We start from the raw sequence: 227,723 nt of genomic DNA, 5'->3' as shown, positions 1-227,723 counted from the left end.
GTCGCGCCCAGCACCTGGGCCAGTGACGGCCCGAACATGCTCACGGCGGAGAGCAGCGGGGAGCCGGTGGCGCGGTAGACGAGGGTGGCGAGGGCGAGCCCGCTCACCGTCGACGCGGCGGTGTGGGCGGCGGAGGAAAGGAACAGAGGGGTGAACTCGGTGGTGCGCAGGAGCTGTCGGTAGCCGGTCATGGCTGGAGTCTCCGGCGGCCCCGCGACGGGTCATCATTGTTTCGCGGACACGCGAAACCTCGTGCGCGCGGGAGGAGTTGTCGTGGGCTGGTGGCAGGTCAACGCGGACACCCTCGCCCGCAGCCGGTTCGTGCTGTCGCCGCTCGCCGAGACCTTCGCGAGCCTGAAGCTGCTGCACGCGGGTGCCGGGGCGCATCCCGGCGAGCACGCCTGGCTGCGGGCCCATCTGCCCGGCTACCGGGCCGGGTTGGCGGCCGATCCGGTGACCGCGCTGCTGGTCCGCGCCGGGCTGGGGCGGAGCTGGATCGCCGACTTCCTCACTCCGACCCCGCACGCCGGGGAGACCTTCGAGCAGGGCGTGGCCCGGGTGCGGGCGGCGGACCCGGCGGACGCCCGCGCGCATCTGCGGATGTCCCTCGCCGGCCCGCTGCCCGCCGCCCTGGACCGCGACGACCTGCCCGAGCGGGCGGCCGCGCTGCTGGAGTACGTGTGGGAGACGGCGGTACGGCCGTCCTGGGAGCGCCGGCGGCATGTGCTGGAGGCCGATGTCGTCGCGCGGACCGCGCAGGTCGGCAGGGGAGGCTGGGCGGCGGTGCTGGACTCTCTCCGGCCGGGGACGCGGTGGCTCGGGGAGAACCGGTTCCAGGTCAACGCGCATGAATACCCGCCCCGCGAGATCTCCGGCGCCGAACTGGTCCTCGTGCCCGTCACCCCGACGGCGGGGTGGGTGTCGTGGGAGGGGCGGGAGCGGTACGCCGTCGTGTACCCGTGCGCGGGGGCGCTGGCCGGGGACGACCGGGAGCGGGCCGCGCCGGCGGCCCTCGGCGCCCTGCTGGGCCCGGCGCGGGCGTCGGTCCTGGTGCTGCTCGGCCAGGGGCCCCTGAGCACGACCCAGCTGGTCGCCCTGACCGGGCAGCGGCTGGGTTCGGTGGGCCGGCATCTGCGGGTGCTGCGGGACGCGGGGCTGGTGGAGCGGCGGCGGGCGGGGCGGTCGGTGCTGTACTCGCGGACGGGCGCGGGGGAGGTGCTGGTGGGCGCTTCCGATCCCGGGACCGGTTCGGTTCAGCCGCCGGGGCCGGGGGTGGTGCGGCCCTTCCCGTCGCCTGCCCCGGGCCGACGGGTGGGGCCGGACAGGGCTTAGCGCCGCGGCAGGCGACGTTCGCCCCGTCGCGACGCCCGGCACGCCCTCTCGCCGCACCGGCCGAAAGCCCGACTACATCCAGTACGAGAGCTTCCGGCCGGTACGCCGGGAGCACGCACCGGACGCCGCTCCTTGACGGGCAAACGTCGCCTGCCCCGGCGCTAGCATCCACGCATGACTACTGATGCCGTGTCCTCCTCCCCCCTCGACGTCGAGATCGCCGCTCTCAAGGGCGGCTCCGCGGAGCTGTCGCAGTACGCGGGCCAGGTGGTGCTGATCGTGAACGTGGCCTCCAAGTGCGGGCTGACCCCGCAGTACACGGGCCTGGAGCGGCTCCAGGAGCGGTATGCCGCCCAGGGCTTCACCGTGCTCGGGGTGCCCTGCAACCAGTTCCTCGGACAGGAGCCCGGTACCGCCGAGGAGATCGCGGAGTTCTGCTCGGCGACGTACGGCGTGACCTTCCCGCTGACCGAGAAGGCCGAGGTGAACGGGGAGGGCCGGCACCCCCTGTACGAGCGCCTCGTCGGCTTCGCGGACGCGGAGGGCCACGCGGGCGACATCCGCTGGAACTTCGAGAAGTTCCTCGTCGGCCGCGACGGGACCGTCGTCGCCCGCTTCTCCCCGCAGACCGAGCCGGAGGCGGCCGAGGTCGTCTCCGCGATCGAGGCGCAGCTCGGCCGGACCGCTTGACCTTGCCCCCGGGGCAAGGCGGAGTCTCCTCGTCGCCGGGCGGAGAAGGCCGCCCGGCGACGGAGGTCGGCCAGGTGAACGTACGCAACGACGACGAGCTGCTCACCATCGGTGTGTTCGCCGCACGGGCCCGTCTGTCGGCCAAGGCGCTGCGGCTCTACGACCGGCTGGGCCTGCTGGCCCCGGCGCACGTCGACGAGGTCAGCGGCTACCGCTACTACCGGGCCGCCCAGGTGGACCGCGCCCGGCTGGTGGCGATGCTGCGGCAGCTCGACATGCCGCTCGCGCGGATCGCCGAGATCGTCGGCATCCCGGTGGGCGCCGAGGCCGGGGACCGGCTCGCCGCCTACTGGGGCGAGGTCGAGGCCCGGTTCGCCGCCCAGCGCACGCTCGCCGCGTACCTCCGTGGACGGCTGTCGGGGAGGAGCTCCGAGATGTACGAGAAGTTCGAGATCGCCATGGCCGAGGTGCCCGCGCGGGTGGTCGTCACCGAGACCCGGCACACCCTCGCGGACGAGCTGCCGGCCTGGATCCCGGCCTCGCTGGGCCGCCTGGAGGCGGCGGCCGGGGAGTGCGGCGGCAGCACCGGCGCGCCGTTCGTGGTGTACCACGCCGAGGTCTCCATGGACAGCGACGGACCGGCCGAGTCGTGCGTGCCCGTCGCCGACGAGGCGGCGGCCCGGGCGTGGGCGGCCGCGCAGGGGCGGGGGCGGCAGGCCGAGGCGCGGGTGGAGCCGGCCCGGAGGCTGGCGTACACCCGGATCACCAAGGCACAGGTCGCCCATCCGCAGATCATCGCCGCGTTCGAGGCGGTGGAGGCATGGATGAAGCGGGAGGGCTGGGAGTACGACGGCCCGTGCCGCGAGATCTACTTCGCCGACTGGGACACGGCGGGCCCGGAGGACCCGGTGTGCGACGTGGCGTTCCCGGTGAAGCGGGCCTGACGGAGGCCCGGCCGCGCCGGGGTACGGGCCGAGCCCCCTCGGCAAGGACGGCGATCTTGTCGAGAGGGCTCTGTCGGTGGCTGTGCGGTTGTCCGCCGGTAACGGGGGCGTGGCTCAGAAGAATCCGTGCCCCTACCCCTTCACCGACGCCACGAAGGCGTTCCACACACCGGCGTCGAAAGCCAGCTTGGGGCCCTCGGGGATCTTGGTGTCCCCGAGCTCCAGCGTCTCTTCGACGGTCGACCTGACCATCACACAGGCGCCGTTGCCGTTGGTGTAGGAGGACGTGGTCCACGTGTCCGTGGCGCCCAGACGAATTGCCATGGTTGCTCCGTTAGCCAGTTGGCGAGTCACGGTTTTGCGCCAACGTCGGTGATCGTTGGCGTGATCGACGCTACTCGCCCACACCGCTGACCGGAGGAGCCATTCACTCGACCGAATGGCATATTCCAGGTGAGTCTTCCAGTCGAGCGTGTCAGCGGTGTACTATGCGCGACCGCGCGCGGGAGGTCATCGCGCGTATTCCTTCGCCAGGTCGTCGATGACCCGCCGCGAGTGCTCCACGTTCAGCGCCTGCGCCCGCAGGTGTTCGTACATCACGGAGTACTGCTGGACGTCGTAGGCCTTCTCCAGATAGAGGTCGCTCGTCACGCCCTCGATGTACACCACGCTCGAGTCGGAGGCGTCCGCGAACTCCAGGATCGTGTACTGGCCGTTGAGACCGGGGTGCGCGCCGACCTCGAACGGCAGCACCTGCACGGTGACATGCGGCAGCCGCGACATCTCGGCGAGATGCTCCAGCTGCTCACGCATCACCAGCCGGCTGCCGACGACCCGGCGCAGGGCGGCCTCGTCCAGCACGACCCACAGGCGCAGCGGACTGTCGCCGGTGGTGATTCGTTCCTGCCGCCGCAGACGCACCTGCACCCGCTTGTCGACCTCGGCCTCCGGCCGCTCGGGCAGCGACCCCCGGATGATGGCCTCGGCGTACGAACGGGTCTGCAACAGGCCGGTGACGGTCTGGGGTTCGTACACCCGCAGCGACTCCGCGTCGGTCTCCAGACCGATGTACACGCTGTAGGGAATGTCCCCGAAGGCATGCCACCAGCCCTGCTGGCGGGAGTCCTTCGCCATCTCCATCAGCGATTCGACCATCCGCTGGTCCTCGACCTCGTAGACTCCGCACAGATCACGCACATCGCGCTGGCTGATGCTGCGCCGGCCGTTCTCCAGACGGCTGATCTTCGACTGGGACACGAGCAGGCGCTCGGCGACCTGTTCGGCCGTCATGCCCTTCTCCTCACGGAGCCGGCGCAGCTCCTGGCCCAACCGGCGTCGCCTGACCGTGGGATTGACATTGGACGTCACGGGACGCGCACCTCCGGCTGCATGCCTGTAGTTGACACTTTGCGTATCTGCTGTTCAGCAGACTGCCACCAAGGTGCTTCGTACCGCTGGAAAACGGTGGATATGCGGCCGGTACACGTCAGTTCGGGTACCGCCCACCGCAGCGCGCGGACCTCGCCGGATCCCGGCGCCCGGCCCGGTGCGCCCCCGGATTGCGCCCCGTACATGCGTCCGCGCGGGGCGGCGGACCGGGTGTCGCGACGGACACACGGCTTCACCACCCCGCGCGGGCCGCGGCGGCTCCCGAACGGGTCTTACGGGCCTTGCGAGTTGCGTGCGGACGGGTCGTGGAACTGCGGCTCAGTGCGCCACGACACGTGCCATGGGGCCGCGGTGCGGCTGTGCCGGAACACCACGGGCCGGTTCCGGTACGGGCCTGCCACCCGGTCCTGCCTGCCGGCCCGCCGGAGTGGCCGGACCGCGGCGCGGCTGGGCCGCCGCGCCGTTCTGGACGTCCATCACGGCGTGCGCGACGAGACCGCCCATGGGGTCGTGCCTGATCAGGTCCCGCAACCGGGAGCGGGACGAGCGTCCCTCGTTCCCCGGGTACAGGTGCTTGCCGAGGCCGACCGCGTGCGCCAGTGCGGCGAGCGCCGCGGTCCGCGGGTCCGGCGGAACGCCGGTGCGGATCGCGGAGTCCAGCCGGGCCCTGATCTCCCGGCTGATCTCGGTGTCCGTCGCCTGGTAGCGAGTCGTCGGCAGCACCCCGCACATCTGACCCGCCACGGCATGCACCATGCCGCACCGCTCCAGATGCGAGAGGTAGGTCTGGCGGAGCCCGAGACGCGGCCCGCCGATCCAGTGGACGGCCCGTACGGGAGCGCCACGCCTTCGCAGCAACTCCAACGCGCAGTCCAAAGTCGGATCTCCTGTCGGCCGTGGGGACACCACGGCGATACGATCCCCGTCAGGGGCTATCCGTCCGGCCAGCGCCAGCTCCACTAGCTGTGCTCCGGCCAGACCAAGGTCGAGCGACTGCGGCTGTGCGGTGGTACCCGTGGTCGGGTCCAACGCCAGCAGAAGAAGCTCTTCCGGAATCGTTCTGCGGCTCCTGCCCATCCATGCCTCCCCGCGTGGATGAATGACAGGGTGACCCCTCTCACATTGGTCTGTCGAGGGTGCGTGACCTGTTTGTAGTGGAACCAGTAGGTATGTCGTTCTCGTCTACCGCAGGAGCCGGGCCCTCTGCACAGGACACTGGTACATGGTTCGGACAACGCTCTGAGGCGGGTCCCGGGCGGGCGTTCACGGTTCGACAGGCACAAGGAGGCATCGGTGGCGGGCGAGTCCCCCGACAGGTCGAAGCAGCGCGAGTCGTCGGCGGAACCGACGTCGGGGAGTGCGGGCACGGTTCCCGAGGCACGCGAGCCCCGTGATCCCCGGGTCGCGGTGGCCCGGGACAGCGGGACCTCGGCTTCGGAATCCGCCCCGCGGGGCGGCGGCGTGGACACCGCGACGCGGGTGTTCTCCGTACGGGAACTGGAGATCGAGGATCCGGAGGACGCGAGCCCGAAGGCCGGCGGGGCCGGGGGCGACGCGGCCGACGGGTCCGACGCAGCCGACGGGCGGGGCGGCTCCGAGGGCGCGAAGGGTGCCGGGGAAGGCGCTGAGAGCCCCTCTGAGGCCTCCGACGCCTCCGGGGACGCCGGGAGCCCCTCCGAGGCCGCAGAGGACGCCGAGCCCGACTCGGACGCCTCCGGGAGCCCCGAGGCTTCCGAGGAGGCCGGTGACGACGCCGGCGACACCGAAGGGGGCGCGGAGGAACGGCTCAAGGACTCCGCCGACGCCGACGCCGACGACGCCCCGGAATCCGAGCAGGCGTCAGATGCCGAGTCCTCCGCCAAGCCCGCCCCCAAGTGGGCCTCCCGGGACGACGTCGACGACGCGGATGCGGACGTCGCGGACGACAAGGGCGCCACGGGCGAGACCGGCGACGAGGACAAGAAGACGGACGGGGAAGGCAAGAAGCGGGATAAGGAGGAGAAGGGGGACGGCCGCGACAAGCGGGACGAGGCCGCCGAGACCGACGACTCCCCCGCGCCCCCCGCGTCCACGGCCTCCCCCGTCGACCAGCCCACCGCCATCTTCAAGGCCCCCCGGCCCAAGCCCACCGTCGACCAGCCGACCACCATGCTGAAGCTGGGCGACGCGGCCAGGCCCAAGCCTGCGCCCGAGGACAAGCCGGCACCCGAGGACAAGCCGGCGGACGAACGGCCGGCCGCGGACAAGCCGGAAGCCGCCAAGGCCGCCCCGGACAAGACCGCCACGGACAAGACGGCCGTGGACAAGACGGCCACGGACAAGGCCGACGCGGGCGGTTCCGCCGCGGACAAGGCGGCCGGGAACCGGACCGGCGCCCAGGCCGACGCGGACGAGGCCGCGGCCGAGGCCGCGCCGCCCGCCGACCGGACCAGCAGGTTCGTCGCGCTCAAGCCGCTCGACGAGCCCCGGCCGCCGAAGGCCGCGGCGGACGTCACCGCACTCGTGCCCCAGGTCGGCCCCGAGCGGACCACGCAGCAGCCGCTGCCGCCGAAGCCCCCGCTGGACCTGCTGGCGGAGCTGACGAACACCCCGCCGCCCCCGCCGACCCCGCTGCGCACCCTCGGCCGGCGGGTCAAGATCTGGACCCCGCTGCTCATCCTGCTGGTGATCGTCTTTGCGGTCGTGCAGGCCGTCCGCCCGCTGCCCGCGACCTCGCTGACGCTCACCGCGAAGGACTCGTACACCTTCGAGGGCGGCAAGGCCTCCCTCCCCTGGCCGAGCGAGGGCCAGGGCGCGATGGACGTCAACGGCATCGGCACCATGGACTCCTTCGGCGAGGAGAAGCCCGTCGCCATCGGGTCCGTCGCCAAGGCGATGACCGCGTACATCGTGCTCAAGGACCACCCGCTGAAGTCCGGCGAGGAGGGCCCGGGCATCACCGTCGACGCCCTCGCCGAGAAGGAGGGCGGCTACTACGAGGACGGCGAGTCGACGCTGGCCACCGTCAAGGAGGGCGACAAGCTCACCGAGAAGCAGGCCCTCTCGGCGATCATGATCCCGTCGGCGAACAACATCGCCCGGCTGCTGGCCCGCTGGGACGCGGGCTCCGAGGCGGCGTTCATCAAGAAGATGAACACGACCGCCAAGGAGCTCGGGATGACGAACACCACGTACACCGACGCCTCCGGCCTGAAGGAGACCACCGTCTCCACCGCCGCCGACCAGGTGAAGCTCGGCAACGAACTGGTGAAGATCCCCGCCCTGGTGGAGATCACCAAGCTGCCCGAGTGGACCGACCCGTCCGGGACGAAGCACCGCAACTACAACACGCTCGTCCCCTACGACAACGCCGTCGGGATCAAGACCGGCTCCACCACCGCGGCCGGCGGCAACCTGCTGTTCGCCGCGACCAAGGAGGCCGGCGGCGAGACCGTCACCGTGGTCGGCGCGATCCTCGGCCAGCACAAGGTTCCGATCATCGACACGGTCAACGCGGTCAGCAAGACCGCGCTGATCGCCGCCCAGGACGCGATCACCTCCGCGAAGATCCTGAAGAAGGGCGACGTCGTCGGATACGTCGACGACCAGCTCGGCGGCCACACCCCGGTCGTCGTCACCAAGGACGTCCCGGCGGTCGGCTGGGCCGGGCTGACGGTGAAGCTGTCGTTCGCCGCGGACGACGTCCCGCACACGGCGAAGGCGGGCACCCGGGTGGGCACGCTCACCGTCGGCGACGCCTCCGGCGGTGCGGTCGAGGTGCCGGTCGCCCTGCAGAGCGACCTGGCCGAGCCGGGCTTCCCGGACAAGCTGACGCGTCTCGGCTGAACCGCCGGACGCGTCCGTACCTCTCACCACCCCGCCGGGCAGCCGCTCGGCGGGGTGCGTGCTAGCGTCGCGAAACGGGACAGGTCGCCGGTCGCGAGGACACTGCCGTGCGGCGGACGCGAACGGGACGCGGCCGAGAACAGAAGACGGGACACGGGGAGTGCCTTCAGGTGGCCACTGCGGAGCCGACACGCGCCGACGACACCGGTCCGGGCCCGGACACCGGCCCGCGCACCAAGGTGCCCGCACCCCAGTCGGGCGAGCACGACCGTGAGCCGCACGAGCGCGAACCGCACGAGCGCGAGCCCGGCGGCCAGGACCGCGTCCCGCCGGCCGGACCCCGCGCCGGCGCGATGACAGCCGCCGTCGGCCGTCTCGAAGGCCTCGCACCCCTGGGCGGCTTCCTCCGCCGGCACCTCGTCCTCTCCGTCACCGCGCTGTCCGGCATCCTCCACCTCATCTGGTTCTTCACGTTCGCGAACAGCGGCGGCGACCTCGCGGCGCAGGACGCCTGGGCCGAGTTCGTCGGCCGTCACCCCGACTCCGCGTACAACCTCGCCTGGTACGGCGGTATGCACCCGGTGTCGTACAGCGTCGTGTCGCCGTATCTGATGTCGGTCCTCGGCGTCCGTACGACGATGATGATCGCCGGGACCCTGTCGGCCGGCCTCCTCACCCTCGTCCTGCTGCGCTGCCGTCCCGTGAAGAACCCGGTGTGGCCGGCGCTCGCGGGTGTCTTCGCGCTCCTGTGCAACGCCGCGTCCGGCCGCGTGACCTTCGGCCTCGGCAACATGTTCGCGCTGGCCGCCGTGGCCGTCGTGTTCTGCTGGCCGTACCGCTGGCGCTACAAACGCTGGGCGAAGGCGCTGTGCGCCGCCCCGCTCGCCGCGCTCGCCACGATGGGCTCGCCGGTGGCGGGCCTGTTCGTGGGCATCGTGGCCGTGGCCCTGTTCCTGCAGAAGCGGCGGCCGGGCGCCTGGGCCCTCGGGCTCGCCCCGACCGCCGTCGTCGCCGTCTCCGCCTGGCTGTTCCCCTTCTCCGGCACCCAGCCGATGTCCTTCGGCTCGGCGTCCCTGCCGCTGCTGTTCTCGGCGGTCGTGTTCGCCGTCGTCCCGCGCGACTGGAAGACCGTACGGATCACGGCCGCGGTGTACGGGCTCGGCGTACTGCTGGTGTGGCTGATCAGCTCCCAGATCGGGTCCAACATCACGCGTCTGGCGATGCTGTTCGCGGGTGTGGTGCTGATGGCCGCGCTGCCGTTCGCGGTGCCGCGCAGCCGCAAGTGGTACGTCATCGTCCTGGCGTCGGTCGGCTTCGCCGGCTGGATCGGCTTCAAGTCGGTCGACGACGTCATCCGGACGACCCCGGCGGCCTCCTGGGCGCGCGAGCTGGCGCCGCTGGTCAACGAACTCCAGGGGGTCGGCGCCGAGAAGGGCCGCGTCGAGGTCGTACCGGCCCGCTCCCACCGTGAGGCCTCCGCGCTCGCGCCGTACGTCAACCTGGCCCGCGGCTGGAACCGCCAGGCCGACATGGAGCGCAACCCCCTCTTCTACGACGACACGCTCAACTCGGCGAACTACCACGAGTGGCTCCAGCGGTGGGCCGTGCACTTCGTCGTCGTCCCCAGGGACGCGCTGGACGGCGACGGCGGTGAACGCGAGCGGGAGCTGGTGCAGCGCGGGCTGCCGTATCTGGAGCAGATCTGGGGCGACGCCAACTGGCAGCTGTTCCGGGTCACCGACCCGGCGCCGCTCGCCGAGCCGCACGCGGTCGTGGAGCGCGCCGAGCAGGGCGAGATGACGATCGACGTGAAGAAGGCGGGCCGGATCACGATCCGCATCCCGTACTCGCCGTGGCTGAGCGTCGTCGACGCGGAGGGCAGGAGCCTGCGGGCCCCCCAGGAGACGGAGGCCTCCAAGGACCGCGCCGAGGGCGAGCCAAAGTCGTACACCAACCCCAACGGCTGCCTCTACGAGACGGAGGAGGACCCGCAGGGCGACAAGTGGACGGTCCTGCTCGCCCCGAAGGCCGGCACCTACCGGCTGGCGGCCCCCTACCAGCTGCCCCGCGGCACCCCGTGCCCGGACGAACTGAAGCAGCCCTGATCAGCGCAGCCGGTCCACGTACCGGTCCGTGCCCGGCACCGTCGGGATGAACGGGGCCACCAGCTCCACCCGGCCCGGGCCCGCTTGCGCGACCGCTTCTCCCAGATCCGCGAAATGGGTCTGCCAGCACTCCCTCGGGTCCGTCTCCAGGAACCACAGCAGGGTCAGCCGGGTGTCGACGCCCTCGACCTGCTTGACGTAGGTCATGCGGTCGCCGGGGAGAGGGGTCGGGCGGAAGACGGTGACCAGGGCGGCCGGGGAGCCGGCGAGGCGACGGGGGAGGTGGCGGGTGCGCAGCCACTCCAGGAGCCGGGTGCGCTGTTCGGGGGTGTCGGTGTCGATGACCTCCAGCACGAGGCCCGCGTAGGGGTGGTCGAGGGCGTGGTGGTCCCTCGGCCCCGCCGCCCCGTCCCGGTAGACCGTCGCCTCGTGGTCCTGGAACGCGGTGAAGACATGGGTGCGGTCCTGGTAGACCCGGGCGTCCCGGTTGAGGCGCTTGTTGATCGCGACCGTCCACCTCATGTGGTCGTCGTAGCGTCCGTCGGTGATCCAGTACGTGGAGAGGTAGCAGCCGGCGGTGACGGGCTGGGCGACCGCCGACTTCTCGGGGTGGCGCAGCAGTTGCAGATCACGGGTGGCGACCCATCTGCGTCCGGCATACATCCAGGGCATGGCCATCGCGCCGGCGTAGTAGTGGTCGTCCTCGTACCAGCGGTTGTAGGCGTACTCGTGGCCCGGATGCGGTTCGACCAGGGTGATCAGGGCGTGGCCGGGGCGGACCCCGTACGGTCCTACGGCGGCCAGTTCGGCGTATGTCTCGCTGCGGGTCTCCTCGCTCACGCGTCTTCCCCTTCCTCGGTGACCGGACCATACTCTGACGCTCCGTCAGATAATGCGCCAGGGTCAGGGAGGTCCCGATGTCACTGCTCGCCGGCAGGACCGTCGTCGTCTCGGGAGTCGGTGCCGGGCTCGGTCACCAGGTCGCCGCGGCGGTCGTCCGGGACGGCGGGAACGCCGTGCTGGGCGCCCGCACCGAGGCGAACCTCGCCAAGAGCGCGGCCGAGATCGACCCCGACGGGTCGCACACCGCCTGGCGGGCGACCGACATCACCGACGAGGAGCAGTGCGCGGCCCTGGCCGGCCTGGCGCTGGAGCGGTTCGGCGGGATCGACGCGATGGTGCAGGTCGCCGCCTGGGACTCCTGTTTCGGCGGGCTCGAGGACGCCGACTTCACGACCTGGCAGTCGGTCATCGACGTGAACCTGCTGGGGACGCTGCGGATGACCCGGGCGTGCCTCGGCGGGCTGAAGGCGCGGGGCGGCTCGGTGGTCTTCATCGGGACGCAGTCGGCGGTGGCGGCCCCGTCCCAGGTGCGCCAGGCGGCGTACGCGGCCTCGAAGGGGGCGCTGACCAGCGCGATGTACTCGCTGGCCCGGGAGCTCGGCCCGCACCGGATCCGGGTCAACACCGTGCTGCCGGGCTGGATGTGGGGGCCGCCAGTGCGGGCGTACGTCCAGTTCACCGCCCAGGCGGAGGGTGTCCCCGAGGAGGAGGTCCTCGGCCGGCTCACCGGCCGGACGGCCCTGCCGGAGCTCGCCACGGACGGGGACGTCGCCGACGCCGCGGTGTTCCTGGCGTCGGACCGGGCGCGGGCCATCACGGGGCAGTCGTTGCTGGTCAACGCCGGGGAACTGATGCGGTGAGACGAGCGGAGTGAGTTCATGTAGGTGAACGCAGGCCACCATACCGAATACTTTTACCTCCCTTTGACCTTACGGTTGCTTGTCGTGTTCACGCGGCAGCGCCCACGATGAGCGCCGGGCTGAACCCTGGGAGGGCGCACATGAACGGTCTCGACTGGGCCGTGCTCATCGGCTATTTCGGCGTGATGGTCGCGATCGGCGTCTGGTCGCACAAGCGGGTGGACGACGTCAGTGACTTCTTCACCGCGGGCGGCAAGATGCCCTGGTGGCTGTCCGGCATCTCGCACCACATGTCGGGCTACAGCGCGGTGATGTTCACCGGGTACGCGGGCATCGCCTACACCTACGGCGTCACCTCCTTCTTCACCTGGTCCTTCCCCATCGCCCTCGGCATCGCGATCGGCTCCAAGCTGTTCGCGCCGCGCATCAACCGGCTGCGGTCGCGGCTCCATGTCGCTTCCCCGCTGGAGTACCTGAAGAACCGCTACGACCTGAAGACCCAGCAGGCGCTCGCCTGGTCCGGGATGCTGCTGAAGATCGTGGACGTGGGCGCCAAGTGGGCCGCCATCGCGACCCTGTTGTCGGTGTTCACGGGTGTGTCGCTGAACCAGGGCATTCTCATCACCGGCGCGATCACCGCCGTCTACTGCACGATCGGCGGCCTGTGGGCGGACGCGCTCACCGAACTCGGCCAGTTCGTCATCCAGTTGCTCGCCGGCATCGCGATGTTCGTCGCGGTGGTCCTGAAACTGGACGACAAGGGCATCGGCTTCTTCGGCGCCTGGGACGAACCCGCGCTCCAGGGCCACGACAAGGCGCTGGTGGGGCCCTACGGCACGGTCTTCCTCCTGGCCTTCCTCTTCATCAAGCTCTTCGAGTACAACGGCGGCATGCTCAACCAGGCCCAGCGCTACATGGCCACGGCGAGCGCGAAGGAGGCCGAGCGGTCGGCGCGGCTGTCGGCGGTGCTGTGGCTGGTGTGGCCGGTCGTCCTGTTCTTCCCCATGTGGATGTCGCCGCTGCTGGTCGAGGCGCAGAAGCCGGACGGCTCCGACTCCTACGGCCTGATGACCGAACAGCTGCTGCCGCACGGCCTGCTGGGCCTGGTCATCGTCGGTTTCTTCTCGCACACCATGGCCATGTGCTCCTCCGACGCCAACGCGATCGCGGCCGTGTTCACCCGGGACTGCGCCCCGGTGGTGTGGCGCCGGGCGCGGAGCTGGAGCCAGGGGCAGGGGCTGCGGGTCGCCCGGATCACGACCGTGGTCTTCCTCGGGCTGTCCATGGCGGCGGCGACGCAGGTCAACTCCCCCACCTTCAAGGACATCATCACGGTCGTCATCAAGTGGGTGGCCGGTCTGATGGGCCCGATGGCGATCCCGATGATGCTGGGCCTGCTCCGCCCGTTCCGCCGCTCCGGCCCGACCGCGGCCCTGGTGAGCTGGTCCATGGGCCTGCTGGCCTTCTGGCTGGTCAACTACCCCGTCAACTGGAACGTCGACGGCGGCGTCCCGCTCCAGTACCAGGTCTCCATCCCGCTCGCCGTGTCCCTGGTCCTCTACATCCTCATCGGCTTCCTCAAGCCGGAGGACACCCCGGAACGGCTCGCCCTCATCGAGAAGATCAACACGGACGACGACTCCTCGGGCGCGGCGGCCGCCGTCCCGGCGCCGCGGGACGCCGTACCCGCTCCCGCGAAGGACTGACCACCGGGCACCGGGGTCGCCCCCGCGGCTCCCGCCGGGGATCAGGCGCCGCGCGGATACCGGGCCAGCCAGCCCGGGGACGCTCCGGACGGGTTGTGGAGGGCCGGGCCCTGGGTCATCTCCATGGCGAAGTCGTCCGCCAGTTCCAGGATCGTGGGACGGCCCTCCAGCTCGGCCAGCCAGGCCGGCGGGAGGGCCGTTTCGCCGTGCAGGGCGCCGAGCAGTCCGCCGGTGAGGGCGCCGGTCGGGGCGGAGGGGCCGCCGTGGTTCACCGCGAGGCGCAGCCCGTGTCTGACGTCCTCCGCGACCAGCGCGCAGTACACGGCGCCGGACAGGACGCCCGGCGCCGCACCCTCCCCCACCAGCTCCTCCACTCTCCCCGGCCCCGGCAGCCCCTGCCGTACGGCGCCCAGGGCGTGCTGCAGGGCGGCCGAGACGGGCTCGTGCCCCGGCCGCGCGGCCAGCAGCGCGAGCGTTCGCTGTACCGCCCCGTCGAGACTCTCGCCCCGGGCCAGCCCGTGCACGGTGATCGCGTACGCGGCCGCCGAGAGGTACGCCGCCGGGTGGCCGTGGGTCTGGGCCGCGCACTCGACGGCGAGCTGGGCGACGAGCTGCGGCTCCCAGCCGACGAGCAGCCCGAAGGGCGCCGAGCGGGCGACGGGCTCGGGGCCGCCGGCCTCCGGGTTCTTGGGCGAGTCCAGCGTCCCCATCCGCTCGTCGCCGAGCCCCATGAGCAGGGCCCGGGTCGGATCCCGGCGGACGTACAGCCACTCCTCCCGGGCCAGCCAGCCGTCGTCCTTGCGGCGCAGGTCGGGGCCCCAGTCGCGCTGGGTGGCGGCCCAGCGCAGATACGCCCGGTGCAGATCGGTCGGCGGATGCCAGGCGCCGGTGTCGCGCCGCACCTGGGCGCGGATGAGCCCGTCCACGGTGAACAGGGTGAGCTGGGTGTGGTGGGTGACGGCACCGCGCCGGCCGTAGGCGGGGGCGAGGTCGGCGACCCCCTCCGGGCCGTGGACCTGCCGGATCTCCTCGATCCCGAGTCCGTCGACGGGCGCCCCGAGCGTGTCGCCGACGGCGGCGCCCAGCAGCGTGCCGCGCACCCGGCTGCGGAAGTCCTGCTGCTCGGCGCGGCCCCAGACGGCGCCTGATGTCGTACTCACCAAGTCCTCCCGGGCACCGTCCGTACGTACGACGTTCGTCACTGTAATCGAACGGGCTCACCGGGCAGAGAGGCGATCGTGGAGGCGCGGTGGAGGTCTCTCACTCCGGTTCGGGCGCGTAGCGGGCCCGGACGGCGTCGCGGGCCGCGGTGACCTCCGCCAGGCGGGGTGCCAGGCGGGCGCGGTCGGCGCCGGGACTGTGCAGCAGCTCGGTGAGGGCGCTGCCGATGTCGGCCAGGTCGTCCCAGTCCTGGTCCGTGGCCAGGACCTCGGCCAGCGCCCGGTCGGCCCCGGCCCAGTCCCCGAGGGCACAGCCGACCACGCATCGCGCCAGGGCCAGTTCCCCGGGCACCAGCCTGCCGTCCTCGGGCATCAGGCGCGCGAACTCCCGCCACAGGGGTTCGGCGGCGCGCAGCCCCTCGGCCCGGCCCGCGGTCAGGGCCAGCAGGTACACGCCGTTGAGGGGGTCCGTCTCCCGGAGCCGTTCGGCGGTGCGCCGGGCCTCGGTCCACCGCCCGGTCCGCCAGTGCAGCTCGGTGCGGGTGAAGTCGAGTTCGCCGTCGGCCGTCCCCGCCCGGTCCGCCTCGGCCAGCCGGGCGGCCGCCTCCTCCCACCGTCCGCACCGCGTCAGCAGCTCCAGGGCCGTACGGCGCGCCCAGTCCGTCTCCTGGCCGAGGGCGACGCAGCGGTCCAGGTCGGCCAGCGCCTGCCCGGCCCGCCCGGTGGCCAGACCGACCTGCGCGCGCCGGGCGAGCGCCCACGGGTAGTCGGGGGTGAGCGACAGGGCGCGGTCCAGACACCGCAGGGCCTGCGCGCGGTCGTTCAGGGCGTGGTGGGCGGCACCCAGGGAGGCCAGCGCGTAGTCGTAGTCGGGGTCCTGCTCCAGCGCGCGCCGCAGGGCGGCGACCGCCTCCTCGTGACGGCCCGCGACCCGGTAGGCCTCCCCCAGTTCGGCGGCGGCCCAGCCGTCCTTCGGGCCCACCGCCTCCGCCCGCCGGAGGTCCTCGAACATGCCCTCCGTGTCGCCCAGCCGGCGGCGCGCCTCGGCCCGCTCGACCAGCGCCCAGGTGTAGTCGGGGGACAGCTCGACGGCGCGGTCCAGATCGGCGGCGGCGGCCTCGGCCCGGTCCAGTCCGAGGTGGCTCGCGCCACGGCTCGCCAGCGCGGAGGCGTACTCCGGATCGAGGGAGAGGGCCCGGCCGAGTTCGGCGACGGCCTCCTCGTACCGGCCCGCCAGCCGGTAGGCGTCACCGCGCTCCGACGCGACCCACGCGGAGTCGGGCGCGAGACCCGCCGCCCGGTCCAGGTCGGCGAACGCCTCGTCCCACTCCTGACGGGCGCGCCGCAGCCGGGCCCGGCGCACGAGCGGCCACAGGCTGTCCCCGTCCAGGCTCACCGCGCGGTCGAAGTCCGCGAGCGCCTCGTCGTACCGCCCCAGGGCGTGCAGGCACACCGCTCTGCCGGCCAGCGCCTCGTCGTGGGCCGGGTCGAGGGCGATCGCCCGGTCGTAGTCGGCGACCGCTTCTTGGAACCGGCCCGCCAGCCGATGGGTCTCGGCACGCCCGGCGACGATCCAGTCGGTGCCGGGGGCCAGTGCGTCGGCCCGGTCGAAGGCCGCCGTCGCGGCGGCGAGGTCCCCCGTCAGCTGAAGGGTGAGGCCCCGGCCGTAGTGGGCCCTGACCAGGCCGGGATCGAGGGTGATCGCCCGGTCGTACTCGGCGAGGGCGGCCTCGTACCGGTGGTCGTTGCGCAGTTCCCGGCCCCGCAGCGCGTGCGCGACCGCCCGGCCGGGACCGTCGAGGCCGGGGCGGGCCAGGAGCCGCTCCGCCGCGCCGAGCACCCCGCCGGAGTCGTCCGCGAGCGCCTCGCGCAGGTCCCGGCCCCAGTCCCGCACCGCCGGCGCGTCCGCCGCGCCGCCCGCCTCCTCCAGCATCCGGGCCCAGCGGCGGCCCGCGGCCGGGCTCTCCCGGCAGGCCGCGACGGCGTCGTGCAGCGCGGCGGGCAGCGCGGCGCGCGGCCGGGCGCACAGCAGGTGGTACGTCTCCTCCAGCCGCAGCTCGCGCCACGGTTCGTGTTCCCACTCGTCGTCGGGGCGCAGCCCGCTCGCCGCCTCCTCGCGCCGGCCCGCGAGCGCCGCCGCCAGCCGTTCGTGACGCTCGGTCCAGGCACGCGGGGAACGGCGCCGCTGCAGCCGGAGCATCGGCTCCCGCACCAGGTCGTGGTAGCGCACATGGGCGCCGCGGTCGTCCACGAAGGGCAGCCCGCGCAGCCAGCCGAAGAGCGCGTCGGCGCCCTCCTCGGGGCAGTCCGAGGCGGTCCGGAACACCTCCGGGTCCAGCCGCCGGGGCAGCGCGCAGGTGAGGGCCGCGGCCCGGCGCACCGGGTCCTGCTCCCACTTCAGGAACCGCTCCACGGCGGTGGCGCTGGGATCGCCGACGTCGTCCGGGTCGGCGGGCCGCTGTTCGGCCAGGGTCGACACCAGCACGGGCAGGCCGCCGGTGAGCCGCAGCACCTCCTCGACCACGGGCTCCGCCACCACGCCCTTGCCGGCGAGCAGTCCGCGCGCCTCGGTCTCGGTGAACGGTCCGAGCGGGACCTCCGTGACGAAGTCCGCGAAGCCGCCCCACCGCGCCGGGGCGAGGGGGAGCTGTCCGGCGGTGACGACGACCGCGTTCGCGGGCAGGGAGCCGCCGTGCCGGTCGGTGGTCATCAGCTCGTGCAGCCAGCCGTCGAGGACGGGACCGGTCCGCTCGTAGGTGTCGAAGACCAGGACCAGCCAGGGGACTTCGGCCGCGGCCTCGGCGAGTTCCCTCAGCAGCACGGGGGTGAGGACGCGCTCGGGGGCCAGGACGAGCTGCAGGTCCTCCTGGCTGCGGAAGCGGGAGCTCAACCCCGCCCGCAACCGGTCGGCGCCCTGCGCGAGCTGGGCCGGGTCGAGGGCTCCCGCGAAGGGGCCCACGCCCGGCGTCATGCCCAGCACCACCAGGGTCGCGCGGGCCGCCGCCATGCTCCCGGCCGACGGCTCACCCGTCTCCGCCCCGGCCTCCACGACCGCCGCGGCCTCGTGCCGCCGCTCCCGGTGGGCGGCCAGCAGCCGCTCCAGTTCCTTGAACCGGTGGCCCTGCCGGGCGAACTGCTCCGCCAGGTCCGCCATCGCCTCCGGGACGCTGCCGACCGATTCGTCGGCATACGCGGTGAGCGCGCCCCGCTCCCGGGCGAGCTGCTCCAACTCCCTTACCAGGAAGGTCTTTCCGACGCCCGCGTTGCCGTGCACATGGAACAGGAAGCGGTGCCGCTCGTCCTCCGGGGGCAGTTCCAGGTTCTCCCGGAAGGCGGCGCGCTCGGCACCCCGGCCGACGAAACCCTGCCGTCTGCGCTGCGCGATCAGCTGCTGCATCGACTGCTGGACCCGCGCCATCCGTCCGCCCCTTCCCCCGGCCGTCCCCCGACGCCGGGCGCCCACCATTGTGACGCAACACGGAGGGGACACAGGGGACTTGGCGGGGTAGGGGAAGCGGCATGACCACCCCCACCTCAAGATTCACACAGACCTCGCGCGTTCTTCCGCTGACCGCCACGCTGCTCACCGGAACGGTCGCGCTCTACATAGCGCTCGTGGCGTTCGGGAACATCACGGACTTCGGGACGAACCAGCAGTTCGTCCGGCATGTGCTCGCGATGGACGACACGTTCAAGGACGACGACCTGATGTGGCGGGCGGTGACCAGCAAGGGGCTGCAGGACGCGGCGTACGTCGCGATCATCGCGTGGGAGACCGTCGCCGCGGTCGTGCTGGCCGCCGGGACGTGGTGGTGGGCGCGCCGGGACTTCGTCCGTGCCCGCGCGTTCTCCACGTACGGCCTGCTGATGCTGATGCTGCTGTTCGGCGCCGGTTTCATCGCGATCGGCGGGGAGTGGTTCTCGATGTGGCAGTCGGACACCTGGAACGGACTGGAGGCGGCGACGCGCGTCTTCCTGTTCAGCGGGGTCGTCCTGCTCGTCAACCACCTCCCGTTCACGGACGGCTCCGCGAAGCCGGCCGCCTGACCGTCCTAGGCGACGACCCGGACCTTCGTCCCCAGGTCGCCGAAGGCCCACAGCGCCGCCCCGTCCGCCTTGGCCATCCGGATGCCACCGGTTCGGGTGCCGGAGGCGGCCGGGGGCGGGGAGGAGCCGTCGACGGCGTTGGAGAAGGCGATGTTCACGCCGGAGACGACGGAGAAGTAGATGATGTGCTCGATGTCGACGCCGTCGGAGCCCGTCGTCGCGTCCTTGCGGACCGAGATCGTGTAGGTGCCGGGGGCCGGGGCGACGGTGCCCGGCCAGACCGTGAAGGTGCGGCGGGCCGTGTCGTCGGCGTCGACCAGCCAGACCCGGTGGTCGGACAGGTCGTAGACGACCCGGCGGCCCGTGCCGGACGCCTTCGGCACGTCCGTCGCCGCCGGTGAGGCCGAGGCCTTCGGCGAGGCGGAGGCCTTCGCGTCGGGCGCGGCCGAGGCGGACGCCGACGCGCTCGCGCGGGCCGCCGACGCCGTCGGATGCGGGCCCTGTTCGGCCCGCACCGTCAGCACGGCGACCGCGGCGATCGCGCCGGTCGTCAGACCGGTGACCCAGACCCACGAGGGAAGCCGTCGGGCAGGCACGGGCACGCATCTCCTCAGCTACGGGACCCCGCCGATGGGGTCTCCCCTCCGAAGGGAGGTCGGATCATCGTACTCACTCCAGGACGGGCAGCAGCTCCGGCAGATGCCCGTCCGAGGCCTGCCCGGCCCGCTGCCGTTCCTCCGGCACCTCCCCGTACAGGGTCGTCCGGGCCCTGGCCGGACGGCCCGCCGCCTCCGCGACCGCGATCAGGTCCTTGATGGACTTGTAGGAGCCGTACGACGAGCCCGCCATACGGGAGATCGTCTCCTCCATCAGCGTCCCGCCGACGTCGTTCGCGCCGGAGCGCAGCATCTCGGCCGCGCCCTCGGTGCCCAGCTTCACCCAGCTGGTCTGGATGTTGGGGATGTGCGGGTGCAGGAGGAGCCGGGCCATCGCCGTGACCGCGCGGTTGTCCCGCAGGGAGGGGCCGGGGCGGGCGATGCCCGCCAGGTACACGGGCGCGTTGGTGTGGATGAAGGGCAGGGTGACGAACTCCGTGAAGCCACCGGTGCGTTCCTGGATGCCGGCGAGGGTGCGCAGATGGCCGAGCCAGTGGCGGGGCTGGTCGACATGGCCGTACATCATCGTCGAGGTCGACGGGATGCCCACCTCGTGCGCCGTCGTGATCACCTCGATCCAGGTCGCCGTGGGCAGCTTGCCCTTGGTCAGGACCCAGCGGACCTCGTCGTCGAGGATCTCGGCGGCGGTGCCGGGGATGGAGTCCAGACCGGCCTCCTTGGCCGCGATCAGCCACTCGCGGACGGACAGCCCGGTGCGGGTGGCGCCGTTGACGACCTCCATCGGGGAGAAGGCGTGCACGTGCATGCCGGGGACCCGGGACTTCACGGCCCGCGCGATGTCGAAGTACGCCGTGCCCGGCAGGTCGGGGTGGATGCCGCCCTGCATGCAGACCTCCACCGCACCCACCTCCCACGCCTGCTGGGCGCGGTCGGCGACCTGGTCCAGGGAGAGGGTGTAGGCGTCGGCGTCCGTGCGCCGCTGCGCGAACGCGCAGAAACGGCAGCCGGTGTAGCAGACGTTGGTGAAGTTGATGTTCCGGGTGACGATGTAGGTGACGTCGTCGCCGACCGCCGACCTGCGGACGTCGTCCGCGATCCGGGTGAGGGCGTCGAGCGCGGGCCCGTCGGCGTGGAAGAGGGCGAGGGCCTCGGCGTCGGTGAGCCTGGTGGGGTCGTCGGCCGCCGTCCGCAGGGCGTCCCGTACGTCCGTGTCGATGCGCTCCGGTGCCATGCCGGGGGCGGCCGCCTCCCGCAGCGCGGACCAGTCGCCGTACACCTCGTCGAAGTCGTCGCGGCGGTCGGAGGTCCGGCCGTCGGTGTCGATGGTGTGGTGCAGGTCCGTACGGCCGGAGGCGACGAACACCTCCTCGGGCTCCTGCCACGGCCGCCCCTCGACGGCGGCGTCCGGCAGGGCCAGCCCCGTCTCCGGGTCGGCGAGCGCGCGGACGTGCGGCAGCAGCCGCGGGTCCAGCCAGGGTTCGCCGCGGGTGACGAACTCGGGGTACACACACAGCCGTTCCCGCAGCTCGAACCCGGCCGCCGCCGACTTCCCGGCCAGCTCCTCGATCTGCGGCCAGGGCCGCTCGGGGTTGACGTGGTCGATCGTGAGCGGGGACACCCCGCCCCAGTCGTCGATGCCGGCCCCGATCAGCCGGCCGTACTCGCTGTCGACGAGATTGGGCGGGGCCTGCAGGCAGGCGCCCGGCCCCATGATGTGCCGGGCGACGGCCACGGTCGCCACCAGCTCGTCGAGCTCCGCGTCCGGCATGCCGCGCATGGCCGTGTCCGGCTTGGCGCGGAAGTTCTGGATGATCAGTTCCTGTATGCCGTGGTAGGCGCGGGAGACCTTCCGCAGGGCGAACAGCGACTCGGCCCGCTCCTCGTACGTCTCTCCGATGCCGATGAGGATCCCTGAGGTGAAGGGGACGGAGGAGCGCCCGGCGTCCTCCAGGACGCGCAGCCGTACGGCCGGTTCCTTGTCCGGGGAGCCGTGGTGGGGCCCGCCGGGCTCGGACCACAGACGGGTGGCGGTGGTCTCCAGCATCATGCCCATGCTGGGCGCGACGGGCTTGAGCCGCTGGAAGTCGGTCCAGGACACGACGCCCGGGTTGAGATGCGGCAGCAGTCCCGTCTCCTCCAGGATGCGGACGGAGATGGCGCGGACGTAGGCGATGGTGTCGTCGTAGCCGTGCGCGTCGAGCCACTCGCGCGCCTCGGGCCAGCGCTCCTCGGGCTTGTCGCCGAGGGTGATGAGGGCTTCCTTGCAGCCGAGGGCGGCGCCCTTGCGGGCGATGTCGAGGACCTCGTCCGGGGACATGAACATCCCGTGCCCGGCGCGGCGCAGCTTGCCGGGAACGGTGACGAAGGTGCAGTAGTGGCACTTGTCCCGGCACAGCCGGGTGAGGGGGATGAAGACGCTCTTCGAGTACGTGATGACACCGGGCCGGCCGGCCGCCTCCAGGCCCGCGTCGCGCACCCGGGCGGCGGACGCGGCGAGGTCGTCGAGGGCCTCACCGCGCGCCTGGAGGAGGACGGCCGCCTCGCTCACGTCGAGGGCGACGCCGTCCCGGGCGCGTTTGAGGGCGCGACGCATGGAGTTCTCGGTGGGGCCGGTGCCGGTTCCGGAGCTCACGGAAGTCGTCATTTCTTGAGCATACGTTCGGGCTGCTCAGGGCCGGTGAGGGAGTCCTGTCCGGCCCTGTGGGAGGTCGTTACACGGTGTCACTGGCGCCGGTCAGGTAGCGGCTGTACTCGTCGAGGACCGCGAGGACGTCCCTCTCCCCGGCCGGCGGCAGCTGCAGCACGACCTCCTCGATGCCGAGGTCGGCGTAGTGGGCGAGCTTGCCCGGGGACGGGTGGACGGCGTACGGCACGATCTGGAGCGCCTCCGGCTCGCGCCCGGCGTCCGCCCACGCGGCGCGCAGGACGGGCAGGGACTCGGACAGCCCGCGCCCGCCGATCGGCAGCCAGCCGTCGGCGTACTCGCAGATGTGGGAGAACAGCTTCGGCCCGGCGGCGCCGCCGACCAGGGTGCGGGGTCCGACGACCGGACCGCGTGGCTTCTGTACCGGCTTGGGGTGGGCGAAGCTGGCGCGGACGGAGTCGTACTCGCCGTCGTACGCGGTGGGTTCCTCGCTCCACAGGGCGCGCATGAGGCCCATCCGGTCCCGGACCAGCTCCCGCCGGGACCGCCATCCGACCCCGTGGTCGGCGGCCTCCTCCACGTTCCACCCGAAGCCGAGGCCGAGGGTGAGGCGGCCGCCGGAGAGGTGGTCGACGGTGGCGACCTGCTTGGCGAGGTCGATCGGGTCGTGCTGGGCGACGAGCGTGATGCCGGTGCCGAGGCCGAGGTTCTCCGTCACGGCGGCGGCCTGGCCGAGGGCGACGAAGGGGTCGAGGGTACGGCCGTACTCGCGGGGCAGTTCGCCGCCCGCGGGGTACGGGGTGGTCCGCTCCACCGGGATGTGCGTGTGCTCGGGCAGGTAGAGCCCGGCGAACCCGCGCTGCTCCAGCTCACGGGCGAGGCGGGTCGGGGTGATCGTCTCGTCGGTGAGGAAGATCGTGACGGCGATGCGCATGGCGGGCCCTTCGATGCGTACGTCTCTTCGTCGCGGGTGATGTGCCCATCTCTACCCGGCCGCGTCACGGATGTCCATACCGACCGGTCGGCATCGCGCGGGCCCACGGCTGTGCGCATCGGTCGGGGGGCGGCGCGGGAGCCGGCGGACCGCCAACGGGGCGCCCGCGCCGAAACGGCACCGTCTCGCGGGAGAACAGACCCGGAACACATGCCGGTCGATGGTACTGAATCCGTCAGGGATCAGTGGATTTCGATGTGGTTGCCGATGTTGCCGACCGAGAAACCGAACAGGCCGCAGACGAGAAAGCAGAACCCGTTCGCGGGAGGCGTGGGGGGCGTGGGCAGTGCGGTGATTTCGACCGTGGTATTGCCGCTGGAGGCGAAACAGTTGTCGTTTCCGTTGTAGGCGGCTGTGACGGTGTGCGAGCCGGGCGTGGTGAACTTCACCGTCTTGACGGCTTTTCCGTCCGGCCCGACGGCCGCGTTCGGCTCCAGCGGCTCGCCTCCGTCGAAGAACGTCACGCCCAGGGGGTTTCCACTCGGGTCCCCGTCGCAGGTCACGGTCACGTTCAGGGTCACGTACGCACCGGCGTACGCCGCGGCGGGTGACGCCGTGACCGACGTCGTCGACGTCGTCGGCGCCGCCACCGCCGGTGAGGCGAGCCCCACGACCGCGGCCAGCGCCACGGCGGTGGCCGTCTTCCACGTTCTTCGGTGATGCGAGCGTTTCACAGTCACTCCTTTGTCGGTCCGGACGGAATTCCGTCATGACGGCTCCGGGAGCGTCACGCTACGCCGCGGTTCCTCGCATTCCGGGGAGGCTTGGACACGGTCAACCCACTTGGGCCACGCATTTCGGCAAGAAGAACGGCGGGCCGCAGCCCTAGATCGCGGGAGAGGCGACCCGGGTGTAGACGAGGGAATTACTGGTGCCGCCGATCGACGTCACGGTGACGGAGACCGGGCCGGGTGACCCCGCCGGGGCGGTCGCGGCGACCTTGGTGTCGGACAGCACGGCGAACGCCGCGGGTACGACGCCGAACCGGACGGCGGTCGTGGTGGTCAGGCCGGTGCCGGTGAGGGTGACAGCGGTTCCGGCACCGGCCGGCCCCTGGTCGGGGACGAGGGAGGCGAGCACCGGTGCGGTCACATAGGTGTAGACGACGGAGTTGCTGATGCCGCCGGGGCCGGTGACGGTCACGGGGACGGAGCCCGCTCCGGGCGGGGCGACGGCGGTGATCTGGGTGGCGGAGTCGACGGTGAAGCCGGTGGCGGCCGTGGTGCCGAAGGTGACCGCCGTGGCGCCGGTCAGATCGGCCCCGGTGAGGACGACGGAGGTCCCGCCCGCGGACGGCCCCTGGACCGGCGACACGGCGGTGACGGTGGGGGCGTTGAGATAGAAGAAGTAGACGGGCCCGGTCGTACCGCCGGGTGTGGTGACGGTGATGGGTACCGCGCCCGTTCCCGCCGGGGCGACGGCGGTGATCTGGGTGGCGGAGTTGACGGTGTAGGCGGTGGCGGCCGTGGTGCCGAAGGTGACCGCCGTGGCGCCGGTCAGGCTGGTCCCGGTGAGGACGACGGCGGTCCCGCCCGCGGACGGCCCCTGGACCGGCGACACGGCGGTCAGCGAGGGGAGTGGCGCATAGGCGTAGGCGACCGAGTTGCTGGTTCCGCCGGGCGTCTTGACGGTCACGGCGACCGTCCCGGTTCCGGACGGGGCCACCGCGGTGATCTTCGTCGAGGAGTCGACCGTGTAGCCGAGGGCCGTCTTGGTGCCGAACATGACGGCCGTGACTCCGGCGAATCCACTGCCGTTCAGGACGACGTTGTTGCCGCCTGCGGCGGGGCCCGTACTGGGCACGACCGAGGTGAGAACGGGAGCGGCGGCGATCACGGCGGTGGGCCGGACCACCGCCTCCGCGGGTGAGCTGTCTTTCACGGTGTCTCCGTTGGGTGTCGGGCGGGCCGGGAAGGCCGAAGAGCGCGCTGATCGGGTGGTCGTCCTCGGCCGCTGCCTGCCGGCCGCGGGCGGAGGGCCCCCGGCCCGGGGGGGCCTGGGCCGGGGGCTGGAGACGGACGGGCCCCGCGAGAGTCACCGCGTCCGCTCCGGACGGGCCGGCCCCTGGGAGAGCCGGCCGCTGAGGGGTGGTCAGACGCCGGGGCCGGCGACGTAGGTGAACGCGTCCGTGAGCGTCGCGCTGCCCGCGTCGTTGGTCAGGACCACGTCGACGGTGCCCGCGGCGCCGGCCGGCGTGGCGGCCGACACCTGGGTGTCGGAGAGCACGGTGAACGGCGCCGGAGCGCCGTCGAAGGTGACCTGATTGGTGCTGGTGAAGCCCGTGCCGGTCACGGTCACCAAGGTGCCTCCGGAGGTCGGCCCCTCGGTCGGGGCGATCGCCGTCAGCGTCGGAGCGGCGACGTAGGTGTACGAGAGCCCGTTGTTGGTACCGCCGGCCGTGGTGACGCTGACGCCGACCGAGCCGGCCGCGCCGGCCGGTGCGACGGCCGTGATCACACTGTCCGACACCACCGTGGGCGTCACGCTGTTGGCGCCGAAGGCGACGCTGGTGGCGGTGGAGAGTCCGGTGCCGGTGAGGGTGATGGTCTCGCCGCCCGCGGTCGACCCGGTGGTCGGGCTGAGGGCCTGCTTGAACGGCGCCCCGACGTAGTAGAACGGGATCGGGTTGCTCGTCCCTCCCGCGGTGGTCACGGTGACCCCGACCGCTCCGGTGCCGGAGGGGGAGACCGCGGTGACCTGGGTGGGCGAGACGTTGACGACGTTGGTCGCGAGCCGCGTGCCGAAGCGCACCGCGGTGGTGCCGGTGAGGTTCGTGCCGGTGATGGTGACGGTCGTGCCGCCGCCGCTCGATCCTTGGTTCGGGCTGATGGGCATGAGGGTTCCTCCTCGCTCGCAATGCAGTACATTGCCGAGCAGTGATGGGGCGTTCGGTCCGCGTACGTCCCCGGTGAGGGCGAGCCTGCTCTCGTGCCACTGGCCAGGTGGTGTCTCGACGGCCCTGCGCCGATGCCCGGCCGACGGTCTGCAGCCGTCGGCCTCGTGCGCGGGGCCTGTCGGGGATCACGATCCGTCAGGCGTCAACTGCCGCCCGACCAGAGGCTTGCCCATGTGTCTGTTTGCGGACTCGAATGCCGCTGATGCGGACACAGAAATGAACCCATCGGAGTGATGGGCCGACAAGGCTCGCCAGCACAGAATCAGCCGTTCAGGTGAGCGCCACGGTGTGAAAAAACGGCACAGTGGCGGCGTACTGATGAAAATCGGTTCGTAGGACAACTCGGTCCGGCTTCGGATGGGTTGCGAAGACGACACCACGGCCCGGCACGGAACGGACTCGGGTCAGCTTGCGCGATCGCTGGATGCGCAGCTGCGAACGCGTCCCTCATTCGGGTGACATATGCTCTCTACCCTTGCCGCTCCCCGTGACGAGTGGGCTACTCCATAAGGAGGGCCGCCACGGCGTGCCACGGAGGCCGGGGAGCCCGCCGCGCCGGGAGGAGTCGTGATGCAGGCAGCCGTGATCACCTTCGACGGGTTCAACGAGCTCGACAGCTTCATCGCGTCCGCGCTGATCAACCGGTGCCGCAAGGACGGCCTGGAAGCCTTCGTCACCACGCCGACGCCGGTGGTCACCTCGATGAACGGCGTCCGGGTGACCGGGCAGCGGCCGTTGGAGTTCGTGACCGAGGCGGACGTCGTGCTGATCGGCAGCGGGGTGAGCACACGGGACGTCGTCGCCGACGACCGGCTGATCTCCAGGCTGACGCTCGACGCCTCGCGCCAGCTGATCGGCGCGCAGTGCTCCGGCGCACTGGTGCTCGCCCGGCTCGGGCTCCTGGACGGCATGCCCGCCTGTACGGACCGCAAGAGCCGTCCCTTCGTCGAAGCCCTCGGCATCCCGGTCCTGGACGCGCCGTTCCACGCCGAGGGGAACATCGCCACGGCCGGCGGCTGTCTGTCGTCCCAGTACCTCGCCACCTGGGTCATCACCCGGACCCTGGGGGAGGACGCCGCCCGCGGCGTCCTCGACTACGTGGCCCCGGTAGGCGAGAACACGCAGACGGTCGACCGCGCCCTGCGCGCCGTCGGCACGGGCGAGGCCGCACTGCGCTGACGGCCGTCCGTCGCGAGCAGCGGTCACGGGTCCGGCTCACCCGGCACCGCGAGGGCCACTCCCACCCGGCCGACCCACCCGGCACCGCGAGGGCCACTCCCCACCCGGCCGACCCACCCGGCACCGCGAGGGCCACTCCCACCCGGCCGACCCACCCGGCACCGCGAGGGCCACTCCCCCTCCGACGAGCCTTCCGCCGCCCCCTCCGCCCCCTCCGCCAGGTCGGCGACGACCGCCGCGTGGTCCGAGGGCCGGACCCCGTCCACCGGGCCGTCCCCCGCTCGCCGTACGTGGTTCCAGGTCACGACTCGCATCCGCAGCACCCGCTCTCCTCCGCGCCGGCCACCATTCAAGCAACAGTCCCGGCCCGCCGTCCGCGGGAGTGGCGCGAGGACTCAGTACCGCTGGGCCTTGGCGATCTCGGCGGTGAGCGGGGGCTCGGGGGGTTTGCGGCTGATGGCGAGGGGGTGGGCCCGGCCGCCCGGCGCGAGGTCCTCGGCGCCGACGAACCGGGTCTCCACGACCGTGCCGTCAGAGTCTCGGAAGTCGACCTGGACCGCGAAGGACGCGGTGCCGTCCGTGCGGTTGGTGATGTTCACGACGACGGCGAGCAGACCGCCCGTCTCGGATCTCGGCTTCCCGGTGAGCGAGACGGCGGAGACCGCGTTGCCCCGGCCGTCGACGTCCTGGAGCTGCTTCTCGGCGGCCGCGTTGGCGCGCGCGACCTCCGCCGACACGGAGGCCTCGAACTCCGAGGCCCGGGCGGAGGCGGAGGAGGCCGCGGCCGAGGCCGAGGCACGGACGGACGCCTCGACGGACTCGGCGAGCGAGGCGAGCGCGGAGGGCGGCGTGCCGGAGAAGGACGCGGTGCCGGCGGCCGTGGGGGTGGGGCTGAACGAGGAGCCTCCGTTGTCGTCGCCGTCCCCGCCGCAGGCGACGAGGGACGCCGTGCCGACAACGGCCAGAGCCAGTCCGGCGAGCGCGCCGACGGCCCGGGGCAGCGTCCCGGGCCGGGTCCGGTCCCGTCGCGGTGGTCTCCCGGTCTCCGACGTCTCGGCGCTCATGAGCGGGGTCCTTTCGGGAGGATTCACACCTTTCAGCCCGGTCCATCCTGCCCGGGGCGGGAGGAAGGGGCCACTGCGGCGATCACCGGCGACTCCACCGGTGGCAAGGTGGGGCAGGTCCCTGGCCGTCTCCCGCCGGAAGGCACAACGGATCATGTCCGACTCCACCGGGCCCCGCCCCGACCTCCGCTTCCGCGCGACCACCGCCTTCCAGCGGTACGTCGCCAACCCGCTCATGCGCCGCCTGCCCTTCCACACTCTCCTGGAGACCACCGGCCGGGTCTCCGGCGAGCCCCGGCGCACCCCGCTGGGCGGCCGCCGGATCGGGGACACGTTCTGGCTGGTCTCGGAGTTCGGGGAGCGGTCCCAGTACGTCCGCAACATCAAGGCCGATCCCCGGGTGCGGGTGCGCATCGGGGGACGGTGGCACCACGGCACCGCCCACCTGCTGCCCGACGACGACCCCGTCGCCCGTCTGCGCAGTCTGCCCCGGGCCAACAGCGCGGCCGTACGGGCCCTGGGGACGGGGCTGCTGACGATACGGGTGGATCTCACGGACTGACGCCGGCGCCGGCGACCGCGTCAGGGAAGCGGTGGACGCCGGACGGCGCACGTGTTCCGGGGCACCTCACCCGGGCCAGACGATCGCCTGCACCTCGCTGTAGGCGTGGAGCGCGTAGGAACCGACGTCCCGCCCCACCCCGCTCTTCTTGAAGCCGCCGAACGGCGCCTCCATGTTGCGGCCGACGGTGTTGATCCCGACGCCGCCGGCCCGCAGCCGCCGCGCCACCCGGAAGGCCCGGGCGACATCGCCCGACCAGACGTAGTCGATCAGTCCGTAGTCGCTGTCGTTGGCGAGGGCCACCCCCTCGTCCTCCTCGTCGAAGGGGATGACGACGACCACCGGTCCGAAGATCTCCTCCCGGGCCACCCGCATGTCGTTCGTACAGTCCGCCAGCACGGTCGGACCGACGTAGAAACCCCGCTCGGGAAGCCGCCGTTCCTCGGGCGCGAGGACCACCGCCCCTTCCTTGCGCCCGAGTTCGATGTACGACTCCACCCGGTCCCGGTGCGCGGCGGAGATCACCGGCCCGACCACCGTGTCCCGTTCCCGCGGGTCGCCCACCTTCAACCGGCCCGCGTAGCCGGCCAGTTCCCCGACCAGCCGGTCGTACACCCGGCGTTGCGCCAGCACCCGCGTCGGGGCCGTGCAGATCTGCCCGCTGTAGAAGGAGAAGGTGGTCCCGATCCCGGCCACCGCCGACGCGAGGTCGGCGTCGTCGAAGACGACCGCCGCGCCCTTGCCGCCCAGCTCCATCAGCTGGCGTTTCATCGCCCGCCCGCACACCTCGGCGATCCGCTGCCCGACCGCCGTGGAGCCGGTGAAGCTCACCATGTCCACGTCCGGCGACCCCACGACGGTCTCGCCGACGGCGACCGCCTGCCCGCAGACGACGTTCACCACCCCGGGCGGCGCCCCCGCCTCCTCCAGCGCCTCCGCCATCCGGTAGACGGACAGGGGATCCTGCGGGGCCGGTTTCACGACCACCGTGTTGCCCATGGCGAGCGCGGGGGCGATCTTGCCCGCCGGATTCGCCCAGGGGTTGTTGTACGAGGTGATGCAGGCGACGACCCCGACCGGCTGCCGGACGGCGAGCGCGCCCATCACGCCGGCCTTCCCCATCGGCCCCGCCTCGTTGATCTGCGGCGGGATCGCCCACTCGGCCGGTTCCACGCGGGCGTAGCGGCGGAAGCGGGCCGCGCCCACCCCGACCTGCATCCCGCGGGCCGTCCCGGTCGTGGCGCCGGTCTCCGCCCGGGCCAGGGAGGCGTACGGCTCCAGACGGCTCCGGATGATGTCGGCGGCCCTGCCCAGAACCGCCGCCCGCTCCTCCGGCGCCGTACGGGACCACGGACCGAAGGCCTCCCGGGCCGCCGCGCAGGCAGCAAGGGCCTGCTCCCGGGAGGCCTCCGGCGCCCGGCCGACGGTCTCCTCGGTCGCCGGGTCGGTCACCTCGTAGTGACCGCCCTCCGGCTCGGTCCACGCCCCGCCGACGAACAGCCGCTGCCCCTCGCCCCCCTGACCGCTCACCGCGTGCCCACCGTCTCGGTGTCCCGCCCCGACCGCAGCACCCGGCCCGGCACGGCACCGGTCACCACGTCGTCCCGGATGGCCGCGACCCCGTTGACCCAGACCGCCCGCACACCCACCGCCCTGGAGTCCAGCCGCGGGCTGTCTCCCGGCAGGTCGTGCACCAGGGTGGCCTTGCCCGCGTCGATGCGCTCCGGGTCGAACAGGACGAGGTCCGCATGCCAGCCCTCCCGGACCCGGCCCCGTTCCCGCAGCCCGAACAGCCGCGCCGGGTCGTCGGTCAGCATCTTCACCGCCTGTTCCAGACCCACCAGCTTCCGCCCGCGCAGACAGTCGCCCAGGAAGCGCGTGGTGTACGGGGCTCCGCACATGCGGTCCAGGTGCGCGCCGGCGTCGGAGCCGCCGAGCAGGACGTCCTCGTGCTGCCAGGTCTCGGCGCGCAGCGCCCAGGAGGCGGGGTCGTTGTCGGTGGGCATGGGCCACAGCACCGTCCGCAGCTCGTCGGCCGCGCAGATCTCCACCAGGGTGGTGAAGGGGTCCTGGCCGCGCTCCCGGGCGATGTCCCGGACGACCCGCCCGGTGAGTCCCTCGTTCGCCGCGCTGTACGTGTCGCCGATGACGTACCGCCCGAAGTTCACGAGCCGCCGGAAGACGCCCGCCTCCTTCGACTCGGCCCGCCGCAGCATCTCGGCCCGGACGGCCGGGTCCCGCAGCCTCGCGATGCGCTCGGGCACGGGCAGACCGAGGACCGGTCCCCAGCCGGGGATCAGGTTGAGGGCGCAGAAGGTCCCCAGTGACATGTTCATCGGCGTGAGGATGGGCATGGTGAGGGCGACCACCCGGCCGCCGGCCTTGCGGGCCCGCTCGCTCGCCACCAGCTGCCGGGGCACCCGCTCGGGCACGGCCGCGTCGATCGTCAGGACGTTCCAGTTCAGGGGCCGTCCCGCGGCCGCGCTCAGCTCCACGAACAGGTCGATCTCGGCGTCGCTGAACTGGTCCAGGCAGCCCGCCACGATCGCCTCGATCTGCGTCCCCTCGTGTTCCCCGACGGCCCGCGCCAGGGCGAGCAGCTCCTCGGGCCCGGCGTGCCGCGAGGCCACCGGCTGTCCGTCCCCGTCGGAGTGCGTGGACGACTGGGTGGTGGAGAAACCCCAGGCACCGGCGTCCATGGCCTCGTGCAGCAGCCGTACGATCGCGTCGAGCTGCTCCCGGCCCGGCTGTCCGCCCACCGCGTCCGGTCCCATCGCGTACCGCCGCAGCGCGCAGTGCCCCACCATGAAGCCCGCGTTGACGGCGATCCGCCCTTCGAGGGCGTCCAGGTACTCGCCGAAGGAACTCCAGTTCCAGGGCGCCCCCTCCTCCAGCGCGACCAGCGACATCCCCTCGACCTTGGACATCATGCGCCGGGTGTAGTCGGCGTCCTCGGGGCGGGCGGGGTGGAGCGGCGCGAGGGTGAACCCGCAGTTCCCGGCCGCGACCGTGGTCACCCCGTGGTTCAGGGACGGGGTGGCGTACGGGTCCCAGAACAGCTGGGCGTCGTAGTGGGTGTGCGGGTCGACGAACCCGGGGGCGAGGACCAGCCCGTGCGCGTCCTCGGAGGTCCGTGCCTCCTCGGTGACCGACCCGATGACGGCGACACGGCCGTCCCGTATGCCGACGTCGGCGGTGAAACCCGGCGCACCGGTCCCGTCGACGACGGTCGCGCCCCTGATGACGTGGTCGAGCATGGGCCTGCCTCCCGGACCTCAGGCCGCCTGCCGGAACCGCGTGGTCCGGTGGACGGGATCCGTGTCGATCTTCGGGATCACGTGCTCCCCGATCAGCCGGATCGTCTGCAGCGTCTCCTCCTTCGGCACCCCCACCGGCAGCCCGAAGGACAGCTGATCCGCACCGGCCTGTTCCCACCGCTTGCACTGCCGCAGCACCTCGTCCGGATCCCCGCAGATCAGCAGTTCCTCCTCCACGAGGAGTTCGACGAACTCGGGCGTGTACTCCGGCAGCGTCTCCGGCCACACCGGGAACCCCTCGGGCCGCGGGAAGGTGTCGTGGTACCGGAACACCAGCGAGGGCAGGTAGTGCAGCCCGCCGTTGACGGCGATGCGGATCGCCTCGTCGTGCGTCGGCGCGCAGATCGCGGTCGTCGTCACCATCACGTTGTCGTTGACGAAGTCCCCGACGGGTTCGGCGTCGACGATCGCCGTCTTGTACTTCTCCAGCACCCACTCCATGTCGGAGACCTTCTGGATGCTGAAGCCCAGCACGCCGAGGCCCTTCCTCGCCGCCATCTCGTACGACGGCGGCGACCCGGCCGCGTACCACATCGCCGGATGCGACTTCCCGTACGGCTTCGGCAGGACCTTGCGCGGCGGGAGCTGCCAGTGCTTGCCCTGGAAGCCGGCGTACTCGTCCTGGAGCCACATCTTGGGGAACTCGGCGATGGTCTCCTCCCAGATCTCCTTCGTGTGGTTCATGTCGGTGATGCCGGGGAGGAAGCCGAGGATCTCGTGCGAGCCGGCGCCGCGCCCGCTGCCGAACTCGAAGCGGTTCTCGCTGAGGTGGTCGAGCATGGCGACCTTCTCGGCGACCTTCACGGGGTGGTTGACCTGGGCGAGCGGGTTGAAGATCCCCGATCCCAGGTGGATCCGCTGCGTCGCGTGGGCGAGATAGGCGAGGAACACCTCGTTGGCGGAGAGGTGGGAGTACTCCTCCAGGAAGTGGTGCTCGGACGCCCAGGCGTACTTGAAGCCGGACCTGTCCGCCTGGATGACGTACTCGGTCTCCTCCATCAGCGCCTTGTGCTCGGCGAGGGGGTCGGTCTCGGCGCGCTTGCCCACGTATCCCTGTACAAAGAGCCCGAATTCCACGGAGGTTCACCGTCCCAGGTCCTGGATTGCGGTCCATTCGTTCACTGACGGTCCGTCAGATTCAGCGGACTGCCGCAGACTGTGGCACCGGCCGCACGGATGGTCAATAGCTGACGGTCCATCAGATGACCGAGACGCCGGCGAGCCACCCTCCGTCGATCACGAAGGGCTGTCCGGTGATGTAGGAGGAGTCCTCCGAGGTGAGGAACAGCGCCAGCCGGGCCACCTCCTCCGGGCGGCCGATCCGGCCCAGCGGCACCAGCTTGCGGTAGAGGGAGTCGAGGGCGCGGGTCGTCTCCTCGGGGTCGGCGTCCGGGTCCAGCCGGGCCGGGTTGGACATCGCGGTGTCGATGGCGCCGGGGCACACCGCGTTCACCCGGATCCGGCGGGGCGCCAGCTCCAGGGCGGCGACGCGGGTGAGGCCGAGTACGGCGTGCTTGGTCGCCGCGTAGGAGCCCACGGCCGCCATGCCGGTGAGCCCGGTGTAGGAGGCGGTGTTGACGATGGTGCCGCCGTCGGACAGCTCGGGCGCGACCGTCCGCACGCCCAGGAAGCAGCCGACCTGGTTGACCTGCACGACCTGCATGAACTCGTCGAGGGGGGTGTCGACGAGGGCGTTGAAGCGCAGGATCCCGGCGTTGTTCACCAGCCCGTCGAGATGGCCGTACGCCTGCTTGGCGGCCCGTACCGCGGCGGCCCACTCCTCCTCGCGGCCGACGTCGAGACGGACGTAGAGCGCGCCGATCTCCTCGGCGAGGGCCCGGCCCTGTTCGTCGAGCACGTCGGCCACGACGACCTCGGCGCCCTCCCGCCTGAACAGCCGCGCCTCCTGCTCTCCCTGCCCGCGCGCGGCACCGGTGACGAGGACGACGCGTCCGTCGAGCTTGCCCATGGGGTCTCCTTACGGGTCTTCTCAGAGGAGGGGGCCTACGTCGGATCCGAACCGCTCGATCTGGTCGACGAGTTCGGTGCGGCTGCGGCAGCGGAACCTGACCTGGATCTGGTGCACGCCCATCGCGCCGTAGGCGCGCAGGGACGCGGCGAGGGCCTCCGGGGGTCCGGTGAGGGTGCGGCGGCCGACGTCCCAGGCGGGCGTGCCGACGTGGAGGGGCTCGGTGATGGCGCCGACCGTGAACGGCGCGCCGTCGCCCCGGAGCCGTGCGATGGTCTCGATCTGCGCGGGCAGCCGGTCCCTCGGATCGCCCTGGGGGAGCCAGCCGTCGCCCTTGAGGGCGGCGCGGCGGACCGCCGCCGGGGAGGAGCCGCCGACCCAGAGGGGCACCCGGGGCTGGGCCGGCCGGGGCCGCTGCCCGAGCCCCTCGAAGTCGAACAGCTTGCCGTGATGCTCCGGGTACTCCTCCTCGCCCAGCGCGGCCCGCAGCGCGTCGATCGTCTCGTCCAGGACGGCGCCCCGCTGCTCGAAGCCGACCCCGAGCGCCTCGAACTCCTCCCGTACGTGCCCGGCGCCGACGCCGAGGACGAGCCGGCCGCCGCTGAGGTGGTCCAGGGTGGCGTACTGCTTGGCGGTGATCAGGGGGTGGCGCAGCCCGACGACGGCGACATGGGCGAGCAGCCGGACGCGTTCGGTCACGGCCGCGAGATGGGCGAGGGTGGCCACCGGGTCGTACCAGACCGTGCTCATGGTCCCGGCGAGCCGGCGCGGGATCGCCACGTGGTCGCAAGCGGCGACGTAGGCGAAGCCGGCCCGGTCGGCGGCGCGGGCGACCTCGACAAGGTCGGCGGGTCCGGCGCCGGCCTCCCAGGGTTCGGCGTAGAGCGCGGACTGGGACTGGACGGGGAGCTGGATGCCGTACGCGAGACTCACCGCGGACTCCACAGGCCGTCCGGTGTCAGCCCCAGCAGGTCGATGGCGTTGCCCCGGACGATCCGCTCGACCACGGCCGGGTCCAGATGACCCATCTGGGCCTCGCCGACCTCGCGGGACTTGGGCCAGGTGGAGTCGGAGTGGGGGTAGTCGGTCTCGTAGAGGACGTTGCCCACGCCGATCGAGTCCAGGCTGCGCAGGCCGAAGGCGTCGTCGAAGAAGCAGCCGTAGACGTGGTCGGCGAAGAGCTCGGACGGCGGCCGGTGGACCTTGTCGGCGACCCCGCCCCACCCCCGGTTCTCCTCCCACACCACGTCGGCGCGCTCCAGGATGTACGGGATCCAGCCGATCTGGCCCTCCGCGTACATCACCTTGAGGTGCGGGAAGCGTTCGAACTTGCCGCTCATCAGCCAGTCGACCATCGAGAAGCAGCAGTTGGCGAAGGTGATCGTCGAGCCGACGGCCGGCGGGGCGTCCGCCGACGTGGACGGCATACGGCTGCTGGAGCCGATGTGCATGGCGACGACGGTGCCGGTCTCGTCGCAGGCGGCGAGGAACGGGTCCCAGTAGTCGGTGTGGACCGAGGGCAGGCCGAGGTGCGGGGGTATCTCGGAGAAGGCGACGGCGCGGACGCCGCGTTCGGCGTTGCGGCGGACCTCGGCGGCGGCCAGGTCGGCGTCCCAGAGGGGGATGAGGGTGAGCGGGATCAGCCGGCCCCGTGCCTGCGGGCCGCACCACTCCTCCACCATCCAGTCGTTGTAGGCGCGCACGCAGAGCAGGCCCAGCTCGTGGTCGGCGGCCTCGGTGAAGGTCTGGCCGCAAAAGCGCGGGAAGGTGGGGAAGCACAGCGCCGACTGGACGTGGTTGACGTCCATGTCGGCGAGGCGGGAGGGGACGTCGTAGGAGCCGGGGCGCATCTGCTCGTAGGTGATGACCTCCAGCCTGATCTCGTCCCGGCTGCAGCCGACGGCGGTGTCGAGGCGGGTGAGGGGGCGCTTGAGGTCCTCGTAGACCCACCAGTCGCCGAGGGGGCCGTCCTCGCCCGGGGCCCCCATGACGGGCTTGAAGTGGCCGCCGAGGAAGGTCATCTCCTTCAGCGGGGCGCGGACGATGCGCGGGCCGGTGTCGAGGTGTTTCTTGGGCAGGCGGTCCTGCCAGACGGTGGGGGGCTCGACGGTGTGGTCGTCGACGGAGATGATCGGCGGAAGCGGTGCCGCGGGCGTCGGTGAGGTCTCCATGGGGGCACGGTAGCGCTGATCTGACGGGTCGTCAGCTAGTGCGCACGGGCCGGACTTGATCGACTCCGCGGGGATGTGTGCATACCGGATGTGAGGGATGTGTGCACTCCCGGGCAGGCTGACGGTCACGGCACGGACAGGGCAGACTGAGCGGGTCATTCGGATGCCTAAGGGGAGCCCTGATGGACGACCGTGGAGAACACGGCGGCCCGCGCGTGCCGGAGCAGAGGCGCCCCGGTTCCTCGGGGGAGCCGGCGGCGCTGCGCTTCGACGTGCTCGGCCCGGTGCGGGCCCGGCGCGGCGAGGAACAGCTGAACACCGGATCCCCCCAGCAACGCGCCCTGCTGGCCGCCCTGCTGCTGCGCGAGGGCCGCACGGCGACGGCCGGTGAGCTGATCGACGCGCTGTGGGGCGAGGAGCCTCCCTCGCAGGCGCTGGCGGCGGTGCGGACCTATGCCTCGCGGCTGCGGAAGGTGCTGGACCCGGGCGTACTGGTCAGCGAGTCCGGCGGGTACGCCGTACGGGGACTGCGCGAGGGCGCCCTGGATCTCACCGTGGCGCAGGAGTGGGCGGCGGAGGCGGAGAAGGCGCGCACCGCCGGGGACCTGACCCGGGCCCGCGAGGTGCTGAACCGCGCGCTGGGTCTGTGGGACGGGGAGGCGCTCGCGGGCGTGCCCGGGCCCTACGCGGAGACGCAGCGCGTCCGCCTGGAGGAGTGGCGGCTCGGACTGCTGGAGTCCCGGCTGGACATGGACCTGGAGCAGGGCTGCCACGCCGAGGCGGTCTCGGAACTGACGGCGCTGACGGCCGCGTACCCGCTGCGGGAGCGGCTGCGTGAACTGCTGATGCTGGCGCTGTACCGCAGCGGGCGGCAGGCCGAGGCGCTGGCCGTCTACGCGGACACGCGGCGGCTGCTGGCGGAGGAGCTGGGGGTGGACCCGCGGCCGGGGCTGCGGGAACTGCAGCGCCGTATCCTCCAGGCCGACCCGGAACTCGCCGAACCCTCCGCGCCGGCCGCGGAACCGGCGGTGGTGCGGGTGCGGCCCGCGCAACTCCCCGCGACGGTGCCGGACTTCACCGGGCGGGCGGCCTTCGTGAAGGAGCTCGGGGAGGTGCTGGCGGAAGCCGGAGGCGGCGGCGCCGGCGGGGTCATGGCGGTGTCGGCGCTCGCCGGGATCGGCGGCGTGGGCAAGACGACCCTCGCCGTGCACGTGGCGCACCAGGCCCGCCCGGCCTTCCCCGACGGGCAGTTGTACGTGGACCTGCAGGGAGCCGGGGCGAGGGCCGCGGAGCCGGAGACCGTCCTGGGCGCCTTCCTGCGCGCCCTCGGCACCGCCGAGTCGGCGATCCCGGACTCCCTGGAGGAACGGGCGGCGCTGTACCGCTCGGTCCTGGACGGACGGCGGGTCCTGGTCCTGCTGGACAACGCGCGGGACGCCGCCCAGGTGCGGCCGCTGCTGCCGGGCGCGGAGGGCTGCGCGGCGCTGGTCACCTCGCGGGTGCGGATGGTGGACCTGGCCGGGGCGCACCTGGTCGACCTGGACGTGATGTCGCCCGACGAGGCGCTCGCCCTGTTCACCCGGATCGTGGGCGAGGAGCGGGTGGCCTCGGAGCGGGAGGCCGCGCTGGACGTGGTGGCGGCGTGCGGCTTCCTGCCGCTGGCGATCCGCATCGCGGCGTCCCGGCTGGCGGCCCGCCGCACCTGGACGGTGTCCGTCCTGGCGGCGAAGCTCGCCGACGAGCGACGCCGGCTGGACGAGCTCCAGGCCGGCGACCTGGCGGTGAAGGCCACCTTCGAGCTGGGGTACGGCGCGCTGGAGCCGGCCCAGGCCCGCGCGTTCCGCCTCCTCGGCCTGGCGGACGGCCCGGACATCTCCCTGGCGGCGGCCGCGGCGGTCCTGGACCTGCCGCCGGAGGACACCGAGGACCTCCTGGAGTCCCTCGTCGACACGTCCCTGCTGGAGTCGGCGGCGCCGGGCCGCTACCGCTTCCACGACCTGGTCCGCCTCTACGCCCGCGCCTGCGCCGAACGCGACGAACAGCCCCCCGGCGAGCGGGAGGCGGCGATGTCCCGCCTGCTGGACTTCTATCTGGCTACGGCGGCGGGGGTGTACGCGCTGGAGCGGCCTGGGGACCGGCTGGTGGAGCACCTGGCGGCCACCGAGTACCCGGGGCTGGTCTTCGAGGACCGGCACCGGGCTCAGGACTGGTTGTACACAGAAGCCAACTGCCTCCTGGCCTGCGTACGTCAGTCCTCCACCGCCACGACGCTGAGGAGAGCGGTGGACCTCCTCTGGGCCAGCAAGGACCTCGCCGAATCCGGTGCCAACGCGCGTGAGTACGAGGTGGCGGCACTGAGCCTGCGGGAGGCGGCTCGAAACGCGGAGGACGTCCGTGCCGAGGGCCGCGCGCGCACCGCTCTGACCAACGCCCATCTCGTCGCGGGCCGTTTCAAGGAGGCGGACGACGAAGCCAGGCAGGCCATGGAACTGGCCGCACAGGCCGGCGATCCGCTGCCCAGTTGCTGGGCCCCGAACGATCGCGGAATCATCGCCCTCTACGAGAACCGGCACGCCGACGGCGAACGCTACCTCCTGCAGGCGATCGACAACTTCCGGTCCGACGGCAATGACGTCGGCGAAGCGAGTGCTCTCTGCAACCTTTCGCGGATCTACCTGGCAACCGGCCGCACGGCCGATGCCATCGATCTCGCCCAGCAGGGCATCGACATCTACGATCGCATGGGCCTGACGCTCCGACTGGCCAACGGCCGCTATGCGCTGGGCATGGCCTTGACGCAGGCCGGCCGTCTGTCCGAGGCTCTGGAGCAACTCAGCCAAGCGCTGGCGCTGTTCCATGACAACCGCCAGCCGCTCTGGGAAGGCGTCACCCACTTCCGTATCGCCGAGGCGCATCTGGCGGCGCGGCGTGCGACGCTCGCCGCGAGTCACGCCGAGCAGGCGATCGCCCTGCGGGGAATCGGCGGGGAGTGGCGTCGCGGAACGGTCCTGACCGTCCTGGGCCGGGCGCTGTCGGCGATGGGCCAGCAGGACAGGGCCAAGGCGTGCTGGCAGGAGGCCCTTTCCATCTACGACCGGCTGGGCTCGGCCGAGGCCGACGAAGTGCGTTCGCTGCTGGTGCCGGCGGCCGCGGTGTAGCGGCCCGTCGGGGCCGTTCATCATTCGTTTATCGCGGCTCGGCAGTCTTGGATCCATCGATCCGCCGCGTCGGGGGGCAGACGGATCGTCAGGGGGCCGCCCGTTAGGGTGAGCGGCCGAACATGGCCCGCCCGGCAGCACTCGGGGGAGTCGCCGGGCGGGCCGCTCCCATCCTTTCGAGCAGAGAAAACCGCCGGAGTTGAGATCATGAGCCAGACCGAGAAGAACGACGACGTCATCAAGCCGTTGGACAACCACGCCTCCGTCGTGGAGGAGGGTGTCCTGGCCACCGCCCTGAAGGACGAGACGGCCGAGGACGAGATAACGACCATGGACAACCACGCGTCGGGCGGCACGGCGAAGCTTCTGGACAACCACGCTTCGGACGAGACGGCCTGACGAGAGCCACCTTCACGGGGATCGGCCGCGGCGGCGCGGAGGGGGAGCCGTCGCGGCCGTGGCGTGTGGGGGGCCGGCCTTCGGGTCAGCCCCTTCCGCGCAGTTCCCCCTTCACCACCTTCCCGCTCGCGTTCCGCGGGAGTTCCGTGACGAAGGCCACCGATCTCGGGACCTTGTAGTTCGCCATCTCGCGTCGTGCCCAGGCGATCAGGTCGTCGCCGGTGAGGACGGCTCCGGGGCGCCGGACCACGTACGCCTTGCCCACCTCTCCCAGCCGCGCGTCCGGGACGCCGATGACGGCCACGTCGGTGACGTCCGGGTGGAGGCCCAGGAGTTGCTCTATCTCCGCCGGGTACGCGTTGAAGCCGCCGACGATGTACATGTCCTTCAGGCGGTCGGTGACGCGCAGGTTCCCCGCCGGGTCCAGGACGCCGATGTCGCCCGTGCGCAGCCAGCCGTCGGGGGTGAGGACCTCCGCCGTCGCCGCCTCGTCCTCGTAGTAGCCGCGCATGACGTTGAAGCCGCGGACCAGGATCTCGCCCGGCTGCCCGGGAGGCGCAGCCACCCGCACCTCGGTGCCGGGGATCGCGCGTCCCGAGGTGGAGGCGATGACCGTGGGGTCGTCGCCCCGGCGGCACATCGTGACGACACCGCTCGCCTCCGAGAGGCCGTACGCCGTCAGGACCGTCTCCACGCCCAGTTCGCCCCGCAGGCGTTCGACGAGCCGCAGCGGCACCACCGCCGCGCCCGTCACCACCAGCCGCAGGGCGGACAGGTCGTAGGCGGCCCGTGAGGCGTGGTCCAGCAGGGACTGGTGCAGCGTGGGCGGGCCCGGGAGCACCGACACCCGTTCCGACGCCACGTTCGCCAGGACCGTGTCCACGTTGAACACCGGCTGGGGGATCATCGTCGCGCCCCGCATCAGACAGGCGATCACGCCCGCCTTGTAGCCGAAGGTGTGGAAGAAGGGGTTGACGATCAGATAGCGGTCGCCCTCCCGCAGACCCGCCAGGTCCGACCACACCTCGTACGCCCGCAGCGTCTGCGCGTGCGTGATGACCGCGCCCTTGGGACGGCCGGTCGTGCCGGAGGTGAAGACGATGTCCGAGGGCCATTCCCCGCGGATCGCCGACGCCCGCTCCCGTACCTCCCGCGCCCCGGTCCCCTCGCCGCTCGCGAGGAAGTCCTTCCAGGTCCGGAAGTCCGCCGGGGCGTCGTCCGACAGGACCACGGCCTGCTCCAGCGCCGGCAGCCCCGGCAGCGGGCCCCGCCCGTGCGCGGGCCCCTCCGCGGCAGCCCGCCGCAGCGACGCCACGTACGACGTGCCCAGGAACGTCCCCGTCACGAACAGCAGCCGCGCCCCGCTGCGGCGCAGCACGTCCGCCGCCTCGGTGCCCTTGAAACGGGTGTTGAGCGGGACCAGGACGGCGCCCGCCGTCACCGCGCCCAGTGCGGCGACCATCCAGTCGAGGGAGTTCGGGGCCCAGACGGCCACCCGGTCGCCCGCCCGCACCCCGTTCGCCAGGCATGCCGCCGCGGCACGCTCCACCCGGGCGCCGAGTTCGCCGTACGAGACGCGCGTACGGCCCTCCACCACCGCCTCGGTGTCGGCGTACCGCTCGGCCGCCCGGCTCACCAGCCGGGGGATCGTCCCCCACTCCACGTCACCGCGCACGCCCGGCCTCCCCACTGGCTGACTACCCGTCAGATTAGCGGTAACCTGACGGCCTGTCAGCCGCGTTGTCCGCCTGTGGAGGTGCGTGCAGCATGCCCGGAGCGACCGGCCTCAAGGACGCCACCGCCGTCGTCGGCATCGGCCAGACCCCGTTCGCCAAGCACCTCCCCGAGGACGAGCGGACCCTCGCCTGCCGGGCCGTCCTCGCCGCGCTCGACGACGCCGGGATCTCCCCCGGCGAGGTCGACGCGCTCGCCTCGTACACCATGGAGGAGACCGACGAGGTCGAGCTCGCGAAGGCCGTCGGCTTCGGGGATCTGACCTTCTTCAGCAAGGTCGGCTTCGGCGGCGGCGGTTCGTGCGCCACGGTCGCGCACCTGGCCGCCGCGATCGCCGCCGGGCAGGCGACCGTGGGGGTCGCCTGGCGGTCGAGGAAGCGGGGCAGCGGCCCCCGGCCCTGGACGAACACCGCCGTCCAGCTGCCCACTCCGGCCCAGTGGACCCGCCCCTTCGGCCTGCTCCGGCCCGTCGACGAGATAGCCATGCTGGCCCGCCGCTACCTGCACGAGTACGGCGCGACCCGCGACCACCTGTTCAACGTGGCCCTCGCCTGCCGCAACCGGGCCAACCAGAACCCGGCGGCGATCATGTACGAGCGCCCCCTCACCCGCGAGATGTACATGACCTCCCGCTGGATCAGCGAACCCCTCTGCCTCTACGACAACTGCCTGGAGACGGACGGCGCGCTGGCCTGCGTGGTGGTGAGCCGGGAGCGGGCGCGAGACTGCCGGCAGCGGCCCGTCTACGTCCACTCCGCCGCCCAGGGACTGCCCGCCCAGCACCACGGCATGGTCAACTACTGGAACGACGACCCCCTCACCGGCCCCGCCTGGTCGGCCGCCCGGCACCTGTGGAAGCACGCCGACTTCACCCCCTCCGACGTCGACGTGGCCCAGATCTACGACGCGTTCACGCCCCTCGTCCCGCTCTCCCTGGAGGGGTACGGGTTCTGCGGGCGGGGTGAGGGGGGCGCCTTCACCGAGGGCGGCGCCCTGGAGATCGGCGGGCGGCTGCCCCTCAACACCGGCGGGGGCGGGCTCAGCGAGGCCTACGTCCATGGATTCAACCTCATCAACGAAGGCGTCAAGCAGCTCCGCGGGACCAGCACCGCCCAGGTCCCGGGCGCCGCCACCTGCCTCGTCACCGCCGGCGAAGGCGTCCCCACCTCCGCCCTGCTGCTGAGGAGCTGACCCGTGCTGAACCCCGTCACCGACCCCGACGGAGCCCCCTTCTGGCAGTACGCCGCCCAGGGCGAGCTGCGCGTCCAGGCCTGCGCCGACTGCGGCGAACCCCGCTTCCCGCCCCGCCCCTGCTGCCCGCACTGCCAGTCCTTCGCGAGCGAGTGGCGGCGGGTCTCCGGACGGGGCCGCATCTGGTCGTACGTCGTCCCGCACCCACCCCTGCTCCCCGACTACGCGGCACAGACCCCGTACAACGTGATCGTCGTCGAACTCGCGGACGCGCCCCGGATCCGGCTCGTCGGGAACCTCGTCAGCCGTCCCGGCGCGCGGCTCGACTCGTTCCCCGCCGACCGGATCCGCATCGGCGCCCGGGTGCAGGCCGTCTTCGACGAACGCGGGCTTCCGCAGTGGGTCCTGGAGCGGCCGTGAGCGTGCGTCTGGACGTCGACCAGGACACCGGCGTCGCCGTCGTCACCCTCGACCGGCCGGAGAAGCTCAACGCCATCGACCTCGACACGGCCCGGCAGCTCACGCAGATCTGGCAGGGGTTGCGGTACGACGACGGCGTACGGGCGGTGGTCCTCACCGGGGCGGGGACGCGGGCGTTCAGCACCGGCATCGACCGGGACGCGGTCGTCCCTCAGCCCGGCTCCCCCTACATGCAGGACGATCCCCTCCTCACCATCGGCCCCAAGGCGAACGACCTGTGGAAGCCGGTGATCGCCGCGGTGGAGGGAATGGCCTGCGGAGGCGCCTTCTACCTCCTCGGCGAATGCGAGTTCATCGTGGCAGGCACCGACGCCGTCTTCTTCGACCCGCACACCACCTACGGCATGGTCAGCGCCTACGAGTCCGTCCTGATGGCGCAGCGGATGCCGTACGGGGAGGCCGCGCGGATGATGCTGACGGGCACCGCCGAACGGATCTCCGCCCGACGGGCCCACGACATCGGCCTGGTCTCCGAACTCACCGACACCGGAGCGGCGTTGGCGGCCGCCGTCGCCTGCGCCGCCGTCGTAGCCGGCTACCCGCCGGCCGGCGTCCAGGGCACCGTACGGGCCCTGTGGTCGGCGACGGAGACGGCACGCACGGCGGGCTTCGCCCAGGCGCCGCACCTCATCGCCCTGGGCAACCTGCCGGGCGAACGGCAGGCGGAGCTGTTCGCGGGACGGTCGACGTCGCGGCCCCGGATTCGCTGAGCGGCTGTACCGAGACCAGCAGGGCGGCGTGATCCATCACCCGGTCGACGCTCCCGCAGCCCGGTCGGCGCAGGAGAGCGGGAGCTCAGCTCCCGTCCGTCCAGTACGTCTGGAGTCTGGCAACCGCCTCGTCCTTGGTCATCCGCGCCACGGTGTCCTCGCCGACGCCCACCCGGTGGATCAGCAGATGCACCAGGTCAGCTGGAAGAGCCTCGCGGGGCGGTTCGGGAGCACCTCGGCCGGGCAGCTCGCCATGCTGTACGCAGGCCCAGAACTCGTCCTCGGTGACGTCCAGTTGATCGCGCAGGATGTGTCCCCACATCGCCGCTCCGTACACGGTGCGGTCCACCGGGTGCGAGACTCTGGTGCGCAGGATCCGGCCGTCGAACAGGGTGAGTTCGTACGTCACGTGATGGGTACCGGTGCGCCCGCGTGCGTCCCGGACGCGTTCCCACTTCTCAGCGCGACAGAAACGGTCATGGTTCTCACGGTTGGGCTGAGGCCAGGTCACCGTGGAGCACCCACCAGCCAGTCGTGCAGCTGCCCGTCATCGCTGAGGGCGATCAGCTGTACCAGGCCCCAGTTGTCCGCGTGGTTGGGAGCGGCCCGCAGCCTGTCCTGCCAGTCCTCGGCATACTCGCGCAGGACCTGGACCATCTCCCCTATGGCTTCGTCGAACGTTGCCCCGTCGGCGGCCAGCGGCAGGCCGGGCAGGAACACGGACCAGCCGTTCGCTTCGGCGACCACCTCCGCCTTCGACGGGCACACCAGCGACAGGTAGCGGCGCAGCCGCTCCACGTCCACGACTGCCGAGCGGCCGGAGTCACGGCGCACAGTCGCCACGCGCCCCTCGTCGGCCGCGTCGAGGAGGTCCTTCAGGTGTGCGCGCGCCTGGGTGTAGCTCTCGTAGTGCACCGCGGTCATGGCGTGCCTCCTCGCTCGGTCCCGACCTCCTCAGAGTGCACCCGGCCGTCAGGTACGTCAAGTACGCCAGGTACTTGACGTACGCCCGGGTCAGTCGACGGCCGGCGCGTACGGGTCGACCCGGCAGTGGTCGAACCGGGAGAACAGCGAGGTGTCGTCCACCTTCACCGGTACGCGCGTCGAGCCGTCCGCCGAGACGTACGCCGTCATGGGCTTGCGGTAGACCACGTCCGCCTGGTCGTTCAGGAACTCGACCTCGAAGGAGAAGGTGGCGTCGACGGCGTTCGGGTTGTCGACCCGGACCGTCGCGTACGGTGTCTTTTTCGTCGCACAGCTCAGCAGGACCGTCGTGGCGTCCTGGACCTCCGCCGGCTGCGTGCTCCCGGAGGAGCCCCCGGAGGAGCCGCCCGAGCCGCTGGTGTCGTCGTCGTAGTCGTCGTCGTAGTCGTGGTACCGCGATCCGCCGGAACCACCGCTCGACGAGGACCCGTCGTGGTCCTGGCCGGAGCTGCTGCACCCGCCGCCGCCCCCGCCGTCGCCGCTGCCGTGCCCGCGGCCCCTCCCCGTGGAGAAACCGGTCAGTGCCAGCACCACCAGGACCGTCACCGCCGCGAACCTGAGCCTTCCGTGCCCCCGTGGATTCATGCCGCCAGCCTAGACAACGGCTGTCACGGCCATGTCACCGCCTGGCGACCGGTCGGCACGGGGCGTAGCGTCTGGCGTGAGAGCGGCGAACGGGCCGCTCCCCGCAGCGACGGCCGCCGTCTGGCCCCTTCCGTGCAGCCCCGTACGACGGCCGTCCCGGACCCGGGCCTCCCGGGCGCCCGGCCGGGGCCGGCTCACGCCGTCCGGGCCGTCCCGGTCCCCTTCTCCGCGTCCAGCGCGTACACACAGCGGTCCTTGCTGCACGCGTACACCACGCCGTCCCGCACCACCGGGGAGCCGGTGATCTCTCCGCCGGTGGCCAGCTTCCAGCGCAGCCGCCCGTCGTCGGCCTTGAGGGTGTAGAGCAGGTGGTCCGTGGAGCCGAAGTGGATACGGCCCTCCGCGACCGCCGGGGCGCCCACGATGTCGCCGCCCGCCTGGAAGCGCCACTTGGGCGTGCCGGTGACCGCGTCCAGCGTGTAGAGGCCCTTGCCGCTGCCCACGTGGACGTGCCCGGCGGCGACCAGCACCGGGTCGACGGACGCCCGGGACTCCGTCGCGATGCGCCAGCGGTCACGGCCGTCGGCGGCGTCGAGGGCGTAGACCGTGCCGAGGTAGTCGGCGAGGTACACGCCGCCGCCGGTGACGGCCGGGCCGGGGACGAAGGCCGGCGGGGAGAGGAACACCGCCGGGGCCTCGAAGTGCCAGCGCACCATGCCGCTCGCCACGTCGACGGCGATGACGCGGGTGCCGGCCGAGAGGTACGCGTAGCCGTCGGGGGCGGGCGTGACCCGGACCGGGACGCCGCCGCAGGAGGCCGCGTCGCCGATGGGGTACGACCAGCGCTCCTCGCCCGTGCGGGCGTCCAGGGCTCTGAGCCGGGCGTCCTGCCAGACGAAGACCGTGCCGTCGTGCAGGGCGGGGCCCGCCTCGGGGGACTCGAAGTCGGTCTGGCAGCCGGTGATCTCCCAGAGCTTGTGCCCGTTGGAGGCCTCCCAGGCCTGGACGCCGCCGCCGCGCGTGGCGGTGACGACGGTGCCCCGGTCGGCCTTGAGGGAGTACACCCAGGCGTCCGTCTGCAGTCGCCACAGGTCCTGGCCCTCACGGGCCTCCAGGGCGAACAGCGTGGGGCCGTCGGAGGCGTGCACGCGGCCGTCCGCGACCGCCATCGACCAGGCCACGTCCCGGGTCTTGAAGCGGCGCCGTCCGGTCGCCACGTCGAGCGCGTGCACCTCGAAGGAGGTGACGTAGACGAGGTCGCCGGAGACGGCCGGGGTGCCCCACACGTCGTTGGACATGCGGAAGCGCCAGGGACGCCAGCCCGCCGGGGTGGTCTCCGGGGGCGCGGGCTGCGTGGCCGCGAGGCCGGTGTCGGCGCCGTTGACGCCGGGGCGCACCCGGGTCCAGTCGGCGACCAGGCCGGGCTCGGGCAACGGTGCCTTCACGGCGGCGGTGGCGCGCACGTCGGCGACGCGCGGGCCGGGCCCGATCGGCACGGCCGCGCCCGGCAGCCGGACCGGGCCGGTGTCGGGGGCGCCGACCACGGCGGGCACCGGCCCCGGGACGACGGGGGCGTGGGACGGCGGGGGCGGCACCGGCACCGGCACCGGCGGGGCCACGACACCCCGCCCGGCGCTGCGCGGGCCCGCCGGGGCCGGCTTGGGTGCCGGACGGCCGCCGCGGCGGGTCTCGATGAGCGTGACCGCCTTCTCGGGCAGCCATGCCGACGCCGTACCGCTGTCGTCGGAGCCGGAGCCGAAGAGGTGGGGGGCGAGCTGGGCCTGGAGGTCGGCCGGGTTGGGGCGGGCCGTGGCCTCCATCTGCATACAGGACTCGATGAGCGGGCGCAGCTCGTCGGGCAGGCCCTCCAGGTCCGGGCCCTCGCGCAGGAGCATGAAGACCGTCTCGACCGGGTTGGCGCCGTGGAAGGGCGGATGGCCGGTGGCGGCGAAGACGAGCATCGAGCCGAGCGAGAAGACGTCGCTGGCGCCGGTGACGCTGCGGGAGTCCTTCGCCTGCTCCGGGGACATGTAGGCGGGGGTGCCGACGGCCACGTTCGTCATCGTCAAACGCGTGTTCGAGACACCGGACGCGATACCGAAGTCGATCACCCGGGGGCCGTCCTCCACGACGAGGACGTTCGACGGCTTGAGGTCACGATGGACGAGCCCGGCGCCGTGGATCGACTGGAGCGCCTCCGCGACGCCCGCCGCCAGCCAGCGCACGGCCTGGGCCGGCAGCGGCCCGCACTCGTTCACTATCTCCTCGAGCGAGGGCGCCGGCACGTACGCGGTGGCCAGCCACGGCACGGCGGCGCGCGGGTCGGCGTCGACGACCGCGGCCGTGTAGAAACCGGACACCGCCCGGGCGGCCTCCACCTCGCGCGTGAACCGCACGCGGAAGAGTTGGTCCTCGGCCAGTTCGGTCCGGACCGTCTTGATCGCCACGCGCCGGCCCGACGCCGAGCGTGCCAGATAGACCAGCCCCATGCCGCCGGCACCCAGCCGTCCCAGCACCTCGAACGGCCCGATCCGCCGCGGATCGTGCTGCGTCAGCTGATCCACCACTTGCCTGCCACCTCCCCGTACGGGCCACGTCTCCCACTATGTGTACGCGACCGAAGTGCAGCGTCTCACCACCGCACCGCCATGGCGGCACGCACCCCAGATTCTTCCTGGCCGAGCGGCCGGTTGCGAACCCGGGGGCAATCGGGGTGTCTCATCTCATATACGGACGAAACTGCACGTCGGACGGTACTTCAGTAGGTACTCAGGTACGTGGTTCAACGCTGGAGCAGCGCGAACGACGCCCCCTGATTGTCCGTGACGACGGCCACCGTGCCGTACGAGGCGGAGAACGGGCCCGCCTGGACCCGGCCGCCGAGCCGGCCCACCGCGCCGAGCGCCGCCTCGCAGTCCTCGACGCCGAAGTGGACCAGGAAGTGCGGCGGCATCACCTCCGGGAAGACGTCGGCGACGGGCGCACGGCCGAAGTCGGGTTCCGCGCCGGGGCCGAAGAGGGCGTCGTGGAAGAGGTGGCCGTAGAAGGTGTTGGCGGCCTCGGTGTCGCGGGCGTACAGCTGCGCCCAGGCGAAGGCGCCGGGGAGGTGCCGGACGCCGAAGCCGGAGTGGCTGCCCGGCTGCCAGAGGCCGAAGACGGCGCCCTCGGTGTCGGCGGCGAGGGCCGCCGTACCCAGGCCGTCGACCGGGAAGGGGGGCATCACCAGCTGCCCGCCGGCCGACAGGATCCGCCGGGCGGTGGCCTCGGCGTCGGGGGTGGAGAAGTAGACCGTCCACACGGTGGGCATCCGGCCGTCCGTCTTGTGGGCGAGCGCGGCGACGGGCGCCCCGCCCAGCCGGGCCCACACGGAGGCGCCGTACGCCTGCTCGAAGGTCCATCCGAAGAGCTCGCCGTAGAACCGCCTGCCCGCGTCCACGTCGGGAAGCTGCGCGTCCACCCAGCACGGGACGCCCTCGGGGACGCCCCGGGCGCCACCCTCCATGTTCACCGATGCCCTGTTTTCGGCCATGCAGCCAAACTAACGGCGGTTCACGCAACGCGCAGACCAGGCACACCCTTCCCCGGACCTCCCCGCACCCCATTTGCAGTCGGCCGAATCGCGCTCCGATCACCCCTCGGTAAGCTGACGACATGACAGGACAAGTGCGTACCGTCGACGGCCGCGTGGCCGGTCGGCGCGGGCAGGCGACGCGGCAGAAGCTGCTGGACTGCCTCAGCGAGATGCTCAGCTCCTCTCCGTACCGGGACGTCAAGGTCATCGACGTGGCCCGGAAGGCGGGCACTTCGCCCGCGACCTTCTACCAGTACTTCCCGGACGTCGAGGGCGCCGTCCTGGAGATCGCCGAGCAAATGGCCGCCGAGGGCGCCGGGTTGACCGAGCTGCTCGAGGGCCGCTCGTGGGTCGGCAAGGCCGGCTGGCAGACGGCGCAGGAACTCGTCGACGGGTTCCTGGATTTCTGGAAGAAGAACGACGCGATCCTCCGCGTCGTCGACCTCGGCGCGGCCGAGGGCGACAAGCGCTTCTACAAACTCCGTATGAAGATCCTCAACTCGGTGAACAACTCCCTGGCGGACGCCGTCGCCGAGTTGCAGGCCAAGGGCAGGGTCGACAAGGACGTGAACCCGGCCGCGGTCGCCGGTTCGCTGGTCGCGATGCTCGCGGCGGTCGCCTCGCACCAGAAGGGCTTCCAGTCGTGGGGCGTCAAGCAGGCTGAACTCAAACCGAACCTGGCACTGTTGGTGCATCTGGGCATCACCGGCAAGAAGCCGACGAAGTAGCCCCCGCGCAGTTAACGCGCACCTTTTCCTCCACGGTCAAGTCCTGTCTGGCAGGCGGTGGTTCACTCATGTGAGCCACCGCCTGCCGTGCTATGCGGGCAGTGGCCGGTCCTTCACCACGTGCTTCATCACCAGCGTCGAGGTCAGCCGCTGCACACCCGGGAGGGTGGCGAGGCGCTCGTCGTACAGCCGCTGGAAGGCGGCGAGGTCGGCGGTGGCCACCCGCAGCAGGTAGTCCGGCTCCCCGAAGAGCCGCTGGGCGTCCAGCACGTGCTCCACCTCGCCCACCGCCCGCTCGAACTCGGCGACCGTGTCCCGGTCCTCCTGCCGCATCGAGACGAAGACCAGCGCCTCGAAGGTCAGCCCGACGGCCGCCGGCTCCACCACGGCCCGGTATCCGCTGATCGCCCCGGACCGCTCCAGCTCCCGCAGCCGCCGGTGGCAGGGCGAGACGCTCAGGCGCACCCGCGCGGCCAGCTCGGTCACGGTCAGCCGCCCGTCCTGCTGCAGTTCGGCAAGGATTTTCCGGTCCACGTCGTCCATGGGGAAAATCTTCCCCCGAACCCCCTCGTTTCAGGAAAAGAACGGTAACACTTTCGCCCACATCGCGCCTAATGTCCCCTTCATGGACTCGGGAACGCTGCTTTCATTCCTCGCCGTGGACCTGCTGCTGGTCTGCGTACCGGGCGCCGACTGGGCGTACGTGATCTCCGCCGGGCTGCGCGGCCGCTCGGTGGGCGCGGCGGTGGGCGGCCTGGTGAGCGGCTACGCCCTGCACACCGCACTGGCGGCGGCGGGCCTGGCGGTCCTGGTCGCGGGCTCGCCCGCCCTGCTCACGGGACTGACGGCGGCCGGGGCGGCGTATCTGGTCCGGCTGGGCTGGGGGGTGCTGCGCCGCCCCGGCGTACCGGTGGCGGGAGAGGCCTCGGCCGACGGCCGGGGCTTCCTGCGCGGCGCCACGATCAGCGGTCTGAACCCCAAGGGGCTGCTGCTGTACCTGTCCGTGCTGCCGCAGTTCCTGGCCGCCGGGGAGGACCGGCTGCCGGTCGCCGCCCAGACGGCCGTCCTCGGTCTGCTGCACATGGCGTGCTGCGCCGCCGTCTACCTGACGGTCGGCGTCCTGGCCCGCAGGCTCCTGGGCGCCCGCCCGGCGGCGGCCCGCGCGGTCACCCGCACCTCCGGCGCCGCGATGCTGGGCATCGGCGCGTTCCTGCTGATCCAGCGGGCGTTCTAAGGCCGGTCCTCACCTTCGCGCCGCCGCCCGAAGGGCGGCCGTGCGGCGGGGCGGGCCTCAGCTCCTCGGGGTGAGCCGGAAGACCCGGATCTCCCGTTCCACCCGCGCCTGGTACGTCGCGTACGGCGGCCAGAACGCCAGCAGTTCCTTCCAGACCGCCGCCCGCTCCTCCCCCTCCAGCAGCCGCGCGGTCACCGGGATGTCGGTGCCCTTCCAGCTGATCCCCGCCTCGGGGTGGGCGAGGAGGTTGGCGGTCCAGGCAGGATGACCCGGGCGGCCGAAGTTGGAGCCGACGAGGATCCAGCCGCGGCCGTCGGATGCGGGCATGCAGGCCAGTGGCGTGCGGCGCGGCCGCCCGCTCCTCGCACCGGTGCAGGTGAGGATCACCCCGGGCAGCATCCGGGCACTGAGCAGCACCTTTCCCCGGGTGAGCCGGTGGACGGCCCGGTCGAGGGCGGGAACGACGTGCGGGGCGACCTTCGCGAAGGTCCGCGTCGAGGACACCTTCTGCACCACCCGGAGACCGATCACACCGTCACCTCCGTACGCTCGAACAGCCCGGCCTCGTCGGCCGCGTGCGCGCGCAGCCGGTGCACGGGCCCGAACAGCAGCTCGTCGCCCGCGGCCCGCTTGAAGTACAGGTGCGCCTCGTGCTCCCAGGTGAAACCGATGCCGCCGTGCAGCTGGACGCCCTCGGCGGCGGCGAGGCGCAGCGCCTCCAGCGCCTGGGCGAGCGCGAGGCCGCCGACACGCTCCCCCCGGCCGGTCGCCCAGGCCGCGTAACAGGCGGCGGACCGTGCGGCCTGGACCCGGACGTACACATCGGCCAGCCGGTGCTGCACCGCCTGGAAGGACCCGATCGGCCGTCCGAACTGCTCCCGCTGCCGGAGGTGTTCGACGGTCCGCTCCAGCGCCCGGCCGGCGGCCCCGACGGCCTCGCAGGCGAGGAAGGCGGCGGCGAAGTCACCGGTGCGGGCCAGCGCCCCGGAGACGTCCGCGTCCTCGTGGCCCAGCAGCTCGGCCCGCACGTCCCGCAGCTGGACCCGGGCCTGCGGCCGGGTGGCGTCCAGCGCGGTCTGCCGCCCGCGCATGACCCCGGCGGCGTCCCCCGCCACCAGGAACAGCAGGGTCCGCGACCGTACGAACCCGCCGGTGTGCGCGGCGACGGCCAGCAGCCCGGCGCTGTGCCCGTCGAGCACCTGCGCGGCCTCCCCGTACAGCCGCCAGCCGCCCTCGGCCCGCCGGGCCTGCACGCCTCCGGCGCGGCCCCCGCCGGACCAGTCGCCGCCGCCCGGCCCGGTCAGGGCGAGGGCGGTGGCGAGGGCGGGTGCGGGGACGGCGAGGGCGGCGGTCAGGGTGCCGTCGGTGATGCGGGGGAGCAGACGGGCCCGCTGGGCGTCGGTGCCGAGGGCGAGGACGAGGGGCGCGGTCAGGACGGAGGTGGCGAGCAGCGGGGTCGGGGCGAGGGCCCGGCCGGTCTCCTCGGCGGCGAGGGCGAGGTCGGTGGGCGGGCAGCCGACACCGCCGTAGGCCTCCGGGAGGGCGAGGCCGGGCAGCCCGAGCTGTTCGGCGAGGGCGGCCCACAGGGCGGGGTCGTGTCCGGTGGGGGCGGCGAGGGCGGCCCTGAGTTCCTCGGGGCCGCAGCGTTTGTGGAGCAGTTCCCGCAGTGTGCGGCGGATCTCGTCCTGTTCGGCGGTGAAGCTGGCGTCCATGGCACTTCCCTCCGGATCTGACGGTCCGTCATATTAGGAGTCCGACAGTGAGATGCCCAGAGGGAGGTGGTCCTTCGTGACTGCGGGGAGCCGGAAGGTGGCGGTGGTGGGTGTCGCGCTCTCCGACTGCGGCCGGGTGGACGACGCGACCCCCTACGCCCTGCACGCCCAGGCGGCCCGCCGGGCGCTCGCGGACGCGGGGCTGGACCGGTCGAGGGTGGACGGTTTCGCGTCCGCCGGGCTCGGCACCCTCGCCCCCGTCGAGGTCGCGGACTATCTGGGCCTGCGCCCCACCTGGGTCGACTCCACCTCCGTCGGCGGCTCGACCTGGGAGGTGATGGCCGCGCACGCGGCCGACGCGATCGCCGCCGGCCGTGCGCACGCCGTGCTGCTGGTCTACGGCTCCACGGCCCGCGCCGACATCCGGGCCGGCCGCCGCACCGGCACCTTCGCCTTCGGCGCGCGCGGCCCGCTCCAGTTCGAGGCGCCCTACGGCCACACCCTGATCGCCAAGTACGCGATGGCCGCCCGCCGCCACATGCTCCAGTACGGCACGACGATCGAGCAGCTGGCGGAGATCGCGGTGCAGGCGAGGGCGAACGCGGCGCTGAACCCGGAGGCGATGTTCCGCGCCCCCATCACCGTCGACGACGTCCTGTCCGGCCCGGTGATCGCCGACCCGTTCACCAAGCTCCACTGCTGCATCCGCTCGGACGGCGGCGCGGCGGTGCTGCTGGCGGCCGAGGAGTACGTACGGGACTGCCGCACCGCCCCGGTGTGGATCCTCGGCACCGGTGAGCACGTCTCGCACGCGAGCCTGTCGGAGTGGGAGGACTTCACCGTGTCCCCGGCGGCGGTCAGCGGGCGGCTGGCGTTCGAGCGGGCGGGGGTGCGGCCGGAGGAGATGGACTTCGCCGAGATCTACGACGCGTTCACCTGCATGACGCTGGTGACCCTGGAGGACCTGGGCTTCTGCGCGAAGGGCGAGGGCGGGGCGTTCGTGGAGAAGGGGCGGCTGCGGATCGGCGGGGAGCTGCCGGTGAACACCGACGGCGGCGGGCTGTCCGCCCAGCACCCCGGAATGCGGGGGCTGTTCCTGCTGGTGGAGGCGGTACGGCAGCTGCGGGGCGAGGCGGGGGCACGGCAGGTGCGCACGGGGGACGGGGAGGTGCCGCGTCTCGGGGTGGCCTCCGGCACGGGCGGGTGGTTCTGCTCCTCGGGGACGGTGGTGCTGGGGCGGTGAGACGGCCGGTGAACCCGGAGGGGCCCGCGGCCGTATGCAGTCACGGCAACCTTCGGGGGCTCGGTGGCGACCGGTGAGGCGGACGCTCCCCGCACCGGAGCCCCGCCCGACCGAAGGACTCAGCTGTGGAACCCCCTTCGCACCGCCGCTCCCGCCCCCGGCGACATCCCGCGCTCGCCCCCGCCGTCGCCGTGGCGGCCGTGGCGCTCGTCGTCTCCCTCGTGATGGCCCTCCGCCCCGACGGCGGATCCCACGACGGGCCGCACGCGGTCACGCCCGTGGCGGGCGCCCGGCCCGGCGGCTCCCCGACGGAGACGGAGCCGGCGCGGTCGCCGACGCCGTCCACGGCGTCCCCGACTCCCCGGGCGAGCGAACCGTCCACCGGCTCGGCAGGCCCGGACGCCTCCGCGTCCAGGCGTCCCCCGGCCACGCCCACCACCTCGACCCGCGCCTCCACCGGCACGTCCCTGGCCGGCCGGATCCGTCCCGGAACCACCTACCAGGGCGTCGCCACCTCCTACGACGTCGGGAACGGCGACGGCGCCTGCTCCTACGGCCCGACCTCCGACGTCATGACCGCGGCGATGAACACCGCCGACTACGAGACGTCGAAGGCGTGCGGCGCGTACGTGGCCGTCCACGCGGGCGGCAAGTCCCTCACGGTCCGCATCACCAACGAGTGCCCGGCACCCTGCCAGGCCGGCCAGCTCGACCTCAGCCAACAGGCCTTCGCCAAGCTCGCCCCCCTCTCGGCCGGCCGCATCGCCATCACCTGGAACCTGCTGAGCCCGGCCACCTCCAACACCCTCTCGATCCGCTACAAGACCGGCTCCAGCCAGTACTGGTGCGGCATCCAGGCCATCGGCCACCGCAATCCGCTGGCCCGTCTGGAGGTCCGTACGAGCGGCGGCTGGGTCCGGCTGGCGCGCACCGAGTACAACTACTTCCTCTCCGAGCAGGGCAGCGGATGCGGGAGCGCGATCAGGCTCACCGACATCCACGGCGAGCAGCTGACCGTCGAGGGCATCGCCGTGCGGCCCGACGCCGTCCAGGCGACCGGGGTCCAGTTCGCCCGGCACTGACCGGATGACCGGATACTCGGGACATGGCTACGGATCTTCATGAGCTGCTGCGGTCACTGCGGGTGTGGGACCCGGAGGTGACCGGACTGCCGCCCTTCGACACCGCGCGGGCGCCGGGCGATCCCGTGGACCTCTTCACGGCCTGGTTCGCCGAGGCGGTGGCGGCGGGCGAGCGTGAGCCGCACACCATGACCCTCGCGACCGCCGGCGAGGACGGCCTCCCGGACGCCCGGATCGTCATCCTGCACGGCGCCGACGCGACCGGCTGGGCCTTCGCCACCCACGCGACCAGCCGCAAGGGCCGCCAGCTCGCCGCCCGCCCGTACGCGGCCCTCACCTTCTACTGGCCCCGGCTCGGCCGCCAGGTCCGCGTCCGCGGCCCCGTCACCTCCGCCCCCTCCGAGGAGTCCCAGGCCGACCTGCACGCCCGCTCGACGGGCGCCCTGGCCGCCGCGCTGACGGGCCGCCAGAGCGAGGCCCTGACCTCGCCGGAGGAACTGGCGCGGGTCTCCCAGGAGGCCTGGGACGAGGCCCGCAGGAACCCGACCGCGCCGTCCCCGACCTGGACCCTGTACCGGCTGCGCCCGGACGAGGTGGAGTTCTTCCAGGGCGACGAGAGGCGCCGCCACGTCCGCCTGCGCTACCGGCGCACGGCGTCCGACTGGGAGCGGGGTCTGCTGTGGCCCTGACGGGCGCCGGACGAGAGTTGTCTCCTCCCCCGGATCACGGCGGCTCACCGCCCTGCCCCGGGAGAGGACAGGGCGGGCCCCGTCCCCCTACGCGAAGCCGTACACCGCGAAGTCGGTCACCGGGCGGTAGCCGATGCGCTGGTAGAGGCCGTTGCTGGTGGGGTTCGCCAGGTCGGTGAAGAGCAGGACCTCGGCTGCTCCCGAGGCGCGGGCGGTGCGGCCGGCCTCGGCGGTCGCCGCGCCCGCGTAGCCCCGGCCGCGCAGGTGGGCCGGGGTGTAGACGGTCGTGACGCGCACCTGGCCGGCCACCTCCGGTGTGACGGCGGCCAGGGAGACGGGGGTGCCGTCGGGTGTCTCCCACAGGATGACCCCGCCCTGGGCGATACGGGAGTCGGCCCAGGCCCCGCTGTCCTGGTGGCCGCGCTCGCCGATGCTCGCGCCGAACTCCTCGAACCAGCGCGCCACCTGGGCGCGGTCGGCGGGCCCGGCAATCCGCGGGGCGCCCTCGGGGGCGGGCTCGGGCCCGGTCGACTCGCCCAGCCGGTAGAGGCGCTGGCGCCACCGGAGCGAGGCCTCCGCGCCGGTGTGCCGCTGCCACGCGTCCACGAAGGCGGCGGCCGTGTCGCGTTCGGCCGAGACGCCGGGCAGGCGGTGTCCGGCGGAGGCCAGCCGGGCGGCGAGGGCGTCGGACTGCTCGCCGGTGAGGGGCGTGAGGTTGATCCAGTACGGCGGGGTGCGCAGGAGCGCCGCGGTGACCTGGCCGTCCGTCTCCAGCACACCGAAGAGGGGGTCCTCCTCGCTGTAGGCGTGCACGCCCCCGCGGCGCAGACCGTCGAGCACGGTCAGCAGCACGGTGTGCGTCGCGGGCCGGGCGGTGAGGAAGTCACCGGCGCGCTGGAGGAAGGCGTCGAGATCGTGGGTCAGGTGCCAGTCGTCCGGTCGCATGCCCGCATGGTCGCGCAGCCGCAGGTCACAGCGCCCCCGATTTACGGTGCCTCGCCCCGGCCCGCGGTGCCCTCCCGGCCGGGTCACAGCGGCCTCTCACCACTCCCGGCCCGCACCCCCACACCACCCCGGCCCACGACACCCCCGGGTCACAGCGGCCTCTCACCACTCCCGGCCCGCACCCCCACACCACCCCGGCCCACGACACCCCCGCACCGGCCCGGCCCCCGGCACCCCCGGGTCACAGCGGCCTCTCACCGTTCCCGGCCCGCGGTGCCCTCCCAGCCCGGTTCACGGCGCCTTCGGCTCCGGGTCCGTCGCGAGGCGGCCGTGGCGGTGGACGTCTCGGAAGGCGTCCCTGCGATCCGCCTCCCACATCGCCCCGCGCAGGGTCCCCTCGTACAGGAATCCGCACCGCTCGGCGACCCGGCAGGAGACCTCGTGGCCGAGGGCGTGGCCGAGTTCCAGCCGGTGCAGTCCGACCTCGTCGAACGCCCAGCGGGCGGCGAGCAGCAGACAGCGGGTGGCCACGTGCCGGCCGCGTGCCTCGGGCAGTACCCAGTAGCCGATGACGCCGTTGCTCAGGATCCGGTCGATCGCGTTGACGGAGACCTGTCCGAGGATCGTCCCGTCGGCGGCGTCGGTGACGCAGAACGTCATGGCGAGCCCGGCGTCCACGTCCGCGGCCTTGGCCTCCAGCGACGCGCGGGCACCGGCGGTGTCGACGATCGTGCGCAGCGGGGTGTTCCAGCGCCGGAATTCGGGGTCGAGGTGCCCGCGCAGCCATGCGTCCGCATCGGTGGCGGACGCCGGGTCCCAGCGCCGCAGGGCGAGGCCGTACCCCTCGAGAACATCGGTCATCCGGCCATTCAACACCTCCGGCCCCGGTCGCGCCCCGCCCCTTCGGAGCACGGCCGGGAGGCAGACTTCCGGCGTCCCGCGAACCGCTCGAGGGCGACGGGCTGGTGCGCACATGGCCGACGCCGATTCCCTGCGCACCACCCGGGAGGCCTACGACGCCATCGCCCCCGTCTACGCGAGATGTTCGGCGACTCGCTGCGCGACAGACCGCTGGAGCGCGGGATCCTGGGCGCGTCCGCCGAGCTCGTACGGGCGGGCGGTGGCGGCCCGGTCGCGGATCCGGGGTGCGGGCCGGCCATGTGACGGCGTATCTCGACGGGTTGGGGCCGAAGGCCTTCGGCGTCGACGCCTCCCCCGCGATGATCGCGCCGGCCCGGGAGGCGTATCCGGGCCTGCGGTTCGAGGGGGGATCGACGGCCGTACCGGACATCGCGGACGGCGAGCCGGGCGGTGTGCTCTCCCGCTTCTCCCTCATCCCCACCCCGCCGCACGGACTCCCCGCCGTGGTGGCGGAGTTCCACCGGGTCCTGGCCCCCGGCGGCCACCTGCTGCTCGGCTTCCCGGCCGCCGACGGTCCTTCCTTCCCCACGCGGGCCTACGACCACAAGGGGGCGACGGCCTGCCGGTGGAAGCCGGACCGCCTCTCCGGGATCCTGCGGGCGTCGGGACTGGCCGAGACGGCCCCGGTGGTCCGCGAGCCCGAGCCGGCCGGCCAGCGGCAGTTCCGCGAGGTGCGGCTGCTCGCCCGCAGGGCCTGAGCCCTTCACGCCCTCCGGAACACCGGCACGCCCTCCCGGAAGTCCACCATCAGCGCCATCCCGGCCGACAGGCCCTCCGGAACCCCCGCCCCCACCAGCTCGGTGGACATCCGGGGGCCCTCCGCCAGTTCGACGACCGCCGCGACGTACGGAGTCCGCTCGCCGAACGGCGGCAGATCGTTGCGGTGGACGACGGACCAGGTGTAGAGGGTCGCCCGGCCGCCGGCGTCCTCCCAGGTCACGTCCTCGCTCCAGCAGTGCGGGCAGAACTCGCGGGGGTAGTGGTGGGCCCGTGCGCAGGCCCGGCAGCGCCGGATGAGCAGCCGGCCCCCGGCGGCGGCGTCCCAGTACACGCGCGTGAAGGCGTCGGCCTCGGGGCGGTCGTACCGGACGGGCTCGGGGAGGTCGTACCGGACGGCCTCGGGGCGGGCGCTCACGGGAAGAGTCCCAGCGCGCTGTCCACCGACCACGTCTGCCAGGCCATGCCGCCCAGCGCCACCACCGAGATCAGCGCCATCATGCCGTTCTGCCCCTGCTCGGCCCAGTCGTGGATCATGAGGACCAGGTAGACCAGGTTGAGCAGCAGCCCGCCGGCCAGCGCGACCGGGGTCAGGAAGCCCGCGATCAGCCCCAGTCCCAGGGCCAGTTCCGCGTACACGACGACGTACGCCATCACGCGCGGGCGCGGCTTCACGACGACCTCGAAGCCGGAACGTACGGCGTTCCAGCGGTGCTTGGCGGCCACGTCCGCCGCCCAGGCGATGCCGGAGCCCTCGAACCAGCTCTTCTTCTCCTTGTGCCGCCAGCTCTCCAGCCACCACAGCCCGAGCCCGACCCGCAGCACCGCCAGCCACTGAGCACCGTCGAGCCAGATCGCATCCATGGATCTGACGGTACGTCAGATCCATGGATCCGGGAACCCCGTGTATTTCCGATGAGAGAACCCTGTGCGCCCGCCATGAAGCTGTGGGTCCTCCATGAATGACCCCGGATTGTTGGCAATTTTGTCCACGAGTTCGTTAGGTTCACAGACGCAACCCGAAGAAGCGAGGGAGTCGAACCGTGAAGCACAGGGCAATCAAGCGCAGGTCGGTCGTCATGGGCATCGGCGCGACCGCCGGCGTGGCGGCGGTGGGCGGCATCGCCCTGAACGCGCGGGCCTCCGAGGGCTCCTCGTCGTCCTCGGCCTCCTCGGACTCGCTGGTCTTCGACCCGGACGCCTACAGCAAGCTGACGACGACCGTCACGGACACCGACGGCGACGAGCACTCGGTGACGTACCACTTCTGGAAGGCGATCACCTACGTCGCCAACCCGGTCGACGAGAAGTACCAGAGCCTGAACGTCAGCGTCCCGGTCGAGATCGACGGCACGGCGGTCGACGCGAGCGACGCACCGATCCTGTTCGCGAACTCCGTCGGCGGTTACATGCCCTCGTCCGTGGCCGACGCCACCGGGATCGGCGCGTCCGGCGGCATCGTCGGCCCCGGCGGCGGCGCACCCGGCGGGACCGCCTCCGCCAGTGCCGCGCCCAGCGCCTCGGCCGACGCCTCCGCGGCCCCCAACGCCAACGGCAACACCAACAACACCGGCGGCGCCCTGAACACCAACCAGCTGCTGGCCCTGGCCGCCGGATACGTCGTCGTCGAGCCGGGCGCCCGCGGCCGTACGCTCAAGAACTCCGACGGCGAGTACTACGGCGTCGCCCCCGCCGCGATCGTCGATCTCAAGGCGGCCGTGCGGTACATCCGGTCCAACAAGGGCCGCATCCCCGGCAACACCGACCGGATCGTCTCCGCGGGCACCAGCGCGGGCGGCGCCCTGTCCTCCCTGCTCGGCGCCTCCGGCGACAGCAAGCTGTACGACACGTACCTGAAGGAACTGGGCGCCGCCGACGCCTCCGACGCGATCTTCGCGACCGGCGCCTGGTGCCCGATCACCGACCTGGAGCACGCCGACGGCGCCTACGAGTGGAACTGGGGCGCCAACCCCCTCAGCTCCGGCTCGAAGGCCGACCAGACGGTGTCCAAGGAGCTGCGGTCGCAGTTCGCCGAGTACCAGGCGGGCCTGCGGCTCAAGGGTCTCGACGGCACCCGGCTGACCGCCCGCAATTACGACGAGTACCTGGTCAGGCAGTACCTGGAGCCGTCCGCCACGACCTACCTCGCGGCCCTGTCGGACTCCGACCGCGCGGCCTATCTCGCCGCCAACACCTTCATCACCTGGAAGAACGGCAAGGCCACCTTCTCCTGGGACGACTTCCTCACCCACGTCGGCGCCCGCAAGAAGAGCGCCCCGTCGTTCGACGCCTTCGACCTGTCGACGGGCGAGAACAACGAGTTCGGCTCGGGCACGACCCAGGCCCGCCACTTCACGGCGTACGGCCAGAAGAACGACACCACCGGGCTCACCGCCAAGCGTCTCGACAGCGACATCCCGGAACTGCTGCGGCTGATGAACCCCATGTACTTCCTCGTCGACAAGCCCAACCAGGCCCGCACCAAGCACTGGTGGATCCGGCTCGGCACCAACGACTCGGACACCTCGCACACGGTCTCCGCCAACCTCGCCGCCGCCGCGCACACCCTCGGCGACGACGTCAACCACCTCTACTACTGGGACGAGGGCCACGGCGCCAACACCGACCCGGGCGACTTCATCACATGGATCGCGAAGGTGACCGGCCACAGGAGCAAGGTCAAGAAGTAGCGGTTCCCCGGTCTCCCGGCGCCCCCCCCCGGGAGGCATCCTGGACGCGGCGGCGTCCGCTTCCCGTCATAGCTGCCGGCGCCGGCCGCCCGCGACGCCTGGCCCAAGCGCACCTGGGCCAGGCGTCGCCCCCTTTCCGGGACCCGGCCCTCCCGTCCCGTCTTCTCCACGACCAGGTGAAGTACGTCACCGGTCCCACCCGTCTCTCCCCCAAGCGTGATCGATCCGCAACCAATTCCGGTCTTGACCGAGACCCATCAATCGCGCGCGTGATTACGCTCGCGCTCATGGAAGACTCCGCACCGCCCGCCCTCACCACCGCGAACCCCGCCGACCGCCCCGTCTACGTCATCGGCGGCGGCCCCGGCGGACTCGCCGCCGCGTACGCCCTGCGCGCCCGGGGGATACGCGCCGTCGTCGTGGAGAAGGCCGACCGGGTCGGTGCGTCCTGGCAGCGCCATTACGACCGGCTGCATCTGCACACCACCCGCCGCCTCTCCGCCCTGCCGGGGCTGAAGATCCCCCGCCGCTTCGGCCGCTGGGTCGGCCGCGACGACGTGGTGCGGTACCTGGAGAAGTACGCCGAGGTCCATGAGCTGGAGATCGTCACCGGAGTCGAGGTCTCCCGGATCGAGCGCACCCCCGACGGCACCGGCTGGCTGCTGCACGCCACCGGCGGCCGCGAACTGACCGGCTCGGCCGTCGTCGTCGCCACCGGCTACAACCACACCCCGTCCCTGCCCGACTGGCCCGGCCGCGACACGTTCACCGGGGAACTCGCGCACGCCTGCGCCTACCGCAACGGCACGCCGTACGCCGGCCGTGACGTCCTCGTCGTCGGCGTCGGCAACACCGGCGCGGAGATCGCCGTCGACCTGGTGGAGAGCGGGGCCGGGCGGGTGCGGCTGTCGGTGCGCACCGTCCCGCACATCGTGCGCCGCTCGACCGCCGGCTGGCCCGCCCAGTACAGCGGCATCCTCGTCCGCCGCCTGCCCGTCCCCCTCGTCGACCGGATCTGCCGGGTGATGGCCCGGGCGAGCATCCCCGACCTGTCCTCGCACGGACTGCCGCGTCCCGACACCGGGCTCTACACCCGGGCCAGACAGGGCGCGATCCCGGTGCAGGACGTCGGTCTGATCGACGCGGTCCGAGGGGGCCGGGTCGAGATCGTGGCCGCCGTCGAGGGCTTCGAGGACGGCGGCAAGGTCGTCCTCGCCGACGGCACCCGGATCTCCCCGGACGCCGTCGTCGCCGCCACCGGCTATGTCCGCGCCCTGGAGGGCCTGGTCGGCCACCTCGACGTCCTCGACGAACGCGGCCACCCCCTCGCCCACGGCCCGCGCACCCCGAAGAACGCGCCCGGCCTGTACTTCACCGGCTTCACCACCCCCATCAGCGGCACCCTGCGCGAACTGTCGATCGACGCGCAGCGCATCGCGAAGGCCGTGGGCCGCCACCTCCGGTAGATCCCCAACTCCTTTCATTTCACTGCCTGTTACACGTGTGCCAGATGTGACGAGGGCGTTGTCGCGCGCCCTCGCGCGGAGCCAGAATGTGAGCCCTGTTCACCTTTCCCGCTCCGCCCCCTCGCTACGGAGGACGCACGTGGCAAGTGAAAGACAACTCCCCCGCCGCTCCGGCGACGGCATCTCCCGCCGCTCCCTGCTCGGCCGCGGCGCCGCGGTGGCCGCCGGCGCGACCGCCCTCACCGCGGCCGCCGCCGGTACGGCGTCCGCGGCGGCCACCCGGGACGTGGACGTCGCGATCGTGGGCGCCGGTCTCGCCGGCCTCACCGCGGCCCGCGACCTGGTGGCGGCCGGCCGGACCGTCGCCGTCCTGGAGGCCCGCGACCGCGTGGGCGGCCGGGTCCTCAACGTGTCCCTGGCGGGCGGCGGGGTCACCGAGGGCGGCGGCGAGTTCATCGGCCCCACCCAGGACCGCATCAAGGCCCTCGCCGACTCGCTCGGCGTGCAGACCTTCGCCACCTACAACACCGGCGACAACCTCCTCTACAAGGACGGCAAGAAGACCCCGTACGCCACCGACGGCATCCTCGGCTCGGTCCCGCCGATCGACGCGGCCGGGCTCGCCAACGCCGCGATCGTGCAGGCCTCGCTGGACGACATGGCCAAGACGATCCCGGTGGACGCCCCCTGGACCGCCGCGAAGGCCCAGGAATGGGACCGGCAGACCTTCGAGACCTGGCTGCGCGCCAACGCCGTCGTCCCGTCGGCCAAGTTCCTCCTGGACGTGGCCTGCACCTCGATCTTCTCGGCCGAACCCCGTGAGCTCTCCCTCCTGTTCGTCCTCTTCTACATCGCCGCCGCCGGCAACGAGTCCACCGTCGGCACCCTGGAGCGCCTCACCGAGACCGCCGGCGGCGCCCAGGAACTGCGCTTCGTCGGCGGCTCCCAGCTGGTACCGATCAAACTCGCGGCCACACTGGGCGACCGGGTGGTGCTGAACGCCCCGGTGCGCACGATCACCCGGTCGGGCGGCACGTACGTCGTGACGGCCGACGGCATCACCGTCACCGCCAGGAAGGTCGTCGTCGCCGTACCCCCGCCGCTCGCCGCCCGCATCACCTACGACCCGCTCCTCCCGGCCGGCCGCGACCAGCTCACCCAGCGCCTGCCGATGGCCTCGGTCGGCAAGGCGATCGCGATCTACGACACCCCCTTCTGGCGCGCCGACGGCCTCAACGGCCAGGTCGTCAGCGACACCGGCGTGGTCAGCTCCACCTTCGACAACTCCCCGCCCGACGCCTCCTACGGCGCGCTGATGGGCTTCATCGAGGCCGACGAGGCCCGGGCGCTGGACGCCGCGAGCGAGGCGGAGGTCAGGGCGGCCGTCCTGAAGGACTACGTGACGTACTTCGGCGAGAAAGCGGCCTCCCCCACCTCCTTCGTCCTGCAACGCTGGAACAACGAGGCCTACACCCGCGGCGGCCCCGTCTCCATCGCCGCGCCCGGCGTCCTGACCCAGTACGGCCCCGCCCTGCGCCGGCCGGTGGGCGGCATCCACTGGGCCGGGACGGAGACCTCCACCCACTGGATGGGCTTCATGGACGGCGCGGTGCGGTCGGGCGAGCGGGTGGCGCGGGAGGTCCTGTCGGTCCTGTAACCGTCCTTTTCCCGCTGCACGCCCATTCCTGACAACCCGTCAGCTATGTAATCTGACAGAGCGTCAGTTACTTGGCAGTCACACAGGAGCGGGCGGACCGATGCTTGGATCAACCCACGGCACCCTCACCACCGACTCCCGCCGGGCCCGGGTCATCGCGTGCGGTGAGCAGCCCGGACCCGTCGTCCACGGCCGGCCGGCCGACGTCGACGACCTCGACGTCAGCGGCCGGCCGTTGTATGCGACCATCCCCGATCTGGACCGGTTCTTCCGGCCCGAGTCGGTGGCGGTCGTCGGCGCCTCGGACGCCGAGGGACGCCCGAACACCGGTGTCACCCGGCAACTGGTGGACTGGGCCGAGCGGGTGGGGGCGCGGCTGCACCCCGTGCACCCCACCCGCGAGTCCGTCTTCGGCATCCCCTGTGCCGCCTCGGTCGCCGAGCTGCCGGACCAGGTCGACCTGGCCGTGCTCCTGGTCGCCGAGCCGCTGCCCGTGATCGAGCAACTGGCCGAGACGAAGGTCAGGTTCGCGGTCGTCTTCGCCTCCGGATTCGCGGAGACCGGCGAGGAGGGCGCCGCCGCGCAGGCCCGCCTCACCGCGGCCGTACAACGCTCGGGCATGCGCCTGCTGGGGCCCAACACCAACCTCAACGCCTTCGAGCGGTTCCGTGACGACCTCACCGGCCCGTCCATCGCGCTGATCACCCAGTCCGGCCATCAGGGCCGCCCGGTCTTCGCCCTCCAGGAACTGGGCATCCGGCTCTCGCACTGGGCGCCGACCGGCAACGAGGCCGACCTGGAGACCGCCGACTTCCTGTCCTACTTCGCCGAGCGCCCCGAGGTCGGCGCCATCGCCTGCTACGTGGAGGGCCTCAAGGACGGCCGCGCCTTCCTTCTCGCCGCCGACCGGGCGGCCCGGCGCGGGGTCCCGGTGGTCGCCGTGAAGGTGGGCCGCACCGAGACCGGCGCCCGCACCGCCGCCTCCCACACCGGCAAGCTGACCGGCGCGGACGAGGTGGTGGACGCGGCGATGCGGCAGTACGGCGTGATCCGCGTCGACGGTCTGGACGAACTGCAGGACACCGCGGCCCTGCTGGCCCGCGCCCGCCCGCCGAGAGCGGACGGTGTCGTCGTCTACTCGATCTCGGGCGGCACCGGCGCCCACGCGGCCGACCTGGCCACGGCGGCGGGCCTGCGCCTGCCCGCCCTCTCGTCCGCCAAGCAGGCCGAGCTGCACCAGTGGATCCCCGAGTACCTGAGCGTCGCCAACCCGGTCGACAGCGGCGGGCACCCGGTGGGCGACCGGCGCGGCCGGAAGATCATCGAAGCGATCCTCGACGACCCCGAGGTGGGGGTGCTGATCTGCCCCGTCACGGGTCCCTTCCCGCCGCTGAGCGATCGTCTGGTGCAGGACCTGGTGGACGCGGCGGAACAGACGGACAAGCTGGTGTGCGTGGTGTGGGGCTCGCCGGTGGGCACCGAGGCGGCCTACCGCGAGGTGCTGCTGGGGTCCTCCCGGGTCGCGACCTTCCGCACCCTCGGCAACTGCGTCACGGCGGTCCGCTCCTTCCTCGACCACCACCGCTTCGTGAGCGACTACCGCTCGCCCTTCGACCAGGCCCCGCGCACCCCGTCCCCGTCCTTCCGCAAGGCGCAGCTGCTGATGCGCCCGGGCTGGCAGCTGAGCGAGCACGCGGCGAAGCAACTGCTGCGGGCGTACGGCATCCGGGTCCCGCGCGAGCAGCTGGTGACCAGTGCGGCGGCGGCGGTACGGGCGGCGGGGCTGGTCGGCTACCCGGTGGTGATGAAGGCGTCCGGCGCGCAGATCGCCCACAAGACCGAACTGGGCCTGGTGAAGATCGGCCTGACCTCGGCGAGCCAGGTCCGCGACGCCTACCGTGAACTGACCGACATCGCCCGCTACGAGGGCGTCGCGCTGGACGGCGTCCTGGTCTGCCAGATGGTCGAGCGGGGAGTGGAGATGGTGGTCGGGATGACCCACGACGACCTCTTCGGCCCGACGGTGACGGTCGGCCTCGGCGGGGTCCTGGTGGAGGTGCTGCGCGACGCCGCCGTGCGCGTGCCCCCCTTCGGGGAGGACCAGGCCCGCGGCATGCTCGCCGAACTGCGCGGGAGGGCCCTGCTGGACGGCGTCCGGGGACGCCCTCCCGCCGATGTGGACGCTCTCGTCGAGGTGGTCCTTCGGGTCCAGCGCATGGCGCTGGAGCTGGGCGGGGACCTGGCCGAGCTCGACATCAACCCGCTGGTGGTGCTGCCCTGGGGGCAGGGAGCGGTGGCGCTGGACGCGTTGGCGGTGTGTCGCTGAGATGCATGAGACGAACATGCCCGATTCCCCCCGTGAGTCGATGACTGCCGGAACGCCCCGAGTGACCGGAACCACCGGTGAGCCGGAAACATCCCCTGAGTCATGGATACGGCACGCCACTGACCATCACGTCTCGACCGTCATCCTCAACCGCCCCGAAACCCTCAACGCCCTCACCCCTGACCAGCGAGAACGCCTGATCCGACTTTTCTCCGAGGCCTCCGCCGACCCCGCCGTCCGGGCCGTCGTCCTCACCGGCACCGGCCGCGGTTTCTGCGCGGGAGCGGATCTGCGGGGCGGGGCGCCGACGGGCGACCGGGTGGCCGGCGACGTGGCCCGCACCCTGCGGGAGGGCGCCCAGCGCCTGATCGCCGCCGTCCTGGACTGCGAGAAGCCGGTGATAGCGGCGGTGAACGGCACGGCGGCGGGTCTCGGCGCGCACCTGGCGTTCGCCTGCGATCTGGTCCTGGCCGCCGAGTCGGCGCGGTTCATCGAGGTGTTCGTCCGCCGCGGCCTGGTCCCCGACGGGGGCGGCGCCTACCTCCTCCCCCGCCTGATCGGTCCCCGGCGCGCCAAGGAGCTGATGTTCCTCGGCGACGCGCTCACCGCGCCGGACGCCGAACGCCTCGGCCTGGTCAACCGGGTGGTCCCGGACGGTGAGCTGGAGAAGACGGCCCGTGCGTGGGCGGACCGCCTGGCCCACGGCCCCACCCGCGCCCTGGCCCTCACCAAACAGCTGGTCAACGCCTCCCTCGACGCCGACCGCAGCACGGCCTTCGCCGCCGAGGCCGCCGCCCAGGAGATCAACATGACGACGGCCGACGCGAAGGAAGGAGTGGCGAGCTTCGTGGAGCGGCGGGCGGCCGAGTTCAGGGGCCGGTGACGGTCAGCCGCCGGCCGGCTCGAGAATCCGCAGATCCTGCGCGTCCGGGTCCCCGAGGAACCTGAACAGTTCGGGCGCGCGGTCGGTCCCGCCCACCGACCAGGTCACCTCGTCCCCGCAGGTACTGCCGGTGCCGCTGCCCGAATCGAGGCGCACGACGACGCCGTCCCACGCCCCCGGCCCCTCCTCGAAGACCCAGGTGCCGGTGCCGTCGCACGTCACGGGCTTCTCCCCGAACCCGGCCTCCGCCGGCATCCGGACCACCTCGGCCCGCCCACCCTGCGCCAGCCTCAGCTCCGATCCGCTCCCGCCGCGCCAGACACCGGCGACCTCGTCGGCCGCCAGCCGGGGAGGCTCGTACTCCTCGATCAGTCCCGCGGCGGTGGCCAGCGTCCCGGCCGTGAAGGCGAGGACGAACAGGGCGGCCGAACCGGCGGCCGCGCGCCACCAGACACTCCAGGCACCCCACGACCGCCGCCGCACGTAGGCCGTCGCGAGGACGGGCAGGACGGCGAGCGCCGCGAGGACGAGGACCGTGGTACCGAACGGCAGGCCCCACAGGACGGCGGCCACCGCGCCCCATCCGGCCCCGACCAGCACCGTGGCGGCCAGATGCCGTACCCAGCGCGGCCACCGGAGCCGGCCGTGCGTGAGCCCGGCGAGGGCGGCACCCGGCAGGGTCTGGGTCCAGGCGTGCAGCAGGCCCAGCACCGGCAGGTACACGGGCGCGAAGAGGAACACGAAGAGCAGCGCGAGGGAACTGGGGGAGCGGCCGTACGGGTCGGTGGCCAGATCGTGTTCCCACCAGAGCGCCCACGCCGCCGGAAGCTGCGCCGCGCCGACCGCGACCGCCGTCGCGACCCTGCCGTCGGCTCGCTTCGGCCCCTTCCCCTGGCCCGTCTCAGGGCCCTTCTCCGGGCGCTTCTCCGGGCCCGTCTCCGGGCCCGTCCCCCGGCCGCTCGCCGGGTCTCTCTTCGTGCGCATGTCACCACCCCCAGGCGGCAGGGTACGCGCGCACGTCACGGGGCCTCACACCGCCGCACCCCTTCCTATCTGACACCCCGTCAGCTTCAATGAGGACATGATGGGACACGCGGGGATGGCGGCCGCCGCCGTCCGTTATCTGCGGGCCGGGCCGGTCGAGCCGCTGCCCCGCCCCGAACTGCGCTGCGTCCGCGAGGACGAACGGGCGCCGGTGGATCCGGGCGAGTTCCGGCGGGTGCTGGGGAACTTCGCGTCCGGCGTGACCGTGATCACGGCACCCGGCGAGGCTCCCGGCGACGCCCCCGCCGGCTTCGCCTGCCAGTCCTTCTCGTCCCTCTCCCTCGACCCGCCCCTGGTCGCCTTCATGGTCGGCCGTACCTCCACGACCTGGCCGCGCATCGCCCGGGCGGGCGTGTTCTGCGTCAACGTGCTGAGCGCGGGCCAGGCCGCCCTGTGCCGTTCCTTCGCGAGGAGCGGCACGGACAAGTTCGCGGGTGTCGACCACGACGAGGCACCGGTCTCCGCCTCTCCCCGTCTCGCCGGCACGCTCGCGTGGATCGACTGCACGATCCACGCGGTGCACACGGGCGGCGACCACCTCATCGTCGTGGGACGGGTGGACGCCCTGGGAACGCCGGCCGGGGACGAGCCGCCCCTGCTGTTCCACCAGGGCCGGTTCCTCTGACCGGTGCCGGCGACGCGTGCGCGCCGGCCGCTCGTTCAGGCCACCGCCGGCATCGGTGCCGGTACCGGCGGCCGGCGCCGGATCACCAGCGCCATCAGGGCCGCCGCCGCGCACAGCGCCCCGGACGCGTACCAGACCACGTCGTAGGAGCCGAAGGTGTCCCGGGCGACGCCGCCGAGGAAGGCGACCAGGGCCGCGCCCACCTGATGGGAGGCCAGCACCCAGCCGAAGACGATGGCGCTGTCGTCGCCGTACTGCTCGCGGCACAGGGCGAGGGTGGGCGGGACGGTGGCCACCCAGTCGAGGCCGTAGAAGACGATGAAGAAGATCATCGGGGGATGGACCGAGGGCGCCAGCAGCATCGGGAGGAACAGGAGCGAGACGCCCCGCAGCGCGTAGTACACCGCCAGCAGCCGGCGCGGTGAGAAGCGGTCCGTGAACCAGCCGGAGGCGACCGTGCCGACCACGTCGAACACCCCGATGACCGCCAGCAGCGAGGCGGCCGCCGTGACCGGCATGCCGTGGTCGTGGGCCGCCGGCACGAAGTGGGTCTGGACCAGTCCGTTCGTGGAGGCGCCGCAGATCGCGAAGGTGCCCGCGAGCAGCCAGAACGGGCCCGTGCGCATCGCCGAGAGCAACACCCGCACCGTCCGGCGCGCGGCTCCCTGCACCGGGGCCGGCTTCGGTACGAACTCCTGGGCACCGTAGGGCTTCTGGCCGACGTCCGCCGGATGGTCGCGCAGCAGGATCCAGACGAACGGGACCACGGCGAGGGCGGCGAGCGCGACCGTCACCGCCGCCGGGCGCCAGTCGTGGCGGGTCACCATCCAGGACAGCACCGGCAGGAAGATCAGCTGGCCGGAGGCGGAGGCCGCGGTGAGGATGCCGCTGACGAAGCCGCGGCGCTCGGTGAACCAGCGGTTGGTGACCGTCGCCGCGAAGGCGAGCGCCATCGAGCCCGAGCCGAGGCCGACCAGGAGGCCCCAGCACAGCAGCAGCTGCCAGGCCGCCGTCATCCACACCGTCAGGCCCGAGCCGAGCGCGATCACCGTCAGGGCGACGGCCACGACCCGGCGGATGCCGAACCGGTCCATGAGGGCGGCGGCGAAGGGCGCGGTGAGCCCGTACAGGGCCAGGTTGATCGAGACCGCCGCGCCGATCGTGGCGCGCGACCAGCCGAACTCCTGGTGCAGCGGGTCGATGAGCAGGCCGGGCAGCGAGCGGAAGGCGGCCGCGCCGATGATCGTGACGAAGGTGACGGCGGCGACGAACCAGGCGCGGTGGACGCGCCGGCGGCGGGTGGGCTTCTTGTCCTCAATGGCTGCGGGAGCCTCGCTTGTCTGGGTCACGCCATAAAGAGTGCGGTGTCGGCGACTCCGCTCACGAGTGGCCCGAGGGACAGCATTCGCTAGGATCGGGCCATGAGCCCCGGCAGTGAGCACCGCCCGCACCGCGTCGTCGTCCTCGCGCTCGACGGCCTGCTCCCCTTCGAGCTCGGCATCCCGCACCGGATCTTCGGCCGCCCCAAGGACGCCCGGGGCCGGCCTCTCTACGAGGTCCTGACCTGCTCGGTGCGGCCGCCGGGACCGGTCGGGACGGACGCCGACTTCGCGATCACGGTCGCGCACGGCCCGGAGATCCTCGCCACCGCCGACACCGTCGTGATCCCCGCGTCCTACGAACTCGGCCCCGTCTTCGAGGAGGGCGTGCTCACCGAGGAGCTCGCCGCCGCGCTCGCGCACATCCGCCCCGGCACCCGCCTCGCCTCCATCTGCACCGGCGTGTACGTCCTCGCCGCCGCCGGCCACCTCGACGGCCGCCCCGCGACCACCCACTGGGCCGAAGCCGAGCACTTCCAGCGGCTCTTCCCGAAGATCGACGTCGACCCGGACGTCCTCTTCATCGACGACGGCGACGTCCTCACCTCCGCCGGCGTCGCCGCCGGCATCGACCTGTGCCTGCACATGGTCCGCCGCGACCACGGCACCGCCGTCGCCAACGAGGTCGCCCGCCGTACGGTGGTCCCCCCGCACCGCGACGGCGGGCAGGCGCAGTACATCGAGCGTCCCGTGCCCGACCCGCAGCAGACCGGCACGACCACCGCGCGGGCGTGGGCGCTCGGCCGCCTGCACGAGCCGATCCAGCTGCGGGACATGGCCGCACAGGAGGCCATGTCCGTACGGACGTTCACCCGCCGCTTCCGCGAGGAGACCGGTGTCAGTCCGGGCCAGTGGCTCACCCAGCAGCGCGTCGAACGGGCCCGGCACCTGCTGGAGTCCACCGGTCTGTCCGTCGACCAGGTCGCCCGGGACGCCGGTTTCGGCACCGCCCAGTCGATGCGGCAGCACCTGCAGGCGGCCCTCGGGGTCACCCCGACGGCGTATCGCCGCACCTTCCGCACCGGAACCGACGTGACGGCCGCCGACAGGACCGAGCACCCCGGCGGAGTCCACACCCTGCCCTGACCACCCGACCCACCGCCCCTCACCCCACCGTCAAGGGCAGGGACCGTCAGAACGTCAGTACGGCGCGGGCCACTCTCCCTGCCTCCGCGTCCGCCGCCGCCTTCTCGAAGTCCTCGACCGGGTAGGTCCGGGTGATGAGTTCGTCGAGGAGCAGGCGGCCCTCGCGGTACAGGCCGGCGTACAGGGCGATGTCCCGCTGGGGGCGGGAGGCGCCGTAGCGGCAGCCCAGGATGGACTTGTCCAGGAAGAGGGAGGAGACGAGGAAGGAGGCCTCCGCCGTCGCCGGCGGCACCCCCAGCAGCACCGCCTGGCCGTGCCGGTCCAGCAGGTCGACGGCCGCGCGGATCAGCTCCACCCTGCCCACGCATTCGAAGACGTGGTCCGCCCCCGTCGGCAGCACGTCCCGGACGCCCTCCGTGGACGTCAGGAAGTCGGTGGCCCCGAACCGCCGCGCCACCGCCTCCTTGGCCGGGTTGGCGTCGACGGCGACGATCCGCAGCGCGCCCGCGATCCGCGCGCCCTGCAGGACGTTGAGCCCGATGCCGCCCGTCCCGATGACGACGACGCTCTCGCCGTACCCCACGCGCGCGCGGTTGAGCACGGCGCCCACGCCGGTCAGCACCCCGCACCCGATCAGCGCGGCGGACGGCAGCGGGACGTCCTCGGGTATCCGCACCGCCTGGACGGCCTTCACGACCGTCCGCTCGGCGAAGGCCGAGTTGGAGGCGAACTGGTACACGGCACGGCCCGCGCGCAGGAAGGGCTTCTGCGGGCGCCCGATCGCCTGCCGGCACATCGTGGGGCGCCCCCGGTCGCACTCGGCGCAGGTGCCGCAGCTGGCGAGCGTGGACAGCGCGACGTGGTCCCCCGGCACGACATGGGTGACCCCGGCCCCGACGGCCTCCACCACCCCCGCCCCCTCGTGCCCCAGCACCACCGGCGCCGGGAAGGGGATCGTCCCGTCGATCACCGACAGGTCGCTGTGGCACAGCCCGGCCGCCGAGATCGCCACGAGCACCTCGCCCGGGCCCGGATCGCGTACGTCGAGATCGTCGACGACCTCCGCCCGCTTCCCGTCGAACAGCACGCCTCGCATCACGCCACCACTCCCCTGTCACCTGGGCTGTCTGGGCAGGCCGAGCACGCGCTCGGCGATGATCGTGCGCTGGATCTGGTCCGAGCCGCCGTAGATGGTGTCGGCCCGGGAGAACAGGAACAGGTGCTGTGCGTCGTCGAGTTCGTACGGCGTCGCGGGCGTCCAGTCCGACGGGCCCGCGCTCGCCGCCGCGCCCCGCACCTGCACCGCGAGCTCCCCGAGCCGCTGATGCCAGCCCGCCCACAGCAGCTTGGCCACACTGGGCGCCCCCGGTCCGCCGGAACCGCCCAGCGTCCGCAGCGCGTTCCACCGCATGGTCCGCAGCTCCGCCCACAGTCCCACCAGCCGGTCGCGCACGACGGGGTCGTCGGCCGCGCCCGTCTCCACGGCGGTGCGGATCACCCGCCCCAACTCCTCGGCGAAGCCGATCTGCTGGGCGAGCGTGGACACCCCGCGCTCGAAGCCGAGGAGGCTCATCGCGACCCGCCAGCCCTCACCCACGGCGCCGACGACATGCTCCACGCGCGCGTGCGCCCCGTCGAAGAAGACCTCGTTGAAGTCGCTGGTGCCGGTCATCTGCCGGATGGGCCGGACCTCGATCCGGCCCGGCTGGTCCATGGGGACGAGGAGGAACGTCAGCCCGTGGTGGCGCGCCGACCGGGGGTCGGTGCGGGCGAGGACGAAGCACCAGTCGGCCTCGTGCGCGAGGGAGGTCCAGATCTTCTGGCCGGTGACACGGTACGTCCGTCCGTCGGGGGCGAGTTCGGCCCGCGTACGGACTCCGGCGAGGTCGGAGCCGGCACCCGGTTCGCTGTAGCCCTGGCACCACAGTTCGGCACCGGCGGCGATCGGGGGCAGGAAGCGGGCCTTCTGCTCGGCCGTGCCGTGCGCCAGCAGGGTGGGCGCGAGGAGGTTCTCCCCGATGTGCCCGGAGCGGGGCGGGGCGGCCGAGCGGGCGTACTCCTCGGCCCAGGCGACCTGCTGGGTGAGGGTGGCGGTGCGGTTGCCGTACCCGCCCTCGGACCAGCCGATCCCGATCCACCCCGCGGCACCCAGGGTGCGCTCCCAGCCGCGCCGGTCCGGTGCCTTTCCGGCGTGCGACGTCAGCCACGCCCGGGCTTCCGCCCGGAACGCCTCGTCCTGTGCAGTGAACCCGAAGTCCACGGTGGTCTCCTCTCCGCCCCGGACGCGTGCGGACCGCGGGGGTGCGGGAACCGCGCGACCAGCCGCGACGAAGCCGCTGCCGCCGCCCGGCCGTCCCCCGGTGGGTCAGGCGTTCGGCCGGCTCCCGTCCGCCGCGGCCCGCCGCATCTCCTCCAACCGCTCGAGCATCGGCATGGGATCCACCCCCACCGTCCCCGGCAGCGCCTCCGCGATGCGCGACGGCGTCCAGGACCCGCCCTCGGCATACGCGGCCCGCAACTCACGGGGCTGCGCCCACACCGCGATCTTCGCACCGGCGACCGTGTAGACCTGCCCGGTTATCCCCAGCTCGGACGCGCGGTCCGACAAAAGGAACATCACCATGGCGGCCACGTCCTCCGGCTCCCCGATCTCCGTCAGCTCCGTCGGCACCCCCGCCGACATCCGGGTACGGGCCACGGGCGCCACCGCGTTCGCGGTCACCCCGTACTTGTGCAGCCCGAGCGCCGCGCTGCGCACGAGCGAGATGATCCCGCCCTTGGCCGCGCTGTAGTTGGCCTGCGACACCGACCCCTGGTGATTGCCGCTGGTGAAGCCGATGAGGGTGCCGGACCGCTGCGCCCGCATCACCGCCGAAGCCGCCCTGAAGACCGTGAAGGTCCCCTTGAGGTGGGTGGCGACGACCGGGTCCCACTCCTCCTCGGACATGTTGAACAGCATCCGCTCGCGCAGGATCCCGGCCACGCAGACGACCCCGTCGAGGCGTCCGTAAGCCTCCAGGGCGGTGTCCACGACCCGCTGCCCGCCCGCCATCGTGGAGATGTCGTCGGCGACCGCCACGGCCTCTCCGCCCGCCGCCCCGATCTCCTTGACGACGGCCTCGGCGACCTCGCTCGTGGGCGCCGCGCCGTCCACGCCCACCCCGTAGTCGTTGACGACGACCCGCGCGCCCTCGGCGGCCGCCGCGAGCGCCACCGCCCGTCCGATGCCTCGTCCCGCCCCCGTGACGGCGACGACCTTGCCGGCCAAGAAGTTCCCCACGCCCAGCCCCTTCCCGCGGTTTCCGACGGACGGTTAGATGCCCTGAAGAACGTATCTGACGGTCCGTTAGATTTTATGTCCCGCCGGACGGGCGAGGACAAGCCCCGGGGAGGCACCGGATGGCACTGCCGGAGGAGTTCCACGACATCGCCAAGCGCGTCAACAACTGGGGGCGCTGGGGCACCGCCGACGAGATCGGCACGCTGAACCTGATCAGCGACGAGGTCGTACGGGCCGCGGCCGCCGAGGTCCGCACGGGCCGCCGGGTCCCGCTGGCCCTCCCGCTGCGCGAGGACGGCGTGCAGAGCGGACTGATCCCGGGGCGGGTCAACCCGCTGCACACCATGGTGCAGATCAACCAGGAGATCTTCGGCCCCGGCACGGTGGCGTGCAGCGACGACGCCGTGACGATGGGCCTGCAGGCGGCCACCCACTGGGACGCGCTGACGCACGTCTCGCACTCGGGAAAGCTCTACAACGGCCGCCCGGCCGCCACCATCACCGCCCACGGCGGCGCGGAGTTCAGCGGGATCGACAAGGCGCGGCACGTCGTCTCGCGGGGCGTGCTCCTGGACGTGGCACGCGCGCGCGGTGTCGACCGGCTGGAGGGCGGCCACGCGGTGACCCCGGAGGACCTGGACGCGGCGGAGGAGCTGGCCGGTACGCGCGTGCGCGCCGGTGACGTCGTGCTGGTGCGGACCGGGCAGATCCAGCTCTACCTGGCGGGCGACAAGCAGGGGTACGGCTTCCCCTCGCCGGGGCTGTCGGTCCGCACCCCGGAGTGGTTCCACGCGCGCGATGTGGCCGCCGTGGCGAACGACACCCTGACCTTCGAGATCTTCCCGCCGGAGATCGAGGGCCTGTGGCTGCCCGTGCATGCCCTCGACCTCGTGGAGATGGGGATGCTGCAGGGCCAGAACTGGAATCTCGAAGAGTTGTCCACAGCCTGTGGACAAGCGGGGCGTTACGCGTTCCTGCTGTCGGCGATGCCCGAGCCGTTCGTCGGGGGCACCGGAACCCCGGTGGCTCCCGTGGCCGTTCTCTGAACCGGCCTCCGAACCCCCCTCCCCGCGACCCCGCGTCCGCGAGACGCCGGATGGCGGCGCGCCGCTGCCCGCCCCGAGCACGGCACCGCACGCCGCCATCCGAATCGGCGCGCTCTCCCCGGCTCCCCTCCGGCCCTGAGGGACCCCGCGCCGCGTCACGACCCACACTCGGCGAGGGCTGTCGTCCCCGAAACCCTCGTCGTCCCCTCACGGCGAATCGCTGACCACAAGCGTGATCAAACGGACACGCCGCGTCAACACCCGAACGGGGATTTATTACTTACGCCCCATTTGCAGCGGGCGCGCACGGAAGCACATCAGGGCGCACCGAGGCCGCTCCAGCCGGGCACGACAGCGCTTTCTGCGCCCGTGCACCGCACCCTGACGCATTTTCACGTCACACGACCTGGAACGCGAACCCCTCATACGCCGGCTCCGGGCGCACCGGAGGCGTCGGGTACACCGGAGGCGTCGGGTACACCGGCCCGGGGAAGACCGTGCCCTCCCGGCCGCCCGCGCTCCCGAGGTCCGCGCCCCTGCCGGCACCACTGCCGTTCCGGTCGCCGTTGCCGCTGCCGCCGCCCAGCGCGCTCGCGCACTCCGCCGCGTCCTCGGCGGGCCGCCCCTCGCAGCGGTCCAGTTCGCACCAGATGCGCTTGCCGCCGCCCTCCACGCTCCAGCCCCAGCGGTCCGCGAGACAGTCGACCAGGGCCAGGCCCCGGCCGCCCGTGGCGTCGTCGCCCACACACCGGGGGACGGGGGCGCGGTCGCTTCCGTCCGCCACCTCCAGACGGACGGTGGCCGCCCCGTCCACCGCGTCCGGCCCGCCGCCCGGCAGGGACAGCCGCACCACGGCCGGACAGCCGGTGTGCACCACGGCGTTGGTCACCAGTTCGGAGACGAGCAGGATCAACGTCTCCGCGAGCGGCTCGTCGTCCCCTATGCCGGACCCGGCGAGGCGCGAACGGGCCCACCTGCGGGCGCGCCCCACCTCTGCGGGGTCGGGCCGGATCTCCAGCTGCACTTGAAGCACCTGCACCGCTCACACCATCCGAACCGGCGGACACATGGCCGTGCGCCACGCGAGCCACGCGAGCCGCGTGTGCACCATGACGACGGGGGCCACGATCGTAGCCATTTTCTGCATGGCCAGAACAACAGCCAGAGGCAGCGTGACGGAACGTGAATCCCTTACGAGACAGCTTGGTTGACGTACAGTCACCTCAACAAGCGCTTCGGGCATATTCCAGCGCGAAGGAGTACTCGTGCGGCATACTGTGCGAGGCCCACGCCGGGGAGTCGAACAGGCGGGGGCCCGAAGCCCGTCCGCCCTGCGAGCAGCGGCACGCACCGCCGGTTCGGGCGCCGCCCCAGGGGCACCACCGGCATGGCTCGTGCTCGGAACCACTCGCATCCCACAGAAGGTACCGGAGCCTCCCGCCGACTCCGGGCCGTGACGGGTCACGCATCGGACACAACCCGATATCAACGCTCCGTGATTCCGGTATGCCACAATCCGCGACATCCGTACGGCAGTCCGGTCCGCGCCGGACCGTCGTCGCAGGCAGTCGCGTCACCGGCCCTCCGCGGCAGGCAGTTCCGCCGCGAGCAGCTCCTCACTCTCCGTGCCGCCCCCCGCACGCCGGGTGCGCACCCAGGCCCGCTTCAGCAGCAGGTGGACGTCCGCCTCCCAGGTGAACCCCATGCCGCCGTGCACCTGGAGACAGTCGCGGGCGCCGCGCACGGCTGCCTCGTCGGCGAGCAGCCGGGCGGCGGCGATGTCGGCCGGATCGGCGGTGACGGCGGCCGCGTAGACCGCGGCACGGGCCACCTCGACCCGCACCAGCAGCTCCGCGCACAGATGCTTGACGGCCTGGAAGGCGCCGATCGGCTGCCCGAACTGCTCCCGCGCCCGCGCGTGTTGCACGGCCAGCTCGCACGCGCGCGTGGCGGTGCCGAGCTGCTCGGCGGCGGTGAGGAGAACCGCCACCGGGTCGGCACCCGGGTCGGCCGCCGGACGGCCCGGCACCCGGTGCAGGGGCGTCAGCGGGTCCACCGACCGCAGCGCCACGGCGTCCGAGGCGTCCCCGTGGATCACGTCCGCCTCCGCCAGCCACTCCACGAGGCCGCCGCCGTCGACGGCCGTGACGACGGTCTCCCCCTCGGCCGCGCCGGGCACGCCGCCCGCCGCGAGATGGGTGGCCACCAGGGGGCCCGGCAGCAGCGCACGGCCCGCCTCCTCGAACACCAACACGGCCTCGGGCAGACCGAGTCCGACCCCGCCGTCCGCCTCCGGCAGCCGGAGCGCGAAGAAGCCCGCCGCGCCCAGCTCCCGCCACAGCGCCCGGTCGAGGCCGGGCCGCTCCACGGCCGCCCGCAGCGCGTCCCGGCCGAAGCGCCGGGCGAGCAGCTCCCGCATCCCCCGCTTCAAGGCCTGCTGGTCGTCGGTCAGTTGGAACCGCACGCAGATCTCACCGCCCCTTCGGCAGCCCCAGGATCCGTTCCGCCACGATGTTCCGCTGGATCTGCGAGGTCCCGGCCGCGATGGTGTACGACAGCGAGGACAGCCGGTCGAGCACCCAGGGCCGGCCGAGATCGAGGGCCGCGTCGCCCAGGACCTCGGCGGCGGTGTCGTACAGCTCCTGGCGGGCGTGCGAGTACCTCAGTTTGAAGACCGAACCCCCGACTCCGGGTGTCCCGCCGCCCGAGGCCCGGCTCACGTTCCACTGCGTCAGCCGCCACAGCGCCCGGAACTCCGCCTCCAGACGGCCGAGCCGACGCCGCAGCGCCGGATCGTCCCAGTGGCCGCCGCGCCGGGCCTCCCGGGCCACTTCGCCGAGCACACGCCGGCAGGCGACGACCTCGCCCGCGAACGCCGTGCCGCGCTCGAAGGAGAGGGTCACCATCGTCACCCGCCAGCCGTCGTTCTCCTCCCCGACCCGGTGGGCGACCGGCACCCTGACCTCGTCCAGGAACACCTCGGCGAACTCGGCGGACCCGGCGAGCGTCCGCAGCGGCCGTACGGTGATCCCCGGGGCGTCCATGGGCATCGCCAGCCAGGTGATGCCCCGGTGTTTCGCGGCCGTCGGATCCGTCCTGACCAACAGCTCGCACCAGTCGGCGACTTCGGCGTGGGAGGTCCAGATCTTGGACCCGCTGACCACGTAGTGGTCCCCGTCGCGCCACGCGCGCGTGCGCAGCGACGCGAGGTCGGAGCCGGCGTCCGGCTCGCTGAAGCCCTGGCACCAGACCTCCTCGCCGCGCAGGATCGGCGGCAGCCAGCGCTCCCGCTGGGCGTCCGTACCCTCGGCGGCGATCGTCGGACCGGCGTGCAGCAGTCCGACGAAGCCGGCCCCCACGTAGGGAGCGCCGGCCCTCTCCGTCTCCTCGAGGAAGATGAGCCGTACGGTCGGCGAGGAGTCCCAGTGCACGTGCGCGTACCCGGCGTCGTACAGCATCCGCTGCCAGCCGAGGTCGAAGGCGCGGCGCCCCGGCCAGTCGTCGGGGGACGGCTTCGGCGGGAGCGCGGGCAGCGTCCTGCGGAGCCAGTCCCGCAGCCGGGCGCGGAACTCGGCGTCCTCGGGGGTGTCCGAGAGGTCCATCAGGCGGCCGGATCCCGGTCGAGGGCCCGGCCGAGACCGCGGTCGAAGTCCAGGTCCAGCATGCGGATCGCGTTGCCCCGCATCAGCTTGTAGACCGTCTCGTCGTCGAGGCCCTTGACGTGGTCGAGGGCCACCTCCTTGGTGTGCGGGAAGGTCGAGTCGACATGCGGGTAGTCGGTCTCGAAGGTGGCGTTGTCGCGGCCGACCACGTCCAGCGACGCCACCCCGTGCTTGTCGCGGAAGAAGCAGCAGTAGATCTGCCGGTAGTAGTAGGTCGACGGCGGCTCGGGGATCAGGTCCCGGACCCCGCCCCAGGCCCGGTGCTCCTCCCAGACGTCGTCGGCGCGCTCCAGGGCGTACGGGATCCAGCCCATCTGGCCTTCCGAGTAGGCCAGTTTCAGCGCCGGGAACTTCACCAGGACCCCGCTGAAGAGGTAGTCCATCATCGACGCCATGGCGTTGTTGAAGGACAGGGACGCCTGGACGGCGGGGGGCGCGTCGGGTGAGGCGGCGGGCATCTGCGAGCTGCTCCCGATGTGCATGTTGACGACCGTCCCGGTCTCCTCGCAGACCGCGAAGAACGGGTCCCAGTAGCCGGAGTGGATGGACGGCAGGCCCAGGTGGGTGGGGATCTCGGAGAAGGTGACCGCGCGCACCCCGCGGGCGGCGTTGCGCCGGATCTCCGCGACCGCAAGGCCGATGTCCCACAGCGGGATCAGGCAGAGCGGGATGAGCCGCCCTCCGCTGTCCCCGCACCACTCCTCGACCATCCAGTCGTTGTAGGCGCGCACACAGGCCAGCGCGACCTCCTTGTCGTGCGCCTCGGCGAAGGTCTGTCCGCAGAAGCGGGGGAAGGAGGGGAAGCACAGGGACGCCTCGACGTGGTTGAGGTCCATGTCCGCGAGCCGCGCCCTGGGGTCCCAGCATCCCCGCCGCATCTCCTCCCGGGTGATCCCCTCCAGGGTCATCTCGTCCCGGTCGAAGCCGACGGCGGCGATGTTGCGTTTGTACGGGAACTTCAGGTCCTCGTAGATCCACCAGTCGGTGGGCGGGCCGGCGGGGTCCATGGTGATCTGGTACTTCCCGCCGACGTAGGCCAGCTCGCCGATCCCGGCGGTGAGCGGCTGCGGCCCGCGGTCGCGGTACTTGCGCGGCAGCCAGGTCGCGAAGAGGTGCGCGGGCTCGATCACGTGGTCGTCGACGCTGATGATGCGGGGCAGTTCCGTCATGGGTCCCCTCCGGCCTGGGGTTCGTGAGCCACCGTTTCTGATGGTCCGTCAGATAACGCTCCCCTGGAAGGCTAGTCCCGCGACTATGGACCGACAAGCCGACCGGCCCTACGCTCTGCCCACGATCTGACTGTCCGTCAGTTGTATGTCCCACATCCGTCAGCCACCGGCAGGGGGCCGCCGTGAACGACATCGCCCATGAGCTGAGCGCGTCCCGCACCCTCTGGGAGCTCCTCGCCCGCCGCGCCGCCCTCACCCCGGACCGCCCGGTCCTGCTCCAGGACGACCGCCGCCTGACCTTCGGCGAGCTGCGCGCGCGTGCCGAACGCGTGGCGGCCGGGCTGTACGACAGGGGGGTGCGCCCCGGCACGGTCGTCGCCTGGCAGCTGCCCACCCGCCTGGAGACGGCCGTGCTGTCCTTCGCGCTGGCCCGCCTGGGCGCGGTGCAGTCGCCGGTCATCCCCTTCTACCGGGACCGCGAGGTCGGCTTCGCGCTGCGCGAGTCCCGGGCGGAGTTCTTCGCGGTGCCGGGCGTGTGGCGGGGCTTCGACTTCGGCGCGATGGCACGGCGGCTGGGCGCCAAGGGCGTCTTCGAGGCGTACGACGGCCTCCCCGAGGGCGACCCGCGCGTACTGCCCCCGCCGCCCGCCGAGGGCACCTCGGTCCGCTGGATCTACTGGACCTCGGGCACGACCTCCGACCCCAAGGGCGTGCTGCACACCGACCGTTCCCTCATCGCGGGCGGCTCCTGCCTCGCCCACGCGCTGTGCCTGACCGCGGACGACGTGGGGTCGATGGCGTTCCCGTACGCCCATATCGCCGGCCCCGACTACACGGTGATGCTGTTGCTGTACGGCTTCCCGGCGGTGATGTTCGAGCAGTTCGCGCTGCCGGACGCGCTGGAGGGGTACCGGCGGCACGGGGTGACGGTGGCGGGCGGGTCGACGGCGTTCTACTCGATGTTCCTCGCGGAGCAGCGCAAGCGGCCGGGGGTGAGGGTGATTCCCTCGCTGCGGCTGCTCGCGGGCGGCGGGGCGCCCAAGCCGCCGGAGGTCTATCACGCCGTGACCCGCGAGATGGGCGTGCAGCTCACCCACGGCTACGGCATGACCGAGGTCCCGATGATCACCATGGGATCGCCGGACGACACCGCCGAGAACCTCGCGACGACGGAGGGGCGGCCACCGCGCGGGATGGAGATACGGATCGCGGAGGGCGGGGAGGTGCGGCTGCGCGGGGAGGCCGTGTGCCAGGGCTACCTGGATCCGGCGCAGACGGCGGAGGCCTTCGACGAGGAGGGCTTTCTGCGCACCGGCGACCTGGGGTACCTGACCGCCTCCGGACACCTGGTCCTCACCGGCCGGCTGAAGGACGTGATCATCCGCAAGGGCGAGAACGTGTCGGCGAAGGAGATCGAGGATCTGCTCGCCGCCCATCCGCAAGTCGGGGACGTGGCGGTGATCGGGCTGCCGGACGCCGAGCGCGGGGAACGGGTGTGCGCGGTGGTGGAACGGGCGCCGGGAGCCGGGGAGCCCACCCTGGAGGCGGTGACGTCGTACCTGCGCGCGGCGGGGCTGTCGGTGCACAAGCTGCCGGAGCAACTGGAGGTGGTGGACGCCCTTCCGCGCAACGAGACGCTGCGGAAGGTGCTGAAGTACAAGCTGCGGGAGCGGTACGCGCGGCCGCCGGCGTGACGGCTACTCGGGCACGGTGAAGTGGCGGGCGAAGGCCGGGACGACGTCCGTCTCGCCGACCCTGCCGTCCCCGTCGGCGTCGAGGGCGGCGGCGATGCTGCGGGCGAGCTCCGTCGGGACGCCCAGGACCCGCAGCACGCGCGCGGTGTCCTCGACCGCGGCCAGGCCGTCCCCGTCGCCGTCCGCGACGGCCAGGGCGGCGTGCAGGAAGGGGCGGGCGATCTCGGCGAAGCGGTCGGGGTTGTCGTGCAGGCGCTTGACCGCGCCGCCGACGAACTCGTCCCGGGTGATGCGCTGGTCGCCGTCCCGGTCCGCGATGCCCGCCATGCCCTGCCAGAAGGCCTCCGCGCCGGCGTACAGCGCCTGTCCCTTGTCGGAGCGGGCCGCCGTGCCGAACTCGGCGAGCAGCGCCTTGGCGGCCGCGCCGAAGTCCGCCCGGTCGATGTAGCCGTTGCCGTCCTGGTCGAAGGCGGCGAACCGGTCGGCGATCCTGCGTTCGTACTCGCTGGTGACCATGTCTCCTCGGGCCGCCTTACGTTCTCTTGTGGGGATGCTCGTGGCAGGGAGCGTACGACGACGGCGGCGTTCCGGCAGCCGAAGGATGTCGTCTGTGCCAAGTCCGGGGGAATTTCGGTACAGCGTTGTGGCACGGCCACGGTGTGATCGACTGTCCGGCGTGGAGGCAGTGGCGGCGAGTGTCATAGCGGTGCTGGGGACCCTGCTGGGTGCGGGCCTGACCCAGCGGTTCCAGTTGCGGACGGTGGAGCGCACCGAGCGGTTCACCCGCGACGAGAAGCTGCGCCAGGAGCGCATGGACGCCTACGGCTCGTACGCCGGGGCACTGGTGAACTACCGGCGCGCTCTGGTGCACCGCTGGTTCCGCGAGCGCGAGGGCGGCTCCCCCGAGGAGGTCACGGAGAACCGGATGGCGGGCTACCAGCTGCGGTCCGTGGCCCAGGAGGCGCTGTTCCGGGTGCAGATGCTGTCGCCGGACGAGGCGCTCGTGCAGCGGGCGTGGCAGGCCCTTCTGGAGATCGACCTGGTGCACAAGGCGGCGGACCGGGAGGCCTTCGACGCGCTCCGGGACGACACCCGGGAGCAGATCAGGGCTTTCGTGTCCGCCGCGAAGGACACACTCGAACTGCCCTGAGTCCGCCCCGTGCCTCACGCCGACAGCGGTTCCGGGCCGTCCTCGGCGACGGCCTCCGCGAGGTCGCCGTACACGTCGAAGAGGCGCCGGACGCCGAGCGCGCCCAGGACGCGGTTGACGTGGGAGTCGTCCGCAGCCCCGCGCGCGGGCAGGATCAGGCGCAGGCGGCCCCGGCAGGACCGGATGAGACGGCGGGCGGCGATGAGCACTCCGACGCCGCTGGAGTCGCAGAAATACACCTCGGAGAGGTCCAGGACGAGACTGTGGCGGCCCTCGGCCACCTCGTCGTGCACCCGCTGACGCAGCACCGGCGACGTCATCAGGTCCAGCTCGCCCGACACATGGAGCACGGCCCAACCGCCCCGCTCGCCGCCGGTCACCTTGAAGGCCACCACCACGCCTTTCGCTCGCCGTAAACGGAAGCCGTCCCTTCGCTTCCTTGCAGCGCGGCTGCCCAGCGGCCGTGCCCCGAAACGCCGACGGAAAAACAGAAAACAAGAGGAAGAGGCTTGTTTTCGTCATATCCGGTCCTGTTCGATCCACATCAGTCAGAGATGTGTCGCACTTGATCCGGCTTGGCCGGGAGGAGCCCGGGTAGGCACGGCCCAATACCACCGCCCGGCCGCTCAGGGGCGCACATTGGAACAAAGGGGCGTGCGTTGTCGTACGTGCCGACTACATTCGAGGTGACGGTGGACACATGCTGGGCAGAGGCACGGGCACGGTGAGGGGGCCGCATGGCGAAGAAGGACGCACCGCCCCGCTGGGACCGCAGGATGCAGCAGCGACTCGCGCGCGGTGAGGCGGCCGCCCTGGGTGAGCTCTACGACCGGTTCGCTTCGCTCGTGCACGGCCTCGCCCACCGCGTGCTCGGAGACGAACACGCGGCCGACCGCGTGACCCGCGAGGTCTTCGCCCACGTCTGGCAGCACCCCGACGCCTACGACCCCCGGCAGAGCCCCCTGCGCACCTGGATCGCCGCACTGACCCACCGCCTCGCCGTGCAGCGGCTGCGCGCCACCGAGACCGCCGCGCTGGCCGAGGGCGGCCCCGGCTCCACCGAGGAACTGGAGCTGAAGGTGCGCCACGCCTCGGTCGCCGCCCGCGCCGACTACATCGTCCAGGCCATGCCCGCCCCGCTGCGCGCCGCCCTGGAGCTGGCCTATTTCCAGCGCCGCGACTACCGCCAGACCGCCGCCGACCTCGGTGTCACCGAGGACGAGGCCCGCCGCCGGCTCCGCCTCGGCCTGCAACTGCTGTCCACGGCCCACGACGCCCCGTCCCCCGGGGCCCCGCCCGAGTACGGGGGTGCGGCGTGAGCGGCACAGGCCGGTCCGAGGCGTTCGACGACGGAGACGAGGAGAACAAGGAAGGCGAAAAACAGCGGAACGGGTCACCGGAGATGGCGCACGAGGAGGACCAGGGCACGGTGGACGGCTCCGGCGGCACCGCCGACCGCGAGGACCACGGCCGGGACGGCGGCGGCGCGGACGGCCCCGGCGTGCCCCCGTCGCCCGCTCCCGACCCCCGGCCCCGCATCCCCTTCCCGCGCGCCTCCGTCGAGGACACCGGGCTGCCGCTGCCCGCGCTGGAGGCGCTCGCCGCGGCGGAACCGCTCCGCCTCGAGCACCCTGTGCTGAAGTCCCTGCTGGGCGCGTGGGCACTGGCCGCCTGCTCGGCCGAGGAGACCGCGGCCGTCGAGGACCACCTCGGCGGCTGCGGCCCCTGCGCGGACGAGGCCCGGCGGCTGCGCGAGGCGGTCGGGCTGCTCCAGCGCCCGGAGAGCCTCGACCTCGACCCCGGTCTGCGCACCCGCGTCCTGGAGGCCTGCCTGGAGCGCCGCCCGCCGCGCATCCCGGTACCGGCGTGGGCGGCCTCGTACGACGCCGAGACCGCGCGACTGGACGCCCTGCTCCAGGACTTCGGGGACGCCGAGTGGCACGCGCCCGTGCGCCTGCGCTGGTTCCGCGGCGAGGGGGCGGCCACCCGCCGGACCACCGTCGCCGGGGTCATCGCCCATCTCCTCGCGGTGGACGGATTGATCGCGGCGGCGCTCGGTCTGGATGACCCGCTGGGCACGGGCGACGACGACAAGGCCGCCGACCGCCTCCGCACCCCCGCCGAGCGCACCGAGGCGTTCTGGGAGGCCTCGCACTTCCCGCCCACCCGCTCGGTGCGCGGCCCCTGGCGCGAACAGACCCACGCGCTCGTGCGCACGGTCTCCTTCACCGGCACCGGCCCCGGCACCCTGCCGATCTCGTACGGCGACTTCGAGCTGCCCCTGCGGGACGCGATGCTGGACCGGGCGTTCGAGTGCTGGGTGCACGCGGAGGACATCGCGGACGCGGTCGACTATCCGTACGCGCCGCCCGCGCCCCGGCATCTGCACGGCATGATCGACCTGGCCGCGCGGATGCTGCCGCAGGTGCTCGCCGCGCGCCGGCGCGCGGGGCTGGCCGCCCCCGCGCCGGGCGCCCGCCGTCTGGTGAGCGCCGGCAGCCCCGGCCGCAGTCTGCGCCTGGAGATCGAGGGGGACGGCGGCGGCCAGTGGCTGATCCCCCTGGACTCCCCCGGAGCGGTGGGCTCCGCCGAGCACGAGGTGGCCCATGTGGCGCTGGACGACGTCGAGTTCTGCCGGCTGGCCGCGGGCCATGTGCCGCCGGAGGAGGCGGCGGCCGGGCAGCTGGGCGACCGGGAGGCGATCAGGGACGTGCTGTTCGCCGCGGCGTCGTTGAGCCGGATGTAGGGGCCGGGTGCGGTGCGTGGGCGGGTGCGAACGGCCACGGACCGCCCGCCCCCGCCCCCGGAACGGAACCCTCCGCCTCGCTAGGCGAACACGACCGTCCGGCGCCCGTTGAGGAGAATGCGCCGCTCCGCGTGCCACTTCACGGCCCGCGCCAGCGCCTGGCACTCCACGTCCCGCCCGACCGCGACCAGCTGGTCCGGGGTGGCGTCGTGCCCCACCCGCTCGACCTCCTGCTCGATGATCGGCCCCTCGTCGAGGTCGGCGGTCACATAGTGCGCCGTCGCGCCGATCAGCTTCACGCCCCGCGCATGCGCCTGGTGGTACGGCTTCGCGCCCTTGAAGCTCGGCAGGAAGGAGTGGTGGATGTTGATGATCCGCCCGCTGAGCTGCTTGCACAGGTCGTCGGAGAGCACCTGCATGTACCGCGCCAGGACGACCAGCTCGACGTCGTTCTCCCGCACGATCTCCAGGAGCTTGCCCTCGGCCTCGGCCTTCGTCTCCTTCGTCACCGGGATGTGGTGGAAGGGAATGTCGTACGAGCCCACCAGCTCGGCGAAGTCGGTGTGGTTGGACACCACCGCCGCGATCTCCACCGGCAGCGCGCCGATGCTGGCGCGGAAGAGCAGGTCGTTCAGGCAGTGCCCGAACTTGCTGACCATGAGGACGATGCGCATCTTCTCGTCGGCCCGGTTGATCTGCCAGTCCATGTGGAAGGAGTCGCCGATCGCCGCGAAGCTCGCGCGCAGCTTGTCCACGGTCTGCGGCGACTCGGCCGAGAAGTGGACGCGCATGAAGAACAGTCCGGTGTCGTGGTCGCCGAACTGCTGGCTGTCCTCGATGTTGCAGCCGGTCATGAACAGGTAGCTCGACACGGCGTGCACGATGCCCTGCTTGTCCGGGCAGGAGAGGGTGAGGACGTACTGGTCGGCGGGGGTCGCCGCGGCTCGGGCGGACTGCTCACTCATGCCCCACAGGGTCTCACGTCCCTGCCGAGCGGGCGGAACTCCGTCCGCAGGGCGGACCCGCGGGGGCATCGGGCCGAGCGCGCCGGACCGTCAGGCCGAGCGCGTCATGATCCGCAGGACTTCCAGCGTGCGCGGCGGCGCGTCCGGGTCCTCGCCGTCGGCCACCGCCATGCGCACATGCGCGTCCCGCGCCGCGTGCACGGCCTCGGGCCAGCCGGCGTGCTCCATGTAGGCGGAGACGGGCGCGTCCGGGCCGACCTGGTGCATGATCCGCAGGACGCGCAGCACGGCGGTGTCGACGAGGGCCGCCTCCTGCGAGTCACGGAAGATCGTGCCGACGTACTTCTCGGCGGACCAGTTGTCCAGCCAGGTGTCCTCGACCAGACGGTAGACGGCGTCGGTGACGTCGCCGTATCCGTCGAGGCCGGCCAGCCAGACGTTCTGCTGGAAGACCGGGTCGGAGAGCATGTGCAGCGCGGAGCGCACATTGCTGCGCCAGCGCCACCACGGCATGTCGTTGAGTGGCATGCCGCCCATGGTGAACGAGCGACGGCCGCGACGGGAAGAGTTCTCCGAACCTTGCACGGTCATCGATCGTACGTTTTCCCGTCACAGGGACCTCACGGACCCCTGTAATTCACCCTCACGTCACCGCCCGTTGACCGAGGGTCACTCCCGGGTTAGGGATGTGACGGAATCGTGCGTGTCCATGAGCGGCAGCCGACGCACCTCCACGCGAAGCACCTTCCTCCCCGGGTTCCTCCGCAAGTCGGGCTCCGTCAGAGCCTCCGCCCTCGCGGCGGGCGCCCTGGCGGCCTGTGCGTCACTGACCGCCGGATGCGGGGTCGTCCCCGGTGTCACGGGGGGCTCCGGGGACGACTCGATCGTCGTGATGACCTGGGCGCCCGCGGGCACCGCCGCGACGAACAAGCCCGGCATGCCCGCCTTCGCCCGTGCCTACGCCCGCTGGATCAACGCCGAGGGCGGTATCAACGGCCGTAAGCTCACCGTCCTGACCTGCAACGACCACAACGACGCGGTGTCCGCGGCGGCCTGCGCCCGGCGCGCGGTCAAGGAGCACGCGGTCGCCGTCGTCGGCTCCTACAGCCAGCACTCCGACGCCTTCTTCCCGCACCTGGAAGGCGCCGGCATCCCCTACGTCGGCGGCTACGGCGTCACCAACGCCGAGTTCACCAGCCCGCTGTCCTACCCCGTCAACGGCGGCCAGCCCGCCCTCCTCGCCGGCCTGGGCAAGGTGCTGGCCGACACCTGCGCCGGGCCCGTCGCGCTGGTCCGCCCCGACACCATCGCGGGCGACGTCCTGCCCCCGATGCTCGACGCGGGCCTGAAGGCGGGCGGCCACGGCAAGTCCGCCGACCAGCGCGCGGCGGAGGACGCGACCGAGTACTCCGGGCAGGCCGAGGACGCGCTGAAGGCGGCCACGAAGGGAACGGCCGGCAACGGGAGGGGCTGCGTGGTGCCCGCGCTGGGCGACCGCAACAGCACCTTCATGGACTCCTTCCGCCGCAGCCGCGCGGACTACCCGGCCGTGCGCACCGGCACCGTGCTGGGCAGCGTCGACCAGACCCTCGTCGACGCCAGCGGCGGCCGGTCCGGGCCGTACGAGGGGGCGTACGTCACCGGCTGGTACCCGGTGGCGGGCGACAAGCGGTGGGACGGCATGAAGAAGGTGATCAGCGAGTCGGCGTTCACCGACACCAGCATCGACCCCGCCGACACCGGCGTGCAGACCACCTGGATCGCCTACGACGTCCTGCGGCAGGCCCTGGAGTCGCTGGGCGACGGCGAGGTGAGCGCCAACACGGTGCGCGAGGCCCTGAGCGGCCGGAAGTTCACCACCGACGGGCTCACCCCCACCCTGCTGTGGAAGTTCACCAACCCGCTCGCCGCCATCGGCCTCCCCCGGCTCGTCAACGCCGACGTGACCGTGCAGCAGGTGCGGCAGGGCCGGCTGGTGGCCGCCCGGAAGGGCTTCGTCGACGTGACGGACACCATGGCGGACGCGGACCTGGACTAGAAGGTCCCGCCGCCCCGGTCACCCCCGGGGCCGCGCGGCTCACAGCTGGGTGGGCTGGCGCTGTGTCAGGCCGTAGGTTTTGGCGATCGCGTTCCACAGCTGGGCCGCCTGCGTCTTCTGGGCGCTGGCGGTGCCGCTCTCGCGGTTGCCCTGCTGCGTGGAGGCGGTGGTGCGGGCCGTGCCCTTCCTGCAGGCCTTCTTCTTGTTGCCGGCGACCTCGTCGGCCCAGGCCGCGTAGTGGTTGTCGGCGGCCGCGGAGGCCTGCCACGCCTTGGTGAGGGCGCTGGTGAGCGCGGCGTGGTCCGGCAGCTTGTCGACGGCGAGCCCGGACAGCTTCGTCACCAGCTCGGTGCGCTGCCCGGCCGCCGCCCGCAGGTCCGAGGCGGCCTGGGCGAGGTTGTCGCAGGCCTTCACGTTCGCCACCGCGGCGATCACGCTGGCCCGGCTGCTGCCGCTGTCCGCGAGCAGCTTGTCCAGGGCGACCGCCTGCTGCTCGGCCGCGTCGGCGGAGGCCGAGCCCTCCGTCGCGGGCGCGGACGCGGCGACGGTCGTGTTGCCGTCGCCCTGGTCGTCGTCCTCGCCTCCGCCGGCGAGCAGCGCTCCCGCGCCGATGCCGACGACGGCGAGCGCGACACCGATCGCCGCGAACAGCGGGATCCGTGAGCCGGTACGGCCGCCGCGGCCCCCGTGGTCGTCGTCACGCGCCGGGGGCGCGTAGGACGGCTGCTGGGCGCGCGCGGCGGGTCCCGCGCCGTAACCCTGCGGGGCACCTGTGTAGCCCGGGGGCTCCGGCTCGGAGAAGCGCGGCAGCTGCTGCGTGGCGCCGGCCGGGCCGTCACCGGCCGGGCCGCCGCGGAAGAGGTTCTCGAACCCCGACGGCGGCTGTCTGTCCCCGGACTCCGGGTAGCCCTGCGCGGGCACGGGCGGGATGTACTGGGTGGCCTCGGCGTCGGCGTGCGAGGCGCCCGGGCCCGGGTGGTGGTGTCCGCCGGTGCCCAGGAAGTGCGTCGACTCGGCCGGCGACTCGGGCGGCAGCGCGCCCGGCCCGACCGGCGGGATGTACTGCGTGGCCCCCTCGTCGACACCGCCCGGCGCGGGGCCGGAGGCGGCGACCGGCGGCAGGTACTGGGTGCGGCCGTCGTCGACCGGCGCGGCCTGGACCGGCGGTATGTACTGGGTGGCCCCCTCGTCGACGGCCGGCGGCAGCGGCACACCGGGCGCGCCCTGGCCGTACGACGGCTGCGGCGCGTGGGCCTGCCCGTCCTGCCCGTACGACGGCTGCGGCGCGTGGGCCTGCCCGTCCTGCCCGTACGACGGCTGCGGCGCGTGGGCCTGCCCGTCCTGGCCGTACGACGGCTGCGGGGGCGCCGCCGACGGGGCGCCCTCGGGCGGGAGCGGGCCCGCCCCCCACGCGTCCGGCTGCGAGGTGCTCCACTGCTGCTGCCGCTGGTCGGGCGGCAGCGGCCAGCCGCCCTGGTCCGGCTGCTGGGACCGCGGCTGCTGGCCGGGGCCCCACGGCCCTCCCCAGGTCTGCCCGCCGGCCGGTGCCTGCTGCCCGTACGTCTGAGCCCCGTACGGACCGGACTGGGGGTTCGGCTGCTGCGGGTCCGGCCGGGAGCCGCTCGTCGTCATGCCCGGGAGCAGCGGCTCGCCACCGTCCGAGGGCAGCACGATGCCTTCGCGCGCGGGCCGCGCCGAGGGCTCCTCGCCCTGTCCACTCTGCGTCACCGGGACTCCTACGAATGGGGGACTTGCGGAATCGTCGGCTCACGCTACCGGGTCCCCGGAACCCCGTGCCACGCAGCTCAGGACGTGACCTCCCTCCCAGTGACGTCCGCAACACCTCCGGAGCGCCGTGCGCGGTGGCGTGGCGCGCGTACGGGATCCGTCCCGTTCCCCGTGCGTTCACGCAGCGGCGCCCCGTCCGTTCACGCGGCGGCCTGCAGCTCCAGCCGCGCCCCGAACTCCCTTACCACCGGCTCCTCCTGGTACGGCTCCAGCCGCTGCTGGAGATCGTCCAGGTACTCCGCGCCCCGGTTGGAGCGCAGTGTCTCCAGGAGTTCGACCGCCTTGAGCCCCGTGTGACAGGCCTGTTCGATCTCGCGCTGCTGCACCTGTGCGGTGGCGAGCAGGACGTACCCGATGGCCCTGCGCCGCGCCCGGCTCTCCGGATGCCCGGCCAGGGACTGCTCGGCGCACCGCGCCGCCGCCTCGGCGTGGCCCAGGTCGCGGTGGCAGTGCGCCAACTCGTCGGCCAGATAGGCCTCGTCGAAGTGCGCGATCCACGCCGGATCGTCACCCGAGGACGGATCGGCGGTCTCCAGCGCGGACACGGCCCGCCCGGACGCCAGTTGCGCCGCCCGCACGTCGCCCATCAGGGCGTGGCCGCGCGCCTCCGCCGCGAGGAACATCGCCTCCGCGCGCGGGGTCACACGCCCCCGTGCGCCCTCCTGCGCCGCCCGCGCCAACTGGGCGATCTCGCGCGGGTTTCCGAGCTGGGCGGCGAGATGGCTCATGGACGCGGCGAGGACGTACCCGCCGTAGCCGCGGTCGCCCGCCGCCTGCGCGAGACGCAGCGCCTGGATGTAGTAGCGCTGGGCCAGGCCCGGTTGGCCGGTGTCGACGGCCATGTACCCGGCGAGCTCCGTCAACCGGGCGACGGCGGCGAAGAGTTCACGGCCCACCGCCTCCCGGTAGGAGCCGGCCAGCAGCCCCGAGACGACGCTGTTGAGGTAGTGCACGACGACCGGGCGGACGTGCCCGCTGCCGTACTGGTGGTCCAGGTCGACCAGCGCCTGGGTCATCGCCTTCACCGCCGCCACGTCGGACGGGCCCACCCGCGGCCCCGCCGAACGCGCCACCTGGGCGTCGGGCGAGGAGATCAGCCAGTCCCGGCTGGGCTCGACCAGCGCCGATGCGGCGACGGACGAACCGGAGAGGAAGTCGCGCCGGCCCACGTCGCTGCGCCACAGCTCGCAGACCTGCTCGATGGCCCCCAGCACCGTCGGCGAGAACTGGAGACCCACACCCGAGGCGAGGTTCTTGCCGTTGGCCATGCCGATCTCGTCGATCGTGACCGTGCGGCCGAGCTTGCGGCCCAGTGCCTCGGCGATGATCGCCGGGGCGCGTCCGCGCGGCTGCTGCCCGCGCAGCCAGCGGGCCACCGACGTCTTGTCGTAGCGCAGGTCGAGACCGTGCTCGGCACCGCACATGTTGACGCGGCGGGCGAGCCCGGCGTTCGAGCACCCCGCCTCCTGGATGAGCGCCTGCAGCCGTTCGTTCGGCTGCCGCGCGACTAGCGGCCTTGCGGCCATGGGCACTACCCCCTGTGGAGTTCCGCACCGAAGAGTTCCGGCCGAGAAGATCGATGCCCCGGGAACAGAGCGAAAATGCGAGGCATGTGCGGATTGCCGAGTATTGCCGGGTTACCGGCGGAAGCCCGCCCCCTCCCTGGCTACCCGCTCCCGCGCCCGTTCCAGCCGCGCGCCCCCGTCCGTGCACCCGTGCGCCCCGAACGCCGAATCGATGCTCCTCCCCCGCGCACAGGGGCGGGCGTAACCCCCGGTGACGGCTAGAGTTGTGCTCATCGTGGAAGAGACCATCGCGGGCGCCGAAGCCACTCACATCCCGAAGCAGCGCGGGGAATCGCTGCTCGAGACCGCTGTTCGCTACGCCGAGGAACGTCACTGGGACGTCGTCCCCGGCACCTGGCTCGAAGCCGTCGGCGGGGTGCAGCACTGCTCCTGCGGCGACGCGGTGTGCACGGCGCCCGGGGCGCATCCCGCGCGGCCGGACTGGGCGGCACAGGCGACGGGCAGTGCGACCGTCGCGCGTCGGATGTGGCAGAAGCAGCCGGCCGCGTCGATCCTGCTGCCCACCGGGCGCTCGTTCGACGCGATCTCCGTCCCGGAGACGGCCGGGTTCCTCGCGCTGGCGCGGATGGAACGGATGGAACTGACGCTCGGGCCGGTGACCTTGACGCCGGACCGGCGGATGCGGTTCTTCGTGCTGCCGGGCGCGTCGGCGAAGGTGCCCGAACTGGTGCGCAAGCTGGGCTGGTCGCCGGCCGCTCTCGATCTCGTGACGCTGGGCGAGGGGGCGTATGTCGCCGCGCCGCCCACGCGGTTCGGCTCCCGGGGTGCCGTGCAGTGGGCCTGCCGGCCCACCGCCGCGAACCGGTGGCTGCCGGACGCGGAGGAGTTGATCTCACCGCTCGCCTATGCGTGCGGGCGGGACCGGTAGCCCCGCGGGGGCCCCTTCCCCGCCGTAGGGTTCGGTCATGACGTCCGTGCGCGTACGCGATCTCTGGAAGCGGTTCGGGCAGCAGGTGGCCGTTGCCGGGATCGATCTCGATCTGCCCGCCGGGAAGTTCATCGGGCTCGTGGGGCCCAACGGAGCCGGGAAGACCACGACCCTCTCCATGGTGACGGGGCTGCTGCGGCCCGATCAGGGGTCCGTCGAGGTGGTGGGGCATGACGTGTGGCGCGACCCCGTCGAGGTGAAGGCGCGGATCGGGGTGCTGCCGGAGGGGCTGCGGCTGTTCGAGCGCCTCTCCGGGCGGGAACTGCTCGGGTACAGCGGGCGGTTGCGCGGACTGCCCGGTGCCGAGGTCGACCGGCGGGCCACGCAGTTGCTCGACGTCCTCGATCTCGCCGGGGCCCAGCACAAGCTCGTCGTCGACTACTCGACCGGTATGCGGAAGAAGATCGGGCTCGCCTCCGCGCTCCTCCACAATCCCGAGATCCTCTTCCTCGACGAGCCGTTCGAAGGCGTCGATCCCGTCTCCGCGCAGACCATCCGCGAGGTGCTGGAGCGGTACACCGCCTCCGGCGCCACCGTCGTCTTCTCCTCCCATGTGATGGAACTCGTCGAGTCGCTGTGCGACTGGGTGGCCGTGATGGCGGCGGGGCGCATCCGGGCCCACGGGCCGCTGGAGGAGGTGCGCGGGCCGGCTCCCTCGCTGCAGCGGGCGTTCCTGGAACTCGTCGGCGCGCAGGGGCGGGACGCGGGGTCGGATCTCGACTGGCTGGGCGGCGGGACGGCCCGGTGAGCGGGGTGACCTCGGCGCCGGGGCTCGTCTCCGTCGTCGTACGGCTGAAGCTCTCGCTGCTGCGGAACGGGCTCCGGCAGTCCGGCGGGCGGCGGGCCGCGTACGCCGCCTCGGCGGGGTTCACGCTGCTGTTCGCGGCGCTGCAGCTGACCGGGCTGATCGCGCTGCGGGGGCACGCGCACGCCGAGTCGGTCGTGGTGCCGCTGGTGGCCGTGCTGGGGCTGGGGTGGGCGGTGATGCCGCTGTTCTTCCCCGGCGGGGACGAGACGCTTGATCCGACCCGGCTGGTGATGCTGCCGCTGCGGCCCCGGCCGCTGGTGAGGGCGCTGCTGGCGGCCTCGCTGGTGGGGATCGGGCCGCTGTTCACCGTGCTGATGCTGGTGGGGTCGGTGGTCGCGGTGGCCCACGGGACGGCGGCGTACGTCGTCGCGGTGATCGGCGTCGTCCTGGGGCTGCTCGTGTGCGTGGCGCTCGCGCGGGCCGTCGCCACCGCCCATGTGCGGCTGCTGACCAGTCGGCGCGGGCGCGATCTGGCGGTGCTGAGCGGGCTGGTCATCGCGGTGGGCGCGCAGGTCGTCAACTTCGGGGCACAGCGGCTGGGCACGAGCGGGCTCGGGCAGCTCGATCCGGTGGCGGACGTGCTGCGGTGGCTGCCGCCGGCCTCGGCGGTGGGCGCGGTGGACTCGGTGAGCGAGGGGGCGTACGCCGCCGCAGCCGCGCAGCTCGCGCTCAGCGCCGGGGCGCTGGCGGGGCTCGTCGGCGTGTGGGCGCGGAGTCTGACCCGGCTGATGACCTCGCCGGACGGATCGACCCTGCGGTCCGCCGAGCGGGACACGCGGGAGCGGCGCGGCGCGGCGGGGTGGACGCGGCTGCTGCCGGGCGGACGCACCGGCACCGTCATGGAACGCGGCCTGCGCTACGTCTGGCGCGACCCCAAGACGAAGGCGGCCTGGGTGACGTCGCTGGCGATCGGGCTGATCGTGCCCGTGTTCAACGCGCTGCAGGGCACCGGCTCGCCCTACTTCGCCTGCTTCGCCGCCGGGATGCTCGGCATCCAGATGTACAACCAGTTCGGGCAGGACACCTCGGCGTTCTGGATGGTCGCGATGACGATCTCCTCGTCCCGGGACGCCTACGTCGAACTGCGCGCGCGTGCGCTCGCACTGCTGGTGATCGCCCTGCCGTACGCGACGCTGGTGACCGTGGTGACCACCGCGCTGCTCGGGGACTGGCCGAAGCTGCCGGAGGTGCTGGGGCTGTCGCTGGCGCTGCTCGGCGCGATGCTGACGACCGGCGCCTGGACGTCGGCCCGCTTCCCCTACTCGATACCGCAGGAGGGCTACAAGAACGTCGCCCCCGGCCAGACCGGGCTCGCCTGGATCTCGGTCGTCGGCGGGATGGTCTCCGCCGCTCTGCTGTGCGCCCCCGTGATCGCGCTGACGATCTGGCTGAACGTCAGCGCGGACGGCGACGCCTGGAGTTGGCTGCTGCTGCCGGGGGGCGCGGCGTACGGCACGGCGCTCACCCTGCTGGGGCTGCGCCTGGCGGCCCCGAGGGTGGCGGAGCGCCTGCCGGAGATCCTGACGGCGGTGAGCAAGGGCTGAGGCGACCTCCGGCGTACGGCGCCGGCGGGCGAGCCGTCCCACGAGGAGGCGCCCGCCCCTACTGCGCGAGCACCCCGTCGAGGAACGGCTCGATCGCCGCACGCCATCCCGCGGGCTGGTCGTAGTGCACGAGGTGTCCCGCGTCGGCCACCTCCGCGTACTCGCCGAGCGGCAGCACCCGCACCATCTCCTGGGCCTCGGCCCGCCCCAGCTCGCCGTCGAGGCCGCGGACGACGAGGGCGGGGCAGCGAACCTGGGTCAGCTCCTCCCAGTGGGCGTCGTAGACCCAGGTCTCGCGGGACTTCAGCATCTGCTCGGGTTCGAAGACGGGGCGCCAGCCGTCGGGGGACTCCTGCATCACCTCGGCGTAGAACGCGCCCCGGGAGGGGTTCGGGCGCTCCACCCAGGGGTCGTCCTCGCCGAACCACTTGCGGACGTCGGCGAGGGTGGCGAAGGGGAGGGGCCAGGACTTGAACCAGTCGGCCCACTCACGCTGCGAGGCCGAGCCGAGCGCGGAGGCCCGCATGTCGCAGATGACCACCCCGCGCACCAGGTCGGGGCGTTTCGCGGCGAGCTGCCAGGCGGTGAGGGCTCCCATGGCGTGGCCGATGAGGACCGCCGGGGCCAGGCCGAGCTGTTCGAGGGCGGCCTCCGCGTCCTCGACGTACGCCTCGCGGGTGAAGGCGGCCTCGGGGGGCTTCTCGCTCTGTCCGTGGCCGCGCTGGTCGAGGGCGACCGCGCGATGCCGCTCGGAGAGCCAGCGGGCGGTGGAGGCCCAGTGCGAGGCCCGGCCCATCAGCCCGTGCAGTAAGAGGACGCCGGAGGTCCGCTCGGGCCCGGAGCCGGGCGGGGCGAGCCCGTCCAGCCCGCCGGTGGACTGGGCCGGGATCACGGCGTCCGTCCCGCTCCTGGGCGGGTCGCCCTTGGGAGGGTCGCCGAACTCCCAGGCCGCCAGGCGTACACCGCCCGCCCCGGTCACGTCGATGCGTCGCGCCATGGATCCTGGCACCCCCCTAGCCGTCGTACCGCTGTGCTGCCGATGCCTCAGTGCTGTCGTCTCTCACCCGCAGGCTATCGAATGCCCTTTCGAGAAACGCACTCTCCGCGACCAACACCCCTCGTTCGAGTGACCCCCCTCAAGGAATGATCGCCGTCGCCGAGGGGAGATCTTCAACGGGAGGCGGACCGCTCGGGGAAACCGGTCCGACGGGAACGACCCTGAGAGCTCGGGGCTCCGGGTCGTGACAGGGGAGGACAGGCCCCGGTGCCACACGGCACCGGGGCTCTCCACTGCTCTGCGGCACACCATCCCCGCCCCCTCAAGGTCATATGCCTCATGCGACAGCGTGGCACGGGAAGCGCCGACGCGCTGCCGTTCGACACAGGGAATCTGCGATTCGACAAGATCGACAGGGCGCCACAACTTCCCCATGGCTCCCAGGAGTTGAACATCGCTCAGCCTTTACGGCGAGGCCGGCGGCCGACACCGCCCGGTGCCCGGCGGAGCTCGGCGCCCGGCGGAGCTCAGCGCTTGGCGACGAACACGTGGGACGCCACATCCGACTCCAGCTCCGCGGCCTCACCGCCGCTGCCGACCAGCACACCGCCCGCCGACTCCGTCACGCTCACCACCGAACCGGGCTGCACGCCCGCCCGCCGCAGCGTGTACATCAGCTGGGCGTCCGTCTGGATCGGCTCGCCGATCCGGCGCACCACGACCGTCTTGCCCTCCAGACCCGGCGCGAGCTCGGCCAGCGAGACCATGCCCTCGTCCAGGAACGGATCGGCGCCGTCCTTCTCGCCCAGCTCCTCCAGACCGGGAATCGGGTTGCCGTACGGCGACTCGGTGGGGTGACGCAGCAGCTCCAGGACGCGGCGCTCCACGGCCTCGCTCATCACGTGCTCCCAGCGACACGCCTCGGCGTGCACCTGCTCCCACTCCAGGCCGATCACATCGACGAGCAGACACTCGGCCAGGCGGTGCTTGCGCATCACGCGGGTGGCCAGTCGGCGGCCCTCGTCCGTCAGCTCCAGGTGGCGGTCACTGGCCACCGCGACCAGACCGTCGCGCTCCATCCGCGCCACCGTCTGGCTCACCGTCGGCCCGCTCTGGTCGAGCCGCTCGGCGATACGGGCGCGCATGGGGACCACACCTTCCTCCTCCAGCTCGAGGATGGTGCGGAGATACATCTCCGTGGTGTCGATCAGTCCGGACATTCGTGTGCCCCTCGATTGGATCTGCCGAAGGCTCGACGGCTCTCCGGCGCGTGCGCTGGCCCTGGCTCCAATTCTGCCGGATACCACCGACAACCGTGCCGCGCCATGGAAACGAGGGGGTTGCGCCACCCCTCGCGGCCCCGCGGTCGGCCGTATTGACACCGCACTGGTCCAGACCGCACGGTGATCCGCGACACGGACACCTCCGGCCACGGCGAAGGAGCCCCCTCGGATGAGCGACCGCAGCGACCACCAGCTCGCCGCCCGGTTCTTCGACGCCGCGATCGGCCTGCTCCGGCGGGTCCGCGACGAGGAGACCGAGGCCGTGGAGGCCGCCGGCACCCTCCTCGCCGACACCGTGGCCGCCGGCGGCCGCCTCTTCGCCTTCGGCGCCGGCCACTCCTCGCTCGCCGCCCAGGACATCGTCTACCGCGCGGGCGGCCTCGCCCTGATGAACCTCCTCGCCGTCCCCGGTGCCGTCGGCGTCGACGTCGTGCCCGCCACCCTGGGATCCGCCCTGGAACGCGTCGACGGCCTCGCGAGCGCCGTCCTCGACACCTCCCCGATCCGCGCGGGCGACGCCCTGGTGATCATCTCGCTGTCCGGCCGCAACGCCCTGCCCGTGGAGATGGCCCTCCACGCGCGCGACCTCGGCGTGAAGGTCATCGGCGTGACCTCGGTGGCGTACGCCGCGCAGACGAAGCCCCGGCACGCCTCGGGCACCTTCCTCAAGGACCACTGCGACGTCGTACTGGACTCGAAGATCGCCGTCGGCGACGCCGAGCTCACCCTCGACAGCGTCCCGGCGCCCTTCGCCCCCGCCTCCACGGTCGTCACCTCCGCCCTCCTCCAGGCCGTCATGGCCACTGCGGCAGGCTCCCTCGCCGACCGCGGCATCGAGCCCCCGCTGCTGCGCTCCGGCAACGTCGACGGCGGCCACGACTGGAACGGGCGCGTGATGGAGGAGTACGGCGACCGGATCTTCTACCGGCGCTGACCGGGGACCCGCGGGTCCCGCGTCAGGCGTCCTCGTCCCGCTCCAGCAGGTCGGCCAGATCCAGCGCCGCCGCCATGCGCCCGGCGACGTCCTCGGCATACGTCGCGTCGGAACGCTCGAAGGGACTGCGGCCGGCACCGCGCAGGAACGTCACCACACCCAGCGTGCGGCCCCGGCTGCGCAGCACCGCGCACAACGCGTGCACGGTGTCCTCCGGCCACTGCCGCGCCCGCGCCCACTCCCGCGCCTCCTCCGCCGCCACGCTCCCCGCACCGGCCCGCACCGAACCCGCCCGCGCGACGCACTGCAGCGCCGGATGGCCCTCGCCGTAACGGACGGGCAGACCGGCGTGCCCGGTCAGCGCGCTGGGGCCGGGACCGCCGGACGGGGTGGCCGCCACCCGGACCAGCCGCAGCGGCCCGCCCGCCGGCTCACCGTCGGCCGCCGCGCCACCCGCGACCCGGTCGATCAGGGCATGGTCGGCGAACCCGGCGAGCGCGAAGTCCAGATGGACGGTGGCCGCCTCGGCGGGATCCTCGCACTCGGCCGCCGCACGGGCGGCCCGGTGCAGCTGATTGGTGCGGAACCGCAGCAGGGCCGCCTCCTGCTCGCCCTGCTTGGCCTCCGTGACGTCCTGGAACAGCCAGCCGACCCCCAGCGGCACCGGCTCCTCCGCGAGCGGCGAGGCCAGCCGCAGAAAGCCACTGCGCCAGCAGCGCCGCCGCTCCCCCTCCGGGGTGCGCACCCCCACCCACATCTCCGCGGGGGCCGGCGGGGCCCCCTCCGCGAGGACGTGCGTCAGCGCGTTCTCCAGCTCCTCCGCGCCCCGGGTCAGCAGCTCGCCCAGCGGACGTCCCAGCACCGCCGTACGCCCCGTCCCCAGGGCGCGGGCCGCATGCGCGTTCACCACGGCGGGACGCAGATCGGCGTCGACCAGGACCACACCCCAGGACGCGTCGTCGAAGAGGGCCTCGCTCAGGGCGATGGAACGCTCCAGGTCGATCTGCGCGTGCACCTCGCTGAAGGCGCAGTACAGGCCCGCAGGCTTGCCGTCGGGCCCCGGGACGGCGGCGGACTGGGTCCGCACCAGCACCCGGCCCCCGTTCTTGGTCAGCAGCGCGAACTCGTGCACCTGACGGCCCGGCGCGTGCATCGCGGCCATCAGCCGGCTCTCGACCTCCTCCGCGTCCGCCTCACGCACCGCCCAGCCCGCGAAGCCCTGCCGGCCGACGGCCTCCGCCACGCTCCAGCCGAGGATGCGCTCGGCCTCCCGGTTCCAGTGGGTGACGACCCCGTCGGCGTCGAAGGCGCACAGCGCCGCGTCCATGCCGTCGAGCAGCGCGGCAAGAAGATCCGCGCCGTCGGGGCCGTCGGAGCCCTCGGGACCGTCAGAACCGTCCGGCCGCTCGGGCTCCTCCGGCCCCAGCTCGTCGGTGGTCCCACTACGCCGGGAAGCACTCACCTGGACCCCCTGCAGGTTCGCTCACTTGCCCTCATTCAACTCGAACGTGACGCAGCCCACATACGGTTCCCGCAAGATTGCAGGGGAATCGTTGTACGGCCGCCGTCAGGCCGGCACAGGCATCAGCCGCAGGTCGACCCATTCCGCCGTCTCCCCGTCCAGCACATACCGCTCGACCTCGGCGAACCCCCGCGCGCGGGCGAACCGCAACCCGTCCTCGTTGACGGCCAGCACACACGTCTCGACCGCCCGGGCACCCAGCGCCCGCGCCTGCGCGAGGACGTGCTCGTAGAGCGCCGTCCCGTACCCCCGCCGCCGGAACGCGGGCAGCACCCGCGCGATGACCGTCACCACCGCGTCCTCAGCCCGCGGCGGCCGCACCGTCGCACAGCCGACCAGGACGTCACCGGCGTACGCGTTCTCCAGCCGGTTGCGCCCCGCACGCGCCCGCACCTCGTCGAGGGACAGCGCGGCCGGCGGCACGATCACATTGTGGACGTGCCGCCACTGCTCCAGCGCGGCGTCGCCCACGGCCTGCTCGACACGAAGATCAGTCACGGCAGCAGCGAACCGTTTCGCCACGCGCGCGTCAACGTGTTTCCGCCCTTCCCGAGCCACGCCGGGCGTCCACCTCGATCTCGATCCTCATCCGGGGATCGGCCAGCCCGCACACCATCATGGTCGCCGCGGGCCGCGCCCCGCCGAACGCCCGCCGCAGCACCGGCCAGCAGGGCTCGAAGTCCTCCCGCCGCGGCAGCAGGTACCGCACCCGCACCACGTCCGCGACGTCGCACCCCGCCTCCGCGAGCGCCGCCCCGATGTTCCGCACACACTGTTCGGCCTGTTCGACGACATCGTCCGGGAGGGTCATGGACGCGTAGTCGTACCCGGTGGTCCCGGACACGTACACCCGGTCCCCGTCGACCACGGCCCGGGCATAGCCGATCTGCTCCTCGAACGTGGAGCCGCTGAGAATCACACGCCGCTCTGTCATGGCCGGAACGGTAGAAGGAGCCGCGGACATACGTCCAATAGCCGTACGCCGCCCCTTTGATATCTCTGGAGATATGAAGCCCCCGGAGCCCGCGCACCTGCCGCCCCTCGCCCAGCTGCACGCCTTCACGGTCCTCGCCGAGGAACTGCACTTCGGCCGGGCCGCCGCCCGCCTCGGCATCGCCCAGCCACCGCTGAGCCAGCAGATCCGCCGGCTGGAGGACCGGGTCGGACACGCCCTCTTCGACCGCTCCCCCGCCGGCGTCACCCTCACCCCCGCCGGGCGGGAACTCCTCCCCGCCGCCCGGCGCACCCTCACCGGCCTGTCCGACGGTCTCGCCGCCGCCCGGGCCGCCGGAGACGGCCGCACCGGCCGGCTGCGCGTCGGATTCGCCGCCTCCCTCGCCCTGACCGTCCTGCCGGACCTCCTGCGCGCCCACCGCGACCGCCTCCCCGGCGTCCACCTCGACCTCCGCGAGATGACGACGGCCCCCCAGCTGACCGCCCTGCGCGACGGCGGAATCGACGTGGGCCTCCTGCGCGAACCCCCGGCCCACCACCCCGGCCTGTCCTTCCGCACGCTCCGCACGGAACCCTTCGTGGCCGTCCTCCCGGCCGCCCACCCCCTGGCCGCGAGGACGACGGTCCCCCTCGCCGAGCTCGCCGACGCCCCCTTCGTCCTCCTCCCCCGCGAGGCAGGCCCCGGCCTCCACGACCGCATCACCGCCCTGTGCGCCACGGCCGGCTTCACCCCGCGCATCACCCAGGAAGCCGTCGAGTGGCTCACGGTCTGCGCCCTCGTGGAATCCGGTCTGGGCGTCTCCCTCGCCCCCGCGGGCATCCGCCGCATCGCCCTGGAGGGCATCGCGCACCGCCCCCTGGAGCCGTCCGCGGCGCGTACGACCGTCGCCGCCGCCTGGCGCACGGACGACGGGAACCCCCTGGTGAGCGGGCTGCTGACGACGCTCACGGCCACGCCGGCGACCCGAACGTGACGTCCGATCGCCGCCAGCGGCGCCCGTCCGCCTCGGGCAACGTGGCCGGTGGCCCGCACACCCGACCGCGGGTCCGTCCGCCCCTCCTGCGAAAGGCCTGCGCATGCACGTCGTCCCCGGGCTCAAGGTCCTGTACTTCGGCACTCCGGTCGTGCTGATCAGTTCGCTCAACGAGGACGGCACCGCGAACCTGGCGCCCATGTCGTCCGCGTGGTGGCTCGGCCAGGACTGCATGCTCGGCCTCGGCGACAGCAGCCAGACCGCGGCGAACCTGCTCCGCGAGCGCGAGTGCGTCCTCAACCTGCCCTCGTCGGCGATGGTCGACGCCGTGGACCGGATCGCGCTCACCACGGGGAAGGCCACCGTCCCCCGCCACAAGGCGGCGCAGGGCTACCGGTACGAGCCCGACAAGTTCGCCGCCGCCGGGCTCACCCGGCAGGCGTCCGAGCTGGTCCGCCCGCCCCGGATCGCGCAATGCCCCGTCCAGCTGGAATGCCGGCTCGTCGCGGCCCACCCCTTCGGCAGCCCCACGCCCTACGCCACCGCCTTTCAGGTCGAGGTCCTGCGCACCCATGTCGAGGAGGACCTGCTGATCCCCGGGACCCACTACATGGACCCGCTGGGCTGGGACCCGCTGATCATGAAGTTCTGCGAGTTCTTCGGCGGCGGCCGCAATGTCCACCCGTCACGGCTCGCCGAGGGCTGGGACATGCCGCACCGACTCCGCCCGGCGCCGGCATCCCGGAAAAACACTTGAGCGACCGGGGACGACTTCTTAAGGTGGCTGGTACTTCGGAAAGGAGGTGGTTCGGCAGATGTATGGATACCGGACGGAAGAGGTGGCTGCGGGCTAGCGGCTCGCCACCACACTCAGTGCGGTGCCGGACCGGCGTGCGCGCGTTGCACGCAGCCGGCCAATCCCACGCAGTCACCCGACCCGCGAGTCGCCGGTACGTCCGGCCGGCCCCCTCCTGGAGGAGGACCAGACTCGCGGGTCGCCTGCGTTCCCGCGCCCCTCGTTCTCCCTAGTGCGCGATGTCCTCGTACCCCTCGATCTCCTGCGGGCCCCGCGAGCCGGGGCCGATGTAGCGGGCGGAGGGGCGGACGAGGCGGCCGGTGCGCTTCTGTTCGAGGATGTGGGCCGACCAGCCGGCGGTGCGGGCGCAGGTGAACATCGAGGTGAACATGTGGGCCGGGACCTCGGCGAAGTCGAGGACGATGGCGGCCCAGAACTCGACGTTCGTCGCGAGGACGCGGTCGGGGCGGCGGGCGTGGAGTTCGGCGAGGGCGGCCTTCTCGAGGGCTTCGGCGATCTCGAAGCGGGGGGCGCCCAGTTCGCGGGCGGTGCGGCGCAGGACGCGGGCGCGGGGGTCCTCGGCGCGGTAGACGCGGTGGCCGAAGCCCATGAGGCGTTCGCCCTTGTCGAGGGCCTGCTTGACGTAGGCCTCGGCGTCGCCGGTGCGCTCGATCTCCTCGATCATGCCGAGGACGCGGGAGGGGGCGCCGCCGTGGAGGGGGCCGGACATTGCTCCCACGGCTCCGGAGAGCGCGGCGGCGACGTCGGCGCCGGTGGAGGCGATGACGCGGGCGGTGAAGGTGGAGGCGTTCATGCCGTGCTCGGCCGCCGAGGTCCAGTAGGCGTCGACCGCCGCCACGTGCTTGGGGTCGGGTTCGCCGCGCCAGCGGATCATGAAGCGTTCGACGACGGAGTGGGCCTTGTCGATCTCGCGCTGCGGGACCATGGGCCGGCCCTGGCCGCGAGCGGACTGGGCGACGTAGGAGAGGGCCATCACGGCGGCGCGGGCGAGGTCGTCGCGGGCCTGCTCGGCATCGATGTCGAGGAGCGGTTTGAGGCCCCAGACGGGTGCGAGCATGGCGAGTGCGGACTGGACGTCGACGCGGATGTCGCCGGAGTGGACGGGGATGGGGAAGGGCTCGGCGGGCGGCAGGCCGGGGTTGAAGGCGCCGTCGACGAGCAGGCCCCAGACGTTGCCGAACGAGACGTGGCCGACCAGGTCCTCGATGTCGACGCCCCGGTATCGCAGGGCGCCGCCTTCCTTGTCCGGTTCGGCGATCTCCGTCTCGAACGCGACGACTCCTTCGAGTCCGGGTACGAAGTCGGACATCGGGCGGCTCCTCGTGATGTGTGCGACGCATGGCGCCGGTGGATCCGCGGTCCTGTGCGGTTCGGTGTGCGGACTCGCGGTCGTGGGCGGTCACCCCACTGATGCCCGGTGCGGTGGGCCGTCACCCAACCGGGAAGGGCCTGGGGTGGCATCTGCACCATATCCCCGGGTGTCACCGTTGGGGAGGGGCTGCGGCACTGAGTGCCACCTCTCACGCGGAGTGCTTCCATGCGGCAGGATGACCATGTGACCGACGCAGACGACGTCTACTCCGGCCCTGTGCCCGATCCCGCGGCCATGCGCAAGCAGTACCGTGCGGAGGGGCTCGACGAGGCCGATCTGGCCGCCACGCCCGTGGAGCAGTTCGCCCGCTGGTTCAAGGATGCGGCCATCGAGGCCCATCTCTTCGAGCCGAACGCCATGGTGGTCTCCACCGCGGACGCGGAGGGCCGGCCCAGTTCCCGCACGGTGCTGCTGAAGCAGTTCGACGAGCGGGGTTTCGTCTTCTACACCAACTACGACTCCCGCAAGGCCCGGGATCTCGCCGAGAACCCGTATGTGTCGCTGCTGTTCCCGTGGCATCCGATGGCGCGCCAGGTCGTCGTGCGGGGCGTGGCCCGGCGTACGGGGCGGGACGAGACGGCGGCGTACTTCCGTACCCGGCCGCACGGCTCGCAGCTCGGTGCCTGGGCCAGTGCCCAGTCGGCGGTCGTCGCGGGGCGCGCCGAGCTGGATGCCTCCTATGCCGAGCTGGTGGCGCGTTATCCGGAGGGTGAGCAGGTGCCGGTGCCGCCGCACTGGGGCGGTTTCCGGGTGGCGCCGGAGTCGGTGGAGTTCTGGCAGGGCCGGGAGAACCGGCTGCACGACCGGCTGCGGTACGTCGCGCAGGCGGACGGGGGCTGGCGGGTGGAGCGGCTCAATCCGTGAGGGACCGTGGCGCGGTGGTCCTCGTCAGTCCCGCCCCGCGTCCAGCACGGTGTCCAGCAGCCCGGCCCACTGGGCCACGACCCGCTCGCGGCGGCCGGCGTCGTCGGTGAGGAGGTTGGCGAGGCCGAGGCCGCGGGCCATGTCGAGGAGGCCCTGGACGGTCTCGCGTGCGCCGGGGACGGATTCGTCGGCGCCGAGGAGTTCCACGGCTATGCGGTGGGTCTCGCGGCCCACGCGGGCTTCCAGTTCGGTGACGCGGGGGCGCAGCGGTTCTTCGTTGGAGGCGGCGACCCACAGGTGGAGGGCGGCCCTGAAGAGGGGGCCGGTGTAGAGGTCGACGAGGGCGGAGACGACCGCGTGGCGTTCGGCGGGTCCTTCGGGGAAGAGGGCGCGCAGTGCGGTGGAGCGTTCCTCGGCGACGTATTCGACGGCCGCGGTGAAGAGGTCTTCGCGGGTGGGGAAGTGGTGCTGGGCCGCGCCCCGGGAGACGCCCGCGCGTTCGGCGACGACGGAGACCGTGGAGCCCGCCCAGCCGTGTTCGGCGAGGCAGGCCACGGCGGCTTCCAGGAGCCGCTGCCGGGTGGCCCGGCTGCGGTCCTGCTTGGGGGCGCGGTCGCCGGGGACACGGTCGACCGAGGTCACAGCACCCATGCGGGATCCCGTCGTTCTAGGAAGGCGGTCATGCCCTCGCGCGCCTGGGCGGAGGAGAACAGCCGGGCCGAGAGCGCGGTGAGGTCGGCCGCGTCCCGGTCGAATGTCTCCAGCACCCTAGCCGTGAGCAGCCGTTTCGTCTCGGCCAGGCCCTGGGGGGCGGATCGGCGCAGTCCGTCGAGGACGGGGGCGAGGACGGCGTCGGCGTCCTCGCCGGTGGCGGTCAGCAGGCCGATGCGGGCCGCTTCGGGGGCGAGGAAGCGTTCGCCGGTGAGGTAGTAGCGGGCCAGGGCGCGGGGGTCGGTGCGTGGGAGGAGCGGGAGGGAGATGACGGCGGGTGCCACGCCGATCCGCACCTCGGTGAAGGCGAAGGTGGAGTCGGTGGAGGCGGCGGTGATGTCGCAGGCGGCCAGGAGGCCGAGGCCGCCGGCGCGGACGTGGCCGGTGACGCGGGCGAGGACCGGTTTGGGCAGCTCCACGATCTGCCGCAGCAGGCCGACGAAGGCGTCGGGGCCGGGTGGGTCGCGCAGGTCGGCGCCCGCGCAGAAGGTGCCGCCGGTGTGGGTGAGCAGGACCGCGCGGACGTCGGTGTCCTTGGCGCAGTCGGTGAGCGCGTCGGCCAGTTGCCCGACGAGGGCCGCCGAGAGGGCGTTGCGGGTGTCGGCCGCGTCGAGGCTGAGGGTTTCGATGCCCCGGGTGCGGGTCCGGCCGATGAGGGTCATGGGGTCTCCCTCAGCCGGCGGCGGAGGATCTTCCCGGAGGCCGCCCGGGGGACGGCGTCGACGAAGGTGACGTGGCGGACGCGTTTGTAGGGGGCGACGCGTTCGGCGACGTACATGGCGATCTCTCCTTCGGAGAGGTCGGGGGCGCTGGGCTGGCGGACGACGAAGGCGTGCGGGACTTCGTTGCCGTCGGCGTCGTGGGCGCCGATGACGGCCGCGTCGGCGACGGCCGGGTGGGTGAGCAGCAGGGCCTCGAGTTCGGCGGGGGCGACCTGGAAGCCCTTGTACTTGATGAGTTCCTTGACGCGGTCGACGACGAAGAGCCAGCCGTCGTCGTCGACGCGGCCGACGTCGCCGGTGTGCAGCCAGCCGTCGTCGTCGATCATGGCGGCGGTGGCGTCGGGGCGGCCGAGGTAGCCCTTCATGACCTGGGGTCCGCGGATGAGGATCTCGCCCTCCTCTCCCACGCCGAGGTCCTTGCCGGGGTCGGCGAGGGAGACGATGCGCATCTCGGTGCCGGCGACGAGTTTGCCGACGGTGCCGGCGGGGGCGTCGCGCATGGCGTCCAGGGGGACGACGTGGGTGCCCGGGGAGAGTTCCGTCATGCCGTAGGCCTGGCCGACGGGGGGCAGGTTCAGGCGGTCGGCGCAGGCGGCGGCGAGGTCGGCGTCCAGGGGGGCGGCCGCGCTGATGACGTACTTCAGGGACGACAGGTCGTACTGGGCGACCGCCGGGTGTTTGGCGAGGGCGAGGACGATCGGCGGGGCCACGTAGAGGCCGGTGATGCGGTGGGTCTGGATGGCCGCGAGGAAGGTCTCCAGGTCGAAGCGGGGCAGGACGACGACGGTGGCGCCCTGGCGCAGGGGTGCGTTCATCAGGGCGGTGAGGCCGTAGATGTGGAAGAAGGGCAGGACGGCGAGGATGCGGTCGCCGGGGCCGGCCGTGATCGCGGGGTCGAGCTGGGCGAGGTTGGTGGCGATCTGCCGGTGGGTGAGCATCACGCCCTTGGGGACGCCGGTGGTGCCGGAGGAGTACGGCAGGGCGGCCACGTCCTGGGCGGGGTCGATGTGCACCTGTGGCTCGGGGGCGGCCGAGGCGAGCATGTCGATCAGGGAGCGGTGCCCGGGGGCGCTGTCGCAGACGAAGATCTCCTGGACGCCGCCCGCGAGTTCCGCGGCCCGCAGGGCGGTCTGCAGGAACGGTGAGACGGTGACGATCCAGCGGGCCTTGGCGTCGGCGAGCTGCTTGGCGAACTCCTCGGCGGTGGCGAGCGGGTGGACGGTGGTGACGGAGGCGCCCGCGCGGGTGGCCGCGTAGAAGGCGAGCGGGAAGGCGACGGTGTTGGGGCTGTGGAGGGCGAGGACGTCGCCCTTGCGGACGCCGGCCTCGGCGAGGGCGGCGGCGACGCGCCGGTGGAACCGGTCCACCTGTTCGTACGTGAGCGTGGTGCCGTCCGTGCCGTCGATCAGCGCGGGCTGCTCGCCGAACTCGTCCGCGTGGCCGAGGACGGCGTCGTGGATGGGCAGGTCGACGGGTGGGACGTCTGCGTACTCGCTGCGGAACATCGGTTCCTCCAAGGCGTTGGCCTAGTACGACTTGGGCAGGCCCAGGGTCTGGTGGGAGACGTAGTTGAGAATCATCTCCCGGCTCACGGGGGCGATACGCGCCACGCGCGAGGCCGTGATCAACCGGGCGATCCCGAACTCGCTCGTGAGGCCGTTGCCCCCGAGGGTCTGCACCGCTTGGTCTACGGCCCGCACGCAGGCTTCCCCCGCGGCGTATTTGGCCATGTTGGCGGCCTCGCCGGCGCCCGCGTCGTCCCCCGCGTCGTACAGGTGGGCCGCCTTCTGCATCATCAGGCGGGCCAGTTCGAGCTCGATGTGCGACTGGGCGAGGGGGTGGGCGATGGCCTGGTGGGCGCCGATGGGGGCCTTCCAGACGGTGCGTTCGCGCGCGTACGCGATGGCCTTCGTGAGGGCCTGGCGGCCCATGCCGATCGCGAAGGCGGCCGTCATGATCCGCTCGGGGTTCAGGCCGGCGAACAGTTGCAGCAGGCCCGCGTCCTCGTCGCCGACGAGTGCCTCGGCGGGCAGCCGTACGTCGTCCAGGACCAGCTCGAACTGCTTCTCCGCGCCGTGCAGTTCCATGTCGATGGGCCGGCGGGAGAAGCCTTCGGCGTCGCGCGGGACGATGAACAGGCAGGGCTTGAGGCGGCCGGTGCGGGCGTCCTCGGTGCGGCCGACGATGAGGGTGGCGTCGGCGATGTCGACACCGGAGACGAAGACCTTGCGGCCGGTGAGCAGCCAGTCCGTGCCGTCGCGGCGGGCGGTGGTGGTGATGCGGTGGCTGTTGGAGCCGGCGTCCGGCTCGGTGATCCCGAAGGCCATCATGCGGGAGCCGTCCGCCAGTGCGGGGAGCCACTCCTGTTTCTGGGCCTCGGTGCCGAAGCGGGTGATCACCGTGCCGCAGATGGCGGGGGAGACGATCATCATGAGCAGGGGGTTGCCGGCCGCGCCCATCTCTTCGAGGACCAGGGAGAGTTCGGTGATGCCGCCGCCGCCTCCTCCGTAGGCTTCCGGGAGGTTGACGCCGATGTAGCCGAGTTTGGCCGCGGCTTGCCAGAGGCCCTCGGTGTCGGTGTGCGTCCTGGCGAAGGACGCGACCGCCTGCCGGAGTTGCTTGTGCTCGTCGGATTCGATGAGAGAGGTCACTGTGGCTCCTTCGGGTGCGGGTTCGTCCTGGCTGGTCGCGCTCAGGCGGCGGAGCCGCCTGTCGATGCGGCTCCGAGCCCCTGCCGTCGGCTGCTCTCCACCACGGCCAGGAGGGTGCCGACCTCCACTTGCTGTCCTTGCCTCACGTGCAGCTCCGTGAGGGTGCCCGCCGCCGGGGCCGAAATGACGTGTTGCATCTTCATCGCTTCGAGCCAGAGCAGCGGTTCACCGGCGCGGACACTCGATCCGGTGATGAGACCGTCCGCGAGCTTGACGACCGTGCCGGGCATCGGGGCCAGCAGGGAGCCCGGGGCGTGCTGGGCCTCGGGGTCGGGGAAGCGGGGCAGGGCGGTGAGGGTCGTGGTGTTGACGTGGACCTGGTCGCCGTAGCGGGCGACCTCGAAGCGGCGCCGTACGCCGTCGATCTCCAGGACGACCAGGGCGGGACCGGCGTGCACGACCTGGACGCCCTCGGCCGTCAGGCCGCTCCGCCCGTACGTGTACCCGACCTCGGTCTCCTCGCCCGCGACCGCGTACCGCTTCGTGTGCGGCTGTGACGGGAGGTTGCGCCAGCCGCCGAGGCCCAGGCGGGAGCCGGTGCGCGTCGCGTCCGCGAGGGCCGCGGCGAGCGGGGCGTACGGGTCGGGGGCGGCGGCGGTGAGTTCGGTCAGGTGGCGGTCGTAGAAGCCGGTGTCCATGCGGGCGGAGGTGAACTCCTCGTGGCGCAGGGAGCGGACCAGCAGGTCGCGGTTGGTGACCGGGCCGTGCACGGTGGCGCGTTCCAGGGCCCCGGCGAGGGTGCGGATCGCCTCGGCGCGGGTGGGGGCGTGGGCGACGACCTTCGCGAGCATGGGGTCGTAGTGGACGCCGATCTCGTCGCCGTCGGCGTAGCCGGTGTCCAGCCGGACGCCCTCCGGGACGGTCAGGCGGTGCAGGGTGCCGGTCTGCGGGGTCCAGTCGGCCGCGGGGTCCTCGGCGTAGAGGCGGGCCTCGATTGCGTGGCCCCGCGCGGGCGGCGGCTCGGGGGCGAGGGCGGCGCCCTCCGCCACACGGATCTGCTCGGCGACCAGGTCCAGGCCGAAGACGGCCTCGGTGACGGGGTGTTCGACCTGGAGGCGGGTGTTCATCTCCAGGAAGTGCGCGCGGCCGTCGGCGACGAGGAACTCGACGGTGCCCGCGCCGACGTAGGCGACGGAGCGTGCCGCGCGCACGGCCAGCGTGCGCAGTTCGTCCTGGAGCCGGCCGGACAGCGCGGGCGCCGGTGCCTCCTCGACGACCTTCTGGTGGCGGCGCTGGAGGGAGCAGTCGCGGGTGCCGAGCGGCCACACCGTGCCGTGGGTGTCGGCGAGGATCTGGACCTCGACGTGGCGGCCGTGCTCCAGGTAGGGCTCGACGAAGACCTCGCCGTCGCCGAAGGCGCTCGCGGCCTCGGCGCGCGCGCCGTCCAGCGCGGCCTTCAGGTCCTCCGGACGGCGCACGACGCGCATCCCGCGCCCGCCGCCGCCGGCCGCGGCCTTCACCAGAACCGGCAGATCCGCTTCCGTCACCGCGTCCGCGGGCAGCGGCGCGAGCCCCATGAGCTCCTTGGCGCGGGTCTTGGAGGCCATGGCCTCGACGGCCTCCGGCGGTGGCCCGATCCAGACCAGCCCGGCGTCCTGGACGGCGCGGGCGAAGCCGGCGTTCTCGGAGAGGAAGCCGTAGCCGGGGTGCACGGCGTCCGCGCCCGCGGCGACGGCGGCCTTCACCACCAGGTCGGCGCGCAGATAGGTGTCCGCGGGCGCCGCGCCCGGCAGCCGTACCGCCGTGTCGGCCACGCGCGTGTGGAGGGCGTCGGCGTCGGCGTCCGAGTGCACGGCGACCGTCCGGATTCCCAGCTCACGGCAGGTGCGGAAGATCCGGCAGGCGATCTCGCCCCGGTTGGCGACGAGCAGAGTACCGATCACGTGATCCCTCACATCCGGAAGACGCCGAAGCCGCCGCGCGCACCCTCGTACGGCGCGGTGTGGATGGCGGACAGACACAGCCCGAGGACCGTGCGGGTGTCGCGCGGGTCGATGACGCCGTCGTCGTACAGCCGCCCGGACAGGAACATCGGCAGCGACTCGGACTCGATCTGCTGCTCCACCAGGGCGCGCAGGGCGGCGTCGGCGTCCTCGTCGTAGGGCTGTCCCTTGGCGACCGCGGACTGCCGGGCGACGATCGAGAGCACGCCGGCCAGTTGCTGGGGCCCCATCACGGCCGACTTGGCGCTCGGCCAGGCGAACAGGAAGCGGGGGTCGTAGGCGCGCCCGCACATGCCGTAGTGCCCGGCCCCGTACGAGGCGCCCATCAGCACCGACAGATGCGGCACGCGGCTGTTGCTCACCGCGTTGATCATCATCGCGCCGTGTTTGATGATGCCGCCCTGCTCGTACTCCCTGCCGACCATGTAGCCGGTGGTGTTGTGCAGGAAGAGCAGGGGGATGTCGCGCTGGTTGGCGAGCTGGATGAACTGGGCGGCCTTCTGGGACTCCGCGCTGAACAGGACGCCCTGGGCGTTGGCCAGGATGCCGACCGGGTAGCCGTGCAGGGTGGCCCATCCGGTCGCCAGGCTGGTGCCGTAGAGGGGCTTGAACTCGTCGAAGTCGGAGCCGTCGACGAGCCTGGCGATCACCTCGCGCGGGTCGAACGGCGTCTTCAGATCGCCCGGGACGATCCCGAGGAGCTCCTCCTCGTCGTACTCGGGGGGCGCGGCCGGCCCCGGGTCCGGGTGGGCCTTGCGGTGGTTGAGACGGGCGACCACCCGGCGGGCCTGGCGCAGCGCGTCCGCCTCGTCGACGGCGAAGTAGTCGGCGAGACCGGACACGCGCGCGTGCATCTCCGCGCCGCCGAGCGACTCGTCGTCGCTCTCCTCACCGGTGGCCATCTTCACCAGGGGCGGCCCGCCCAGGAAGACCTTAGCCCGCTCCTTGACCATGATCACGTGGTCGGACATGCCGGGGACGTAGGCGCCGCCCGCCGTGGAGTTGCCGAAGACGACGGCGACGGTCGGGATGCCGGCCGCCGACAGCCGTGTCAGGTCCCGGAAGATGGCGCCTCCGGGGATGAAGATCTCCTTCTGCGAGGGCAGGTCGGCGCCGCCCGACTCGACCAGGCTGATGCAGGGCAGCCGGTTGGCGAAGGCGATGTCGTTCGCCCGCAGGGCCTTCTTCAGCGACCAGGGGTTGCTGGCGCCGCCGCGCACGGTCGGGTCGTTGGCGGTGATCAGGCACTCCACGCCCGCCACGACCCCGATCCCGGTGACGAGCGAGGCGCCGACCGTGTAGTCGCTCCCCCAGGCGGCCAGCGGCGACAGCTCCAGGAAGGGGGTGTCCGGGTCGAGGAGCAGCTCGATGCGCTCGCGGGCGAGCAGCTTGCCGCGCCCCCGGTGCCGTTCGACGTACTTCGGACCGCCGCCGGCGAGGGCCTTCGCATGCTCGGCGTCCAGGTCGGCGAGCTTGGCGAGCATGGCCTCGCGTGCGGCGCGGTAGTCCGGTCCCCGGGTGTCGAGGGCGGAGGTGATGACCGTCAAAGCAGGGCCTCCGGGATGTCCAGGTGACGGGAGCGCAGCCATTCGCCGAGCGCCTTGGCCTGCGGGTCGAAGCGGTGCTGGGCGGCGACCCCGGCGCCGAGGATGCCCTCGACGACGAAGTTCAGGGCGCGCAGGTGGGGCAGCATGTGCCGGGTCACGGTCAGCTCGCGGCTCTCCGGGACGAGCAGGCGGAACCGCTCCACGGTCAGGGTGTGCGCGAGCCACCGCCACGCCTCGTCCGTACGGACCCAGACCCCGACGTTGGCGTCCCCGCCCTTGTCCCCGCTGCGGGCCCCGGCGACCAGCCCGAGGGGGGCTCTGCGCACGGGTCCCGGCGGCAGGGCCGGGGGCAGGGGCGGCTGCGGCACCTCGTCGAGCACGCGGGTGCCGGCGGCCGGCGCCACCGGGATGCGGCGCCCGTCGTCGAGCACGGCCAGGTGCTCGACCTCGCCCTGGGGGAGGTACGCGGCCTCGAAGACGCCGTAGGGGGATCCCTTGCCCGGCGGGGCGAGGACGTGGAAGCCGGGGTAGCTCGCCAGCGCCAGTTCCACGGCCGCCGCGCTCAACGCCCGTCCCACCACGCCCTCTTCGGCATCGCGCACCACGAGCCGGAGCAGGGCGGCGGCTTCCTCCTCGCGGTCGGCGTCGGGTCGGTCGGTCCGCACGAGTTCCCAACGGACCTCGGACGGAGGTGACTTGGCGAGCGCTTCCGTCATCTGGCCGCGCACCAGCTCCGCCTTGGCCTCGATGTCGAGGCCGGTGAGCACGAAGACGACCTCGTTGCGGAAGCCGCCGAGCCGGCTGCGCCCGACCTTGAGGGTGGGCGGTGGAGCCTCCCCGCGCACTCCCGTGATCCGCACCCGGTCGGGTCCGTCCTGAGCGAGCCGTACGGTGTCCAGCCGGGCGGTGACGTCGGGCCCGGCGTACCGGGCGGCGCCCGTCTCGTACAGCAGCTGAGCGGTGACCGTGCCGACGTCGACGAAGCCGCCCGTCCCGGGGTGTTTCGTGATGACGCAGCTGCCGTCCTCGTACAGCTCGGCGAGCGGAAAGCCGGGCCGGCGGACGTCCCGGGCGCCCTCCCGGAAGAAGGCGTAGTTGCCGCCGGTGGCCTGCGCCCCGCACTCCAGCACGTGCCCGGCGACGACGGCTCCCGCGAGCCGGTCGTACTCGCTCGGCCCCCAGCCGAAACGCGCGGCGGCGGGCCCGGTGACCAGGGCCGCGTCCGTCACCCGCCCGGTGACGACGACGTCGGCGCCTTCCTGCAGGCAGGCGGCGATGCCGAAGCCGCCGAGGTAGGCGTGGGCGGTGAGGCTGCCGGGGTGGCGGCCGGTGAGGTCGTCGCCCTCGACGTGCGCGACGCGTACGGGGACACCGAGCCGGTCCGCCAGCTTCCGGACGGCGTCGGCGAGACCGGCCGGGTTGAGCCCGCCGGCGTTGGTGACGATCCGCACGCCCCGCTCCCGGGCGAGTCCCAGGCACTCCTCCAGCTGCTTCAGGAACGTGCGGGCGTACCCGGCGGACGGGTCCTTCAGCCGGTCCCGGCCGAGGATCAGCATGGTGAGTTCGGCGAGGTAGTCACCCGTGAGGACGTCGAGTTCGCCGCCGGTGAGCATCTCGCGCATCGCGTCGAAGCGGTCGCCGTAGAAGCCGGAGGCGTTGCCGATGCGCAGCGCGGTCACTCGGCGGCCTCCCTGGGAGCGCGGCCGGTGCCGGGCGGGCCCGCGAAGGCCTGGGCGATGTCCAGCCAGCGGTCGGCGTCCGGGCCGACGGCCTCCAGGGCGAGGTCGGCGCGATGGGCGCGCTGGGTGACGAGGAGGCAGAAGTCGAGGGCGGGGCCGGTGACGCGGTCCGTGGCGTCCCCGGGACCGTACGTCCACGACTCGCCGGAGGGGCCGGTGAGTTCCACCCGGAACTCCTCGAAGGGCGCGGGCAGTCCGTGCACGTTGAAGGCGAAGTCGCGGGTGCGGACGCCGAGGCGGGCGATGTGCCGCAGCCGGCCGGTGGGCGCGGGCACCACGCCCAGCGCGTCGGCCACGTCCCGGCTGTGGGCCCAGGTCTCCATGAGACGCGCGGTGGCCATGGAGGCGGCGGCCATGGGCGGGCCGTACCAGGGGAACCGCGCCCCGGGGGGTGCCGCGCGCAGGGCGTCCTGCAGCGCCTCGCGCCCGGCCCGCCAGTCCGCGAGCAGCTGCGCGGGCGGCTTCCCGGCCCCGTCTTCGGCGCCGTTGTCCACGAAGTCCCCGGGTGCGGCCAGCGCGTTCTCGACCTCACGGGCGAAGGCGTCCTGATCGGTCACGGCGAGCAGGGAGGAGCGGTCGGTCCAGGCGAGGTGCGCGATCTGGTGGGCGACGGTCCAGCCGGGCGCAGGGGTCGGCAGCCTCCACTGCTCGGGCGTCAACTCGGCCACGAGACAGTCGAGTTCGTCGCTTTCGGCACGCAGATCGTCGAGCACGGGCGTCGGGTCGGCCATGGGGTGGAGCATGGCAGGCCCCCCAGAAACAATCAAGCAAGCTTGCATGAATTTCCGGGCCCGCTCCACGACCCGGGAAGCGGGGGCGAGCTCACAGCGCGGGCGGCTTGCGACTGGTGGGGCTGGCGGGCGGCGGGGCAGCGGGGAGGGCAGCAGGCCTGGATGCCGACGAGGAACCCAGCCGTGGGAGGCGACGGACGACCGGTCGGGAGGGCGACGGGCGACCGGCTTGCAGGCGCCGGGCGACGAGCCGGCTCTCCGAGCGGGCGACGGGCCAGCCGACCTTGAGATGCGACGGACGACTGGCTTGAAAGGTCGACAGGACAGCGGGCCCAGCAGGGCGACAAGTGCGCCGTCAGGCGCGCAGCACCACCCTGCCCAGGCCACACAGGCCCGGGCGGCCAGCCCCTCGCACGCCCGGGCGGACGACTGCACGCCGTGCGCAGACGGTCTGGAGGGCTGCGGTGCGACCAGCCCGGTGGACTGAAAGAGCAGTCGGCCGGAGGGCCGACAGGGCAGCTGACCTTGAGAGGTGACGGGCGACCGGCCGGGAGGGTGGGCGGCCTGCGGAGCGACGAGCGACCGGCCCGGAGCCGACGGTCGGCCGCGCTACAGGGTGACAGCGCGGCCGACCAGCGGGGCGACCGGCATGGAAGGGCGCGCGCAACCAGCCCGGAGAGGCGACAGGTAGCCCGCCGGGAGAGGCGACCGGCCCGGAAGGGCGCGGGTCGCCCCTGAAGGGCGACCGGCAGCCGACCCGAGGGGCGACGGGCAGGCCGGCCCGGCGGGGCGACCGGGAGCCAGCCCGGAGGGGCGACCGGCAGGGCGGCCCGTGGCGGGGGCAGGGCGGCCCGTGGCGGGGGATGGTGGATCGGGCGGGCGGGCCGGGGTGGAGGGTGTCGGTCAGGCGGCCGGGGGTGCCGGCTTTCTCCGGCCGACCTGGGTCCGCACGGCGCCCATGCTCGCCGCGATCACCAGGCCGATCGCGGCCGCCTCCAGCAGCGACAGCGTCTGTCCGAGGATCAGGAAGCCGGCGGTGGCGGCGAGGGCCGGTTCGAGGCTCATGAGGATCGCGAAGGTGGAGGCGGGCAGGCGGCGCAGGGCGAGGAGTTCGAGGGTGTACGGGAGGACGGAGGAGAGCATCGCCACCGCCGCCCCCAGGCCCAGCGTCACCGGGTCGGCCAGCTTCGCCCCCGACTCCGCGAGGCCCAGGGGAAGGAAGAGCAGCGCGCCGACCGCCATGGCCAGGGCGAGCCCGTCGGCCTGGGGGAAGCGGCGGCCCGTGCGGGCGCTGAAGACGATGTACGCCGCCCACATGGCGCCGGCGCCCAGCGCGAAGGCGACCCCCGACGGGTCGAGATCCCCGAAGCCTCCGCCGCCGAGCAGGAAGACGCCCGTGAGCGCCAGGGCGGCCCAGACCAGGTTCAGCGCACGGCGCGAGGCGAGAACCGACAGGGTCAGCGGGCCGAGCACCTCCAGCGTCACCGCCAGACCCAGCGGGATGCGGGCGACGGCCTGGTAGAAGAGGCCGTTCATCGCGGCCATGGAGACGCCGAAGACGATCACCGTCCCCCAGTCCGTCCGGGAGTGGCCGCGCAGCCGGGGGCGGCAGACGACGAGCAGGACGACCGCCGCCACGAGCAACCGCAGCGCCACGACGCCCAGCGCCCCGGCCCTCGGCATCAGCGTCACCGCCAGCGCGCCCCCGAACTGCACCGAAACACCTCCGGCGAGCACCAGGCCGACGGGGCCGAGGGAGCCGAAGCGGCCGGAGGCGCCCTGCGGGGCGGAGGTGGCGACGGGGGCTGCGGTGGCGGCTTCTGGGGTGGTCACGGGCGGTCCAGGGGTTCGTTCGTCCATCACGGTGAACTTTCGAGTCCACAGTAATGGACCTCGTCAGGTGTGTGAACCCGTTATGCCTCTGTCTCGGGCTGTGAGACGTCAGATGCCGGACGCCCAGTACGTCTCGTCACGGAACAGAGGGCGGCCGTCGGCGAGGGTCGTGGGGACGGCACCGTAACTTCCGTGGGCTCCCTGAGCCTCGTAGTCCGGGTGGGCCGCCCAGGGCTGCGCGTCGGGCGCGTACCCGTACCCGTCCACGTACCCGTGGCCGTACCCCTCGCCGTACCCGTACGTCCCGCCGTACCCGTTCGCGTCGCCGTACCCGTTCGCGTCGCCGTGTCCCGGCGCGTACGCCACGGGCGCGGGCGGTTCCACGAACAGCGGCAGCCGCAGTTCGCCCGTGTCCATCACCGCGTTGTTCTGGGAGCGGTGCAGACGGGCGTAGGCGCCGCCCCTCGCCAGCAGTTCCTCGTGCCGGCCCGTTTCCACGATCCGTCCGGCGTCGACGACCAGGATGCGGTCGGCGTCGGGAGCGAGGTTCAGGTCGTGCGTGATCATGATGGTCGTACGGCCGGCCATCAGGCGCCGCAGGGGCTTCACGATCCGCCGGGCCGCGATCGAGTCCAGCCCCGTCGTCGGCTCGTCGAGGACCAGGACCGGTGCGTCCCGCAGGATCGCCCGGGCGATCGCGAGGCGCTGGAGCTGGCCGCCGGACAGCCGCGCCGAGCCCGGGTCGATCTTCGTGTCGTAGCCCTCGGGCAGCTTGACGACGAAGTCGTGGGCGTCGGCCGCCCGCGCCGCCTCCTCGATCGCCTGGTCGCTCGCGCCGGGCCGCCCGCAGGCGATGTTCGCGCGGACGGTGTCGTGCAGGACGAGCGTCTCCTGCGGCAGCAGGGTCACGTACTCCCGCAGCCGCGCCAGCGGGAAGTCCCGCACGGGCACGCCGTCCAGCAGCACCTCGCCCGCGTCGGGATCGTAGAACCGCAGCAGCAGCTTCGACACCGTGGACTTGCCGGCGCCGCTCGGCCCGGTGATGATCACCAGCTCGCCCGGGCGGACGGTGAAGGTCAGTCCCTCCAGGGCCGTACGGTCCGCGCCGGGGTAGCGGAAGGAGACGTCCCGCACCTCGACCGTGCCGTCCGGGCGGCCGGGGGCCTCGACGCCGCGCCGGGGGTCCGTCACCGACGGCCGTACGTCCAGGATCTCGATCAGCCGCTCCGCCCCCGCCGTCGCCGCCGTGATCGTCAGGCCCAGCTGGGCGAGCCCCCGCACCGGCGGGTACAGGTAGCCGAGGAAGGCCGCGAAGGCGAGCAGCTGGCCGAGGGTCATCCGCCCGGTGGAGATCTCCCAGGCGCCGATGCCGATCACCGCGAGGACGCACACCGTCTCGATGACCTGCACGAGCTGCTCGTAGGCCTCGTTCAGACGGGTCGAGCGGACGGACGCGCGGAACCAGGAGCTCGCCTCCTCGCCGAGCCTGCGGCGCTCGGCGTCCCGCCGGTCGTACGCCTGCGTCAGCACGATGTTGCCGAGGGACTCCTCGACCACCGAGGTGATCGCGCCGTCGGCGACCCGGCCCTCCCGGGAGACGTCCTTGATGGAGCCGGAGAAGCGGCGGGCGGCCAGCCAGAAGAGGGGGGCGAGGACGAAGGTGGCGGCGGCCAGGTCCCAGCGCAGCCAGAAGGCGGCGGCCGCGTAGAACAACGCGCTGAAGGCCGCCGAGGCGGCGCCGACCAGGCCCGAGACCACCATCGTCTCGATGGCCTCGACGTCACTCGTCAGCCGGGACAGCAGGTCGCCCTGGCGGTGGCGCTGGAAGAAGTGCGGAGGCAACTGCTGCACATGGTCGAAGACGTGCTCGCGCAGCCGCATCACGAAGCGTTCGGTCGCCCAGGCGGCCAGGGAGTTGCCGGCGTAGGCGACGACCGCACCGGCCACGGCGACCCCCAGCCATTTCACGGCGGGTGTCCAGAACGCGGCGAGCGAGCCCTCCCGGAGGGCGTTGTCGGTGAGGTCGCCGAAGAGCAGGATGGCCTCGGTCTCGGCGAGCGCGGCGAGGATCGTGCACACCCAGACGATCATCAGCCATTTTCTGAGTCCCTTGGCCAGCGGCCAGAAACGACGGAACGCGGTCCGGGCGGGAATGGTGGGGGTGTCGTATTCGGATTCGTACCCGGAATCTTCGTTCTCGAGTTCGCCGTCCATTTCGCAACCACTCCCTTTCGCTTCGACTCTCCCCCTTTTCAAGAGCGAAGGGGCCGACGGTGCACCATCGGCCCCTTTTCAGCATTTCAGCGAGGGATCAGCCGTCCTGGCGGGGAACCGGCGGCTGGGGCTGATGCTTCTTCTTCGCCTTCGGCTTCGGCGGAGGCGGGAGCTGCTTCGACTTGGGCTTGGGGGGCAGCGGGGCAAGCTTCTTGAAGCTCATTCCAACTCCTTGCGGGGATTGCGCTGTGCTTTCGTCGTCTCGGGCTTTCCGCGTCCGGCTCCCGACATCGAGAAACTTACACGCTTCTCATCTCCGCGAACGGCAAAAAGAGCAAAGGAGCGCTGTGAATACCCTTGGAGTAGCTGGCAATTGCTTGAGTGAGCCGTGGAACCCGGGCAGCCCGGGGAAGCCGGGCCGCCGGGGAAGCCGGGCCGGCCGGGCACCGGCCCGCCCTCACCCGGGCGTCATCCCCGCTCCCCCGCCGGCCCGTCCTCCAGCCCGTCCACCGCCCCGTCCGCCGGCGCTTCCCCCAGCCCGTCCGCCAGCACCTCCGCCAGGTGGCGCCCCCGCACCCCCGCCAGCTGCTCCAGCTGTGTGCGGCAGGAGAAGCCGTCCGCGAGCACGGCCGAGTCCGGCGGAGCGCTCCGCACGGCGGGCAGCAGCTGCTCCTCCGCGCACGCCACCGACACCTCGAAGTGCCCTTTCCCGAAGCCGAAGTCGCCCGCGAGGCCGCAGCAGCCGCCGCTGAGCTCCCCGGTGAGACCGGCGGCCTCGCGCAGCCGCCGGTCGGGCGCGTCGCCGAGCACCGCGTGCTGGTGACAGTGCGTCTGGCCGGCCACGGGACGGTCCAGGCGCGGCGGGACCCAGTCCGGGGCGTGCCGCTCCAGCGTCTCCGCGAAGGTCAGCACCCGCCCCGCGAGCCGCTGCGCGCGCGGGTCGTCGGGCAGCAGCCCGGGCAGGTCGGTGCGCAGGGCGGCGGCACAGCTCGGCTCCAGGACGACGACCGGTGCGGCCGTCTCCAGCACCGGTTCCATCAGGTCCAGGGTCCGGCGCAGCACCGCGCGCGCGTGGTCGAGCTGGCCGGTGGAGACGTACGTCAGCCCGCAGCAGACCCGGTCCCGGCGGGCGGTCAGCAGCGCCGCCGCGCTCCTCGTCCGCCCGTCGCCCACCGGCCGCCCGCGCATCCGCAGGGTCGGCGGCAACACCACCCGCAGCCCGGCCGCCTCCAGCACCCGTACGGCCGCCCGGCCGACGGAGGGCGAGAGATGCTCGGTGAACGTGTCGGGCCACAGGACGACCGGCTCACCCCCGCCGGCGGCGCGCGCGGGCCGCCGCCGCCACCAGCGGCTGAACGTCTCCCCGGCCAGCCGGGGGATCGCCCGCTCCCCCGCGATCCCGCCGGCCCGCTTCACCGCCCACGCCAGGGGCCGCACCCGCGCGAGGGCGTTCACGAGCCCCGTCGCGCGCGTGCGGGACGCCAGCGCAGCCACAGGGGGAGCCGGCCCATCGCGTAGTGGGCGGCGGGGCGGCGCCGGCCCGCGTAGTGGTGGTGCAGGAACTCGGCCTTGTACGTGGCCATGTCGACCCCGACCGGGCAGTCCGACCGGCAGCCCTTGCAGGACAGGCACAGGTCCAGCGCGTCCCGCACCTCCGGCGAGCGCCAGCCGCCGGTGACCACCTCACCGGCGAGCATCTCGTGCAGCAGGCGGGCACGCCCGCGTGTGGAGTGCGCCTCCTCGCCCGTCGCGCGGAACGACGGGCACATCACGGCGGGCCCGCTCGCCGTCGTCGTACGGCACTTGGCGACGCCCACGCAGCGGCGGACGGCCGCCGAGAAGTCGCCGCCGTCGGAGGGGTAGCCGAAGGCCACCGGGACGGGCTCGCGGGGAAGCACCGAGAAGCGCAGACCGGTGTCCAGGGGCGCGGGGCGCACCAGCATGCCGGGGTTGAGCAGGTCGTCGGGATCCCACACACGCTTCGCCCGCCCGAACAGGGCGACCATCGGCTCCCCGTACATCCTCGGCAGCAGCTCGGCCCGCGCCTGTCCGTCGCCGTGCTCCCCGGACAGCGAGCCGCCGTGGGCGACCACCAGGTCGGCGAGCTCCTCCGAGAAGCGGCGGAAGCGGCCGATGCCCGGCTCCGTCAGCAGGTCGAAGTCGATCCGGACGTGGACGCAGCCGTCGCCGAAGTGGCCGTACGGCGTCCCGCGCAGGCCGTGCGAGGCGAGCAGCGCCCGGAAGTCCCGCAGGTAGGCGCCGAGCCGGGCCGGCGGTACCGCGCAGTCCTCCCAGCCGGGCCAGGCCTCGGAGCCGTCCGGCATGCGGGTCGCCGTTCCGCTCGCGTCCTCGCGGATGCGCCACAGGGCGCGCTGCCCGGCCGGGTCCGTGACGATCAGGGAGTCCACGGCGTCCGGGGCCGACCGCACGACCGCCCGCGCCCGCGCGTGTGCCTCGCTCTCCGTCTCCCCGCCCGTCTCCACGAACAGCCAGGCCCCGCCCCGGGGCAGCCCGGCCGCCGCCCCGGCCGGCACCAGGTCCGCCGCCATGCCCTCCACCGTCAGCGGCCCGCTCCCGCTGCCGGCTCCGCCCGCACGGGCCGCCCCCGCCGCCGCCAGTCCGGCCGCCGCCTCGGCCGCGCCGCTCTCGTCGCCGTAGCCGAGCACGGCGAGCGCACGCGCGCGGGGGGCCTCGACGAGCCGGACGACCGCCTCCGTCAGCACGCCCAGCGTGCCCTCCGAGCCGCAGAAGGAGCGGGCCACGTCGACGCCCTTCTCGGGCAGCAGCGCGTCCAGCGCATAGCCCGAGATACGGCGGGGCAGTTCGGGGAAGCCGGTCCGCAGCAGCGCCAGATCCCCCTCGACGAGCTCCCGCAGCCCCTCCGGCGCCCCGGCCCACCCCTGCCCGAGCCGCAGCCGCCGTCCGCGCGCGGTGACGACCCGCAGCTCGCGCACACTGTCCGCGGTCGTCCCCCACGCCACCGAGTGCGAGCCGCACGAGTTGTTGCCGATCATCCCGCCGAGCGTGCAGCGGCTGTGCGTGGACGGGTCGGGGCCGAAGCGCAGGCCGTGGGGGGCGGCGGCCTCCTGGAGGCGGTCCAGGACGAGCCCGGGCTGTACGACGGCCGTGCGCGCCTCCGGGTCCAGGGCGACCAACCGGTTCATGTACCGGGTGAAGTCCAGCACCACGCCCGTGCCCGTCGCCTGTCCCGCGATCGACGTGCCCCCGCCCCGGGCGACGACCGGCACCCCGTGCGCCCGGCAGACCTCCAGGGCGGCGCTCACGTCGTCGGCGTCCCGGGGGGCGACGACGCCGAGGGGGACGCGGCGGTAGTTCGACGCGTCCATGGTGACCAGCGCCCGGGAGGTGACGTCGAAGCCGACGTCACCCCGGACGGCCTTGCGCAGCTCGGCCTCAAGATCCGTCATGTCTTCAGCAAACCAGCATGCGTACGCGCCTTCACGCCTCCGGCGGGGCCGCCCTGAAGAAACGGTCCGCCCAGCGAAACGCCGTCTCAGCCGACGGACGAGGTTTCGCCGAGGTTTCCTCCACCGGCTAACCTCCCTGCGTGGCTGAGATCCAGATTCCCTCTGACATCAAGCCCGCGGACGGACGTTTCGGCGCGGGTCCCTCCAAGGTGCGGACGGAGGCGCTGGACGCCCTCGCCGCGACCGGAACCTCCCTCCTCGGCACCTCTCACCGGCAGGCTCCCGTCAAGAACCTGGTCGGCAGGGTGCGCGAGGGCATCTCCGAGCTGTTCTCCCTGCCCGAGGGCTACGAGGTCGTCCTCGGCAACGGCGGTTCCACCGCGTTCTGGGACGTGGCGACCCACGGCCTGATCGAGAACAAGTCGCAGCACCTCACGTTCGGTGAGTTCTCCTCGAAGTTCGCGAAGGCCGCCAAGCTCGCCCCCTGGCTGGCCGAGCCCACCGTCGTCTCCTCCGACCCGGGCACGCACCCCGAGCCGCGGGCCGAGGCCGGCGTCGACGTCTACGCCTTCACCCACAACGAGACCTCCACCGGTGTCGCCGCCCCGCTCAGGCGCGTCGAGGGCGCCGACGAAGGCGCGCTGGTCCTGGTGGACGCCACCTCCGGCGCCGGCGGCCTCCCGGTCGACATCACCGAGACGGACGTCTACTACTTCGCCCCGCAGAAGTCCTTCGCCTCCGACGGCGGTCTGTGGATCGGCGTGTTCTCCCCGGCCGCGATCGAGCGCGCCGAGCGGATCCACGCGTCGGGCCGTCACATCCCGGAGTTCTTCTCGCTCCCGACCGCGATCGACAACTCGCGCAAGAACCAGACGTACAACACCCCGGCCCTCGCCACCCTCTTCCTGCTGAACGAGCAGCTGGAGTGGATCAACGGCCAGGGCGGCCTCGCCTGGTCCACGGCCCGTACGAAGGACTCCTCGACCCGCCTGTACAGCTGGGCCGAGGAGTCGAAGCACGCCACCCCGTTCGTCACCGACCCGGCCAAGCGCTCCCAGGTCATCGGCACGATCGACTTCTCGGACGAGATCGACGCCGCCGCGATCGCCAAGGCCCTGCGCGCCAACGGCATCGTCGACACCGAGCCCTACCGCAAGCTCGGCCGCAACCAGCTGCGGGTCGCGATGTTCCCGGCGATCGACCCGGCGGACGTCGAGGCGCTCACGAAGTGCGTCGACTACGTGATCGAGAAGCTCTGACCACAGCGTCTGTACGGTGACGAGGGGCGCCCGGCGGATCACCGCGGGCGCCCCTCGGCACGCCCGGCGAGCACCGGGCGTGCCTCATCCGCCGGCTCGGCGGCGGTCCGTCACTCAGCCGCGGATACCGACCAGCCCGTGCAGGGCGTCGGCGGGCGCCGCGCCGGCCGCCTCGTTCGAGGCCAGGGCGGAGTTCGCCGTGCTCGCCGGCTTGGGGTCGGCGGTCTTCTGGCAGACGGCGTCGGCAACGCCGCTGCCGCGCGGCACCGTGCCGTCGGTGAGGTACTTCGCCAGGTACTTGTCCAGGCAGGTGTTGCCGCTCAGCGTGATGCCGTGGTTGCCGCCGCCCTGCTCGACCACCAGGCTGGAGTGCTTGAGCAGACGGTGGGCGGTGACACCGCCCTGGTACGGGGTGGCCGCGTCGTCCGTCGCCTGGAACAGCAGGACCGGCGGGAGCTTGCTGTTGGCGACGCTCACCGGCTTCAGCGTCTTCGTGGGCCAGTAGGCGCACGGCGCGTTGTACCAGGCGTTGTTCCAGGCCATGAACGGGGCCTTGGAGTACACGGCCCAGTTGTCCTTGCGCCACTGCTTCCAGTCGCGCGGCCAGGAGACGTCACGGCACTGCACGGCGGTGTAGACGCTGTAGCCGTTGTCGCCGGAGGCGTCGATGGCCGCGATGCCCTCGTAGGCCTTGACCAGCGGGGCGGCGTTCTTGTCGTTCACGTAGGCGGCGAACGCCGAGGCGAGGGTGGGCCAGTAGCCGTTGTAGTACCCGCCGGGGATGAAGGTGTCCTCCAGCTCGGAGGCGCCCACCTTGCCGCCGGCCGGCTTCTTGGCGAGCTCCGCCCGCATCGCGTACCACTTCGCCTCGATGGCGGCCGGGTCGGTGCCCAGCTTGTACGTGCTGTCGTATTTGGCGATCCACGCCATCAGCGCCTTGTGGCGGGCGTCGAAGGCGTAGTCCTGGGAGATGTTGGCGTCGTACCAGACCCCGTTCGGGTCGACGATCGAGTCCAGCACCAGACGGCGCACCCGGGTCGGGAAGAGCTTGGCGTAGACCTGGCCCAGGTAGGTGCCGTACGAGTAACCGAAGTAGTTGATCTTCTTGGCGCCGAGCGCCTTGCGGATCTGGTCCATGTCCTTCACGGCGCTGACCGTGTTGATGTACGGCAGGACGTCCGCGTACTTGGTACCGCAGGCCTTGGCGAAGGACTTGGCGCGCGAGAGGTTGGCCTTCTCGATCGCGGAGGTGCTGGGCACGGAATCCGGGCGGACCGGGTTGAAGTAGCCCGGCTTGCAGTCGAGGGCGGGCTTGCTCTTGCCCACGCCGCGCGGGTCGAAGCCGATGACGTCGTACTGGGCGGCGACCGTCTTGGGCAGCGAGGACGCGACGAACCCGGCGAGGCTCAGCCCGCTGCCCCCGGGGCCACCGGGGTTGACCAGCAGGGGGCCCTGGTACTTCCGCGCGGTGTGCGGAACGCGGGACAGGGCCAGGGTTATCTTCCGGCCCTGCGGCTTGGCGTAGTCGAGCGGCACCTTCACCGACGCGCACTGCAGGGTCGGGTAGTCCTCGGTGGCGCACTTCTTCCAGGTGACCCTCGCCGCCTGGGCGGACTGCGACGAGGCGGCCTCCGCCGGGACGGCGGTGAGCGACCCGGCGAGGACGACGGTGGCACCACAGAGCACGGCTGTGCTTCTTCTCATGAAGTTCCTTCACACCATGGGGGGTTGGGCAGGACCGGAAGGATCACGATCCTGGCCGGATCCTTCCGGAGAAGCACGCCCGGATGAAGGTTCTGGACGGAAGATTTGGAAGTGATTTGATCCACAGGGCCCCGACAGGGACCGAAAGGCCACCACACACCGCCGAGCCGGCACACTCCGCCGAGCCGGCGCGCTCACCACGGAGCCGTGCGGCGAAGGGCCACCGAGGCAGGGTGCCCGGCGTCCGGAACGCCGGGCGCCCTTCGTTCACGCCGCCGTGCAGCTCACACTCGGTGCCGATCCGCCGCCCGGCGCGGCACCGAAGCCGAAGCTCGCCGAACCGCCCGCCGGCACGGCGCCGTTGTGGGAGGCGTTCACGGCCGTCACGGCCCCGCCGGACTGCGTGTACGCGGCGTTCCAGACGCTGGTGATCCGCTGCGAGCCGCTCCAGGTCCAGGTGACCTTCCATGAACTGATCGCGGTCGTCCCGGTGTTGGTCACCTTCACCTCGGCGTTGAAGCCGCTGCCCCAGTCGCTGCTGACGGTGTAGGAGGCCGAGCAGGCGGCCGTGCTCCCGCCTCCGCCCCCTCCGCCGCCGGAGCCGGTGCCGGGGAAGCCCGGCGCCTTGACGCTCGCCAGGTACCCGTCCTTCACCGTGTCCACGGTCTGCCAGTCGTCCTTGAGGATCCCGCCCGTGTCACCGGAGTTGGGGTTCCAGGACCAGAAGGTCCAGTGGAAGGAGTCGGCGCCGTACGCCGAGGTCGGGCGCAGATAGCTCACCAGCGCGGCCAGCCACTGCTGGTCGACCGTCGCCTGCAGGGTCGTACCGAACTCGCCCACCCACACGGGCGCGATGTTCTGCTTGAAGATGTAGCCCCAGTACTTGTCCCAGATCCCCGGCATGTTGGCGGGGAAGGACGGGTCGCTGAACCAGCTCTGCTGGGCCACGCTCGTGGCGTAGTCGTGGGCCGAGTACACCACCCGGTCGGGCACGTCCAGCCGCACCGGGTACTGCGCGACGCCCATGAGGTTGCCGCCCCACCAGCCGGAGACGCCGTTGAAGGTCTGCACGCCCTCGACGAAGATCAGCAGATCGGGGTTGACCGACAGGACGGCGTTGCCGGCCCGCTGCGCCGCCAGCCGCCAGTCCGTGGCCGTGTCGCCGCAGCCCCAGCAGGCCGGGTCGTGCGGCTCGTTGTGCAGGTCGATGCCCACGACCGTGTCCTGGCCGCGGTAACGGGCCGCCAGTGCCTTGAGGTTGGTGATCCAGGTCGACTCCGGCACGGCCGAGGTGTACCAGAGCGCCGACTGCCCGCCCGCGTCCGGGCGGTGCCGGTCGAGGATGACCTTCAGGCCGTCCTGGCCGGCGTACGAGACGAGCTTGTCCAGCACCCCCAGCGGGCTGAGCCCTTGCAGGTCGGCGTTCTTCCCGCCGCTGAAGTCGATGCTGTTGGGGACGGTCGAGCTCTTGAAGATGTCGTCGCTGTACGGGATGCGGATCGTGTTGTAGCCCAGCGACTTCATCTGGTCGATCATGCTCTTGTAGTCGCGGGACCAGAGACCGTGGACGACGTAGTTGCCGGTCTCGAAGCCGAACCAGTTGATCCCGGCGATCCGGACCGGCTGCCCGGCGGCGTCGAGGATCTGGCGGCCGCTGGTGTGCCAGTAGCCGGCACCGGCGTCGGCCGCGGCGGCGTCAGTCGCGGCGGCGCCGGCCGCGTGGGCGGACTGCGCGCCCGCCGCCAGGGGGAGCAGCAGGGCCGCGACGGCGGCGCACAGCGCTCTGCGGAGGTTGCGGAACATGGCGTTGCTTCCTCTCGGGGGCGGCGCGGGCCCGGAACATGGGAGCGCTCCCATACACCGCGCACCCTCCAGGAAACTGAGATGCCATGAGCGCGTCAAGGAGGGCGGCAGAGGAGAGCGGAGGCGGCGGCACCGTGGCGGTGCCGCCGCCCGGGGCGTCAGGGCGCGGGCTCGTACAGCTCGGCGTCGATGTCGTCGATCTCCCCGGTCCCCGAGACGTCCGCGGTGACCCGCACCGGCGAGATCGGGTGCGGCGGGACGATCGGGTGGGGCGGCACGAACAGGGCGATCTCCAGGAAGGTCGGGAAGACGGTCAGGGGGGTGATCGGGCCGGGCGGGTACGAGACCCTGTCGACGTCCGCGCCGACGAACAGATACGTCGTGCCGGTCGTCTGCCCGACGCCCGTGGTGTGGTTCAGCGAGCTGATGATCCGTGCCGTGCCGCCGCCGCCCGGCCTCGTCGTGGTGACGACGGTGACGTCGATCGCGCCGGTGACGTCGATCTGCTCCGAGTCGCCGGTGATCTGGCCGCTCAGCGGCACCCGCTCGGAACGCCAGTGCACGAACTGGCCCGCCTGGGCCGCCTCGCCCACCAGGCCCGCCTTGCCCACCAGGCCCGGCTGAGCCGCCATGGCCGCCTGGGCCGCCGGGGTCGCCGCAGCCGCCGGGATCACCGCAGCCGCCGGGGTCACCTGGCCCACCTGCACTGCCTCGGCCGCCTGGCCCGCCTTGCCCACCGGGGCGGGGGCCACCTGGGCCACCTTGTGCACCGGGGTCACCTGGCCCACCAGGGCCGCCGGGACCGCCGTGCCCACCAGGGCCGGCGGGACCACCTGGCCCGCCTGGCTCATGTGACCCGCCTGGGCCGCCGCGCTCACGTGGCCCGCCGGGCCCGCCGAGCTCACCTGGCCCGCCTGAGCCGCCTCCGCCGCCTCGGCGGTGGTGAGTGCCAGGGGGACCGCCAGTCCCAGGGCGGCGACGAGGGGGCACAGCTTTCTTGCGGCACGTATGGCATGACCGCGCATCGGGTCTCCCATCGGTGAGAGCGGGACCGCGTCTTCGAGGCCGCCCCCGTCCCGCGAGACACCTCAGCCTGACCGGGCGACCGGGCGCCTGTCGCGCGCGACGGGGCGGACGGGTGACACGGCCTCACGGTCCGGGCCGGACGGCGCCCCGCCCGGCCCGGACCGCCCCGGAGGGATCAGTTGCGGCGCAGCAGCCGGCGGAAGCCGAAGACGGCGGCGGCGACGGCGGCCAGGGCGAGGGCACCGAGCTTGACGTTGCCCGCGGCCGCCGAGGACCCGGACCCCTCGGACGAGGAGCCCTCGGAACTTGCTCCCCCGGAGGGCGACTTGGAGCCGCTGCCGGCGGGCGCGTCCTCCGCCACCACGGAACTCCCGGATCCCTCACTGCCGTACATGAGCTTGCTGCCGTCGGCGGAGTAGCTGAGCGACTCCCCCTGCCGTTGCAGGGGCACGTCGAGCCGGCCCTCGCGTTTGATGTCGCCGTCGTTCCAGTCGTAGGAGATGCCGCCGAAGTAGCCGCGCACGGCGAGCCGGCTGCCGTCCGGGGAGAAGGCGGCGTCGGTGGCCCACAGGTCGACGGCGGCGGTGCGCCTGAAGACGTTCTTCCCCTGGGTGGAGAGGGTCGCCGGGCCCTCGTACAGGTGCCCGCCGTCCTCGTTCTTGTCGATGATGTACACCCGCCCGGTCCTGGGGTGCACCACGAGCGACTCGGCGTCGCGGGCGCCGTCCTCGTACGTGACGACGTACTGCGTGGCGCGGACGGTCCGGTCGGTGAGCGTCTTCGGCTCGGGCAGCCGGTAGACCCAGACGTACTGCCAGCCGCCGCCGAGGTTGTCGCCGATGTCACCGACGTAGATCTGGTTGTCGGGGCCGATGGAGACGGCCTCGACGTCACGCGGGGTGCCGACGCCGGTGAGGGTGAGCCGGGCGACCGTCTTCCCGGTCGCGCTGTCGACGGCGTAGAGGTAGGGGCCGTCGTCGCTGTCGTTGTGCGTCCAGTAGATGCCGGGGTGCTGGCGTGAGGCGGCGAGGCCGCTGGACTCGGTGATGCGCGGGTCCTCGATGGTGAACCCCTGGTCGCCCTTGCCCTCGGCGGCGGAGGCGGGCACGGCGAAGGCGCCCACGAGGAGGGTCACGGCGAGGAGGGCTCCGGCTCGGCTGGTGACTCCGGCACGGCGGGCGGCTCCGGCACGGCGGGCGGCTCCGGCACGGCGGGCGAAGGGTCGGCGCATGCACTCAAGCCTGCCATCCCGCCCGGGCGTTCCCGACGAGGGCGGCGGCCGTGGCCAGCCTCACACCCCGTCGGCTCCTGTGATCGTCCCCGATCCCCCATCATGAGCGGATGCTCAGGTTCATGCCCGTAGGCGACTCGATGACGATCGGCAGCTCGGGCGAACACACGTGGCGCTACCGTCTGTGGCAGCACCTGTGCGCCACCTACGGCGGTCCGTTCACCCTGGTCGGTCCCCGCGAGACGCTCTACGACAAGACCACGGACGCCCCGACGTCGTACGCGTACGCCGACCCCGGCTTCCCCCGCGCCCACCTGGCCGGCTGGGGCGAGGGCTGGCTGCACATGGTCCCGCTGATCGGCGATGCCGTCCGCGGGTCACGGGCGGACGTACTGCTCGTCTCCCTGGGCCTGATCGACCTCGGCTTCTACACCAACGCGGAACAGACCGACGAGAACGCACGGGCCTTCGTGGCCGAGGCCCGCACGGCCAACCCGCGGATCCGCATGGTCTGGCTCCCGGTGATCCCGAACGTCCGCGCCGCCAACGACCCGCCCTTCGCCACCCAGGTCGCCCTGTTCAACGAGCTGCTCGCGAAGACCGCCGCGGACCTCGACGAGCCGGCCTCCCCGATCCTCATGGCCTCGGTCCCGGAGGCCTGGGACATCCACACCGACACCTACGACGGCACCCACCCGAACGCCGCCGGCGAGCACCGGCTGGCGGCGGCCTTCGCGGAGGCGATGCACCAGGGGTGGGGGCTGGGCGGGGAGTACGCGGCCTGACGTCTGGCACATGCCCGCGTCCCCTCGTGTCCCGGTGACCGTGCGTATCGTTGTACCGCTGGCGTCACGAGGACGTCGAGTTCGTCGCCGAGGTCATCTCCCAGGGCACGGCCGCCAACGACTACGGCCCGAAGAAGACCGCCTACGCGGTCGCCGAGGTCCCCGTCTACCTCATCGCGGATCCCTACCAGGGCCGGTGCTTCGTCTACACGGACCCCAAGGACGGTCGCTACGTCACCAGCACGAGGGTCGACTTCGGCGGCGACGTCCACCTGGCGGGTACCGTCGTCGACCTCACCCTGAAGACCGACGGCTTCCCCTGCGACTGACCGGTTCCCCTTGCCTGGAGCGCACTCCAAGCCGTTGGCTTGTGCTTCATGAAGTACACGCAGCTCGGACGTACCGGACTCAAGGTCAGCCGACTCGTCCTCGGCACCATGAACTTCGGCCCGCAGACCGACGAAGCCGACTCCCACGCGATCATGGACGCGGCGCTGGACGCGGGCATCAACTTCTTCGACACCGCGAACGTGTACGGCTGGGGCGAGAACAAGGGCCGTACCGAGACGATCATCGGGAACTGGTTCGCGAAGGGCGGCGAGCGGCGCGACAAGGTCGTCCTCGCCACCAAGGTGTACGGCAACATGACCGCCGACGGCGACGCCTGGCCCAACCACGACAAGCTCTCCGCGCTCAACATCCGGCGGGCCGTCGACGCCTCGCTGAAGCGGCTGCAGACCGACCACATCGACCTGTACCAGTTCCACCACGTCGACCGCAGCACTCCCTTCGAGGAGATCTGGCAGGCCATCGACGTCCTGGTGCAGCAGGGGAAGATCCTCTACGCCGGGTCCTCGAACTTCCCCGGCTACAAGATCGCCCAGGCCAACGAGGCCGCCGCCCGGCGCGGCGGCACGATCGGCCTGGTCAGCGAGCAGTGCCTGTACAACCTCGCCGAGCGCCGCGCCGAGATGGAGGTCATCCCGGCCGCCCAGGAGTACGGGCTCGGGGTCATCCCGTGGTCGCCGCTGCACGGCGGGCTGCTGGGCGGGGTCATCAAGAAGGAGGCCGAGGGCGGCCGCCGGGCGTCGGGGCGGGCCGCCGACACCCTCGCCGACCCCGCCGCACGTGCCCGGATCCAGGCGTACGAGGACCTCCTGGAGAAGCACGGCGTGGAACCCGGCGAGGCGGCGCTGGCCTGGCTGCTCACCCGGCCGGGCGTGACCGGCCCGATCGTCGGCCCGCGCACGGCGGAACAGCTCGACTCCGCGGTCCGCGCCGTCGGGCTGGAGCTCTCCGAGGACCTGCTGACCGGCCTGGACGAGATCTTCCCGGGCCCGGGCCCGTCCCCGGAGGCCTTCGCCTGGTAGCAGGGTGACCGCAGCTCTCAGGTGCGCGGGGAACCACGCGACCCGCCGCGACCCGGCGCACGCGCGGTTCCCCGGCGCTCCCGCCCGGTCTACTTACCGAGCGCGGCAGCCAGGGCCACGACGACGAACATCAGCACGAGCGCACCGGCCATGATCCGGTTCCTGGTCTTCGGGTCCACACACCGAGCCTAACCGGCTGCGCCGAGTGCCCAGCGCCCGACCGGCTCGTAGCGGGGCTGCTCCCCCGGCACCCCGGACCTCGGCAGGTTGCTGCGGACCAGCACCAGCTCCCGCACCGTCCAGGTACGGCCCTCGAAGGCGTGCAGGGCCTCGACGTACGGCCGTGCGTCCACCGCGTCGCGGCTGCGGGCGAGGGTGAGGTGCGCCTTGTAGCGGCGGTGCTCGCCCAGGTCCAGGCCCGCCTTCCGGGCCGCCGCCTCGGCCCGGCCGGCGAGGAGCCCCAGGGCCCGCAGGTCCCCGCCCGCCCCCGCCCACAGCGCCCGCCCGTGCCCGAACTGTCCCCCGCCCCGCAGGGACAGCTCGAAGGGGGCGCTCCGGTGTGCCGCCCGCTCCAGCCGGGCCGACAGGTCCGGTACCACCCCGTCGTCGGCCTCGCCGTAGAAGGCGAGCGTGAAGTGCCAGCCGGGGCGGCCGGTCCAGCGCAGGCCGTCCGCGCCGGGCAGCCCCCGCAACCGGGCGACGTGGGCGGCGAGTTCGTCGGCGGCATCGTCCGGCGGGAGCACGGCGGCGAAGAGTCTCATGCCGCCAGTCTGCCGGGCGTCGCATGTCACCGTGCGTATCGTCGTACTGCGCGGCGGTACTCGTCCATGGGGCCGCCGGGGAGGAGCGCCACGACGACCGTCACCGAGGACAGGATCACGATGGCCGAGGAAAGCGGCGAGCTGTCCCTGGACGTCATGTTCGAGTGGCTCGAGAAGATGCCCATCCCCGAGGGAACGAAGGTTGAGATCGTCGGGGGAAACGTCTTCATGTCACCGCAACGGCAGAATCACTGGGAGATCATCTCGGCCGTCTTCGAGCAGTTGCGGTGCAGGTATCCCCGCAAGCGGCTCGCGTCCGACCTGCGCATCGACTTCCCTGGTCACCTGAACGGTTTCGCGTGCGGCATGGCGGCCATGGCCGACCGCTCGGTGAGGGACGGCCAGGGACGCTGGCGCTACCAGGACGTCGAGTTCGTGGCGGTCGTCTCCAAGGACACGGCAGCGAACGCCTACGGGCCGAAGAAGCTCGCCTACGCCACCGCCGAGGTCCCGGTCTACCTCATCGCGGACCCCTACAAGGGCCGGTGCTACCTCTACACCCATCCCAAAGAAGGCGACCACGTCACACGGACGAAGATCGACTTCGGCGACGACATCGACCTCAGCGGCACCGTCGTCGGCCTGGTTCTCAAGACCGACGAGTTCCCCCGCGACTGACCACCGCGTCCGGACCCCCGCGACCGACCGGGGCGGTCAGACCGCCGCGGTCAGCTCCTCCCGTCGCTCCCGCGGCACGAACCGCACCCGTGGATGCCCGTGGTTCCAGCCCACCGACAGGCGCAGGTCGCCGACGCGGGCCAGGATCAGGCCGATGGTGACGGCGGCCGCCGCGGCGATCGCGCCGCCCACCGCGAGGCCGGCGCGGACGCCGTACGCGTCGGTGATCCAGCCCGCGATCGGCGCGCCGACCGGGGAGCCGCCGAGGAAGACCATCATGTAGAGGGCCATGACGCGGCCGCGCATGGCCGGGTCGGTGCCCATCTGGATGCTGGTGTTGGCGGTGACGTTGACGGTCATGCCGAACATGCCGATCGGGGCCATGAGGAGGGCGAAGAGCCACAGCGAGGGGGCTCCCGCGGCGACGATCTCCACCGCGCCGAAGGCCACCGCCGCCGCGATCAGGACCCGCATCCGGGCCGTGCCGCGCCGGGCGGCGAGCAGGGCGCCGGCCAGGGAGCCGACCGCCATCAGCGTGTTGAAGAGGCTGTAGGAGCCGGCGCCGGCGTGGAAGACGTCGTCGGCGAAGGCGGAGAGGTAGACGGGGAAGTTGAAGCCGAAGGTGCCGACGAACCCGACCAGGACGATGGTCCAGATCAGGTCGGGGCGGCCGGCCACGTAGTGCAGTCCCTCCCGCAGCTGGCCCTTGCCGCGCGGAGCGCGCTCGACGACGTGCAGTTCCCGCGCCCGCATCAGCAGCAGGCCCGCGATGGGCGCGACGAAGGACAGGCCGTTGAAGAGGAACGCCCAGCCGGTGCCCACGCCGGTGATCATCACGCCGGCGACGGCGGGGCCGACGAGGCGGGCGGACTGGAAGTTCGCGGAGTTCAGGCTGACCGCGTTCTGCAGCTGGTCCGGGCCGACCATCTCGGAGACGAAGGACTGACGGGCCGGGTTGTCGACGACCGTGGCGAGGCCGACGGCGAAGGCGACCAGGTAGACGTGCCAGACCTGGACGTGTCCGGAGAGGGTGAGCGCGGCCAGCACGACGCCGGTGACGGCCATCGCGGACTGGGTGACGAGCAGCGCGCGGCGCTTGGGCAGGCGGTCGACGAGGACGCCGCCGTAGAGGCCGAAGAAGAGCATCGGCAGGAACTGCAGGGCCGTCGTGACGCCGACGGCCGTGGCGGAGCCGGTGAGGCTGAGGACCAGCCAGTCCTGGGCGATGCGCTGCATCCAGGTGCCGATGTTGGAGACGACCTGGCCGGCGAAGAACAGGCGGTAGTTCCTGACCTTCAGGGAGCTGAACATGGAGGACGGGCGGGCACCCCCGGACGGGCCGGGGGGAGAGTCGTGGGTGGTCGGTGCGGGGGCGGAGTCTGCTCCGGATCCCGTACTCAAAGGGGTTCGCCTCCTCGTGAAACGCTTACAGGTGTGCGAGCTTCTCCAGCACGGGGGCGGCGGCGCGCAGTTTCGCCCACTCGTCCTCGTCGAGGCCGTCCACCAGGGTGGCCAGGAAGGCGTTCCGCTTGCGGCGGCTCTCCTCGAGCATGGCCTCGGCCTGCTCGGTCCTGGTGACGACCTTCTGGCGCCGGTCCTCGGGGTGCGGCTCCAGCCGGACCAGGCCCTTGGCCTCCAGCAGTGCCACGATGCGGGTCATCGAGGGCGGCTGGACGTGCTCCTTGCGGGCGAGCTCGCCCGGGGTGGCGCTGCCGCAGAGGGACAGGGTGCCGAGCACCGACATCTCGGTGGGGCTCAGCGACTCGTCGACCCGCTGGTGCTTGAGCCGGCGGGACAACCGCATCACGGCGGAGCGGAGCGAGTTCACGGCGGCTGCGTCGTCGCCATGGGTCAGGTCAGGCATGTTCTTTAACTTAACTCATTACTCTCGCTAAAGACCACTGGAACGCGTCCCGGATGCCCGTGACGCCCGCCACTGAACCCCCTTATCACTCATACGGGTGATAGGAGCGCGGAACGGCACACCCCACCCCGAACCGTGCCACGACCCTCGTACCCATGGGGACCACTGTGCTCAGCCTGCGGATAGACCACGAACTGCTCGAACGGCTCCGGCAGCACGCCGCCAAACGCGGAATGAGCGTCCAGGACTATGTCGTCCGGACGCTCATTCGCGATGACTTCGACGAGCGGTTCCAGACCGCCGTCGAGGAGACGGAGAAGTTCTACGGGCTCACCTGACCCGGGTCACGGCCGTCAGGTCAGACCGAGGGCCGGCATCAGGTAGTAGAACCCGAAGACGGCGGAGACCACGTACATCGGGACCGGGATCTCGCGGCCCCGGCCCGCCGCCAGACGCAGCAGGACGAAGGCGATGAAGCCCATGCCGATGCCGTTGGTGATCGAGTAGGTGAACGGCATCATCACCATCGTGATGAAGGCCGGCATGGCGATCGTGTAGTCGGCCCAGTCGATCTCCTTGACCGAGTTCGCCAGGATCAGGAAGCCCACCGCGAGCAGCGCGGGGGTGGCGGCCTGGGACGGGACCATCGTGGCGACCGGCGTGAGGAACAGCGCGACGGCGAAGAGGCCGCCCGTGACGAGGTTCGCGAAGCCGGTGCGGGCGCCCTCGCCGACACCGGCCGTGGACTCCACGAACGCGGTGGTGGCGGAGGAGGAGCTGGCGCCGCCGGCGGCGACGGCGAGTCCGTCGACGAAGAGCACCTTGTTGATGCCGGGCATCTCGCCCCGGGCGTTGGTCAGCCTGGCCTCGTCGGAGACGCCCATGATCGTGCCCATCGCGTCGAAGAAGCACGACAGCAGGACCGTGAAGACGAACAGGACGCCGGTCAGCACGCCGACCTTGCCGAAGCCGCCGAAGAGGCTGACCTCGCCGATCAGCCCGAAGTCGGGGGTGGCCACGGGGTTGCCGGGCCACTCGGGGGTGGTCAGGCCCCAGGACGGGACGGTCGCGACCGCGTTGATGATCAGCGCGAGGACGGTCATCGCGACGATGGAGATCAGGATCGCGCCGGGCACCTTGCGGACGATCAGGGCCAGCGTCAGCAGGGCGCCCAGGATGAACACCAGGACCGGCCAGCCGGTGAGGTGGCCGTCGGCGCCGAGCTGGAGCGGGACGGTGGTGTGGGCGGCGTCCGGGATGCGGGAGACGAAGCCGGAGTCGACCAGTCCGATCAGCATGATGAACAGGCCGATACCGATCGAGATCGCCTTGCGCAGGCCGAAGGGGACGGCGTTCATGACGCGCTCCCGCAGACCGGTCGCCACCAGGAGCATGACGACGAAACCGGCCAGGACGACCATGCCCATGGCGTCGGGCCAGGACATGCGGGGCGCGAGCTGGAGCGCGACCACCGAGTTCACGCCGAGGCCGGCGGCCAGCGCGATCGGCACATTGCCGATGACGCCCATGAGCAGCGTGGTGAAGGCCGCGGTGACACAGGTGGCGGTGACCAGCTGACCGTTGTCGAGCTGGTGACCGTACATGTCCTTGGCACTGCTGAGGATGATCGGGTTCAGCACGATGATGTAGGCCATCGCGAAGAAGGTGGCGAAACCGCCGCGGATCTCGCGGGACAGCGTGCTGCCGCGCTCGGAGATCTTGAAGTGGCGGTCGAGTGCGCCGTAGGCGGGCCTGGCTCCCGGCTGTTCAGGGGCGGGGACCTTGGCGGGGGCCGAGGTGGGCATGTTGTTGGTGGTTCCTACGAAGAGAAGTGGTCAGACGCAAACCGTTTCAGTATGAACATATAACGCTGTGATCGGCCATCTCCGCGCGTAGATGTGACCACCTCGTAAGCTGTCCCCATGGCGAAGTGGACACCCAAGCATGAGGCGCCCGAGCCCCTGGAGGGGCCCGTGGTCCCGGTCATCACCGGCGGCACGATCATCTGGTTCGTCCTCTTCCTCGTACAGCTCCCCTTCTACGGCTGGTTCGACGACCACGGCCATCTGTGGTGGCTGTGGACCTGCCTGGCCGGGAGCGCGCTGGGCCTCCTCGGCATCCGGATCACCCGCCGGCGCGACGCGGCGATCAAGCGGGCCCGGGCGGCGGCACCCGAGGGCGAGCGGGCGGAGCGGTCCGAGACGGCGGAGGAGACCGAGCGGGCGGAGAAGTCCGGGCAGGCTCCCGCCGAGTAGCCGTACGACCGGCGTACTACCCCCGTCCTCCCCCTCCTCCCCAGGTCGGATGTTCGGCGTCTTCGGGGGGTGCACCCCCAGATCCGCACGTACCGTCGATTCCATGCCCCATACCGACGCACCCGCCAGCGCGCCGGCGGCCACCGGACTCACCGCCGCCGAGGTGGCGGAGCGCGTCGCACGCGGTCAGGTCAACGACGTACCCGTACGCAGCAGCCGCTCCGTCGGGGAGATCGTCCGGGCGAACGTCTTCACCCGGTTCAACGCCATCATCGGCGTCCTGTGGCTGATCGTGCTCGTCGTCGCCCCCTTCCAGGACGGCCTCTTCGGCTTCGTCATCCTCGCCAACACCGGGATCGGGATCATCCAGGAGTGGCGGGCCAAGCAGACCCTGGACTCCCTCGCCGTCATCGGGGAGGTCCGGCCCACCGTGCGGCGGGACGGGCAGGCGGTCGAGGTGTCCACCTCCGACCTCGTCCTGGACGACCTCGTCGAGATCGGCCCCGGCGACAAGGCCGTCGTCGACGGGGTGTGCGTCGAGGCGGACGGGCTGGAGATCGACGAGTCACTGCTGACGGGTGAGGCGGACCCGGTGGTGAAACGGCCGGGCGACCGGGTGATGTCGGGCAGTTTCGTCGTCGCGGGCGGCGGCGCCTTCCGGGCCACGCGGGTCGGCCGCGAGGCCTACGCCGCCCAGCTCGCCGAGGAGGCCTCCCGGTTCACCCTCGTCCACTCCGAGCTGCGCACCGGCATCTCCACGATCCTCAAGTACGTGACGTGGATGATGATCCCCGCCGCGCTCGGACTGGTCGTCACCCAGCTGTTCGTGAAGGACAACGACCTCAAGGGGTCCATCGCCCGGACCGTCGGCGGGATCGTCCCGATGGTCCCGGAAGGGCTGGTGCTGCTCACCTCGGTGGCCTTCGCCATCGGTGTGATCCGGCTCGGCCGCCGGCAGTGCCTGGTGCAGGAGCTGCCCGCCATCGAGGGCCTCGCCCGCGTCGACACCGTCTGCCTGGACAAGACCGGCACGCTCACCGAGGGCGGCATGGACGTCAGCGAACTGCGCACCCTCGACGGTTCCGACGAGACCTACGTACGGCAGGTGCTGGGGGCGCTCGGGGAGAGCGACCCGCGGCCGAACCCTTCCCTGCGGGCGATCATCGACGCCTACCCGGACGCGGAGGAGTGGCGCTGCACCGAGTCCCTGCCCTTTTCCTCCGCCCGCAAGTACAGCGGCGCCACCTTCAGCGAGGGGAACGGCGAGAGCAGCACCTGGCTGCTGGGGGCGCCCGACGTGCTGCTGGACGACGGCGACCCGGCTCTCGCCGAGACCGGGCGGCTCAACGAGCGGGGCCTGCGGGTGCTGCTGCTCGCGCGGGCCGTCCGGGACCTGGACGATCCCGATGTCGCCAAGGGGGCCGGGCCGGTCGCCCTCGTCGTACTGGAACAGCGGCTGCGCTCCGACGCCGCCGACACCCTGCGCTACTTCGCCGAGCAGAACGTGCACGCCAAGGTGATCTCCGGGGACAACGCGGTGTCGGTGGGGGCGGTGGCCGCCAAGCTGGGGCTGAACGGCCGTACGGTCGACGCCCGGCGGCTGCCCGCCGACCGGGAGGCGATGGCCTCGGCCCTCGACGCGGGCACGGTCTTCGGGCGGGTCACCCCGCGGCAGAAGCGGGACATGGTCGGGGCGCTGCAGGCCCGGGGGCACACGGTGGCGATGACCGGCGACGGCGTCAACGACGTGCTCGCGCTGAAGGACGCGGACATCGGCGTGGCGATGGGATCCGGGTCGGAGGCCACCCGGGCGGTCGCGCAGATCGTGCTGCTGAACAACAGCTTCGCCACGCTGCCGTCGGTGGTGGCGGAGGGCCGGCGGGTGATCGGCAACATCACGCGGGTGGCGACCCTGTTCCTGGTGAAGACGGTCTACTCGGTGCTGCTGGCACTGCTGGTGGTGTGCTGGCAGGTCGAGTACCCGTTCCTGCCCCGGCACGTGACCCTGCTGTCCACCCTCACCATCGGCGTCCCGGCCTTCTTCCTCGCCCTCGCCCCCAACAAGGAGCGGGCGCGGCCGCACTTCGTCCGGCGGGTGATGCGCTACTCGGTCCCGGGCGGGGTGGTGGCGGGCGCGGCCACCTTCGTGTCGTATCTGGCCGCCCGTCATCACTACACCGGTGCGGGGGCGCTGGAGGCCGAGACCAGTGCCGCGACGCTCACCCTGTTCCTGATCTCCATGTGGGTGCTGGCGATCGTCGCCCGGCCCTACACCTGGTGGCGGGTGCTGCTGGTGGCCTCGATGGGCGCGGGTTTCCTGCTGGTGCTGGCGGTGCCGTGGCTGCAGGACTTCTTCGCGCTCCGGCTCGTGGGGATGGCGATGCCGTGGCTGGCCGTGGGCATCGCGGTGGGGGCGGCGGTCGCCCTGGAGTTCCTGTGGAAGTGGGTCGACCGCCGTTTCCCCGTGTAGGAGCCGTCCGCTGCTTACTGGACGTCGACGAAGTCGGCGGCCGAGCTGACCGGAGCGGTCGTCGTGGTGCCGGCGAAGACGTAGCGGAAGGAGCCGTCGGCGGAGGCCGTGACCGTGGTCTTGAGGGTGCCGGTGGAGCTGGACTTGATGCTCTTCAGGGTGGTGTACGTGGTGGTGCCGGCCTTCTTGAACTGGAGCTTCACGTACTGGCCGGCGTAACCGGCGTACGTGTTGGTGTCCCAGTTGGCGCGGGCGAGCCTGCCCGTGACGGTGATGGTCCTGCCCTTCTTCACCGGCTCCGGGGAGGCGTCGGTGGTGAGGGTGGCCTTGCGCTGGAGCCTGGTGGTGCCGAGGTCGCCCTGCCAGGTCAGCCCGCCGCTCTCGTTGGCCGCGACGGCACCCAGCTTCCAGCTGCCGGCCTCGCTGTTGACGAGGTCGAGGTCCTCGTCGGAGGACGCCGGGCGGAACTGGATCTTGGCGGTGCACTTCAGGACCGTCGAGGAGGACGTGGTGCAGGTGCCGGCGTCGTCGCCGCCGATGAGGTCGTCGGACTCCAGCCCGACGGTGGCGCCGCGGTACAGGACCGGCGCGGTGCCGAGGGAGGCCGGGTCCAGGCTCGCGGGCTTGGTCACCGTGTAGGTCGCCGTGACCGTGACCTGCGTCGTGGAGCCGACCACGATGTTCTTGCCGCTGTTGACCTTGACGTTCGAGAAGGTGACGGCGGGGCCTGCCGGAGCGGCCTGCGCGGTCGGCACGGCGAGGGCGGAGAGGGCCACGGCGCCGGAGGCGGCGAGGACGAGGGCGCGTATGCGCATGTGCGTTCCCCATGAGGAGAGAAGTGATCTCGGAGTCTGTTGACTCGTTGAGTGAGATCCGTGACGCACGGGGGGAGTTGTACGGAAAAGGGTAAGGAGAGGGGAAGAAGCTTCCCCTCTCCTCAGACCGTGCTCGGGACCTTGCCCCGGGTGTTATCGCACGTCGACGTAGTCACCCGCGGTGGTGACCGCCGGGGTGGTCGAGGTGCCCGCGAAGCTGTAGCGGAAGTAGCCGTCCGCCGACGCCTTGACCGTGCTCTTCAGGGTGCCGGTGGAGCTGGTGGTGACGGTCTTCAGGGTGGTGTAGGTGGTGCTGCCCTTCTTGCGGTACTGCAGCTTCACCGACTGGCCCGCGTAGCCGTGGTACTGGTTGTCGTCCCAGTTGGCGCGGGACAGCTTGCCCGTGACCGTGATGGTCGCGCCCTTCTTCACCGGCTCCGGGGAGGCGTTGACGGTGAGCTTGGAGTAGCGCTGGAGCTTGGTGGTGGCGAGGGCGTCCTGCTCGGCGTAACCGACCTTCGTGATGTCGATGTCCTCGGCGAACGGGTCCTGGTCGTTCCAGTCGATGACGTAGCCGGCCGCCTTCCAGGTGGTGGCGTCGGCGTTGGCCAGCTCCTCGCCCGGGAGGATGTCGATGGTGCCCTTGCAGCTGGCGACGGTCGTCGTCACCGTGCTGCAGGTGGGCCAGTTGTCCCCGACCAGGGTGCGGGCCGACGGGTCGTCGAACGCACCCCGGTAGATGAAGACGTCCATCCAGACCTCGTCCGCGTTGAGGTCGAGGTCCTCGGGGTGGGTGACCTTGTAGGTCACGGGAACGGTGACCTTGTTGGTGGTGCCGGCGACGATCGGCTTGCCGCTGTTGATCTTCACGCTGGAGAAGGTGACGGCCAGCGGGTACGGCTCGTCCGCGTCGGCGGTCTCACCGGTGAACGTGGTCCTGGCCGAGGCGGCCTGGTGGAGGGCCTGAACCGCGGCGAGAGACTCGGCCTTGCCGGACGTGTCGGCCTGCGCGGCCGGCACGACGACAGCGGAGAGGGCCAGGGCGCCGGTGACGGCGGCCAGGGTGGCACGGATGCGCATGCAATCCCCCGGTGGAGATGAGGACCCTGCCGTAGGCGTTCCCTGCGGCTCGTCTTCGGACAGGGCCCGAGTGATCGTGGAGCCTGTTGGCTCGTCGGATCAGATCCGTGACGGATGTTAATGGTTGTACGAAGTAAGGAAGATTTTCTGACGACCCGTCCGCCACCGGCCCTCCCGCGCGCGGACGGTACGGCTAGACCTTCGGCCACATGGACTTGCCGGCCGCGAGCGCGCCCTTGCCGTCGCCCGTGTACAGACGCAGGTCACCCGCGGTCGTCACGGCGGCGAGGTCGGCCTTGCCGTCGCCGTCGAAGTCACCGCCGAGGACGACGCGCATGCCGCTCCAGGTCTTGTCCGGCCACATCGAGCGGGCCTTGTCGAAGGTCCCGTCCGTCTTGCCCGGGCAGAGGTGCAGCGAGCCGTCGCTCGCCACGGCGGCGATGTCGTCCTCGGCCTCCCTTCGCGAAGGCCGTGGCGACGAAGGGAGCCGGGAAGGGCTGCCTCGAAGGGGAGAATGAGTACGACGTCTTCGACCCCGTGACGGGCAACAAGATCACGAACATCGACGACTTCGATGGTTCAGGTCGGCGGTCGAAGCCCGGATCAAGCACCTGCGGGAGCTGTATCCGGATGAGGACATCAGGCTGAGGTGGGACCACTGAGCTACACATTCGAGAACGGCGGCGGCACGATCACCCGCGATCCGGAGCGGGAAGCCGGTCTCCTGGACCGGCGCGAAATCTACGTACGCGTGGGTCGAGGACTGACCGTTCAGTCCCTGACTGAGGCCGCTCTGCCCTGGCAACTCGGTGGGGCGGACCCTCCCGGATCGACATGAGGGTTCTAGGAGACAAGTGGACGACAAGGCGTTCATCGAGGCGATCCGTGACACGCCCGAAGGGTTCGGTCTGAACGGCACCTACTACCCGACCGCCATGTTCCTCACGGGTACCGATCTCGGCAGGTCGGGCGGGCTGCTGCGCGGCTTCCGGGAGTGGCTGGTCGTGCGCCGGGACGAGTGCAACGGCCTCCAGTGGCACCAGCCCGTCCTCCTGGACCTCTTCCCCGGCATGAAGCTGCAGGGCTGGAAGCACCCGGACCACCTGACCCCGGAGCAGCACGCCCAGGCCGTGGAGCATCTGTTCTCGCTCGTCCTCGAATTCCTGGACGTACGGAGCAACCCGCGAGAGCTGGGCCGCATGTACACGCGATACGAAGCGATGTACGCGCACATCCAGGGCTGAACCCGAGGGGACCGCCCCACCGGAATCCCTCCGGTGGGGCGGTCCCCTGGAACCGATCGAAAGACGAAATCCGTGCGATTCCTGATCACCCGCTACCTCAAGGACGAGGAGTCTCCCGACTCGTCCACCGACGTCACCGCAGCCGGTGCGGAAGCCTTCGGTGCACTGCTGGGGATGCCGGCCGAGCGGCTGGCCGACGTGTATCCGCTGCGGCAGGAGCACGCCGAGCGGTTCCGGCGGCTGACCGGTATCACGCTCGATCTGGAGAAGTACGAGTACTTCCTGGAACCCGAGGCGGACTGACGAAACGAGCGGGGGCCGTCCGGCGGGACGGCCCCCGCTCGCCCGTGCGACGTCAGTCGAACCAGCGGTCCCGCGCCAGTTCCCCCGTGCGGGACGGGTCCTCCAGCAGGGCCGCCACCTCGAACCGGCGGGGCCACTGGCGCGCCGCCCAGGCGAGGCCCGCCGCGACGCCCTCCAGGGTCGCGGCGTGCAGGACGCGGTCCTCGGTCAGGCGCCAGTCGATCTCCACGCCGTCGACGACGAGTTCGTCGTGCTCGACGTAGGTGTCCGGGGTGCGCGGGCCCAGCAGGACTCGTACCGCGTCGGGGACGTCGTGCTCGGTGCCCCGCGAGTCGACCTCGCCGGTCACCGACTCGCTCAGCCGCCGCACCTGGAACAGGTCGGCCAGCTCGGCGGCCCGGGACGGCCGTACGGGGAGCAGGGGGACCCCCTGCGTGAAGGGGAGCAGGTCGGGTGAGTCGACGACCACCGCGTCGGCCGCGTCCACGACCTCCACGCGCCCGTCGACCACCGCCCGCAGCTCGTCCGGCAGGGTCACCTGCTCCGGGTCCAGCTCGGCCAGCGCGCTGTAGAGCCCGTGCAGTTGGGCGGCCCCGACGGGCCGGTCGGGGTCCGCGAGGCGGTCCAGGAGTTCGGCCGCGCCGCCCGGCTCGTCCAGCAGCGCCGCCACCGACGTCCGTACGCCCAGGGCCCGCAGGACCTGCTCGTCGTCGAAGCCGGTGGCGTCGGCCTCGTCGTACAGGCCGTGCAGGAGGGGGTCGCCGCCGGCGGCCAGCAGGCCGGCCGGGCGGCGGCCGTCGAGGACCGGGTGGCCGCGCAGCCACCAGGCCGTGTAGGGCCGTACGACCTCGTGGGTGCCGTCGGGCAGCAGGATCCGCACCGGCTGGGTGAGGGCGTCGCGCAGGGGCGGCTGGGCGAGCAGGGCGAGGGCCTGCGGCCAGCGGTCGTCGTCGACGAGGTCGAGGTCGCGGACGGCGACGAGTTCGGTCGCGACCGGCGGGACCGGCGAGTCGGGGAAGCGGTCGAGGATGTCCTCGCACCACACGTCCACCGCGTCCAGCAGGCCCGCGTCGTCCGGCTCGGCGAAGTCGCCCTCGCGCGGCTCCAGTTCGTCGGGGTCGAGGACCACGTCCGTGGCCCGGACGAGCGCGAAGCCGGCCAGCACGCCGACCGCGGCGAGCGGTCCCTCGCCCCACTTCTGCGCCAGCTCCCCGTCCACCGCGGCCAGTTCGTCCTCGCGGATCACCGACGCGAACGGGCTGCCGGGCAGGACGAGTTCGCCCGCCGGGACCAGTTCCCCGTCCTCGTCGGGCAGGGCGAGGGCGCCCAGCCAGGGCTCGTCGCCGGGTTCGAGGCCCGCGTCCCGGACGAGGGCGAGGACGGTGTCGGCGAGCTCCTCGGCGTCCGGGGTGTCCCGGTCGTCCCAGGCGCCGCCGTCGTCGTCCAGGGACGCGGCCACCGCGGCCCGCACCTGCGGGGTGGTGAGCACGGCCCGGGGCGTGGCCGGCAGGGCGCCGAGCTTCTCCAGGAGGGGGTGCGCGGCGTCCGGGTGGGCGACCTTGAGGCCGAGGCGGGCGAGGACGTCCGGGTCGGCGCTCGCCGCGTCCGCGGTGGGCAGCAGGACCTGGCGGGGGCCGATGGTCGTACGGCCGTCGGCCAGGGGCACGGGCAGCCCGGAGAGCCGGTCCGGGTCGACGCCGGCGAGGCTGTCGTAGAGCCGGTACCACCACTGCGGGTCCTTCTCCAGGCCGGCGAGGCGGTCGATCGCGTCGGCGAGCGGGATGCGGGCGACCCCCAGGGTGCGCAGCTCCACGCGGCGCTCCAGACCGGCGGGCAGCAGGGTCGGCAGCACCTCGGCGAGGACCTGTACGGTGTCGGCGCCCGCGCCCTCGACGACCTCGGCGTCCCGGGGGCGCAGAGCCTCGGGGAGGTCGTCCTCGTCCTCGACGGGCTCGGCGGCGGGCGGCAGGAAGGCGGTCCGGGGCAGACGGTCGAGGACGGCCCGGCGCAGGGCCCCGTCCAGCTCGCCCTTGCCGAGCGGGCCGGGCACGAGGTCGATGGCGCCGGGGGTCACGGGCCGCCAGCCGGCGAGGAGTTCGGTGTAGGTGTCCGCGGCGCGCTGCACGAGGTGGTCGGTCAGCGGGCCGGGCGCGGCGTGCCGGCGGGTGGTGTCGAGCGGGAAGGAGCCGATGAGCAGGGCGGGGACGCCGAGGGGCTCGTCGCTGGGGGTGGGGGCGTGCATGACGGGGCTGGTGCGGGGCCGCGCGGGAGCGCCGTGCTCGTCCACGGGGACGGCCCAGGTGACCGACCAGTGCGGCCGCAGCCGCTCCTCGACCGGGCGGTCGGCGAGGAGGTCGGGCGTGAGGGGGCCGTGCGCGGCGGTGGTACGCCAGCGGGTGGTGCCGGTGAGGGAGTCCTCCACGACGGTGAAGGCGCCCTCGGTGGAGCGGCGCAGGGTGCGCGGGGTGCCGTCACCGATCTCGATCACGACTTCGTCCAGGCCCGGCAGGGCGAGCAGGAGGGCGTCGTCGACGGCGGTGAGGAGACGCTCGGCCAGGTCGGCGGCGGCGGTGTCGCGCAGGGGGAGGATGACGGCGGTGTCGTACGGGTCCGGGGCGGTGCCCTGGGCGGCGAACGGCAGGCGCAGCAGCGGTACGTGCCCGTCACGGCGCCGGATCTCGTCGCCGAGGCCGGGGCTGTGGCGGGCGGTCTCGGAGGCCAGCTCGCGGGCCTCCGGCAGGGACCAGCGGACGCCGCCGTGCCGGCCGACGACGGCGGGCTCGTCGGTGACGGCGAGGACGGCGGCGAAGCCGACGCCGAAGCGGCCCACGGCGGCCTGCGGGGCGTCGCGCTTGGCGGAGGCGCGCAGGGTGGCGAGGGACTCGACACCGGCCGCGTCCAGCGGGGCGCCGGTGTTGGCGGCGACGAGGACGCCGTCCCGGAGGGTGAGACGCAGCCGTCCGGGGACGCCCGCCCTCGCCGCGGCGTCGGCCGCGTTCTGGGCGAGCTCCACGACGAGGCGGTCACGGTAGCCGCCGAGGACGAGATCCTCCTCGGCGTTGGCGTCCTCGCGGAAACGGGCCGGACTGGTGGCCCAGGCGTCGAGCACGCCCCGCCTGAGGCGGGCGGTCCCGAAGGGGTCCGCGCCTTCGGCCGCCGGCCGCACGAACTTGCTCACGTTGGCTCTCCTCATCGACGTGACCAAGAAGGTACCGCGACGAAGCCGGCCGGCCCGCCCGGCGTCCGCGCTCCCGCCGCACCGCCCGCAACCCCGGGTCACCCGGCACGCGGCCTTCCGGTCGGCCCCCGAGGCACGCTCCCCCACGACGCCGCGCAGCCGCCCCACGGGCCACGACACCACCGCCGCGACAGACCCTACGAGTGCCCCAGCTCCGCCACGTCCCCGCCGGAGACGGCCCGAGACCAGGCCGGAGCCCACCGCCCGGATTCCGAACGACACCCCCAGAGCACGCGCCCCCCACGCCCGGCTCCGCTCCGCTCACGCGGAAAGGCCCCCACGACGCCGCACGGCCGCCCCACGGCGGGCCACGACGCCACCGTCGCGACAGGCCCTACGAGTGCCCCAGCTCCGCCACGTCCTCGTCGGAGACGGCCGGGACCGAGCCGGAGTCCGCCGCCGGGCGCAGGGGGAACGGGTCCACCCTCGTCTCGTCGATCACCGGCGGGGCCGGCTGCGGGGGCTTCGGCATGACCGCGGCCTCCGAGTGGCCGCCGCAGCCGTACGCCAGCGAGACCACCCGGCCGTCCGCCGGGGAGAACTCGTTGGCGCAGACGCCGAAGGCCTGGCCGAGGGAGCCGCCGATGGGCTGGAGGAAGCCGCAGCTGACGCAGGTCGCGGGGGCCGCCTGGGCCATGGGGGTCTTGGCCCCGAAGGCCTCCTCCCAGCGGTCGGCGGCGGTGTGCAGGCCGTAGCGGGAGAGGACCCGGGCGCGGCGCAGGCCCAGTTCCTCCGCCACCGCCGCGATCGAGCCCCGTGTCGGGATCGTGGGCAGGGCGGCCGGCGGGGCCGCCGTCACCTCCGCGTCCTCCGCCTCCACCAGCTCCGCCATCTCGTGCGAGACGGGCGCGTTCGGCGGCGGTTCCTCCCCGCCCGAGTAGCCGGGCTCCAGGCGCAGGTCCTCGGCGTCGGTGGGCAGCAGATCGCCCGGGCCCATGTCGCCGGGGCGCAGGCGCTCGCTCCACGGGACCCACTCGGGGGCCAGGACCGCGTCCGGGCCGGGCAGGAGCACCACCTCGTCCAGCGTGACGATCTTCGCGCGGGAGGCCCGCGCCACCGTCACCGCCCAGCGCCAGCCGCGGTAGCCCAGCTCCTTGCACTCGAAGTAGTGCGTGACGACCCGGTCACCCTCGGCCAGCACTCCGGCGTGCTCGCCGACCACGCCGGGCGCGGCGGCCTCCTCGGCTGCGGCGCGGGCGAGGTCGACGGCCTCGGCGCACAGGCGGTCGGGGGTGCGGCTTCGCGTGGTCGCTGCGCTCACAGGTATCGCTTCTCTCCTACGCCGTCTCTCGGGTGCGCCGGCCTGAAGGCGGCGGGTGCGGACGGAGCGGACCGCAGGACCGCGTCGACGTCCGCGCCCGATCGCGCTCGGGCGCACCTGCTGTCATCCATTCTGCGGGATGGCCGGGAGGCGCGCGGCCGAGAACAATCGCCACGGCGCGCTACGCACGCTACCTGTTCCCGGACGCTCGGCCTACACCGACGGGAGGTTTCCCCGCGCCGGACCCCCTCCATCCGATCACCGGATCCCCTCCATCCGCGCGGTGACCGCACTACGCACGCCTTTCTCGGGGCACTATGACGGAGTGGCAGCCGCGAAAGCACCCCAAGGTGCCACCGGGACCGGTGGGACGAGGGGGTCCAAGGGGAGGAGCCGGATCGGCGGTTCGGGCCGGGTAGGCGGGTCCGTCCGCGCGATCGGGCGTGCCCTGCACCTGCCCTTCACCGGCACCGCCCGCGGCATCAGGAAGGCCACGCACGCGCACGGCGCCGGCGAGTCCGGCCTCGGCAAGCTGATCGAGCTGCACGCCGTGAACGGCGCCGGGGACGTGATGATCACCATCGCCCTCGCCTCGACCGTCTTCTTCTCGGTGCCCACCGACGAGGCCCGTGGCCGCGTCGCGCTCTACCTCGCCATCACCATGGCGCCCTTCACGGTCCTCGCCCCGGTGATCGGCCCCCTCCTCGACAGGCTCCCGCACGGCCGCCGGGCCGCCATGGCCGGGTCGATGCTCGCCCGTGCCCTGCTCGCGCTGATCATCGCCGGGGCGGTCGCCACCGGCAGTCTCCAGCTCTACCCGGCCGCCCTGGGCGTCCTGGTCGCGTCGAAGGCGTACGGCGTCGTACGGAGCGCCGTGGTCCCGCGTCTCCTGCCGCCCCGCTTCTCCCTCGTGAAGGCCAACTCGCGCGTCACCCTCGGCGGGCTCCTCGCCACCGGGGTGGCGGCTCCCGTGGGGGCCGGGCTGCACGCGCTCGGGGAGCGATGGCCGCTCTACGGCGCATTCGTGATCTTCATCGCGGGCATGTTCCTGTCCTTCTCCCTCCCCCCGAAGGTCGACTCGGCCAAGGGCGAGGACGTGGCGCTGCTGGCGGCGGACGAGCAGCATCTGCACGGGCCGCACCGGCAGCCGGTCAAACGCCCCGGCCTGAGGACCGTCGGCATCGCCGTCACGCACGCCCTCGGCGCCAACGCCGCGCTGCGCTGGCTGTCCGGTTTCCTGACCTTCTTCCTCGCCTTCCTGCTGCGGGAGCACCCGCTGACGGGGTCCAGCGCGGCCGTTTCGCTGGGCATGGTGGCCGTCGCGGCAGGCGTGGGCAACGCGCTCGGTACGACGGTGGGGTCGTGGCTGCGGTCACGGGCGCCGGAGATCATCATCGTGACGGTGCTCGCGTTCGTGCTGGGCGTGGCGATCACGGCGGCGGTCTTCTTCGGTGCGGTCCTGGTGATGTGCCTGGCCGCGTGCGCCGGGTTCTCCCAGGCGCTGGCCAAGCTGTCGCTGGACGCGCTGATCCAGCGGGACGTGCCCGAGCTGGTGCGCACCTCGGCGTTCGCACGCTCGGAGACCATGCTGCAGATGTCCTGGGTGCTGGGCGGCGCCATCGGCATCGTGATGCCGCTGAACGGCACGGCGGGCCTGTGCCTGGCCGCCGGGGTCATCGCGCTCGGCTGGCTGACCACCGTCCGCGGGCTGCTCAGCTCGGCCCGTCACGGAGGACCCGCGAAACCTCGCGTGGCGTAACGCCGTGGCGTAACACACAGCCACGCCGCCCCCCACGTAGAGAGAGCGCCGACCGTGCCCGATAGCCTTCGCCCCATGACCTCGATGCCCCGCGGCGCAGCCGCTTCTGTGCACCGCGTTGTGCGACGCCGCCGCGCCGTCGCCGCCGCCGGCGCCGTTTCCGCCGGACTGCTCGTCCTGTCGGCCTGCGACCAGCCGACGCCGCTGTCCACGCTCACCGTCGGCCGCAGCTCGGTCAGCTCCGAGGCCACCTGCGGCGGCGAGGGCAAGACCCTCACCGCCGCCGCGCTCACGAAGTGCCTGGCCGACAAGGACATCAAGTCCATCGACGTGGACCCGGACGAGACCGTCCGCTTCGGCGTCGACCCCGAAGTCGCGGACAAGCGCTGGACGATCCTGATGAACGGTCAGCCGCTCACCGAGGACAGCGACAAGACCTACCGCACCATCCCGGGCAGCGTGTTCTTCAACGCCCAGTACGGCGCCCAGGGCGACTCGACCCTGGTCACCATCAAGGCCGGCGACGGCAAGAAGGACAGCCAGGCCGCGACCGGTCTGTGGTCGTTCAAGCTGAAGAAGGACGACTAGTCACGTCCGCCGCCCGCATCCTCGTGGCCACCGCGGTCCCCGCAGAACGGGACGCGGTGGCACGGGCGTTCCCGGAGCCCGGCCGGGAGGTGTACGGGCCCGGTGTGGCCCTGTACCGCACCGGCGGGACCTTCGACCTGCTCGCCGCCGGGGTCGGCCCGGCCCCGGCCGCCGCGTCCGTGGCGGCCGCGCTGACCGCCGCCAGGCTCCGGGGCACGCCCTACGGCCTGGTCGTCTCGGCCGGGATCGGGGGCGGGTTCCTTCCCGCGGCCCCCGTCGGCTCCCTGGTCGTCGCCGACCGGATCACCGTCGCCGACCTGGGCGCGGAGAGCCCGGACAGCCCCGGCGGGTTCCTGCCGGTCACCGAGCTGGGCTTCGGCAGGGTCACCCACATCCCGCCCAGGTCCCTGGTGCGGGAGGCCGCGGACGCCACCGGTGCCCGTACCGGCACCGTCCTGACCGTCTCCACGGTCACCGGCACCGCCGCCCGGGCCGCGATCCTGCGCGAGCGCCACCCCCGGGCCCTGGCCGAGGCCATGGAGGGCTTCGGGGTCGCCGAGGCGGCCGACGCGCACGGCGCGGCCTGTCTGGAGATCCGCGCGGTCTCCAACCCGGTGGGCCCCCGTGACCGTGCCGCCTGGCGCATCGGCGACGCGCTGGCCGCGCTGACGACGGCGTTCGGGAAGCTCGCACCCGTCCTGGAGAGTTGGAACCGGCATGACCACCAGTGAACAGCCGCTGCGGATCGCGTACTCCCCCTGCCCGAACGACACCTTCGTCTTCGACGCCCTGGCCCACGGCCGCGTGCCGGGCGCGCCCGCGCTCGACGTGACGTTCGCGGACATCGACCTCACCAACGGCATGGCCGAGCGAGGCGAGTTCGACGTACTGAAGGTGTCGTACGCCGTGCTGCCGTACGTCCTCGGCGAGTACGCGCTGCTGCCGTGCGGGGGTGCGCTGGGCCGGGGCTGCGGCCCGCTGGTGCTGACGAGGGAGGAGGGGCTCGACCTCACCGGGCGCACGGTCGCCGTACCGAGCGAGCGGTCCACGGCGTACCTGCTGTTCCGGCTCTGGGCGGCGGACACGGTCCCCGGCGGGGTCGGCGAGATCGTCGTCATGCCGTTCCACGAGATCATGCCGGCGGTGCGGGACGGCAAGGTCGACGCGGGGCTCGTCATCCACGAGGCGCGTTTCACGTACCAGGACTACGGGCTGCACCGGCTCGCGGACATGGGCGAGCACTGGGAGTCCACGACGGGCCTGCCCATCCCGTTGGGCGCGATCATCGCCAAGCGCTCACTGGGCGCGAGGACCCTGACCGGGCTGGCCGACGCGATCCGCACCTCCGTACGCGCCGCCTGGGACGCCCCCGAGGTCTCCCGCCCCTACGTCATGGAACACGCCCAGGAGATGGACCCGTCCGTCGCCGACCAGCACATCGGCCTGTACGTCAACGAGTTCACGGCGGACCTGGGCGAGGCCGGGTACGCGGCGGTCAGGGGACTTCTCACGCGCGCGGCGGCCGAGGGGCTGGTGCCGCCCCTCGGACCGGAAGCGCTCAGCTTCCCCTGAGCGTCAGACGTCGAGCTGGTCGGCGACCGCCCGCAGCAGCCCGGCGATCTTCTTGCCGGAGGTCTTCTCGGGGTAGCGGCCCTTCTCGAGCATCGGCGTGATGTTCTCGAGGAGGGTCGTCAGATCCTGCACGATGGAGGCCAGTTCGTCCGGCTTCTTGCGCTGCGCCGCCGCGACCGAGGGCGTCGGGTCGAGGAGGACGACGGAGAGTGCCTGGTCACCGCGCTGCCCGGCGACGACGCCGAACTCCACTCGCTGGCCCGGCTTCAGTGTCTCGACTCCGGCGGGGAGGACCGAGGAATGGACGAAGACGTCACCGCCGTCGTCGCGGGAGAGAAAGCCGAAGCCCTTCTCGCTGTTGAACCACTTGACCTTGCCGGTAGGCACGTCTGTCCTCGTCCTCGTACTCGTCGGAAACTTGCTTCTGAAAAAAACAGCTGTGGAACGGCTCTTGATAGCACTGGGGCGGGTCGACCATGACCCGCCGGTACCAAGGCTAATGCTCTTCGTGCGGGTGACAAGACGTCGCCCGGTTGTTCCTTCGCGCTGGGAACTACCCTGGTCGGGTGCGTGACAAAACCCAAACGAATTCCGCCGCTCCCGGTGACCGACTGATCCGTGCCGGCGCCCTCGTGTTCTTCGTCGGCGCCGTGGCCACCCTCGTCACGGTCGCCCCGCTGTTTCTCGGTACGAGGCCTTTTCCGACGTACATGTTCGGACTGAGCATGCTCATGGGCGTCGGGTTCCTGATCGCGGGCGCGGGTGTGCTGCGGTCGGTCGCGGCGGGCCGGCGTCAGGCGCGGGCCGGGGCCCGGCCCTCGTAGTCCGCGAACCACTCCCCGAACTGCGTCAGATCGTCCAGCACGACGTCCGCCCCGGCCTCGGTCAGCTCCGCCGTGCTGCACGGACCCGTGGCCACCGCGACCGCGAGCGCCTCGGCGCGCCGGGCGCCGCGCACGTCCCCCACATGGTCGCCGACGTACACGGACGCGCCGTGCTCGCGCAGGGCGTCCGCCTTCTGTTCCGCCCACAGGTCGCCGATCACGGCGTCGGGCGCCATGCCCAGGTGCCGCATGTGCAGCTTGGCGTTGGGCTCCCACTTGGCGGTGACGACGACGGCCCGCCCGCCGGCCGCCTGCACGGCGGCGATCGCCTCCCGCGCGCCGGGCATCGCGAGGGTCCCGGTGATGGCGTACTCGGGATAGAGCCGGCGGTAGAGGTCCGACATCGCCGGTATCTCGTCCGCCGCGAACCAGTTCGCCATCTCCGCCTGCAGCGGCGGTCCCAGCCGCGTGACCACCAGGTCGGCGTCGACGTACGTCCCGGTCCGCTCGGACAGTTCGACCCAGCAGGCGCGGATGCCGGGCCGGGAGTCGATGAGGGTCATGTCGAGGTCGAAGCCGACGGTGAGCGCGGCGGAGGTGGCGGTCATGGGGGACATTCTGCCGGTTCGGCGCCCCCTCCCCGCTGCGGCCGCCGCCCCTACCTCTGCCGCTGCGACCGCCACACGAGGAACAGCGCCGAGGCCACGGCCGCGCCCCGGACCACCCACGGCCAGGTGTCGGCGAGCGCGTCGCTCATGTGCCCCTGGGCGATGGGCTCGCCCCAGCGGCCCTCGCCGCGCCCCCACAGCCACACCAGCCCGGCCGCGACGGACAGCCCCGGCAGCCACACGACCGCCAGCTTGGTCTCCCGCTCGGTCAGCCGGCGCGAGGCGTAGACGACGGCCCACCCGACGATCAGCAGGAGCAGGTTCCCGAGCACCGCGCCGGCGACGAGGGCACCGGCGGCGAGCAGGAGAAGGGGGTTGCTCCAGCCGCCGGCAGGCAGGGAGGGCAGGAACCGGCGGCGACCGGCGGGGACCTCCGCCTCGGCGCCCGGCGGTTCCTGCGCCCTGGCCGCCGCCTCCTCCTCGGGTTCCGGCTCCTTCTCCCGCGGCGGCGGCTTCAGCATGTCCGGGATCTCGACCCCGCCGACGAACCCGGGCACCTCATCGCCCGCCCCGAACGCATCGGGCTCGCGCCGCCACCAGTCGGGCGCCCCCACCTCGTCGGCGAGCCCGCGCGCCCCGGTCCGCTGCGCCGGGAACGGCACGCCGGAGGACGGGGACGAGGACGGGGACGCGGGCGAGGGCGACGAGGCGGCGGGCGTGCCCGGGCGGGGCCGGGGCACCCGCCGCCGCAGGCCCTTCGGCCGCGGCGGTTCGTCGTCGGCCCGCTGTACGGGCACGGAGGGCGCCGGCGCCTGTGGCGCACCGCCCCCGTCGTCGGCCGCGGCGGCGACGACGTCGTCCGGACTGCCGAGGCGGTCGATGATGCGCCGGACGGCGGCGGGCGAGTCGATGGGAGCCCTGGCCCGGCGCCGGTCGATCTCGTTGCGCAGCTCGGACACCAGCCGCATGCGCGTGGCCGACGACAACTGCCGTTGCTGGGCGATGTCCCCGACGCGGCTCAGATACTCGTAGACGACCTGGTCGCTCTCGATCCCCACGGAGGAGACGCTATCGCGCAAGCGTGACCCTTCAGCCCAGCCCGGCGCCGATCAGCCCGTCCCGCGCTTCAGGACGAGGCCCGTTCAGGGCCGAAGCGGGGGTCCGGCGGCGGCAGGCCCCAGGGACGGTCACCCCCGCCCACCCGCACCACGTCGGCTCAAGCGCCGGAGGCGACCCGCTACCGTGGGCAAGATGAGCACCGAGGACCACCCGGCCCCCCGGTCCCTCGCGGAAGCGCTCCGCGCCAGGGACGACGCCTCCCTGGCCGCCCTCCTGCGCAGCCGCCCCGATCTCATCACCCCGGTCCCCACCGACCTCACCCAGCTCGCCACCCGCGCCGGCACCCGTGCCTCCGTCGTACGGGCGCTGGAGCGCCTCGACCGGTTCGCGCTGCAGACGGCGGAGGCGCTGGCGGTGGCCGGGGACCCGGCGTCCTACGACGAACTGCTCGGCCTGATGGCCGGGGACGCGCGCGACCCGGACGTGTCGGCCGCGCTGCCCGCGGCCCTGGCAGCCCTGCGCGAGCAGGCCCTGGTGTGGGGTGCCGACGACCGTCTCCGTCTCGTCCGCACCGCCCGTGAGCTGCTCGCGCCGTCGCCGCAGCATCCGTCGCCGACGGGTCTGGGGCCGAGTGTGCGGGAGGCGACGGCGGGGATGTCGCCCGGGCGGATCCAGGAGATCGTGGCGACGGCCGGGCTGCCGTCCACGCATGACTCCGTGTCCGCGGTGGAGGCGCTGACCTCGCTCTTCACCCACCGCAGGCGGATGAAGAAGCTGCTCTCCGAGGCGCCGGCCGAGTCCTTCGACGTCCTGGAGCGGCTGGTGTGGGGGCCGCCGTACGGCCAGGTGACCCATGACCCGGCGCCCCGGCTGCGCTGGCTGCTCGACCGCGGGCTGCTGCTGCCGACGGCGCCCGGCACGGTCGTCCTGCCCCGCGAGGTCGCCCTGCATCTGCGGGCGGGCCGCGCGCACCGTACGCCCGAGCCGCTGCCGCCCGCCGTGGAGCCGGCCGCCACGCATCCTCCCCAGGTCGTGGACGCGACGGCGGCGGGCCAGGCGTACACCGCGCTGGCGACGGTGGAGGAGCTGCTGAAGGAGTGGGACGAGGGCGGTCCGGCCGTCCTGCGGGCCGGCGGGCTGAGCGTGCGGGACCTGAAGCGGACCGCCGTCGCCCTCGACCTTCCGGAGCCGGTCGCGGCGTTCTGGGTGGAGCTGGCGTACGCGGCCGGTCTGATCGCCTCCGACGGCGAGGCCGACGAGCGGTACGCGCCGACCCCCGCGTACGACGAGTGGCTGGAGCGTCCCGCCGCCGAGCGGTGGGCGCACCTCGCCGAGGCGTGGCTGACGGCGACGCGGACGTCCGGGGTGGTCGGCGGACGGGACGCCAAGGAGCGGGCGCTGTCGGCGCTCGGCCCGGGGCTGGACCGCTCGGCCGCGCCGGAGGTACGGCACCGGGTGCTGGCGCTGCTGGCCGGACTGCCGGAGGGTGCCGCGCCGGACGCGGAGGCGGTGCTGGCCCGGCTGCGCTGGGAGCGGCCGCTGCGGGGACCGCAGGGCACTCCGACGGCCCAGAGCACCCCGGGCACCCCGGGCACGCAGGCCGCTCATGGCACTCACGGCGCTCAGAACCCCCCTGGCACCACCCAGGCCTCTCAAATCTCTCAGGCCTCTCAGGGCGCCGACGATCTGCGGTCGCGGCTGGCCCGCTGGACGCTGACGGAGGCCGAGCTGCTGGGCGTGACCGGGCGGGGGGCGCTCTCGGCGCAGGGCCGGGCGCTGATCGGGGCGCCGGCCGCGGACAGACGCCCCCGCAGGGAGCCGGAGGGCCCGGGCGACAAGCTGCCGGTCCACCACCACCGCACGAGCGCCCCGCTCGCCCCCCTCTCCCCGCCCGAGCAGGCGGCCGCCGCCGCGGCCGCCGCCCGCCTCCTCGCCCCGCTCCTCCCCGAGCCCCTGGACCACGTGCTGCTGCAGGCGGACCTGACGGCGGTGGCCCCCGGCCCGCTGCGGCGCCCGCTCGCCGATGTGCTGGACGTCCTCGCCGACGTGGAGTCCAAGGGCGGCGCGACCGTCTACCGCTTCACGCCGGGCTCCGTACGCCGAGCCCTGGACGCCGGCCGGAGCGCCTCCGACCTGCACGCCTTCCTCGCCGAGCACTCGCGTACGCCGGTGCCGCAGCCGCTCGCCTATCTGATCGACGACGTGGCGAGGAGGCACGGTCATCTGCGGGTGGGCGCGGCCTCGTCGTACGTCCGCTGCGACGACGACACCGTCCTGAACGAGATCCTCGCCGACAAGCGGGCCGGTGCCCTGCGGCTGCGCCGCCTCGCGCCGACCGTGCTGGCGGCCCAGGCGGACCCCGGGACGCTCCTGGAGGGCCTGCGCGCGATGGGGTACGCCCCCGCCGCCGAGTCCGCCGAGGGCGATGTCCTGATCACCCGCGCCCACGCCCACCGCACCCCGCCCCGCACGGCCCCCGAGCCGGTGCCGGACGGCCCGCCGGTGCCCGACGCCACGCTGCTGACGGCGGCGGTCCGCGCCATCAGGGCGGGCGACCTGGCCTCGACGGCCCCCCGCAAGCCCTCACAGTCCACGGCCCCGCTCGCCCCCGGCGAACTCCCCCGCACCAGCTCCGCCGAGACCCTCGCCACCATGCAGGCCGCCGTCCTCACCGGCGAGGCCCTGTGGATCGGGTACGTCAACGCCGAGGGCGCCGCCAGCCAGCGGGTCGTCGCGCCGGTGCGGGTCGAGGGCGGCTTCGTGACGGCGTACGACCACACGGCGGACGAGGTGCGGACGTACCCGCTGCACCGGATCACGGGCGTGGCGGAACTGGCGGACGACTAGCGTCCCCGGCGAAGGCCCCCCCGCGGAGGCGCCGGCAGTCCCCGGCGAGGGCGCCGGCAGTCCCCGGCAGGGGTGTCAGCAGTCCCCGGCAGGGGTGTCAGCAGTCTCCGACGGGCGTGTCCGCGGGCAGGCCGAAGTGGGCGCGGGCCGCGGTCTCCAGGTCGGCCGGGTCCGTGGCGTCGTCGAGCCGGATGTCCGCGAGGACGCCGAAGTTCTCCTGCTCCCAGCCGGCCCGGCCGGCGCCGTCCGGGGGCTCCTCCTGGGAGACGACGCGGTAGCCGCCGCCGTTGTCGCCGTCCCGCTCCAGCCGCATCACCTGCGGGAAGTGCGCGCCACCGCACTCCTGCAGGGCGCCGTCGCGCACCCCGTACTCCACGCACAGGGTGTCGACGCCCGCCCGCACCCGGCCGTCGTCCTCCCGCAGGTCCACCGCCTCCGCCCGGCAGAACCACCGCGCCTTCAGGGCGGGCTCGCTCCCGCCGTACCCGTCCCCCTCGGCCTGCGCCACGAGCCGGTCCTCGATCGCGGGCCGTACGGCGTCCCACAGACCGGCGTCCACGCCGGTCGAACCGCGTGCCCAGGCCCCGGTCGCCACCAGCACCACCACGGCGCCGACGCCGGGTCCCCAGATGCGTACGGAAGTCACCGCGAGCTCCTCACCGAGCCGCGCGCGCTGCGCGGCTTCCCCCCGACAAGACCGCCGGAACGGGCTCGGGGTTGCACGCGGGATGGGGCACACTGGACGTTTGGCCGCCTCGGAAAGGATGTGCGTACCACGTGAACGGACCGCTGATCGTCCAGTCGGACAAGACCCTGCTCCTGGAAGTCGACCACGAGCAGGCCGACGACTGCCGTCGGGCCATCGCGCCGTTCGCCGAGCTGGAGCGGGCCCCCGAGCACATCCACACCTACCGGGTGTCCCCGCTGGGCCTGTGGAACGCGCGCGCGGCCGGGCACGACGCCGAGCAGGTGGTGGACGCGCTCGTGCAGTACAGCCGCTACCCGGTGCCGCACGCGCTGCTCGTCGACATCGCCGAGACAATGGACCGCTACGGCCGGCTGACGCTCAGCAAGCACCCGGCCCACGGGCTGGTGCTCACCACCACGGACCGGCCGGTGCTGGAGGAGATCCTGCGCTCCAAGCGGATCATTCCGCTGGTCGGTGCCCGGATCGACCCGGACACGGTCGTGGTGCACCCCTCGGAACGGGGACAGATCAAGCAGACCCTGCTGAAGCTGGGCTGGCCGGCCGAGGACCTCGCCGGGTACGTGGACGGCGAGGCGCACCCGATCGAGCTGGCCGAGGACGGCTGGGCGCTCAGGCCCTACCAGAAGCAGGCCGTGGAGAACTTCTGGCACGGCGGGAGCGGGGTCGTCGTCCTGCCCTGCGGGGCGGGGAAGACGCTGGTCGGCGCCGGGTCGATGGCCCAGGCGAAGTCCACGACCCTGATCCTCGTCACGAACACGGTCTCGGCGCGGCAGTGGAAGCACGAGCTGGTGAAGCGGACCTCGCTGACCGAGGACGAGATCGGCGAGTACAGCGGGACGAGGAAGGAGATCCGCCCGGTCACCATCGCCACGTACCAGGTGCTGACGACCAGGCGGAAGGGCGTCTACCCGCACCTGGAGCTGTTCGACTCCCGGGACTGGGGCCTGATCGTCTACGACGAGGTGCACCTGCTCCCGGCGCCGGTCTTCAAGTTCACCGCCGACCTCCAGGCCCGTCGCCGGCTCGGCCTGACGGCCACCCTGGTCCGGGAGGACGGCCGTGAGTCGGACGTGTTCTCGCTGATCGGTCCCAAGCGGTTCGACGCGCCGTGGAAGGAGATCGAGGCGCAGGGGTACATCGCGCCCGCGGACTGCGTCGAGGTCCGGGTGAACCTCACCGACTCCGAGCGGCTGGCGTACGCGACCGCCGAGACGGAGGAGAAGTACCGCTTCTGTGCGACGACCGCGACGAAGCGGAAGGTGACGGAGGCGATCGTGCGGCGCTTCGCGGGTCAGCAGATCCTCGTCATCGGCCAGTACATCGACCAGCTGGACGAGCTGGGCGAGCACCTGGGGGCGCCGGTCATCAAGGGCGAGACCTCCAACGCCCAGCGCGAGAAGCTCTTCGACGCCTTCCGGGAGGGCGAGATCAGCGTGCTGGTCGTGTCGAAGGTCGCGAACTTCTCGATCGACCTGCCCGAGGCGACGGTCGCCATCCAGGTGTCGGGCACCTTCGGCTCCCGCCAGGAGGAGGCCCAGCGGCTGGGCCGGGTGCTCCGCCCCAAGGCGGACGGTCATCAGGCCCACTTCTACTCGGTCGTCGCCCGCGACACCATCGACCAGGACTTCGCCGCCCACCGGCAGCGGTTCCTGGCGGAACAGGGGTACGCCTACCGGATCATGGACGCGGACGAGCTGCTGGCGGAGAGCTGACCGGTCACCGCCGGCGGCGGACTCCGGCCTCCTCGCCGTACTCACCGAGGATGATCACGTCGAAGGCCGCGCCCACGAAGACCCTGACCGCGTGGAGGGCGTCGCCGAAGGGGTGGCGGGGGGCGCTGGAGAGGGGGGTCGCTCCGGACGGGCGACCGGGGGCTGGTGTGAGGGTCGCTGTGCTCATGTCTCCATGATGGGATCCGGGACATAAAGGGGGCATCGGTCCCAGGTCCCCCCTTTGGGTACCACTCGGGTACCCCCCGGGGGCTGCGGCCTCCTCCGGGAGGAGGAAAACCATTCGCCTCCCCCTCCCCCGCTCCCCTAAAATCTCCGCTCTTGCCCGCCTCCCCTCACGGAGTGCCGCCGTCCGGACGGAAACCGGACGGCTTCTCGTCACCCCCTTTCCGCCGGTTCGGAGGCACCGCCTTGTCCACGTCCGCCCACGACACCCCGGTCGACCCCCTCGGCCGCGAACGCGCCCACCTCGCCTCCTCCCGGGCCGCCCTGCGGGCCATGCGGGAGGACGTCGAAGCGCTCGACATCAGCGACGTCACCGCGAACTGGGTGAACGCCCAGATCCTGGAGCGCCAGATCGGGGAGCGCATCAAGGCGCTCGCCGATCTCAGCGACACCCCGCTGTTCTTCGGCCGGCTCGACTACCTGCACGCTCCGGGAGCCGATCGGGCGGAGGGCGCGGAGGGGGAGCGCTTCTACATCGGGCGGCGGCATGTGCACGACGCCGAGGGCGACCCGATGGTGATCGACTGGCGTGCGCCGGTCTCGCAGCCGTTCTACCGGGCGTCGAAGAAGGACCCGATGGACGTCGGGCTGCGCCGCCGCTTCGGTTACACGGGCGGCGACCTCACGGCGTACGAGGACGAGCACCTCTCCGACCCCGCCGAGGCGGCCACCACCAGCAAGCTCCTCCAGCGGGAGATCGAGCGCCCGCGCGTCGGCCCGATGCGCGACATCGTGGCGACCATCCAGCCGGAGCAGGACGAGATCGTACGGTCCGGGCTGGGCGGGACGGTCTGTGTGCAGGGGGGCCCGGGCACCGGGAAGACGGCCGTCGGCCTGCACCGGGTCGCGTACCTCCTCTACGCCCACCGGGAGCGGCTGGCCCGCACCGGCACCCTCGTCATCGGCCCGAACAGATCCTTCCTCCACTACATCGAGCAGGTCCTGCCCGCGCTCGGCGAGCTGACGGTCCGCCAGGCGACGGTCGACGACCTGGTCGCCCACGTCGAGGTGCGCGGTACGGACGACGCGGCCGCCGCGGTCGTCAAGGGCGACGCGAGGATGGCGGAGGTGCTGAGGAGGGCCGTCTACGCGCAGGTGCGGATGCCCACCGAGCCGGTCGTCGTCGTGCGCGGCTCCCGCCGCTGGCGCGTGCCCGCGTACGAACTGCAGGACATCGTCCGCGAGTTGCTCGACCGGGACATCCGTTACGGCGCCGCCCGCGACGCGCTGCCGCAGCGCATCGCGCACGCCGTGCTGGTGCAGATGGAGCGGTCCGGCGAGGCCCCGGACGACCGGGTGCAGGACGCGGTGGCCCGCAACGGCGCGGTCAAGGCGGCGGTGAAGGAGATCTGGCCGCCCGTCGACCCGGCGAAGCTCGTCCTGCGGCTGCTCACCGACGCGGAGTTCCTCGCCGTCCACGCGGACGGGATCCTCGACGAGGACGAGCAGAAGACGATCCTGTGGGCGAAACCCGTGCGGAGCGTGAAGTCCGCCCGGTGGTCGGCGGCGGACGCGGTGCTGATCGACGAGACGACGGACATCGTGGAGCGCACCCACTCGCTCGGACACGTGGTCCTGGACGAGGCGCAGGACCTCTCCCCCATGCAGTACCGGGCCGTCGGCCGCCGCTGCTCCACCGGCTCGGCGACGGTCCTCGGCGATCTGGCGCAGGGCACCACGCCCTGGGCGACGAGAAGTTGGGCCGAGGCCCTGGCCCACCTGGGCAAGGCGGACGGCGTGATCGAGGAGCTGACGGCCGGTTTCCGCGTCCCCACGGACGTCATCACGTACGCCTCCCGGCTGCTCCCGCACATCGCTCCCGGCCTCACGCCGGTCGCGTCGGTCCGTGAGAACCCCGGCTTCTTCGCTCTGCGCACGGTCACGGACACCGCCGAAGTCGTGGCCGCCTGCGAGGAGTTGCTCCGCAACGAGGGCTCGACCGGCCTGATCGCCGCCGACGCCCGCGTCCCCGCGCTGGCGGAGGCGCTGACGGCGGCGGGCGTCCCGTACCTCCACCCCGGCGAGGAGACCACCGCCGAGACCCGGCTGACCCTGGTCCCGGCGTCCCTCGCCAAGGGCCTGGAGTACGACTACGTCGTCCTCGACGAACCCCGGGCGGTGGTCGACGGCGAACCGGACGAGCGCACCGGCCTGCGCCGCCTCTACGTCGCCCTCACCCGAGCGGTCTCAGGCCTCACCATCACCCACACAGCCCCACTACCCCCCGAGCTCACCCAGAATGTTCCTTCACCCTTCAACGAACGTGCCCCAAAAACGCCCTAATTGGTACAATTGCCGCAAGTAGGGATCGCGGGGTCGATGGCAATGGACGCGTTCATCTCGTCGGCAGCCACAGCGTTGGTAGGGGTCATGGTCACAGACGCATGGCAGCAGGCACGCACAATCCTCGTCACCTGGTGGCGTCGCGTCCGCCCGCAGCAGGCGGGGCGGGTGGACGCGGCGCTCGTCGAGTGTCGAAGCCGCGCCCTGGCGGCCCGCCGAGCGGGGAATAACGCGGCGGAGTCCCATCTGGTCGAAGCCTGGGGGTCCCGGCTGACCGCACTGTTGCAGGACGAACCCGCGCTGGCGGACGAGTTGCGGCAGTTGATCGACAAGGAGATCACTCCGCTGCTCTCCCCCGACGGTGGGCCCCGAACCGGATCGCACAATTTCCGGGCCGAGGCCTCAGGACACGGCCGGGTCTACCAGGCCGGGCACGACCAGCACATCCACGAGCCATGACACCCGCCGACGGACTGCCGACACGGGGAGAGGAACTACGGCTGGAGGCGCACGCGTCGGACCGCGCCAGGATCTACCAGGCGCACCGCGACATCTACCTGTCGGAACGGGACCTGCACCTGCACTACGAGGACGGTCTGCGCTCGGCTCGTCGGGTGCGCACAGCCGAGATCTCCCAGGAGTGCCCGTATCCCGGTCTGGCTCCCTTCAGCGCTGAACAGGCCCAGTGGTTCTTCGGCCGGGACACACTGGTGGCCAAACTTCTGGTCCGTCTGGACGTATGCCTGGCGGTGGGCGGAGCGCTCGTCGTGGTCGCACCCTCCGGAGCTGGGAAGTCCTCACTGCTCAGAGCGGGGCTTCTGGCGGGTGTCGCACGGGGTGCTCTGCCAGGGTCGGCGGGCTGGCCATGCCTGTGGATGACCCCGACGTCGCATCCGCTGGCTGCCCTGGGCACCCGCCTGTCGGAGGTGACGAGTCGGGGGAGGGAATCGCCGGACACGGTCCCCGACACTCCCGTCTGGCAGCCGGCCGCACTTCGCCGCGCACTCGCGGTGGCCGACGACGGTACCGTTCCGCGGCGGCCCCTGCTCCTGATCGTCGACCAATTGGAGGAACTGTTCACGCTGTGCACTGACGAACAGGAGCGCAGGAGCTTCCTCGACGCGGTCCTGGGCATGACGGTCGTGGGCCCGGGCGGCGAACCACCCGTAGGGCTGGTCGTCTTCGGTTTGCGGTCCGATTTCTACACCCAGTGCGCCGCCCACCCCGGCCTGCTCGACGCCGTGGAACGCAACCAGGTGATGGTCGGGCCGTTGTCCCGCGCCGGCGTGCGTGAGGCGATCCTCCACCCCGCCCGCGTGGCCGGGCTGGACATTGAACCGGGTCTCGTGCAGGTCCTGTTGCGCGACCTCGGTGCGCCTGGGCCGAGTGCCAGTGCCGGGGAAGCGGACGAAGCGGATGCCTACGAGATCGGACGGCTGCCCCTCCTCGCGCACGCATTGCGGGCCACCTGGCTGTGCAGGGCGGGTCACATCCTCACCGTGGACGGCTACGAGTCGACCGGTGGCATAGCGCACAGCATCACGGTCGAGGCGGACCGCTGCTTCGACCAGCTTGATCTTCAGGCGCAGCAGACCGCGCAGCAGGTGTTCCTGCGGCTGGTCAAGTTCGGTGACGGAACCCACGACACACGTCGCCCGGTTCGGTACGCCGAGCTCCTGGGCCACTGCTCGCGTTCCCGCGAAGCCGCCGAGGTCATCGAGACGTTCACCCAGGGGCGGCTACTGACCCGGGAGCAGGACACGGTCACCATCACTCATGAGGTGCTGCTGCGGGCCTGGCCGCGTCTGCGGGAGTGGATCGGTGCCCATCGTGCGCAGTACATGGCCCGCCAGCGGTTGGACGACGCGGCCGCTGCCTGGCAAGAGGCCGGACGCGACCCCGCACTTCTCTACCGGGGCCACAGACTGGACGAGGCCCGCGCTCTGGCCGACGACGAGGACACTGGCGAACTCGTCCCAGCCGTGTCCGCGTTTCTGGCCGCGTCACTGCGGCAGCGGCACCGGGCGCGGCGAATCCGCCAAAGTGTCGTCGCCGGACTGACAGTGCTGACGGTGCTGGCCGCGCTCTCCGCCGTCATCGCCTTCCAACAGCGCAACACGGCACAGCACGAGCGCAACACCGCCATCCTCGGCGAGATCATCGCCAAGGCCGATCAAATACGCGAGTCCGATCCGTCGCTGGCCGCCCAACTGGATTTGGTCGCAAACCGAATGGAACCAGCTCCCGCGACGGAGACGCGGCTGCTCAGCGCCCAGAACATGCCGCTGGCCACCGCGCTGACCGGTCACACAGACCGGGTGAACGCCGTGGACTTCAGCCCCGACGGACGCGTGCTGGCCAGCGCGGGCGGCGACGGCACGATCCGGCTGTGGAGCACCGCTCGTCCGGACCGGCCGGTCGCGTTGGGCGACCCGCTGCGTGGCTCTCGAGGCGCGATCCTGGCATTGGCCTTCAGCCCCAGCGGACACCTCCTCGCCGCGGCCTGCCGGGACGGCACAGTCCGTCTCTGGGACGTCAGCCGTCCCGGCGCCCCGAACAGCGTGGGAACCGCTGTCCGGGCCGGCACCGGCGCCGTGAAGACCCTCGCCTTCAGCCCGGAAGGACATGCCCTGGCCACCGCGGGCCACGACGGCCGCGTTCACCTGTGGGACGTCACCGACCCAAGTCACCTCGATCCCCTCACCAGACCGCTTCCCGCCTCCGCCGGAGATGTGAACGGGGTGGCTTTCAGCCCGGACGGCAAACTGCTGGCGTCCGGCGGGGACGATGCGAGAGTGCGCTTGTGGAAGGTGGCGGACCGGCGGCATCCGTCGGCGGTCGGTCAGACGGATGACATTCCATTCTTCGCCGGTCATGAAGGCGCCGCCCAGGGGGTCGCCTTCAGCCCCGACGGCCGCACTCTGGCCGCGGCCGGGAGCGACCAGAAGGCTCATCTCTGGAACGTCAGGAACCCCGTCAAACCGATCCCGCTCACCAGCCCGTTCAGCAACAACGTCGTCAACACGGTCACCTTCTCCCGCAGTGGCCCGCTCATGGCCTACGGCGGAGACGACAACACCATCTGGCTGGAGAACGTGACGGCTCCGGACGACGTCCGGGATCTCAGCCAGGCTCTCAACGGCCACACCGGACACATATTGGCGCTGGCCTTCGACCCAAAGGGCAGGATGCTGGCGAGTGGAGGCGCCGATCACACCGTCCGACTCTGGACGATCCCGCGCACCATCCTCACCGGACACACCAGTTACGTCGACACAGTGGACGTGAGCCCCGATGGGCGGGTGCTCGCCTCAGGATCCGAGGACAACAGCGTCCGCCTCTGGGACGTGAGGAACCCAGCTGATCCCCACTTGATCAGCGCATCGATCCGCGGCGACACACCCTACGTCAACTGGGTCGCGTTCAGCCCGGACGGAAAGACGCTGGCCGTCGCTGCCGGGCAGGACATCAAACTGTGGGATGTCACCGTACCTGCCAGGCCCAAACAGCTGGGCGAGCCGCTCCACGAAGCGCGGAACAACTTCCTCGTCGCCGAGTTCACCCCCGACGGGCGCACACTGGCAGCCGGCAACAGCGACGGCACGGTCAGGCTGTGGGACGTATCCGATCCGTCCCATCCCGCGTCCTCCGGGCCGCCGTTGGACGCCCGGGCAGGCCAGATCAACCGCCTGGCCGTCAGCCCGGACGGCCACACCCTCGCTGCCGGGGCTGACCAAGGCACCGTCCACCTGTGGGACATCGCCCGTCCCGCGCGGCCGGCTTCTCTGGGCGCACCCCTGCACGCCAGCGCAGACCCACTTCAAACGGTCGTCTTCAGTCCGGACAGCCGTATTCTCGCGGTCTCCGGCAACGACGCCACAATCCGCTTGTGGCACATCACCGACCATGCCCGGCCCACTTCGGTGAAGCCGGCCCTCACCGGCCACAAGGACACCGTCTACACCCTGGCCTTCAGCCCCGACGGCCGCACACTGGTCAGTGGCAGCTTCGACAGGACACTGCGCCTGTGGGACGTCGACGACCGTGGCCGCGCCCGGGCCCACGGACTGGCCGTGACCGGGGTCGTGGACTACGTCAACGACGTCGCGTTCTCCCCGGATGGGCGCTTCCTCTTCATCGGCGACGGCGAGGAAACGGTGCGCATCCTGCCACTGACCGCCCAAGCCGCCGTCGACTACATCTGCCGGGCCACGGGAAACCTGCTGACCCCCGCCCTCTGGCACACGTACATGCCCCAATTGAGCTACGACCCGCCGTGCGCCTGATCAGCGACGGTCCAGCACCTTCCGCCACTCCCCCACAGCCCCCGCCGAAACCCCCGCCCCCCACCCGCCGGGCCTGGCCGCTCCGCCGATGTGGAAGGCGTTCAGGCCGGCGGCCAGCAGGTGCGGTACGTGGTCGAGCCGCAGTCCTCCCCCGACGAGAAGGCGCTGTTCGTACCCCGGCTCCCCGCCCCGCCCGGCCTCGGCGAGAAGGGTGGGGAGCCCTTCGTCGACGCCCGCCGCGGAACCGGCCGTGAGGTAGGTGTCGAGGCCGGGCAGGTCGGCGAGTTGCTTGCGCAGGGCGTCCCGGTCGGCGGCGTGGTCGATGGCCCGGTGGAAGGTCCAGCGGCAGCCGTCCAGGACGGCGACGATCCGCTCCACGGCACCCAGGTCGACGCTCCCGTCCGCGTCGAGGAACCCGAGGACGAACTCCACCGCCCCGGCCTCCCGCAGCTCACGGGCGGCCCGTACGAGCCGGTCGACGTCCCGGGCCGCGAAGCCGTCCGTCAGCCGCAGCATCACGCCCAGGGGGAGATCGACGGCGGCGCGGACGGCGGCGAAGGTCGCCACCGGCGGGGTCAGCCCGTCCGCAGCCATGTCCGTGACCAGTTCGAGGCGGTCCGCGCCTCCGGCCCGGGCCGCGATCGCGTCCTCGGCGTCGAGGGCGATCACCTCCAGCACTGCACGCTCGCTCATGGGACCCCATTCATCGACGGCTGCGGGTGACGGACCAGAGATCCAGGAAGCCCCAGAGATCCGGGGAACCGGAGACCTAGAGGTCTAGTCCATTTGTCTAGTCCAATTCCACCATACGCCCGCCCGCGAGAGAATGAGGCCATGGCCGACCTCGACGCCCTGCGCACCCGCTTCACCCACGCCCTGGACGCAGCCCGGACCCCCGACGCCGACGGCCCCGACCCCGCGCCCTACGCCGACGATCTCCTCGCCCGCTGGCAGGAACCCCAGCGCCGCTACCACACCCTCACCCACCTCACCGCGGTCCTCGACCACATCGACGTACTGGAGAAGTACGCGGACGACCCGGCCGCCGTACGCCTCGCCGCCTGGTTCCACGACGCCGTCTACCTCCCCGACCGCTCCGAGAACGAGGAGCGTTCCGCCCGTCTGGCCGAACGGGCCCTGCCCGAGGCCGGGGTGCCGGAGGCGAGGACCGCCGAGGTCGCCCGGCTGGTCCGGCTCACCGTCACCCACGACCCCGCCGACGACGACCGCGACGGCCAGGTCCTGTGCGACGCCGACCTCGCGATCCTCGCCGCGCCGCCCTCCGCGTACGCCGCCTACACCGCCGCCGTCCGCGAGGAGTACCACTTCGTGCCCAGCGACGCCTTCCGGGCCGGCCGCGCCGCGATCCTGCGCCAACTCCTCGACCTGCCCAGGCTGTTCAGGACTCCCCACGGGGCGGCCGAGTGGGAGCCGACCGCCCGCTACAACCTGCGGGCCGAGCTGGAACTCCTCACCTCGTGACCCGCGTTCCCGGCCCCCGCCTCACCCTCGAAGGCGCCTCCCCCACCACGCTCGCCGACCTGTGGTCGGGCGGCGACGGCGGCTTCGACTGGCTCGGCGGCGCGCCGTTCGACGGCACCCGGGACGCCGCCGGGATGGTGTTCAGGGCGCACGAGGCCGGCCTGCTGCGGCCCGAGTTCGGACTGTACGTCCTCGTACGGAGGGAGGACGGCCGCGCGATCGGCAGCATGGGCTTCCACTCCGCCCCCGACGAGGACGGCCGCACGGAGATCGGCTACGACCTCGTGCCGGCCGCCCGGGGCCGCGGCTACGCCACCGAGGCGCTGCGCACGCTGGCCGGCTGGGCGCTGGCCCGGGACGACGTACAGCGCCTGTTCGCCACCGTCGAACGCGGCAACGCACCTTCCCGGGCCGTCCTCGAACGCGCCGGGTTCGTCAGGGTCTGGGAGGGCGAGGGCGCATACGCGTATGAGCTGCGCGGCTGACCTGGACCTGGCGTAGCCGGGGGCGATCTTCCGCCCCTTCACCTGACCCGCTCCCCACGCGCTCCGGATAATCACTGCGGATGTTTCCGGCACGGCCACACCGCGCACGGGCCGTGTACGCCGGGGGAAGCGGGGGAGCGTCATGAGTCAGCACGGGCCGTCCACGCCACCGGGGCCGCCCGGCCCGCCGCTGCCGGACCCGCACACCCGGCGGGGGGTGCGCTGGACCATCATCGGCGTGGTGATCAGCACGGCGATCGCCCTCATCAGCCTCTATCTGCAGGCCCAGCAGTCCCGGGGGGACCAGCCGGACCCGCCCGACACCACCGGCAGCAGCCCCGCCGTGCCCGTCCGCCCACCGGCCGGCGAGAGCCCGGACACCACCACACCGTCCGGCCCACCACCAGCCGGCACACCGGGTCCGGCCGACTCCAGCCCCGCACCGCGGAGCGGCCCCGACGACGGCCTCACCACCGCCGAGCACGACCTGCGCGACTCGCTCAACACCGACCAGTGGTCCCGCGAGAGCTGCTCCCACACGGTGTGGCAGGGCGCCACGGCCGCCCTGTACTGCACGGTCACCACCGTCGACCTGTACGGCGTCACCGGCACCGGCAAGGCCAGCGTGGTGATGTACGCGACGAAGACCGACCGGGACAGCGTCTTCCAGACCTACGCCGGCGGCCTGCCGGAGGGCGACTGCGAGGCCCAGGTCAACGTGCGCGGCAGCTGGTCCGAGAACAACACCGGCCAGGCGGCGGGCGACGTCGTCTGCTTCCTGTCGACCACCGGTCAGTACGTCTTCCTCTGCAGCTACTACGACCGCCCCGCGCTGGTCCAGATCACCGGCCCGGACCAGGCGAGCCTGACCGCCTGGTGGCACACGCTGGAGCCGGTCTTCACCGACTGACGTCCCCGGCACCGGCCCGCTTGCGCCGGCGCAGACCCGCGCCGTGCAGCAGCCGCACCACCTCACGGCTGCTGACCTCGACCGCGCCGGCGGCCACCACCTCGGCGTACCGGTGCGAGGGGATGTCGTAGTGGTCGCGCTCGAAGGCCCGCCGCGGCACCCCCAGCCCCTCGGCGAACCCGTGCAGTTCGTCGTAGGAGACGTCGCTGACCAGGTGGGACCACATCCGGCCGTGGCCCGGCCAGTTCGGGGGATCGATGTAGATCGTCACGACGGCCTCACGAGGACGGCGCCCCGCCCGTCGCCGACCCCAGCGTCCCCACCGCCGCGACCTTCACGCCCGCCTGGTGGCACACCCAGTGCGGATCGGGGCCCAGCTCGGGCTCGACATCGAGGGCGTGCGGATCGCCGGAGCCGCAGACCGGGCACAGCGGCCAGCGGCCGTAGCGTTCGAGGAGCGCGTCCTGCACGTCCTGCGCGACCAGCCCGGGCAGGAACTCCGCGCCGTCCGGCCACTGTTCGACCCACCAGCGCCGCTGGACGACCGAGTCCTCGACCATCGACACCACGTCCGCCGCGGCCACCTCGCCCGCGGCCAGATCGGCGAGCACGAGGGCGCGCGCCGCGTGCAACGCCTGTTCCAGGGGGCTGATCGGGGCACGGGAGGGGTCCATGCACCTATTGTGCGCATGCTTGACCCCACCCCCGGACCGAAAATATCTTTCACCTGTGACCCAGGAAGCGAAGGAAACCTTCCCTCCGGAAGCCTTCCGTCCGGCGCCCGCCGCGCTCGCCGGCAAGGTCCGCACCCTCGCCCCCTCGATGACGCGCTCCATGCGGCGGGTCGCCGAAACCGTCGCGAACGACCCGGCGGGCTGCGCCGCCCTCACCGTCACCGGCCTCGCCGAACGCACCGGCACCAGCGAGGCCACGGTCGTGCGCACCGCCCGCGCCCTCGGCTACGCCGGCTACCGCGACCTGCGCCTCGCCCTCGCCGGGCTCGCCGCCCAGCAGCAGTCCGGCCGCGCGCCCGCCCTCACCACCGACATCGCCGTCGACGACCCGCTGGCGGACGTCGTCGCCAAACTCGCCCACGACGAGCAGCAGACCCTCGCCGACACCGCCGCAGGACTGGACACCGCTCAGCTGGAGGCGGCGGTCGGCGCGGCGGCCGCCGCACGGCGCATCGACGTGTACGGCGTCGGCGCGTCCGGGCTGGTCGCCCAGGACCTCACGCAGAAGCTGCTGCGGATCGGGCTGCTGGCCCATGCGCACAGCGACACCCACCTCGCGGTGACGAACGCCGTGCAGCTGCGGGCCGGGGACGTCGCCGTGGCGATCACGCACTCCGGGTCCACCGGGGACGTCGTCGAGCCGCTGCGGGTGGCGTTCGAGCGGGGGGCCACGACGGTGGCCATCACCGGCAGGCCGCGGAGCTCGGTGACCCAGTACGCGGATCATGTGCTGACCACGTCCACCGCACGGGAGAGCGAGCTGCGGCCGGCGGCGATGTCGTCGCGCACGGGGCAGCTGCTGGTGGTGGACTGTCTGTTCGTGGGGGTGGCCCAGCGGACGTACGCGTCGGCGGGGCCGGCGCTGGCCGCGTCCTACGAGGCGCTGGCGCATCGCCACCGCTAGGTTGCCGCACCGGATCCGCCCTGGAAAGAGCCCTCCCGATGACCTCCCGTGACCTCCTCAGCCAGCTCGCGTCGCTCACCACCGAGGCCTTCCGCCCAGACCTCGCCGACATCGACCGGCTTTCCACCCTCGACCTCGCCCGGCTCATGAACGGCGAGGACGCCGGCGTACCAGCCGCCGTCGGGGCGCAGTTGCCGCGGATCGCCGCCGTCGTCGACGCCGTCGCGGAACGCATGGGCCGCGGCGGGCGGTTGGTCTACGCCGGCGCCGGGACGGCCGGACGCCTCGGTGTGCTCGACGCCTCCGAGTGCCCGCCCACCTTCAACACCGCCCCCGGTCAGGTCGTCGGGCTCCTCGCGGGCGGCCCGGCGGCGATGGTGACGTCCGTGGAGGGTGCCGAGGACTCGCGGGAGCTGGCCGAGGCGGACCTGGCCGGCCTCGGCCTGACCGCCGACGACACGGTGATCGGCGTCTCCGCCTCCGGCCGCACCCCCTACGCGATCGGCGCGGTGGAGTACGCCCGCTCGCGCGGCGCGCTCACCGTCGGACTGGCCTGCAACGCGGGCAGCGCCCTGGCGGCCGCCGCCGAGCACGGGATCGAGGTCGTGGTCGGCCCGGAACTGCTCACCGGGTCCACCCGTCTGAAGGCGGGCACCGCGCAGAAGCTGGTGCTCAACATGGTGTCGACGATCACGATGATCCGGCTGGGCAAGACGTACGGGAACCTGATGGTCGACGTCCGCGCCTCGAACGAGAAGCTGCGCGCCCGTTCACGGCGGATCGTCGCGCTGGCGACCGGGGCCGGCGACCAGGAGATCGAGGCGGCTCTCGCGGCCACCGGCGGCGAGGTCAAGCACGCGATCCTGGTGCTGCTGGCCGGCGTGGACGGGCCGGCGGCCGCCCGCCTTCTGGAGGAGTCCGGCGGTCATCTGCGTGCCGCGCTGGCCGCGGCGGCCGGCTGAGCCGCACGCTCGGTGGGTGCACACCTCCAAGGACAGCGCCCACGACCTCGCCGCCGCGATCCTCCCGCTGGTCGGCGGCCCCGCGAACGTCACCTCCGTCGCCCACTGCATGACCCGGCTGCGGCTCGGCCTGGCCGACCCGGTCCGGGCGGACGAGCGGGCGCTGCGGGCACTGCCCGGCGTGCTCGGGGTCGTCGTGGACGACGGCACGTACCAGGTGGTGCTGGGACCGGGTGTGGTGACGAGGGTGACGGAGGAGTTCGAGGGGCTGACGGCCGCGCGGCGCCTCGCCGCGCGCGGGGAGGCGCTGCGGGAGGAGCGGCGGCGGCGCAACGCGACCCCGTTCAAGACCGCGCTGCGCCGGCTGGCGGCCGTCTTCGTCCCGCTCATCCCCGCGCTCGTCGGCTGCGGCATCCTCGCCGGCGTGGGCGGCCTGCTGGTCAACGCCGGGTGGCTGCCCGGCCTGACCCCCGCCCTGGCCGCCGTCGCCTCCGCCTTCATGGCGCTGATCGCCGTGTTCGTCGGGTACAACACGGCCAAGGAGTTCGGCGGGACGCCGGTCCTGGGCGGCGCGGTCGCGGCGATCGTCGTGTACCCGGGGGTCGCGAAGGTGACGGCGTTCGGGGTGCCCCTCTCCCCCGGCCAGGGCGGAGTGCTCGGCGCGCTGGCCGCGGCCCTGCTGGCGACCCGTGTCGAGCGGTGGTGCCGGGGCAGGGTCCCGGACGCCCTCGACGTCCTCCTCACCCCCGCCCTGACCGTCCTCGTCGCGGGCCTGGCCACGCTGTACGGGATCATGTACGCGGCCGGCGCGGTCTCCCAGGCGATCGGCACGGCGGCGACCTGGCTGCTGGCGACGACGGGCGCCGTCGCGGGCCTGGTTCTGGGCGCCCTCTTCCTCCCCCTGGTGATGCTCGGCCTGCACCAGGCCCTCATCCCCCTGCACACCACCCTCATCGAGCAGCAGGGCTACACCGTGCTGCTGCCGGTGCTGGCGATGGCGGGCGCGGGCCAGGTCGGCGCGGCGGTCGCGGTGTACGTCCGCCTGCGCCACGACACCTCCCTCGGCACATCCCTCCGCACGACGATCAGATCGGCGCTCCCGGCGGGTCTGCTCGGCGTCGGCGAACCCCTGATCTACGGCGTCTCGCTGCCGTTGGGCCGCCCCTTCCTGACGGCCTGCGCGGGCGGGGCGGCGGGCGGGGCGTTCATCGGCTTCTTCGCGATGCTCGGCGACCGGGTGGGCGCCACCGCCATCGGCCCGTCCGGCTGGGCCCTGTTCCCCCTGCTGGCGGGCAACAGGGGGCTGGGCGTGACAGCGGCGATCTACGCCGGCGGCCTGCTGACGGGCTACGCGACCGGCTTCGCGGCGACCTACGCCTTCGGCTTCCGGGGCCGGGTCGGTCCTGCCGCAGACTGACCCGGCCGCCGCGCGGCGGCCGTCGGCGCACCGGCGGCGGGCCGCGCGGGGCGGGCCCGGCGCCGGCGGTGCGGGAGGCTGGTTTCAGGCGCGCCCGGCCCGGTGGCCCGTCACCTTTCCGATCCAGCTGATGAAGGCGCCCGGGTCCTGGTCGGCGCCGTGGCCGGCGTCCCAGTAGTAGGCGGTGTCGACGTCGTCGCCGAGCTCGGTGAGGCGGGTGGCGAGGTTGGCGACCACGGACAGGGAGGTGTCGGAGTCCTTGGTGCCGACGCGGATCCACCAGTGCCGGGCGCGGTGCGGGTTGACCTTGTCGACGAGGTGGTACATCGGGTTCATCAGGTGCAGCCTGGCGGGGATGTCGGCGTCCAGGCGTGCGCTGTCCCCGGCCCCGTGGCGGAGGCTGTAGAGCGTGAAGTGGCGGGCCCTGGTGGTGCCGGTGCCGAAGAGGTTGCACTCGGGCGTGGACAGGTCGAACGCGTCGAAGGAGGGGGCGTTCTTCTTGCGCGCGCCGACATGGGTGAGGAAGTCGGCCCAGGTGAAGGCGGCCTTGCCGGCGGACCAGGTGATGAAGGGGTACGCGGCGAGGTAGGCGGCGCGGGCCGCGTCCGGCAGGGCCGCGAGGTACGTGGTGGCGGACGGCTGGAGGAACGTCTCCAGGATGTACGTGTCCAGGTTGCGGGCGGTGAGGGTCCCGTAGCCCCTGGCGCGCAGTCTGAGGGCCGCGAGGTACTCGGTGTACTGGGCCCTCAGGTCGGCGGAGACCGCCGGGTCGACGCTCGCGCCCGAGGCGAGGGGGTTGGTGCCCCAGTTCCACTCGTAGGCGGCGTCGGCGTGCTCGAGGTCGGTGATCGGGCACCAGTCGCCGCTGGCGAAGATGGCGTCGCTGGCGTCGGCCGCGCCGATCTCCTCCAGGTAGGGGTGGTACAGCGGACTGTCGCCGGAGGCGCCGAGGAGGGCGGAGAGGGCGCCGCCGGCGCTGACGCCGGAGGAGACGATCCGGTCCACGTTCCCGGGCACCCGGCCCTTGTTGGCCTTCAGGTACCGCACCGCCGCCTTGAGGTCGACGATCGCGGCGGGCGCGGTGCCGTAGTAGGTGCCGTTCGCGTCGACGAGGGTACGGCCCCGGGCGCCGGGCTCGACGACGACGTAGCCGGCGGCGAGCGCGAGGGCCTGCCGGCTGGTGCCGCCGCCCATGCCGGACGCGTTGATGCCGGTGGCGTTCGCCACGGACGACGGCATGTAACCGCCGACGGCGTTGGCGAGCAGGACGGGCGCGTCGGAGGCGTCCACGGCGGCGCCGTCGATCGCGACCGGGACGCTGACGTTGAGGGACTGGTAGGCGGCGTCGACCGGAGCGGCCACATAGCTGGCGACCTTGAAGAACCGGTACGTCACGCTGTGGACGGTGCCGGTCGTGTCGGTGATGGCGATGGTCTGCTCGGTGTAGGCGGACGGGTCGAAGACCAGGGCGGAGCCGGCGGCCGCCTGCCTGACGCTCCCGCTCGCCGCCCGGGCGCCGGTGGCGAACCCGACCGCGGGCACGGCGGCAGCGCCGGTGAGTCCCATGACCACAGTTCTGCGCTTCACTCGCTTCACTTCCGTCTCTTCACTAGGCGGCTCTTACCGACGCCCCTTGCTACCACCCCTCTCCCCTGATCGTCAGCAAAATTGTCAACACTCACAGGCCGCAGTCCCAGGTTGGCCGAGAGCCGACGTCGGCGGGCACCCGCCCTACCCTGGGTGCCATGAACCACGCCCAGCTCACCGCTCTCGGTCGTGCCCTCCGGCTGCTCGGGGAGCACGGTGAAGCCCTGACCGCCGACACGCCCGACGCACGGCTGCACGAGGTCAAGGCCGATCTGCGGCGGGCCCTGGAGCTGCTGGACGAGAGCGTGGCCACTGCCGCGCCCACCACCCGGTGCGCCGAACATCCGCAGGGGCCCGTCGACGAGGCCGCCCCTGATCTGTGCCTGCTGTGCGAGACGCGGCGGCGGGCGGCACGGCGGGCCGAGTACAACGGCCCGGCCCCGCAGACCGCGCCCTCCTCCACCGCCCCCTCCCGCTACGGCACCCGGGGCGACCGGCCCCAGCCCCAGCAGCGCTGGCTGGCGGAGCTGTGGAACGGCCAGGAGTGGCAGCTGTGCGGTACGCCCCGGCGGGACCGGCGCGAGGCCGAGCTGTATCTCGCCGCCCTGCGCCGCGGGTCCCGGCCGGCCATGGCCTACCGGCTCGTGCACGAGTTCACCGACTACGAGGTGCTGCGGATCTGGGGCACCCCGGTGAAGGTCGACATCGAACCCCTCGGCAATCTCTGACCCACGGCCCACGGCCCACGGCCTCCCCGGCCCTCCCCGGAGCCGTGGCCCTAGCCCTCGCCGAGCAACGGCAGCGGCGCGAAGTCGTAGCCCTCCCAGAGGCGGCGGGACGTCTCCTCCGGGTAGGCGGTCGTCCTCGGCTCCACGTCCAGGACCCGCACCAGCCGTCCGTCCGTGTCGTACGCCGGCCAGCCCGGGTCGCCGGTCCGCGCGAAGGACGCCCAGGACGTCTGGAACTGGGAGGTCAGCGCGCGCGCCTCCGCCGTCACCTCCACTCCCGCGAACAGCAGGTTCCCCAGATCCGCGTCGTACGTGCCGAACAGCAGCGGGATGTCCAGGCCGTGACAGGCACCCAGAGTGCCGCCCATGCCCGGTGCCTGCCAGGTCAGTTCGTAGACATGGGCCCTGCCGCCGCCCGCCACCTGGGCCTCCGCCAGGTGCAGGGAGGGTATGTGGAACAGCCAGTCCGACTGCACCCGTTCGAACAGCTCGCCGGCGTCCGCGTCCGGGTAGGCCGTGCGGTACGCGTCCTCGCCGCCCGGGGAGAACAGGCGCAGGACACCGGCCGCCTGCTCGTCGGTGATCCTGCCGAGGGTGCCTCCCAGGGCCAGGAACAGGCGGAACTCCTGGGCGTTGTGGCCGACCAGGAGGTCGATGTCCCGCCCCACGCCCTCCGTCAGCGCCCGCCAGGGGGTCGTCGGCAGCACCTCGCCGTCCACCACCGGGGAGAAGGGCGTGACCGTCGGCGCCACCCGGCCCCAGCGGTCCACGCGCTGCGCCATCTTCGCGCCCAGCGCCGCCCCGGCCTCGGGCAGCCTGCGCGGGTCCACCGCCGCCAGGTCGGCGGCCGTCGGGCGCAGGCCCGCCTCCGCGGCGATGGCGGACGCGAGGTCGCGGGCCAGTTCGTCGGAGAAGAACGTGCCGGGCACGCTCTGCGCGATCGCCCGCCCGAACAGGCCCCGCGCGACGGGCATCGCCAGCAGCGCCGCCACCGAACCGGCACCCGCCGACTCGCCGAACACCGTGACCCGCCCGGGATCCCCGCCGAACGCCGCGATGTTGTCCCGCACCCACTCCAGCGCGGCCACCTGGTCGAGCAGCCCCCGGTTCGCGGGCGCCCCCTCGACCCGCGCGAACCCTTCCACGCCTACGCGGTAGTTGAGGGTGACGACGACCAGGTCACCGGCGCGGGCGAGGTGCCGGGCGTCGTAGCCCGGGCTGCCGGAGTGGCCCAGCTTGTACGCGCCGCCGTATATCCACACCATGACCGGGCGGCGGGCCTGGTCGTCGGGGTCCGGGGTCCAGACGTTCACCGTCAGCCAGTCGTCGCCCGTGGCGGCGTCGAGCACGCCCGTGCGCCCCTGGATGCCGGCCTCCTGCGGGGGCGGCGGGCCGAAGGCCTGGGCGTCGCGGACGCCGTCCCACGCCCGGGGCGGGCGCGGGGCCTGGAAGCGGGCCTCTCCCACCGGGGGCGCGGCGAACGGGATCCCCCGGAAGACCGTCAAACCGTCCTCGCGGCGGCCGCGTACGGCTCCGGCGGTGGTGCGCACGACGAGGGCTGCCTCGGCTGTCGTCATCGATCACTCCTGTATTCGCTGGCTGTTCGTGGAACGGGCGGTGCCCGGGGAAAGTGCCGAAGACGGCCGTCACCCCTCGTGTGGGTGACAGCCGCCTCCAGCAGGCCGGTTGGTGCTCACGTCTGGACCGGGGCGGCCTCCTCGGCCCCCTCCGCCACCGGGTGCCGCGCGGCGGCCCCGCGCTCGGGGACGAAGCCGGCGAGGAGGAAGGCGACGAGGGCCGCTCCGGCGCCGAGGGCCATGACGATCTTGAAGCCGTTCTCCGAGGGGAGGGCGTAGCCGCCGAAGTCGGTGGTCATCCGGGCGAGGACGACGCCGGCGACGGCGCTGGCGAAGGAGGTGCCCAGGGACCGCATCAGGGTGTTGAGGCTGTTCGCGGCGCCCGTCTGGGAGGGGTTCACCGCGCCCATGATCAGGGCGGGCATGGCGCCGTAGGTGAAGCCGACGCCGGCGCCGATGACGCAGGACACCAGGACGAGGTGCCAGACCTCGCTCATGAGCACGATGTTCAGCGCGTAGCCGGCGGCGACGATCAGCGCGCCCGCCATCAGGGTGACCTTGGGGCCCTTGGCCCTGGTGAGCGCGGCGGACACGGCGGACATGGCCATCATCACCAGGCCCTGCGGGGCCAGTACCAGGCCGACGATGAGCATCGACCTGCCCAGGCCGTAGCCGGTCTGCTCCGGCAGCTGGAGGAGCTGGGGCAGGACCAGGGACATCGCGAACATCGAGAAGCCGAGGGCGATCGAGGCGAGGTTGGTGAACAGGACCTGCTTCTTCGCGGTGGTGCGCAGGTCGACCAGCGGCTGCTTCGCCCTCAGCTCCCACCAGCCCCAGGCCGGCAGGATCACGACGGCGGCGGCCGCGAGGCCCAGGGCGGTGCCGGAGGTCCAGCCCCAGTCGGCGCCCTTGGACACGGCGAGCAGCAGGGCGACCAGTCCGGCCGAGAGGCCGAGCGAGCCGACGAGGTCGAAGCGGCCGCCGGTGCGGGTCCCCGACTCGGGGACGGCCACCAGGACGAGGAGGAGGGAGGCCACGCCGAGGGCGGCGGAGGTCCAGAACAGGATGTGCCAGTCCCAGTTGTCCGCGATGAACGCGGCGGCGGGCAGACCGAGCGCACCGCCGACGCCCAGGGAGGCGCTCATCACCGCCGTCGAGCCGGCGAGCCTCTCGGCGGGGACGACGTCCCGCAGGATGCTGATGCCCAGCGGCACCACGGCCGCCGCGAGGCCCTGCAGGGCGCGGCCGGCGATCATCGGGACCAGGGAGTCGGCGAGGGCGCAGACCACCGAGCCGGAGATCAGCATCAGGATGCTGGCCACCAGCATCCGCCGCTTGCCGGCCATGTCCCCGAGCCGGCCCACGACCGGGGTGGCCACGGCCGCGGCGAGCAGGGTGGCGGTGACCGCCCAGGCGGTGTCGGAGGCCGGCGCGTCGAGCAGCCTCGGCAGCTCGGGGACGATCGGGATGACCAGGGTCTGCATCAGCGAGACCACGATCCCGGCCAGGGCCAGCACCGCCACCACGGCGTTCGGCCTCGGCGGGGCGGTGGTCCCCGGCGCGGCGGGTCGGGCAAGGGCGTCGGACATGACAGGGCTCCGTCGGATGCACGAGGAGTAGAACTGCTTGACTCAAGCAAGCTTATGCAGATTGATTGAGTTAAGCAAGTGAAATCCGGCGTCCGCGCCTCCTGGGGCGCCCCGGGCCCGCGGGTGGTCAGCCGCGCCGCTCGATGAGCTCCCGGGTCCGCTCCTCGTCCAGTTCGTAGACCGTCTCGTGGGCCCGCGGATCCCGCGCGTGGAAGGTGTGGAACAGCGGCCCGCCCTCCCCGCCCAGCTCCACCAGCGACGCCGACGCCCCGCGCACGGCCCTCTCCGTGCCGGGCGCGGTGGTCAGGTCGACGCGGTTGACGACCCCGGGCGTCACCCACACCGGCACCGACGCCAGGAAACCGCAGAGCTGGAGATGGAAGTGCCCGGCCAGCACCACCCGTACGTCACTCCCCCGGATCGCCTCCGCCAGCCCACCGGCGTCGCGCAGACCGAAGACCTGCTGGGTGGCCGAGACGGGGTGACTGATCGGGGGGTGGTGGAGGGCGAGGACCGTCCCGTGCCCGGCCGGGGTGCTCAGCACCTCCCGCAGCCAGTCCAGCTGGCCCGCGCCCAGACGGCCGTACACCTCCCCCGGCACCAGCGAGTCGAGGGTGACGAACCGCCATCCGCCCACGGTGCTGACGGCGGCCCGCTCGGCGCCGGGCAGTTCACGGGACGCCTCCGGGTGCCCGCTGCCCAGCACCTCGGCGAAGGCGCCGCGCTCGTCGTGGTTGCCGGTGGTGTAGAAGACGGGCGCGCCGAGCGAGCCCGCGAAGCCGCCGATCAGCTCGCGCACCGTCGTGTACGCCTCCGCCGATCCGTCGTCGGCGAGGTCGCCGGTCACGACGACCGCGTCCACGTCCCGCTGGTGACGGAGCTCGGCGAGCATCAGCCGCAGGGAGGCGGTCGCGTCGGCACCACGGCCGGCAAGGGCGCCGGCCGGTTCGATGTGGGTGTCCGAGAGATGAAGGATCCTCATCTCCCGGACCATACCCGCGCGTTGGCGCTCAGCTGAGGGTCTTCAGCGCGGCGGCGTCGTACGGCTTCAGCTCGTCGGTGCGACCGGCGAGGACCTTCGCGGCCCACTCGGGGTCCTGCAGCAGCGCACGGCCGACGGCCACCAGGTCGAACTCGTCGCGCTCCAGGCGGTCGAGGAGGTCGTCGATGCCCTTGACCTCGGAGCCCTCGCCCATGAAGCCCTTGATGAAGTCGCCGTCCAGGCCGACCGAGCCGACGGTGATGGCGGGCTTCCCGGTGAGCTTCTTCGTCCAGCCCGCGAGGTTGAGGTCGGAGCCGTCGAACTCCGGGAGCCAGTAACGGCGGGTGGAGGCGTGGAAGGCGTCGACGCCGGCGGCGGCGAGCGGCGTGAGGATGGCCTCCAGCTCCTCCGGGGTCTCGGCGAGCCGGGCGTCGTACGCCTCCTGCTTCCACTGCGAGTACCGGAAGATGACCGGGAACTCCGGCGAGACGGCCGCGCGGACGGCCGCGACGATCTCGGCGCCGAACTTCGTCCGGGCGACCGGGTCGCCGCCGTAGGCGTCGGTGCGGCGGTTGGTGCCCGCCCACAGGAACTGGTCGACGAGGTAGCCGTGGGCGCCGTGGATCTCGACGCCGTCGAAGCCGATGCGCTCGGCGGCGGCCGCGGCCTCGGCGAACGCGCCGACGACGTCGTCCAGGTCGCTCTGGGTCATCGCCTTGCCGGTGCCCTCGGTGCCGTCGATCCGCAGGCCGGAGGGGCCGACGGCCGGGGCGTCCGCGTACGGCGGCTCACCCTGCTTGCGCACCATCCCGATGTGCCAGAGCTGGGGCACGATCGTCCCGCCCGCCGCGTGCACGGCCTCGGCGACCTTCGCCCATCCGGCGAGCTGCTCCTCGCCGTGGAACCGGGGCACCCGGTCGCTCTGTCCGGCCGACGCGTGTCCGACGTACGTCCCCTCGGTGACGATGAGCCCGACACCGGCGGCGGCACGCCGCGCGTAGTACGACACCACGTCCTCACCGGGGATGCCGCCCGGCGAGAACATGCGCGTCATGGGCGCCATCGCGATGCGGTTCGGGACGGTCAGGCCGTTGAGGGAGACCGGCCGGGACAGGATCTCGGCGGCGCGGGAGGGAGCGGGCTGGGTGAGGCTCACGTGGGCTCCTCGTGAAGTGACGGCGGTAGGCGAAACCGGCTGGTATGTGCACATGCATCAAGCGCTTCTGTACGAGAACTCCTCCGGCGTCCGCACCATTCCGGGCCCCGCCCGGTGATGCCTGTGATCCCGGACACGCCCAGAGGGCGGGAACGTTGTCAGTGGGGCCGGTTAGCGTTCTGGACATGGCTGATGCGACGTGGGCGGCGGTATGGGGAACGGGCGGCACACCGGAGGATCCGCGCCTGCTGCGGACGCTGACCGGTCACGAGGGCTGGGTGACGGCCGTCGCCACCGCCGTCGTCGACGGCCGCGCGGTGGCCGTGACGGGCAGCAGGGACCACACGGTACGCACCTGGGACCTGGCCACCGGCCGGCAGCTCCACACCCCTCTGGTCTGCCGCGCGGATGCGTGGACCTCGACGACCGCCGAGGTGGAGCACATCGCCACGGCCGCGGTGGACGGCCGTACGGTCGCCCTGCTGCTGGAGCGGCTCGGCCGCCAGAAGCGCGTGCTCCTGCTCGACCCGGCGAAGGGACTCCCGGCCGGTGAGTGCGTCCGCGTCGTGGAGACGGCGGAGCTCGACGGCCTCGGCGCGGTGCTGCTGACCCTCGAGGGCGACCGGACCCTGCGGCTGTGGAGCGTGGCCACGGGTGGCGAGATCGGCTCGGCGCTGCCGGCCCGGATCGTCGTCGGCCGCCATGACGAGCCGGTCGCCGTGCGCGCCGAGGCCGAGGGTGCGGTGAGGACCTGGAACCTGGCCGGACAGATGCTCGGCGAGCCGGGGCCTGCGAGCCCGGCGGACGGCCCGTCGGGGAGACCGGCGGAAGGGTCGACGGACAGCCCGGCGGACGGGTCGACGGAAGGTGCGGCGCTCGTGGTCGGCGGACGACTGGTCGCCGTCGCGTTCCACGCCGTCGGACTGGCCGGCTTCCTCGACGGGGAGACGGCGGTGGCCGTGGTCGGCGAACTGGCCGCCGCCTGCGGACGGCGGTCCGGTGAGGTGGTCCCCGGCTCCCAGGTCGCGGAGGTGGACGGACGGCCGTTCGGCCTGGTCCGGCAGCCCGACGGCGCGCTGCGGCTGTGGGACCGCAGCGCGCGGGGCGAGACCTGCGGGAGCGACGGGGACGGGTGGGCGGTGACGACCGCCGCCCTGCGCGGGCAGCGGATCCGCCGGCCCCGGGACGTCGACGGGCAACAGGACTGGACCTGGCAGCTCGTCCATCCCGCTGCCGCCCTGGACCCGACCGGCGCGGCGGCCACGGACCCCGGCGGGACGGCTCTCCCGGCACCGGTGCTCGTGGCGGGACGGGCGATACGGCTCACCGCCGACGCGGACCACGCCGTGCGGTTGCGCGACGCGGTCACGGACGTGCCGCTGGGCGAACGGCTCGCTGGACACACGGACCGGATCAGGGCGGCCGCGGCGATGACGACGGACGGCGGACAGGTGCGGGCCGTGACCGCCGGCCTGGACCGGACCGTGCGCGTGTGGGACGTGGCCACCGGCACCCCCGTCGGCGAGCCGCTGGACGGGCACACCGCTCAGGTGTGGGACGTGGCGACGGCGGTCGTGGACGGGCGGCCCGTCGCCGTCACCGCCGGCGCCGACCACACCCTGCGCGTCTGGGATCTCGCGGAGACCGACGGCCCGCCGCTCCCCGCCCCCGGCGGGCACGACGCGGCGATCGTGGCCGTGGCCGCGACCACCCTCCGCGGCAGGCCCGTCGTCGTCACCGCGGGCGCGGACGGAACGGTCCGCACCTGGGACGCGGCCACCGGATCACCGATCGGCGAACCGGTCGCCACCGAGGCCGCCCTGCTGGCGGCGGCCGAGGCCGACGGCTCCCCCGTCGTGGTGACCGCCGCCCCGGACGCCACGCTGCACCGCTGGGACCCGGTCTCCGGCCGGGCGACCGGTGACCCCGTCGCCCTGCCCAGCGGCCGGATCCTGGCCCTGGCCACCGCACGGGTCGACGGGCGCGGCGTCGCGGTGACCGGCGGCTCGGACGGCACCGCGCGGGTGTGGGACCTCACCACCGGCGAGCCCCTGGGTCAGCCCCTCACCGGCCACACCAGCCGCATCACCGCCCTGGCCACCGCGGCTGCGGACGGGCGCGCGGTCGCGGTCACCGGCAGCTGGGACAAGACCGTGCGGCTGTGGGACCTGACCACCGGCCGGCAGATCGGCGAGCCCCTCACCGGCCACACCGACTGGGTGACCTCGGTGACCACCACGGTGGTGGACGGACACCCCGTGGCGGTCACCGCGGGCCGGGACGCGACGATCCGCGTCTGGAGCCTGCGCACGCACCGACAGCTCGGCGAGCCGCTGCCCGCACCCGCCGGAGCGATACGCGGCACGACGGCGACGGTGCTCGACGGCCGCACCCGTCTGATCACCGCCGACGGCACCGAGACCCTCTCGGTCCACGACCTGACGACCGGCGCCGGGACCGCCTCCGCCCTCACCTTCCCCGCCCCCGTCCACGCCGTCCTGGCCACGGCGGACGGCCGGCTGGTGGTCGGCCACGGCCGGGAGCTCACCGTCCTGGTCCCCGCCTCCCCGGGCGGGACCGTATGACACAGCGGGCGCTGGTCTCCGTGACCGAGCTGGAGCGGTCCTCCGTGGTCGCCAACAACACCATGAACCGCGAACGCGGCCTCACCGGCGTGAACAGCTACGCCCGCGAGCTGGGCGTCGACCCCCTCGCCTGGCTGGCGGACCGCCCCGGCGCACCGGCCTGGCTGGACCTGTGCAGCGGGGAGGGCCGCGCCCTGCGGGAGGCGGCCCCGGCCCTGCCCGCCGACGCGGTCCTCACCGCCGTGGACCTGGTGGGTCCCCTGGTCCCCCGGCCGGCCCCGCCCGCCCTGGAGGAGGTCGTCGCCTCGGTCTCGGCCTGGACGCCGACCCGGACGTACGACCTCATCACCTGCGTCCACGGCCTGCACTACGTGGGCGACCAGCTCGGCCTCCTCACCAGGGCCGCCTCCTGGCTGGCCGGGGACGGCCTCCTGCTCGCCCACTTCGACCCGGACTCGATCCGGCGTGCCGACGGCTCGGCGGCGGGGCGTCCGGCCGTGTCCGCGCTGCGGGCAGCCGGATTCACCTACGACTCACGGCACCACCTGCTCACCCTCCGGGGCGGCCGGACCGTCCGCCTCCCCTTCACCTACGTCGGCGCCGACCCCGCGGCCGGCCCCAACTACACGGGCCAGCCGGCCGTCGGCTCCCACTACGCCTGAGAGCCGGGCACCCCGGTTCAGCGACCGCACCCGCTCCCGCAGCAGGTCGTCGGACGACACCTCGCCGAGGTCCTCCGGCCGGCAGTCCCACTCCCGGCCGCCGCCCACGGGCCGCAGCTGCACCCGGCCGCCCACCTGCCCCATGACCTCGCCGATCCGCCCGGTCCTGGCGTCGAGTGCGTACGTCATTCGGCGTCACCGCCCGTCCGCCTCAGCGCCGCCGCGAGCTGCGAGGCGACGCCCAGGTTGCAGCGGCCCAGGTCGATCAGCGCGAACGGGTGCCCCTGCGCGGCCGAGACCGGATCGATCCGCAGGGACGGCAACCCGATCCCCGCCTCGCGCAGGGCCTCCCGCAACTGGTCCAGGGCCTCCTGGGCCGTCCGCGCGGGCCGGTCACCCATAGTCATCTCCATCGCACCTTTCCCTCCACGCTGAGTGTTTCCATTACCCACACAGCGTGGCCGCCACCCCTCTAACCTGGACAGAGACGGCGCACCAACAATCCCGCTTGTGTGACAGGGAGTTGCCATGCCAGGACCGAAGGACCTCGATCCGTCGTCGTCGCCGCGCGCCCTGCTGGGCGCGGAACTGCGACACGCCAGGGAGAAGGCCGGCCTGAGCCAGGCCGAACTGGGCGAGCCCCTCTTCGTGAGCGGTTCGTTCATCGGCCAGCTGGAGGCCGGGACGCGACGCCTGCACCTCGAATACGCCGTCCAGATAGACGAGATCCTGAACACGAACGGCTTCTTCGAGCGCAACTGCAGGGCCCTGGCCAAGTCGAAGTACCCGGACCACTTCGCGGAGGCGGCGGAGGCGGAGGCGATGGCTACGGCGATCAGGGAGTACTCACAGCTCCTGATCCCGGACTTGCTGCAGACGAGGGCGTACGCCGAAGCCGTCTGCCGCGCGTACAAGCCGACGGCTCCGGACGCCGAGATCGATGCCCTGGTGGTCACCCGACTCGAACGCGCGCGCCTCCTCGACGATCCAACAACCCCGTTGTTGTGGGCGATCCTCGACGAAGCGGTGATCCGCCGGCCGGTCGGCGGGGGCGCGGTCATGGCGGAGGCCGTCCGTCACGTGGCAGGCCTGGCCCGCAGTCACCGGATCATCGTCCAGGTGCTGCCGTTCCGCGCCGGGGAGCACGCGTCGATGCACGGCTCGCTGAAGCTCATGGAGTTCGAGGACGCGCCCCCGCTCTCCTTCGTGGAGGCGCCGGACATGGGAAGGCTGCTGGACGACCCGGCCACGGTGGCCCGACACACTCTGATGTTCAACCTTCTCCAGGCGGCGGCACTTTCCCCGCAGGAGTCACTGGTCCTCCTGGAATCGGTGGCGCAGGATTGCGAGCATGACGCGTGACAACGACCTGAGCGCCTGGCGCAAGTCCAGCTACAGCGGCGGCGACGGCGGCAACTGCCTGGAGGTCGCCCTCGGCCACCCCACCCTCGTCCCCGTCCGCGACTCCAAGGCACCGCACGGCCCGAAGCTCGGGTTCCGGCCGCAGGCCTGGACGGCGTTCGTCGCACACATCAGCCGCTGAACGGCTCGGCCCCCTCCCGAAGCTCGAGCGTCCAGCCCGAGCCCTCTTTGCAGGGAATGGGTAGTGGGTCTCAACCCACCCGCCCACCCTTGAAGTTGACGTTCGGCGACAGAGCCGCGACGGACAGTCACGGACGTCTACGGTGCGCATAACGCAAACAGCCCCCGACAGGTGCTAGCAACACCTGCGGGGGCTTGACCAACGAGATCGGAGAGACGATCCCGTGGCTGACGCCAAGCTTAGTGCCGCCTCCCTGCCCGCGCACGCTTCTCCGCACCCGATGGCCAATCCGGGTTACGGAAAGCGCTCCGCACCGGATCAACTCCGGCGCACCGCGCACGACTTCACGCACCTCCCGCGCCGCGAGGCCGCCGTCGCCGCGTACGTCGACCGGCTCCCCGACGGTGCCGACATCTCCGTGAAGACGCTGGCCAGGACGCTGCCGTACGGGCAGTGCGCGCTGCGGACCGCGCTCAACAGGATCCAGGCGGCAGGGCATCTGAGGCGGGGTCGGGAGCGGGTGAGGGCCGACGACGGCGGCTCACGCTGGATCACCCGATCGTGGTGGTCCCGTACGGCACGTGACGACGACTGGTGGGCGGCCTTCGTACGAGGCGACGTGCCGCAGCCGGAACAGCCACCGGACCCGGGCCGCCGCCCGGCCCGTTCCCGCGCCCACATCCTCCTCGCGCTCTCGGCCGTACGGCCCCCGTCCTGTCCCTGTCCGCAGCCGAATGCGCGCGCCTCGCGCCGCTGGTGGAGGAGTGGTTCGCGCGCGGGGCCACCGAGGAGACGGTCCTCGCCGCCCTCACCGCGGGCCTGCCCACCCCCGTTCACAGCCCGGCCGCCCTCCTCCACCGCCGTCTGACGGACAAGCTCCCGCCACCACCGCCGCCGCCACCGCCGCCGCCACCGCCCCGCCGGGTCCTGGAGTGCGCGGAGTGCGGGGTGCCCGGTCGTCCCGAAGCGCTCCCCGGGGGCGTGTGCCGTGGCTGCCGGGGCGGACACGCGCCCGCGCGTCCCCACGCGCCCCTCCCCGCCGCGGCCGTTCACGCCCGCGCGGCCGGGATCCGTGCGGCAATGGCTCCACCGACACGGGAAAGGGCACCCGTACGACCGCTCCTACCGTCCGACGACATCACAGCGGGGCACGATGGAAGGAAGGAGGCGACGCCATGACCCCTGACACCGAAGACCGCCCGCAGATGTCCGTCGAGGACTTCGAGGAACTCGTCGAGAGGGCCCCGAGGGACATCCGGAACCGACTGGAGTTTCTCGGCGGAAAGCTCTGCGTCCGGCACGGGCCGCTCGACGTCGAGGAGTTCGAGGAGCTGGCCGCATCCGCGCCCGAGACCGTGCGGCTCGAATACGTCAACGGAAAGGTAGTAGTCAAGGCGATGCCGGACGGCAACCACGGCGAGATCTTCGTCTGGCTTCAGGAGCAGTGCATGCAACATCGCCCTGATCTGCGCCTCTACCCCGAATCCGGCGTCAAGGCCGAGGCATACCGCAAGGGCCGGGCCCGCACGGACGGTGCCCTCGCGCCGAAGGGCCACTTCAGGGGGCGCACTGACTGGTCCGCAGCCGACGGCATCCTGATGGCGGTCGAGATCACCTCCCATGACCGGGACACCGACAAGCGCGACCGCATCGACAAGCCTGTCGGCTACGCCGGGGCCGAGATCCCCGTCTACCTCCTCATCGACCGCGACAACCACACGCTCGTCGTGTTCAGCGAGCCCAAGGACGGCCGCTACCGGCAGTCGGACTCCTACCACTGGGGTGCCACCGTGCCGCTTCCGGCTCCGGTCGGCGTCACCCTCGACACCGAGGAACTCAAGGACTACACCGACTGAAACGCCCGAGGGCGGTACCCCCAGTCGGAGCTGGGGGTACCGCCCTCGGTAAGGACGCAGATCAACCAGAGGCCGATCAGAAGTCCATGTCACCGCCCGGCATGCCGCCGCCGGCCGGGGCCGCGGCCTTCTCCGGCTTGTCGGCGATGACGGCCTCGGTGGTGAGGAAGAGCGCGGCGATCGACGCGGCGTTCTGCAGCGCGGAGCGCGTCACCTTGGCCGGGTCGATGATGCCTTCCTTGACCAGGTCGACGTACTCGCCGGTCGCGGCGTTGAGGCCGTGGCCCGGGGTGAGGTTGCGGACCTTCTCCACCACGACGCCGCCCTCGAGGCCGGCGTTGACGGCGATCTGCTTCAGCGGGGCCTCGAGCGCGATGCGCACGGCGTTGGCGCCGGTCGCCTCGTCACCCTCCAGGTCCAGCTTCTCGAAGACGCTGGACGCCTGGATGAGCGCCACGCCACCACCGGCGACGATGCCCTCCTCGACGGCGGCCTTCGCGTTGCGGACGGCGTCCTCGATGCGGTGCTTGCGCTCCTTGAGCTCCACCTCGGTGGCGGCACCGGCCTTGATGACCGCGACACCGCCGGCGAGCTTCGCCAGGCGCTCCTGCAGCTTCTCGCGGTCGTAGTCCGAGTCGCTGTTCTCGATCTCGGCGCGGATCTGGTTCACGCGGCCCGCGACCTGGTCCGAGGAGCCGGCACCGTCGACGATGGTGGTCTCGTCCTTGGTGATGACGACCTTGCGGGCCTTGCCCAGCAGGTCGAGGGTCGTGTTCTCGAGCTTGAGACCGACCTCCTCGGAGATGACCTCGCCGCCGGTGAGGATGGCGATGTCGTTCAGCATCGCCTTGCGGCGGTCGCCGAAGCCCGGGGCCTTGACCGCGACGGACTTGAAGGTGCCGCGGATCTTGTTGACGACCAGGGTCGACAGGGCCTCGCCCTCGACGTCCTCGGCGATGATCAGCAGCGGCTTGCCCGACTGCATGACCTTCTCCAGGAGCGGGAGCAGGTCCTTGACGTTCGCGATCTTGGAGTTCGCGATCAGGATGTACGGGTCGTCGAGGACGGCCTCCATACGCTCCATGTCGGTGGCGAAGTACGCCGAGATGTAGCCCTTGTCGAAGCGCATACCCTCGGTGAGCTCCAGCTCCAGACCGAAGGTCTGGGACTCCTCGACGGTGATGACGCCTTCCTTGCCGACCTTGTCCATGGCCTCGGCGATGAGCTCGCCGATCTGGGTGTCGGCGGCGGAGATGGAGGCCGTGGAAGCGATCTGCTCCTTGGTCTCGACATCCTTCGCCTGCTCCAGCAGGGCACCGGAGACGGCCTCGACGGCCTTCTCGATACCGCGCTTCAGAGCCATCGGGTTGGCGCCGGCGGCCACGTTGCGCAGACCCTCGCGCACCAGGGCCTGGGCCAGGACGGTCGCGGTCGTCGTGCCGTCACCGGCTACGTCGTCCGTCTTCTTCGCGACTTCCTTGACCAGCTCGGCGCCGATCTTCTCGTACGGGTCCTCGAGCTCGATCTCCTTGGCGATGGACACACCATCGTTGGTGATCGTGGGGGCGCCCCACTTCTTCTCGAGGACGACGTTGCGACCCTTGGGGCCGAGCGTCACCTTGACGGCGTCCGCGAGCTGGTTCATGCCGCGCTCGAGGCCGCGCCGCGCCTCCTCGTCGAACGCGATGATCTTGGCCATGTGAAGTGGTCCCTCCAGGACTGGGGGTGATTCCTTCGGACCGCGCCCGCGCCCGCGACGGACGGCTCGCATGCCCCGTGGTTCCTTGCCCCACCTGGCCTGCGGGCCTCACCGACCCGGTCCTTCTTTGTCACTCTCACCTTCAGAGTGCTAACGCCAATGATTAGCACTCGGCATGCCCGAGTGCAAGGTGCGCCCGCGAAGCGGGCTCGATGAGGGGTGGCGGTCGGGTGACGGGCGGGCGCAAGCGCCTCTCCCGCATACGGACACGCTCCGCCGAGCCACGGGCCGGGTCCCCGGCACGCCGAAGGGCCCGTACCCCTGGAGGCACGAGCCCTTCGAAGATGAAACAGAAGAACGTCGCTGTCAGTCGGCGCGTGCTTCAGCCGGTCGCCAGTCGGACCATGTCCGCCTGCGGCCCCTTCTGGCCCTGCGAGATCTCGAAATCGACCCGCTGGCCCTCTTCCAGGGTGCGGTACCCGTCCATCTGGATCGCGCTGTAGTGGACGAAAACATCCGCACCACCGTCGACCGCGATGAAGCCGTACCCCTTCTCCGCGTTGAACCACTTGACGGTGCCCTGAGCCATGCCTAACTCCCCTATTACTGGCCCTTGCACAGATCCACACTTCGCGGATCCGGGTCAGACCTCACCCCCCAGTTGGTTGGGGGCGTGCGCCGGAACGCGTCGACCGCGGCTGAATGTATCTGTCCAACTGCCGTCTGCAACAGGTCAGTCGGACGAGAATTCTGGACGCACGCGATCCGGAATGTGGCGAGAATTCGCCAGAATTCGGGGCAAGTCGGGCCCCGTAAAAGCCGCAAATGCCACGCAAGAGACACGCACTTTGGCTACTTCTTGTCGGGCGTAAGGCAGAAATCAAAGACTCCGGATCAGGGTTTCGCGACCCGGTTCCCCAACTGTACCGCGCTCAACCACACTGAATTGCCCCCTCCGCTTCTCTCACGGAGGGGGCAATTCGATGAACGCTCGGTAATCGCTGTTACCGACGGTTACTACCGGCGGGTACGGAACGCGGGTCAGCCACCGGCGACGGCCGGAATGATCGACACGCCGGCCCCGTCCGGGGTCGCCGTCTCCAGCCCCTGCTCGAAGCGGACGTCGTCGTCGTTGACGTACACGTTGACGAACCGGCGCAGCTTGCCCTGGTCGTCCAGGACGCGGGCGGCGATGCCGTTGTGGTTCTTCTCCAGGTCGGAGATGACCTCGGCGAGGGTCGCGCCCTCGGCGGACACCTCGGCCTGACCGCCCGTGTAGGTGCGCAGGATGGTGGGGATGCGGACGGTGACGCTCATGCGAGGCCAGCCTCTCGGAAAGAGTCCAGGTTGGGGCGGATGGTCGCGGTCAGGCCGGTGCCGGCCACCGCGTCCAGGGTCTTCAGGCCGTCGCCGGTGTTGAGGACGACGGTGGTCTTCGCCGGGTCCAGCAGACCGTTCTCGACGAGCTTGCGCGTGACGCCGACGGTCACACCGCCGGCCGTCTCCGCGAAGATGCCCTCGGTCCGGGCCAGCAGCTTGATCGCGTCCACGACCTGCTCGTCCGTCACGTCCTCCACCGCACCGCCCGTGCGACGGGCGATGTCCAGGACGTACGGACCGTCGGCCGGGTTGCCGATGGCCAGCGACTTGGCGATGGTGTTCGGCTTCTGGGGGCGCACCACGTCGTGCCCGGCCTTGAAGGCCGCCGACACCGGGGAGCAGCCCTCCGCCTGGGCACCGAAGATCTTGTACGGCTTGTCCTCGACCAGCCCGAGCCTGATCAGCTCCTGCAGACCCTTGTCGATCTTCGTGAGCTGCGATCCGGAGGCGATGGGCACGACCAGCTGGTCGGGAAGCCGCCAGCCGAGCTGCTCGGCGATCTCGTAGGCCAGCGTCTTGGAGCCCTCGGCGTAGTACGGCCGCAGGTTGACGTTGACGAAGCCCCAGCCCTCGCCCGCCGGGTCGCCGATGAGCTCGGAGCAGAAGCGGTTGACGTCGTCGTAGTTGCCCTCGATGCCGACGAGCTCGCCGCCGTAGATCGCGGCCATCACGACCTTGCCCTGCTCGAGGTCGTGCGGGATGAACACGCACGAGCGGAAGCCGGCCCGGGCCGCGGCGGCGCCCACCGCGCCGGCGAGGTTGCCGGTGGAGGAGCAGGAGAGCGTGGTGAAGCCGAAGGCGCGGGCGGCCTCCAGGGCCTGGGCGACGACCCGGTCCTTGAAGGAGTGGGTCGGGTTGCCGGAGTCGTCCTTGACGAACAGCTTGCCGGCGTCGATGCCCAGCTCACGGGCCAGGTTGTCGGCCTTGACGAGCTGGGTCCAACCGGGGTTGATGTTGGGCTTGTCCGCCACGTCGGCCGGAACGGGCAGCAGCGGCGCGTAGCGCCAGATGTTCGCGGGTCCCGCCTCGATGCGCTTGCGGAGCTCCTCCGTGTCGTAGGAGGAGAAGTCGTACGCGATCTCGAGCGGGCCGAAACACTCCTCGCAGGCGAAGACCGGGCCGAGCGGGACGCGGTGACCGCACTCGCGGCAGCTCAGCGCCGCGGCGGGACCGAGGTCGACGGGGGAGGCGGTGGTGTCGGTGGCAACAGTCTGCGCAGCCATGTGAGGGGAGGCCCTTTCTCCTCATCTTCCTCACGACGCATCTCGCCGTGAGACGGATTTGGCACCTTCCCAAGCCGGGAGCCTCACCACGACGACGTGGTCAGACCGGCTGGAGGGTTGCCGGGGCTTCATCGGGCCGTGTCCCTCTGCCCCTCTGGATGAGCGGTATTCGGTTGTTGAACGCTGAACGCCGGACGACCCCGGACATGCGATGGTCATCCGCGTTGTTCAAGACTGTAACCGAAGGCCAGGACAGTTGAGATAGTCGTCCGAACCGCGAGATGGATCACACGGTCACCTGCCGTGCACCCGGTGTGATCACGACAGTGAGGAGCCGCAGACTGTGCTGGAAGAAGTCGAGCGCTGGCTGGCCACCCGCTCCTGGTCCGTGACCGATCGCCCGCTCCACCGGATCCTGGCCGCGAAGCGCGCCTCGGGCCAGTCGGTGTCGGTGGTCCTGCCCGCGCTGAACGAGGAGGAGACGGTCGGCGACATCGTCGCGGTCATCCGTCACGACCTCATGCACCAGGTCCCGCTCGTCGACGAGATCGTGGTCGTCGACTCGGGATCGACCGACCGAACGGCAGAGGTCGCGGCCGCGGCGGGCGCGCGTGTCGTGCACCGCGACGCGATCCTGCCCCGTCTCCCGGCCGTGCCCGGCAAGGGCGAGGTGCTGTGGCGCTCGCTGCTCGTCACGACCGGGGACATCGTCTGCTTCATCGACGCCGACCTGAAGGAGTTCTCCTCCGACTTCGTCTCGGGCATCGTCGGCCCCCTGCTCACCGACCCGGGCGTGGACCTGGTCAAGGGCATGTACGACCGCCCCCTGGGCGGCGCCGCCGGCCAGGGCGGGCGGGTGACCGAACTCATGGCCCGGCCGCTGCTCAACATGCACTGGCCGCAGCTGGCCGGTTTCGTGCAGCCGCTCGGCGGCGAGTACGCGGCCCGCCGCAGCCTCCTTGAGCAGCTGCCGTTCCCCGTCGGGTACGGGGTCGAGCTGGGCATGCTGGTGGATGCCCTGCACCTGGTGGGCCTGGACGCCCTCGCGCAGGTCGACGTCGGGGTGCGCAAGCACCGTCACCAGGACGGGCAGGCGCTCGGCCGCATGGCGGCGGCGATCTACCGCACCGCCCAGCTCCGCCTGGCCCGCGGCCACCTCGTCCGCCCCGCCCTCACCCAGTTCGAGCGCGGCAGCGACGGCTTCGAGCCCCGCACCTACTCGGTGGACACCGAGGAACGGCCGCCGATGGCGGAGATCGCCGAATACCAGACCCGCAAGGTCGCGTAACGCCGGCGGGCGGGCCGTATACGGCTGGATACGGCCCGCCCACAGGGGGCGACCGTACGTTTGAGCGTTTCCGGACCGGGCTAGGTTGAGGCGTATGGCTTCCACGCACGACGCTGCTGCTCGGGGTGCTCAGGTGCTGGTCGCGTCCAACCGCGGCCCCATCTCCTACACGGTGGAGGAAGACGGCTCGCTGCACGCGAAACGCGGGGGCGGCGGGCTGGTCTCCGGTCTGTCCGCCATCGGGCCCGACACGGGTGCCCTCTGGGTGTGCTCGGCGCTGTCCGAGGGCGACCGGGAGGCGGTCCGGCGCGGGGTCGGCGAGGAGGGCGTGCGGATGCTGCCCATTCCGGCCGACGTGCACGCCGACGCCTACAACGGCATCGCGAACTCGGTCCTCTGGTTCATCCACCACCTGCTCTACCAGACCCCGCTGGAGCCGGTCTTCGACGCGGAGTTCCGCCGCCAGTGGGCGTCGTACGAGGCGTACAACCGGGCGTTCGCGGAGGCGCTGGCGCAGGAGGCGGCGGACGGCGCCGCGGTCCTGGTCCAGGACTACCACCTGTGCCTGGTTCCAGGGCTGCTCCGCGAGCTCCGCCCCGACCTGCGGATCGGCCACTTCTCGCACACCCCGTGGGCCCCGGTGGACTACTTCGGGCTGCTGCCCTCGGACATCCGGGAGCAGTTGCTGAGGGGGATGCTCGGCGCGGACCGCCTGGGCTTCCTCACCCGGCGCTGGGCGGACGCGTTCACCGCGTGCTGCGCGGAGTTCGCCGGCGGTCCGGGGCGTACGCGGATCGGGGTGCACGGTCTGGGCGCCGACGCCGACTTCCTGCGCGAACGCTCGCACCGGCCGGACGTGGAGGAGCGGATCGCCGCACTCCGCGCGGAGATCGGCGGCGAGGGGCGCAGGGCCATCGTCCGGGTGGACCGCACCGAGCTGTCGAAGAACATCGTGCGCGGCCTGCTGGCGTACCGGCAGCTGCTCGACGACCATCCGGAGTGGCGCGAACGGGTCGTGCACATCGCCTTCGCGTATCCGTCGCGCCAGGACCTGGCGGTGTACCGGGAGTACACGGCGGAGGTGAGCCGGCTGTCGCAGGAGATCAACGAGCAGTACGGCACCCCCGGCTGGACTCCGGTGCTGCTGAACCTCGAGGACGACTTCGCCCGCTCCCTGGCCGCCTACCGGCTCGCGGACGTGGCGCTGGTCAACCCGATCCGGGACGGCATGAACCTCGTCGCCAAGGAGGTCCCGGTCGTCTCCGACGAGGGCTGCGCGCTGGTGCTGTCACGGGAGGCGGGGGCGTACTGGGAGCTGGGCGACGACGCGATCGTCGTGAACCCGTACGACGTCCTGGAGACGGCCCGCGCCCTCCACGAGGCCCTGTCCATGAAGCCGGAGGAGCGTGCCGAGCGCACCAAACGCCTGACGGCGGCCGCGACCGCGCTCCCTCCGGCCCAGTGGTTCCTCGAACAGCTGACCGCCCTGCAGCGGCTTCAGCGGAGCTGACCGGCCAGGTCCCGCAGCAGCCGTACGACCCCGGCGGGGCCGTCGACGACGAGGTCCGCGCGGGCGGCCAGTTCGCCGACCTCGCTGCTGCCGCTGCAGACCAGGAGGCCGGGGACCCCGCCGGCGCGGAGTTGCTCGACGGCGGCGAAGGCGGGCAGGTCGCCCAGGTCGTCGCCGGCGTAGAGGACGGACTCGGCGCCGGTCTCGCGGACGTGGTCGAGCAGGGCGACGCCCTTGTCCACCCCGGGGGGCCGGAGCTCCAGGACCAGGCGGCCCGGCTCGACGATGAGGCCGTGGCGCGCGGCGAGGCCGGCGAGGGGAGCGCGGAGGGCGTCGAAGGCGGCCTGCGGATCGGTGGCGCGGCGGGTGTGGACGGCGACGGCGCGGCCGCCCTTCTCCTCGGTCCAGACGCCCGGCCATGCCCCGGCCGCCGTGTCCAGGACGGCCGGCAGCTCCGCCCGTACGGCGGCGACGCCGGGGTGCGGGGCGGGAGCGGTGACCTTGCCCGTCCGGGCCTCCCACCGTTCGGCGCCGTAGTGGCCGAGGACGGCGAGGTGCTCCAGTCCCTCGGCCCCGGCGAACCCGCCGTTGCGTACGGCGACCTCGGCGGGGCGGCCGGTGATGACGGCGACGGCGGCGACCTTCGGGGCGAGCGCCGCGAGGGCCGGGAGGGTGTCCGGGTGGGCGCGGGCGTCCTCCGGGTTCTCGACGATGGGGGCGAGGGTGCCGTCGAAGTCGAGGGCGACGAGCGTGCGGGAGGGCCGGGCGAGGATCGCGGCGAGTGCCTCGCGACCGGCGGGGGTCGTGGGTGCGGGGTCCGTGGGGTGCGTCTCCTGGGTGCCCATACGGTGACGATAGCTGCGGCAGGCCGGTGCGGGCGGGGGTGGGTCGCGCAGCCCGCGCGGTTCAGCGTCCGGACCGCCGGGCCTCCCTCACCCTCCTCAGCCTGTTCACCGTCACCGGGTCGTGGGCCAGCGCCCGCGGGTCGTCGAGGAGGGCGTTCAGGAGTTGGTAGTAGTGGACCGGGGAGAGGTCCAGTTCCTCACGGATGGCTCGTTCCTTGGCGCCGGGGCCGGAGAAGCCCCGGCGCTCCAGGGCGAGGATGTTCCGCTCCCGTGCGGCCAGGTGTTCCTCCATGTCCGCACCGTACCCGTTGCGACCCCCGGGCACCGACACCGCCGTCACTCGCCGGAGGCGCTCTCCGCGGTCATCGCCGTCGCCTGCAGGTCGCCCAGGACCGTGGCCGGGCTGCCGGAGGGGGCGACGGCCTTGCCTATCCGCTGCTTGACCGCCGCGCTGACCTCCGCCCAGGAGGTCCGTCCGACGGGGTAGAGCTCGGAGAGCGGGAGTTCCTCGAGGAACGGCCTGAGCTCGGCGTCCTCCTCGGTGGCGGCCATGACCTGGGAGGCGGAGGTGGTGACCGGCAGCAGGTCGTACTCGCGGGAGAAGTCGAGCACGTTGTCCTCGTTGTAGACGAAGTCGAGGAACTCGCCGACCTCCGTGGCGTGCCCGTTCTGCTTGAAGGCGGTCATCCAGTCGGCGACGCCCATGGCGAGTTTGCGGGGGCCGTCGACGCCGGGCATCGGCACCATGCCGAACTTCACGCCCTTCTTCGCGGCCATCTTCATCAGGGACGGGTGGCCGTTGAGCATGCCGACCTCACCGTCGGCGAACGCGGCGAAGGCGTCCGCGCGGTTGAGCTTGCCCGGCGCCACGGGGCCGGTGAGGCCCTTGCCGACCAGCTCGTCCTTCAGCCAGGTGAACGTGTCGACGTTCTCGGCGGAGTCGATGCTGTAGCTGCTGACGGTCTGCGCGTAGCCGCCTCCGCCGCTGAGCAGCCACTGCAGGGTCTCGGCCTGCGCCTCCTCGGGTCCGAGGGGCAGCGCGTAGGGGTACTCCACGCCCTTCGCCTTGAGCGCCCCGGCGTCCTCGGCGAGTTCGGCCCAGGTGGTCGGCGGGGTGATCCCGGCCTCGCGGAAGAGGGTCTTGTTGTAGAACAGCAGCCGTGTGGAGGAGGCGAACGGCATGCCGTACTGCGTGCCCCGCACCTTGCCCGCGTCGCGCAGCTGCGGGACGAGGTCGGCCTGGGTGGTGACGGAGAGCACGTCGTCCGCCTTGTACAGCTGGTCGGCGGCCGCGTAGTCGGCGTACGAGCCGATCTGCGCCATGTCGGGCGCCCTGCCCGCGTCGACCATGGCCTTGACCTTGGCGTCGACGTCGTTCCAGGAGTAGACGCTGACGTCGACGGTGACGCCGGGGTGTTCCTTCTCGTACGCCTCGACGAGCCGGCCCCAGTACTTCTCGGAGCTGTTGGCGCCGCTGTCGCCGTAGTCGGCCGCGACCAGTCTCAGGGTGACGTCGTCGGAGCCCCCGCTGAGTCCGCAGCCGGAGAGGACCACGGTCATGCCCAGTGCGGACACCCCCGCGATCGTCCCGACGATCGTTCCTGACCTGCCTGCCCGCTGCACCGCGCTTCTCCCGGGGTTCCCAGAGTGATTGTCCACCAGGTGGACAACTGATTGTTCCTACCAATGGACCGTTATCCGGATTAAGGTCTACACCACATGGGTGGACTAGACCTCTTTCGGGCCTTCCGAGGGCGCACGCTACCCCCAAGGCCGGTAAGTGGACTAGACCTCTTGCGGGTCCTCGGGCCACACTGTCCCCGTGAGACATGTCATCGCCCTCGACGTGGGCGGCACCGGGATGAAGGCCGCGCTGGTCGGGGCGGACGGCACCCTCCTGCACCAGGACCGCAGGCCCACCGGCCGTGAGCGCGGGCCCGACGCGGTGGTCGCGGCCATCCTCGACTTCGCCGCCGACCTGCGCGCCCACGGCGTCGGACACCTCGGCGAACCCGCGGCCGCCGCGGGCGTCGCCGTGCCCGGCATCGTCGACGAGGCACGCGGCGTCGCCGCCTACGCGGCCAACCTGGGCTGGCGCGACGTACCCCTGCGCGACCTGCTCACCGCGCGGCTCGGCACCCCCGTCGCGCTGGGCCACGACGTCCGCACCGGCGGACTCGCCGAGGGCCGCGTCGGCGCGGGCCGGGGAGCGGACCGCTTCCTGTTCGTGGCGCTCGGCACCGGCATCGCGGGCGCGATCGGGGTCGACGGCCGGGTCGAGGCCGGCGCACACGGCTTCGCGGGCGAGATCGGCCATGTCGTCGTACGGCCCGGCGGGACCCCGTGTCCGTGCGGGCAGCACGGCTGTCTGGAGCGGTACGCGTCGGCGGCGGCGGTGAGCGAGGCGTGGGCGGCGGCCTGCGCGGACCCGGAGGCGGACGCGGCCGGCTGCGCGAAGGCCGTCGCGGCCGGCGACCCGGACGCCGTCCTGGTCTGGCAGCGGGCCGTCGACGCCCTCGCCGACGGCCTCGTCACCGCCCTCACCCTGCTGGACCCGCGCACCCTCGTCATCGGTGGCGGCCTCGCGGAGGCGGGGGAAACCTTGTTCACACCACTGCGGGACGCCGTCCGGCGGCGGATCACCTTCCAGAAACTGCCGGAGATCGTTCCGGCGGCCCTGGGCGACAGCGCCGGGTGCCTGGGTGCCGGCCTCCTGGCCTGGGATCTCCTCACCACCACCGACCGCATGGAGGTAACTCCCTAATGGCCACCCCCCTAGGGGCGCGGGACAGCGCCGATGTGCGGCACCGCCGCGGGGCGCAACCAGCCACCCGTCACCCGCGGCCCGCGACCGGCAGGGCGCCCGTCGTCCTCTCCGGCGCCCACGTGGTCCTCCCCACCGCCACCGTGCCCGACGGACAGGTCGTCGTCGACGGCACCCGCATCGCCGGCGCCGCCCCGGAGAACGCCCGTCTGATCGACGTGTCCGGCCACTGGCTGGTCCCCGGCTTCGTCGACATCCACAACCACGGCGGCGGCGGAGCCTCCTTCTCCAGCGGCACGGCGGAGGACGTGCTGAAGGCCGTCCGCACCCACCGCACCCACGGCACCACCACCCTCGTCGCCTCCACCGTCACCGACGACATGGACGTCCTGGTCCGCCAGGCCGGGCTGCTGAGCGAGCTCGCCGAACAGGGCGACCTGGCCGGCATCCACTTCGAGGGCCCGTTCATCTCGCCGTGCCGCAAGGGCGCGCACTCCGAGGAACTGCTGCGCGACCCGGACCCGGCACAGGTGCGCAAGCTGATCGACGCCGCGCGCGGCCGGGCGCGGATGGTCACCCTGGCGACGGAACTCCCCGGCGGCCTGGACTCCGTACGGCTGCTGGCCGAGCACGGCGTGATCGCCGCGGTGGGCCACACGGATGCCACCTACGAGCAGACGGTTCAGGCCATCGAGGCCGGAGCGACGGTCGCCACCCACCTCTTCAACGCGATGCCCGTCCTCGGCCACCGCTCCCCCGGCCCGATCGCCGCGCTCCTGGAGGACGAGCGGGTCACGGTGGAGCTCATCAACGACGGCACCCATCTGCACCCCGCCGCCTTGGAACTGGCGTTCCGTCACGCGGGCGCGAGCCGGGTCGCGTTCATCACGGACGCGATGGACGCGGCCGGCATCGGCGACGGCCACTACATGCTCGGCCCGCTGGAGGTCGAGGTCAGCGAAGGAGTGGCGCGCCTGGTGGAGGGCGGTTCGATCGCGGGCTCGACCCTGACCCTGGACCGCGCCTTCAAGCGGGCGGTGACGATCGACCGGCTCCCGGTCGGGGACGTCGTCGCCGCCCTGTCCGCCAACCCGGCCCGCCTGCTGGGCATGGACGACCGGGTCGGCTCCCTGGACCCCGGCAAGGACGCCGACCTGGTCCTGCTGGACGCGGACTTCGACGTCAAGGGAGTGATGCGCAAGGGGGATTGGGTGGTGGATCCCCAACTGGCCTGAAACATCCCCCCGCACAGGGACGGTGGCCGACCCGAGGACTGGGCCGGTCGCCGTCCTTTTGGCATGATCAGGCCTCCGGAACCAGTCGCACACGGTCGCATCACTCGGGGGAGGTCGGCACAGGTGATCCTCACGGTCACGCTGAACACCGCTCTCGACATCACCTACCGCGTCCCGGCCCTGCGCCCGCACACCTCCCACCGGGTGACGGACGTGACGGAACGCCCCGGCGGCAAGGGGCTGAACGTCGCCCGCGTCCTGGCCGCCCTCGGACACGAGGTGACGGTCACCGGTTTCGCCGGCGGGGCGACCGGCCGGGTCGTACGGGACCTGCTCCCCTCGGCGATCGGCGACGCGCTCCTGCCCGTCCGCGGCACCACCCGCCGCACCGTCGCCGTCGTCGACACCCGCGCCGGTGACACCACCCGGCTCGACGAGCCCGGCCCGCTCGTCACCCCGGCCGAGTGGTCCGCCTTCCAGGAGGCGTACGAGGATCTGGTCGCGGACGCCGACGCGGTGGCCCTGTGCGGGAGTCTGCCGCCGGGGGTGCCGGTGGGGGCGTACGCGGGCCTGGTCCGCACGGCCCGGGCCGCGGGCGTCCCCGTGCTGCTGGACACGAGCGGTGAGCCGCTGCGCCGCGGGGTCGCCGCCCGCCCGGACCTCGTCAAGCCGAACGCCGACGAACTGGCCGAACTCACCGGCTCCCACGAGCCGCTGAGGGCGACTCAGGACGCCCGGCGGCGCGGGGCACAGGCCGTGGTGGCCTCGCTCGGGCCCGAGGGCCTGGTCGCGGCGACTCCGGAGGGCCGCTGGCGGGCCGCCCCGCCGGCCCGGGTGCACGGCAACCCCACGGGCGCCGGCGACTCGGTCTCGGCGGGCCTGCTCTCGGCCCTGGTGGAAGGCCTCCCCTGGCCGGACCGCCTGGCCCGAGCGGTCGCCCTGTCCGCCGCGACGGTCCTGACCCGAGCGGCCGGCGAGTTCGACCGGCCCACATACGAACAACTGGTCGAACACATCACGGTGACCGGAGAAGCCACCGCGGCCTGATCAGTCCTTGACCTGCCCTTCCTTCAGCCACAGCTGGTCCAGGAGCACGTTGCACTTGTCGCCGTTCTCGCAGGAGATCGAGATCGTGTTCGTGCCCTTGGTGAGCGTGGGCCAGGAGTAGGTCTTCGTCCAGCCCTTGGCGAAGTCGCCGTCCTTGGCCTTCGCGAAGTTGCCCAGGTTCAGCTTGGATCCGAAGACCTTGCCGTTGACGGTGAGCGTCATGGACTGGTCCTGGCCCGGCACGCTGTAGTGCGTGAAGAGGGTGTAAGCGCCGGTCTCGGGAATGCCGTTGACCGTCCAGGTCACCGACGAACCCGTGTTGTTCAGGTTGTTGACGTAGATGCCGCCGTCCGCCTCGGCGCCCTCGACGTCGGAGGCCAGCGAGGCGCCGCCGCCGAGCTTCAGGGCCTTCGCGTCGATCGTCGGCAGATTCTCCGCGCTCGCCTCACTGGTGGAGGACTCGCTGGGCGAGACGCTCGGGGAGGCCGAGGCCGAGGCGGAGACCTGGTCGCTCGCCTTGTTGTCGTCGGCGCCGGAGTCGCCGTTGGCCATGGCCACCGCGATGCCGATCACGACCGCCGCGACGACCGCGACGGCGCCGATGAGGAGGCCCTTGGTGTTCGGGCCCCGGCCGCGGCCGCCGTTCTGGGCCGGCTGCCTGCCGGTGGGGGCTCCGCCGGGGAGGCTCTCGGGGGCCGCGTAGTGCGCGTTCGGCTGGCCGTGGGCGCTCTGCGGGGACGCCGCCGGCGGCTGGCCGTACTGCCCGTACTGCGCGGTCTGCTGCTGCGGCTGCCCGTACTGGCGCTCGCCGACCGCACGCACTCTGCTGACGGAGTTGGGGTAGCCGTAGCCACCGCCGGAGGGCGGCTGGGCGCCGTTGGCCTGGCCGTCGGCGTAGAGGTAGCCGAACGGGTCGTCGTCCTCGGGCGTACTCGCGCCGTTGTTGCCGGGCGTCATCCCTTCGTACTCCTCAACAGGTGCGGGGCTGATGCGATGCAAGGTGAGAATGGCGAGCCTACCCGGTCCAGGTGCCCCAAACGGGTGACCCGGATCGCATCAGCTCGGCTCCCAGGCCACTGACCTGGGATTCGACGCGGGATTCACCCCGCACGTCTGTGCTGTTTGGGACGAGATCGTTTCTCGACGTACATCCGTTCGTCAGCCGACTTCAGGACTTCGTCGGCCGTCATCCCGCAGTGCGCCCAGCCGATGCCGAAGCTGGCGCCCACCCGGACGGCCCGGCCCTCGGCACGGATCGGCTGGATGATCTCGTTGCGCAGGCGTACGGCGAGGTCGGCGGCGTCGGCGCGGCCGAGCCCGTCGGCGAGGATGACGAACTCGTCACCGCCGAGCCGGGCGACCGTGTCACCGTCGCGGACGGCCCGCGAGAGGCGCCGGGCGACCTCGATGAGGACCGCGTCGCCCGCGTTGTGCCCGAACCGGTCGTTGATCGACTTGAAGCCGTCGAGGTCGCAGAAGAGGACCGCGAGCCCCTTGGTGCCGTCGTCCCGGCTGCCGTCCTCGGGGGCGACGGTGTGCACATGGTGGTCGTAGGCGTCGTACGCCTCCGCGCCGGCGGGCCGGTAGTCGAAGCCGTGACCGTTCGCGTCGAAGGCGGGGTGGCCGTAGGTCTGGTCCATGGCGTCGACGACGGCGGGGTGCGTCGACTGGGGGCGGCCGCAGATGCGGGCGGACAGGCGTGAGCGCAGCTCCGCCGAGTTCGGCAGTCCGGTGAGGGAGTCGTGCGAGGCGCGGTGGGCGAGCTGGAGCTCGCGGCGCTTGCGCTCCTCGATGTCCTCGACATGGGTGAGGAGGAAGCGGGGACCGTCGGCGGCGTCGGCGACGACGGAGTTGCGCAGGGACACCCAGACGTAGGTGCCGTCCCGGCGGCCGAGGCGCAGCTCGGCGCGCCCGCCCTCCGCCGACGTACGGAGCAGGGTGCCTATGTCCTCGGGGTGGACGAGGTCGGAGAACGAGTAGCGGCGCATCGCGGAGGCGGGGCGCCCGAGGAGGCGGCACAGGGCGTCGTTGGTGCGCAGGATCCGCCCGTGCTGGTCGCCGCCCATCTCGGCGATCGCCATGCCGGAGGGGGCGTACTCGAATGCCTGGCGGAAGGATTCCTCACTGGCGCGCAGGGCCTGCTGCTCGCGTTCGAGCCGGACCAGTGCGCGCTGCATGTTCGCACGTAGACGCGCGTTGCTAATGGCGATGGCGGCCTGGAAGGCGTACATCTGGAGCGCCTCGCGCCCCCACGCGCCCGGGCGCCTGCCGTTGCGCGGCCGGTCCACGGACAGGACGCCGATCAGTTCGCCGCACGTTCCGCCGCTGCCGGGCGGGGCCGGTGTGTACATGGGGGCGAAGAGCCGGTCCGAGGGGTGCCACTCGTCCTCGAAGCGGGGAGCGGGGCCGTCGGTGTACCACTGCGGGACGTCGTCGTCGTCGAGGATCCAGCCCTCGGTGTGGGGTATGAAGACCAGGTCGCCCCAGGTCTCGCCCATGTTCAGGCGCCGCTCCCAGGACGCGCGCGAGCCGACCCGGCCGGTGATGAGGGCCTCGGCGGCCGGGTTCCCGGAGAAGGCGGCCACCACGAGATCCCCGTCGGGGCGCACGAGGTTGACGCACGCGAGCTCGTAGCCCAGCGCGCTGACCACACCATCGGCGACGGTCTGCAGTGTGTCGGCCAGGCTTCGGGCCGTGTTCATGTCGGCCATGACCTGGTGCAGCTGTCGCAGGGACGCAAGACGGACGTACGGCTCCGACTCGGTCTCCATGCTTCGCCCTCCCCCCGAGACTTCGCAGCGAATCAAGGGTTGTCTTCGGCGTAACGTTCGTTTCTGTCGTTCCAGTCGTTGCGTATGTCCTAGTGACACCTCCGCCACTGAATCACAGCGCGCTGCCCACTCGGTACACAGGGTCAACAATTAATGCGTCTTGTGACTCAAGTCACAGATGAACGTGAACATTTGAGTGGAGTTTCTGCGTTTTCCCTGTGTGTTTACTGAACACAGCCCACACACAGAAGCGCGCTACGCACGGGAATTGTTCCCACTCGCTCCGTGGTCGGTCCACGGACCTACGACCCTACTCGGACCGAGGTCCGATGCGGCGCCCCCCGGACCGGGACTAGCGTTCCGGGCGTGGCTCCCGACGTAGTGAAGACTCATCCCGCCCCCGCCCCCTCCGCCGCCTCCGGGCATGCTGTGGGGGTGAGCAACGACGAGTTCCGCGCGGTCATGTCCCGGCTGGCCGGCGGGGTGGTCCTGGTGACCGCGCAGGAGCCGCCGCTGGACCCGGACGACCCCGGGGCGCCGGAGGGCGAGTACGCCGGCATGACGGCGACGGCGTTCCTGTCGGTCTCCCTGGAACCGCCCCTGGTGCTGGTCAGCCTGCGCACGGGCTCCCGCATGGACGACCTGCTCGACGAGCAGCCCCTGTGGGCGGTGTCGGTGCTCTCCGAGAGCCAGCGGCACATCGCGGGCCGCTTCGCGATGAAGGGCCGGCTCAGCGACCGCCTGCTCTTCGAGGACATCCCGTACGTCCGCGGCGAGGTGACCGGCGCGCCCCTGGTGGGCGGTGCGCTGGGCACCCTGGAGTGCCGGACCGAGCAGCGGGTGGAGGCGGGCGACCACACACTGGTGATCGGCCGGGTGATGCGGGCGAGGATGCCGAGTGCGCAGGGCGGCCCGCTGGTCTATTTCCGGGGACGGTACCGGCAGTTGGGCTGAACGGGAATTCAGTTGCGACTGTCGGCGGGCACTCTTGCTTTGCCGGGATGACGATGTCGTCCGGGGCTTCTCTCAGGCTCGAAGAAATCACCCCAGCGAATGTGGACGCGGCTCTCGCCGTCAAGGTCCGGCCCGATCAGGAATTCGCAGTCGCACCCGTTGTGAAGTCGCTCGCCGAGGCCTATGTGCACCCGGATGTCGCCTGGCCCCGGCTGATCATGGACGGTGACCGCCCCGTCGGCTTCCTCATGGCCTTTTTCGACATCGACTGGAAGCTCGACGGCACCGTGATCCGCTCCGGCCTGTGGCGCCTGAACATCGCGGCCGGGGAGCAGGGGCGGGGATACGGTCGTTTCGCCGTGCAATCGGTCGCGGACGAGATCCGCCGGCGGGGCGGCAAGAAGCTCTTCGTCACCTGGCACGAGGGCGGGCACGGCCCCGAGGGCTTCTACCGGGGACTGGGCTTCCGCAGGAACGGGGAGCTGAGCGGGGGCCAGGTGGTGGGGGTGCCGGCACTGGCGTGAGGCCCGGTCCTCAGCCCGCGCTCCCGGACTGGACGCGGCACTCCTCCAGGAAGTCCAGCAGGCGCAGATGGTGGCGGCGGGCGGTGTGGCCGAGGCTGATGTTGTGCCCGGCGTCCGGCTCGTGGTCGACGCGGACCAGGGGTGCGGCGAGCGAGCTGGTCAGCTCCCGCAGGGCCGGGGGGTCCCAGGCCCACAGCCGCTCGTACTCGGCGAAGGTGAAACGCACCGGGACGCGGATCCGGCGGGCCACCTCCGCGTACCGGCCGGGCCAGTCGGGGATCTCGTCGGCCTCCCGCGCCGGGACGGGCGCGACGAAACCGCGCGCCAGCCGGAAGGTGTCCGGCGGATAGAGCGTGAGCGGCCCCCAGTGCAGACGGTGGTCGGGGCGGTGCCGCAGGGCGGCCACCCGGTCGGGCGGCACGGCCCAGCGGGCGCCCACCCCGGAGACGTCCACGCCGAGCAGCCGCTCGGCCCGCCGTGCCGTCGCCGCCGTGGTCAGCGCCACCTTGCCGCCCAGCGAGTGACCCACCAGGAGGAACCCGGCCCCCGTGGCCCACCGGGCGGCGTAGGTGCGCAGGGCCGCCCGCACGCACCGGGCCTGCTCGGTGAGGCACAGGCCGTGCGGCAGACGGCGCGCGGAGGCGCCGTAGCCGGGACGGTCCAGGGCGAGGGCGGCGTAGCCGGCGCCGGCGGCGAGGGAGAGCAGCGAGGTGGAGGCGTCGGCCTGACCGTGGAAGTACCCGGCGGCCATGCCGCTGCCGTGCAGGGCGACGACGACCGCGCGGGGCGGGGCGTCCGGGGGAAGGGCGAGCAGCCCGGAAAGGTGGATGTCACCGGCCCGGAGCTCGACCTGCTGGACGAGGGAGGGGCGCCGCGAGGCGGTGGCCGTGACGGTCGTCGTACTCGCTTCCGGGACGGGCTGTGCCATGGGGCGTCGTCTCCTCGGTCCGGTCCGGGCTCTGCCGTCCAATGTCACATCGGTGCGAGCGGTGTGCGAGGTGACGGCGGCCCAGTGGCCCAGTGACCCCGTGCCGCGGTGCGGGCCTCAGGCCCAGTCCCGCCCGGTCCTGCCCCGCTTGGTCTCGGACCGCTGCTTCTTCTCCCGCAGCCGCCGCTCGTTGATCCCCCGGGGGATGCGGGTCGGCCGGCGCGGCTTGGGCGGGGGCGCGGTGGCCTCCGCGAGCAGGGCGGCGAGGCGTACGGCGGCGGCCTCGCGGTTGCGCCACTGGGAGCGGTGCTCGGAGGCACGGACACTGACGACGCCGTCGGTCAGACGGCCGGCCAGCCGCTCCAGCGCCCGCGCCTTCCACACCTCGGGCAGCGCCTCGGTGCCGGCCAGGTCGAACCGCAGTTCCACCTGGGAGTCACTGGTGTTGACGTGCTGCCCGCCCGGTCCCGAGGACCGCGAGAAACGCCACATCAGCTCGGCCTCGGGGAGCGAGACGGAGCCGCGGATGAGATAGGGACCGGACATGCCCCTCATGGTCGCGCGGCTGACCGGGCCACGTCACCCGAAATTTCCCGGGTAAAGAAAGCAAAGCGACCTGGAACCTTGTGTACCCCTCTCGGCGTTCATACCGGTAGCTGTAGCTTTCTGCCGTACCGGAACCGAGGGAAGGGTCCCAAACCATGGCTGTAAGCCTGTCCAAGGGTGGCAACGTCTCGCTCACCAAGGAGGCTCCGGGCCTGACCGCCGTCACCGTGGGCCTCGGCTGGGACGTCCGCACCACCACCGGCACGGACTTCGACCTCGACGCCTCCGCGATCGCGGTCAACACCCAGGGCAAGGTCTACTCCGACGCCCACTTCGTCTTCTTCAACAACAAGCAGACACCCGACAGCACCATCGTCCACACCGGCGACAACCGCACCGGTGAGGGCGCGGGCGACGACGAGGCGATCAACGTCAACCTGGCGGGCCTCCCCGCCGACATCGACAAGATCGTCTTCCCGGTCTCCATCTACGACGCGGAGAACCGCTCGCAGAACTTCGGCCAGGTCCGCAACGCCTACATCCGCATCATCAACCAGGCCGGCGGCGCCGAGATCGCCCGCTACGACCTCTCGGAGGACGCGGCGACGGAGACGGCGATGGTCTTCGGCGAGCTCTACCGCAACGGCGCGGAGTGGAAGTTCCGCGCGGTCGGCCAGGGGTACGCCTCGGGTCTGGTCGGCATCGCCCAGGACTTCGGCGTGAACGTCTGAGCGACCCCGCACACCGCGCGGAGCCCCCGGCCCGAAAAGGCCCGGGGGCTCCGGCGTGCCGGCGGTAGGTTGCCCGCGTGATCCTCGACGCCCTGCCCCTCACCCCCGGCCACGACCTCCCGGCCCCCCTGCTGACCGAACTCACCGCCCTGTACGCCTCCAACCGCGAGTTCCAGGCGCTCAGCGGCGACTTCCCGGACCCGGACGACATCCGGCCCGAGCAGGTGGCGGTGGCGCTCGCGGAGGAGGCGGCGAACCCGGAGGTGGAGGTGCTGCTCGCCCGCTCCGAGGGGCGGCTCGTCGGGGTCGTGATCACCCTCGGCCGCCATCCCGACCCCGCCGACCCCGACCCGTGGATCGGTCTGCTGATGGTCGACGCGCGCGAGCACGGCCGGGGGTACGGGCGGCGGATCGTCGAGCGGGTCGAGGAGCGGTTTCGCCGTGAGGGCCGTACGGCCGTGCGTCTCGCCGTCCTCGACGCCAACCCCGAGGGCCTGGCCTTCTGGACCGCCCTGGGCTACGAGGTCGTCGACCGCCGGCGGGATCGGCAGCTCGGCCGCCCCTGCGCCGTCCTGCGCAAACCGCTGCGCACGCCCCGCCGCGCCGCCCGGGTCGCCGTCCTCGCCCCCGACGGCGCCGTCTTCCTCTTCCGGTACGACAACGTCGAGACCGGCGTCCACTGGGCGCTGCCCGGCGGTGGCCTGGAGGCGGACGAGACCCCGGCCGAGGGCGCCCTGCGGGAGCTGCGGGAGGAAACGGGATGGGACGACCTCGCCCCCGGCCCGCTCCTGTGCACCTGGGAGCACGACGTCACCCACGCGGGCACACCCGTCCACCAGCACGAGCACATCTACGTCACGCGGGGCCCACGCCGGGACCCGGACGGGCAGCGCCTCGCCGCCGCCCACGCCGCGGACGGCATCCTCGGCGGGCGCTGGTGGTCCCGCGACGCGCTGCGCACCGCCCCCGAGCCGGTGTGGCCGCCGGAACTCGCCCGCCTGCTGGACGCGTACGAGGCCGGCGAGGAGAACTGAGCCCGCGCACGGCCCGCCCGCCTTCACGGCTGCTCCGGCACCTTCACGGCTGCTCCGGCTTCCCCTTCCCGTACAGCCAGTCGTCCCAGATCTCGGTGAAGTCCTCGTCCGGCGCCTGCTGTTCCACGTACGCGGTGAAGTCGTCGGTGCCGGCGGTGCCGTGGCGGTGGGCGGCGGTCCAGCCCTGGACGAGGTCGTAGAAGGCGTCGTCGCCGACCGTCCGGCGGATGAGGTGGATCACCATCGCGCCGCGCTGGTAGACGGGGTCGCCGGAGATCTGCGCGGCGTCCGTGGGCTTCGCGGGCGGGAACGCCCACAGGTCCGGGTAGTCCTCCTCGCCGTCGTCGTAGAGAGCGGTGAAGGTCTCCTCCGCCGTGTCGCCGCCCTCGTCCTCCGTCCACAGCCACTCGGCGTAGGTCGCGAAGCCCTCGTTGAGCCACATGTCCTGCCAGGTCCTGGGCGTGACCGAGTCACCGAACCACTGGTGGGCGATCTCGTGGACGAGGGTCTCGGTGTCCGGGGCGCCGGGGTGGACGGGACGGTTCTGGGTCTCCAGGGCGTAGCCGGAGTCCTCCGGGCGGTCGACGATCGCGCCGGTGGAGGAGAACGGGTACGGGCCGAAGTTGTCCTGCGCCCACTCCGTCACCTCGGGGATCCGGGCCAGCACCGCGCGGCTCGCGGACACCTGCGTCGGGTCGACCGCGACATACACCGGCAGGCCGTTCTCGGTGGTGGAGCGGGTGACCGTGTACCGGCCGATCGCGACCGTCGCCGCGTAGCTCGCCATCGGCTCGGCGGTGTGCCAGGTGAAGGTCCTGCGGCCGTCCGCCGTCCGCTCGCCCTTCGGCTCCCCGTTGGAGACGGCCGTCAGTTCCTCCGGGACCGTCACGGCGATGTCGTACGACGCCTTGTCGGAGGGATGGTGGTTGCCGGGGAACCAGGCCATGGAGCCGGTGGGCTCGCCGAGGGCCAGCGCTCCGTCCTCGGTGCGCAGCCAGCCCTCCTCGGACTCGTCCGGGTCGGTGATCGTGCGGGGGCTGCCGGAGTAGCGCACGGTCACCTCGAAGGTCTCGCCCTTGGCCAGGTCCCGCCGCGGCCGGACGGTCAGTTCCTGGCCGTCCCGGTCGAATCCGGCCTCGCCGCCCTCGACGGTGACCTTCGTGACGTCCATGCCGTACAGGTCGAGGTCGAAGGAGGACAGGGCCTGGGTGGCACGGGCCGTGATCGCCGCCGTACCGGTGAGACGGTTGCCGTCCGGCTCGTAGGCGAGGGTCAGGCCGTAGTGCGAGACGTCGTAGCCGCCGTTGCCCGCCTTCGGGAAGTACGGGTCGCCGAGCCCGGGGGCACCGGCGTGCGGACCGCCGCCCGGCGCTCCGCCGTCGCTTCCGCCGTCGCTGTCGCATCCGGTCAGGGCGAGGGTGACGGCTAACAACGCGGCGGCCGGGACAAGGCGTACGGATCGGGACATGTCAGAGATCCTATGGGGACCGCGGGCGCGGGCGCGGAGCCGTGACACCATCGCCTACGTGCTCGACATCGGCTACGCCCTCTCCAACCGCTTCCCGGACCCGCCGCAGACGGACTACCGCCGTGCGGACGTCCACGCCCTGCGCCACGATCTGTTCTGCGGGGACGTCTACCTCGCCGACACCAAGGCGGACCGGGAGCTGTCCACAGCCTGGGGATGGGTGCCGGTGCTCGACTTCGCGTGGGCGCTGTGCGACATCGTGGAGCGGATCGACCAGGACCCGGCCGGTTCCCGCGCCTCCCGCCCCCAGTCCGCGGAACTGGACTTCACCGAGTCCACCGACCGCATGCTGTTCGAGCGCCGCTTCGGCTGGGTGGACATCGAGGCCGACTGGATGCCGGCCGAGGAACCCCCGCTCACCTTCTCCCACACCGAACTGCGCCGCGAGTCCCGCGACTTCCTGAACGACCTCCTCGCCGACCTGATCGACCTGCACGAGGATCTGGGCGAGAACCCGGCGATCTGGACCCTCCAGGCCCGCTTCCCGAGGATCGGCTGACCGCCCGCCGCGCCCTCAGCCCTCCACCCTGATCCCCAGCTGCGCCGCCAGCACCGGCGCCAGATCCAGGAGTTGGGCCGGGCTGATCACCGCGCCCGCCAGCCGGTCCACGCCCGCCGAGATGCCCAGCTCGGCCGCGCCGCGCAGGTCGGCGTCCGCCAGGGTCGCCGCGGTGAAGTCCGCCGCGCGCAGGGCGCAGTCCACGAACTCGACCCGCTCGAGGCGGGCGCCGCCGAAGTCCGGTTCGACCAGGACGCAGGACTGGAAGACGACGTCCCGCAGCCGCGCCTGACGGAGGTTCAGGAAGTCGATCTTGCCGCCCCGGATCAGCACCCGCTCCAGAACCGCCCCGTGCAGCTGGGTGCCGCCCAGGCGGGCGTCGACGAGCTCGACGTCGCGCAGGGTCGCGTCCACGAGGTCCGTGCCGACGCCCCGGACGCCGGTGAGGACCGAGTCGAGGACACGGGCGCGGGTCAGCGCCGTACCGTCCAGCGCGCACTCCGTCAGCGCGCAGTCCATGAAGCGGGCGCCCGCCCCGTCCTGCCCCGCCAGGTCCGTCCCCCGGAAGTCCACCCCGTCGTAGTCCCCGTCGGGCTCCAGCTCCCCTCCCCCGTACGGCTCGAGCGCGGGCAGCCGCACCTCCGGCCGCCGAGCCCCCTTCACACCCGCCCCGCCGGGCCTGCCCGTCCCGCCACTCGCTCGCCTCGCCATGCCCCCCATCGTGCACCCCGCCACTGACAATCCCCCCGGCCTGCGCCGACGCCCCCGTTGTCACATTCCGGGCGCCTCATCGGTCGTAGAGGTGGCGGGACAGAAAGGCCCGCCCCGCCCGAGCCGACCCGAAGGAGCACCCAGCCATGCGCCCAGCCCTCACCGTCATCGGCGGCGGCTTCGCCGGACTGACCGCAGCGATCGCCGCCGCCGAGGCGGGCGCCCAGGTCACCCTGTACGAGGCACATCACACGCTCGGCGGCCGGGCGCGGACCGCCGAAGGGCCGTACCGGACCAACGAGGGACCGCACGCCCTCTACAACGGCGGCCCGCACTGGACCTGGCTCAAGCAGCGCGGCCTCCTCCCCGCGCTCGCGCCCCTCCCGCCCCTGGAAGCCACCCGGCTGCGTCTGCGGCACCACGGCGTCCTGCGCCGCACCCCGCCCCTCGGCATGCTCAAGCTGCTGCGGCACACCTCCCTGCGGGCCCCCGTCGACGTCGACTTCCGCACCTGGGCCACCGGCCTCGTGGGCCCCGAAGGTGCCGACGCGGCAGCCAACTACTCGGCCGTCGCCCTCTTCCACCACGATCCCGGCGCCCTGTCCGCCGCCTTCGTGCAGGAGCGGCTGCGCCGCGCGACCAAGCTGCCTCCCGAGGCGCACTACCCGCGCGGCGGCTGGGCGAGCCTCGTCGACAGGATGGCCGGCCGGGCCTGGAACGTCGGGGTGCGCATGGAGATCCTGTCCCGCGTCGACACCCTCCCCGCCGGCCGCCCGGTCATCGTCGCCACCTCCCTCGACGCCGCCCGCCGGCTGCTCCGCGACGACTCCCTCACCTGGCCCGGCGGCCGCACCGTCCTGCTCGACCTCGCCCTGCGCACACGCCGCGGCGACGCCTTCGCCGTCTCCGACCTGGACGCCCCGGGCTGGATCGAGCGCTTCACCGCCCAGGACCCCACCCTCGCCCCGGCCGGCGAGCAGCTTCTCCAGGGCCAGATCCCGATCGCCCCGCACGAGAGGAAGGCCGACGGCGTGGCCCGCGCCGAGCAGCTGCTCGACCTCGCCTTCGACGGCTGGCGCGAGCGGGTCACCTGGCGGCGGGAGGCCGTCGCGAACGGCCGTACGGGCGCCGTGGACCTGCCCGGCACCAGCTGGCGCGACCGGCCCGCCGTGGACCGCGGCGACGGCGTCCTCCTCGCGGGCGACCAGGTCGCGGCGCCCGGCGTGCTGTCCGAGGTGTCCTTCAACAGCGCCCTCACCGCCGTGTCCTTGGCACTGGGCCGGCGCTCCCTTGACCTCAAGCACGCTTGAGGTCGAAGAGTGGGGCCCCGAGACCGTCACCCGGAACCATGGGGGAACCAGATGCACGCCATCCGTCTGCACGCCTTCGGCCCGGCCGAGAACCTCCTCCACGAGGAGGTGGACGACCCCGTCCCCGCACCCGGCCAGGTCCGTGTCGCCGTACGGGCAGCGGGTGTCCACCTCCTGGACACCGCCCTGCGCGAGGGCCTCCAGGGCCCCGCCCCCGCGCCGACCCGGCTGCCCACCGTCCCCGGCCGTGAGGTCGCCGGCGTCGTCGAGTCCCTCGGCGCGGGCACCCCTGACTCCTGGCTCGGCAAGCGCGTCGTCGCCCACCTCGGCTTCGCGCCCGGCGGCTACGCCGAACTCGCCGTCACCGAAGCCGACCGCCTGCACGAGATCCCCGCGAACCTGGACGCCGCCCAGGCCGTGGCGATGATCGGCACCGGGCGCACGGCACTGGGGATCCTGCAGTTCGCCGAGCTCGGTCCGGACGCGGTGGCCCTCGTCCCGGCGGCCGCCGGAGGCATCGGCACCCTCCTCGTCCAGTACGCCCGGCACACCGGTGCCACGGTCGTCGGTCTCGCCGGCGGGCCGCTCAAGACGGTCCAGGTGGAAGCGAACGGCGCCGATCTCGCCGTCGACTACAACGACCCCTCCTGGCCCGCGAAGGTCCGCGCCCACCTGGGCGGCCGGGCCGTCACCGTCGTCTTCGACGGCGTCGGCGGGGCCGTCGCCCGCGAGGCCGTCGGACTCCTCGGCCCCGGGGGCGGACACCTCGTGTTCGGCTGGTCCGCCGAGGGCGTCCGCGGCGGCCCGGGCCATTTCGTCGAAGGCGTCTCGGAGTCGGTCCTCGGGCCGGTGATGCTGGAGAAGGCCGGAGGCCTGCGCGCCCTGGAGGAGCGGGCCCTCGCCGAGGCCGCCGCCGGCCGCCTCGCCCCGGCCGTCCAGCGCTTCCCGCTCGCCGAGGCCGCCGCCGCGCACCGCGCCCTGGAGAACCGCACGACCATCGGAAAGGTGGTCCTGGAGCCATGAAGACGGGCTTCGCCTTCCTCCCGCTCACCCTCGCGATCATCACCGGCTCCACCCGGATCTCCGCCCGGCTGACGAACCACGTGCCCCCTCATGGGCCTCGGCATGGGGCTGACCCTCATGCCGGTCTTCGCCACGGCCGCCGCCGGGGTCGCCCCGCAGGACGCCGGCGTCACCTCGGCCACCGCCAACACCTCCCAGCAGGTGGGCGGCTCCGTCGGCACGGAGCCGCTCAACACGATCGCCACCACCAGCAGCACCGCCTACATCGCGGCCCGCCTCACCGGCCCCGCCCAGCGCGACGCGGTCACCTCGTGAGGGCATCGTCCACGGCTACACGGTCGCCATCCGGCGGGCCGCCGGCATCCCGCTGACGGCCGGGCTGATCGCGGGCCTGATGGTGACGGCCGGACCCCCCGAGCACGAGGTCCCCGCCCGGACGGCGGTACCGGAATCGGTGGGCCGAGCCCCGGCACGGGCCCGGCCCGGCCCGTGCGGCGCGGCTGCGCGGCGGCGCCTCAGTGGCGTCCGGCCACCCGGTCCGCGATCCGCGCCAGCCGCGAGGACCCGGTGCCGTGCCGCGCGGTCTCCCGCCGGTCGGCGGTCCGGTAGGTGGCATACATGCCCCGCACCCCGAGCCAGCGCAGCGGCTCCGGCTCCCACCTGCGCACCTTGTGCCCCACCCACGGCAGCACGGTCAGCTCGGTGTTCCCGCCCTGGCCGGAGTCCAGCAGCACGAGGTCGCGCAGGGTGCGTCCGGCCAGATTGGCCGTGGCGACGCCCGATCCGACGTAACCGCCCGCCCAGCCCAGGCCGGAGGCCCGGTCCAGGGTGACCGTGGCGCACCAGTCGCGCGGCACGCCCAGCACCCCGGACCACGCGTGCTCGACGCGCACCCCGGCGAGCGCCGGGAAGAACCCGACCAGGATCTCCCGCAGCGCCTCGACGGTCTCGGACTGCGTGCGCCCGTCGTTGTCGGTGCGCGAGCCGAAGCGGTACGGCACTCCGCGCCCGCCGAGCGCGATCCGCCCGTCGGCCGTGCGCTGGGCGTACATATAGGCGTGCGCCATGTCCCCGAGCGCCTCCCGCCCCTGCCACCCCACGGCCGCCCACTGCTCGTCGGTGAGCGGCTCGGTGGCGATCATCGAGGAGTTCATGGGCAGCCAGGTCCGCTTCTCACCCTTCAGCGCGGCCGTGAACCCCTCCGTGCAGCGCAGCACGTACGGCGCGCGCACGGTCCCGTACGGCGTCACCGCCCGCCCGGCGAGGATCTCGGTCACCGGCGTCGACTCGTACACCTGAACCCCCAGCGCCTCGACGGCCGCCGCGAGCCCCTTCACCAGCTTCACGGGGTGCACCCGCGCCCCGTGCGGCGTCCACGTCGATCCGACGGCCCCCGCCACCCGCACCCGCTCGGCGGTCTCCCGGGCGCCGTACAGCTCACGGTCCTTCTGCCCGTACGACAGCTCGCGCGCGTGGAAGTCCCGCAGCCGGGCCAGTTGCGCGGGCGTGCGGGCCACCTCGAGGACCCCGCCCCGGTGGACGCCGGCCTCGACGCCCTCCTCCGCCAGCACCCGCACGACCTCGCCGACGGTGTCGTTCATGGCCCGCTGCAGCCGTACGGCGGCCTCGTGGCCGTGCAGGGCGGCGTACCGGTCGCGGCCCGCCACGCCGTTGTACAGCCAGCCACCGTTGCGTCCGGAGGCCCCGTACCCGCAGAACCTCTGCTCCAGGACGACGATCCGCAGCGCGGGCGCCGCCTTCTTCAGGTAGTACGCCGTCCACAGCCCCGTGTACCCGCCCCCGACGATCACGACGTCGGCGGACATGTCACCGCCGAGCGGTTCCCTTACCGCCGGAAGTCCGTCGTCCGCGTACCAGAAGGAGATCCCGCCGTTCACGACATCGCTTGCCGAGGTGCTCATGGCCGGACGCTATCCGGTGAAGTGGCCCCTGTCTCCTTCGGATTCCGTACTCTTTCGCGCCCTCTGACCAGCGGGTGGCAGGCGAGTCCGACGAGCACGGCGACGAAGTGACCGACGTCGGTGAAGGTCGGCCCGGTGGCGAGCGGCACCGCGAAGACGGCCGCCACGAGCACCAGACACGGATACCGCCACGGCGGCCGGATTCGGTACACGAGCACCGCCACCACCCCCGCCAGCGCGTAGCTCACACCCACGTCGAGGGTGTTCACCGAGGACCGCGGCGCGACCCCGTCGCGGATCGCCTTCAGCAGCGCGCCCTCGCTGACCAGCGTCGCCAGCACGTGCGCCGCCACGCACACCACCAGCCAGCGCACGGTCCCCAGCCAGCGCTCCGCCCGGGCGTGGAACACCGAGTACAGCAGCGCGTACGGCAGCCAGTGCCCGCCGTCGATCCACATCGCGCTCGCGATCAGCACCCGTACGGGATGCCGGGACAGTTCATGGAGATTGGTCGACCTCTGCCGCAGGAACTCCCGCTCGAACTCCGGGGACATGTGGTGCAGGGCGACCGTGGTGACGAACAGGATCCCCAGCCACACGTAGGTGCCGGGCGCGCTGCGGACGTACGCCCACACCGCCCGCCGCGCGCCGGAGAACCGCGGGAGCCGATTCACACCCGCAAGTATCGTCCGGAAGGTGATCCACATTCCGCGCGCGCTGGTGACAGAGCAGGTAAAGATGCACGGCGAGGAGGGGCCGGCCTTCATCGCGGGGCTGCCGGACCTGGTGGCGGAGTTCCTGGAGCGCTGGGACCTGCGGACCGACGGGCCGCCGATGCACGGCGTGTGCGCCCTGGTCCTGCCGGTCACCGCCGCCGACGGCACGCCCGCCGTGCTGAGACCCCGACCTGGAACTCGGCCGCCGGCTGCGAGCCCACCGGCCGAGGCATGCCGTGACGTGAAACAACTCTGCCCGTCGCGCACGTGAGCGACGGGCAGAAGGGGAAGAGCCGCCTGTCGGAATCGAACCGACGACCTGGAGCTTACAAGGCAACCGCTCTACCAACTGAGCTAAGGCGGCAGGACCCCGGCAGGTCAACGACGCTGCGGAGCGTCGCCCACCTTACACAGTCGCTCCGTTCCAAGACCACGCGTATCTCCTCAGAACCCATCGCCCTGAGTAGGATCACCGCGTGACCGAGACCACACTCGCCCAGGGTGCCACAAACGGCACCCCGAGCTTATTCGCGGAACACGAACCGTCAGGCACAGACCCGGAAGATCCCATTAGACAAGGCGATGTCCTTGAGTTCCTTCGCCCCAAGGAAGATTTTCCGTTCGGCGCCGGAGGGACACTGGGATTCGTCGTCACCGCCAACTGCGATCTGGCCTACGCAAAGAACTGGAATCTCATAACCTATGTGCCTGCGATTCCTGTCGATTCGTATGTGAAGCAGTTCGTCCTCCCCAAGGAGATCCAGACCCTTCGCTCCGAAGCCGAGAAAAACGTGAGGAAATTCTTCAGCGAATCCCGCACGTCCGACGAGGTGGAGCGCGCGTTCGAGATGCTGCGGCTGGGCTACGCGCCGGAAGACATCGCGACCCTGGTCTCACCTGACGGCAAGAAGCGCGAGGGTTTCATCACCGGCGTACACCGCCTGCTCGCGCTGGAGAAGTCTGTGAGAGAACTGACGGTCTGCCCCCACCCTGAATCCTTCTGCCACTGCGTCCGGGCGCATTGCAGACGTCTGGACAAGACGAAGTCGGCGAAGAAGACAGCTCTCGAGACCCTTCGCACAGGCGTGCACGACCGATTGAAGCGCTTCCCGGGCGACTTCCTCTACGTCCACAAGCCGAGCCCGCACCACACCGCCGGCTATGTCGCTCTTCTACGCCTGGTCAGCAGCATCCCGGACGCGGCAGTCGCCATCAGGCCCCGGGAGGAGACCTCGTTCACCGAAGCCCGACGGGTGGCCCGGCTGAACACCCTGTTCTGCCATCGTGTCGTCCAGCAGATGGCTCAGGTGTTCACCGACATCGGCCTCCCTACGGACTACGAAACTGCCCGGGACAACCATCTGACGACGATCTCCGAAAACTGGGAATACTGACTTGAAGGCTTTCACGCGCGCCAGCCTGTCCTCTTACCTGCAAAATTTCTACACCGGTCTGGACCATGACGACGAGGACGGGTTCGTCACCGACGACGTGGTGATCAGACAGATCGACGAATCCACGTACTACGTACACCGCGAGGACGTCGAGGAAAGCAACCTCGTCCTGATCGAAGAGTTCCCCTGGGAGCTCATCCATGACGGGTCCGAATACACGACGGCCCGGTTTCTGGAGCGCGTCGACCGGGCCGCACAGGCGATGTCCCGGCCCCCCGTGTCCCTGCCGACGGCATGGAGTAAATTCTCCCACGAGAACCTGCTGGCCTTCTTCGCCCTTCCCCGGAACATGAACCCGGACTCACTGCGCTGGATAGCGGAATCGCTGGGCAACGGCCACTACTGCTTCTGGGACATCACCAGCCGCAACGACCGGGTGACACTGCAGCAGTTCAGGACGGCTCGCGACCTCGCTCCCGCCAGCAAGGCGTTGGAGGGGTACCCCGCCGCTCTCGAAGCGGCCCGCGCGTCCTTCCGCCGCCGAGCGCCCAAACCCCAGCGCGTACAGAACTCCGTCGATTTAGAACGCGTGGGGACCGGCGCGCTGCTCAAGGACCGCTCCTTCTCGGAGTGGATGCCCTACCTGACCGAGACCCAGAACAACGTCCTGGCGAGCGATCTCTCGAACCCCCTGAAGATCCGTGGCGCCGCCGGCACCGGGAAGACACTGATACTGCAGCTCAAAGCCCTCGAAGAGCTGTACCGGGCGGACAACTCCACATCCGGGCCGCTGCCGCGTGTCCTCTACCTGACCCACAGCTGGGCCATCGCCCAGCAGGTCGAGGAAGCATTCCACAAACTCGACGAGCGTGGACTGTGCGACCAGATCGAGGTCATGCCCCTGACCTTCCTCTGCCAGTGGCTCCGGAACACCGAGCTGGAGGTACTGGGCGAGGACAGCCTCGACGGCAAGCAGCAGCAGATGAAACTCATCAACGCCGCGGTCGAGCGCATCAAGGAACACACGTGGAGCTCCTATCGGAACAACGTGAGCGACTGGGTCCGCGACGGTGTCGAGGCGGATCCGGACGAACCGGAGCGACTCCGTTTGTGCTGGGCCCTGCTGCGCGAGTACGCGGAGGTGTTCGACACCCACCAGATCAAACCCAGCTTCAACGCGCTGGAGGAGTACCGCGGGCTGAGCCGGAAGGCCTGGATGGTTCCCCTGGACACGCCGGCGGACCGGGAGCTGGCCTTCGCGGCCTACCGCTTCTACATCAAGCACCTGACCGACCAGCACCAGCTCACCACGGACCAGGTCGTCGACGACTTCCGCCGGTACCTGGAGACGTACACCTGGCACGCCCTCCGGGAGAGCCGCGGCTACGACCTGATCTTCGTGGACGAGTTCCACCTCTTCAGCGACTCCGAGCGGTACCTGCTGCACCACCTCACTCGCGAGGCCGAAGAACACCCCCGGCTGATCATGGCGATGGACCCCTACCAGTCGATCTTCGTACTGCTGACCGGCCTGTCCGAGAACGAACTCAGCAGGGGGTCGGGGATGGTCTTCCAACGGGACCAGACCGTGGACTCCATCGACCTCAAGAAGGTGCACCGGTTCTCCGCACCGGTCTTCGCCTTCGTCCAGTACCTCCACAGCTCGATGCCGAACATGGTGGAGATGGGGCATGACTGGGAGTACCAGCTGCCCGACACCGCCGGTGAGGCAGGGCAGGACCTCCCGCACGTCACCTTCGCTCCCCGGGACACACTGGCCACGGCAGGGCTGCGCGCCGCTTTCGATCAGCTCAGGCAGAGCGCCCAGGACGAGCGGGTCGCGATCATCGGAGTGGGTACCGGGGACCTGGAAGCGATCAAGAAGGCCTTGGAGGAATCAGAGTTCTCCAAGACATCAGCGGTGGTGATCGAGGGCCGCGACGACATCGACCGGCTGAGGTACTCCCGCCGCGCCCTGATCGTCACGGCCGCCCAGTACGCCGCGGGCCTTCAGTTCTCCCACGTCGTCGTGCTGGGCGGCGCGGGTGGCCTGCACGAGTACGGCCAGGGAGGCAGCGCCATGCGCGCGCTGTACTCGCAGTTCTATCTCGCGGTGAGCAGGGCCGAGAGCCACCTGTCCGTCTTCGCCCCCAGGGACGGCGAGTTCAGCACGATCGTGAACAACGCGCTGGAAGCAGGTGTCGTCCAGCCCTGAGCGAACGGCGGCCTGTCGAAAATTTCCGCGAAGTTCACATGCCTCCGGGTACTGACAGATCGGGTGGCCGCCGGGTAGCGTCCAGGCCAGTTCACTCGTGTGGACTACACCAACCACCTTCCTACAACGGATCGTCCGGCACGTTCCTGCCGGTAGAAGGGGGCCCATCACCATGGCCACTGTCACGTTCGACAAGGCGACCCGGATCTACCCGGGTTCCACCAAGCCCGCCGTCGACGGCCTCGACATCGAGATCGCGGACGGCGAGTTCCTCGTCCTGGTCGGCCCGTCCGGCTGCGGCAAGTCCACCTCCCTGCGGATGCTCGCCGGCCTCGAGGACGTCAACGGCGGCGCCATCCGCATCGGTGACCGCGACGTCACCCACCTGCCGCCCAAGGACCGGGACATCGCCATGGTGTTCCAGAACTACGCGCTCTACCCGCACATGACCGTCGCCGACAACATGGGCTTCGCGCTCAAGATCGCCGGCGTCAACAAGGCGGAGATCCGGCAGAAGGTCGAGGAGGCCGCGAAGATCCTCGACCTCACCGAGTACCTGGACCGCAAGCCGAAGGCCCTCTCCGGTGGTCAGCGCCAGCGTGTCGCGATGGGCCGCGCCATCGTGCGTGAGCCGCAGGTCTTCCTCATGGACGAGCCGCTGTCCAACCTGGACGCCAAGCTCCGTGTGTCGACGCGTACGCAGATCGCGTCCCTGCAGCGCCGCCTCGGCATCACCACCGTGTACGTCACCCACGACCAGGTCGAGGCCCTGACGATGGGCGACCGCGTGGCGGTCCTCAAGGACGGTCTGCTCCAGCAGGTCGACACCCCGCGCAACATGTACGACAGGCCCGCCAACCTCTTCGTGGCCGGCTTCATCGGCTCCCCCGCGATGAACCTCGTCGAGGTGCCGATCGCCGACGGCGGTGTGAAGTTCGGCAACTCGGTGGTGCCGGTGCAGCGTGACGCGCTCTCCGCCGCCACCGACAAGACGGTCACCGTCGGTGTCCGTCCCGAGCACTTCGACGTCGCCGGCGCCGACTCCGACCAGGGTGTCGCGGTCACCGTGAACGTGGTCGAGGAGCTCGGCTCCGACGCCTTCGTCTACGGCACCGCCCAGGTCGGCGGCGAGTCCAAGGACCTCGTGGTCCGCGTCGGCGGCCGTGACGTCCCGGAGAAGGGCAGCACGCTGCGCGTCGTCCCGCGCGCGGGCGAGACCCACGTGTTCTCGACGTCGACGGGCGCACGCCTCTCCGACTGACGCGAAGCGTACGAAAACCGGGCGTACCGCCCAGGTTGACGACGAGGGCCCCGCAGGCTGCTGCGGGGCCCTTTTCGCTGTCTTCGAATACCCCGGCACACCGGACATTTCCCCCCGTCCGGACTGGCGTCCGTCAACTCCCTACCCCAAAGGGGACACTGCTTCATCCCCCGTTGGAGTGACCAAATGTCGCCGGATGATTACGGGGCGCTACCCTCTCACGCGTGAAGCACTCCGCGAACCACTCCACCCAGCGCACGCGACGCGGCCAGGGCGGCCCAGCCCGCCGGATCGGCCGCTCGCTCGCCCTCGTCCTGCCCGTCGTCATGGTGCTCTCGGGAACCCTCGCGGTCACCCGGGTCAACTGGTCGGGAGACCCCTCGGACTCGGTGCTCACCGCCTCCGACGTCTCCCCCGTGCACCACACCTCCCACGGCGCCGCCCAGGCCCCGCAGGACGTGCTGCGCGACCAGCTGCTGACCGAGCTCCAGGAGAAGGACCCGGGCACCGCCCTGACCCACCTCCAGGCGGCCGTGAACGGCACACCGTCGCTGGCGAAGCACTGCACCTCCATCGCCCGCGCCCTGGGCCGTGCCGCGGTCCGCATCTACGGCCCCTCCCGCGCCCAGTCCTACGCCCGCCCCGTCTGCGACACCTCGTTCGCCTCGGGCGTCCTGGCGGCCCACAGCTGACCCCCTGAGCGGCCCGTGCGGCTCCCCTGCCCGACCGGGGGAGCCGCTCACCCGTGACACCGCGCCGCGTACAGTGCGGCCATGACCCATCCGCACGCCGCGTCCCGCCCCACGCAAGCCGTCGTCCTGGCCGGTGGCCAGGGGTCCCGGCTGCGTCCCTACACCGACGACCGGCCCAAGCCGATGGTCGAGATCCCCGGCACGGGGACGCCGATCATCGGCCATCAGCTCGGCTGGCTCGCCGAGGAGGGCGTCACCGACGTCGTCGTCTCCTGCGGCCATCTCGCCGAGGTCCTGCAGAACTGGCTGAAGACGGCCGACCTGCCGGTGAACGTCACCACGGTCGTCGAGACCGAGCCGCTCGGCCGCGGCGGCGGCCTGAAGTACGCGGCCGCCCGCCTCCCCCACCCCGACCGGCCCTGGTACGCCACCAACGGCGACATCTGGACCCGCTTCTCGCTCCGCGAGATGGCCGACTTCCACGCCGAGCGCGACGCCGTGGCGACCCTCGCGCTGGCGCGGCCGCGCATTCCGTGGGGGGCGGTGAAGACCGACGGCTTCGGTCACATCACCGACTTCATCGAGGCCCCGCCGACGACGTACGAGATCAACGCGGGCGTGTACGTCTTCTCGCCCGAGTTCGCCGGGCTGCTGCCCGAGCGCGGGGATCACGAGCGCACGACGTTTCCCCACCTCGCCCGTGAGCGGCGGCTGGCCGGCTTCCCCATTCCGCAGGGTGCGTACTGGCGGGCCATCGACACCGCGAAGGACCTCACGGAGGCGGCGAAGGAACTGGCGGCCCTGGGCCGCTGAGACCCGCTCCGGGCCGCGCCGCCCCCGGCGGGAGCCGCCTGGGCCGGCGCGCCACCGGACCGCCCCGTCCCCGCCGGCCGGCGGGGACCGCCGCCCCCACGCGGCGACGCCGCCCACACGGCACGGCCCCCGCCCCTGCACAGGACCGGCAGACACACCCCCGCGCTCCGGAGCGGGGACGTCCGCCCCGCCCCCGGACAAGGACGGCGAAGGCGCCGCGCACTGACAGGTGCGCGGCGCCTTCGTGCGCTGCGGGGGCCCGGGGCCGGACGGCCCGCGGCCGACGATGAACGGTGTTATCCCAGCAGGCCGCCCACCAGCCCCTGCTGGCCCGACGACGAGTTACCGCCCGTCGAGCCGCCGCTCGCCGACCCGCCGGAGCTGCTCGTCGCACCGCCCGACGCCGGGCCGGAGCTGGTCGCGGGGGCCTGCTCCACCGGGCTGGTCCGCTGCGGCGGCGCCTGGCCCGCCGTGCCCTGGGTCTGGCTCGGCGCGCCGGTGGTGGCGGTGCCCGTGTCCTGGGCCGCGGGCGAGCTGTCCGCGCCGGCCGTCGGGGCCGCCGAGGGGGAGCCCTGGGTGGGCGAGGTGGACGCCTCGGGGCTGCGGCCCGTCTCGCGGGTGCCGGACTCCTCCGGGAGCGGGGAGCCGGGCAGCTCGTTGCGCGGGGCCTCGCCGGGACCGGGGACGACCACCCGGTCGGCGTCGCGGACGGCACCGCCGAGCAGGGAGCCGATCAGCAGGGTGAGGCCGACGGCGATCGCGGTGACCAGGGCGCCGCGGCGCAGCACGTACCGGCGCAGCTCCCACAGGTCGGAGCGGGGGCCCAGACGGCGCCAGGCTCCGGCGGCGAGGCGGCCGTCCACGGAGTAGACGGGGGCGCCGGCGATGACCAGGGGCGACCAGGCGGCGAGGTAGATGATGTCGGGGGTCTCGTAGACCGGGACGGTCTTCCAGCTGACGGTGACGATGAGCGCGGCCGAGAGCCCCGCGCCGAACGCCGCGGCGACCCGCTGCCAGCAGCCCAGGACGGTGAGGACGCCCACGATGACCTGGAGGAAGGCGATGACGAGCCCGGAGCCGACGGGGTGGTGCAGGGCGAACTGGCGCAGCGGCTCGGCGACTTCCCAGGGGTGCAGGGTGTTGAGCCACTGCACCATGGAGCCGCGCTTGCCGCCGTCGAAGTAGACGGGGTCGCACAGCTTGCCCATGCCGGCGTAGATGGAGATGAAGCCGAGGAGGACGCGGAGCGGGAGGAGGACCACTCCCAGGTTCATGCGGCGGCCGGGGAAGTAGGCGTGCCGGGCGGGGTCCGCGTCGGCATGGCGCCTGCCGCGCGGCGCGGCCGCCTCGGCGAGAACCGCCCCGAAGTCCTCGAACTCCGCGTCGTCGTAGGGGGGTTCGTCGTAGGCGCTGCCGACGGGGCGCATGGTCGGCAGGAGGCGGTGCTCGCCGGCGGCGGGAGCGCGCTGGGCGCCGACGAGGGGGGTTTCGAGGGTCTGCGCGGTGAGCGCGCCGTCGTAGCCCTCACCGATGCGGGGGATGACCTGGGTGGCTCCGGCGTCGGCCCCGGGACGCTCGCCGTGGCCCACGCTGCCTGCCCGCACCGCCTGCAGCAGCCGGTGGGCGCCGGTGTCGTCCGGGGCGGTCTGGCCGCTCCAGACGACGGGCCGGCGGCGGGCACCCGAGGCGGCGCCCGCTCTGCCCGCCGTCCCCACGACGGGGATGCGCGCGGTGTCCTCGGCGGCGCTGACATGCCGGGCGATCCGCAGGTTCTGGTTACGCCGCGCCGACGCGCCCAGCTGCACGCGGAAGCTCGCGTGATTGACGATGACCTGAGCCGGATCGCTCGGCACCTTCACCATGCTCAGCGCGGGAGCGTCGTCGAATCCCGACGAGCGGTCCCCCGTGGGTGTGCGGGGTGTTCTGGTGTCCACACTCATCTAACCGAGTGACGTGTGGTTAGGACACTGCTTTGACCCGCCGGATCTGTCCGGACTCCGTCAAGGTTGCACTACCCGCCGCAATTGACCCATCGGGGTGACCGCACGGACACCTGTTCACCCGCGGCGCCGGGCCGCCGGCCCGGTCGCCGTCAAGCGCGTGGCCGTCCGGCCCATCGCCGTCAAGCGCGTCGCCGTCAGACCCGTCGCCGAGCGGCCTCGTACAGCACGATCCCCGCGGCCACACCCGCGTTGAGGGACTCCGCGCCGCCCGGCATCGGGATCCGCACCCGGAAGTCGCAGGTCTCGCCGACCAGTCGGGACAGGCCCTTGCCCTCGCTGCCCACCACGATGACGACCGGACCCTCCAGTGCCTGAAGTTCGCCGATCTCGGCCTCGCCGTCCGCGGCCAGGCCGACGACCACGATGCCGGCCTTCTTGTACGCCTCCAGGGCGCGGGTCAGGTTGGTGGCGCGGGCGACGGGCGTCCGGGCGGCCGTGCCGGCGGACGTCTTCCAGGCGCCGGCGGTCATACCGGCCGCGCGGCGCTCGGGGACGACGACGCCGTGGCCGCCGAAGGCGGAGACGGAACGCACGACCGCGCCGAGGTTGCGCGGGTCGGTCACGCCGTCCAGCGCGACGATCAGCGGGTCCTCGCCCTCGTCGTAGGCCGCCTCGGCGAGGTCCTCGGGGTGCGCGTACTCGTACGGCGGGACCTGGAGCACCAGGCCCTGGTGGTTGAGACCGTTGGTCATGCGGTCCAGCTCGGGGCGCGGGGCCTCCATGAGGTTGATGCCGCCGCGCTCGGCCGCGAGCTGCAGCGCCTCACGCACCCGCTCGTCGTTGTCGATGAACTGCTGGACGTAGAGCGTGGAGGCCGGTACGCCCTCGCGCAGCGCCTCGACGACCGGGTTGCGGCCGACGACCATCTCGGACGTGCCCTTGCCGCCCCGGCCGCGCGCCACCGGGCGCCGCTGGACCTGCTTGGCCTTGGCGGTGGCGATGCGGTTCTTCTTGTGTCCCTTGCGCATCTCGGCGGGCGGGGTCGGGCCCTTGCCCTCCAGGCCCCGGCGCCGCTGGCCGCCACTGCCGACCTGCGCGCCCTTCTTGCCGGACATGCGGCGGTTGTTGGCTGCCATGACCTACCTGTTTCCGTGGACGTCGTACGTACGTGTGTGCATCTGTACATGCAGTGTGCCGCCCGGGGACCCGGGCGGCACAATCGATCAAGACGGGGACTAGCGCGGACCGAGCGTCCAGCGCGGCCCCTGCGGGCTGTCCTCGATGGTCAGCCCGGACTGGTTGAGCTGGTCGCGGATGGCGTCCGCGGTCGCCCAGTCCTTCCGTCCGCGCGCCGACTCCCGCTGGTCGAGGACGAGTCGCACGAGACTGTCGACCACGCCGTGCAGATCCTCGCCCCGGTCGGCCTCACCGGCCCAGTGCGAGTCGAGCGGGTCGAGACCGAGGACGCCGAGCATGGCACGGACCTCGGCGAGGCGGGCCACGGCGGCTTCCTTGTCGTCGGCGGCCAGCGCGGAGTTGCCCTGCCGGACGGTGGTGTGCACGACGGCGAGGGCCTGCGGCACGCCCAGGTCGTCGTCCATCGCCTCGGCGAACGCCGGCGGCACCTCGGCGGAGGGCTCGACGACACCGCCCGCCTTCTCGACGACGCGCTGCACGAACCCCTCGATCCGCGCGAACGCCGACTCGGCCTCGCGCAGCGCCTCCTCGCTGTACTCGATCATCGAGCGGTAGTGCGGGGTGCCGAGGTAGTAGCGGAGCACGATCGGGCGCCACTGCTTGACCATCTCCGACACCAGCACCGAGTTGCCGAGCGACTTCGACATCTTCTCGCCGCTCATGGTGACCCAGGCGTTGTGCACCCAGTACCGCGCGAAGTCGTCACCGAAGGCCTTGGCCTGCGCGATCTCGTTCTCGTGGTGCGGGAAGATCAGGTCGAGGCCGCCGCCGTGGATGTCGAAGGCGGAGCCCAGGTACTTGTGGGCCATCGCCGAGCACTCCAGGTGCCAGCCGGGACGCCCGCGGCCCCACGGCGTCTCCCAGTCGGGCTCGCCCGGCTTGGTCGCCTTCCACATGGCGAAGTCGCGCGGGTCACGCTTGCCGGTGATGCCCTCCTCGGTGGGCTGGCGCAGATCGTCGATGTCCTGGTTGGACAGCGCCAGGTAGCCGGGGTAGGAGCGCACGTCGAAGTAGACGCTGCCGTCGGCCTCGTAGGCGTGACCGCGCTCGATGAGGCCGCGCATCATCTCGATCATCTCGGGGACGTGCCCGGTCGCGCGCGGTTCGTACGTCGGCGGCAGGCAACCGAGGGCGTGGTAACCGTCGTTGAACGCCCGCTCGTTGTCGTAGCCGATGGACCACCAGGGGCGGCCCTGGTCGTGCGACTTGGCGATGATCTTGTCGTCAATGTCGGTGACGTTGCGGATGAACGTGACGTCGTAGCCGCGGTACTCGAACCAGCGGCGCATGATGTCGAAGTTCAGACCGGAGCGGATGTGCCCGATGTGCGGGGCCGCCTGGACGGTGGCGCCACACAGGTAGATCGAGACGCAACCCGGCGTGAGCGGGGCGAAGTCACGGATCTGCCGGGCGCTGGTGTCGTACAGGCGAATGGTCACCACTCCAGGGTAGTGGGCGCGGGGCCGTGCCCCGCGCCCGACCGCCCAAGGGCCACACATTCGTGACATGCCACGGCATAGGTCAGCGGGTGCGGACCACCAGGGCCGTGGCCACCGCCATCAGGCCCTCGTCGCGGCCCGGGAAGCCCAGCCCGTCCGTCGTCGCGCCCGACACGGAGACGGGGGCGCCCGCCGCCTCCGAGAGCAGCTTCTGCGCCTCGTCGCGGCGTTTGCCGATCTTGGGGCGGGGGCCGACGACCTGGACGGCGATGTTGCCGATGCGGAAGCCGGCCTCGCGGACGATCCGGGCGGCCTCCGTCAGCAGGGTCACCCCGGACGCGCCGGACCACTCGGGCCGGCCCGTGCCGAAGTGCTGCCCGAGGTCGCCGAGGCCCGCCGCCGAGAAGAGCGCGTTGCAGGCGGCGTGGGCGACCACGTCGGCGTCGGAGTGGCCGGCCAGTCCCGGCCCCTCCCCCTCCCACTTCAGGCCCGCGCACCACAGCTCGCGGCCCTCCTCGAAGGCGTGGATGTC

Annotated in this window: 199 protein-coding genes, 1 tRNA gene, 7 pseudogenes and 1 riboswitch (2 of these 208 only partly in view); of the genes and pseudogenes, 93 read left to right on the top strand and 114 right to left on the bottom strand. The window is 72.5% G+C overall.

From position 1 onward, the window contains the following. A protein-coding gene (locus tag ACFY30_RS09020; protein ID WP_390844482.1) for an MFS transporter crosses the window boundary here: on the bottom strand, positions 1–191 show its beginning. It extends 1,084 nt beyond the left edge of the window; 191 of the gene's 1,275 nt are visible here — the first part of the coding sequence; the start codon lies at positions 189–191; the stop codon falls past the left edge of the window. Between the two features lie 82 nt (positions 192–273). Here ACFY30_RS09020 and ACFY30_RS09015 point away from each other — a divergent pair, with 82 nt between their 5' ends. From ACFY30_RS09015 to ACFY30_RS09005, 3 genes are all read left to right on the top strand, one after another. Beyond that, positions 274–1,332 (top strand): ArsR family transcriptional regulator, encoded by a 1,059-nt coding sequence (locus ACFY30_RS09015; protein WP_390844481.1) that lies wholly within the window; start codon positions 274–276, stop codon positions 1,330–1,332. 174 nt (positions 1,333–1,506) lie between these two features. Beyond that, positions 1,507–2,022 carry a glutathione peroxidase gene (locus ACFY30_RS09010; RefSeq protein ID WP_390844480.1) on the top strand — a complete coding sequence of 172 codons (516 nt, stop codon included), beginning with the start codon at positions 1,507–1,509 and terminating at the stop codon, positions 2,020–2,022. Between the two features lie 74 nt (positions 2,023–2,096). Continuing rightward, entirely contained in the window at positions 2,097–2,966 is an 870-nt protein-coding gene (locus ACFY30_RS09005; RefSeq protein WP_390844479.1) for a MerR family transcriptional regulator, read from the top strand. A gap of 132 nt (positions 2,967–3,098) precedes the next feature. Here the strand turns inward: ACFY30_RS09005 and ACFY30_RS09000 are convergent, their stop codons facing one another. The 3 genes from ACFY30_RS09000 to ACFY30_RS08990 all read right to left on the bottom strand — a co-directional run bounded on the left by ACFY30_RS09000 (position 3,099) and on the right by ACFY30_RS08990 (position 5,432). Next, positions 3,099–3,290 carry a DUF397 domain-containing protein gene (locus ACFY30_RS09000; RefSeq protein WP_390660325.1) on the bottom strand — a complete coding sequence of 64 codons (192 nt, stop codon included), beginning with the start codon at positions 3,288–3,290 and terminating at the stop codon, positions 3,099–3,101. A 186-nt stretch (positions 3,291–3,476) separates the two neighbouring features. Further along, positions 3,477–4,334, bottom strand: coding sequence for a helix-turn-helix domain-containing protein (locus ACFY30_RS08995; RefSeq protein WP_390660326.1), 858 nt, complete (start codon positions 4,332–4,334; stop codon positions 3,477–3,479). A 339-nt stretch (positions 4,335–4,673) separates the two neighbouring features. Further along, positions 4,674–5,432, bottom strand: coding sequence for a GPP34 family phosphoprotein (locus ACFY30_RS08990; RefSeq protein WP_390844478.1), 759 nt, complete (start codon positions 5,430–5,432; stop codon positions 4,674–4,676). Between the two features lie 216 nt (positions 5,433–5,648). On the opposite strand from ACFY30_RS08990, the gene ACFY30_RS08985 reads away from it, so the two are divergent. Continuing rightward, positions 5,649–8,180 (top strand): D-alanyl-D-alanine carboxypeptidase, encoded by a 2,532-nt coding sequence (locus ACFY30_RS08985; protein WP_390844477.1) that lies wholly within the window; start codon positions 5,649–5,651, stop codon positions 8,178–8,180. Between the two features lie 170 nt (positions 8,181–8,350). After that, a complete protein-coding gene (locus tag ACFY30_RS08980) occupies positions 8,351–10,285 on the top strand; it encodes an MFS transporter (protein WP_390844476.1) in 1,935 nt (644 codons plus the stop codon). Here the strand turns inward: ACFY30_RS08980 and ACFY30_RS08975 are convergent, their stop codons facing one another. Beyond that, entirely contained in the window at positions 10,286–11,125 is an 840-nt protein-coding gene (locus ACFY30_RS08975; RefSeq protein ID WP_390844475.1) for a hypothetical protein, read from the bottom strand. It lies immediately after the preceding gene. Between the two features lie 77 nt (positions 11,126–11,202). Here ACFY30_RS08975 and ACFY30_RS08970 point away from each other — a divergent pair, with 77 nt between their 5' ends. Together ACFY30_RS08970 and ACFY30_RS08965 are read left to right on the top strand one after the other, a co-directional pair. Further along, entirely contained in the window at positions 11,203–11,988 is a 786-nt protein-coding gene (locus ACFY30_RS08970; RefSeq protein WP_390844474.1) for an SDR family oxidoreductase, read from the top strand. A gap of 140 nt (positions 11,989–12,128) precedes the next feature. Continuing rightward, positions 12,129–13,694: a sodium:solute symporter family protein gene (locus ACFY30_RS08965; RefSeq protein ID WP_390844473.1), complete on the top strand. Its 1,566-nt coding sequence runs from the start codon at positions 12,129–12,131 to the stop codon at positions 13,692–13,694. Between the two features lie 41 nt (positions 13,695–13,735). On the opposite strand, the gene ACFY30_RS08960 is transcribed toward ACFY30_RS08965, so the two are convergent. Together ACFY30_RS08960 and ACFY30_RS08955 are read right to left on the bottom strand one after the other, a co-directional pair. Further along, positions 13,736–14,854 (bottom strand): ADP-ribosylglycohydrolase family protein, encoded by a 1,119-nt coding sequence (locus ACFY30_RS08960; protein WP_390660333.1) that lies wholly within the window; start codon positions 14,852–14,854, stop codon positions 13,736–13,738. Between the two features lie 100 nt (positions 14,855–14,954). After that, positions 14,955–18,272 (bottom strand): tetratricopeptide repeat protein, encoded by a 3,318-nt coding sequence (locus ACFY30_RS08955; RefSeq protein ID WP_390844472.1) that lies wholly within the window; start codon positions 18,270–18,272, stop codon positions 14,955–14,957. Between the two features lie 101 nt (positions 18,273–18,373). Between ACFY30_RS08955 and ACFY30_RS08950 the strand changes: the two genes are divergently transcribed. Continuing rightward, on the top strand, positions 18,374–18,901 hold the full coding sequence (locus ACFY30_RS08950) for a DUF2165 domain-containing protein (protein ID WP_390844471.1): 528 nt from the start codon (positions 18,374–18,376) through the stop codon (positions 18,899–18,901). A 5-nt stretch (positions 18,902–18,906) separates the two neighbouring features. Here the strand turns inward: ACFY30_RS08950 and ACFY30_RS08945 are convergent, their stop codons facing one another. The 6 genes from ACFY30_RS08945 to ACFY30_RS08920 form a co-directional block, all read right to left on the bottom strand. Next, a complete protein-coding gene (locus ACFY30_RS08945; protein WP_390844470.1) occupies positions 18,907–19,503 on the bottom strand; it encodes a L,D-transpeptidase in 597 nt (198 codons plus the stop codon). A 67-nt stretch (positions 19,504–19,570) separates the two neighbouring features. Beyond that, on the bottom strand, positions 19,571–22,162 hold the full coding sequence (locus ACFY30_RS08940) for a bifunctional FO biosynthesis protein CofGH (protein ID WP_390844469.1): 2,592 nt from the start codon (positions 22,160–22,162) through the stop codon (positions 19,571–19,573). 67 nt (positions 22,163–22,229) lie between these two features. Beyond that, positions 22,230–23,096 carry an LLM class F420-dependent oxidoreductase gene (locus tag ACFY30_RS08935; protein WP_390844468.1) on the bottom strand — a complete coding sequence of 289 codons (867 nt, stop codon included), beginning with the start codon at positions 23,094–23,096 and terminating at the stop codon, positions 22,230–22,232. Positions 23,097–23,338: 242 nt separating this feature from the next. Beyond that, positions 23,339–23,659, bottom strand: a complete 321-nt coding sequence (locus ACFY30_RS08930; RefSeq protein ID WP_390844729.1) for an Ig-like domain-containing protein — start codon at positions 23,657–23,659, stop codon at positions 23,339–23,341. Between the two features lie 322 nt (positions 23,660–23,981). Beyond that, on the bottom strand, positions 23,982–25,037 hold the full coding sequence (locus tag ACFY30_RS08925) for an IPT/TIG domain-containing protein (RefSeq protein ID WP_390844467.1): 1,056 nt from the start codon (positions 25,035–25,037) through the stop codon (positions 23,982–23,984). Positions 25,038–25,247: 210 nt separating this feature from the next. Further along, positions 25,248–25,991 (bottom strand): IPT/TIG domain-containing protein, encoded by a 744-nt coding sequence (locus ACFY30_RS08920; RefSeq protein WP_390844466.1) that lies wholly within the window; start codon positions 25,989–25,991, stop codon positions 25,248–25,250. Between the two features lie 631 nt (positions 25,992–26,622). Here ACFY30_RS08920 and ACFY30_RS08915 point away from each other — a divergent pair. Then, complete coding sequence (locus ACFY30_RS08915; protein WP_390844465.1) at positions 26,623–27,231, top strand: DJ-1/PfpI family protein; 609 nt, start codon at positions 26,623–26,625, stop codon at positions 27,229–27,231. A 203-nt stretch (positions 27,232–27,434) separates the two neighbouring features. On the opposite strand, the pseudogene ACFY30_RS08910 reads toward ACFY30_RS08915, so the two are convergent. Beyond that, positions 27,435–27,521: pseudogene (locus ACFY30_RS08910) on the bottom strand (endonuclease); the annotation flags it as partial. A gap of 105 nt (positions 27,522–27,626) precedes the next feature. Then, complete coding sequence (locus ACFY30_RS08905) at positions 27,627–28,295, bottom strand: hypothetical protein (RefSeq protein ID WP_390844464.1); 669 nt, start codon at positions 28,293–28,295, stop codon at positions 27,627–27,629. 154 nt (positions 28,296–28,449) lie between these two features. On the opposite strand from ACFY30_RS08905, the gene ACFY30_RS08900 reads away from it, so the two are divergent. Further along, a complete protein-coding gene (locus ACFY30_RS08900; RefSeq protein ID WP_390844463.1) occupies positions 28,450–28,857 on the top strand; it encodes a nitroreductase family deazaflavin-dependent oxidoreductase in 408 nt (135 codons plus the stop codon). 66 nt (positions 28,858–28,923) lie between these two features. Here the strand turns inward: ACFY30_RS08900 and ACFY30_RS08895 are convergent, their stop codons facing one another. The 6 genes from ACFY30_RS08895 to ACFY30_RS08870 all read right to left on the bottom strand — a co-directional run bounded on the left by ACFY30_RS08895 (position 28,924) and on the right by ACFY30_RS08870 (position 36,314). Beyond that, a complete protein-coding gene (locus ACFY30_RS08895) occupies positions 28,924–30,387 on the bottom strand; it encodes an aldehyde dehydrogenase family protein (RefSeq protein WP_390844462.1) in 1,464 nt (487 codons plus the stop codon). Further along, a complete protein-coding gene (locus ACFY30_RS08890) occupies positions 30,384–32,114 on the bottom strand; it encodes an amidohydrolase family protein (RefSeq protein WP_390844461.1) in 1,731 nt (576 codons plus the stop codon). The genes ACFY30_RS08895 and ACFY30_RS08890 overlap by 4 nt, the downstream gene beginning before the upstream one ends. 18 nt (positions 32,115–32,132) lie before the next feature. Continuing rightward, positions 32,133–33,251: an LLM class flavin-dependent oxidoreductase gene (locus ACFY30_RS08885; RefSeq protein ID WP_390844460.1), complete on the bottom strand. Its 1,119-nt coding sequence runs from the start codon at positions 33,249–33,251 to the stop codon at positions 32,133–32,135. 121 nt (positions 33,252–33,372) lie between these two features. Then, positions 33,373–34,143, bottom strand: a complete 771-nt coding sequence (locus ACFY30_RS08880; RefSeq protein WP_390844459.1) for an SDR family NAD(P)-dependent oxidoreductase — start codon at positions 34,141–34,143, stop codon at positions 33,373–33,375. A gap of 21 nt (positions 34,144–34,164) precedes the next feature. Continuing rightward, entirely contained in the window at positions 34,165–35,076 is a 912-nt protein-coding gene (locus ACFY30_RS08875) for an LLM class F420-dependent oxidoreductase (protein WP_390844458.1), read from the bottom strand. After that, complete coding sequence (locus ACFY30_RS08870) at positions 35,073–36,314, bottom strand: amidohydrolase family protein (protein ID WP_390844457.1); 1,242 nt, start codon at positions 36,312–36,314, stop codon at positions 35,073–35,075. Before ACFY30_RS08870 ends, ACFY30_RS08875 begins: the two co-directional genes overlap by 4 nt. A 182-nt stretch (positions 36,315–36,496) precedes the next feature. On the opposite strand from ACFY30_RS08870, the gene ACFY30_RS08865 reads away from it, so the two are divergent. Then, the gene (locus ACFY30_RS08865; RefSeq protein WP_390844456.1) at positions 36,497–39,472 is read left to right on the top strand and encodes a BTAD domain-containing putative transcriptional regulator; all 2,976 of its coding nucleotides are present in this window, start codon (positions 36,497–36,499) and stop codon (positions 39,470–39,472) included. A 207-nt stretch (positions 39,473–39,679) separates the two neighbouring features. Beyond that, complete coding sequence (locus ACFY30_RS08860; RefSeq protein ID WP_390844455.1) at positions 39,680–39,871, top strand: hypothetical protein; 192 nt, start codon at positions 39,680–39,682, stop codon at positions 39,869–39,871. 85 nt (positions 39,872–39,956) lie between these two features. Here the strand turns inward: ACFY30_RS08860 and ACFY30_RS08855 are convergent, their stop codons facing one another. Then, entirely contained in the window at positions 39,957–41,546 is a 1,590-nt protein-coding gene (locus tag ACFY30_RS08855) for a FadD3 family acyl-CoA ligase (protein ID WP_390844454.1), read from the bottom strand. A gap of 92 nt (positions 41,547–41,638) precedes the next feature. Here ACFY30_RS08855 and ACFY30_RS08850 point away from each other — a divergent pair, with 92 nt between their 5' ends. Genes ACFY30_RS08850 through ACFY30_RS08840 form a run of 3 tightly spaced genes read left to right on the top strand, consistent with a single transcriptional unit; the run spans position 41,639 to position 43,986 of the window. Further along, a complete protein-coding gene (locus tag ACFY30_RS08850; RefSeq protein ID WP_390823837.1) occupies positions 41,639–42,796 on the top strand; it encodes a lipid-transfer protein in 1,158 nt (385 codons plus the stop codon). Between the two features lie 3 nt (positions 42,797–42,799). Further along, complete coding sequence (locus tag ACFY30_RS08845; RefSeq protein WP_390844453.1) at positions 42,800–43,216, top strand: Zn-ribbon domain-containing OB-fold protein; 417 nt, start codon at positions 42,800–42,802, stop codon at positions 43,214–43,216. Beyond that, positions 43,213–43,986: an enoyl-CoA hydratase/isomerase family protein gene (locus ACFY30_RS08840; protein WP_390844452.1), complete on the top strand. Its 774-nt coding sequence runs from the start codon at positions 43,213–43,215 to the stop codon at positions 43,984–43,986. The genes ACFY30_RS08845 and ACFY30_RS08840 overlap by 4 nt, the downstream gene beginning before the upstream one ends. An 85-nt stretch (positions 43,987–44,071) precedes the next feature. On the opposite strand, the gene ACFY30_RS08835 is transcribed toward ACFY30_RS08840, so the two are convergent. The 5 genes from ACFY30_RS08835 to ACFY30_RS08815 all read right to left on the bottom strand — a co-directional run bounded on the left by ACFY30_RS08835 (position 44,072) and on the right by ACFY30_RS08815 (position 49,084). Next, complete coding sequence (locus ACFY30_RS08835; protein ID WP_390844451.1) at positions 44,072–44,395, bottom strand: cytotoxic translational repressor of toxin-antitoxin stability system; 324 nt, start codon at positions 44,393–44,395, stop codon at positions 44,072–44,074. Positions 44,396–44,493: 98 nt separating this feature from the next. Then, positions 44,494–44,910, bottom strand: a complete 417-nt coding sequence (locus ACFY30_RS08830) for a prevent-host-death protein (RefSeq protein ID WP_390844450.1) — start codon at positions 44,908–44,910, stop codon at positions 44,494–44,496. 90 nt (positions 44,911–45,000) lie between these two features. Beyond that, positions 45,001–45,555, bottom strand: a complete 555-nt coding sequence (locus ACFY30_RS08825; RefSeq protein WP_390844449.1) for a hypothetical protein — start codon at positions 45,553–45,555, stop codon at positions 45,001–45,003. Positions 45,556–45,749: 194 nt separating this feature from the next. Next, entirely contained in the window at positions 45,750–48,122 is a 2,373-nt protein-coding gene (locus ACFY30_RS08820) for a PQQ-binding-like beta-propeller repeat protein (RefSeq protein ID WP_390844448.1), read from the bottom strand. Between the two features lie 215 nt (positions 48,123–48,337). Then, the gene (locus tag ACFY30_RS08815; protein ID WP_390844447.1) at positions 48,338–49,084 is read right to left on the bottom strand and encodes a VOC family protein; all 747 of its coding nucleotides are present in this window, start codon (positions 49,082–49,084) and stop codon (positions 48,338–48,340) included. 134 nt (positions 49,085–49,218) lie between these two features. On the opposite strand from ACFY30_RS08815, the gene ACFY30_RS08810 reads away from it, so the two are divergent. After that, on the top strand, positions 49,219–49,854 hold the full coding sequence (locus ACFY30_RS08810; RefSeq protein ID WP_390660615.1) for a TetR family transcriptional regulator: 636 nt from the start codon (positions 49,219–49,221) through the stop codon (positions 49,852–49,854). Between the two features lie 90 nt (positions 49,855–49,944). On the opposite strand, the gene ACFY30_RS08805 is transcribed toward ACFY30_RS08810, so the two are convergent. Further along, positions 49,945–50,397 (bottom strand): Lrp/AsnC family transcriptional regulator, encoded by a 453-nt coding sequence (locus tag ACFY30_RS08805; RefSeq protein WP_390660360.1) that lies wholly within the window; start codon positions 50,395–50,397, stop codon positions 49,945–49,947. An 82-nt stretch (positions 50,398–50,479) separates the two neighbouring features. Here ACFY30_RS08805 and ACFY30_RS08800 point away from each other — a divergent pair, with 82 nt between their 5' ends. After that, positions 50,480–51,088 carry a LysE family translocator gene (locus ACFY30_RS08800; RefSeq protein WP_390844446.1) on the top strand — a complete coding sequence of 203 codons (609 nt, stop codon included), beginning with the start codon at positions 50,480–50,482 and terminating at the stop codon, positions 51,086–51,088. A 57-nt stretch (positions 51,089–51,145) separates the two neighbouring features. Here the strand turns inward: ACFY30_RS08800 and ACFY30_RS08795 are convergent, their stop codons facing one another. Beyond that, a complete protein-coding gene (locus ACFY30_RS08795; protein WP_390844445.1) occupies positions 51,146–51,619 on the bottom strand; it encodes a nitroreductase/quinone reductase family protein in 474 nt (157 codons plus the stop codon). Continuing rightward, positions 51,616–52,800 carry an acyl-CoA dehydrogenase family protein gene (locus tag ACFY30_RS08790; RefSeq protein ID WP_390844444.1) on the bottom strand — a complete coding sequence of 395 codons (1,185 nt, stop codon included), beginning with the start codon at positions 52,798–52,800 and terminating at the stop codon, positions 51,616–51,618. The genes ACFY30_RS08795 and ACFY30_RS08790 overlap by 4 nt, the downstream gene beginning before the upstream one ends. Before the next feature lie 76 nt (positions 52,801–52,876). On the opposite strand from ACFY30_RS08790, the gene ACFY30_RS08785 reads away from it, so the two are divergent. From ACFY30_RS08785 to ACFY30_RS08775, 3 genes are all read left to right on the top strand, one after another. Next, a complete protein-coding gene (locus ACFY30_RS08785; RefSeq protein WP_390844443.1) occupies positions 52,877–54,043 on the top strand; it encodes an acetyl-CoA acetyltransferase in 1,167 nt (388 codons plus the stop codon). Between the two features lie 125 nt (positions 54,044–54,168). After that, positions 54,169–55,125, top strand: coding sequence for an expansin EXLX1 family cellulose-binding protein (locus ACFY30_RS08780; RefSeq protein WP_390844442.1), 957 nt, complete (start codon positions 54,169–54,171; stop codon positions 55,123–55,125). A gap of 23 nt (positions 55,126–55,148) precedes the next feature. Then, positions 55,149–55,814, top strand: a complete 666-nt coding sequence (locus ACFY30_RS08775) for a pyridoxal 5'-phosphate synthase (protein WP_390844441.1) — start codon at positions 55,149–55,151, stop codon at positions 55,812–55,814. A gap of 87 nt (positions 55,815–55,901) precedes the next feature. Here ACFY30_RS08775 and ACFY30_RS08770 read toward each other — a convergent pair whose 3' ends face one another. After that, positions 55,902–56,759 carry a GNAT family N-acetyltransferase gene (locus tag ACFY30_RS08770; RefSeq protein ID WP_390844440.1) on the bottom strand — a complete coding sequence of 286 codons (858 nt, stop codon included), beginning with the start codon at positions 56,757–56,759 and terminating at the stop codon, positions 55,902–55,904. Between the two features lie 291 nt (positions 56,760–57,050). Further along, a complete protein-coding gene (locus tag ACFY30_RS08765; RefSeq protein ID WP_390844439.1) occupies positions 57,051–57,620 on the bottom strand; it encodes a GNAT family N-acetyltransferase in 570 nt (189 codons plus the stop codon). Between the two features lie 112 nt (positions 57,621–57,732). Here ACFY30_RS08765 and ACFY30_RS08760 point away from each other — a divergent pair. Continuing rightward, a pseudogene (locus tag ACFY30_RS08760) lies at positions 57,733–58,378 on the top strand (methyltransferase domain-containing protein). Between the two features lie 5 nt (positions 58,379–58,383). Here ACFY30_RS08760 and ACFY30_RS08755 read toward each other — a convergent pair. Further along, positions 58,384–58,815: a Zn-ribbon domain-containing OB-fold protein gene (locus ACFY30_RS08755; RefSeq protein ID WP_390844438.1), complete on the bottom strand. Its 432-nt coding sequence runs from the start codon at positions 58,813–58,815 to the stop codon at positions 58,384–58,386. Then, positions 58,812–59,261 carry a DoxX family protein gene (locus tag ACFY30_RS08750; protein WP_390844437.1) on the bottom strand — a complete coding sequence of 150 codons (450 nt, stop codon included), beginning with the start codon at positions 59,259–59,261 and terminating at the stop codon, positions 58,812–58,814. The genes ACFY30_RS08755 and ACFY30_RS08750 overlap by 4 nt, the downstream gene beginning before the upstream one ends. A gap of 215 nt (positions 59,262–59,476) precedes the next feature. Between ACFY30_RS08750 and ACFY30_RS08745 the strand changes: the two genes are divergently transcribed. The 5 genes from ACFY30_RS08745 to ACFY30_RS08725 all read left to right on the top strand — a co-directional run bounded on the left by ACFY30_RS08745 (position 59,477) and on the right by ACFY30_RS08725 (position 67,419). Continuing rightward, positions 59,477–61,087 carry a subtype B tannase gene (locus ACFY30_RS08745; protein WP_390844728.1) on the top strand — a complete coding sequence of 537 codons (1,611 nt, stop codon included), beginning with the start codon at positions 59,477–59,479 and terminating at the stop codon, positions 61,085–61,087. Positions 61,088–61,374: 287 nt separating this feature from the next. Continuing rightward, positions 61,375–62,553: a flavin-containing monooxygenase gene (locus ACFY30_RS08740; protein ID WP_390844436.1), complete on the top strand. Its 1,179-nt coding sequence runs from the start codon at positions 61,375–61,377 to the stop codon at positions 62,551–62,553. 139 nt (positions 62,554–62,692) lie between these two features. Beyond that, positions 62,693–64,210: a flavin monoamine oxidase family protein gene (locus ACFY30_RS08735; RefSeq protein WP_390844435.1), complete on the top strand. Its 1,518-nt coding sequence runs from the start codon at positions 62,693–62,695 to the stop codon at positions 64,208–64,210. A gap of 100 nt (positions 64,211–64,310) precedes the next feature. Further along, complete coding sequence (locus ACFY30_RS08730) at positions 64,311–66,536, top strand: acetate--CoA ligase family protein (RefSeq protein WP_390844434.1); 2,226 nt, start codon at positions 64,311–64,313, stop codon at positions 66,534–66,536. A 40-nt stretch (positions 66,537–66,576) separates the two neighbouring features. Then, on the top strand, positions 66,577–67,419 hold the full coding sequence (locus ACFY30_RS08725) for an enoyl-CoA hydratase/isomerase family protein (RefSeq protein WP_390844727.1): 843 nt from the start codon (positions 66,577–66,579) through the stop codon (positions 67,417–67,419). A 3-nt stretch (positions 67,420–67,422) separates the two neighbouring features. Here the strand turns inward: ACFY30_RS08725 and ACFY30_RS08720 are convergent, their stop codons facing one another. Continuing rightward, positions 67,423–68,403, bottom strand: a complete 981-nt coding sequence (locus tag ACFY30_RS08720) for a hypothetical protein (RefSeq protein ID WP_390844433.1) — start codon at positions 68,401–68,403, stop codon at positions 67,423–67,425. Positions 68,404–68,503: 100 nt separating this feature from the next. Here ACFY30_RS08720 and ACFY30_RS08715 point away from each other — a divergent pair, with 100 nt between their 5' ends. Continuing rightward, positions 68,504–69,088 (top strand): flavin reductase family protein, encoded by a 585-nt coding sequence (locus ACFY30_RS08715; RefSeq protein ID WP_390844726.1) that lies wholly within the window; start codon positions 68,504–68,506, stop codon positions 69,086–69,088. A gap of 35 nt (positions 69,089–69,123) precedes the next feature. Here the strand turns inward: ACFY30_RS08715 and ACFY30_RS08710 are convergent, their stop codons facing one another. After that, positions 69,124–70,437 carry an MFS transporter gene (locus tag ACFY30_RS08710; RefSeq protein WP_390844432.1) on the bottom strand — a complete coding sequence of 438 codons (1,314 nt, stop codon included), beginning with the start codon at positions 70,435–70,437 and terminating at the stop codon, positions 69,124–69,126. 72 nt (positions 70,438–70,509) lie between these two features. On the opposite strand from ACFY30_RS08710, the gene ACFY30_RS08705 reads away from it, so the two are divergent. Beyond that, the gene (locus ACFY30_RS08705; RefSeq protein ID WP_390844431.1) at positions 70,510–71,553 is read left to right on the top strand and encodes a GlxA family transcriptional regulator; all 1,044 of its coding nucleotides are present in this window, start codon (positions 70,510–70,512) and stop codon (positions 71,551–71,553) included. A gap of 46 nt (positions 71,554–71,599) precedes the next feature. On the opposite strand, the gene ACFY30_RS08700 is transcribed toward ACFY30_RS08705, so the two are convergent. The 3 genes from ACFY30_RS08700 to ACFY30_RS08690 all read right to left on the bottom strand — a co-directional run bounded on the left by ACFY30_RS08700 (position 71,600) and on the right by ACFY30_RS08690 (position 74,833). Next, positions 71,600–72,649 (bottom strand): Zn-dependent alcohol dehydrogenase, encoded by a 1,050-nt coding sequence (locus ACFY30_RS08700; protein ID WP_390844725.1) that lies wholly within the window; start codon positions 72,647–72,649, stop codon positions 71,600–71,602. Positions 72,650–72,667: 18 nt separating this feature from the next. Beyond that, a complete protein-coding gene (locus ACFY30_RS08695; RefSeq protein ID WP_390823849.1) occupies positions 72,668–73,813 on the bottom strand; it encodes an acyl-CoA dehydrogenase family protein in 1,146 nt (381 codons plus the stop codon). A gap of 105 nt (positions 73,814–73,918) precedes the next feature. Continuing rightward, positions 73,919–74,833 carry an SDR family oxidoreductase gene (locus ACFY30_RS08690; RefSeq protein ID WP_390844430.1) on the bottom strand — a complete coding sequence of 305 codons (915 nt, stop codon included), beginning with the start codon at positions 74,831–74,833 and terminating at the stop codon, positions 73,919–73,921. Between the two features lie 119 nt (positions 74,834–74,952). Between ACFY30_RS08690 and ACFY30_RS08685 the strand changes: the two genes are divergently transcribed. Then, the gene (locus ACFY30_RS08685; protein WP_390844429.1) at positions 74,953–75,879 is read left to right on the top strand and encodes a cyclase family protein; all 927 of its coding nucleotides are present in this window, start codon (positions 74,953–74,955) and stop codon (positions 75,877–75,879) included. Positions 75,880–76,276: 397 nt separating this feature from the next. Here the strand turns inward: ACFY30_RS08685 and ACFY30_RS08680 are convergent, their stop codons facing one another. The 4 genes from ACFY30_RS08680 to ACFY30_RS08665 all read right to left on the bottom strand — a co-directional run bounded on the left by ACFY30_RS08680 (position 76,277) and on the right by ACFY30_RS08665 (position 80,710). Next, on the bottom strand, positions 76,277–76,918 hold the full coding sequence (locus tag ACFY30_RS08680) for an ATP-binding protein (protein ID WP_390844428.1): 642 nt from the start codon (positions 76,916–76,918) through the stop codon (positions 76,277–76,279). A 534-nt stretch (positions 76,919–77,452) separates the two neighbouring features. After that, a complete protein-coding gene (locus ACFY30_RS08675; RefSeq protein WP_390844427.1) occupies positions 77,453–78,343 on the bottom strand; it encodes an acyl-CoA dehydrogenase family protein in 891 nt (296 codons plus the stop codon). A 7-nt stretch (positions 78,344–78,350) separates the two neighbouring features. After that, on the bottom strand, positions 78,351–79,481 hold the full coding sequence (locus ACFY30_RS08670) for an acyl-CoA dehydrogenase family protein (RefSeq protein WP_390844426.1): 1,131 nt from the start codon (positions 79,479–79,481) through the stop codon (positions 78,351–78,353). Continuing rightward, positions 79,481–80,710, bottom strand: coding sequence for an amidohydrolase family protein (locus tag ACFY30_RS08665; protein WP_390844425.1), 1,230 nt, complete (start codon positions 80,708–80,710; stop codon positions 79,481–79,483). Before ACFY30_RS08665 ends, ACFY30_RS08670 begins: the two co-directional genes overlap by 1 nt. Before the next feature lie 182 nt (positions 80,711–80,892). Here ACFY30_RS08665 and ACFY30_RS08660 point away from each other — a divergent pair, with 182 nt between their 5' ends. Further along, positions 80,893–82,404: a class I adenylate-forming enzyme family protein gene (locus ACFY30_RS08660; RefSeq protein ID WP_390844424.1), complete on the top strand. Its 1,512-nt coding sequence runs from the start codon at positions 80,893–80,895 to the stop codon at positions 82,402–82,404. A 3-nt stretch (positions 82,405–82,407) separates the two neighbouring features. On the opposite strand, the gene ACFY30_RS08655 is transcribed toward ACFY30_RS08660, so the two are convergent. Next, positions 82,408–82,920, bottom strand: a complete 513-nt coding sequence (locus tag ACFY30_RS08655; RefSeq protein ID WP_390844423.1) for an EF-hand domain-containing protein — start codon at positions 82,918–82,920, stop codon at positions 82,408–82,410. A 160-nt stretch (positions 82,921–83,080) separates the two neighbouring features. Between ACFY30_RS08655 and ACFY30_RS08650 the strand changes: the two genes are divergently transcribed. Beyond that, positions 83,081–83,554, top strand: coding sequence for a hypothetical protein (locus ACFY30_RS08650; protein ID WP_390660391.1), 474 nt, complete (start codon positions 83,081–83,083; stop codon positions 83,552–83,554). 14 nt (positions 83,555–83,568) lie between these two features. On the opposite strand, the gene ACFY30_RS08645 is transcribed toward ACFY30_RS08650, so the two are convergent. Continuing rightward, entirely contained in the window at positions 83,569–83,952 is a 384-nt protein-coding gene (locus ACFY30_RS08645) for an STAS domain-containing protein (RefSeq protein ID WP_390844422.1), read from the bottom strand. Positions 83,953–84,291: 339 nt separating this feature from the next. On the opposite strand from ACFY30_RS08645, the gene ACFY30_RS08640 reads away from it, so the two are divergent. Then, positions 84,292–84,873 (top strand): RNA polymerase sigma factor, encoded by a 582-nt coding sequence (locus ACFY30_RS08640; RefSeq protein ID WP_390660393.1) that lies wholly within the window; start codon positions 84,292–84,294, stop codon positions 84,871–84,873. Further along, positions 84,870–86,300, top strand: a complete 1,431-nt coding sequence (locus tag ACFY30_RS08635) for a zf-HC2 domain-containing protein (RefSeq protein WP_390844421.1) — start codon at positions 84,870–84,872, stop codon at positions 86,298–86,300. The genes ACFY30_RS08640 and ACFY30_RS08635 overlap by 4 nt, the downstream gene beginning before the upstream one ends. Positions 86,301–86,380: 80 nt before the next feature. On the opposite strand, the gene purU is transcribed toward ACFY30_RS08635, so the two are convergent. Both purU and ACFY30_RS08625 read right to left on the bottom strand, forming a co-directional pair. After that, positions 86,381–87,265, bottom strand: a complete 885-nt coding sequence (gene purU / locus ACFY30_RS08630) for a formyltetrahydrofolate deformylase (protein WP_390660394.1) — start codon at positions 87,263–87,265, stop codon at positions 86,381–86,383. Positions 87,266–87,355: 90 nt separating this feature from the next. Beyond that, entirely contained in the window at positions 87,356–87,856 is a 501-nt protein-coding gene (locus ACFY30_RS08625; protein ID WP_390844420.1) for a hypothetical protein, read from the bottom strand. A gap of 118 nt (positions 87,857–87,974) precedes the next feature. Between ACFY30_RS08625 and ACFY30_RS08620 the strand changes: the two genes are divergently transcribed. Then, positions 87,975–89,303: an ABC transporter substrate-binding protein gene (locus tag ACFY30_RS08620; protein ID WP_390844419.1), complete on the top strand. Its 1,329-nt coding sequence runs from the start codon at positions 87,975–87,977 to the stop codon at positions 89,301–89,303. Between the two features lie 39 nt (positions 89,304–89,342). Here ACFY30_RS08620 and ACFY30_RS08615 read toward each other — a convergent pair whose 3' ends face one another. Both ACFY30_RS08615 and ACFY30_RS08610 read right to left on the bottom strand, forming a co-directional pair. Further along, the gene (locus tag ACFY30_RS08615; protein ID WP_390844418.1) at positions 89,343–91,031 is read right to left on the bottom strand and encodes a hypothetical protein; all 1,689 of its coding nucleotides are present in this window, start codon (positions 91,029–91,031) and stop codon (positions 89,343–89,345) included. Between the two features lie 200 nt (positions 91,032–91,231). Further along, positions 91,232–92,617, bottom strand: a complete 1,386-nt coding sequence (locus tag ACFY30_RS08610; RefSeq protein WP_390844417.1) for a transcriptional regulator — start codon at positions 92,615–92,617, stop codon at positions 91,232–91,234. 265 nt (positions 92,618–92,882) lie between these two features. Between ACFY30_RS08610 and ACFY30_RS08605 the strand changes: the two genes are divergently transcribed. The 3 genes from ACFY30_RS08605 to ACFY30_RS08595 are packed head-to-tail and all read left to right on the top strand — an operon-like array spanning position 92,883 to position 95,957. Continuing rightward, positions 92,883–93,545 (top strand): bifunctional DNA primase/polymerase, encoded by a 663-nt coding sequence (locus ACFY30_RS08605; protein WP_390844416.1) that lies wholly within the window; start codon positions 92,883–92,885, stop codon positions 93,543–93,545. Between the two features lie 37 nt (positions 93,546–93,582). Continuing rightward, on the top strand, positions 93,583–94,353 hold the full coding sequence (locus tag ACFY30_RS08600; RefSeq protein WP_390844415.1) for an ABC transporter ATP-binding protein: 771 nt from the start codon (positions 93,583–93,585) through the stop codon (positions 94,351–94,353). After that, positions 94,350–95,957, top strand: a complete 1,608-nt coding sequence (locus ACFY30_RS08595; protein ID WP_390844414.1) for a transporter — start codon at positions 94,350–94,352, stop codon at positions 95,955–95,957. Before ACFY30_RS08600 ends, ACFY30_RS08595 begins: the two co-directional genes overlap by 4 nt. 58 nt (positions 95,958–96,015) lie before the next feature. Here the strand turns inward: ACFY30_RS08595 and ACFY30_RS08590 are convergent, their stop codons facing one another. Both ACFY30_RS08590 and ACFY30_RS08585 read right to left on the bottom strand, forming a co-directional pair. Further along, the gene (locus ACFY30_RS08590) at positions 96,016–96,954 is read right to left on the bottom strand and encodes an alpha/beta fold hydrolase (protein WP_390844413.1); all 939 of its coding nucleotides are present in this window, start codon (positions 96,952–96,954) and stop codon (positions 96,016–96,018) included. Between the two features lie 527 nt (positions 96,955–97,481). Further along, positions 97,482–98,174 (bottom strand): metal-dependent transcriptional regulator, encoded by a 693-nt coding sequence (locus tag ACFY30_RS08585; RefSeq protein ID WP_390660403.1) that lies wholly within the window; start codon positions 98,172–98,174, stop codon positions 97,482–97,484. A 232-nt stretch (positions 98,175–98,406) separates the two neighbouring features. Here ACFY30_RS08585 and ACFY30_RS08580 point away from each other — a divergent pair, with 232 nt between their 5' ends. Further along, positions 98,407–99,171, top strand: a complete 765-nt coding sequence (locus tag ACFY30_RS08580; protein ID WP_390844412.1) for an SIS domain-containing protein — start codon at positions 98,407–98,409, stop codon at positions 99,169–99,171. A gap of 22 nt (positions 99,172–99,193) precedes the next feature. Here the strand turns inward: ACFY30_RS08580 and ACFY30_RS08575 are convergent, their stop codons facing one another. From ACFY30_RS08575 to ACFY30_RS08565, 3 genes are all read right to left on the bottom strand, one after another. Further along, the gene (locus tag ACFY30_RS08575) at positions 99,194–100,633 is read right to left on the bottom strand and encodes a PAS domain-containing protein (RefSeq protein WP_390844411.1); all 1,440 of its coding nucleotides are present in this window, start codon (positions 100,631–100,633) and stop codon (positions 99,194–99,196) included. Between the two features lie 105 nt (positions 100,634–100,738). Beyond that, the gene (locus tag ACFY30_RS08570; RefSeq protein ID WP_390844410.1) at positions 100,739–101,191 is read right to left on the bottom strand and encodes a GNAT family N-acetyltransferase; all 453 of its coding nucleotides are present in this window, start codon (positions 101,189–101,191) and stop codon (positions 100,739–100,741) included. Between the two features lie 31 nt (positions 101,192–101,222). Further along, entirely contained in the window at positions 101,223–101,627 is a 405-nt protein-coding gene (locus tag ACFY30_RS08565; RefSeq protein WP_390844409.1) for a RidA family protein, read from the bottom strand. A 73-nt stretch (positions 101,628–101,700) separates the two neighbouring features. On the opposite strand from ACFY30_RS08565, the gene ACFY30_RS08560 reads away from it, so the two are divergent. Both ACFY30_RS08560 and ACFY30_RS08555 read left to right on the top strand, forming a co-directional pair. Further along, positions 101,701–102,621, top strand: coding sequence for a LysR family transcriptional regulator (locus ACFY30_RS08560; protein ID WP_390844408.1), 921 nt, complete (start codon positions 101,701–101,703; stop codon positions 102,619–102,621). Positions 102,622–102,724: 103 nt separating this feature from the next. Next, positions 102,725–103,378: a flavin reductase family protein gene (locus ACFY30_RS08555; protein ID WP_390844407.1), complete on the top strand. Its 654-nt coding sequence runs from the start codon at positions 102,725–102,727 to the stop codon at positions 103,376–103,378. 268 nt (positions 103,379–103,646) lie between these two features. Here the strand turns inward: ACFY30_RS08555 and ACFY30_RS08550 are convergent, their stop codons facing one another. Further along, positions 103,647–104,747: a citrate synthase 2 gene (locus ACFY30_RS08550; RefSeq protein ID WP_390844406.1), complete on the bottom strand. Its 1,101-nt coding sequence runs from the start codon at positions 104,745–104,747 to the stop codon at positions 103,647–103,649. 228 nt (positions 104,748–104,975) lie between these two features. Between ACFY30_RS08550 and pdxH the strand changes: the two genes are divergently transcribed. Then, on the top strand, positions 104,976–105,674 hold the full coding sequence (gene pdxH, locus ACFY30_RS08545; RefSeq protein WP_390844405.1) for a pyridoxamine 5'-phosphate oxidase: 699 nt from the start codon (positions 104,976–104,978) through the stop codon (positions 105,672–105,674). 24 nt (positions 105,675–105,698) lie between these two features. On the opposite strand, the gene ACFY30_RS08540 is transcribed toward pdxH, so the two are convergent. The 12 genes and pseudogenes from ACFY30_RS08540 to ACFY30_RS08485 form a co-directional block, all read right to left on the bottom strand. Beyond that, complete coding sequence (locus ACFY30_RS08540) at positions 105,699–106,325, bottom strand: TetR/AcrR family transcriptional regulator (RefSeq protein WP_390844404.1); 627 nt, start codon at positions 106,323–106,325, stop codon at positions 105,699–105,701. Next, on the bottom strand, positions 106,313–107,047 hold the full coding sequence (locus ACFY30_RS08535; protein ID WP_390844403.1) for an enoyl-CoA hydratase family protein: 735 nt from the start codon (positions 107,045–107,047) through the stop codon (positions 106,313–106,315). Before ACFY30_RS08535 ends, ACFY30_RS08540 begins: the two co-directional genes overlap by 13 nt. After that, positions 107,044–108,612, bottom strand: coding sequence for a 4-coumarate--CoA ligase family protein (locus tag ACFY30_RS08530; RefSeq protein WP_390844402.1), 1,569 nt, complete (start codon positions 108,610–108,612; stop codon positions 107,044–107,046). Before ACFY30_RS08530 ends, ACFY30_RS08535 begins: the two co-directional genes overlap by 4 nt. Positions 108,613–108,633: 21 nt before the next feature. Further along, positions 108,634–109,758 carry an acyl-CoA dehydrogenase family protein gene (locus tag ACFY30_RS08525; protein WP_390844401.1) on the bottom strand — a complete coding sequence of 375 codons (1,125 nt, stop codon included), beginning with the start codon at positions 109,756–109,758 and terminating at the stop codon, positions 108,634–108,636. A 41-nt stretch (positions 109,759–109,799) separates the two neighbouring features. Then, complete coding sequence (locus ACFY30_RS08520; RefSeq protein ID WP_390844400.1) at positions 109,800–111,701, bottom strand: acetyl/propionyl/methylcrotonyl-CoA carboxylase subunit alpha; 1,902 nt, start codon at positions 111,699–111,701, stop codon at positions 109,800–109,802. Positions 111,702–111,709: 8 nt separating this feature from the next. Further along, positions 111,710–113,350: an acyl-CoA carboxylase subunit beta gene (locus ACFY30_RS08515; RefSeq protein ID WP_390844399.1), complete on the bottom strand. Its 1,641-nt coding sequence runs from the start codon at positions 113,348–113,350 to the stop codon at positions 111,710–111,712. Next, entirely contained in the window at positions 113,305–114,987 is a 1,683-nt protein-coding gene (locus tag ACFY30_RS08510; RefSeq protein ID WP_390844398.1) for an acyclic terpene utilization AtuA family protein, read from the bottom strand. The genes ACFY30_RS08515 and ACFY30_RS08510 overlap by 46 nt, the downstream gene beginning before the upstream one ends. Next, a complete protein-coding gene (locus tag ACFY30_RS08505; protein WP_390844397.1) occupies positions 114,984–115,778 on the bottom strand; it encodes a TIGR03084 family metal-binding protein in 795 nt (264 codons plus the stop codon). Before ACFY30_RS08505 ends, ACFY30_RS08510 begins: the two co-directional genes overlap by 4 nt. 903 nt (positions 115,779–116,681) lie before the next feature. Beyond that, positions 116,682–117,611, bottom strand: coding sequence for a DMT family transporter (locus ACFY30_RS08500; protein WP_390844396.1), 930 nt, complete (start codon positions 117,609–117,611; stop codon positions 116,682–116,684). A 108-nt stretch (positions 117,612–117,719) separates the two neighbouring features. Further along, positions 117,720–119,825, bottom strand: a complete 2,106-nt coding sequence (locus ACFY30_RS08495; RefSeq protein WP_390844395.1) for an ABC transporter ATP-binding protein — start codon at positions 119,823–119,825, stop codon at positions 117,720–117,722. Between the two features lie 97 nt (positions 119,826–119,922). Next, positions 119,923–120,048, bottom strand: coding sequence for a hypothetical protein (locus ACFY30_RS08490; protein ID WP_390660422.1), 126 nt, complete (start codon positions 120,046–120,048; stop codon positions 119,923–119,925). A gap of 245 nt (positions 120,049–120,293) precedes the next feature. Further along, a pseudogene (locus tag ACFY30_RS08485) lies at positions 120,294–123,253 on the bottom strand (FAD-binding and (Fe-S)-binding domain-containing protein). A gap of 140 nt (positions 123,254–123,393) precedes the next feature. Here ACFY30_RS08485 and serC point away from each other — a divergent pair. Then, positions 123,394–124,512 carry a phosphoserine transaminase gene (gene serC / locus ACFY30_RS08480; RefSeq protein WP_390844394.1) on the top strand — a complete coding sequence of 373 codons (1,119 nt, stop codon included), beginning with the start codon at positions 123,394–123,396 and terminating at the stop codon, positions 124,510–124,512. Between the two features lie 114 nt (positions 124,513–124,626). Here serC and ACFY30_RS08475 read toward each other — a convergent pair whose 3' ends face one another. The 4 genes from ACFY30_RS08475 to ACFY30_RS08460 form a co-directional block, all read right to left on the bottom strand. Then, positions 124,627–126,216, bottom strand: a complete 1,590-nt coding sequence (locus ACFY30_RS08475) for an alpha/beta hydrolase (protein ID WP_390844393.1) — start codon at positions 126,214–126,216, stop codon at positions 124,627–124,629. Positions 126,217–126,483: 267 nt separating this feature from the next. Next, positions 126,484–128,019, bottom strand: coding sequence for a cellulase family glycosylhydrolase (locus ACFY30_RS08470; RefSeq protein WP_390844392.1), 1,536 nt, complete (start codon positions 128,017–128,019; stop codon positions 126,484–126,486). A 158-nt stretch (positions 128,020–128,177) separates the two neighbouring features. Continuing rightward, positions 128,178–129,044 (bottom strand): hypothetical protein, encoded by an 867-nt coding sequence (locus tag ACFY30_RS08465; protein WP_390844391.1) that lies wholly within the window; start codon positions 129,042–129,044, stop codon positions 128,178–128,180. 176 nt (positions 129,045–129,220) lie between these two features. Beyond that, on the bottom strand, positions 129,221–130,276 hold the full coding sequence (locus ACFY30_RS08460) for a WD40 repeat domain-containing protein (protein WP_390844390.1): 1,056 nt from the start codon (positions 130,274–130,276) through the stop codon (positions 129,221–129,223). A gap of 110 nt (positions 130,277–130,386) precedes the next feature. On the opposite strand from ACFY30_RS08460, the gene ACFY30_RS08455 reads away from it, so the two are divergent. From ACFY30_RS08455 to ACFY30_RS08445, 3 genes and pseudogenes are all read left to right on the top strand, one after another. Continuing rightward, positions 130,387–131,061 (top strand): GDSL-type esterase/lipase family protein, encoded by a 675-nt coding sequence (locus tag ACFY30_RS08455; protein WP_390844389.1) that lies wholly within the window; start codon positions 130,387–130,389, stop codon positions 131,059–131,061. 59 nt (positions 131,062–131,120) lie between these two features. Further along, positions 131,121–131,390, top strand: a pseudogene (locus ACFY30_RS08450) (Uma2 family endonuclease); the annotation flags it as partial. Positions 131,391–131,438: 48 nt separating this feature from the next. After that, positions 131,439–132,431, top strand: coding sequence for an aldo/keto reductase (locus ACFY30_RS08445; RefSeq protein ID WP_390844388.1), 993 nt, complete (start codon positions 131,439–131,441; stop codon positions 132,429–132,431). A gap of 188 nt (positions 132,432–132,619) precedes the next feature. On the opposite strand, the gene thpR is transcribed toward ACFY30_RS08445, so the two are convergent. After that, positions 132,620–133,192 carry an RNA 2',3'-cyclic phosphodiesterase gene (gene thpR / locus ACFY30_RS08440; protein ID WP_390844387.1) on the bottom strand — a complete coding sequence of 191 codons (573 nt, stop codon included), beginning with the start codon at positions 133,190–133,192 and terminating at the stop codon, positions 132,620–132,622. 120 nt (positions 133,193–133,312) lie between these two features. On the opposite strand from thpR, the gene ACFY30_RS08435 reads away from it, so the two are divergent. Next, complete coding sequence (locus tag ACFY30_RS08435) at positions 133,313–133,870, top strand: Uma2 family endonuclease (RefSeq protein ID WP_390844386.1); 558 nt, start codon at positions 133,313–133,315, stop codon at positions 133,868–133,870. 36 nt (positions 133,871–133,906) lie between these two features. On the opposite strand, the gene ACFY30_RS08430 is transcribed toward ACFY30_RS08435, so the two are convergent. Together ACFY30_RS08430 and ACFY30_RS08425 are read right to left on the bottom strand one after the other, a co-directional pair. Next, positions 133,907–135,271 (bottom strand): MFS transporter, encoded by a 1,365-nt coding sequence (locus ACFY30_RS08430; protein ID WP_390844385.1) that lies wholly within the window; start codon positions 135,269–135,271, stop codon positions 133,907–133,909. 25 nt (positions 135,272–135,296) lie between these two features. After that, positions 135,297–135,734 carry a MarR family transcriptional regulator gene (locus ACFY30_RS08425; RefSeq protein ID WP_340378038.1) on the bottom strand — a complete coding sequence of 146 codons (438 nt, stop codon included), beginning with the start codon at positions 135,732–135,734 and terminating at the stop codon, positions 135,297–135,299. A gap of 155 nt (positions 135,735–135,889) precedes the next feature. On the opposite strand from ACFY30_RS08425, the gene ACFY30_RS08420 reads away from it, so the two are divergent. Next, positions 135,890–136,072 (top strand): ribbon-helix-helix protein, CopG family, encoded by a 183-nt coding sequence (locus tag ACFY30_RS08420; protein WP_390660434.1) that lies wholly within the window; start codon positions 135,890–135,892, stop codon positions 136,070–136,072. Between the two features lie 15 nt (positions 136,073–136,087). Here ACFY30_RS08420 and ACFY30_RS08415 read toward each other — a convergent pair whose 3' ends face one another. Then, complete coding sequence (locus ACFY30_RS08415) at positions 136,088–137,539, bottom strand: NCS2 family permease (protein WP_390844384.1); 1,452 nt, start codon at positions 137,537–137,539, stop codon at positions 136,088–136,090. A gap of 117 nt (positions 137,540–137,656) precedes the next feature. On the opposite strand from ACFY30_RS08415, the gene ACFY30_RS08410 reads away from it, so the two are divergent. After that, a complete protein-coding gene (locus ACFY30_RS08410) occupies positions 137,657–137,989 on the top strand; it encodes a DUF2530 domain-containing protein (protein ID WP_390844383.1) in 333 nt (110 codons plus the stop codon). 103 nt (positions 137,990–138,092) lie between these two features. After that, the gene (locus ACFY30_RS08405) at positions 138,093–140,459 is read left to right on the top strand and encodes a cation-translocating P-type ATPase (RefSeq protein ID WP_390844382.1); all 2,367 of its coding nucleotides are present in this window, start codon (positions 138,093–138,095) and stop codon (positions 140,457–140,459) included. Between the two features lie 14 nt (positions 140,460–140,473). Here ACFY30_RS08405 and ACFY30_RS08400 read toward each other — a convergent pair whose 3' ends face one another. The 3 genes from ACFY30_RS08400 to ACFY30_RS08390 all read right to left on the bottom strand — a co-directional run bounded on the left by ACFY30_RS08400 (position 140,474) and on the right by ACFY30_RS08390 (position 142,796). Continuing rightward, entirely contained in the window at positions 140,474–141,274 is an 801-nt protein-coding gene (locus tag ACFY30_RS08400; RefSeq protein WP_390844381.1) for a hypothetical protein, read from the bottom strand. 153 nt (positions 141,275–141,427) lie between these two features. Further along, positions 141,428–142,354: a hypothetical protein gene (locus ACFY30_RS08395; RefSeq protein WP_390844380.1), complete on the bottom strand. Its 927-nt coding sequence runs from the start codon at positions 142,352–142,354 to the stop codon at positions 141,428–141,430. A 193-nt stretch (positions 142,355–142,547) separates the two neighbouring features. Further along, positions 142,548–142,796 (bottom strand): FG-GAP repeat domain-containing protein, encoded by a 249-nt coding sequence (locus tag ACFY30_RS08390; protein ID WP_390844724.1) that lies wholly within the window; start codon positions 142,794–142,796, stop codon positions 142,548–142,550. Positions 142,797–143,208: 412 nt separating this feature from the next. Here ACFY30_RS08390 and ACFY30_RS08385 point away from each other — a divergent pair, with 412 nt between their 5' ends. Then, positions 143,209–143,598, top strand: a complete 390-nt coding sequence (locus ACFY30_RS08385) for a hypothetical protein (protein WP_390844379.1) — start codon at positions 143,209–143,211, stop codon at positions 143,596–143,598. A gap of 72 nt (positions 143,599–143,670) precedes the next feature. Next, positions 143,671–143,901 carry a hypothetical protein gene (locus ACFY30_RS08380; protein ID WP_390844378.1) on the top strand — a complete coding sequence of 77 codons (231 nt, stop codon included), beginning with the start codon at positions 143,671–143,673 and terminating at the stop codon, positions 143,899–143,901. A gap of 52 nt (positions 143,902–143,953) precedes the next feature. Here ACFY30_RS08380 and ACFY30_RS08375 read toward each other — a convergent pair whose 3' ends face one another. Both ACFY30_RS08375 and ACFY30_RS08370 read right to left on the bottom strand, forming a co-directional pair. Then, the gene (locus ACFY30_RS08375) at positions 143,954–147,079 is read right to left on the bottom strand and encodes a sacsin N-terminal ATP-binding-like domain-containing protein (RefSeq protein WP_390844377.1); all 3,126 of its coding nucleotides are present in this window, start codon (positions 147,077–147,079) and stop codon (positions 143,954–143,956) included. Between the two features lie 394 nt (positions 147,080–147,473). After that, positions 147,474–148,400, bottom strand: a complete 927-nt coding sequence (locus tag ACFY30_RS08370) for a DUF3027 domain-containing protein (protein ID WP_390844375.1) — start codon at positions 148,398–148,400, stop codon at positions 147,474–147,476. A gap of 325 nt (positions 148,401–148,725) precedes the next feature. On the opposite strand from ACFY30_RS08370, the gene ACFY30_RS08365 reads away from it, so the two are divergent. From ACFY30_RS08365 to ACFY30_RS08350, 4 genes are all read left to right on the top strand, one after another. After that, positions 148,726–150,159 (top strand): MFS transporter, encoded by a 1,434-nt coding sequence (locus ACFY30_RS08365; protein ID WP_390844374.1) that lies wholly within the window; start codon positions 148,726–148,728, stop codon positions 150,157–150,159. 75 nt (positions 150,160–150,234) lie between these two features. Next, positions 150,235–150,747 (top strand): DUF2771 domain-containing protein, encoded by a 513-nt coding sequence (locus ACFY30_RS08360; RefSeq protein ID WP_390844373.1) that lies wholly within the window; start codon positions 150,235–150,237, stop codon positions 150,745–150,747. A gap of 23 nt (positions 150,748–150,770) precedes the next feature. Continuing rightward, the gene (locus tag ACFY30_RS08355; RefSeq protein WP_390844372.1) at positions 150,771–151,478 is read left to right on the top strand and encodes a futalosine hydrolase; all 708 of its coding nucleotides are present in this window, start codon (positions 150,771–150,773) and stop codon (positions 151,476–151,478) included. Beyond that, positions 151,465–152,319, top strand: a complete 855-nt coding sequence (locus ACFY30_RS08350; RefSeq protein ID WP_390844371.1) for a 1,4-dihydroxy-6-naphthoate synthase — start codon at positions 151,465–151,467, stop codon at positions 152,317–152,319. Before ACFY30_RS08355 ends, ACFY30_RS08350 begins: the two co-directional genes overlap by 14 nt. Positions 152,320–152,322: 3 nt before the next feature. Here ACFY30_RS08350 and ACFY30_RS08345 read toward each other — a convergent pair whose 3' ends face one another. Beyond that, positions 152,323–152,706, bottom strand: coding sequence for a cold-shock protein (locus ACFY30_RS08345; protein ID WP_390660451.1), 384 nt, complete (start codon positions 152,704–152,706; stop codon positions 152,323–152,325). Between the two features lie 179 nt (positions 152,707–152,885). Between ACFY30_RS08345 and ACFY30_RS08340 the strand changes: the two genes are divergently transcribed. Then, positions 152,886–153,143 carry a hypothetical protein gene (locus ACFY30_RS08340; protein WP_390844369.1) on the top strand — a complete coding sequence of 86 codons (258 nt, stop codon included), beginning with the start codon at positions 152,886–152,888 and terminating at the stop codon, positions 153,141–153,143. Here ACFY30_RS08340 and ACFY30_RS08335 read toward each other — a convergent pair. Then, a complete protein-coding gene (locus ACFY30_RS08335) occupies positions 153,113–153,760 on the bottom strand; it encodes an HAD family hydrolase (protein ID WP_390844368.1) in 648 nt (215 codons plus the stop codon). The genes ACFY30_RS08340 and ACFY30_RS08335 overlap by 31 nt on opposite strands. 41 nt (positions 153,761–153,801) lie before the next feature. Further along, positions 153,802–154,809: a hypothetical protein gene (locus tag ACFY30_RS08330; protein WP_390844367.1), complete on the bottom strand. Its 1,008-nt coding sequence runs from the start codon at positions 154,807–154,809 to the stop codon at positions 153,802–153,804. Between the two features lie 193 nt (positions 154,810–155,002). On the opposite strand from ACFY30_RS08330, the gene ACFY30_RS08325 reads away from it, so the two are divergent. After that, positions 155,003–157,657 carry a helicase-associated domain-containing protein gene (locus ACFY30_RS08325; RefSeq protein ID WP_390844366.1) on the top strand — a complete coding sequence of 885 codons (2,655 nt, stop codon included), beginning with the start codon at positions 155,003–155,005 and terminating at the stop codon, positions 157,655–157,657. Between the two features lie 97 nt (positions 157,658–157,754). Here the strand turns inward: ACFY30_RS08325 and ACFY30_RS08320 are convergent, their stop codons facing one another. Next, positions 157,755–158,303: a hypothetical protein gene (locus ACFY30_RS08320; protein WP_390844365.1), complete on the bottom strand. Its 549-nt coding sequence runs from the start codon at positions 158,301–158,303 to the stop codon at positions 157,755–157,757. A 131-nt stretch (positions 158,304–158,434) separates the two neighbouring features. Here ACFY30_RS08320 and ACFY30_RS08315 point away from each other — a divergent pair, with 131 nt between their 5' ends. Continuing rightward, entirely contained in the window at positions 158,435–160,078 is a 1,644-nt protein-coding gene (locus ACFY30_RS08315) for a DNA repair helicase XPB (protein WP_390844364.1), read from the top strand. A 4-nt stretch (positions 160,079–160,082) separates the two neighbouring features. Here ACFY30_RS08315 and ACFY30_RS08310 read toward each other — a convergent pair whose 3' ends face one another. Further along, entirely contained in the window at positions 160,083–160,265 is a 183-nt protein-coding gene (locus ACFY30_RS08310) for a hypothetical protein (protein WP_390844363.1), read from the bottom strand. A 242-nt stretch (positions 160,266–160,507) separates the two neighbouring features. Between ACFY30_RS08310 and ACFY30_RS08305 the strand changes: the two genes are divergently transcribed. From ACFY30_RS08305 to ACFY30_RS08295, 3 genes are all read left to right on the top strand, one after another. Continuing rightward, positions 160,508–162,604 (top strand): HelD family protein, encoded by a 2,097-nt coding sequence (locus ACFY30_RS08305; protein WP_390844362.1) that lies wholly within the window; start codon positions 160,508–160,510, stop codon positions 162,602–162,604. Between the two features lie 87 nt (positions 162,605–162,691). Then, positions 162,692–163,063: a hypothetical protein gene (locus tag ACFY30_RS08300; RefSeq protein WP_390844361.1), complete on the top strand. Its 372-nt coding sequence runs from the start codon at positions 162,692–162,694 to the stop codon at positions 163,061–163,063. Beyond that, a complete protein-coding gene (locus ACFY30_RS08295; protein ID WP_390844360.1) occupies positions 163,060–166,890 on the top strand; it encodes a hypothetical protein in 3,831 nt (1,276 codons plus the stop codon). The genes ACFY30_RS08300 and ACFY30_RS08295 overlap by 4 nt, the downstream gene beginning before the upstream one ends. On the opposite strand, the gene ACFY30_RS08290 is transcribed toward ACFY30_RS08295, so the two are convergent. Further along, positions 166,891–167,583 carry a copper homeostasis protein CutC gene (locus ACFY30_RS08290; protein ID WP_390844359.1) on the bottom strand — a complete coding sequence of 231 codons (693 nt, stop codon included), beginning with the start codon at positions 167,581–167,583 and terminating at the stop codon, positions 166,891–166,893. Positions 167,584–167,724: 141 nt separating this feature from the next. Between ACFY30_RS08290 and ACFY30_RS08285 the strand changes: the two genes are divergently transcribed. From ACFY30_RS08285 to ACFY30_RS08275, 3 genes and pseudogenes are all read left to right on the top strand, one after another. After that, positions 167,725–168,372 (top strand): hypothetical protein, encoded by a 648-nt coding sequence (locus ACFY30_RS08285; RefSeq protein WP_390844358.1) that lies wholly within the window; start codon positions 167,725–167,727, stop codon positions 168,370–168,372. 5 nt (positions 168,373–168,377) lie between these two features. Further along, a pseudogene (locus ACFY30_RS08280) lies at positions 168,378–168,857 on the top strand (GNAT family N-acetyltransferase); the annotation flags it as partial. Positions 168,858–168,999: 142 nt separating this feature from the next. Beyond that, complete coding sequence (locus ACFY30_RS08275; protein ID WP_390844357.1) at positions 169,000–169,767, top strand: hypothetical protein; 768 nt, start codon at positions 169,000–169,002, stop codon at positions 169,765–169,767. On the opposite strand, the gene ACFY30_RS08270 is transcribed toward ACFY30_RS08275, so the two are convergent. Together ACFY30_RS08270 and ACFY30_RS08265 are read right to left on the bottom strand one after the other, a co-directional pair. Next, entirely contained in the window at positions 169,757–170,038 is a 282-nt protein-coding gene (locus tag ACFY30_RS08270; protein WP_390844356.1) for a DUF4031 domain-containing protein, read from the bottom strand. The genes ACFY30_RS08275 and ACFY30_RS08270 overlap by 11 nt on opposite strands. A 7-nt stretch (positions 170,039–170,045) precedes the next feature. Continuing rightward, the gene (locus ACFY30_RS08265) at positions 170,046–170,441 is read right to left on the bottom strand and encodes a hypothetical protein (protein WP_390844355.1); all 396 of its coding nucleotides are present in this window, start codon (positions 170,439–170,441) and stop codon (positions 170,046–170,048) included. Between the two features lie 55 nt (positions 170,442–170,496). On the opposite strand from ACFY30_RS08265, the gene ACFY30_RS08260 reads away from it, so the two are divergent. Genes ACFY30_RS08260 through ACFY30_RS08250 form a run of 3 tightly spaced genes read left to right on the top strand, consistent with a single transcriptional unit; the run spans position 170,497 to position 173,784 of the window. Next, entirely contained in the window at positions 170,497–171,405 is a 909-nt protein-coding gene (locus tag ACFY30_RS08260; RefSeq protein ID WP_390844354.1) for a MurR/RpiR family transcriptional regulator, read from the top strand. Positions 171,406–171,443: 38 nt separating this feature from the next. Next, complete coding sequence (gene murQ, locus ACFY30_RS08255) at positions 171,444–172,367, top strand: N-acetylmuramic acid 6-phosphate etherase (RefSeq protein WP_390844353.1); 924 nt, start codon at positions 171,444–171,446, stop codon at positions 172,365–172,367. A gap of 16 nt (positions 172,368–172,383) precedes the next feature. Continuing rightward, positions 172,384–173,784 (top strand): PTS transporter subunit EIIC, encoded by a 1,401-nt coding sequence (locus ACFY30_RS08250; RefSeq protein ID WP_390844352.1) that lies wholly within the window; start codon positions 172,384–172,386, stop codon positions 173,782–173,784. A gap of 84 nt (positions 173,785–173,868) precedes the next feature. On the opposite strand, the gene ACFY30_RS08245 is transcribed toward ACFY30_RS08250, so the two are convergent. Continuing rightward, positions 173,869–175,350: a subtype B tannase gene (locus ACFY30_RS08245; RefSeq protein WP_390844723.1), complete on the bottom strand. Its 1,482-nt coding sequence runs from the start codon at positions 175,348–175,350 to the stop codon at positions 173,869–173,871. 179 nt (positions 175,351–175,529) lie between these two features. Between ACFY30_RS08245 and ACFY30_RS08240 the strand changes: the two genes are divergently transcribed. Further along, complete coding sequence (locus tag ACFY30_RS08240) at positions 175,530–176,099, top strand: hypothetical protein (RefSeq protein ID WP_390844351.1); 570 nt, start codon at positions 175,530–175,532, stop codon at positions 176,097–176,099. Between the two features lie 50 nt (positions 176,100–176,149). Here the strand turns inward: ACFY30_RS08240 and ACFY30_RS08235 are convergent, their stop codons facing one another. The 4 genes from ACFY30_RS08235 to ACFY30_RS08220 all read right to left on the bottom strand — a co-directional run bounded on the left by ACFY30_RS08235 (position 176,150) and on the right by ACFY30_RS08220 (position 181,403). Next, positions 176,150–177,676, bottom strand: a complete 1,527-nt coding sequence (locus ACFY30_RS08235) for a carboxylesterase/lipase family protein (RefSeq protein ID WP_390844349.1) — start codon at positions 177,674–177,676, stop codon at positions 176,150–176,152. A gap of 116 nt (positions 177,677–177,792) precedes the next feature. Beyond that, the gene (locus ACFY30_RS08230) at positions 177,793–179,265 is read right to left on the bottom strand and encodes an MFS transporter (protein ID WP_390844348.1); all 1,473 of its coding nucleotides are present in this window, start codon (positions 179,263–179,265) and stop codon (positions 177,793–177,795) included. 127 nt (positions 179,266–179,392) lie between these two features. Beyond that, on the bottom strand, positions 179,393–180,247 hold the full coding sequence (locus tag ACFY30_RS08225) for a metallophosphoesterase family protein (RefSeq protein ID WP_390844347.1): 855 nt from the start codon (positions 180,245–180,247) through the stop codon (positions 179,393–179,395). A 28-nt stretch (positions 180,248–180,275) separates the two neighbouring features. Further along, positions 180,276–181,403, bottom strand: coding sequence for an NADH:flavin oxidoreductase (locus ACFY30_RS08220; protein ID WP_390844345.1), 1,128 nt, complete (start codon positions 181,401–181,403; stop codon positions 180,276–180,278). A gap of 185 nt (positions 181,404–181,588) precedes the next feature. Between ACFY30_RS08220 and ACFY30_RS08215 the strand changes: the two genes are divergently transcribed. Both ACFY30_RS08215 and ACFY30_RS08210 read left to right on the top strand, forming a co-directional pair. Then, positions 181,589–183,988 carry a WD40 repeat domain-containing protein gene (locus ACFY30_RS08215; protein WP_390844344.1) on the top strand — a complete coding sequence of 800 codons (2,400 nt, stop codon included), beginning with the start codon at positions 181,589–181,591 and terminating at the stop codon, positions 183,986–183,988. Beyond that, positions 183,985–184,650: a methyltransferase domain-containing protein gene (locus tag ACFY30_RS08210; RefSeq protein ID WP_390844343.1), complete on the top strand. Its 666-nt coding sequence runs from the start codon at positions 183,985–183,987 to the stop codon at positions 184,648–184,650. Before ACFY30_RS08215 ends, ACFY30_RS08210 begins: the two co-directional genes overlap by 4 nt. Before the next feature lie 185 nt (positions 184,651–184,835). On the opposite strand, the gene ACFY30_RS08205 is transcribed toward ACFY30_RS08210, so the two are convergent. Beyond that, positions 184,836–185,057, bottom strand: a complete 222-nt coding sequence (locus ACFY30_RS08205; RefSeq protein ID WP_390844342.1) for a hypothetical protein — start codon at positions 185,055–185,057, stop codon at positions 184,836–184,838. A gap of 121 nt (positions 185,058–185,178) precedes the next feature. On the opposite strand from ACFY30_RS08205, the gene ACFY30_RS08200 reads away from it, so the two are divergent. The 4 genes and pseudogenes from ACFY30_RS08200 (at position 185,179) to ACFY30_RS08185 (ending at position 188,049) form a co-directional block, all read left to right on the top strand. Then, positions 185,179–186,012 (top strand): Scr1 family TA system antitoxin-like transcriptional regulator, encoded by an 834-nt coding sequence (locus tag ACFY30_RS08200; protein WP_390844341.1) that lies wholly within the window; start codon positions 185,179–185,181, stop codon positions 186,010–186,012. Next, positions 186,002–186,193: a DUF397 domain-containing protein gene (locus tag ACFY30_RS08195; RefSeq protein WP_390844340.1), complete on the top strand. Its 192-nt coding sequence runs from the start codon at positions 186,002–186,004 to the stop codon at positions 186,191–186,193. The genes ACFY30_RS08200 and ACFY30_RS08195 overlap by 11 nt, the downstream gene beginning before the upstream one ends. 280 nt (positions 186,194–186,473) lie before the next feature. Then, a pseudogene (locus tag ACFY30_RS08190) lies at positions 186,474–187,372 on the top strand (hypothetical protein). Further along, positions 187,369–188,049 (top strand): Uma2 family endonuclease, encoded by a 681-nt coding sequence (locus tag ACFY30_RS08185; RefSeq protein ID WP_390844339.1) that lies wholly within the window; start codon positions 187,369–187,371, stop codon positions 188,047–188,049. Before ACFY30_RS08190 ends, ACFY30_RS08185 begins: the two are co-directional and overlap by 4 nt. Positions 188,050–188,125: 76 nt before the next feature. Here the strand turns inward: ACFY30_RS08185 and groL are convergent, their stop codons facing one another. The 4 genes from groL to thrC form a co-directional block, all read right to left on the bottom strand. After that, complete coding sequence (gene groL / locus ACFY30_RS08180; RefSeq protein WP_390844338.1) at positions 188,126–189,748, bottom strand: chaperonin GroEL; 1,623 nt, start codon at positions 189,746–189,748, stop codon at positions 188,126–188,128. Positions 189,749–190,130: 382 nt separating this feature from the next. Beyond that, positions 190,131–190,337, bottom strand: a complete 207-nt coding sequence (locus ACFY30_RS08175) for a cold-shock protein (protein WP_007493268.1) — start codon at positions 190,335–190,337, stop codon at positions 190,131–190,133. A 452-nt stretch (positions 190,338–190,789) separates the two neighbouring features. Further along, complete coding sequence (locus ACFY30_RS08170; protein WP_390844337.1) at positions 190,790–191,065, bottom strand: MoaD/ThiS family protein; 276 nt, start codon at positions 191,063–191,065, stop codon at positions 190,790–190,792. Beyond that, positions 191,062–192,351 carry a threonine synthase gene (gene thrC, locus ACFY30_RS08165; RefSeq protein WP_390844336.1) on the bottom strand — a complete coding sequence of 430 codons (1,290 nt, stop codon included), beginning with the start codon at positions 192,349–192,351 and terminating at the stop codon, positions 191,062–191,064. Before thrC ends, ACFY30_RS08170 begins: the two co-directional genes overlap by 4 nt. 18 nt (positions 192,352–192,369) lie before the next feature. Beyond that, positions 192,370–192,516: riboswitch (SAM riboswitch) on the bottom strand. A gap of 178 nt (positions 192,517–192,694) precedes the next feature. Here thrC and ACFY30_RS08160 point away from each other — a divergent pair. Together ACFY30_RS08160 and ACFY30_RS08155 are read left to right on the top strand one after the other, a co-directional pair. Further along, positions 192,695–193,639, top strand: coding sequence for a glucosyl-3-phosphoglycerate synthase (locus tag ACFY30_RS08160; protein WP_390844335.1), 945 nt, complete (start codon positions 192,695–192,697; stop codon positions 193,637–193,639). A 94-nt stretch (positions 193,640–193,733) separates the two neighbouring features. Further along, the gene (locus ACFY30_RS08155) at positions 193,734–195,149 is read left to right on the top strand and encodes a trehalose-6-phosphate synthase (RefSeq protein ID WP_390844334.1); all 1,416 of its coding nucleotides are present in this window, start codon (positions 193,734–193,736) and stop codon (positions 195,147–195,149) included. Here the strand turns inward: ACFY30_RS08155 and otsB are convergent. The 3 genes from otsB to ACFY30_RS08140 form a co-directional block, all read right to left on the bottom strand. After that, positions 195,137–195,994 (bottom strand): trehalose-phosphatase, encoded by an 858-nt coding sequence (gene otsB, locus ACFY30_RS08150; protein WP_390844333.1) that lies wholly within the window; start codon positions 195,992–195,994, stop codon positions 195,137–195,139. The genes ACFY30_RS08155 and otsB overlap by 13 nt on opposite strands. Positions 195,995–196,055: 61 nt before the next feature. Continuing rightward, complete coding sequence (locus ACFY30_RS08145; protein ID WP_390844332.1) at positions 196,056–196,286, bottom strand: DUF3263 domain-containing protein; 231 nt, start codon at positions 196,284–196,286, stop codon at positions 196,056–196,058. A 44-nt stretch (positions 196,287–196,330) separates the two neighbouring features. Beyond that, positions 196,331–197,554: an ABC transporter substrate-binding protein gene (locus tag ACFY30_RS08140; protein ID WP_390844722.1), complete on the bottom strand. Its 1,224-nt coding sequence runs from the start codon at positions 197,552–197,554 to the stop codon at positions 196,331–196,333. A gap of 262 nt (positions 197,555–197,816) precedes the next feature. Here ACFY30_RS08140 and ACFY30_RS08135 point away from each other — a divergent pair, with 262 nt between their 5' ends. The 3 genes from ACFY30_RS08135 to ACFY30_RS08125 all read left to right on the top strand — a co-directional run bounded on the left by ACFY30_RS08135 (position 197,817) and on the right by ACFY30_RS08125 (position 201,040). After that, entirely contained in the window at positions 197,817–198,758 is a 942-nt protein-coding gene (locus tag ACFY30_RS08135; RefSeq protein WP_390844331.1) for an ROK family protein, read from the top strand. Continuing rightward, complete coding sequence (gene nagA, locus ACFY30_RS08130; RefSeq protein WP_390844330.1) at positions 198,758–199,993, top strand: N-acetylglucosamine-6-phosphate deacetylase; 1,236 nt, start codon at positions 198,758–198,760, stop codon at positions 199,991–199,993. Before ACFY30_RS08135 ends, nagA begins: the two co-directional genes overlap by 1 nt. A gap of 123 nt (positions 199,994–200,116) precedes the next feature. Then, a complete protein-coding gene (locus ACFY30_RS08125) occupies positions 200,117–201,040 on the top strand; it encodes a 1-phosphofructokinase family hexose kinase (RefSeq protein WP_390844329.1) in 924 nt (307 codons plus the stop codon). On the opposite strand, the gene ACFY30_RS08120 is transcribed toward ACFY30_RS08125, so the two are convergent. Beyond that, positions 201,041–201,997, bottom strand: coding sequence for a carbohydrate-binding protein (locus tag ACFY30_RS08120; protein ID WP_390844327.1), 957 nt, complete (start codon positions 201,995–201,997; stop codon positions 201,041–201,043). A 143-nt stretch (positions 201,998–202,140) separates the two neighbouring features. After that, positions 202,141–203,811, bottom strand: coding sequence for a diguanylate cyclase CdgB (gene cdgB, locus ACFY30_RS08115; protein ID WP_390844326.1), 1,671 nt, complete (start codon positions 203,809–203,811; stop codon positions 202,141–202,143). Between the two features lie 435 nt (positions 203,812–204,246). On the opposite strand from cdgB, the gene ACFY30_RS08110 reads away from it, so the two are divergent. Beyond that, positions 204,247–204,765 carry a flavin reductase family protein gene (locus ACFY30_RS08110; RefSeq protein ID WP_390844325.1) on the top strand — a complete coding sequence of 173 codons (519 nt, stop codon included), beginning with the start codon at positions 204,247–204,249 and terminating at the stop codon, positions 204,763–204,765. Positions 204,766–204,812: 47 nt separating this feature from the next. Further along, positions 204,813–205,289, top strand: a complete 477-nt coding sequence (locus ACFY30_RS08105; RefSeq protein WP_390844324.1) for a GNAT family N-acetyltransferase — start codon at positions 204,813–204,815, stop codon at positions 205,287–205,289. A gap of 10 nt (positions 205,290–205,299) precedes the next feature. Here ACFY30_RS08105 and ACFY30_RS08100 read toward each other — a convergent pair whose 3' ends face one another. Beyond that, on the bottom strand, positions 205,300–206,217 hold the full coding sequence (locus ACFY30_RS08100; RefSeq protein ID WP_390844323.1) for an alpha/beta fold hydrolase: 918 nt from the start codon (positions 206,215–206,217) through the stop codon (positions 205,300–205,302). Between the two features lie 117 nt (positions 206,218–206,334). Beyond that, positions 206,335–206,772 (bottom strand): alternative ribosome rescue aminoacyl-tRNA hydrolase ArfB, encoded by a 438-nt coding sequence (gene arfB, locus ACFY30_RS08095; protein ID WP_390844322.1) that lies wholly within the window; start codon positions 206,770–206,772, stop codon positions 206,335–206,337. Between the two features lie 146 nt (positions 206,773–206,918). On the opposite strand from arfB, the gene ACFY30_RS08090 reads away from it, so the two are divergent. Beyond that, positions 206,919–207,494: a TerD family protein gene (locus tag ACFY30_RS08090; protein WP_390844321.1), complete on the top strand. Its 576-nt coding sequence runs from the start codon at positions 206,919–206,921 to the stop codon at positions 207,492–207,494. A gap of 77 nt (positions 207,495–207,571) precedes the next feature. Continuing rightward, complete coding sequence (locus ACFY30_RS08085) at positions 207,572–208,528, top strand: GNAT family N-acetyltransferase (RefSeq protein ID WP_390844320.1); 957 nt, start codon at positions 207,572–207,574, stop codon at positions 208,526–208,528. A 43-nt stretch (positions 208,529–208,571) separates the two neighbouring features. Here ACFY30_RS08085 and ACFY30_RS08080 read toward each other — a convergent pair whose 3' ends face one another. Then, a complete protein-coding gene (locus tag ACFY30_RS08080) occupies positions 208,572–209,996 on the bottom strand; it encodes a M1 family metallopeptidase (protein ID WP_390844319.1) in 1,425 nt (474 codons plus the stop codon). Between the two features lie 58 nt (positions 209,997–210,054). Between ACFY30_RS08080 and ACFY30_RS08075 the strand changes: the two genes are divergently transcribed. After that, on the top strand, positions 210,055–210,555 hold the full coding sequence (locus tag ACFY30_RS08075; RefSeq protein ID WP_390844721.1) for a hypothetical protein: 501 nt from the start codon (positions 210,055–210,057) through the stop codon (positions 210,553–210,555). A gap of 15 nt (positions 210,556–210,570) precedes the next feature. Here the strand turns inward: ACFY30_RS08075 and ACFY30_RS08070 are convergent, their stop codons facing one another. Further along, on the bottom strand, positions 210,571–211,266 hold the full coding sequence (locus tag ACFY30_RS08070; protein WP_390844318.1) for a pentapeptide repeat-containing protein: 696 nt from the start codon (positions 211,264–211,266) through the stop codon (positions 210,571–210,573). Positions 211,267–211,412: 146 nt separating this feature from the next. Between ACFY30_RS08070 and ACFY30_RS08065 the strand changes: the two genes are divergently transcribed. From ACFY30_RS08065 to ACFY30_RS08055, 3 genes and pseudogenes are all read left to right on the top strand, one after another. Continuing rightward, positions 211,413–212,576 (top strand): NAD(P)-binding protein, encoded by a 1,164-nt coding sequence (locus ACFY30_RS08065; RefSeq protein WP_390844317.1) that lies wholly within the window; start codon positions 211,413–211,415, stop codon positions 212,574–212,576. Positions 212,577–212,627: 51 nt separating this feature from the next. Further along, the gene (locus tag ACFY30_RS08060) at positions 212,628–213,599 is read left to right on the top strand and encodes a zinc-binding dehydrogenase (RefSeq protein ID WP_390844316.1); all 972 of its coding nucleotides are present in this window, start codon (positions 212,628–212,630) and stop codon (positions 213,597–213,599) included. Continuing rightward, a pseudogene (locus tag ACFY30_RS08055) lies at positions 213,584–214,056 on the top strand (MFS transporter); the annotation flags it as partial. The gene ACFY30_RS08060 and the pseudogene ACFY30_RS08055, both read left to right, overlap by 16 nt. A 58-nt stretch (positions 214,057–214,114) precedes the next feature. Here the strand turns inward: ACFY30_RS08055 and ACFY30_RS08050 are convergent. Beyond that, on the bottom strand, positions 214,115–215,521 hold the full coding sequence (locus ACFY30_RS08050) for an NAD(P)/FAD-dependent oxidoreductase (protein WP_390844315.1): 1,407 nt from the start codon (positions 215,519–215,521) through the stop codon (positions 214,115–214,117). Next, positions 215,518–216,228: a rhomboid-like protein gene (locus ACFY30_RS08045; RefSeq protein ID WP_390844314.1), complete on the bottom strand. Its 711-nt coding sequence runs from the start codon at positions 216,226–216,228 to the stop codon at positions 215,518–215,520. The genes ACFY30_RS08050 and ACFY30_RS08045 overlap by 4 nt, the downstream gene beginning before the upstream one ends. On the opposite strand from ACFY30_RS08045, the gene ACFY30_RS08040 reads away from it, so the two are divergent. After that, on the top strand, positions 216,218–216,508 hold the full coding sequence (locus ACFY30_RS08040) for a hypothetical protein (protein WP_390844313.1): 291 nt from the start codon (positions 216,218–216,220) through the stop codon (positions 216,506–216,508). The two genes, ACFY30_RS08045 and ACFY30_RS08040, sit on opposite strands and share 11 nt — an antisense overlap. 20 nt (positions 216,509–216,528) lie before the next feature. Here ACFY30_RS08040 and ACFY30_RS08035 read toward each other — a convergent pair. Further along, positions 216,529–216,601 (bottom strand) — tRNA-Thr (locus ACFY30_RS08035). Between the two features lie 112 nt (positions 216,602–216,713). Here ACFY30_RS08035 and ACFY30_RS08030 point away from each other — a divergent pair. The 5 genes from ACFY30_RS08030 (at position 216,714) to ACFY30_RS08010 (ending at position 222,612) form a co-directional block, all read left to right on the top strand. Beyond that, complete coding sequence (locus ACFY30_RS08030) at positions 216,714–217,631, top strand: hypothetical protein (protein ID WP_390844312.1); 918 nt, start codon at positions 216,714–216,716, stop codon at positions 217,629–217,631. A gap of 1 nt (position 217,632) precedes the next feature. Beyond that, positions 217,633–219,846, top strand: coding sequence for a UvrD-helicase domain-containing protein (locus ACFY30_RS08025; RefSeq protein WP_390844311.1), 2,214 nt, complete (start codon positions 217,633–217,635; stop codon positions 219,844–219,846). 172 nt (positions 219,847–220,018) lie between these two features. Beyond that, positions 220,019–221,107, top strand: a complete 1,089-nt coding sequence (locus tag ACFY30_RS08020; protein WP_390844310.1) for an ABC transporter ATP-binding protein — start codon at positions 220,019–220,021, stop codon at positions 221,105–221,107. 224 nt (positions 221,108–221,331) lie between these two features. Further along, positions 221,332–221,799: a hypothetical protein gene (locus ACFY30_RS08015; protein WP_390660505.1), complete on the top strand. Its 468-nt coding sequence runs from the start codon at positions 221,332–221,334 to the stop codon at positions 221,797–221,799. Positions 221,800–221,880: 81 nt separating this feature from the next. Then, positions 221,881–222,612 (top strand): NDP-sugar synthase, encoded by a 732-nt coding sequence (locus tag ACFY30_RS08010; RefSeq protein ID WP_390844309.1) that lies wholly within the window; start codon positions 221,881–221,883, stop codon positions 222,610–222,612. Between the two features lie 296 nt (positions 222,613–222,908). Here ACFY30_RS08010 and ACFY30_RS08005 read toward each other — a convergent pair whose 3' ends face one another. The 4 genes from ACFY30_RS08005 to ispF form a co-directional block, all read right to left on the bottom strand. Continuing rightward, complete coding sequence (locus ACFY30_RS08005; protein ID WP_390844308.1) at positions 222,909–224,552, bottom strand: DoxX family membrane protein; 1,644 nt, start codon at positions 224,550–224,552, stop codon at positions 222,909–222,911. A 197-nt stretch (positions 224,553–224,749) separates the two neighbouring features. Continuing rightward, the gene (gene rlmB, locus ACFY30_RS08000; protein WP_390844307.1) at positions 224,750–225,691 is read right to left on the bottom strand and encodes a 23S rRNA (guanosine(2251)-2'-O)-methyltransferase RlmB; all 942 of its coding nucleotides are present in this window, start codon (positions 225,689–225,691) and stop codon (positions 224,750–224,752) included. 99 nt (positions 225,692–225,790) lie between these two features. Beyond that, complete coding sequence (cysS, locus tag ACFY30_RS07995) at positions 225,791–227,191, bottom strand: cysteine--tRNA ligase (RefSeq protein ID WP_390844306.1); 1,401 nt, start codon at positions 227,189–227,191, stop codon at positions 225,791–225,793. 82 nt (positions 227,192–227,273) lie between these two features. Next, a protein-coding gene (ispF, locus tag ACFY30_RS07990; RefSeq protein ID WP_390844305.1) for a 2-C-methyl-D-erythritol 2,4-cyclodiphosphate synthase crosses the window boundary here: on the bottom strand, positions 227,274–227,723 show its 3' portion. The gene runs 51 nt beyond the window's last position; the window shows 450 of its 501 coding nt (coding positions 52–501); its start codon lies beyond the right edge, outside the window; it ends in the stop codon at positions 227,274–227,276.

This window comes from Streptomyces sp. NPDC000345 (assembly GCF_042898825.1).
Taxonomy (GTDB): Bacteria; Actinomycetota; Actinomycetes; order Streptomycetales; family Streptomycetaceae; genus Streptomyces.
This window is presented reverse-complemented; position numbering and strand designations above follow the sequence as displayed.

Bases quoted from the DNA above. Each gene is read 5' to 3' on its own strand.
- ACFY30_RS08455 (WP_390844389.1), top strand. From the start codon at position 130,387: ATGCTCAGGTTCATGCCCGTAGGCGACTCGATGACGATCGGCAGCTCG.
- ACFY30_RS08920 (WP_390844466.1), bottom strand. From the start codon at position 25,991: ATGCCCATCAGCCCGAACCAAGGATCGAGCGGCGGCGGCACGACCGTC.
- ACFY30_RS08665 (WP_390844425.1), bottom strand. From the start codon at position 80,710: ATGACGGAACTGCCCCGCATCATCAGCGTCGACGACCACGTGATCGAG.
- ACFY30_RS08215 (WP_390844344.1), top strand. From the start codon at position 181,589: ATGGCTGATGCGACGTGGGCGGCGGTATGGGGAACGGGCGGCACACCG.
- ACFY30_RS08505 (WP_390844397.1), bottom strand. From the start codon at position 115,778: ATGGCCGACCCGACGCCCGTGCTCGACGATCTGCGTGCCGAAAGCGAC.
- ACFY30_RS08765 (WP_390844439.1), bottom strand. From the start codon at position 57,620: ATGACCGATGTTCTCGAGGGGTACGGCCTCGCCCTGCGGCGCTGGGAC.
- ACFY30_RS08335 (WP_390844368.1), bottom strand. From the start codon at position 153,760: ATGTCCCCCATGACCGCCACCTCCGCCGCGCTCACCGTCGGCTTCGAC.
- ACFY30_RS08460 (WP_390844390.1), bottom strand. From the start codon at position 130,276: ATGCGCCGACCCTTCGCCCGCCGTGCCGGAGCCGCCCGCCGTGCCGGA.
- ACFY30_RS08235 (WP_390844349.1), bottom strand. From the start codon at position 177,676: ATGACGACAGCCGAGGCAGCCCTCGTCGTGCGCACCACCGCCGGAGCC.
- ACFY30_RS08865 (WP_390844456.1), top strand. From the start codon at position 36,497: ATGGACGACCGTGGAGAACACGGCGGCCCGCGCGTGCCGGAGCAGAGG.
- ACFY30_RS08655 (WP_390844423.1), bottom strand. From the start codon at position 82,920: ATGGTCACCAGCGAGTACGAACGCAGGATCGCCGACCGGTTCGCCGCC.
- ACFY30_RS08550 (WP_390844406.1), bottom strand. From the start codon at position 104,747: ATGTCCGACTTCGTACCCGGACTCGAAGGAGTCGTCGCGTTCGAGACG.
- ACFY30_RS08560 (WP_390844408.1), top strand. From the start codon at position 101,701: ATGAAGCCCCCGGAGCCCGCGCACCTGCCGCCCCTCGCCCAGCTGCAC.
- ACFY30_RS08800 (WP_390844446.1), top strand. From the start codon at position 50,480: ATGGACTCGGGAACGCTGCTTTCATTCCTCGCCGTGGACCTGCTGCTG.
- ACFY30_RS08200 (WP_390844341.1), top strand. From the start codon at position 185,179: ATGCCAGGACCGAAGGACCTCGATCCGTCGTCGTCGCCGCGCGCCCTG.
- ACFY30_RS08010 (WP_390844309.1), top strand. From the start codon at position 221,881: ATGACCCATCCGCACGCCGCGTCCCGCCCCACGCAAGCCGTCGTCCTG.
- ACFY30_RS08415 (WP_390844384.1), bottom strand. From the start codon at position 137,539: ATGCCCACCTCGGCCCCCGCCAAGGTCCCCGCCCCTGAACAGCCGGGA.
- ACFY30_RS08360 (WP_390844373.1), top strand. From the start codon at position 150,235: ATGACCTCGATGCCCCGCGGCGCAGCCGCTTCTGTGCACCGCGTTGTG.
- ACFY30_RS08900 (WP_390844463.1), top strand. From the start codon at position 28,450: ATGTCCGACTCCACCGGGCCCCGCCCCGACCTCCGCTTCCGCGCGACC.
- ACFY30_RS08515 (WP_390844399.1), bottom strand. From the start codon at position 113,350: ATGGCTGCGCTCCCGTCACCTGGACATCCCGGAGGCCCTGCTTTGACG.
- ACFY30_RS09010 (WP_390844480.1), top strand. From the start codon at position 1,507: ATGACTACTGATGCCGTGTCCTCCTCCCCCCTCGACGTCGAGATCGCC.
- ACFY30_RS08565 (WP_390844409.1), bottom strand. From the start codon at position 101,627: ATGACAGAGCGGCGTGTGATTCTCAGCGGCTCCACGTTCGAGGAGCAG.
- pdxH (WP_390844405.1), top strand. From the start codon at position 104,976: ATGCGGCAGGATGACCATGTGACCGACGCAGACGACGTCTACTCCGGC.
- ACFY30_RS08585 (WP_390660403.1), bottom strand. From the start codon at position 98,174: ATGTCCGGACTGATCGACACCACGGAGATGTATCTCCGCACCATCCTC.
- rlmB (WP_390844307.1), bottom strand. From the start codon at position 225,691: ATGGCAGCCAACAACCGCCGCATGTCCGGCAAGAAGGGCGCGCAGGTC.
- ACFY30_RS08100 (WP_390844323.1), bottom strand. From the start codon at position 206,217: ATGGCACAGCCCGTCCCGGAAGCGAGTACGACGACCGTCACGGCCACC.
- ACFY30_RS08610 (WP_390844417.1), bottom strand. From the start codon at position 92,617: ATGGCCGCAAGGCCGCTAGTCGCGCGGCAGCCGAACGAACGGCTGCAG.
- ACFY30_RS08790 (WP_390844444.1), bottom strand. From the start codon at position 52,800: ATGGACGCCAGCTTCACCGCCGAACAGGACGAGATCCGCCGCACACTG.
- ACFY30_RS08970 (WP_390844474.1), top strand. From the start codon at position 11,203: ATGTCACTGCTCGCCGGCAGGACCGTCGTCGTCTCGGGAGTCGGTGCC.
- ACFY30_RS08105 (WP_390844324.1), top strand. From the start codon at position 204,813: ATGACGATGTCGTCCGGGGCTTCTCTCAGGCTCGAAGAAATCACCCCA.
- ACFY30_RS08950 (WP_390844471.1), top strand. From the start codon at position 18,374: ATGACCACCCCCACCTCAAGATTCACACAGACCTCGCGCGTTCTTCCG.
- ACFY30_RS08805 (WP_390660360.1), bottom strand. From the start codon at position 50,397: ATGGACGACGTGGACCGGAAAATCCTTGCCGAACTGCAGCAGGACGGG.
- ACFY30_RS08530 (WP_390844402.1), bottom strand. From the start codon at position 108,612: ATGTTCCGCAGCGAGTACGCAGACGTCCCACCCGTCGACCTGCCCATC.
- ACFY30_RS08740 (WP_390844436.1), top strand. From the start codon at position 61,375: ATGGAAGACTCCGCACCGCCCGCCCTCACCACCGCGAACCCCGCCGAC.
- ACFY30_RS08620 (WP_390844419.1), top strand. From the start codon at position 87,975: ATGAGCGGCAGCCGACGCACCTCCACGCGAAGCACCTTCCTCCCCGGG.
- ACFY30_RS08870 (WP_390844457.1), bottom strand. From the start codon at position 36,314: ATGGAGACCTCACCGACGCCCGCGGCACCGCTTCCGCCGATCATCTCC.
- ACFY30_RS08880 (WP_390844459.1), bottom strand. From the start codon at position 34,143: ATGGGCAAGCTCGACGGACGCGTCGTCCTCGTCACCGGTGCCGCGCGC.
- ACFY30_RS08940 (WP_390844469.1), bottom strand. From the start codon at position 22,162: ATGACGACTTCCGTGAGCTCCGGAACCGGCACCGGCCCCACCGAGAAC.
- ACFY30_RS08240 (WP_390844351.1), top strand. From the start codon at position 175,530: ATGAACCACGCCCAGCTCACCGCTCTCGGTCGTGCCCTCCGGCTGCTC.
- ACFY30_RS08860 (WP_390844455.1), top strand. From the start codon at position 39,680: ATGAGCCAGACCGAGAAGAACGACGACGTCATCAAGCCGTTGGACAAC.
- ACFY30_RS08640 (WP_390660393.1), top strand. From the start codon at position 84,292: ATGGCGAAGAAGGACGCACCGCCCCGCTGGGACCGCAGGATGCAGCAG.
- ACFY30_RS09000 (WP_390660325.1), bottom strand. From the start codon at position 3,290: ATGGCAATTCGTCTGGGCGCCACGGACACGTGGACCACGTCCTCCTAC.
- ACFY30_RS08090 (WP_390844321.1), top strand. From the start codon at position 206,919: ATGGCTGTAAGCCTGTCCAAGGGTGGCAACGTCTCGCTCACCAAGGAG.
- ACFY30_RS08245 (WP_390844723.1), bottom strand. From the start codon at position 175,350: ATGGGACTCACCGGCGCTGCCGCCGTGCCCGCGGTCGGGTTCGCCACC.
- ACFY30_RS08990 (WP_390844478.1), bottom strand. From the start codon at position 5,432: ATGGGCAGGAGCCGCAGAACGATTCCGGAAGAGCTTCTTCTGCTGGCG.
- ACFY30_RS08955 (WP_390844472.1), bottom strand. From the start codon at position 18,272: ATGGCGCGGGTCCAGCAGTCGATGCAGCAGCTGATCGCGCAGCGCAGA.
- nagA (WP_390844330.1), top strand. From the start codon at position 198,758: ATGGCCACCCCCCTAGGGGCGCGGGACAGCGCCGATGTGCGGCACCGC.
- ACFY30_RS08470 (WP_390844392.1), bottom strand. From the start codon at position 128,019: ATGTTCCGCAACCTCCGCAGAGCGCTGTGCGCCGCCGTCGCGGCCCTG.
- ACFY30_RS08905 (WP_390844464.1), bottom strand. From the start codon at position 28,295: ATGAGCGCCGAGACGTCGGAGACCGGGAGACCACCGCGACGGGACCGG.
- ACFY30_RS08730 (WP_390844434.1), top strand. From the start codon at position 64,311: ATGCTTGGATCAACCCACGGCACCCTCACCACCGACTCCCGCCGGGCC.
- ACFY30_RS08890 (WP_390844461.1), bottom strand. From the start codon at position 32,114: ATGCTCGACCACGTCATCAGGGGCGCGACCGTCGTCGACGGGACCGGT.
- ACFY30_RS08045 (WP_390844314.1), bottom strand. From the start codon at position 216,228: ATGTGGATCACCTTCCGGACGATACTTGCGGGTGTGAATCGGCTCCCG.
- ACFY30_RS08705 (WP_390844431.1), top strand. From the start codon at position 70,510: ATGAGCCCCGGCAGTGAGCACCGCCCGCACCGCGTCGTCGTCCTCGCG.
- cdgB (WP_390844326.1), bottom strand. From the start codon at position 203,811: ATGGAGACCGAGTCGGAGCCGTACGTCCGTCTTGCGTCCCTGCGACAG.
- ACFY30_RS08555 (WP_390844407.1), top strand. From the start codon at position 102,725: ATGCACGTCGTCCCCGGGCTCAAGGTCCTGTACTTCGGCACTCCGGTC.
- ACFY30_RS08425 (WP_340378038.1), bottom strand. From the start codon at position 135,734: ATGCCTGACCTGACCCATGGCGACGACGCAGCCGCCGTGAACTCGCTC.
- ACFY30_RS08490 (WP_390660422.1), bottom strand. From the start codon at position 120,048: ATGAGCTTCAAGAAGCTTGCCCCGCTGCCCCCCAAGCCCAAGTCGAAG.
- ACFY30_RS08400 (WP_390844381.1), bottom strand. From the start codon at position 141,274: ATGCGCATACGCGCCCTCGTCCTCGCCGCCTCCGGCGCCGTGGCCCTC.
- ACFY30_RS08140 (WP_390844722.1), bottom strand. From the start codon at position 197,554: ATGACCGTGGTCCTCTCCGGCTGCGGACTCAGCGGGGGCTCCGACGAC.
- ACFY30_RS08060 (WP_390844316.1), top strand. From the start codon at position 212,628: ATGCACGCCATCCGTCTGCACGCCTTCGGCCCGGCCGAGAACCTCCTC.
- ACFY30_RS08475 (WP_390844393.1), bottom strand. From the start codon at position 126,216: ATGAGAAGAAGCACAGCCGTGCTCTGTGGTGCCACCGTCGTCCTCGCC.
- ACFY30_RS08965 (WP_390844473.1), top strand. From the start codon at position 12,129: ATGAACGGTCTCGACTGGGCCGTGCTCATCGGCTATTTCGGCGTGATG.
- purU (WP_390660394.1), bottom strand. From the start codon at position 87,265: ATGAGTGAGCAGTCCGCCCGAGCCGCGGCGACCCCCGCCGACCAGTAC.
- ACFY30_RS08825 (WP_390844449.1), bottom strand. From the start codon at position 45,555: ATGAATCCACGGGGGCACGGAAGGCTCAGGTTCGCGGCGGTGACGGTC.
- ACFY30_RS08685 (WP_390844429.1), top strand. From the start codon at position 74,953: ATGGCACTGCCGGAGGAGTTCCACGACATCGCCAAGCGCGTCAACAAC.
- ACFY30_RS08420 (WP_390660434.1), top strand. From the start codon at position 135,890: ATGGGGACCACTGTGCTCAGCCTGCGGATAGACCACGAACTGCTCGAA.
- ACFY30_RS08170 (WP_390844337.1), bottom strand. From the start codon at position 191,065: ATGAGCGTCACCGTCCGCATCCCCACCATCCTGCGCACCTACACGGGC.
- ACFY30_RS08325 (WP_390844366.1), top strand. From the start codon at position 155,003: ATGAGCACCGAGGACCACCCGGCCCCCCGGTCCCTCGCGGAAGCGCTC.
- ACFY30_RS08155 (WP_390844334.1), top strand. From the start codon at position 193,734: ATGGCTTCCACGCACGACGCTGCTGCTCGGGGTGCTCAGGTGCTGGTC.
- ACFY30_RS08005 (WP_390844308.1), bottom strand. From the start codon at position 224,552: ATGAGTGTGGACACCAGAACACCCCGCACACCCACGGGGGACCGCTCG.
- ACFY30_RS08775 (WP_390844441.1), top strand. From the start codon at position 55,149: ATGGCTACGGATCTTCATGAGCTGCTGCGGTCACTGCGGGTGTGGGAC.
- ACFY30_RS08720 (WP_390844433.1), bottom strand. From the start codon at position 68,403: ATGCGCACGAAGAGAGACCCGGCGAGCGGCCGGGGGACGGGCCCGGAG.
- ACFY30_RS08405 (WP_390844382.1), top strand. From the start codon at position 138,093: ATGCCCCATACCGACGCACCCGCCAGCGCGCCGGCGGCCACCGGACTC.
- ACFY30_RS08770 (WP_390844440.1), bottom strand. From the start codon at position 56,759: ATGCGACCGGACGACTGGCACCTGACCCACGATCTCGACGCCTTCCTC.
- ACFY30_RS08230 (WP_390844348.1), bottom strand. From the start codon at position 179,265: ATGTCCGACGCCCTTGCCCGACCCGCCGCGCCGGGGACCACCGCCCCG.
- ACFY30_RS08540 (WP_390844404.1), bottom strand. From the start codon at position 106,325: ATGGGTGCTGTGACCTCGGTCGACCGTGTCCCCGGCGACCGCGCCCCC.
- ACFY30_RS08310 (WP_390844363.1), bottom strand. From the start codon at position 160,265: ATGAGCACAGCGACCCTCACACCAGCCCCCGGTCGCCCGTCCGGAGCG.
- ACFY30_RS08495 (WP_390844395.1), bottom strand. From the start codon at position 119,825: ATGGACGGCGAACTCGAGAACGAAGATTCCGGGTACGAATCCGAATAC.
- ACFY30_RS08275 (WP_390844357.1), top strand. From the start codon at position 169,000: ATGAGTCAGCACGGGCCGTCCACGCCACCGGGGCCGCCCGGCCCGCCG.
- ACFY30_RS08815 (WP_390844447.1), bottom strand. From the start codon at position 49,084: ATGGCCGAAAACAGGGCATCGGTGAACATGGAGGGTGGCGCCCGGGGC.
- ACFY30_RS08395 (WP_390844380.1), bottom strand. From the start codon at position 142,354: ATGCGCATCCGTGCCACCCTGGCCGCCGTCACCGGCGCCCTGGCCCTC.
- murQ (WP_390844353.1), top strand. From the start codon at position 171,444: ATGACCTCCCGTGACCTCCTCAGCCAGCTCGCGTCGCTCACCACCGAG.
- ACFY30_RS08205 (WP_390844342.1), bottom strand. From the start codon at position 185,057: ATGACTATGGGTGACCGGCCCGCGCGGACGGCCCAGGAGGCCCTGGAC.
- ACFY30_RS08670 (WP_390844426.1), bottom strand. From the start codon at position 79,481: ATGGACCTCTCGGACACCCCCGAGGACGCCGAGTTCCGCGCCCGGCTG.
- thpR (WP_390844387.1), bottom strand. From the start codon at position 133,192: ATGAGACTCTTCGCCGCCGTGCTCCCGCCGGACGATGCCGCCGACGAA.
- ACFY30_RS08070 (WP_390844318.1), bottom strand. From the start codon at position 211,266: ATGGCGAGGCGAGCGAGTGGCGGGACGGGCAGGCCCGGCGGGGCGGGT.
- ACFY30_RS08120 (WP_390844327.1), bottom strand. From the start codon at position 201,997: ATGACGCCCGGCAACAACGGCGCGAGTACGCCCGAGGACGACGACCCG.
- ACFY30_RS08285 (WP_390844358.1), top strand. From the start codon at position 167,725: ATGGCCGACCTCGACGCCCTGCGCACCCGCTTCACCCACGCCCTGGAC.
- ACFY30_RS08145 (WP_390844332.1), bottom strand. From the start codon at position 196,286: ATGGAGGAACACCTGGCCGCACGGGAGCGGAACATCCTCGCCCTGGAG.
- ACFY30_RS08265 (WP_390844355.1), bottom strand. From the start codon at position 170,441: ATGGACCCCTCCCGTGCCCCGATCAGCCCCCTGGAACAGGCGTTGCAC.
- ACFY30_RS08300 (WP_390844361.1), top strand. From the start codon at position 162,692: ATGGTCACAGACGCATGGCAGCAGGCACGCACAATCCTCGTCACCTGG.
- ACFY30_RS08590 (WP_390844413.1), bottom strand. From the start codon at position 96,954: ATGGCGCGACGCATCGACGTGACCGGGGCGGGCGGTGTACGCCTGGCG.
- ACFY30_RS08625 (WP_390844420.1), bottom strand. From the start codon at position 87,856: ATGACCGTGCAAGGTTCGGAGAACTCTTCCCGTCGCGGCCGTCGCTCG.
- ACFY30_RS08210 (WP_390844343.1), top strand. From the start codon at position 183,985: ATGACACAGCGGGCGCTGGTCTCCGTGACCGAGCTGGAGCGGTCCTCC.
- ACFY30_RS08750 (WP_390844437.1), bottom strand. From the start codon at position 59,261: ATGGATGCGATCTGGCTCGACGGTGCTCAGTGGCTGGCGGTGCTGCGG.
- ACFY30_RS08065 (WP_390844317.1), top strand. From the start codon at position 211,413: ATGCGCCCAGCCCTCACCGTCATCGGCGGCGGCTTCGCCGGACTGACC.
- ACFY30_RS08295 (WP_390844360.1), top strand. From the start codon at position 163,060: ATGACACCCGCCGACGGACTGCCGACACGGGGAGAGGAACTACGGCTG.
- ACFY30_RS08435 (WP_390844386.1), top strand. From the start codon at position 133,313: ATGGCCGAGGAAAGCGGCGAGCTGTCCCTGGACGTCATGTTCGAGTGG.
- ACFY30_RS08465 (WP_390844391.1), bottom strand. From the start codon at position 129,044: ATGCGCGGTCATGCCATACGTGCCGCAAGAAAGCTGTGCCCCCTCGTC.
- ACFY30_RS08080 (WP_390844319.1), bottom strand. From the start codon at position 209,996: ATGTCCCGATCCGTACGCCTTGTCCCGGCCGCCGCGTTGTTAGCCGTC.
- ACFY30_RS08535 (WP_390844403.1), bottom strand. From the start codon at position 107,047: ATGACCCTCATCGGCCGGACCCGCACCCGGGGCATCGAAACCCTCAGC.
- ACFY30_RS08225 (WP_390844347.1), bottom strand. From the start codon at position 180,247: ATGAGGATCCTTCATCTCTCGGACACCCACATCGAACCGGCCGGCGCC.
- ACFY30_RS08175 (WP_007493268.1), bottom strand. From the start codon at position 190,337: ATGGCTCAGGGCACCGTCAAGTGGTTCAACGCGGAGAAGGGGTACGGC.
- ACFY30_RS08050 (WP_390844315.1), bottom strand. From the start codon at position 215,521: ATGAGCACCTCGGCAAGCGATGTCGTGAACGGCGGGATCTCCTTCTGG.
- ACFY30_RS08745 (WP_390844728.1), top strand. From the start codon at position 59,477: ATGGGCATCGGCGCGACCGCCGGCGTGGCGGCGGTGGGCGGCATCGCC.
- ACFY30_RS08020 (WP_390844310.1), top strand. From the start codon at position 220,019: ATGGCCACTGTCACGTTCGACAAGGCGACCCGGATCTACCCGGGTTCC.
- ACFY30_RS08195 (WP_390844340.1), top strand. From the start codon at position 186,002: ATGACGCGTGACAACGACCTGAGCGCCTGGCGCAAGTCCAGCTACAGC.
- ACFY30_RS08350 (WP_390844371.1), top strand. From the start codon at position 151,465: ATGACCACCAGTGAACAGCCGCTGCGGATCGCGTACTCCCCCTGCCCG.
- ACFY30_RS08935 (WP_390844468.1), bottom strand. From the start codon at position 23,096: ATGCGCATCGCCGTCACGATCTTCCTCACCGACGAGACGATCACCCCG.
- ACFY30_RS08290 (WP_390844359.1), bottom strand. From the start codon at position 167,583: ATGAGCGAGCGTGCAGTGCTGGAGGTGATCGCCCTCGACGCCGAGGAC.
- ACFY30_RS08850 (WP_390823837.1), top strand. From the start codon at position 41,639: ATGCCCGGAGCGACCGGCCTCAAGGACGCCACCGCCGTCGTCGGCATC.
- thrC (WP_390844336.1), bottom strand. From the start codon at position 192,351: ATGGCTGCGCAGACTGTTGCCACCGACACCACCGCCTCCCCCGTCGAC.
- otsB (WP_390844333.1), bottom strand. From the start codon at position 195,994: ATGGGCACCCAGGAGACGCACCCCACGGACCCCGCACCCACGACCCCC.
- groL (WP_390844338.1), bottom strand. From the start codon at position 189,748: ATGGCCAAGATCATCGCGTTCGACGAGGAGGCGCGGCGCGGCCTCGAG.
- arfB (WP_390844322.1), bottom strand. From the start codon at position 206,772: ATGAGGGGCATGTCCGGTCCCTATCTCATCCGCGGCTCCGTCTCGCTC.
- ACFY30_RS08185 (WP_390844339.1), top strand. From the start codon at position 187,369: ATGACCCCTGACACCGAAGACCGCCCGCAGATGTCCGTCGAGGACTTC.
- ACFY30_RS08445 (WP_390844388.1), top strand. From the start codon at position 131,439: ATGAAGTACACGCAGCTCGGACGTACCGGACTCAAGGTCAGCCGACTC.
- ACFY30_RS08715 (WP_390844726.1), top strand. From the start codon at position 68,504: ATGGGACACGCGGGGATGGCGGCCGCCGCCGTCCGTTATCTGCGGGCC.
- ACFY30_RS08410 (WP_390844383.1), top strand. From the start codon at position 137,657: ATGGCGAAGTGGACACCCAAGCATGAGGCGCCCGAGCCCCTGGAGGGG.
- ACFY30_RS08725 (WP_390844727.1), top strand. From the start codon at position 66,577: ATGACTGCCGGAACGCCCCGAGTGACCGGAACCACCGGTGAGCCGGAA.
- ACFY30_RS08915 (WP_390844465.1), top strand. From the start codon at position 26,623: ATGCAGGCAGCCGTGATCACCTTCGACGGGTTCAACGAGCTCGACAGC.
- ACFY30_RS08600 (WP_390844415.1), top strand. From the start codon at position 93,583: ATGACGTCCGTGCGCGTACGCGATCTCTGGAAGCGGTTCGGGCAGCAG.
- ACFY30_RS08580 (WP_390844412.1), top strand. From the start codon at position 98,407: ATGAGCGACCGCAGCGACCACCAGCTCGCCGCCCGGTTCTTCGACGCC.
- ACFY30_RS08830 (WP_390844450.1), bottom strand. From the start codon at position 44,910: ATGACCGCGGTGCACTACGAGAGCTACACCCAGGCGCGCGCACACCTG.
- ACFY30_RS08700 (WP_390844725.1), bottom strand. From the start codon at position 72,649: ATGCGAGGCGTGCTGTTCGACGGGAAGCGGGCGGAGGTCGTCGACGAT.